A 230,686-nucleotide genomic window follows, 5' to 3' on the forward strand; every position below is an offset into this window, starting at 1 on the left:
CATGTCGCGCGTGGCCCGGGTGAACCGGTCCAGCCAATCGGGTGTGTGGCGTTCGGCCTTGATCATCATGAACACGGTCAGCCCCAGCCCCAGCTTGTCCGGGTCCAGCAGCGCGACGCGGGCGCGGATCACGCCAGCTTCTTCCAGCGCCTTGACCCGCCGCCAGACCGCATTGCGCGACAGGCCGACCCGGTCCCCCAGATCTTCAAGCGACAATCCCGCATCACGTTGCAGGATGTTGAGGATGCGGCGATCGAGGTGGTCAAGTTTCTCCATATCTGGAACTATGGCGGGAAAATTGCCACATGGCCAGCCCGAAGCGCCGATAATCCGGTCTTCATTTCTGCCACATATCCTTTACAATAGGGCAAACAGCAGAAACGGGCAGGTATCGTGCAAGTGTCAGTCATGTCGCGCAAGGGGGGGCACTAAGATGTGCCGTTGGGCCGCCTATATCGGAACGCCGATCTTTCTGGAGGACATCGTCAGCCGCCCCGGCCATTCGTTGATCCATCAGAGCCATTGCGCCACCGAATGCAAGACCGCGATCAACGCCGATGGCTTCGGCATCGCCTGGTATGGCGACAAGCGGGAACCGGGCCTGTATCGCGATGTCATGCCTGCCTGGAGCGACCCGAACCTGCGCAGCCTTGTCTCCACCGTGCGGTCGGGGCTGTTCCTGGCCCATGTCCGCGCCTCGACCGGAACGGCCACCAGCCGCAACAACTGCCATCCCTTTACCCATGGCCGCTGGTCCTTCATGCATAACGGTCAGGTGGGCGGCTATGAACAGTTCCGCCGCGATGCCGACATGATGATCCCGGATGCGCTTTACCCGGTTCGCAAGGGCGCGACCGACAGCGAGGCGCTGTTTCTGGTGGCCTTGGCCGAAGGGTTGGAGGACGACCCGCATGGCGCCATGGAACGGGCGGCGGCGCGGTTCATCCGGCTGGCGCGGGACAAGGGCGCGCTACCGCATCTGCGCCTGACGGTGGCCATGTCGGACGGCACGCGGCTATATGCGATGCGCTATGCCACCGATGATCTGGCCCCCACGCTTTATCACCGCTGGTCAGATACGCGCGGCGGCCGGGCCATCGTGTCCGAACCGCTGGAAAGCAATGAAGACGGGTGGGAAGCCGTGCCGCCCTCAAGCTTCTGTATTTTCGACGGGGCCGAGGTGACGGTGCTGCCCTTCCTGCCCTGTCGGCTGGCGGCGGCGGCCTGATTGGCCCCCAGAGATTGACAAAGGGGCGGGAAATTTCCCGCCCCTTTGTCTTTGTCTTTGTCTTGCACCACTGACGCGGCTTATTCGTTGCGCGACTGGCGCTTGCGTTCATGCGGGTCAAGCTCGCGCTTGCGCAGGCGCACGATCTTGGGCGTGACTTCCACCAGTTCGTCATCATCGATATAGGCAATCGCCTCTTCCAGCGACATGCGCACCGGCGGCGTCAGGCGGACGGCTTCGTCAGTTCCGCTGGCGCGCACGTTGGTCAGCTTCTTACCCTTCAGCGGGTTCACTTCCAGATCGTTGTCACGCGAATGTTCGCCGATGATCATGCCGACATAGACAGCTTCCTGCGCGCCGATGAACATCTTGCCGCGATCTTCCAGGTTCCACAGCGCGTAAGAGACCGAGATGCCGTTCTCCATGCTGATCAGAACGCCCTGACGGCGGCCCTGGATCGGGCCCTTATGCGCCACCCAGCCATGGAAGATGCGGTTCAGCACGCCGGTGCCCCGGGTATCGGTCAGGAACTGACCGTGATAGCCGATCAGACCGCGCGACGGCACATGGGCCACAATACGGGTCTTGCCGACACCTGCCGGTTTCATCTCGACCAGATCGCCCTTGCGTTCGCCGGTCAGCTTGTCGATCACCGCGCCGGAATATTCGTCATCGACATCGACGATGACCTCTTCCACCGGTTCCATGCGCACGCCGTTTTCTTCCTTGAAGATCACGCGCGGGCGCGAGATCGACAGTTCGAACCCTTCGCGGCGCATGTTTTCGATAAGCACGCCCATCTGCAATTCGCCACGGCCCGAAACGATGAACGCCTCGCCACCCGGGGTGTCTTCAACCTTGATCGCGACGTTCACCTCGGATTCGCGCAGCAGGCGTTCGCGGATCACCCGGCTTTGCACCTTGTTGCCGTCTTTCCCGGCCAGCGGGCTGTCATTGATGCCAAAGGTGACCGAGATGGTCGGCGGGTCAATGGGCTGTGCGGGCAGTGCGGTTTCAACCGACAGATCGCAGAGCGTGTCGGCCACGGTGGCCTTGGTCATGCCCGCGATGGTCACGATGTCACCCGCCACGGCCTCGTCGATCGGCTGCTGCGACAGGCCACGGAAAGCCAGGATCTTGGTCACGCGGAACTGTTCGATCCGCTCACCCGTGCGGGTCAGCGCCTTCAGCGACGCGCCGACCTTCAGCGTGCCCGCCTCGACACGGCCGGTCAGGATGCGGCCGATGAACGGGTCGGCCGACAGCGTGGTGGCCAGCATCTGGAAGGGCTCATCCGCCTTGGCCAGCTGCTTGGGCGCGGGCACATGGCGCACGACCAGTTCGAACAGGGCCGACAGATCCTTGCGCGGGCCATCCAGCCCTTCATCCGCCCAGCCAGCACGGCCCGAGGCGTAAAGATGCGGGAAATCCAGCTGTTCATCGGTTGCGCCAAGATTGGCAAACAGATCGAAAACTTCGTTCAGCGCGCGGTCGGGTTCGGCATCGGGCTTGTCGACCTTGTTCAGCACCACGATCGGGCGCAGGCCAAGGGCCAAGGCCTTGGAGGTCACGAATTTGGTCTGCGGCATCGGGCCTTCGGCGGCATCCACCAGCAGCACCACACCATCGACCATGTTCAGGATGCGCTCCACCTCGCCGCCGAAATCGGCGTGTCCGGGCGTATCGACGATATTGATGCGGGTGCCGTTCCATTCCACCGATGTGGCCTTGGCAAGGATGGTAATCCCACGCTCGCGTTCGATGTCATTGCTGTCCATCGCGCGTTCGGTGGTGGCCTGATTGTCGCGATAGGTGCCGGACTGTTTCAGCAGTTCGTCCACCAGCGTGGTCTTGCCATGGTCAACGTGCGCGATGATCGCGATGTTGCGAAGCTCCATCGGAGGGGTCTCTTTCACAAATATGGTTTGGCGCGGCCTTACAGGAGGGCGCGGGGAAAGGCCAGTGAAACCTGTATGTCAGGTCGCGATATAGCGGTCGCGGCGGTGGTTGATGGCGATCACAAGGTTCACCACCAGCGCGCCAAGGAAGGACAGTGCAACCGTCGGCAGATCGCGCAGGGCAAGGGCGGCGGCAAAAAGCAGGGCATCGAACCCCAGTTGCACCCATCCCGCGCGCCAGCCTAGCCGGTCCTGCAGCATCAGCGCGACAATGCCGATGCCCCCCAGCGAGGCGCCATGGCGAAACAGCGCCAGCAGGGCAGCACCCGACAGAAAGCCGAACAGCACCGCGCCGAAAACCGGGTTCAGTGTGGCAAAGCTGACCCAGCCGGGCATGACCATGGTCAGCCCCGACAGGGCGGCGACCGCCACAAAGGTCTTGACCGTGAAGGCCCATCCCATGCGCCACCAGCCCAGCAGATAGAAGGGGATGTTGATGGCAAAGAACACCGGCCCGAACCCCCAGCCCGTGGCATAGGAAATCAGCACCGCCAGCCCCGCCGTCTGCCCGGTGACAAGGCCAAGATGGGTCAGCACCAGAATGCCGAAGGCGGCCATGGTCGCGCCAAAGGCCAGGCCTTGCGCATCTTCGATCAGGGAATGGGTCTTGGGGTCGGTCATGGCGCGGGCTTACCCTGCGTGGCGCAAAAGGGCCAGAGGCTCAGGCTGCGACATAGCGGTCGCGGCGGTGGTTGACCGCCAGAAACAGCGCAAACACGGCCGCCCCGATGAAACTGTAGGCCAGAATGTCCCAGGGCAGGATGAAGGCGGCCAGCGCAAAGATCACCAGGTCTGACAGAAGCTGCGCATGACCGGCGGCAAAGCCGGTCCGGTCCTGCAATTCCAGCCAAAGCACCGAAATGCCCCCGAAACTTCCGCCATGGCGCACCACGGCCAGACCCGCAATGCCGAACAGCATGCCGAACAGGCAGGCCGCGACCACCGGGTCCATCCGCCCCAGTTCCACCCAGCCGGGCAGCAGGGCCACCATGCCGGACAGGGCCGCCGTGGTGATCAGGGTTTTCGCAGCGAAGCGCCAGCCCATGCGCCGCCAGCCAAGGCCCAGAAAGGGCAGTGTGACGCCAAAATAGACCAGCGGAAAGGGCAGCCCGGTCAGATGGGCGATCAGCACGGCGATACCCGTGGTCTGCCCGGTGACAAAGCCCATATGCGTCAGGATATGCATGCCAAGCGCCGCCATGCTGACGCCAAAGGCGATGCCCTGCGCATCTTCCAATGCGGAATGTCGGTGGGTGTCGGTCATGCGGGCCTCCTGTCGGCATGGGTCATATATTCTGACCTAAATTCCGTCAATCCGGCGGGCTCTTCCGCGCAGGCATGGCAGACATGCAAAAAGGGCAGCCCTACGGGGCCGCCCTTCTGTAGAACATCCGTCGCCGGGATCAGCCAGCGAGTGCCTTGTTCAGATACTCGTCCACCTTTTCCAGATAGCCCATGGTGGTCAGCCACTTCTGATCAGGGCCAACCAGCAGCGCCAGGTCCTTGGTCATCCAGCCGTCTTCCACGGTCTGCACGCAAACCTTTTCCAGCGTGGTGGCGAAACGGGCCAGCGCCTCGTTGCCATCCAGCTTGGCGCGGTGCTTCAACCCGCCGGTCCAAGCGAAGATCGACGCGATGGAGTTGGTCGAGGTTTCCTTGCCCTGCTGGTGCTGGCGATAGTGACGGGTCACGGTGCCGTGGGCGGCCTCGGCCTCCACGATCTTGCCATCGGGCGTCATCAGCACCGAGGTCATCAGACCAAGCGAGCCGAAGCCCTGCGCCACGGTGTCCGACTGCACGTCGCCATCGTAGTTCTTGCAGGCCCAGACATAGCCGCCCGACCATTTCAGCGCCGAGGCCACCATGTCGTCGATCAGGCGATGTTCGTAATGGATGCCTGCCGCCTTGAACTTGTCGGCAAATTCTTCCTCATAGACCTTCTGGAACAGATCCTTGAAGCGGCCGTCATAGGCCTTCAGAATGGTGTTCTTGGTCGAGAGATAGACCGGCCAGCCCTTCATCAGGCCATAGTTCATCGACGAACGCGCGAAGTCGATGATCGACTGGTCGAGGTTGTACATGCCCATGGCCACGCCAGCGGCGGGCGCATCGAACACGTCTTTCTCGATCACGGTGCCGTCTTCGCCCACGAATTTCATCGTCAGCTTGCCCTTGCCGGGGAAGCGGAAGTCGGTGGCGCGGTATTGGTCACCAAAGGCATGGCGACCGACAACGATCGGCTGGGTCCAGCCTGGCACCAGACGCGGCACGTTCTTGCAGATGATCGGCTCGCGGAAGATCACGCCGCCCAGGATGTTGCGGATGGTGCCGTTCGGCGATTTCCACATTTGCTTGAGGTTGAATTCCTCGACGCGCTGTTCATCAGGGGTGATGGTGGCGCATTTCACCGCAACGCCGACCTCTTTGGTCTTCATGGCGCTGTCGATGGTGATCTGGTCATTGGTGCGGTCACGCTCTTCGATGCCCAGATCGTAATAGAGCAGGTCCACGTCCAGATAGGGCAGGATCAGCTTCTTCTTGATGAAATCCCAGATGATCCGGGTCATTTCATCGCCGTCCATCTCCACGATGGGGTTCGCCACCTTGATCTTGGTCATGCGCCTGGCCTTTTCAGGTTGAGGATTCGGATGCCCGCTGCATAGCGGAAAAACAGCGGCTTGGGAAGTGCGGTATGCCGATGTATACCGAATTCGACGCAGTCGTCAGCGAGAAGCCGCAAACCAGCCTTTGGCCTGCGCAGCGACCCAATCCCAAACCTCGGGCGCACCACGCGCCACCTTTTGCCCGACGCGGCTTTGCAACTGGTCCCAGGTGACCCCATAGGTGACCCAGGTGCCGCCCCCCGACATCAGGTTGGCCAGCACCGGCTGCACCCGATCCAGCGATTTGGCAAAGACGGCATCCGGGGTTTCGGCAGCTTCGAATTCTTCCCATATCGCACGAAGTTCGGCTCGCAACGCCACGGGAAGCAATCCAAAAATGCGATCCGCGGCGCGGGATTCGGCGGCCTGTGTCTCGGTCGATCCATGGGCCATGCCATTGGCGGAATGGATCGGCACATCGCCCACGTCGATTTCCACCAGATCATGCAGGATCAACATGCGGATCACGCGGGCGATATCGACACCCGGCGCGGCATGTTCGGCAAGGGCAAGCGCATAAAGCGCCAGATGCCAACTGTGTTCGCCCGAATTTTCGTGCCGCGATCCATCGACCAGCGTGGTCGCGCGATAGACCGATTTCAACTTGTCCGCTTCGGCGAGAAAGGCCAGCCGGGCCAGAAGATCGGGCGAAGTGCCGGGCGGCGCGGGGTGCCCATCAACCCAGGCCGCCACCAAGGCATGAACTTCGGGCCATTCCTGGGCAAAACGGGCGCAGCGCCCCCGGGCGATGTTGTCGCGCACCACCTGTTTGTGATCGTCCAGCGGGGCTTCGGCCTGCAGCACCTGAAACAACGGCTGCGCATGGTCCAGCCGCTTGGCAAAGCGGGCGTCAGATGTCTGCCCTGCCTCGAATTCGCGCCACAGCGCCAGCAGTTTCGTGCCCTGATCCGCAGGCAACAGACCGAACAGCCGATCCGCCGCCGCCTGTTCTGCCAGCGCCACGGCGGCAAAATCGTGGTCTTCGTTGATCGGATGGTCGCCCACCTCGATTTCGACCAGATCATGCAGCAACATCATGGCGATCACCCGGTCGGCATCAGCCCCGGGTTCCAGATCAGCCATGACCAGCGCATAAAGCGCCAGATGCCAGCTATGTTCCGCCGAGTTTTCGGGCCGCGCCAAGGACATCAGCACATTGGCGCGATCCACCGATTTCAGGCGGTCGGCAGTGTTCAGAAAGGCAAATTGCGCGGCCAAACGGTCAGATTGGGTCATGTTTCAACCGATACGCGAGCCTTGGCCGCGCCGCAACCCTTAGCCACCGGTCTTGCGATGGCTTTCAAGGCGGCGGTTCAGGAATTCGCGCCCCCGCCGTTCGGCCAGACGCACCCGCATCGCCGTCAGAAAGCCTTCTTCCATCGACGGCGATACGGTTGAAAGCATCTTGGCGACCTCCAGATAGAAACGGTCATTGCCCATTTCATCCTGCGCGGCCAAGACATCTTCGGCCAGTTTGTCGGCAAGCGCCTCGGTCACGCTCATCTCAGCGGGTTCCTTCGCCCAGACGGCGCTTCACATAGCCCGAAACCGTTTCGATCATCGGCTTCATATGGGCGTCTTCATTGCTGAAGAAGTGGTCGGCACCTTCCACCTGTTCATGGGTGATGGTGATGCCCTTCTGTTCATGCAGCTTGTTGACAAGCCCCACCGTATCCTTCGGCGGGGCAACCCGGTCAGCGGTCCCGTTGATGATGAGCCCGGAAGACGGGCAGGGCGCAAGGAAGCTGAAATCATACATATTTGCCGGCGGAGAGACGCTGACAAAACCGGTGATCTCGGGCCGCCGCATCAACAGCTGCATCCCGATCCATGCGCCAAAGCTGAAGCCGGCAACCCAGCAATGCTTGGCGTTCTGGTTCATCGATTGCAGGTAATCCAGCGCGCTGGCCGCATCCGACAATTCGCCAATGCCCTGATCATATTCGCCCTGGCTGCGCCCCACGCCGCGGAAGTTGAAACGCAGCACGGTGAAGCCCAGATTGTGAAAGGCATAGTGCAGGTTGTAGACGACCTTGTTGTTCATCGTGCCGCCGAACTGCGGATGCGGATGCAGGATGATGGCGATGGGGGCGTCACGTTCCTTCTGCGGGTGATAACGGCCTTCCAGACGGCCTTCGGGGCCGGCAAAGATCACTTCGGGCATTTCGTCGCCTTTTTGTCCTGTCCCGCCCATGGTGATTGCGCAATCCGGGCGGTTGAATTAAGTCCATCTGGCCTGGCCAGTGGGGGTTGACGTGAGTTAAGCGCCCCGGGGCCTTGCGTCAATGGATTTGGGGGGCGGGGCGATGAAACTCTCGACGAAGGGGCGCTATGCCATGGTGGCGCTGGCCGATCTGGCGCTGGCAAAGCCGGACGAGCTGGTATCGCTGGCCGAAATTTCCAAACGTCAGGACATCTCGCTGCCCTATCTGGAACAGCTTTTCGTCAAGCTGCGCCGGGCACAGTTGGTCGAGGCGGTGCGCGGCCCGGGTGGCGGCTATCGTCTGGCCAGATCGCCCGCAGAAATCCGCGTGTCCGAAGTGATGGAGGCGGTCGAGGAAACCGTGAACGCCATGCATACCGGCGCGGGGGCCACGGGGGCCGTGTCGGGGTCGCGGGCGCAATCGCTGACCAACCGGTTGTGGGAGGGGCTTTCGGCCCATGTCTATGTCTTTCTGCACCAGACCCGGCTGTCGGATGTGATCCGCAACGAAATGCGGCCCTGTCCCGCAGTTCCCGCGCTGTTTCGCGTGGTGGATGAAGACTGATCCCTAAACCTGCCCGGAACCACCAGAAAGCCAGCCCGATGCGCGAGCGCCTTTATCTTTTCGACACCACGCTGCGCGATGGCCAGCAAACGCAGGGCGTGCAGTTTTCCATGCCCGAAAAGCTGCAGATCGCCCAGGCGCTGGATGATCTGGGGGTGGACTATATCGAAGGTGGCTGGCCCGGTGCCAACCCCACCGACAGCGATTTCTTCGCCGCCCGCCCGCAGACCCGCGCGACCTTTACGGCGTTTGGCATGACCAAACGCGCCGGACGCAGCGCCGAAAATGATGATGTTCTGGCCGCCGTTCTGGATGCCGGCACGCCTGCCGTCTGTCTGGTGGGCAAGAGCCATGATTTCCATGTGACCACCGCGCTTGGCATCACGCTGGACGAAAATGTCGAGAACATCCGCGCCTCCATCGCCCATGTCATTGCCAAGGGACGCGAGGCGATGCTGGATGCCGAACATTTCTTTGATGGCTACAAGGCCAATCCCGATTATGCGCTGCGCTGCCTGATGGCGGCCCGCGATGCGGGGGCGCGCTGGATCGTGCTGTGCGATACCAATGGCGGCACCCTGCCCGAAGAGGTGGGCGCGATCACGGCGGCGGTGATTGCGGCAGGCATCCCGGGCGACCGGCTGGGCATCCATTGCCACGATGATACCGGCAATGCGGTTGCCAACAGCCTGGCGGCGGTGCGGGCGGGCGCGCGGCAGGTGCAGGGCACGCTGAACGGGCTGGGCGAACGCTGCGGCAATGCCAATCTGACGACGCTGATTCCGACGCTGCTGCTGAAGGAACCCTTTGCCAGCCGATTTGAAACCGGCATCACCCCGGCGGCGCTGGCCGGATTGCTGAAAACCTCGCGGATGCTGGATGATATCCTGAACCGCGTGCCCTTGCGGTCGGCCCCCTATATCGGGGCTTCGGCCTTTTCCCACAAGGCAGGGCTGCATGCCAGCGCGATCCTGAAAGACCCCACCACCTATGAACATGTCGATCCGGGTCTGGTGGGTAATGCCCGGGTGATCCCGATGTCCAATCAGGCCGGGCAATCCAACCTGCGCGCCCGTCTTGCGGCAGCAGGGGTCGAGGTGGCGCCGGGCGATCCGCGTCTGTCGGCCATTCTGGACCAGATCAAGACGCGCGAGGATGAGGGCTATGCCTATGACGGTGCGCAGGCCAGTTTCGAATTGCTGGCCCGCCGCGCGCTTGGGCTGTGCCCCGAATTCTTCGAGGTGAAGCGCTATCGCGTGACCGTGGAGCGGCGCAAGAACAAGTATAACGACATGGTCAGCCTGTCCGAGGCGGTGGTCGTGGTGAAGATCGGCGGCGAAAAGGTCATGTCGGTTTCGGACAGCATGGATCTTGACGGGTCGGACCGTGGCCCGGTCAATGCGCTGGCCAAGGCGCTTGGCAAGGATCTTGGCCCCTATCAGGCCTGTATCGACGACATGAAACTGGTCGATTTCAAGGTCCGCATCACCCAGGGCGGGACCGAGGCCGTGACGCGTGTGATCATCGACAGCGAAGACGGGCAGGGGCGGCGCTGGTCCACCGTGGGGGTCAGCCCCAACATCGTGGATGCCAGTTTCGAGGCGCTGCTGGAGGCGATCCAGTGGAAGCTGATCCGCGATCATGTGGCACCTGCCGCATGACGGGGGAGAACACAACGGCGGCCTGTGCGGCGCTGGTCGAACGGGCCGATCCTGAACGCTTTGCGGCGGCGATGGCGGCTGATCCCGGCGACCGTGCGACGCTCTTCACTCTGTACGCGTTCAACGCGGAACTGGCCCGCGCGCCCTGGGCGAGCAAGGAAGCGATGATCGCCGAAATGCGGCTGCAATGGTGGCATGATGTGATCGAGGCCGAGGCATCTGGCCCCGCCGCCCCGCATGAGGTGGCAAGCCCCCTGGGCGTGCTGATCCGCAGCCGCGCGCTGCCGCTTGCGCCCTTTGTGGCCATGGTCGCAGCGCGGCGATGGGACATCTACCGCGATCCCCATGCGGATGAGGCCGCACTTTGGGCCTATCTGGAGGATACGGGCGGGGCGCTGATGCTGCTGGCACATCGGGCGCTTGGGGGCAATGCCGCCGCAGATGGCGCGGCGCGGTCACTGGGGGCCGCTGCGGCGCTGGCCAATTACCTGCGGGCGGTTCCGCGGTTGGAGGAGCTGGGCCGCATCCCGCTGGTGGATGGCCGGACCGAGGCGGTTGCCGCCTTGGCCCGCGCAGGGCTTGACCGGCTGGCCGCAGCGCGCGGGGCGGGGGTGGCCCGAGGTGCGGCCCTTGGCGCGGTGCTGACGCGGCCTGTGCTGGACATGGCTGTGGCCGAGCCGGGCCGGGTTGCTGCGGGCGCGCTGATCCTGCCCGAATTCACCCGACGCAGGCGCCTGCTGTGGCAGTCATTGACGGGTCGCTTCTGATCCGGGGCAAGGGTCAGCCCTTTCGGGCCAGCCATTCCCGCCGCAGGATCGAAAAATGCGGGCAATCGACCCAGAGCCCATCGGGCCTGCGCCAACATTCGCGAAACATACCCTCGGCGACAAAACCCAGCCGGGCAAAGACTGCCATCGCGCGGTGATTGTCGGCTGCGGTGTCCAGCCCGACACGGTTGGTGCCCGGATCGGCGAAAAGATGATCCACCAGGGCCGACAGAAATTCCCGTCCAGCGCCGTTCCCGGGCCGATCCATCGCGATGACCGAAATGCCGTCATTGCCCGGATCCCACAGATTGATCGTGGCAAATCCCAAGGGCCGATCCGGGGCCGTCCAGAGAAAGGCATGGCCAAGGACGATATGTTCGACCACCTCGCCCGGATCGGGGGGCGGCAGGAACATGGCATTCTCGGCCCGGGTCCAGACCTCGGTGATGAAAGCCGCGTCCTGATCTCGTGCCAGCCTCAACATGGTCATCCCCTGTCCCATGCGGCACCGCCGCGATTTCCGGTGGCCATGGCCCGTTCAAACAGTGCCATGTAGCGCGGCGCCACCTTGTCCATCCGATAGGCGCTGCCTGACCCGGCAGCCCCCGCGCCAAGCCGCGCGCGTTCGGCCGGATCGGCCAACAGGCGGCGGATCTCGCGCAGCCAAAGATCATCGTCATCGGGCAAGAGCAGCCCGTTTTCGCCATGGCGGATCAGTTCGGGCAGAAAGCATTGGTCTGACCCGATCACCGCCCGCCCGCGCGCCATGATCTCCATCAGCCCCCAATTGGCGACCCCGTGGCGCAGCGGATAGAGAAACAGGTCGATCCCGTGCAGCAGTTGCGCATATTCGGCATAGGGCAGGCGGCCCGGAAATTCCACCGCGCGGGCGGCGGGGTAGCGGTCCAGCAGATGATCGCGAAAGCTGGTGCCCGCGCCATGGCGGCGCTGCACGAGTTGCTGCTCATAGCCATAGGTGGTTGCAGCCGGATCACCGATGGCGATGAAACGGGCCGGATCACCGTCGCGGATCATCCGGTCGGCCAGACGGATGAAGATTTCAAACCCTTTGGCACTGCTTAGATCACGGGCGGCAAAGCCGATCACCGGCCGGTCATCGCTGCGGGGGGCAGGTGCGGGCGTGGGTTCGATCTGGAACCCTTCGAACTGAACGGCGATGCGCGGCTGCAGTTCCGGTGGAAACAGGCTGCGCGCATAGGCCGAAGGCACGATGGTCAGCGCCGATCGCAGCACCTGATGCAGGCTGAGCATTTCCATGTTGCGGTCCGTCAGCCGCTGGCTTTCATCGGGCGGATAGTCTGCCTGCCAGCCATGGGCGCGATAACTGGGAAACTCCAGATAGCTGACAATGGGCGTATCAACCTCGTCATACAGGAACATCGGCGGGGCCCAAAGCCCGTGGCAGACAATCAGATCGGGGCGCCTGGTGGCGCTGAAGGCGCGCACAGCCTTGAGCAGGCCGCGCGACAGCCGGGCCGAGCGTTCGGTCTTGGCCGCATAGTAATAGTGGGTCTTGGTGTAATCGCCATCGGGCGTAAAGGGCAGCAGGTTGGCATGCTGTGCCCCATAGCGGGCCACGTTGCCGGGCGTCGTCAGGAAATGCGCCTCGGCCAGCCCGGTCTGGTTCAGATGGGCGCAGAGCCCGGTGAACTGGCCGGGAAACACAGCACTGGCAAACAGGATCACTGGGGGCATCAGAACACCGGACGCAAATCTGGTCAGCAGAGGGTCATTTCGGCAGTTTGTCGTGCAGGAAGGACAGGGCGATCTGCAACCCGTCCGGCGCGATACCGTGACCGGTGCCCTCCATCACATGGCCATAAACCTCGAACCCGGCGGCGGCGAGCGCCTCGCCCGCCTTGCCCATGTCGTCAAAGGGCACCATCTGATCGGCATCGCCATGGGCAAGCAGGACCGGCGGCTTGACCTTGGCCTCGGCCGCCAGAAGTTCCGGCTTCAACAGCCGCCCCGAAAACCCCACCACCCCGGCAATCGCCTGATCGCGGCGGGGGGCGATATGCAGGCTCATCATCGTCCCTTGCGAAAACCCGACCAATGCCAGTGCCTCGGGGGGCAGGCCTTCCTCGGCCAGTCTGGCATCCAGAAAGGCGTTCAGCAGGGTAACCGACGTGGCCATGCCCGCCTCGGCGGCCTGGTGGCTGCTGCCATCCAGCCAAGGGATCGGAAACCACTGATAGCCGAATGGGTTGTTGGCGCAGGGCTGCGGGGCATTGGGGCTGTAGAACACCGTATCGGGCAGATGCGGGGCCAGGGGATCGGCCAGACCAAGCAGATCATCCCCATCCGCCCCATAGCCATGCACGAACACCACCATCGAGCGCACCTTGCCCGACTTCGGCGCCTTGCGCCGCGATTCCAGTTGCTGTGTCATCTGACGCCCTCGCGCTGTTTCAACACACGGTAGTAGGCCCAGAGCAGCCGCGCCGCAACCGCCCGCCATGGCGACCATGCGGCGGCGATGGCGCGCATCTGGCGTTCGTTGGGCCGTGCCTCCAGCGACAACAACCCGCGCGCACCTTCTTGCAGTGCCAGATCGGCATGGGCAAAGACATCAGCCCGGCCCAGGCTGAACATCGCATAGATCTCCGCCGTCCAGGCACCGATACCGGGCAGGGCGATCAGCCGGGCGATCACCTGTTCATCGGGCAAGCTGCGCAGCGCATCGAAATCGAGTTCCGCCTCCGACAGCGCGCGGGCATAGCGCAGTTTCGGGCGCGACAGGCCGCAATTGCGCAGATCCTCGTCACTGCCGGCGCGGATGGCAGCAGGGGTCACCAGACCTGCGGTCTGCAGCCGCCCCCAGATTGCCGCGGCCGAGGCGGTGGAAACCTGTTGGCTGACAATCGCGGACAAGAGTTCGGCAAAGCCTTCCGGCTTGCGTCGCAACGGCAATTCACCTGTCAATTCATAGGCCTGCGCAAATCTCTTGTCATGGCGTGACAGCCATTCCATCCCCTCGGCAATATCGGCCTGATCCGTGATGATGCGCCCGACCATGGTGTTCCCCCGCTTTTGGCGGCAGGGTGCGGCGGATTTCGGCCTTGCACAAGGGCGCGACAGCCGATTACCTCGCGCCATGAGCCAGATCCAGACCGATGACCGCCTCGCGCGCCGCAACATGTGGGTCCTGATCGCCGCGCAGGCGGTGTTGGGCGCGCAGATGCCGGTGATCTTCACCATTGCCGGGCTTGCCGGGTCATCGCTGGCCAGCAATCCCTGCTGGGCCACGCTGCCCATCACGCTGACGGTGATCGGGTCCATGCTCTGGGCCCAGCCCCTGAGCGCGATCATGCAGCGATGGGGGCGGCGCACCGGATTCGTGATCGGCGCGCTGGCCGGGGCGGTGGGGGCGATGCTGGCGGCCTGGGGGTTGCAGATCGGGTCGTTCTGGCTGTTTTCGGCGGCCAGCCTGTTTACCGGTGGCTATATGTCGGCGCAGGGCTTCTATCGCTTTGCAGCCGCCGACATGGCGTCCGACGCATTCCGGCCCAAGGCGATTTCCGGGGTCATGGCGGGGGGGTTGGCCTCGGCCGTCTTCGGGCCGCAACTGGTGAACCTGACAGCGCAGGCGCTGGTGGTGCCCTTCCTTGGCAGCTATCTGGCGGTGATCGGGCTGAACCTGTTTGGCCTGTTCCTGTTTGCCGGGCTGCAGATCCCGAAACCCGTGCCACGCAGCGCCGGCGCCCCCGTGGGCCGCACAAGGGGCGCGCTGATCCGCGATCCGGCGATTGCGGTGGCGGTGATCTGTGCGACCGTGTCTTACGCCCTGATGAATCTGGTGATGACCTCATCCCCCCTGGCGGTGGTTGGCTGCGGTTTTGAAACCTCGGATGCGGCCAATATCGTATCGGCCCATGTGCTGGCCATGTATGCCCCGAGTTTCGTGACCGGCCATATCATCGCCCGTCTGGGCGTGGAAAAGGTGATCGCCCTTGGCCTGACCATTCTGGCCGCAGCTGGTGCGGTGGCCATGAGCGGGGTGGAGCTTGAGAAATTCTACATTGCCCTGATCCTTTTGGGCATTGGCTGGAATTTCGGCTTTATCGGTGCCACCACCATGCTGGCGGCCCATCACGCCCCCAGCGAACGTGGCACCATGCAGGGGTTGAATGACTTCATCGTCTTTGGCGGCGTGTCGGTCGCCTCCTTCGCCTCGGGCGGGTTGATGAATTGTGCGGGCGGGTCGGTGCAGGCCGGCTGGTCGGCCGTGAACATGGCGATGCTGCCCTTCCTGATCCTCGCCGGTGGATCGCTCATCTGGTTTGCATTGCGCCCAAAGGAAACGCGCTGATCTGTCATGCGGGCGTCACTTTTGGCTGCGACAAGAACCGCGACAGCATGGGGCTTGTCAGGGTGCAAACGCCATATATAGTTTCTCCTGTCAGGGCGGGTTCGCCCGCCTTTGCAGGCCGGTGGCGGTTTGCGGGACAAAGGCGGAGTTGTTAGCGGCATGGACGGCGATTTCAGAACTTCCTTCGTGCGGGAACCGGCGAGTCTTCGGCAGTATCCGGCGCTGGTCTTGAATGCGGATTTTCGCCCGCTGTCCTATTATCCGCTCAGCCTCTGGCCCTGGCAGGAAGCGATCAAGGCGGTCTGTCTGGACCGGGTTCAGATCCTTGCCGAATATGACGCGACGGTTCGAAGCCAGAGGGCAGAGTTTCGCATACCTTCGGTCGTTGTGCTGAAAGAATTCGTCAAACCCCAGAAGCGCGTGGCATTCACGCGCTTCAATCTTTTTCTGAGGGATGAATTCTGCTGCCAGTATTGCGGATCGAAGGGGGATCTGACCTTTGACCATGTGCTGCCCCGGTCGCGCGGTGGCATCACAAGCTGGGAAAATGTTGTGGCGGCCTGCAGCCCCTGCAATCTGAAGAAAGGGAGCAAGACCCTGAAGCAGATGGGCATGCGGCTGGCCAAGATCCCGCGTGCGCCTACGGCTGAAGAGATGCAGGCCCATGGCCGCCGCTTTCCGCCAAACCACCTGCATGACAGTTGGCTGGATTATCTGTACTGGGACGCCGAGCTGGAAGCCTGACGCTATCGTCATGTTTTTGTCGTAAATCTGTTACATTTCGCGACACCTCTGCCTATAGTGCCCTTCCACAATGGCGGAGCGGGCGATGTTGGTCAGTCTGGCAGCGGCAACCTTCAACATGTCAGTCGCGCTTGGATGCGGTGCCCTGATCGGGATGGAGCGCCAGATCCGGCAGCGCAAGGCGGGCCTGCGTACCAATGCGCTGGTTGCCCTGGGGGCCGCCGCCTTTGTGGTGTTTTCCATGACACATGATACAGACACCAGCCCAAGCCGGGTGGCGGCGCAGGTCGTGTCGGGGATCGGCTTTCTCGGGGCCGGGATCATTTTTCGCGACGGGCTGAATGTGCATGGCCTGACTACGGCTGCGACCATGTGGTGCGCTGCGGCGGTCGGGGTGCTGGCGGGGGGTGGCTATTGGGCCCATGCACTGGTGACGACGGCGCTGGTTGTCTTTGTGAACCTCGGGCTTCGGCCATTTGTTCAATGGCTCAAGCGCAAGACCGGTGCCAAGGGCGCGGCCTTGCGGCATTACAGCGTGGCGATCGCCTGCGGACCAGAGCGGGAAAGCGATGTGCGGACGCTGATGATGCGGACACTTGGCATGGGGGGCTGGCAGGTGGCCGAACTGGCGCTGGAACGGATCGACGGGGGCGACTCGGTCCGGTTGGTGGCCGATGTCTCGGCGGTCACCAAGACCGAACATGATCTTGAACAACTGGTGTCGCGCCTTGCCGTTGAGCCGGGGCTGAAATCGGTACGCTGGCAGGTCATGGACGAGGCGTAGCGGCATATCCCCCGGTGGCGCGATGCGGGCAGTTCCGCAATTCGGAAAGCGATGCTAGACTTTTGCAGGATGAGGGGCTAATACGCTCTTGCGTTAGCGCTAACACATTTGGCGCAGCAACCGCCCCCCGCGGGGCAGACGAGCCGAGCGAGGAGAGCCATGGTTTCGCGCGTCATTCCGGTTGAGATCTTCGATCTCGTGATATTCGGTGCCACGGGCGATCTGGCCCGGCGCAAGATCCTTCCGGGGCTTTATCGCCGCTATCTGTCAGGCCAGATCCCATCGGGCAGCCGCATCATCGGGGCTGCACGCAGCGCGATGGATGGCGCGGGTTTCCGCGCACAGGTGGCCGAAGCGATCGAGGAATTCGTGGCTGCCGACAAGCGCCAACCCGGGCCGATTGCGGAATTTTTGGCGATGCTGGATTACGTCGCCATTGATGCCTCGGGCGAGGCAGGTTGGTCAGAACTCAAGGGGCTTGTGCGCCCCGGCCTGATCCGCGCCTTCTATTTCTCGGTTGCGCCCAGCCTGTTTGGCGAAATTGCCGAACGGCTGCATCTGCACGGGATTGCCGATGCACAAAGCCGCATCGTGGTGGAAAAGCCCTTTGGCCGCGATCTGGCCACGGCACGCGCCCTGAACGCGACGCTGGCCAGCCATTTCAGCGAAAGCCAGATTTACCGGATCGACCACTATCTGGGCAAGGAAACCGTGCAGAACCTGATGGCGGTGCGCTTCGCCAATATCCTGTTCGAGCCGCTGTGGAACAGCCAGTTCATCGACCATGTCCAGATCACGGTGGCCGAAACCGTCGGGGTCGAAGGGCGCGGGGCCTATTATGACAAATCGGGTGCGATGCGCGACATGGTGCAAAACCACCTGATGCAACTGTTGTGCCTGATTGCGATGGAACCGCCCTACCACTTTGATCCCGATGCCGTGCGGGATGAAAAGCTCAAGGTCATCCGCGCGCTGCAACCGGTGGAACTGACCGATGTGGTACGCGGCCAATATGTCGGGTCCAAGGGCGAGGGCGGCTATCTGGAAGACAGCGAAAACCCTGACAGCCGCACCGAAAGCTATGTGGCGCTCAAGGTGCATCTGGCCAACTGGCGCTGGAAGGGCACGCCCTTCTATCTGCGCACGGGTAAACGCCTGCGCGCCCGCACCAGCGAAATTGCCATCACCTTCAAGGAGCCGCCGCATTCGATCTTTGACGATGCGCCGGGCTGGCGGGAAAACGTGCTGGTGATCCGTCTGCAGCCGAACGAGGGGATGAACCTGAAGGTGATGATCAAGGAACCGGGGCCGGGCGGCATGCGTCTGACCCAGGTGCCGCTGGACATGAGCTTTGCCACGGTTCTGGGTGCAGAAGGGGCCGATATGCCCGATGCCTATGAGCGGCTGATCATGGATGTGATCCGGGGCAACCAGACGCTGTTCATGCGCGGCGACGAGGTGGAGGCCGCCTGGGCCTGGGTTGATCCGCTGATCAAGGGCTGGGAGGCACGCGGCGACCGCCCGGCCCGCTATGAGGCTGGATCATCCGGCCCGGAAGATGCCCTGATGCTGATGCATCGCGATGGCCGCCGCTGGCGTGAGATTTCAGAATGAACCTGATCGAATATCCCGACCGCGAACTTCTGATGTTGTCGCTGGCTGACGCCATCGCATCAGAATTGTCTGAAACGGTAAGGCGCGAAGGCCACGCCTCGTTCTGCGTGCCAGGTGGCACCACACCGGGGCCGATCTTCGACACTTTGTCAGGCGTCGATCTGGATTGGGCCAAGGTGTCGGTCTTTCTGAACGACGAACGCTGGGTGGGGGAAGACAGCCCCCGGTCAAATACGCGGCTTCTGCGGGAAAGACTGTTGCGTGGCAAGGCTTTGCACGCCAAACTTATACCGCTTTTCAAGCCCGCGCCGCAGCCCGAGGATGTGCTGCACGAGCTGGCCGAAGGGATTGCGCCGCATCTGCCGATCACGGTGCTTCTGCTGGGCATGGGGGCCGACATGCATACGGCAAGCCTGTTCCCGGGGGCCGACCGTCTGGCCGAAGCCATGGCGCCGGATGCCCCGATCCTGATGGCGCTACGGGCCGAGGCTGCGGGCGAGCCGCGCATCACACTGACGGCACCGCATCTGGCGGGGGCCATGCGCATTCATATCCTGATCACCGGGGCAGAAAAGCGCGCGGCGTTGGACCGTGCCGCCACGCTGCGCCCCCTTGACGCCCCCGTCGCGGCCCTGCTCAAAGACGCAACCGTCCATTGGGCGGCCTGATCCTTCGGAGGTATTGATGCCAACCCGTTTTGACGACCTGCTGGCCCATCGCACAGCGCATGAAGCGACCACGATCTGCGATCTGTTTGCCGCCGATCCTGATCGCGCCGCGCGCTTTTCGGCCCGACATGAGGCGTTGCTCTTTGATTTCTCAAAAACCCAGATCGATGCACAGGCCTTTGATCTGCTTGTAAAACTGGCCGATGGGGCAGGCGTTGCGACCTATCGGGAACGGATGTTTTCCGGTGCCCGGATCAATGAAACCGAAGGCCGCGCTGTGCTGCATGTCGCGCTGCGCAACCCGGATATGCCGCTGGTTCTGGATGGCGTCGATGTGATGCCTGCGCTGCGTGCAACCCATGCGCGGGCCAGCGCCTTTGCCCGTGATGTGCGCGAGGGCCGGTTTCAGGGGCAGGGTGGCCGCATCACCGATGTGGTGAATATCGGGATTGGCGGGTCAGATCTTGGGCCGGCGATGGCTGCCTTGGCACTGGCCCCCTTTGCCGACGGGCCGCGCTGCCATTTCGTGTCGAATGTCGATGGGGCGCATATTGCCGATACGCTGAAGGGGCTGAACCCGGAGACCACGCTGGTCATCGTGGCTTCCAAGACCTTTACCACGATCGAGACGATGACCAACGCCGATACCGCGCGGCGCTGGATGGCCCAAAAGGTGGCCAACCCCGCCGCGCAATTTGCCGCCGTGTCAACTGCGGCTGACAAGACCGCCGCATATGGCATTGATCCCGAACGCGTTTTCGGGTTCGAGGATTGGGTCGGCGGGCGCTATTCGATGTGGGGGCCCATCGGACTTGCGCTGATGCTGGCGATTGGCCCCGAGGATTTCGATGCCTTCCTGCAGGGCGGCGCCGATATGGATGCCCATTTCCGGCAGACCCCGCTGGCGGAAAACCTGCCGGTTCTGATGGCCCTGGTCGGGATCTGGCACAATCAGGTCTGCGGCCATGCCACGCGGGCAGTTTTGCCCTATGATCAGCGGCTTGCACGGCTTCCTGCCTATCTTCAGCAGTTGGAGATGGAAAGCAATGGCAAGCGTGTCAGCATGGATGGCAGCGATCTGCCCTTCCATTGCGGCCCGGTGGTCTGGGGGGAACCCGGCACCAACGGTCAGCATGCGTTTTACCAGCTGATCCATCAGGGCACCCGGATCATCCCTTGCGAATTCATCGTGGCGCGGCAAGGGCATGAACCTGATCTGGCCCACCATCATCTGCTGCTGGTTTCAAACTGCCTTGCCCAATCCGAGGCGTTGATGCGGGGCCGCAGTCTGGAAGAGGCCCGCGCCATCATGGCGAAAAAGGGTCTGACCGGGGCCGAACTGGAACGTCAGGCCCGCCACCGGGTGTTTCCGGGCAATCGGCCGTCCACCACGCTGGCCATTCCGCAACTGACGCCCTTCACGCTGGGCCAGATCATCGCGCTTTATGAACACCGCGTGTTTGTCGAAGGCGTGATCCTCGGGATCAATTCCTACGATCAATGGGGGGTGGAGCTGGGCAAGGAACTGGCGCTGGCCTTGCAGCCCATTCTGGAAGGCAAAGCTGATGCCAGTGGCAAGGATGGATCGACCCGCCAGCTTGTCGCCTATCTGCGCGGTTGATCTTTGTGGTGAACCGGGGGCTGCAAGGCACCCCCGGCACCATTTTCGTGGACACCGGGCCGCGTTACTTCAGCGCGGCAGTCACGATGACTTCGACCAGATAGTCGGGGGTGGCCAGCTTGGCCTCGCCCGTGGCGCGGGCAGGGGTGTGGCCCTGCGGCACCCAGGCATCCCAGACGCTGTTCATTTCGGCGAAGTTCGCCATGTCGGCCAGCCAGATCTGGGCCGAAAGGATGCGGGTCTTGTCGGTTCCGGCTTCGGCCAGGATGCGATCCACCTCGGCAAGGCAGGTCCGGGTCTGATCGGCCACGCTGTCGCCCGGATTGCCGACCTGGCCTGCCAGCCAGATGATGCCGTTGTAGCAGACGCCCTCGCTCATGCGGGCACCGGTGCCAATGCGCTTGATATCGCTGTTCATGCGAACCTCCTGATGGTGATCGCCCCCTGCTAGCCTGCACGGCTGCAGAAGGAAAGGGGGCGGGTGGGCGAATCGCGGCAGGTCACGATTGGTAAACTTCCCGTCAACTCTGAATGTCAGCGGCAAACTGTGCGAAGGCGGAACCTTGCCGGGTCATCAGGCCGGGTTGGCGGGTTTCGGCCAAGCCAGATCGGCGCCGCGCCGCGCGCCTTGCCAGCCCGGCGTGGCCTGTGTCATCCCGCTCACAGACCTGAAACAGAATGTCATGGCCTTGTGATGCGTCACCCTCTGCTTGCTGCACTGTTGTCTTTCGGCCTGATGCTTCCTGCCGGAGCATCCTTTGCCGAACGCCCGGAGACTTCGGAAACTGCTGGCAAGGCCCGGGTGTCGAGCAAGGGGGCGCAGCGCAAATCGCTTTCGGCGGCTATGGCTGCCGCAGCCGTGGCGCGGGCCGAGATGAAGGCGGGGATTGAACTGGCAATGACCCAGTTGCCCAAGCGCGGCCGGGTCTGGTGCGTGCCTTTCGCGCGCAATGCCACCGGCGTTTCCCTGCGCGGCAATGCAACCACCTGGTGGCACAAGGCCAAAGGGGTCTACGACCGTGGCAACAAACCGCAAATCGGCGCGGTGATGAATTTCCGGGGCAGCCGCAAGATGCCGATGGGCCATGTGGCCGTCGTGTCGAATATCCTTGATGCGCGCACCATCCAGATCGACCATGCGAACTGGGTGCGCAACAAGGTCACGCTGGATCAGACGGTGATCGATGTTTCGGCCAAGAATGATTGGTCCGAGGTCCGGGTGGTGAATGCCGATGGATCACTGGGCCGCACCAACCCTGTCTGGGGCTTCATCTACAACTGATCCTCGACAGGGGCGCATGCGATCACAAGGCCGCGCAGCCATTATGCGACGGCCTGTTTTCTTTTCGATCTTAATGACTTGCCAAGCTACCTTGTGGTGGCGCTGATCCGGATATATGCGGAGGATTGGCTGGGGCGCTAGGATTCGAACCTAGGTATGGCGGTACCAAAAACCGCTGCCTTACCACTTGGCGACGCCCCAACCGTGGGCGGGTGTTTAGCCAAGCAATGCGGCGGGCGCAAGGGTGAATTTGCGCAAATTCTGAAAGCAGGGGCAGAGATGCAGGTGGATGTGATCGTATTGGGCGCAGGTGCCGCCGGCATGTTCGCCGCGATCGAGGCTGGGCGTCGGGGCCGTCGGGTGCTGGTTGTCGATCATGCGCAGGCCGCAGGCGAAAAGATCCGCATTTCGGGCGGCGGTCGCTGCAACTTTACCAACCTGGGCATCACAGCCGACCGGTTCTTATCGAAGAACCCGCGTTTCGCCGTCTCTGCGTTGAAGCGCTTTACCCAATGGGATTTCATCGCCCGGGTCGATGCGGCGGGGATCCCTTGGCATGAAAAGACGCTGGGCCAATTGTTCTGTGACGGATCGGCCAAGCAGATTGTCCAGATGCTGCTGCGCGATATGGACAAGGCAGGGGTGACCCTGTGGCTGGGCTGTGCCTTGGGGGCCGTGACGCGCGATGGAACTGGGTTTCGGGTGGACAGTGCACGAGGGCCGATCTGGGCGGAAAAGGTGATTGTCGCCACGGGTGGCAAATCGATTCCCAAAATGGGCGCAACGGGTTACGGCTACAAGCTCGCAGAGTCCTTTGGCCTGCCGCTGGTAGAGACGCGCCCGGCCTTGGTGCCGCTGACACTCGCCGAGCAGGAACTGGAACCATTGAAGCCGCTTGCCGGAACTTCGGTGGCAGGGCGCGCGGTCTGCGGGCGCATCGGCTTTGAGGAGGCGATCCTGTTCACCCATCGCGGCTTGTCTGGGCCGGCGATCCTGCAGATCAGTTCCTATTGGCGCGAGGGCACGGGGCTGACGCTCGATCTTGCCGCCGGGCAGGACCTGGCAGCCGGATTGCGTAACGCCAGACAGGCAGGAGGACGGATTGCCTTGCGCACGGCGCTTGCGCGCTTCATGCCGGAAAAACTGGCGCGCCATGTGGAAATCGTCTCGGGGTTCACGGGCAATCTGGCTGATCAGGCAAATGCCGCACTCGACCGTCTGGCAGCACTGGCGCATGGCTTTCCCATCATGCCGGTGGGCAGCGAAGGTTATCGCACCGCCGAAGTGACGCTGGGCGGCGTTGACACGGATGCGTTGGATGCCCGCACGATGGAGGCCAAATCCGTGCCGGGGCTGTATTTCATTGGCGAAGTGGTCGATGTGACGGGCTGGTTGGGCGGCTACAATTTTCAATGGGCCTGGTCATCCGGGTGGGCGGTGGGGCAGCACGCCTGAATCCTATAATCAATATTATGTAATTATAATGTGCGCCAAAGTCTGAAATCTGCGATGCGTCTTGCAATCTGCCCTGCATATCGGGCAAACAAGCGCGACCATGACAGCATGAGGCACCGCATGACCTTTTCGCGCGACATCAAGATCGCCCCGTCGATCCTTTCCGCCGATTTCGCCAACTTCGGTGCCGAATGTGAAGCCATCGAAACCCAGGGTGCGGACTGGGTCCATGTAGATGTGATGGACGGCCACTTTGTTCCGAATATCACTTTCGGGCCAAGCACTTGTGCGGCGATCCGCAAGCACATCAAGGGCGTTATGGATGTGCATCTGATGATTGCACCTGTCGATCCCTATATTGACGCCTTTGCCCAGTCTGGTGCCGATGTCATCACCGCCCATCTGGAGGCCGGCCCGCATATCCACCGTACGCTGCAGGCTATCCGGGCGCATGGGATCAAGGCTGGTCTGGCCCTGAACCCCGGCACGCCGATTGCGGCTGTGGAGCATCTGCTCGACATGGTCGATCTTGTCTGTGTCATGACGGTGAACCCGGGCTTTGGCGGCCAGAAGTTCATCACGTCGCAAGTGGCCAAGGTGCAAGCCCTGCGCGCGATGATCGGTGATCGCCCGATCCATATTGAAATCGACGGCGGTGTCACTGTGGAAACCGCGCCTTTGGTGGCTGCGGCTGGTGCCGATGTTCTGGTCGCAGGTTCGGCGGTCTTCAAAGGCGGCTCGGTCGGAAATCCAGCCCCATATGGCGCAAATATCCGTGCGATCCGTGCAGCCGCGATGGCCGCGCTTGGGTGATGCAATACATCACGTTCTTGGCGTAACGCACTGATAAATCAGCCGTAAATTCCGAAATCATCGCTGGTTTCGATGCATTTATATTCAATACTTGCAATGTATCTTCCTGCAGGCTAGCACTGTGCAACCAGCCAGCCGGAGGGATCATGCGCCGCTATCTGCCCATTCTGGAATGGGGCCGCCATTATGACCGCCTGAGCTTGCTGAGCGATCTGCTGGCGGCGGTGATCGTGACGATCATGCTGATCCCGCAATCTCTGGCCTATGCGCTGCTGGCCGGGCTGCCGCCCGAGATCGGGCTATACGCCTCGATCGCGCCGCTGCTGGCCTATGCGCTGTTTGGCACGTCGCGGGTTCTGGCCGTCGGGCCCGTGGCCGTGGTCAGCCTGATGACCGCCGCAGCCGTCGCGCCGCTGGCCGCCCAAGGCAGTGCCGAATACCTTGGGGCGGCCATCGTTCTGGCGGCGCTGTCAGGGCTGATCCTGCTGGCCATGGGCCTGCTGCGGCTGGGCTGGATTGCCAATTTCATCAGCCATCCGGTGATGGCTGGTTTCATCACCGCCTCGGCCCTTCTGATCGCTGCGGGCCAGGTGCCCACCTTGCTGGGCCTGCAGGCCCGGGGCGAGACATTACCCAGCCTGTTCATGGCCTTGCTGCCGAAACTGGAGAGCGCGCGGCTGGATGTGCTGGCATTGGGGTTGGCTGTGACCGGTTTCCTGTTCTGGGCGCGCAAGGGTGTGCAGCCCTTGCTGCGCAGTTTCGGCATGCGGCCTGAATTGGCCGCGGCTGCCGGGCGCGCCGCCCCGCTGTTGGCGGTTGCTGCAAGCATCTTGCTGGTGCGGCTGACCGATCTGGCCCCCCCGCTTGTGGGCGAGATCCCGCGTGGTCTGCCATTGCCGGCCCTGCCCTCGCTGGACCCTGCGCTCTGGCAGGCTTTGCTTGTCCCCGCTGCGCTGATTGCTCTGGTTGGCTATGTCGAAAGCGTATCGGTGGCGCAGACCCTGGCGGCGCGTCGCCGTCAGCGCATTGCCCCCGATCAGGAACTGGTGGCGCTTGGCGCGGCCAATCTGTCATCCGCTTTCACAGGGGGCTTTCCGGTGACTGGTGGTTTTGCCCGGTCCGTGGTCAATGCCGATGCCGGTGCAACCACCCCGGCTGCGGGGGCGTTCACCGCGCTTGGCATGGTGATGGCGAGCTTCTGGCTGACCCCGCTGCTGGCCGACCTGCCCAAGGCGACGCTGGCCGCCACCATCATCGTGGCGGTGCTGGCGCTGGTCGATCTGCGCGCCCTGCCCCGCATGTTGGCCTATAGCCGCGCCGATGGCGGGGCCATGGCTGCAACCATTGCAGCCACGCTGCTGTTGGGCGTCGAAACCGGGATTACCGCCGGTGTTGTGCTGTCGATCTTTCTGCATCTGTGGCGCAGTTCGCGCCCGCACATGGCCGTGATCGGACAAGTGCCGGGCACCGAACATTTCCGCAATGTCGAACGCCACCATGTGGTGACCGCGCCTGACGTGCTGTCGATCCGCGTAGATGAAAGCCTTTATTTCCCCAATGTGCGCTTTCTGGAGGATCGGTTGCTGATTGCCCTGGCCGAAAAACCGGGGCTGGCCCATGTGGTGCTGGATTGTGCGGCGGTGAATGTGATCGATGCCTCGGCGGTGGAAACGCTGGAACAGCTGATGTCGCGGCTGGATGAAGCCGGGGTGGCACTGCACCTGTCCGAAGTGAAGGGGCCCGTGATGGATCGCCTGCAGCGGTCCAGCTTTTTGCAGCACCTGACCGGGCGCATCTTCCTGACCCAATTCGATGCGATGATGGCGCTTGCCCCGGATCTGACTGCGGGCTGCCGCGCGGCCGACCGTTGCGAAACCGCCCGCCGCAGGGGATGACGCGCGATCATTCTGGCTTTATCGGCAAGGCCCTTGGCAAAGCACTGCTGCCGGTTCAATCTGCTGCCATGCCCTTTTCATAATCAGGTGTTTTTGCTGTGACTGTGGTTCTGGATCTGATCAACCAACTGGCAACCGCCATGGACGGGGACGAGGTCTGGCGATTGGCAACGGCGCATTTTCGCACGCGCGGCTTTGCCATGGCGAATTACGGTTACACCCGGTTCCGCGATGCCACGGCGATCGGCAACCCAAGGGATGCGATCTATCTTACCACCTGCCCGCCTGACTATGCGCAAAGCTATTTCGGCGACGGGCACTATGCTCGAACGCCTGCCTATCGGTGGGCACTGGAGCATAGCGGTCTGACGACATGGCGTTGGGTGGAGGAAGATTTTCGTGCCGGACGGCTAAGCCGCGACGAGGCCGCGGCGGTCGAGACCAACCTGGCGCTTGGTATCCGGGCGGGCCTGACTATCAGCTTCCCCGACCCTACACCGCGCCACAAGGGAGCGCTTGGCCTTATCGCCGATCCGGGGCTGGATCACGATTCGGTCGATGCGATCCTGTCACATAGCAGGGCCGAAATCGAAGCGGTGGCCCATGTCATGCATTTGCGCATCTGCCAGCTGCCCTTGCCTGCCTTGCGTCGCCGCCTGTCGCAACGCCAACGCGAAGCACTGGAATGGGTGGCACAGGGCAAGACCATGCAGGACATTGCCACCCTGATGAAGGTATCGCCCGCTATGGTGGAAAAGCACCTCAGGCTGGCGCGGCAGGCGCTGGAGGTTGAAACCACCAGTCAGGCAGTCGCCAAAGCCACTTTGCTGAACCTGATCTTTCCGGCAATGCCTTCTGCCGAGGGTTGAGCATCTCCACCTTTGGTTTATGGGTGCGGATTCTCGTGCGTTAATAAAGCGTTAATACGAAGGGTCAGGTAAGGTATTCCTTACTTACCTGACGTCATTCTCTGTGGCATTGTGAACTTGTTCCTTCAGTGGTGGCTTCGGCCTTGGAACACCAGCGACAGACCGGACTTATTGGCTTCGGTGTGTCGCCTTCGTCGCAAGACGGGGAAAGGTCCGGCAGCGGTGGGTATTTTGGCCATGCGCACCGGAAATATTCGCGCCCCCACCCTCATCCCCAAGGGGTGCAGGAACGGTGCAGTCCTGGGGACTGCACCGTTTTTCTTTTTGGGCCTCTGCATCCTGGGCCTTCCCAAGTTGGCATAGAAAAAGGCGGCCCCGTCAAGGGCCGCCCTTCCTGTCTCGATCTGCCGGAAATCAGCCCTGCAGGGCCTTGGCGACTTCTGCGGCGAAATCTTCTTTCTCTTTCTCGATGCCTTCGCCCACAGCCATACGCACAAAAGCCACCACTTCCACACCCGCATCCTTGGCAGCCTGAGCCACGGTGATGTCGGGGTTGATGACGAACTTCTGGTTCAGCAGGGTCGATTCTTCGAAGAACTTCTTCATCCGGCCCGGGATGATGTTGTTCTGGATGACCTGCTCGGGCTTCGGCTTGGCCGAGGCGGCGTTTTCTTCCAGCGCCTTGGCGGTCTGCACGGCCAACTCACGCTCGACCACGGTCGGGTCCATGTCGGCTTCCGACAGCGACACCGGCGAGGTTGCAGCGATGTGCATGGCGATCTGCTTGCCGATGCCGTTGTCAGCGCCCTTCAGCGCAACCAGCACGCCAATGCGGCCCAGACCGTCAGCCGCAGCGGTGTGGATGTAAGCGGCGACCGAGTCACCTTCCACAGCGGCCATGCGGCGCAGGGTCATGTTTTCGCCGATGGTGGCGATGGCGTCGGTCAGCGATTCCGAAACGGTCTTGTCGTTCAGGGCGGCACCTTTCAGTGCTTCCACGTCCGACACGCCCAGAGCGGCAGCGGTGATGCCACGCACGAGGTTCTGGAAGTCGGCGTTCTTGCCAACGAAGTCGGTTTCCGAGTTCACTTCGACAGCAACGCCCTTGCCACCCGATACGGCCACGCCCACCAGCCCCTCGGCGGCGACGCGGTCGGCCTTCTTGGCGGCTTTCGCCAGACCCTTGGTGCGCAGCCAGTCAACGGCGGCTTCCATGTCGCCATTCACTTCGGTCAGCGCCTTCTTGGCGTCCATCATGCCTGCGCCGGTGGCTTCGCGCAGTTCCTTCACCATCGCTGCGGTGATTGTCATGTCAATTCTCCTGGAACGTATGATCCCGGCAGGCTTTACGCCCGCCGGGTAACGCAAATGCGACGGGGCGCAGCGGCGCCCCGACCGGGCCCGATCAGGCCTCGGTCACTTCCTCTTCGGGAGCAACTTCCAGCGCGCCCAGATCGACGCCTGCCGCACCCAGCTGGGCCGACATGCCGTCCAGAGCCGCACGGGCCACGAGGTCGCAATACAGTGCGATGGCGCGGGCCGCGTCGTCATTGCCCGGGATCACATAGTCCACGCCCTTGGGCGAGCAGTTGGTGTCAACCACGGCCACAACCGGGATACCCAGCTTCTGTGCCTCGAGGATGGCGAGGTCTTCCTTGCCCACATCGATGATGAACAGCAGATCCGGCACGCCGCCCATTTCACGGATCCCGCCCAGCGAGGCCTGCAGTTTGGCCTGCTCGCGTTCCATGTTCAGGCGCTCTTTCTTGGTGAGGCCTTCAGCGCCGGTCGCCATCAGCTCGTCGATTTGCTTCAGACGCTGGATCGACTGCGACACGGTTTTCCAGTTGGTGAGCGTGCCGCCCAGCCAGCGGTGGTTCATGTAGAACTGGGCCGACTTTTCGGCGGCTTCGGCGATGGCCTTCTGAGCCTGACGCTTGGTGCCGACGAACAGGATGCGGCCACCCTTGGCGACGGTGTCGCGCACGACTTTCAGCGCCTGGTCCAGCATCGGAACGGTCTGGGTCAGGTCGAGGATGTGAATCCCGTTCCGGTCGCCATAGATGTATTCCGCCATGCGCGGATTCCAGCGTGCGGTCTGGTGGCCGTAGTGAACGCCAGCTTCAAGCAGCTGACGCATCGAAAATTCGGGGAGCGCCATGTCCATATCCTTTTCCGGTTTGCGCCTCGGCGAAGCCTTGAGGGTTTGCACCCAACCGGCGGACTGTCCGGGATGTCTCCCCTTCCAGCCCAAGCCTCGCCTGTGAAGTGGCGTGCCTTTACCGCGCCCCCTGCCCGATTGCAAGGCATGAAAAGTGGTGCAGGCCTGCTTGACCTTGATACGGTGCTGGCTTATCTGCTTCTCCGACGCGGGTGTAGCTCAATGGTAGAGCCGCAGCTTCCCAAGCTGATGACGAGGGTTCGATTCCCTTCACCCGCTCCAACCTCCCAATTCTTCTGCGCTAATCCGGCTTCAGGTCATGCGACGGCCCGTTGCAGGCGACTGTCAGATTTGTGTTGCAAGAAGTGCCTGCGATGGTGTGACGGGCCTTCAGGCCCGCGTTTCCAGAGCATCCCGCAGCAATGTCAGCACCGCATCGCGCGGCACGTCGGCGGTAACGAAAGCGTCGCCGATCCCGCGCGCCAGGATGAAGCGCAGCGCCCCATCCACCACTTTCTTGTCCTGCGCCATCAGATCCAGCAAGGTTTCGGCCCCCGGCAGATCGCCCGGGATGTCATGCAGATCAACCTTCATGCCCATGTCACGCAGATGCGTCCGTACCCGGCTGGGGGCCTCTTGCGCGCAAAGACCAAGCCGCTGCGACAGTTCAAACGCCAATGCGCAGCCGATGGCCACGCCTTCGCCATGCAGCAACCTCGCGCCGTCATATTCGGTCGCGCTCTCCAAGGCATGACAGAAGGTATGCCCCAGGTTGAGCAGCGCCCGTTCGCCTTCTTCGGTTTCGTCGCGTTCGACGATCCCGGCCTTCATCTGAACCGAACGTGCCACGGCATATTGCCGGGCCGCCTTGTCCCCCGCGGTCAGGGCCGGGCCGTTGCGTTCCAGCCAGTCGAAAAACGCCGAATCCCCCAGCAGGCCGTATTTCACCACCTCGCCATAACCAGACAGGAAATCGCGCGGCGGCAGGCTGTCCAGTACGCCGATATCGGCCAGAACCAGGCTGGGCTGGTGGAAGGCTCCGACAAGGTTCTTGCCCTGCGCCGTATTGATCCCGGTCTTGCCGCCAACCGAACTGTCCACCTGCGCCAGGAGCGACGTCGGGATCTGCACAAAGCGGACGCCCCGGCGCAGCACCGCCGCCGCAAATCCCACCAGATCGCCGATCACCCCGCCGCCAAGCGCGACCACCACATCGCGGCGTTCGACCTTCTGGTCAAGCAGCCATTCCACCGTCCGCGAAAACTGCGCCCAGCCCTTCGTGGCCTCGCCCGCGGGCAGCACCAAGGCCTCAGACGTAATGCCTTCTGCGGCCAATGCTGCCTGCAACGCAGGCCAATGCAGCGCCGCCACATGCGCATCGGTGACCACCGCCACGCGCTTGCGCCGCAGAAGGGGCGCGATTTCTGCCCCGGCACGCGCAAGCAGGCCCTGCCCGATCCGCACCTCATAGGTCCGCGCGCCCAATGCGACCGGCACTACATCCATCGCCACCATGATCTTATCCTTCCAACACGTCGCCATGCGCGCGCAGCGCCTCGCTCACCCGCAAGGCCATCTGTTCGATCGACAGTTCGGGGGCGGCATCTACCGTCAGGTCGGCCAGCGCATAGCTGGGCACCCGCGCCTCATACAACTGTCTCAGGGTTTCGCGCGGGTTGGCGGTGCGCAACAACGGGCGCGTGGTCTTGTGGCGCACACGCTGCCACAGAAGATCAAGATCGGCGCGCAGCCAGACTGATACCCCGGCCTCGTGTACAATCTCGCGGTTCTTCTCGCTCAGGAACGCGCCTCCGCCGGTGGACAGCACGCAAGGCTCGCCCCGGACCAGCCGCGTCAGCACTTCGCTTTCACGGGCGCGGAAAAAGGGCTCACCGTCCCTTTCGAAGATTTCGGCGATGCTGCGCTGCGCGGCTTTCACGATTTCTTCGTCGGAATCGCAGAATGGCACCCCCAGAAGCCGCGCCAGCGCGGTGCCGACCGCCGTTTTTCCGGCGCCCATCATCCCCACCATCACGACCGTCTTCTTCAGCCGCACCGTTCCCCACCCTTTTGCTTCCGGTTGCAGCCTTTCCGCCGACTGCAAACTTTTGTCCCTGAATGGCGTGAACTCGCGCGAAATGCCATATATAATCGTCGCCAATCAGCTGCCTTGTCCGTGTCATCGGACGGGGGCAGCGGCAAGAAACGGGCAGCGGCAAAGGATATCGGGCACCATGGGACGGATCATCAAACTGCTTTTTCTGCTGCTCTTGCTGGGATTTGCAGGGCTGACCGGCTACGCCTTCCTGGCCGATCTGGGCCCCGATCAAGATCTGGTCACCAAACCGGCGGTGCTGGATGCCAATTGATCCGGCGCCATGGCTGATCCGAAAACCAGCCCTTTCTCTGGTCGCCCTTCTGGCCCTGAGCGGGCCAGTTGCGGCCGAAGGGCCGCTGTCGGCCATTGACTGGCTGTCGGAATCGGTCAACCCGCGGGGCGCCACGCAGTCGGCGGCCTCTGCCGCGCCACATCCGCGCGCCGGTGTGAACGAGCCTCCGCCGGTGAAAAGTGCCACACCGGGCAAGGTGAGTGTCAGTGTGATCGGGGCTGCCACGGTCGATGGGTTGGGTCTCTTGTCCGCCGCGCGCACCGGCCTGCCGCATCAGCTTTGGGCGCTGACCCCATCAGAAGAACTCGCCCGCCAGATTACCGCCGAGCGGGTCGATACCCTGCCCGCGTTGCGCAGCTTGTTGATTACCCTGCTGTTGGCCGAGACAGCGCCCCCTGTGGACAGTGACACCCGTGGCATCCTGTTCCTGTCCCGTGTGGACAAGCTGCTGGCGATCGGCGCGCTGGATCAGGCGGCGGCATTGACCGGACTTGCTGGTCCGACAACGCCGGAAATCTTTCGCCGGCATTTCGACATCGCGCTGTTGCAGGGTGAAGAAGATGCCGCCTGCGCCACGATGCAATCGGCCCCGCATCTGGCCCCGACCCTGCCCGCCCGGATCTATTGCATGGCGCGCGCCGGTGATTGGCAAACGGCTGCGCTGACTTTCGACACGTCCTTGGCGCTTGGCACGGTCGCGCCCGAGACCGAGGCGCTGCTGGAGCGGTTCCTTGATCCCGAACTGGCCGATGGCGCCGAACCCTTGCCGCAGCCGGAAACCCCGACCCCACTGGTCTGGCGGATGTATGAAGCCATTGGTGAACCCCTGCCAACCCTCGGCTTGCCGCTGGCCTTTTCACATGCCGAATTGCGGCCACAGGCCGGATGGAAGGCCCAGCTTGAGGCGGCAGAACGTCTGGCCAAGGCCGGTGCGATCAGCGCCGCCACATTGCTTGCCATCTATACCGAACGTGAACCTGCGGCGTCCGGGGGCGTCTGGGATCGGGTGCAGGCCTTTCAGGACTTCGACGCGGCGCTGCAATCGGGCAAGCTGGACGCGATCAGCGAAACGCTGCCGGTGGCCTGGAACGCGATGGCTGATGCCGAACTGGAAATCCCCTTTGCCCAGCTTTACGCCGAACGCCTGATGCGCCTGCCCCTGCAGGGCACGGTGATGCCTCTGGTGCTGCGCATTGGTCTGCTCTCACCGCAATATGAACGGGCCGCGGCCGCGCGTCAGGCGGTGCAGCCGTCTCCCGCCGGGGAAGAGGCCTTCCTGATCGGGCTTGCCCTGGGCCAGATCGAAGGTCTGCCCGCGCCCGACAGCATGGCCCGTGCCCTGGCACCGGCCTTCCTGCGCGCCGAAGTGTCCGAAGACGCGCAGCGCCTGATCGACGATCGCCGCATCGGCGAGGCATTGCTGTTGGCCATTGATCTTGTCGGGCGCGGCGTCACAGGGGAACCGCGCCGCGTGGCAGAGGGCCTGTCGCTTCTGCGCCTGCTGGGGCTCGAAGATGTGGCGCGGCGCACGGCGCTGGAATTGCTGCTGCTGGAACGGCGGGGCTGACCGATGGCCGACATGCAGCGCTGGATTTCGGCCTTTCTGGAGGCGCAATCTGCCGAGCGCGCGGCTGCGCGCAATACCCAACTGGCCTATGGCCGCGATCTGCTGGATTTCGCGGGCTGGCTGGCGCGGCAGGGCGCGGATTTTGCCGGGGCCAGCCGTGCCCAGGTCGAGGATTACCTGATCGCCTGTGAGGCCGAAGGTCTGTCCAAGGCTACTCGTGCCCGGCGTCTGTCGGCCATCCGGCAATTGTACCGTTTCGCGCATGAAGAAGGCTGGCGCGCGGATAATCCCGCGCTGCGCCTGCGCGGCCCGGGGCTGGACAAGCGCCTGCCGCAGGTTCTGACCCATGACGAGGTGGATCGCCTGCTGGAAGCCGCGCGTGACAAGGGCCGCTCGCTGGACGATCAGGCCCGCAACTGTGCGCTTGTTGAGCTGCTCTATGCCACGGGGATGCGGGTGTCAGAGCTGGTGGAACTGCCGGTGGCCGCAGTGCGTGGCGATCCGCGCATGATCCTGGTGCGTGGCAAGGGCGGCAAGGAACGCATGGTGCCGCTTTCCCCCCCTGCGCGCGAGGCCGTGGCCGATTGGCTGGCTCGCCGCGACCGGGCCGAAGAGATCGACCGCAAGGCAGGCCGTGCAGGCTCGAAATACCTGTTCCCCTCGCGCGGCAGCGCCGGGCATCTGACGCGCAACCATTTCTATGTGCTGATCAAGCAGATTGCCGTGTTGGCCGGGGTCAGCCCGGCCAAGGTCACGCCGCACACCCTGCGCCATGCCTTCGCCACCCATCTGCTGGCAGGCGGGGCCGATTTGCGGGTGATTCAGACGCTTCTGGGCCATGCCGATGTTGCCACGACCGAAATCTATACCCATGTGCTGGACGACCATCTGAAATCGCTGGTACTTGACCACCATCCCCTAGCTGACAGGACCGAAGACCCATGACCGAAGACACCGCAGTGTTGCTGAGCCCCGGCGACTGGATCATGGGTGCGGCCATTCTGGGCCTCCTGCTGCTTTCGGCCTTCTTTTCCGGGTCGGAAACCGCGTTGACCGCGGCGTCGCGCGGCAAGCTGAAGGCGCAGGCCGACAAGGGGTCGCGCGGGGCCGCGACCGCCATGGCGGTGACCGAAGACAGTGAACGCATGATCGGTGCGCTGCTGCTGGGCAACAATATCGTCAATATCCTGTCGGCCTCGCTCGCCACGGCGTTGCTGACGAAACTCTTTGGCAGCAATGGCGTCGCCATCGCCACATTTGTGATGACGGCCCTTGTGCTGGTTTTTGGCGAGGTGCTGCCCAAGACGCTGTCGATCACCTATCCCGAGGCGGTGGCAACCCGTGTCGCACCGGTGATCCGGGCGCTGATGATGGTCTTTTCGCCGGTTGTTGCCGTAGTGCGCCTGCTGGTGCGCGGGCTCTTGCGCCTGCTGGGGGTAAAGCCCAACGCCGATGGCCACATGCTGGCCATGCGCGAGGAAATCGTCGGCGCCATTGCGCTTGGCCATAGCGAGGGCGCGGTGGAAAAGGAAGACCGCGACCGCCTGCTGGGCGCCCTGCATCTGGGCGACCGCACGGTGGAAGAGGTGATGAAGCACCGCCGCCATATCGAGATGATCGATGCCGATCAACCGGCCAGCGCGATCCTGTCGCAGGTTCTGGCCTCGCCCCATACCCGCCTGCCCTTGTGGCGCAATGAACCCGAGAACATCGTCGGCGTGATCCATGCCAAGGATCTGCTGCGCGAAGTGGAACGGGTGCTGAGCGGCAGCGAAACCCAGCCGGGCGATCTGTCCCAGCTCGATGTGCTGAAAGTGGCGATGAAGCCCTATTTCGTGCCCGAAACCACCACGCTGGACGAGCAGATGCGCGAGTTCCTGAAGCGGCGCACCCATTTCGCGCTGGTGGTCGATGAATATGGCGCGATCCAGGGCCTGATCACGCTGGAAGACATTATCGAGGAAATCGTCGGCGATATCACCGACGAATTCGACGTGGTACAAAAGGAACAGGCCCTGAAACGCGATCCCGCCGGGGATTATCTGGTCGATGGCGCCATGACGATCCGCGACCTGAACCGCGCGATGGATTGGTCATTGCCTGATGACGAGGCCAACACGGTGGCCGGCCTCGTGATCCATGAAGCGCAGATGATCCCCAATGTGGGACAGGCGTTCAGCTTCCACGGCTTCCGCTTTGAAGTGGCCGCGCGGCGGGAAAACCGGTTGACCAAGCTGAAGATGCGCCCGCTGTAAGGTCAGACAATCTCGATCGCGCTGGCCAGTCCTGACAGGCTTGTCAGGCCCTCCAGCGTGATCGTGCCCATCTTGCCGAAATCGAAAACCACGCCCTCGGACGTGACTTCGGCAAAGGTATTGATCACCTTGTTCGCGCTGTATGTGCCGCGCCAAAGCGCATCATCCAGCAAGAGCTTGTCCCCGGCCTTCACGTTGAAATCGCCGATCGTGTCATCGCCAAAGCTGCGATTGAACACAAACTTGTCGGCCCCGGCATTGCCTGCCAGGCGATCATTCCCGGCACCGCCATAAAGCGTGTCATTGCCCGCGCCACCTTCCAGCCGGTCGCGACCACCATCGCCATAAAGCCGGTCATTGCCGCCCTCGCCCAGCACGGCATCATTGCCCAGATCGCCGCGCAGCGTGTCATTCCCGGCACCGCCCCAAAGCCGGTCATTTCCGGCTTCCCCCAGAATGGAATCGTTGCCCGTGCCGCCATAGGCGCTGTCATCCCCTGCGCCGCCGCCCAGCAGATCCTTGCCGCCTTCGCCCAGCAGGATATCGTTGCCATCCTTGCCCCAAAGCGCGTTGGCCGCATCGTTGCCGGTCAATTGGTTATTCGCGGCGCTGCCGATCAGATCAACCGCCGCAATGCCCAGAACCTTTGCATCGGGAATGCCGGAGACAAGTTCGATATCGCCGGTCGCCAGCAAGACCTTGCCGTTCACCACATCAAGTTTCACATTGCCATCGGCCAGATCAACGATGACCCGTGCCTCTTCCCCAATCGCAACCGTCACCTTCTTGCCTGCTGCCGATGACAGCGCATAGCCGCCCGGCGCTTCGGTCCGGTCGCTGGAGCCGCCGACGATGCGAAACAGCAAGTCGGCGCGGCCTTCACCGATGTCATAGAATTCGTCCCTGTCGCGGTCGGTATAGGCCACACCGGTGACATAGGCGGTGGACCGGTGCAGGCCGAAATTCTCGGTCAGGTATTTCCACTGGCTGTTGGTTTCCAGCGCAACCCCGATTTCCCGGTAATTCCCCGCGATCATGTTGGCGCGGTGCGGTGCGCTCTTGAACAGGTTGGCATGCAGCATGTCCATCAAGGCCTGGGGGGAAACCGAATTGGTCACCCCGGCGATGTTTTCGCCCCAGCCTGCATTTGACATGCTGAACCCTGCGGCCTTCAGCCGGTCCTCCAGCGTAACGTTGCCTTCTTGGACATGGCTGAAATGGTTCGTTGACGCCATGTAAAGTGAATGGCCGGTTGCCGACATATCTAGCTCGGCGACAAAGGCCAGCGGTTCCTTGGGGTCGGTCGTGATGGCATCCCAGCCCGATCCAGGCAAACCGACATTCAGCCCGTATTTCTGACGCGCAGCCTCGGCCGCAGGGTCAAGCCGCGCCCGGTTGATAAGCTCGATCAGATACTGCTCTGCCTCGGTCAGTGCCATGGATCATGTCTCCACAAGATGAACCTTCCGGCGCTGGCGCCGGAACACGGCACCACCCTTGCCGCAAGACGACGACATTTTTGCGGCCAAAGGGGGCTGCAATCAAGGCCTCCGCCTGTAAAGTGGCGGATCAGCGCCTGCTGCCGAACAGCGAACCCAGAACGCCGCGCACGATGGCCTGGCCTGCCTTGTTCCCCAACTGCCGGGCAAAGCTCTTGGCGAAGGCATCGCTGACACTGTCGCTTTGCCTGCGCGGGGCGTGCTTGGCGGGTTCGGTCTTGCGGCTCGCGCTGCCATCAAAGCGGCGGCCCCGGTTGAACTCGCGCATCTCACCCGGATCGATGCGCAGGTCATCCGCATGTCCTGGCACGGGTGGCGGTTGTTGCCCTTCGGCGGCACGGGCCGATGCCTCGGCACGGGCGCGCAGCCGTTCATAGGCCGAGTCGCGATCCATCGGCGTGTCGTATTTTCCGCGCAGCGGCGACGCGGCGATCAGTTGCGCCCGAAGCGCCGGGTCAATCGGGCCAAGCTGCGAGGACGGCGGCCGGATCAGCGTGCGTTCGGCGATGCCCGGCACGCCCTTGGCCTCCAGAAACGAGGTGACCGCCTCGCCCGTGCCTACATCGCGAATCGCATCGGCAATGCCAAAGCGCGGGTTGGGGCGGTAGGTTTCCGAGGCCCGGCGCAGATCCTGCTGATCGCGGGCGGTGAAGGCCCGCAATGCGTGCTGCACCCGATTACCCAACTGACCCAGGATCGTGTCGGGCACATCGGTGGGGTCCTGGGTGATGAAATAGATCCCAACCCCCTTGGACCGGATCAGCCGGGCCACCTGTTCCACCTTGGCCACAAGCGCCTTGGGGGCATCGTTGAACAGAAGATGCGCCTCGTCAAAGAAGAAGACCAGTTTCGGTTTGTCGGGATCGCCGACCTCGGGCAGTTCCTCGAACAGCTCCGACAGAAGCCAGAGCAGGAAGGTCGCATAGAGCCGCGGGCTTTGCATCAGCCGGTCAGCCGCCAGCAGGTTCACCCGGCCCCGACCATCGGGATCGACCTGCATCAGATCGGCCAGTTGCAGCGCCGGTTCCCCGAACAGCCCCGCCCCACCTTCGTTTTCCAGAACCAGCAACCGGCGCTGGATCGCCCCGATCGAACTTTCGGAAACCAAACCATAACGGGTTGAAATTGCACTGGCATTTTCGGCGATGAACACCAGCATCGCCTGCAGGTCCTTCAGATCCAGCAGCGGCAGCGCCTCTTCATCGGCCAGCCGGAACGCGATGTTCAACACCCCTTCCTGCGGTTCGGTCAGGTCCAGCAACCGGGCCAGCAACAAGGGGCCCATTTCGGAGACCGTGGCCCGGATCGGATGGCCCTGCTGGCCGTACAGATCCCAATAGGTGACCGGGCAGGCCGCATATTGCAGGTCCAACCCGATGGTCGCCGCGCGTCTGCTGAAGGCCTCATGCAGTTTGTGGCTGGGCGATCCGGCCATCCCGATGCCCGCCAGATCGCCCTTGATATCCGACAGGAAGACCGGCACGCCCGCGGCGGAAAAGCCTTCGGCCAGCACCTGCAGCGTGACGGTCTTGCCGGTGCCCGTCGCCCCCGCGATCAGACCATGGCGGTTACCGTATTTCAGCAGAAGGCGCTGCGCAGCCCCATACCCTTCTCCGCCGCCACCCACGAAAATTGCCGCTTCTTCGCCGCTCACACTGTCACCTCTGGCCCTGTTTCCTGTCGAAAATACAATGTTAACGCATTTCTGCCAGTCTTGATCTTGTCCGGTGGCGCTGTCGCGTCCCGGTCTGTGACTTCCTCCCTGTGGACTGGCCGCGCCCGAAATGGCGCGGCTTTTTTACATGATTTTCATTTGGCCCTGACCGGAATTTGCTGTTGACCTGTGCCGACACAGGCCGTAGCGTCTTCAACAATGAAGTCGGCCAGTCCGACAGGGAGCATAAAGCAATCAGAAAAGGGTCGGGTCAAACCGGCCCTTTTCGTTTTTCCCCGCGGGGGCCGCCCGGGCTGGCGGGGTTTTGCCCATATCCGGTGCAAGCCTTTGTGACAGGGCGATTTCCGGCCTGACTTCATCCCCCGCCCGTGGTATCGGGCGGCGGTAACATTGAAGGACGACCCCATGTCGAAATTTGACCTGACCAAGGCTTTCGCCATCACGCTTGCCATTGGCTGCGCTTCAGCCGCCTTTGCACAAGAGACCACCGCCCCGGCCGAGGGCGCAGCCCCGACCGAAGCTGCGCCGGCAGCCCCGACCGAAGCTGCCCCTGCCGCTACCGAGGCAGCACCCGAAGCCGCGCCCGCAGCCGATGGCCCGGGCACGGTCTATGTGAAAGCGACCAATGGTGATTGGGAAGAACGCTGCATGCGCGGCGGTGAAGGCCAGCCTGACCTGTGTCAGATGTATCAGGAACTGAAGGATCAGACCGGCAACAATGTCGCCCTGATCAGCATGTTCCCGCTGCCAGCCGGCGAACAGGCCGTGGCAGGCGCCGTGGTTTCTGTTCCGCTGCTGACGCTGCTGCCGGCGGGTTTGTCGATGCAGATCGATTCGTCCAAGGCCAAGAGCTACCCCTACACCTTCTGCGATCAGGCCAGCTGCGTGGCGCGGATCGGGTTTCTTCCCGAAGAAGTGGCCGCGATGAAGAAGGGCAACAAGATCACCATGCAACTGGTTCCGGCGCAGGCCCCCGATCAGGTGGTGAAGGTGGAGGTTTCGTTGAAGGGCTTTACGGCGGCCTATGATGCGATGCCGCCCGCCACCAAGCCCTGAGGGCCAAGGATTTGGGACAAGGGGCCGCGCCACAAGGTGCGGCCCTTTTCGTTTCAAGGCGCCTTGCGCAGGGCCAGAACCGCGTTCAGCCCGCCAAAGGCAAAGGCATTCGACAAAACGGCATTCACCTTGGCTTCGCGCGCCACATTCGGCACCACATCCAGTGCACATTCGGGATCGGGCTCTTCATAACCCACGGTCGGTGCAATCACACCGTCACGGAGTGCCATGATACAGGCCAGAAGTTCCACCGCGCCGGTCCCGCCGATCAGATGACCATGCATGGATTTGGTGGAAGAAATCATCAACCGGTCGGCCTGCGCCCCGAAAACATCCGCCACGGCAGCACATTCGGTCTTGTCATTGGCAGCCGTGCCCGTGCCATGGGCGTTGATATAGCCGACATCCTCGGCATTCATCCCGGCATCGCGCAGCGCCCCCGCCATGGCGCGCGAGGCCCCCTGCTTGGACGGCATCACGATGTCAGAGGCATCCGATGTCATGGCAAAACCCACAACCTCGGCCAGGATCTCGGCCCCGCGCCGTGCCGCCTGTTCGTAATCCTCGAACACGAAGACGGCGGCACCTTCGCCTTGCACCATGCCGTTTCGGGTCAGGCTGAAGGGGCGGCAGGCGTCTTTCGACATCACGCGCAGCCCTTCCCAGGCCTTGATCCCGCCAAAGCACAGCATCGCCTCGGACCCGCCGGTGATCATCGCCCGGCACTGCCCCATGCGCACCATCTGGAACGCCTGCCCCATGGCATGATTGCTGGAGGCGCAGGCGGTGGATACGGTAAAGACCGGCCCCTTGATGTTGAACTCCATCGACAGATGGCTGGCGGCCGCGCTGTTCATCAGCTTGGGCACCACAAAGGGATGGACGCGGTTCTTTCCCTCTTCATAGACCGTGCGGTAATTTTCGTCCCAGGTATTCACCCCGCCCGCCGCTGTGCCCAGCACGATCCCGGTGTCATAGCCCAGATGGCCATCGAAATTCAGCCCCGATTGCGCCACGGCCTGACGCGCGGCCAGCAGGGTGAACTGGGTGAATTTATCATAAAGTACAATCTGTTGCCGGTTGAACTTCTCATCCGGTTCCCAGTTGTGTACCTGCCCCCCGATCTGGATTGCCAGCCGGTCCCTGTCACGGATATCCAGCGGTGTGATCCCGCAGCGGCCTTCGCGAAAGGCGGCCAGCGTTCCGGGCACATCATGGGCCAGCGCGTTGATCGTGCCAGCCCCGGTAATGACGACGCGCCTCATGCTGCCTTCCGCGCCACCAGCCCCTCGACCGCCGCGACAATGGCCGCGACCGAGCTCATGTCGAATTCGGATTTGCCGGGCTCATTGGCATTGAAGGGCACGGAAATATCAAAGGCCTCTTCAATGGCGAAGATGGTCTCCACAAGGCCCAGACTGTCCAGACCCAGATCCTGCACCGAATCCGTCAGCCGGATATCGGCCACATCCATCACAGCCTGTTCGGCCAGAATGGCGATCACACGATCCTGCACGTTTTGCATTGTCCCACCTCCTGTCAGCCGGAATGGCCAAGATATGGGGGCCGTATCAAGGTTTTGAAACAGATTTCTGAAGCTCGGCCAGTTGGGCAGCCATTCGGGGCAGCCGACGCAGGGCCTTGTTGATCTCCATCTGCGTTTCCATCTTCACCGCCGGATAGCCCAGAAGCACCCGTCCCGCCGGTGCATTGGTGAAAATCTTGGTCGCGCCCCCCGCGATCACATCATCGCCCACAAAGATATTGTCATTCACCCCGCATTGCCCCGCCAGCACAACGCGGTCGCCGATCCGGCTTGAACCCGCAATCCCGACTTGCCCGCACAGCAGGCAATCGCGGCCCACCTGCACATTGTGGCCGATATGAACCAGGTTATCCAGCTTGCTGCCCGAACCGATGCTGGTGTCGCGGATCGTGCCGCGGTCGATGCAGGCATTGGCGCCGATTTCCACATCATCGCCGATGGTCACTGCGCCCAGACTGTGAATCCGTGTCCAGCTTTGTTGGCGGATTTCTTCACGATGTCCAAGGGTTGCGCGGATTTCTTCAACCCCGCTCCGTTCCGGCGTGACGAACGAGAACCCATCAGCCCCGATCACCGCGCCGGGCTGGCAGATGAAACGGTCGCCAATGGTGACACGGGCCCCGATCCTTGCGCCCTGCAGGATCAGAGCATCCGCGCCAAGGCTGGCGCCTTCGGCAATGCTGACCTGTGCGGCGATGCGCGCGCGCGGGCCTATGGTCACGCCTGCCCCGATCACCACAAAGGGACCGATGGCCGCATCTTCGGCGATCCGGGCTGTGGGGTCGATCACCGTCATCGGGTGAATACCCGCAGCAATGTCCGGCCCCGGGTCCATCATCGTGGTGAGCCCGGCCATCGCCACCCGCGACCGGGGGGCAAAGATGGCGGCCTCCAGCCCCAGATCCTGCCAATCCGCCCCTTGCCAAAGCAACGCGGCACGGGCCTTCCCCCTGGCCAGACCGCCCGCATATTTGGGGTCCATCGCCAAAGCCAGATCATCGGGGCCAGCCGCCTGCGGTTCTGCGGCGCGGGTTACCCGCAGGTCCAGATTGCCGGCAGCTTCCGCCCCAAGGGCAGTGGCAATGTCGCGGATCGTATGGCTCATGGCGTCCTCAAGCAGGCAAAAGGCCCTGCCCCTGATCTAGCCCTGTTGATCGCCCTGCGCCACCCCGGCCGCGCGCAGCGCCTGATAGATCGCGGCGTCGCGGCCATAGATATCGCGGCGATAGTTCATCTGGCCCTTCGCGCCCGGATAGGCGGTGAAGTAGACGATATGCACCGGCACATGATCGTTCAGCTTCACACCCTGTTCCGACCCTGTGTTCAGGATGCGCTGGAATTCATCCACCGGCGCGGCGCTTTGCTTTTCCAGCAGCGCATAGGCAAATTCGAAAGGTTGGCCCAGCCGGATACAGCCGTGGCTATAGGCGCGCACCTCATGTTCGAACAGCGATTTCGACGGAGTGTCATGCAGATAGATGTTCCACTGATTGGGGAACAGGAACTTCACCAGCCCAAGCGCATTGCCGTCCGATGGGGGCTGGCGCATCGCATAGGGGAAGTTCGCGGCGGTATATTTGCCGAAATTCACATTGCCCCGGCTGACCACGCGCCCGTTGCGATCCACGATCTGCAGATGACCTGCCGCATTTGGGTTCTTCTTCAGCAGCGGCAGATATTCCTTGGTGGTGATGGACCGCGGCACCGACCATGACGGGTTGATGACCATCAACTCCATCTCGTCGGAAAATTCGGGCGTGCGCTGATCGGGAACATTCTTGCCGATCACTGCGCGGGTGACGAATGTTTCCTTGCCATCATCCATGATGCGGGCAGTGAAATCGGGCAGGTTGACCCAGACATGACGGCGCCCGCGATCCATATTGATCCAGCGTTCACGCTCCAGCGCGACAAGGATGGATTTCAGACGCTCCTCGGGCGGCGTGTTGATCTCGGCCAGCGTATCGGCATCGGCGATTCCGTCGGGTTCCAGACCATGGGCCAGCTGGAAGGCCTGCACGGCGCGTTGCAGGCTGGCGTCATATTCGCGGGTGGCCGAACGGGCCAGATAGCCCATGGCCACAAGACGATCCCGCAAGGCCACAACCCCATCGCCCGAAGCGCCGGGCTTCAGCGCGGACGATCCGGCCGGTTCGCCCCAGGTGCCACTGGCAATCACCGATTCCAGACCGATGCGCGCCTTGATAAGCTGGGCATAGCTGGGCGATTGCGGGGCAAGCCCGGCCAGAAAGCCCGCCAGATCCTCGGCCTCCAGCGCCGCCAGAACCTCGTCATCCGCGCGGCGATGCACATCGCGCACCAAGCCCGGATCAACCTTCTTCGGATTCAGCACGCCCGAATGCAGATCCTGCGCATAATCCAGAAAGGCACGGGTCATCCGTACTTCCAGTCGGCCCCGGTCGCCTTCGGTCTGGGCTGCCAGAAAGGCCTGCGACAGCGCCGCCGCATCATAGCGTTGCACTGGCAACCCGTGATCGCCCGCGCGCGTCAACGCCGCCAGAAACACATTGCGCCGCTCGGCTGCCCCTGCGGTTGTCCAGACGGGGGAATAATTGCGTCGTGCGTAGAAGGCGGCAATCGCCTCATCCTCGGCAGCCGCGATGGCAAGTGACTGGGTGAAGGGCGAAACCTGCGCCGAAACCGGTGCTGCGGGCAACGCCACTGAAAGCGTCAGGGCAAGAACAAGCGGCAAAGCCTTGCGATGTGAAAGGAAAACGGAAATGCCCATGCCCAACCCCGGCCCGTTGAAAAACACCCTTTCCCAGCCTTAGCGGAGAGTCGTTCGCCCTGTCCATTCACAACAGAGCGGGAAATCAGGCAAAACTGCACAGGCAAGGGCAAAATTGTCACATTTCGGCAACGTGGCCAAAGTTTGCCGCACCTGCAGACTTTCTGCGAACCGTTTAGCAGATTTTTGCCTATTGGCGCTTTGATGGGGTTATGCGGCCAATCTTGCGCTTCTGTTGCGAATCCACCTGTGCCATAAAGACGGTGCACTTGGGGATAAGTGGCAGAAACCCGCAGAGACATGCGGTAGAACACCGAGGGACAGGCGAAATGACCAATTCTGCAAGCACCGGTTTCACGCGGCGTGGCCTGTTGGGTCTGTTCGCGGCGACGGCGGTGGTGGCAGCGCCCACCTATTCGAACGCTTTCGGTCTGCTGCGCGGCGCGGGCGATATTCGCCGCATCCGGATGTATTCGGGCCGCACCGGCGAAAGCATCGATACGATCTACTGGATCGAAGGCAAGTACATCAAGGAAGTCGTGAAGGAAATCAATTACTTCATGCGCGACTGGCGGACTGACGACACCATGTCGATGGATCTGCGCACCATCGATATCATGGCCGCCTCGCACCGTATTCTGGATGTCAGCGAACCCTATATGCTGCTGTCGGGCTATCGCAGCCCCAAGACCAATGCGATGCTGCGGTCGCGTTCGCGCGGTGTGGCGAAGAAATCGTTGCATATGGTGGGTCAGGCGGCAGACCTGCGTCTGAAATCGCGGTCTGTGGGCCAGATGGCCCGCGCGGCAGAGGCTTGCGCTTCGGGCGGGGTCGGGCGCTATTCAGGGTCGAATTTCGTTCACATGGATTGCGGTCCGGTTCGCCATTGGGGCGGCTGAAAGCTCGGGTCAGGCCGGTCCAGAATTGGTTGCAAAAAGAACAGGGCGCCCTTCTCAGGCGCCCTTTGTCATTGCGGTTTCACGCCTCGTCCTCCGGGGCTTCCTCCTCGTCCGACCGGCCCCTGAAACCCATCGCCACCACGAATTTTTCGGAACTGTCCGACCGGCTTGACGGCGGTTTGACATTGGCCACCTTGCGGAAATTGCGCTTCAGCATGGCGTTCATCTCGTTTTCCGCCCCGCCCGCCAGCACCTTGGCAACGAATGTGCCGTCTTCCTCCAGCACATCGAAGGCAAAGGCCAGTGCAGCCTCGACCAGTGCGATGATGCGCAAGTGATCGGTGCCCTTGTGGCCCGATGCGGCTGCAGCCATGTCGCTCATCACCACATCGGCGCGGCCACCAAGCCAGGTTTTCACCTTCTCATCGGCTTCGTCCGACAGGAAATCGAGCTGATGGATCACCGCACCGGCGATGGGTTCCACCTCTTGCAGATCCACGCCCAGCACCGTGCCCACCGGCTTTTTCGGGTTCTGGCCAAGCGCATTCACCCGCGCCACGGCCACCTGGCACCACCCGCCCGGCGCGCAGCCCAGATCGACCACCCGGCCGCCGGGTTTCAGAAACCCGTAGCGATCATCCAGTTCCATGATCTTGAAGGCCGCGCGGCCCCGATAGCCTTCGCGCTTGGCCCGTTGGACATAGGGGTCGTTCAACTGCCGTTCGAGCCAGAGGGTCGAAGACAGTTTCCGCCCCTTGGCGGTCTTGACCTTCACGCGCAATTCGCGCTGGCCGCGGCCTGAAGTGTTCTTGGGCGGTGTCGTCATCTGTAAGGTCCATCTTCCAGAACGCCATCGGCGCTCATCTGGGCATAAAGCAGCCCCTCGCGCAGGCCACGGTCGGCGACCGACAGTCGGTCGGTCGGCCAGATCCGCATCAGGGCCTGCAGGATTGCGGCACCGGACATGATCAGCGTGTGCCGGTCGCGCCCGATGCGCGGATCAGTCCGGCGGCCATCAGGGCCGAGCGAAAGGTAATCCCGGATCACCGTATCAATCTGGGTCGAAGTCATGCGCAAGCCATCAACCTTGGTTCGGTCATAGCGGCGCAGGCCAAGAAAGCTGGCCGCCACGGTGGTCACGGTGCCCGAGGTGCCGATGATCTGGAACCCCTCGCGCGGCTGTTCCGCATGATACGGCGAAAACCCGGCCAGATTTTCCTCGAAATACCAGCTCATCAGGGCAAACCGCGCGGCGTCATCTTCGACATCGGCAAACTGATCCTTCAGTGTCGCCACCCCCAGCGGGACCGAAATCCAGTCTACCACCCGTGCGAGCGGCTGCCCCGGGGCGGTAAAGCCCTTGCGCATCCCCATGATCGCGCGGGGCCGGTCTTCCGGGGCGACGGCAGACAGGTCGATCCAGACCAGTTCGGTCGAACCACCGCCAATGTCGATCACCAGCAACTGTTCGGTGCGTTTCGACACCAGCGGCGCGCAAGAGATCACTGCCAGCCGCGCCTCTTCCTCGGCCGGGATCACCTCCAGCGACAGGCCGGTTTCGCGGCGCACCTGACGGATAAAATCACGCGCATTTCTGGCGCGGCGGCAGGCTTCGGTCGCCACCAGCCGCATCCGCGACACACCATGCTTTTCGATCTTCTTCTGACAGATGCGCAAGGCCTGCACCGTGCGCCCCATCGAGGCACGCGATAACCGGCCTGAGGCTTCAAGCCCCACGCCAAGCTGGACAGTCTTGGAAAAGCTGTCCACAACCGTGAACTGGCTGCCGCGCGGCGCGGCAATCAGCATACGGCAACTGTTCGTGCCCAGGTCGAGCGCCGCATAGAGCGGCGGGCCCGACAGGGCGTCAGGAGGAGACGACGGTTCGACCGCAGGCGCACCGGCCGGCGCGACATCTGACGGGATCGCGTCCTCTCCTCGGGGACGCACGGGCGACATATTCCGCCCTCCATTTCAAGTTGGGATCAGCTTACGCCTGCCGCCCCCCTCGTGCAAGCCCGCAGCAGGCAAGCCCGGCGAAGGGTCGGCCTGCATTTCCGTGAAGATGAACAAAAGTCATGTTCCAGATGCAGCAAATTCACCGGATGACGGGGCGCAACCCTCTCGTCCGGGCGCGCGGGATCGCCTAGAAGGAAGCGGCGGAAGCTCTGTCGCTCGTTGCGCGGCGAATGTCGAAAACCGACACTGCCCGCCGCAAGCCGACGCTTAGAACGGTAAAACAGGAACAAGGGGAATCAGCCCGATGCCAGAGGTGACCATCGTCTATTGGCGCGACATCCCGGCCCAGGTGATCGTGGGCAAGGGACGGCGCGGGTCGAAGGTGCAACTGCCCGAACGCTTTGAACAGGCGATCGACCGCTGCGCCATGAAGATCGGCGCCAAGGATGCCGATGCCTATCTGGCCGAATGGCGCAAGGCTGCCCCCTATGAGGTGGAGGGCGAGCCGGACGAGGTTGCAAAGACCGAAGCCGCCCGTCTGGACGCCGAATATGACACCGCGCGCCTCAAGGCGCTGATCGAAGCCGAGGGCCGCGCCGCGCCGTGACGCGCGCCGCCCGCACCAAGCAGGAGCCCGCCCGATGGCGCTGTTCAACTTCCGCCGCGATGCCGCCCCGACTGCCGGGGTCAACCCCGAGGTCGAAACCTTCCTGCAGGGTTTCTCGATGGAGGTGATGCCGCGCACCGCCGAGAAGGTCGAGGATTTCCGCGCGATCCTGCCAAAGGGCACGCGCGTCTACATCGCCCATATCGAGGGCACGCCGATTGCCGACATGGTGGCCACGGCCAAGCGCATCGCGGGCGAAGGCTTTGATGTCATGCCGCATTTTCCGGCGCGCATCATCCCGGATCGTGCCACGCTGACCGATTGGATCGCGCGCTACAAGGGCGAGGCGGGCGTGAAGCAGGCCCTGCTGCTGGGCGGCGGCGTGAACACCCCGGCAGGTGACTATGACAGTTCGATGCAGCTGATCGAAACCGGCCTGTTTGACGGGTTCGAACGTCTGCATGTGGCGGGCCACCCCGAAGGCAACAAGGACATCGACAAGGACGGCGGCGATGCCATCGTGATGCAGGCGTTGAAGTGGAAACAGGATTTCGCCAATCGCACGGATGCGAAAATGGCGATCGCTACGCAATTCTGCTTTGAGGCGGGTCCGGTCATCGACTGGGTGAACAAGATCAACGCGGCGGGCGTTTCGATTCCGGTGCATATCGGTGTGGCAGGCCCGGCCAAGCTGCAGACCATGATCAAATTCGCCATTGCCTGCGGCGTCGGCCCGTCGCTGCGCGTGCTGCAAAAGCGCGCCATGGATGTGACCAAGCTGCTGCTGCCCTATGAACCCACCGAATTCCTTGCCGATCTTGCTGCCCACAAGGCCAAGACCCCCAGTTTCGGTATAGAATCCGTGCATTTCTTCCCGCTGGGTGGCATCAAGACCAATGCCCAATGGGCGACCGACCATGGCGGCGCTTCTGGCGTGCCCGCCGCACAAGCATAAGGACCAAGACCCGTGACCCGGACCGTTATCGAATCCAAGACCAAAACCGTCGTCATCGGCTTTGACGAGCCCTTCTGCGTGATCGGCGAGCGCATCAACCCGACGGGCCGCAAGAAACTGGCGGCTGAACTGGAGATGGGCAATTACGACACCGTCATCAAGGACGCGCTGGAACAGGTGGCCTGTGGCGCGACCGTTCTTGACGTGAACTCGGGCGCTGTCTTCACCAACAAGATGGCTGAAGATCCGCGCTATGCCGACAACAACTTTGTCGAGCCGCCGCTGATGAAGGCGCTGATCGAGATCATCCAGCAAACCGTGGACGTGCCGCTGTGCATCGACAGCTCGGTCCCGGGCGCACTGGAAGCCGGTCTGATGGCCTGCGAAGGCCGCCCGCTGCTGAATTCGGTGACGGGTGAGGAAGAGCGTCTGGAACTGGTGCTGCCGTTGGTCAAGAAATACAACGTGCCGGTCGTGGCGATCTCCAACGACGATACCGGCATTTCGCCCGATCCCGATGTTCGTTTCGAGGTTGCCCGCAAGATCGTGCAGCGCGCCGCCGATTTCGGCATCCCGGCCCATGACATCGTGGTGGACCCGTTGGTGATGCCGGTGGGCGCGATGGCCTCGGCTGGTCAGCAGGTGTTTGCGCTGGTGCGGCGTCTGCGCGAAGAGCTGGGCGTGAACACGACCTGTGGCGCCTCCAACATCTCGTTCGGCCTGCCGCATCGCCATGGTATCAACGCGGCCTTCCTGCCCATGGCCATCGGCGCGGGCATGACCTCGGCCATCATGAACCCGGTCCGTCAGGTGGAGATGGAGGCGATCCGCGCCGCCAACTTCCTGATGAACCACGATGCCAATGGCGGGGAATGGATCCGCTTTGCCAAGGTTCTGGAAGCCGTCGAAGGTGGCATGACCTTTGCCGAAGCCTCGGCCGCTGCCAGCCAGGCGGCTGGTGGTCGGCGCGGCGGTCGGCGCGGCCGCGGCTAAACCTCTGGTCTGCAAAGAATCTTCGCGGCCCGCCCTTGTGGCGGGCCGTTTCATTTTGCCTCAAGTCTGAACTATTGGTCACTATTCCGCCCGAAGACAGCCCCCCCCCTGCCGCCTGACCGTCCGAATGTGCAATCGTGGGCGCAGGGTCATTTCCGCTCTGCGCAGGGCTTTGGACATGGTTTCGCCATGTCGGTTGTGGTGCATGTAAGGGGGCAGAAATGAAAGCCATCGAGAAAACCGCGCTGTCCGGGGCGCAAGGTCTGGTCACTTCCGATCTGGCCTGGTTGCGGGACCTGCTGACCGCGCCGGTCAAGATTTTCCAGCGCGCGCCAAGCTACAATGATTCGGCACAGGAGAGTTCTGCTGCAGGGTCAGACCATATGGCCGTGCGGGGTGAAGCGGGGGCGGATCTTCTTTTGGGCCGTTCGGGCAATGACAGCCTGCGGGGCATTGGGGGTGACGATACCTTGACGGGTGGCAATGGCCATGACCGCCTGGTTGGCGGCGTGGGCAAGGATGCCCTCATGGGCGGTGCGGGAAACGATACCTTGCTGGGCGGCGGCGGCGATGACCGGTTGTCCGGCAATGGTGGTCAGGACCTGCTTTCAGGTGGTTATGGCAATGACACATTGTCCAGCGGCAGCGGGCGCAGCCAGATGTCGGGCGGTGCGGGCAATGATCGCCTGCATGCCGATCTGCGGCAATCGGGCCATGACATGACCGGTGGTAGCGGGGTCGATACCTTCATCCTGCATTCCGGTTCGGGCAGCAGCGCCAGCGTGATCACGGATTATTCGGCCGAAGATGTCGTGATCCTGGAAGGCCAGCGCCTTGTTCTGGAAAATCCGGCCACGGGCATGACCATCACGACGGAAACCGATGGCACACTCGTCACCTTTGGTGCGGGCGATACGGTTCTTCTGGCTGATTTCTGGCTGTGATTACACCGGCCCCCGGCCCTGCCGCATCCCGACGCTGATCTGCCGCGAACAGACATTGCCTGCCCGCGGCACCGCCCTAGAAAGAGGGAGCGACAGGAAAGGCTTTGGCGATGCGGGCAGGTTTCCCGGCCCAATTGAATGCACGACGGTTGCAGCAGACCCTGCGCCCCTGCCCGTTTGGGCCAGGGGCAGTTTGCCATTGCGGCGCTTCTGTGCAACCACCGCATCCGGCCCGCCCGGCCAATATCCTGCAAGACCCCTGCCCGGCACAGTCCGGGCCCCTGATGAGGCAGTCATGACCCATACCCCGGAAGATGCGCTGGTGATCTTTACCCCCTCGGGCAAGCGGGGGAGATTCGCGCTTGGCACGCCGGTCCTGCAGGCCGCGCGTGCGCTTGGTGTCGATCTGGATTCGGTCTGCGGCGGGCGCGGCATCTGCTCCAAATGCCAGATCACCCCGGGCTATGGCGAATTTCCGAAATTCGGCATCCATGTCGATGGCGAGGCCCTGACCGAATGGAACGCGGTCGAAGAACGCTATAAATCCAAGCGCGGCATGATCGACGGGCGCCGTCTGGGCTGTCAGGCCAAGGTGATGGGCGATGTGGTCATCGACGTGCCGCCGGAAAGCCAGGTTCATAAACAGGTGATCCGCAAATCCGCCACGCAGCGCGACATCGTGATGGATCCCGCAACCCGGCTTTACTATGTCGAGGTGCAGGAACCCGACATGCACGAACCGACCGGCGATTTCGAACGGCTGAAGCGGGCGCTGGCCGATCAATGGCAGGTGGCCGAGGTGACGGCCGATCTGGGCATCCTGCGACGGTTGCAGCCGGTGTTGCGCAAGGGCGAATGGAAGATCACGGTGGCGCTGCACAAGGGCAACCATGATGGCGCGGCCCGCATCCTTGATCTGTGGCCCGGCTATCATGAAGGCGGGTTGTATGGCCTCGCCATCGACCTTGGCTCCACCACTGTCGCGGCCCATCTGTGTGATTTGCGTGATGGTACGGTGCTGGCCTCATCGGGGCTGATGAACCCGCAGATCCGCTTTGGCGAAGATCTGATGAGCCGTGTCAGCTATGCGATGATGAACCCCGGCGGCGATGTGGAAATGACCCGCGCCGTGCGCGAGGCGATCAATGCGCTTGCCGCCAGCATTGCCGCCGAGGCGCATCTGAAGCCCGACCAGATCGTCGAGGTGGTCTTTGTCTGCAATCCGGTCATGCATCACCTGCTGCTGGGCATTGATCCGGTGGAACTGGGCCAGGCCCCGTTTGCGCTGGCCACATCGGGCAGCCTGTCGCTGGCGGCGTCTGAGCTGGAGCTGACCAACCTGCACCGCGCGGCACAGGTCTATGTGCTGCCCTGCATCGCCGGCCATGTCGGCGCCGATGCCGCTGCCGTGGCCCTGTCGGAAGAGCCGAACCTGTCAGATGACATGGTGCTGATCGTCGATGTCGGCACCAATGCGGAAATCCTGCTGGGCAAAAAGACCCGCGTGCTGGCCTGTTCCAGCCCGACCGGCCCGGCCTTTGAAGGGGCACAGATCAGTTCGGGCCAGCGCGCCGCGCCGGGGGCCATCGAACGGGTCAGCATCGACCCTGTGACCAAAGAGCCGCGCTTCCGGGTGATCGGGTCGGATCTGTGGTCGGATGATCCCGGCTTTGCCGAAGCGATCAAGGGATCGGGCATCACCGGCATCTGCGGATCGGGCATCATCGAAGCGGTTGCCGAAATGCGGATGGCGGGCATCGTTGATGGGTCCGGCCTGATCGGGTCTGCCGATCAGGTGGGCAGCCCGCGCTGCCGTGCCGAAGGCCGCACCAACAGCTATCTGCTGCATGATGGCAGCGCCGATGGCGGGCCGGTGATCCTGGTCACCCAGGGCGATATCCGCGCCATTCAGCTGGCCAAATCGGCGCTTTATGCCGGGGCGCGGCTGCTGATGGATGAAATGGGCGTGGAAACCGTCGATCGTGTGACGCTGGCCGGGGCGTTCGGAGCCCATATCAGCCCGAAACACGCCATGGTTCTGGGCATGATCCCCGATGCACCGCTGGACAAGGTGACAAGCGCAGGCAATGCTGCCGGAACCGGGGCGCGGATCGCGCTGTGCAACCGCGCCGCGCGCGACCGGATCGAGGCGGTGGTGCATGAGATCCACAAGATCGAAACCGCCATCGAGCCGCGCTTTCAGGAACATTTCGTCAATGCCAATGCCATCCCGCATGCGGTCGATGCCTTCCCCAATCTTGCCGGTGTAGCCAGCCTGCCCGAGGTCAGCTACAATACCGCCGGAGCTGGCAGCGAGGGACGCCGCCGCCGCAGGGGGTGACAATGCCAGCCAGCCGCCAGGTGCGACGCGATGGATGATCCCATTGCCGCCTTGTTGCAACGCTGTGCCGTGCAAGACCGCGCGGCCTTCCGCGAACTTTATGCAGCGACCTCTGCGAAACTCATGGGCGTTCTCTTGCGTATGTTGCGAGAACGGCATGAGGCGGAGGAAGCCTTGCAGGAGGTCTATACACGCATCTGGCTGCGCGCCGACCGGTTTGATCCCGGCAAGGGCCGTGGCATGACATGGGTCATCGCGGTAGCGCGCAATCTGGCCATCGACCGCCTGCGCATGCGCCCGATGGAAACCGATACGGATGTGGTGGAAATGGTGGCCGATACGACCCCGCGCGCCGAAAACCGGCTGATCGCATTGGGCGAGGCGCGGGCAATTGCCGAATGTTTCGGCCTGCTGGAGCCGGAGCGCGCTTCTGCCCTGCGGGGGGCCTATCTGGACGGCGCAAGCTATGCCGATCTGGCCAGCCGCCACGCGGTGCCGCTGAACACGATGCGCACTTGGCTGCGCCGGGGTCTGATGGCCCTGCGCGCCTGTATGGAGGGGCGCAGGGCATGACCGATGACGATCTTGAACGGGCGGGCGAATTTGTTCTGGGCACCCTGCCCCATGCCGAACGGCTGGCCTTTCAGGCCCGGCTGGATCGGGAGCCGGATTTGCAGACCATGGTCGCGGATTGGCAGGAAAGGCTGTCGGCGCTGAACGAGGCGTATGCGCCCGTCCCTGCCCCTGACCTGCTGCCGCAGATCGAGGCCCGTCTGTTCCCCACCGCGCGCGCCACAAGCCGCCGCCCCCTGTGGCACTGGTTGGCAGGGGTGGCCACGGCGGCGGCCCTTTTTGTCGGGGCTGTTGTCCTGTTTCCGGTGCTGCGCGGCCCCGAGGCCCAGCCCATCGCGGTTCTGGGGGCCCCGGATGCGCCGCTGCGCTTTGCGGCGCGCCATGATGGCGACAACCTGATCCTTGAACGGATCGCGGGCCCGGCCCCGGCACCCGGCCAGGCGCATGAGCTTTGGGTCATCGCCCCCGGTGCCGCGCCCGTCTCACTTGGGGCTGTCGAGACCACGTTGACCGTCGCCTATCCGGCACCGCCCGCGGGCTGGACGCTGGCCGTGACCCTGGAACCCGCGGCGGGCGTGCCACATCCTGCGCCAACAGGCCCGGTCGTTGCCGCAGCCGAGATCACATCGTGATCACGGCTGCGTGAAGCTGAAACTCGGTCGGAAATCCTTTCGTAACTTCTGGCGTCCGGCGGGAAAGGCCCGCCGTCGCAAAGGGAGACGACCAAGATGAAAGCTTTCGCACTGGCCGCCGCACTGTCGCTGACCGCCACCGCCGCTTTGGCGGGCAACCCCGAAGTGGGGGGCGCACCGATGTACGAAACCAAGAACATCGTCGAAAATGCCGTGAATTCCAAGGATCACACCACGCTGGTGGCCGCCGTTCAGGCCGCCGGTCTGGTCGAAACGCTGCAGGGCGCCGGCCCCTTCACCGTCTTTGCGCCGACCAATGATGCCTTCACCAAGCTGCCTGCGGGCACGGTAGAGACCCTGCTCAAGCCGGAAAACAAGGATCAGCTGGTCAAGATCCTGACCTGCCATGTGGTCGGGGCCAATGCCATGTCAGAGGCGATTGCCAAGATGATCGCCGATGACAAGGGCATGCACCCGGTCAAGACCGTGGGCGGCTGCGAATTCACCGCGATGATGGACGGTGACAAGATCCAGATCAAGGACGGCCAGAACAATGTGGCCACCGTGACCATCGCCGATGTGAAACAGTCGAACGGCGTGATCCACGTCATCGACACGGTTCTGCTGCCGGCCATGTAAGGAAAGGGGGGCACGGCAGCAACGCGCCCCCTCCTGTGGTCTGCCGTGATCTGCCCGGCCCGTCTGCACCCATGGTGCAGGCGGGTTTCGCGCTTTTGCTTGCACCAAGGCGTGGCTTGGGCGACAAGGCGGCGCATGACGCCTGACATTCTCTGCATAGGTTCCGTTCTGTGGGACATCATTGGCCGATCGCCCACGGCGATGCGGCTGGGTTCTGACGTGCCGGGGCGCATCACGCGCCTGCCGGGCGGGGTGGCGATGAATATCGCCATGACCCTGCGCCGCTTTGGCCTGACCCCCGGTCTGCTGACCACCATCGGGCGCGATCTCGAAGGCGACGAACTGGTGGGCGCCTGCGCCCGGATGGGCATGGTGACCGATCATATCTATCGGTCCGAAGACCTGCCGACCGACCGCTACATGGCGGTTGAAGGGGCGAATGGCCTGATCGCCGCCATCGCCGATGCCCATTCGCTGGAGGCGTCGGGTGACAAGATACTGCGCCCGCTGGCCGATGGCAGGCTCGGCGGTTCCGCGGCCCCTTGGGCCGGGCTGATCGCGCTGGATGGCAACCTGACCGAACAGCTTCTGGCGCAGATCGCCAGTTCACCGCTGTTTGTGCAGGCCGATCTGCGGGTGGCCCCGGCCAGCCCCGGCAAGGCGGAACGGCTGCGCCCGCTACTGTCGCACCCAGGCGCCACCTTCTATGTGAACCGCGAAGAGGCCAATATCCTTTGCACCGCCGATCACCCGACTGCCGAAGCCGCGGCCCAGGGCTTGTTGGACCGGGGCGCAGAGCGGGTGCTGGTGACCGACGGCGGCAGGCCCTGTGCCGAAGGCCGGCGCGGTGCAGGCGTCATCACCGACAGCCCGCCCCCGGTTCTGGTCACCCGGATCACCGGCGCGGGGGACACCTTCATGGCTGCGCATATCGTTGCCGAACGGCGGGGCGAGCCGCGCGCCACCGCGCTTGCCTCGGCCCTGCGCGCCGCAGCCACCTATGTTTCAGGAGAAATCGGATCGTGACCCTTCCCCTTGCCTTTGCCCCCGAAGTGCGCGCCGCACTGGATGCCGGTCGCCCCGTGGTGGCGCTGGAATCCACCATCATCACCCATGGCATGCCCTTTCCGCAGAACGTGCAGGCCGCGCGCGAGGTTGAGGCGATGATCCGCGCTGCCGGTGCCGTTCCGGCCACCATCGCAGTGATGGGTGGGCAGATCCATATCGGGTTGACCGACGCAGCCCTTGATGCGCTTGGCCAGACGCCGGATGCCATGAAGCTCAGCCGGGCCGACCTGCCGGCATGCGTGGCACTCGGGCGCGTGGGCGCAACGACTGTTGCCGCCACGATGATCTGCGCCGCCATGGCGGGCATCCATGTCTTTGCCACCGGCGGCATCGGCGGGGTGCATCGCGGGGCGGAAACCAGCTTTGACATTTCCGCCGATCTGGTGGAACTGGGCCTGTCGCCCGTGACCGTGGTCGCCGCCGGGGCGAAGGCCATCCTTGATCTGCCCAAGACGCTCGAGGTTCTGGAAACCCAGGGCGTGCCGGTCATCGCCTTTGGTCAGGACGATTTTCCGGCCTTCTGGTCGCGGTCATCGGGGATGAAGGCCCCGCTGCGGATGGATGAACCGGCGCAGATCGCCGCCGCCCATCTGATGCGGCAACACCTTGGCATGAAGGGCGGCCAGTTGGTTGCCAATCCGATCCCGCAGGACGCCGAAATCCCGCTGGCGGAAATCATGCCGGTTGTGGAGCAGGCGCTGGCCGAGGCCGAAGCGCAGGGCATCGCCGCCAAGGCCGTGACGCCCTTCCTGCTGGATCGCATCTTTGCGCTGACCGAGGGGCGATCCTTGCAATCCAACATTGCCCTTGTTCTGAACAATGCCCGCCTGGCGGCAGCAATCGCCATCGAAATCACCCGGCAGCGCGCATAAGGCTGCAAAGGCCGATTGCGGCGGGGCGGTGGGCTGCCTAGATTGCCTCTGCCCCGCAGGAGACGCCATGGACCCGCATCCCGACCACCCGCCGCGCAAGCCAAGCCTTCTGGGCGGGTTGCGCGCGTCCTTCCTGACCGGTCTGGTCGTGGTGCTGCCCATCGGGCTGACCATCTATCTGATCTACACGGTCGTGGGTTGGATCGACAGCTGGATCCTGCCGTTGATCCCCTATGGCTGGCGACCGGATCAACTGGTGACCCATTACATCGGGGCGGATGCCAATTTTCCCACCCGGGGGCTGGGCGTCATCGTCTTTCTGGTCTTCACCGTCATCATCGGCTGGATCGCCAAGGGGCTGATCGGCCGTTCCGTCATCTCTCAGGCGGAATCGCTGGTGGACCGGATGCCGGTCGTGCGGTCGGTCTATGGCGGTTTCAAGCAGATCACCGAAACCTTTTTTGCCAAGTCGGAAAAAAGCTTCGACAAGACCTGCCTTGTGGAATTTCCGCGCCCGGGCTGCTGGGCCGTGGGTTTTGTCGCCACGACGGCCAAGGGCGAAATTGCCGAACGCCTGCCCACCGACCGCAAGATGATCGCGGTCTTCGTGGCGCTGACGCCGCTGACATCCGGCATCCTGCTATATGTGCCCGAAGAGGATGTGATCCTGCTGGACATGAAGGCCGATGACGCTGTGAAGCTGATCGTTTCGGCCGGGCTGGTGGCGCCCAATGGCAAGGACATGCGCAACCTGATGGACGAATCCGCAAAACCTGTGTGAGCTTTGCCGGACAAGGCATTGATCGGAATATATTATCCGAAAAGGCCGCGCAGATCGACCGAGCTGTCCACCCCGATCCTGTCGCCATGTTGCGCGAGGAACCCGTCACAGGCCACCCGACCCGCCGCGCGCAGCCGATCCAGCAAAGCGGGTTTCGGCCCCAGTTTGCTGCCTGCGGTCAGCGCGTTCATCAGCGCATCATCGGCAATCAGGTGGATGTTCAGCGCTTTCATCGCGCCCTTGGGCATACGGCCCTCTGCGATCAACCGTTTGACAAAGTTCACCGCCCGCAATTCGCCCAGCAGCGCTGCGTTGAAGCTGATCTCGTTGATCCGGTCCTGAATTTCGACTGGGGTCTGCGGGATGGCCTCGCGCCGCAGCGGGTTGATCGACACGATGACAATATCGTCCGGCAGATGCGGCTGATACAGCGGGAACAGCGCCGGATTGCCGGTGAACCCGCCATCCCAGAAGGCCTCGCGTTGGCCGGTTGCCGGATCGTCAAGTTCCACCGCCTGAAAGATCGTCGGCAGGCAGGCCGAGGCCAACAGCGCCTCGGGCCCAATTTCGGCCCCCGAAAACACCCGGATCTTGCCGCTGCGCACATTGGTTGCGCTGATGAACAGATCAGGCCCCTGCGCCGCGCATACCTTGCTGAAATCGAAATCCTTCACCACATCGGCCAGCGGGTTCTGCCAGAACGGCCCCCACGCATAGGGCGTATAGAGCTGTGCCGCCAGCGCCGTGGGCGACACGGGCGCAAGATCAGTGGCCATTTCCTGCGCGGCTGCGGCCAAGGGGAACAGCGTGCGCATCCAGCGCAGAACCCGCAGATCGCCCAGATCCCCCACCGCCTGCCACAGCGCCGCCAGCCGCGCCTTGGCACCTTCCGCCCCACCTTCCAGAAGGCCGGCCTTCAGCGCCGCCGCGTTGAGCGCACCGGCCGATGTGCCGGTGATCCCGGCAATCTCGATCCCCGGTTCCTCCAGCAGACGGTCCAGCACCCCCCAGGTGAAGGCGCCATGCGCGCCCCCGCCCTGAAGGGCCAGATTGATCCGCCTCACAGCGCCGTCCAACCGCCATCGACGCTGATGGCGGTGCCGGTGATCTGATCGGCATGGGGGCTGCACAGAAACACCACGGTACCGCCCATCTGTTCGGTGGTGGCGAATTGCCGCGACGGCTGGCGCTGCAACATCACCTCGCGGATCACCGTCTCGCGGTCCATGTTGTGGACCTTCATCTGATCGGGGATCTGCGCCTCGACCAGCGGGGTCAACACATATCCCGGGCAAACGGCATTGCAGGTGATGCCCTGCCCTGCGGTTTCCAGTGCGGTGGTCTTGGACAGGCCGACAACCCCGTGCTTGGCCGCGACATAGGCCGATTTGAACGGGCTTGCAGTCAGGCCATGGGCCGATGCGACATTCACGATCCGGCCCCAGCCCTTGGCGCGCATCCCCGGCAAGGCGGCAGCCGTGGTGTGGAACGCCGAATTCAGGTTGATGGCGATGATCCGGTTCCAGGCATCGACCGGAAATTCGTCAATCGGGGCGACATGCTGGATGCCCGCATTGTTCACCAGAATGTCGCAGCCGCCCGCCTGTTCGATCAAGGCCCGGCAGGCCGCGCCATCCGACATGTCGGCCGCGATATAGCGCACCGCCACCCCGTGTCGCGCCGCAAGATCCGCGGCCAGCGCATGATCTTCGGGCCGGTCGGTAAAGCTGTTGATGATCACCTCGGCGCCAGCCTTGGCCAGTTCCTCGGCGATGCCAAGACCGATGCCGGAATTCGATCCGGTCACCACCGCACGTTTGCCTTGCAGGATCATGTCGCACCTCTGCTGTCTGGTTGCGGCCTCACCATAAGGGGAAGTGGCGCTGCGTCCAGTGTTTTGCGCTGCGCTGCGGCGGAAAGCTGCCCGGTTCTTGTGCTGGGGCCCGGTGTCTGAAACCAAAAAAAACGCCGGCGCGAAGCCGGCGTCCAGTCTTTGAGGCAGGTTTCATACAGGCAAGAAACCTATCGAGCAGTGAGTTCCTTATACCCCGCCCTGCGCGGCGATCCAAGTTAAAAGTTTGAAAATCCTGTACAGTCCCACTAGTGTCCGCCCCAAGAAAAACAGGCATTCCGGAGATTGTTTCGATGGCCGAGCGGGATTTTTTCAAAAGAATGCAGCGAATCCTTGCCGCTGCGGCAGTGGTTTTCTGCCCTGCGGCAGCCTGGGGCGACTCAGCCCGGCATGGCATCGCTATGTATGGCGAACCGGCTTTGCCACCGGATTTTGTGTCCCTGCCCTATGCCAACCCGGATGCGCCCAAGGGCGGCCGGATCGTGCTGGGCGAAAATGGCGGCTTTGACAGCCTTAATCCCTTCATCGAAAAGGGCAAGGCCCCGCCGCAGGTGTCGCTTTACACGGTCGAGACGCTGATGGGCCGCAGTCTCGATGAACCCTTCTCGCTTTACGGCTTGCTGGCCGAATCGATCAGCACCGATTCTGACCGCAGCCATGTCGAATTCACCCTGCGTGAAGGGGCCAGATTCGCCGATGGCAGCCCGGTCACCCCCGAAGATGTGATCTGGTCGTTCGAAACCCTGGGCACGAAAGGCGCGCCGCGCTATCGCGGATCCTGGGCCAAGGTGGCGAAATCCGAAATCACCGGCCCGCGCAGCGTGAAATTCACCTTCAACACCGCTGACCGGGAACTGCCGCTGATCCTTGGCCTGCGCCCGGTGCTGAAAAAGGCGCAGTGGGAGGGCAAGGATTTCACGGCCTCCACGCTTGAAGCGCCGATCGGCTCTGGCCCCTATGTGGTGGACAAGTTTGAACCGGGCCGGTTTGTCAGTTTCCGCAAGAACCCCGATTGGTGGGGCAAGGATCTGCCCTTCAACCGGGGCCTGCACAATCTGGATGAAATCCGGATGGAATATTTCGGCATCGACACGGCGGCCTTTGAATCCTTCAAGGCGGGCCTGTTGTCGAGCTATCGTGAAACCAATCCCGCCAAATGGGCGACGAACTTCGATTTCCCGGCTGTGCAGGCCGGTGATGTGGTCAAGGCCGAAATCCCGCATGGCCGTCCTTCGGGGATCGAGGGGCTGGCCTTCAACACCCGCAAACCGCTGTTTGCCGATTGGCGGGTGCGCGAGGCGTTGATCCATGCCTTCAACTTCGAACTGGTGAACCAGACGCTGAATGGTGGTGTATTGCCGCGCATCACCTCGTATTTCTCCAACTCCACCCTTGGCATGGTTCCGGGTCAACCGGCCGAAGGACGGGTGCGCGAATTGCTGGATCCGTTCAATGCCGAACTGCTGCCCGGCGCGCTGGAGGGCTATATCCTGCCCGCTTCCGACGGGTCGGAAGCCAACCGCAAGAACCTGCGCGTGGCCACCAGATTGCTGGAAGAGGCGGGCTGGACCGTGCAGGACGGCGTGCTGAAAAATGCCGCGGGCGAACCCTTCAGCTTTGAAATCCTGCTGACACAGGGCCAGGATGACATGATCGGCGCCGCCAGCATCTATGTCGAGGCGCTGAAGCGGCTGGGCATTTCGGCGCGTATCTCCACCGTGGACTCGGCGCAATATGTGGAACGCACCAACAGCTACAACTTTGACATGACGCATTACATCCGCTCGCTTTCGCTCAGCCCCGGGAACGAACAGATGAATTACTGGGGCGCAAGAGGGGTGACCGAACCGGGCAGCCGCAACTGGCCCGGAATCAACTCACCCGCCGCCGAGGCGATGATTGCGGTGATGCTTTCGACCCAAGACCCGGCCGAGTTTACCGCAGCCGTACAGGCGCTGGACCGGGTGCTGATCACGGGGCGTTATGTCATTCCGATGTGGTATTCCCCCGTTGCAAGGCTGGCCCATCGCAGCAACTTGCGCTATCCCGAAAAGCTGCCGGTCTATGGGGATTGGCCGGGCTTTCAACCCGAGGTCTGGTGGGAAGAGCCGTGACACTGTTAACTGGCGTGCAAGCCAGAGGTGGTAACGGAAAATTGGCAGAAGGCAGAGGCAAGGACATGAGGAAATTGCTGCTGATTGCGGCGCTGGCCGCAGTTTCGGGATGTGCCACGGTCGATGGGATCGGGCGCGATATATCCGGCGGGGCCAATCGCGTGGCGGGCTGGATCGGCTGACCGGGCCGAACCCCGGCCAGACCACTGGCCGGCAAGTGGGCTGTTCGGGGGCTTAGGGGGTTGGGCGGGTGTCAGGATCCGTTGACGAATTGACCGAATTCGCCCTGCACCATCTGGTGGCGCGCAGTGATGGGCTGCGCCGCCTGCCCCGTGACCTTGTCGCCTTTCGTCCCGACTGCGCCCCTCTGGAACTGGTTCTGGCGCTGTCATTGGCGGCCAGCAGTCTGGAAAGCTCGTTTTCCGGCGAGGCGGATCAGGCCGCAGCCGCCGAGGCCTGGCGGCTTGCCGCCTTGCTGGCGGTCGATCTGCACATGATGCAACACCTGAACCTGCGCCATGTCTGCGCGGCGGATTATCTGGCCTATTGGCGCGGCCATGATCCCTATTTTCTGGGTTAGACCAGCGAGGTGACCCAGAGGATGGTGGCATCCTCTTCGCTCAGGCTGATCACATTATGGCCCATTGACGCATCGTAATAGGCGCTGTCGCCCCGGCGCAGATCGACCGGTTCGTAGAATTCGGTAAACAGCCGGACGATCCCTGTCAGGACATACAGGAATTCCTCGCCGTCATGGCGGACCCAGCCATCGAACTCTTCCAGATCGCGGGCGCGGATTGTGGCGCGATAGGGCAGCATCTGTTTGGCGCGCAGATGGCCGCCCAGCAATTCATGTTCATAGGTGACGGTGGCATGGCTTTGCCCCTGCCCCGATTTGGTCACCGCCAGCCGCCCGTTCACCTGCGTCCGCGACGGCGGCGTGAACAGCTGCGGCACCGAAATGGCCAGCCCTTCGGCCAGTTTCTTCAGCGCCTCATAGGTCGGCGACATCTGGCCGTTTTCGATTTTCGACAGGGTCGAACGCGCAAGCCCGGCCTTTACGGCCGCCTGTTCCAGCGTCCAGCCCTTGGCCTTGCGCAATTCGCGCACGCGTGTGCCAAGGTTCAGCGGCTCGACTGGGCTGTCGGCTCCGGTTTCGCGCGCAATGCGGATCAGCGAGGGAGGTTCACCTTTGCTCATGCTTCTGTGCATTACGGCAGGCCAGCGCGTCTTGCAACGGCAGGTTGGCGGCGCTAGCAACGCCATATGTCAGTTGCAAATGCCCCTTTCCCTGCCACGGCCCCGTTCAATCTGGCGCGGCATGTTCTGGCGCGGGGCGAAAGCCTGCCCGACAAGCCCGCCATGCAGATCCTGCGCCCTACAGGCGCGGAACGCTGGAGCTATGGCCGCCTGATCGCCGCGGTGCGTGGTGTGGGCCATGGGTTGCTGGCGCGCGGGCTGCTGCCCGGGGATCGGGTGCTTTTGCGTCTGGGCAACGGGCCGGAATTTCCGCTGGCCTTTCTGGGGGCCATCGCCGCGGGTCTGGTGCCGGTGCCCACATCGGCGCAGGCAACCCGGGCCGAGATCACGCCCATGGCCGCCCGCATCGGCCCACGCCTTGTGGTGGCAGGCGACGGGATTGCCCTGCCGGAAGGCGAAACCCCGGTGCTGCCCGCGCCCGATTTGCTGCGCATGGCCGAACTGCCGCCCTGCGATTGGCACATGGGCGATGCAGAACGCCCGGGCTATATCATCTTCACCTCGGGCACGACTGGCCAGCCGCAGGCCGTGGTGCATGCCCATCGGGCCATTCTGGGCCGCGCGTTCATGCATGAGGGCTGGGAAGGGCTGGGCGAAAGTGACCGGCTGTTGCATGCCGGGGCCTTCAACTGGACCTATACGCTTGGCACCGGGCTGATGGACCCCTGGACGCTGGGCGCAACGGCGCTGATCCCCGGCCCCGGGGTGACGCCCGCGCAATTACCGCTGTTGCTCAAGCGTTTTGACGCGACCATCCTGGCCGCAGCGCCGGGGGTGTTCCGCCAGATGCTGCGCGCACCTCTGCCCGCCTTGCCGCGCCTGCGCCATGGATTATCCGCTGGCGAAAGCCTGCCCGCTGCCCTGCGAAGTGCCTGGCAAGACGCCACCGGCACCGATCTGCACGAAGCAATCGGGCTTTCGGAATGTTCCACATTTGTGTCGGGCAGCCCGTCGCGGCCCGCCCCCATCGGCAGCACCGGCTATCCACAGCCCGGGCGGCAGGTGGCGGTTCTGGGGGCGGATGGCCCCGCCGATCTGGGGGGCCTGGCCATCCATCGCAGCGATCCGGGGTTGATGCTGGGCTATCTGGACGATCCCGCCGCCACCGATGCCCGCTTCCGCGGCGACTGGTTCCTGACCGGCGATCAGGTCGAACGCCTGGCCGATGGTGCCTTGCGCTTTCTGGGCCGCACGGATGATCAAATGAACCCGGGTGGCTTTCGCGTCTCGCCGCTGGAGGTGGAGGCCGCGCTGGAGGGCCTGCCCGGCGCCCGCGAATGGGCAGTGGCCGAGGTGGAGGTAAAGCCCGGCAGTCGGGTGATCTGCTGCTTTTACCTTGCCGAGGCCCCGCTGGACCCTGCCGCATTGGCAGCCCATGCCGAAACCCGTCTGGCCCGCTATCGCCAGCCCCGCCTGTGGCAGCACATCGCCACCCTGCCCCGCAATGCCAATGGCAAGCTTGACCGTCGCGCGCTGGCCGCGCTCTGGAGCCCTGAATGATCCGTCTCGACATTTTCGCCGATCCCGCCTGCCCCTGGTGTTATCTGGGCAAGGCCAATCTGGATCGGGCGCTGGAATCGCGCGCCGACCATCCCTTCCTGCTGGAATGGCATCCGTTCCAATTGAACCCCGGCATGCCGCGTGACGGGGTGCCACGGGCGGACCACCTGCTGCGCATTTTCGGCACGCAAAGCCGCACGGTCGAAGCACATCTGCGGCTGGCCGAACTGGGCCGCGCTGCCGGGCTGGATTTCGATTTCGAAAAGATGACCCGCGAACCCAACACTTTCGATGCGCTGCGGCTCATCCATTGGGCGGGGCTTGAGGGGCGGCAATCGGCCATGGTGGCGGCGCTGTTCCGCGCGCATTGGCGCGAAGGCCGCGATATCGGCAACCCCGAGGTTCTGGCCGATCTTGCCCAACAGGCGGGGCTGGATCGCGCGGCGATGGTGCGTCTGCTGGCCAGCGATGCGGATGCAGGCCCCCTGCGCGACCGCATCCACCATGCCCGCCAGCGCGGCGTGACTTCGGTGCCGACCTTCATTCTGGCCGATCATTATGTGATTTCAGGGGCGCAAAGCCCGGAGTTCTGGATGCAGGTGATGGATGATCTTGCGCAGCAGGGGCAGGTTCAATGACCCGGAAAGCCCTGGGCCAAGGCGAATTCATCGCCATGACGGCCATGCTCTTTGCCGTCATCGCCTTTTCCATTGATGCGATGTTGCCCGCCCTGCCGGAAATCGCAACTGAACTGACGCCTGCCACCCCCAACCGGGCGCAGCTGATCGTGACATCCTTTGTGCTGGGCATGGGCTTGGGCACTTTCGTGGCGGGGCCCTTGTCGGATGCGCTTGGGCGCAAGACCGTCATTCTGGGCGGGATAGGGCTTTACACGATCGCAGCGCTGATCGCAGCGGTGGCGCCCACGCTGGAAACCGTTCTGGCGGCGCGGGTCTTGCAAGGGATCGGGGCTGCGGGACCGCGTGTCGTATCGCTGGCCATGGTGCGTGACCTGTACAAGGGGCGCGAAATGGCGCGCGTTGTCAGCTTTGCCATGATGATCTTCACCCTTGTGCCCGCCATTGCGCCGCTGATGGGCAGCGTTGTCATTTCGGCCTTTGGCTGGCGCGCGATCTTCGGGGCCTTCATCGTCTTTGCGGCCCTTGCCGGGCTGTGGCTGGGCCTGCGCCAGCCGGAAACCCTGCCGCGCGAAAGCCGTCGCCGCTTGCAGCCCGCAGTGCTATGGGCCGCCCTGTGCGAGGTTCTGGCCCATCCGGTGGTGCGCAGCGCGATCATGGTGCAGACCCTGTGCTTTGCCTGCCTCTTTGGCACCCTGTCCGCCACCCAACCGATCTTTGATGAAACCTTTGGACGGGCCGACAGCTTCCCGCTGTGGTTTGCCCTGATCGCGGTTCTGTCGGGCAGTGCCAGTCTGATCAATGCCGCGCTGGTGGTGCGGCTGGGGATGCGGCTTCTGGTGACCGCAACGCTTTTGGCCCAGATCGGCCTGTCGCTGGGCTTTGCCTTGATCCTGCCGCTGACCGACCTGGCCAGCCCGCTCAGCTTTGGGCTTTACATCGGCTGGACGGTCGGCGTCTTCATGATGGCGGGGCTTACCCTCGGCAATCTGAACGCACTGGCGCTGGAGCCGATGGGGCATATCGCGGGCATGGCCGCATCGGTCTGCGGGGCGATTGCCACAGTGGCGGCGGTGGCCCTGGCCATCCCGCTTGGCCTGGCGTTTGACGGCACGCCGGTGCCGCTGGCCTATGGTATCAGCGCGCTCAGCCTGATCGGGGCGCTGCTGATGCGCTGGATGCCCGGGCGGCAGAACTGACCCGGAAATCATCAATTCAGGGGTGAATTCGGTTGAATATGCCCCTATCGCCACGCTCTTTCCACATTTGTGCCCAGCTTCGCCGTTAACCCCCATTTCCACAGGGGCAAGACATCGACCATTTTGGACACAGAGGACAGAACATGACCACAACCACCCTTACCGGCTTTCAGGTCACCTTCTCCGGCAGCACTGCGACGGCCGTCACCAGCTCGACCATGACCTGGGTTGCCGATGAACGCTACAACTTCCGCTACGATTTCGATGCAGCTGGCACCGGTTTCCGTTCGATCGCAATCGAAGATGGCCGTGGCGTGATCGATTATGAAACCCGTCTCGGCGCCAACCGGATTGACCTGAACAGCGTCGCTTCGGTGGCCGAATATCAGTGGGGCACCACCAAAGAATCGCTGATCCTGCGTATTGCCACCAGCAACCCGAACGTGTTCCACTTCTTCGTTCTGGATGGCGATCCGCTGCCGAGCTTCACCTCGGCAAGCGTTTACAACAGCTTCATCGCCTCGCTGACTGCGGTTACCTCGGTTCCGGAAGACATGGAACGTGGCCACCGTCCGGGCCAGCTGATTTCGCTGCACCGTGTCGAAGCGGTGACCGGCACCTCGGAAAACGATGCGATCACCGGTGTGAACGGCACCGATGACTGGTCGATCAAGGGCGTTCTGGCGGGCGAAGGCAATGACACTGTCAACGGTCTGACCGGCAATGATCGCCTGAGCGGTGAAGAAGGCAATGACTCGATCAATGGTCTGGCTGGCAATGACCGCATCGAAGGCGGCGCCGATGCCGATACGCTGAATGGTGGCGACGGCAATGACACGATTGATGGTGGCACCCATGCCGACGTGATCACCGGCGGCAACGGCGAGGACCGGCTTAATGGCGGTTCGGGCAATGACAACCTGTCGGGCGATGCTGGCAATGACACGATCACCGGCGGCCTTGGCAATGACAACATCAACGGCGGTGCTGATAATGATGTTCTGTCGGGTGTGAACGGAAATGACACCATTAATGGTGGAACGGGCAATGACAACATCAAGGGCGGTGTTGGTATTGACAGCCTGCTGGGCGGCGATGGCAATGACACCCTTCATGGCGGTTCGAGCGCGGATACCATCAATGGCGGTAACGGCAATGACATCCTGACCGGTGGATCGGGTGCCGATACCTTCGTCTTTGCAGCTGGCTTTGGCAACGATCTGGTCCGCGACTTCCGCAACGATGCTGATACGCTGTCCTTCTCGTCGGCCCTGGCTGCAGACGTGACTGCCGCAATGGACGCAGCCGTTCAGGATGGCCGCGACGTGATCTTCACCTTCGCAGGTGGCGAAGTTCTGGAACTGCGCAATACCCAGAAGGCTGATCTGCTGGACGATATCACCATCGTCTGATCACCCAACGATCTCGACAAGGGGGCCCGGCACATTGCCGGGCCCTTCTGCATTCAGCCCTTGGGGCGCAACACCTTTTCGGCCAGATCGCGGGCAATGGCAAAGGCCCCCTTGATCCGCTCGGCCTCGGTCGCCCAATCCGCCACCAGCACGATGCGATTGCCCGCCACCCGCGCCCCCTTCTGCGCCTGCAGGAATTCGACCAGCCCCGCCGGATTGGCGAATTTGTCATTGTGGAACTGGATGGTCGCGCCCTTTGGCCCTGCATCCAGCCGCGAAATTCCGGCCTTCTTGCACATGGCCTTGATCCGCACGACCAGCATCAGCGTGTTCACTTCGCGCGGCAGGGGGCCAAATCGGTCGATCAACTCAGCGGCAAAGCCTTCCAGCTCTACCTTGGTCGAAAGCTGGCTGAGCCTGCGATACAGCCCCAGCCGGATATCCAGATCGGGCACATAGTCCTCGGGGATCAGAACCGGCACGCCCAGGGTGATCTGGGGCGCCCAGTGATCGTCCATCGGGGCCAGGCCATTGATTTCGCCCGATTTGATCTTGGCAATCGTCTCTTCCAGCATCTGCTGGTAAAGTTCGTATCCCACTTCCTTGATATGACCCGACTGTTCTTCCCCCAACAGGTTGCCCGCCCCGCGCAGATCCAGATCGTGGCTGGCCAGATTGAAGCCCGCCCCCAGACTGTCCAGCCCGGCCAGAAGCTTCAGCCGCTTCATCGCCTGCGGCGTCAATGGTGCGCGCGGTTTGGTCGTCAGATAGCAATAGGCCCGCGTCTTGGATCGGCCCACCCGTCCCCGGATCTGATACAACTGGCTCAGCCCGAACATATCGGCGCGGTGGATGATCATCGTATTGGCCGTCGGGATATCCAGCCCCGATTCCACGATCGTCGTGGCCAGCAAGACATCATATTTGCCGTCGTAGAAATCGTTCATCCGCTCGTCCAGATCGCCCGCCGCCAATTGGCCATGGGCAATGACAAAGCTGACCTCCGGCACATGGTTGCGCAGGAAATCCTCGATCTCCGGCAGATCGGCCACGCGCGGCACCACAAAGAAGCTTTGCCCGCCACGATAGCGTTCGCGCAGCAGCGCCTCGCGCAGCGTGACAGTATCGAATTCGGAAACATAGGTGCGGATCGCCAGACGATCCACCGGCGGTGTGGCGATGATCGACAGGTCGCGCACGCCGGTCAGGCTAAGCTGCAAGGTCCGCGGAATGGGCGTCGCCGTCAGCGTCAGAACATGCACCTCGGCCCGCATCTCTTTCAGCCGTTCCTTATGCGCCACGCCGAAATGCTGTTCTTCGTCAATGATAAGCAAGCCAAGGTTCTTGAACTTGATCCCCTTGGCCAGCAGCGCATGGGTGCCCACGCAGATATCGACGCGGCCTTCTTCCAGCCCCTTGCGGGTGTCTGCGGCATTCTTTGCTGAAACAAAGCGCGACAAGGGCCTGACTTCGATAGGAAATCCGCGAAAACGCTCGGCAAAGCTGCGATAGTGCTGGCGGGCCAGCAGTGTGGTCGGGCAGATCACGGCCACCTGCATTCCGGCCATGGCGGCGACAAAGGCCGCGCGCATCGCCACCTCGGTCTTGCCAAAACCCACATCGCCCACAACCAGCCGGTCCATCGGCGATCCGGCCTCCAGATCGGCAACCACATCGGAAATCGCGTTCAGCTGATCATCGGTTTCCACATAGGGAAAGCGGGCGGCAAAGGCCTCCCATGCGGAATGCGGGGCCTCCAGGATGGGCGCATGGCGCAGGTGGCGTTCGGCGGCGATCCGCATCAGCCGGTCGGCAATTTCGCGGATACGTTCCTTCAGCTTGGCCTTCTTGGCCTGCCAGGCCCCGCCGCCCAGCCGATCGAGCAGCCCATCCTCATGGCCATAGCGGCTGAGCAATTCGATGTTTTCGACCGGCAGATACAGCTTGGCCTCATCGGCATAGACCAGATGCACATATTCATGCGGCGGCCCGGGCCGGTTGCGCGGGGGTTCGGGCACGCGCAGGGTTTCCAGCCCGATGAAGCGGCCGACCCCATGTTCGACATGCACCACCAGATCGCCGGGTGTCAGAGTGCCCAGATCCTGCAGGAAATTTTCGGCCTTGCGCTTGCGGCGCGGCTTGGCCACCAGGCGATCGCCCAGCACATCCTGTTCCGACACAACGGCCAGCCCCGGCGCGACAAACCCTTCTTCCAGCGCCCAGACGGCAAGGAACAACCCGCCCTTGCCTGTGCCCATGTCCCTGGCGTCGGCAATCTCTTGCAGGTCGGTCAGGCCCTGATCGGTCAGCAACCCGCGCAGCCTTTCGCGTGCGCCATCGGACCAGCTGGCAATGACCACATGACGATCTTGCCGCAAGATGCGAAGATGTTCGGCCAAAGCCCCGAAAAGGCTGATGGATTCCTGTTGGCGTTCGGGGGCGAAATTTCGACCGGCCCGCCCGCCTGCATCCAGACAACCCGGCCCCGGTGCCTGCGGCAACGGCGAAAGCTGGATCACCCGATGCCCGGCCATGGCCGCATCAAGGGCGTTCTCATCCAGGTAAAGCGCTTGCGGAGGACAGGGTTTGTAAACCGTGTCGATCCGTCCCTTTTGTCCCAACCTTTCGCGCCGGGCATCGTACTGGTCCACGATACCTTCCCAGCGGGACAGATGCACCGGGCGCACCTGATCGTCCAGCATCACCGCCGCATCGGGCAGGTAATCGAACAGCGTTTCCATGCGGTCATGGAACCAGGGCAGCCAATGTTCCATGCCCTGATGCTTGCGCCCGGCGCTGACGGCCTCATACAGCGGGTCGTCCGTCGTGGCGCCGAATTCGATGCGATAGGTCTGCCGGAAACGGGTGATCGCCGCCTCGTCCATCACGATTTCCGACATGGGCGCGAAATCGACCGCTGTCAGCTTTTCGGTGGTGCGCTGCGTTTCGGGATCGAACCGGCGGATGCCATCCAGTTGATCACCAAAGAAATCCAGCCGCACCGGCCCGCCGTCACCGGGCGGGAAGATATCGACAATGCCACCGCGCACGGCGAAATCGCCGGGTTCCGCGACGGTGGCCACCGGGGTAAAGCCCATCCGCGCCAGATAGGATTTCAGGCTGGATTCGTTCACCCTTTCGCCCAGCCTGGCGCTGAAGCTGGCCCCGGCGATCACGTCACGCGCCGGAATTCGCTGGCTGACGGCATTCAGGGTGGTTAGCAGCACAAAGGGCTGCGGCACCCCATGGGCGAGCGCCGCCAGCGTGGCCATGCGCCGCGCTGAAATCTCGGGATTGGGCGAAATGCGATCATAGGGCAGGCAATCCCATGCCGGAAAATCCAGCACCAACGCCCCCGGCGCCATGAAGGCCAGCGCGGCCCGCATCGCCTCAAGCCGCTTGTCGTCGCGGGCAACATGGATCACGGGTTTGCCGCGATCCAGTTCCTTCGCCACCAGCGCCGCGTCAAAGCCCTCGGGCGCGCCGCCCAGCATGATCTTCATCTGTTCCGCCATAAGCCCGATCTGTTCTGTGGCCGCGTGCCGTCAAGTCAGCCAAGCGCACCGATCTGCAGGTTCTGATACATCCCCCACATGGATGTGAACAGGATGGCCAGAACGCCCACCGCCTGCGTCTTTACCCGCAAAAACAAAAGGCGGCGCTGCAGCGCCTGCCCCTGATATTCGCCATCGGCAATGCGATGGGCATCCCCCAGCGTCAGAAGCCCGACAATTGCCATCGGAAAGACCAGACAGAACACGGCCTGCGCAAATTCGATGTTGTAGAAAAAGCCCAGGATCAGCAGCACCGAAAGCACAAAGGCCACAAAGCCCACGATCCACATCCCCGACACATGGGTGATGTAGAGCAACCGGTTCACCTTGATCCGGGCCAACGCCTCCAGATCCTCTTGCGCCTGTTCATGGCCGCGCCGCGCGCGTTGCAGCAGATCATAGGGCACGCCCAGCACGAAATGGCTGGTCATCGACCATTGCACCGCAAGAATGATCCAGAACCAGAGGTTGGAAAACGACCGCATGTCGATGAGTTCGAAGACGATCCTGTACCAATCCACGCGCATTTCCCCGTTGTCGCCCCGAAGGGCCGTGCGTTCTGCTGCGGCATTCCTAACCTTGCGGGGCGCGGTTTTCCATGGCAGGCAGAAAAAAAGTTGCCGATCCCTTCGCCCGCCCGCCAGATAAAGAGACAGGTTTCCGATGCGCCCGACCCAAGCCGCCTATCCCGCCACCCGGTTCCGCCGTCTGCGCAGCCAGGATGCGCTGCGGCGGCTGGCCCAAGAAAACGTGCTGACGGTGGATGATCTGATCTGGCCGATCTTCATCCGCGATGGGGCGGGTATCGAAGAACCGATCCATTCCATGCCCGGGGTCAACCGGCTGTCGATCGATCTGGCGGTGCGCGCGGCAGAGCAGGCAGCATCGCTCGGGATCCCCGCGATCTGTCTCTTTCCCTATACCGACCCTTCGGTCAAGACGGCGGGCTGCGAAGAGGCCTGGAACCCCGAAAACCTGACCAACCGCTGCATCCGCGCCATCAAGGCCGCCGTGCCGGGCATTGCGGTCATGACCGATATCGCGCTCGATCCCTATAACGCGCATGGCCATGACGGGTTGGTGCGCGACGGGATCATCCTGAATGACGAAACGGTCGAGGCGCTGGTACGCATGGCGCTGGTTCAGGCCGAATGTGGGGCTGATATTCTGGGCCCATCCGACATGATGGATGGCCGGATCGGCGCGATGCGCGCCGCGCTGGAAGCTGCCGGCCACAGGGATGTGGCGATCCTGTCCTATTCGGCCAAATACGCCAGCGCCTTTTACGGCCCGTTCCGCGATGCTGTCGGGGCCAGCGGTGCGCTGAAGGGCGACAAGAAGACCTATCAGATGAACCCGGGCAACAGCGACGAGGCGCTGCGTCTGATCGAACGCGATCTGCGCGAAGGGGCCGATATGGTGATGGTCAAGCCCGGCATGCCCTATCTGGACATCTGTCGCCGGGTGAAGGACGCCTTTGGTGTGCCGACCTATGCCTATCAGGTGTCCGGTGAATATGCGATGATCATGGGGGCGGCGGAACACGGCTGGATTGATGGCGAAAAGGCCATGCTGGAAAGCCTGCTCGGCTTCAAGCGCGCGGGGTGCGACGGGGTCCTGACCTATTTTGCCCCGCGTGTGGCGCGGCTGTTGCGCGGCTGATTGCCGAAAGGCTGGCCGCATGGATGACAAGCGGCGCAATCCATGCCATATCTGGTGGAAAGGGGCTTGAGACCCCGCAACCAGAGGCGTGAGGCAGAGATGATTTCCAGACGGAACCTGATCGGGTCGGCGGGTGCGGCAATGGCGCTCGCGGCCTGCGGCAATGGTGTCGGCGGCAAAGGCGCGGCGACGATTGACGCCCGGGTCGATGAAACCCGCAACTATCTGTTCAACCGCTATCCGGGCACCCGCGATCTGGCGGGCAAGGCGCTTGGCGTGCTGTATATGCCGCTGGTGACCGAGGCGGGCTTTGGCCTGGGCGGTGCATTCGGGCGCGGGGCGCTGCGCATCAATGATGTGACCGTGGATTACTATTCGGCCGCCAAGGCATCGATCGGGTTCCAGATCGGGGCCCAGCAATATGCCCATGCGCTGTTCTTCATGACCGAAGCGGCGCTGGCCGATTTCCGGCGTTCGCAGGGTTGGGCGGCTGGGGCCGATCTGAAATATGCCACCCCTGAACAGGGGGGCAGCATCGGCAAGGAAACCACTGAAATCGCGCCGGTTGTCGCGCTGGTCTTTGGCCAGTCGGGGCTGATTGCCGGGGCCACGCTGTCGGGCACCAAATATACCCGCATCATTCCCTGACCGGACCGGCAGGCCAGACATGGCTGCGGCGCACCTGCCGCAGCCAAGATCACATCAGCGTGTCAGGCGGCGGATCAGGCTGGATGTGTCGTTGCGCTGGCCGCCCATCTGCTGAACCTCCTTGTAGAACTGATCCACAAGGGCGGTGACGGGCAGGATCGCCCCGATCTGATCGGCGGTTTCCAGGCAGATTTTCAGATCCTTGCGCATCCAGTCCACCGCAAAGCCGAAATCGAATTCACCGGCCAGCATGGTCTTGTGGCGGTTCTGCATCTGCCAGCTTCCGGCGGCGCCCTGGCTGATGACTTCGACCACCGCCGCGCCATCCAGCCCCGCCTTCTGGCCAAAGGCCAGCGCCTCGGCCAGGCCCTGCACCAGACCGGCGATACAGATCTGGTTCATCATCTTGGCCAGTTGGCCCGCGCCACTATCGCCCAGACGGCGGCAGATGCGGGCATAGGCGGCGATCACCGGCTCGGCCCGTTCATAGGCCGCCGCATCACCGCCACACATCACCGAAAGCACGCCGTTCTGCGCCCCGGCCTGCCCACCCGAAACCGGCGCATCGACAAAGTTCTTGCCCTGTTCGGCAGCCACCGCGGCCAGTTCGCGCGTCACCTGCGCCGAAACCGTGGTGTGATCGACGAAAACCGTACCGGGTTTCATCCCGGCAAAGGCCCCATCCGGGCCAAGGCAGACGCTGCGCAGGTCATCGTCATTGCCAACGCAGGCCATCACGAATTCGGCACCTTCGGCCGCAGCGCGGGGCGTGGCCCCCCATTTGCCGCCATGTTCGACGACCCAGGTCTTTGCCTTGGCCTCGGTCCGGTTATAGACCGTCACCTGATGCCCCTTGGCCACCAGATGCCCTGCCATCGGATAGCCCATGACCCCCAAGCCAAGAAATGCCACTGTCGCCATGGTGTTCCCCTTCCAATTGCCCCCGGACGCGGGATCGACTAGGAACGCAATCCGGTAGCAAGGTCAAGGATGGGCCCGATGTTCACAGTTTTCCGCTGGCTTCTGCGCATCTTTACCGGGGTTGTGGCGCTGGCCGGATTGGCCATGCTGGGCAGCTATTACTTCCTGTCGCGTTCCCTGCCAGATTACGAGGAAGATTTCGCCCTGCCCGGCCTGACAGCGCCGGTCGAGGTGGTGCGCAACAATGACAACGTGCCGCATATCTTCGGCCAGTCCGACCGCGACGTGTTCTTCGCCCTGGGCTTTGTGCATGCGCAGGATCGTCTGTGGCAGATGACCATGCTGCGCCGTACGGCACAGGGGCGGCTGTCAGAGATCTTTGGCACGCGCACCGAAAAGATCGACGAATTGCTGCGCCGCTATGATCTTTACACGTTGGCAAGCCAATCGGTCGCGGTGCAGGACGCCTCTACGCAAGAGGCGTTGACGGCCTATGCCGAAGGGGTGAATGCCTGGATCGCACAGGTGAACGAGGGCGCGCGCGGACGCGGGGCACCGGAATTCTTTCTGTTCTCGCCCGAGATTGCCGCCTGGCAACCGGCGGATAGCCTGGCGATCCTGAAGCTGATGGCGCTGCAACTGTCCGGCAAGATCGGGGATGAGGTGCTGCGCGCCCGCATGTCGATGCTGCTGCCCGGGGCGCGGCTGGCGGATATCCTGCCCGATGATCCGGGCCAGCCTGTCGCCACCCTGCCCGATTATGCCAGCATTGCCCCCGGCGCGCGCCCGGCCCTGAAATCTGCGGGTCTGGCCACGCGCGACCCTCTGTCGCCCTTCCTGCCGCGCGGCTTTACCGGGGCCTCGAACGCCTGGGCGGCAGCACCTGGCCGGTCGGCTGCCGGTGGGTCGTTGCTGGCCAGTGATCCGCATCTGGGCTTCACCGCACCGACCCTGTGGTATCTGGCGCGGCTGGAGCTGACCACGGGCGGCGTGATCGGCGGCACGCTGCCGGGTGTTCCGGCGGTGATGGTCGGGCGGTCAGATGCGCTTGGCTGGGGGTTGACGACGGCCTATCTCGACGATCAGGACCTGATGCTGGAAGAGGTCAACCCCGACAATCCCGAAGAATACCGCACCCCCGATGGCTGGAAACGCTTCGAAACCCGCAAGTCGATCCTGCAGGTGAAGGATGCCTCGCCCAAGACGCTGGTGCTGCGCTGGACCGACAATGGCCCCGTTCTGCCCGGTTCGCATTATGATCTGGACAGCGTGGTGCCACCCGGCCATGTGGCCGCCCTGTCCTGGACGGCACTGAACGGGCAAGACACATCGATGACCGCGGCGATCCGGCTGATGAAGGCCCAGACCACGGCCGAAGCGATGGCAGCCGGCGAGTTGATGATCGCACCTGCGCAGAACCTGATGCTGGCCGATCGCAATGGCATTGCCTTGCAGGTGATCGGGCGGATGCCCCTGCGCGATGCCCGGCACGAAACGCAGGGCCGCATGCCCGCGCCAGGTTGGAAGCCGGAAAACCGCTGGCAGGGCTTTCTGCCCTATGCCGACAATCCGCGCTTTACCAACCCCGCCTCGGGCATTCTGGGCAATACCAACAACAAGACCGTCGATCTGCCTTTCCCCCGCCATTTCAGCCATGACTGGGGCGATACACAGCGCATCCAGCGCTGGCTGACGCTGATGAAAACCCGCGAAGTGCATACCCGCGAAAGCTTTATCGAAGCGCAGCTGGATACGGTCAGCCCGACCGCCCGCACGCTCTTGCCGCTGATCGGGGCCGATCTGTGGTTCACCGGCGAGGCCGCGCCCGATGGCACGCCCGACCGGCTGCGGCAAGAAGCACTGGAACTGCTGGCGAAATGGAACGGCGAGATGAACGAACATCTGCCCGAACCCTTGATCTATCAGGCCTGGATGCGCGCCCTGCAAGACCGGCTGATCCGTGACGAAATCGGTCCGATGGCCGATGGATTCACCGCGATCGAGCCGCTGTTTCTGGAACGTGTCTATCGCAATGTCGATGGCGCGGGCCTCTGGTGCGATGTGATCCAGTCGGCCCCGGTGGAAACCTGCACCGATCTGGCCCGCATCGCATTGGACGAGGCGCTGCTGGATCTGTCGGAACGCTTTGGCCGTCAGGTGGAAAGCTGGCGATGGGGCGATGTGCATCAGGCGGCGCAGGATCACCCGGTGCTGGGCGAAGTGGCCTTTGTGAAATGGTTCGTCAATATCCGTCAAAGCACCAGTGGCGATGACCACACCCTGATGCGCGGTCGCACCAAGGGAAGCGGACCGAATCCGTGGCTGAATGTGCATGGGGCGGGCTATCGCGGCGTCTATGATTTTGCCGATCCTGACAGTTCGGTGTTCATCACTTCGACCGGGCAATCGGGCCATCCGCTCAGCCGTCATTACGACAATCTGGGCGAACGCTGGCGGCGCGGCGAATATATCCCGATGACGCTGGACCCGGCGCTGGCCCGGGCTGCGGCGGTGGGCATCATGACCCTGACGCCGCCCGAGGCCAGCGAGTGATCCGCACCGACCGCTTGATCCTGCGGCGGGCACGGCCCGCCGATCTGCAAGACCTGCACCGCGTCTTCACCTGCGCGCCAGCCATGCGTTACTGGTCGGAACCACCGCATCAGACGCTGGCGCGCACGGCAACCTATCTGGACTGGTTGATCGCAGCCCTGCCCCCCGAAGCGGATGATTTTGTCGTGGAACATGCAGGCCGGGTGATCGGCAAGGCCGGCATGTGGCGACGCTCGGAAATCGGCATGATCCTGCATGCCGATCATTGGCGGCAGGGGCTGATGCGCGAGGCCTTTGCGGCGTTGATCCCCTATCTCTTTGCCACGCATGATCTGGATCACCTGACCGCCGAGGCCGATCCGCGCAACCTGCCTTGCCTGTCACTGCTGGCGGGCTTCGGCTTTCGCGAAACCCATCGGGCGGAGCGCACGCTGCTGTGGGGCGATGAATGGTGCGACAGCGTCTATCTGCGGCTGGAGCGGGCACCGGGTTAAAGCGCGCGCCAGCCCGCCTCTTGCCGCGCGGTCCACAGCACATCAATGCGCCAGCCGGTTTCGGTCTGGGTTTCAGCCTGTACCACGCCTTCGCCATGCAGCCAGGCCCGGCGCCGGCCATCGCTGAAGGGCAGATCAAGCTGCCTTGCGCTGCGCGCCTCGTCAAAGGCCATGCTGATCGCGGCAAGAAGCCCGTCCAGCCCTTCGCCTGTCAGAGCCGAAACGGCAAAGACACCCTCGCGCGCCGCAGCCTGTGCCTGCAGCCCTTCGCGCAACCCCGGTTCGACCAGATCCAGCTTGTTCCAGATTTCGAAGATCGGCGTTGCGCCCGGCACCCCAAGGCTGTGCAGGATGTCGGTCACATCCGCCGCCTGTTCCGCACTTTCGGGATGGGCGATGTCGCGCACATGCAGGATCAGATCGGCCTCCAGCACCTCTTCCAGCGTCGCGCGGAAAGCGGCCACCAGTTGCGTCGGCAGATCAGAGATAAATCCCACCGTATCGGACAGGATCACCTTGCGCCCCGAGGGCAAGGTGACGCCGCGCATCGTGGGATCCAGCGTGGCAAACAGCATGTCCTTGGCCAGCACATCGGCCCCGGTCGCCCGATTGAACAGGGTCGATTTGCCCGCATTGGTATAGCCCACCAGGGCCACAATCGGAAACGGCACCTTGCGCCGGGCGCTGCGGTGCAATTCGCGGGTGCGGACCACCTTTTCCAGTTGGCGCTTCAGCCGGATCACCTGTTCGTCGATGGCGCGACGGTCGTTTTCCTTCTGCGTCTCGCCCGGCCCGCCGACAAACCCGAACCCGCCGCGCTGGCGTTCCAGGTGGGTCCAGGCCCGCACCAGACGGGTGCGCTGATAGGACAATGCCGCCAGTTCGACCTGCAGCACACCTTCGCGGGTTCGCGCGCGATCGGCAAAGATTTCCAGGATCAGGCTGGTCCGGTCCAGCAGCTTGACCCCCCATTCCTTTTCCAGATTGCGCTGCTGCACAGGGCTGACCGGCCCGTCCACCAGAACCAGACCGATCTCTTCCTGCCGGAACCGGGATTTCAGCTCCTCAAGCTTGCCCGAACCGAACAGCGTGCCGGGGTGCAGCCTGGGCAGGCGCACCACTTCGGCGCCGATCAGATCAAGGCTGGGCAGGGCGCCCGCCAAAGACACCGCCTCGGCCAGACCATGTTCCGGCAGACGGCGGCTGCGTTCATTGCGAATGTCGGGATGCAGGATCCAGGCGCGGGTTGGCTTTGCAGCGGTTCCGTGCAGACCAGCCCCGTCTGCCAAAGGCAGCGGGGAACTGTCATCCTGCGGGTCAGGGCGATCAGAAATCAGTCTTCACCCTCATAGAGGTTGATCGGAGCGCCCGGCATGATGGTTGAAATCGCATGCTTGTAGACCAGCTGCGACTGGCCATCGCGGCGCAAGAGCACGCAGAAATTATCAAACCAGGTGATGACACCCTGCAACTTGACACCGTTGATCAGGAAAATTGTCACCGGAACCTTGGCTTTCCGCACATGGTTGAGAAAAGCGTCCTGCAAATTTTGTTTGTCGGCAGCCATTTTTTTTGCCTTTTTTATCGCGCGGTCCTAGGAATGCCGCCTCTGGCCGTTCAAGAGGGCAGCAGAATCAGTATGTCTGGCAAAAGGCCGAGATTCCAGCCCAAAAACAGACCTTTATCGCAACAGTTGCGTCATGGTGCCCGCCAGGCTGCGGGATTGGCCAATGCCAGCACCGCCAGAACCTCTACCCGGCCCAGAACCATCGCCCCGCCCAGCACCATCTTGGCCAGATCACCCAGTTCGGCAAAGCGCACAGGCAGGTCGCCGGCATGGGTGGCGATGGGCCCGGTATTGCTCAGCGCGGCGATGGCCAGCACCAGCGCGCGGTCAAACCCCTGCCCCAGCAGCGTCAGTGCCGCCACCACGCCGCCGATCGACATGGCAAACAGCATGAAGAACACCCAGGCCAACTGCGCCCCTTGTCCGCGCAGATAGCGCTGCTGCGCCCCGCCGCCGCCCACCGAATGTGGATGGACCAGCCGTTCCAGTTCCCGTTCGCCCAGCCGGTAGAGCGCATAAACGCGCAGCAGCTTCACCCCGCCCGCCGTGGTGGCAACCCCGCCACCTATCACGGCCAGCCCCATCAGGATCAGGCCCGGATTGCCAAGGCCCGACCAGTGCCGGGCCATATCCCATTCCGTCGCGACAAAGCCGGTGGTGGTCAGAAAGGACAGCGCCGTGAAGGCCGTGCCCCACAGCGCATGCAGCAGATGGCCAAGGCTTGGTGTGCCCGCCTGATCGATGGCGCCGACCCAATGACGCAGGAACAGCACGGCCGTCACTGCCGCAACGAGGCCAAGGGCCATGCGCACCTCGGGGTCTTGCAGCGGCGGACGGCTGCGATCGGCGAACATGTCGCCCGGAAAGGCGCGGCGCGTCACGGCCAATGCCAGAAACCCCGCGATCAGAACCTCGCTTCCAACGCTTGCCGGTTCTGCGCCAACCGGCAGGATACCGCTGGTCGAGATTGTCGCCATGGCCAGCGCCAGCGCGCGGAACCCGTCCTCGCCCGCCATCACAAGCAACATCCACAATGCCATGGTGAAGCCCAGATAGGCCGGGCCCAGCAGCAGCGCCAGACGCATTTCGCGCTCGCCTGGATCGGCCAGCCGGGCAATCTGCCGGGTCTGGTCACTGGCAGAGCGGCGCGGCACCATGATCTCCATCCCGCCCAGATGCAGCGGCATCAGCACCGCCACCCCCATCACCAGAATGAAGAACCCGCCCAGCCAGCCCACCAGCATCCGCCACAGATGCAGGCTGGGCGGCAGGCGCCCCGGCGCATCATACAGCGTGGCCCCGGTGGTGGTGAAGGACGACAGCATTTCGAACCAGGCATTCAGAAAGCGGGTATCCTGCAATACCTGATGAAACGGCACTGCCAGCAGCAGCGGCAGCACGGCATAGGTCGAGACCAGCGAGACCAGATGATTGCGCCCTTTGCGCGGCCGGTTCACCACAGCCAACCCCACCATTGCGGTGAAGATCATCAACATCACCGCGCCATACAGAAACGGGCGTCCGACATCATGGTCGCGCAGCGCATAGGCGTGCAGGCCGGGCACAAGCATGGCCAAAGCCGCTGCCGCCATCAGCAGCACGAGCAGGGGCAGATCGCTGAACCGGTTCAGCGCCATCGGTCAGAAGAAATCGATGGAGACTTGCAGCAGACGTTCCACCTCGGGCACGTCTGGTGTCATGGCAAAGATGGCGATCACATCGCCCTCATCAATCCGCAGGTCGCCTGTGGGCTTCATCACCTTGCCCGCCTTCATCACTGCGCCGACCAATACGCCTTCGGGAAATTCGATATCGCGGATCTGACGTCCGGCCAGCGGTGATGTGCCCAGAACCTGCGCCTCGATCACCTCGGCCTCGGCATCGCCGATGGAATAGATCTGACGCACCCGCCCATGCCGGATATGGCGCAGGATCGAGGAAACGGTGGTGGCGCGCGGGTTGATATGGGCGTCGATGCCCAATTCGCCCAGCAGCGGCAGCAGGGTCGGATCGTTGACCAAGGCAATCGCCATGGCGCAGCCCGCCGATTTGGCCCGCACTGCAACCAGCATGTTGGTCTTGTCGTCATCCGTCACGGCCAGCACGGCATCGGCCCGGTCAATCGCCGCTTCGGTCAGCAGGTCGATATCCATGCCATCGCCATGCAGAACGATGGTGCGTTCCAGATGATCGGCGGCATATTCGGCGCGGGAGCGGTCCATCTCGATGATCTTGGCACGGATGCGGTCGCTGCGCGCCTCCAGCGCACGGGCCACACCAAGACCCACGTTGCCCCCGCCCACGATGATCAGGCGTTCCTGTTTTTTGGTAGATTTTCCAAAGACTTCCAGCGTGCGGTGAATGTCCTCGCGATGGGTGAAGACATAGGCCTGATCGCCTTCGAACAACTGATCGCCCGGATCGGGGGCAAACAGCCGGCCCTTGCGGCGCACGCCCACCACAATGGCGCGCAAGGTGGGAAACAGATCATTGAGCTGCCGCAGCGGCGTGTTCAGCACCGGGCATTCGTCGGTCAGATCGATGCCGAGCAATTGCGCCTGCCCTTCAAAGAAGCTTTCGGCGTCAAAGGCCGCGGGGGCTGCCAGACGCTGCAGCGCGGCTTCGGCCACTTCGCGTTCGGGGCTGATCACCACGTCGATCGGCAGATGATCGCGGCGATACAGATCGGCATAGATCGCATCAGTATAGCTTTGCGCCCGCAGGCGGGCGATCTTGCGCGGCACGGCAAAGACCGAATGGGCCACCTGACAGGTGACCATGTTCACTTCATCAGAATGGGTGGCGGCGATGATCATGTCGGCATCGCGGGCCCCTGCCTTTTCCAGCACATCCGGATAGCTGGCAAAGCCCGTCACACCCTGCACATCCAGCGTTTCACTGGCGCGGCGTACAAGATCGGGGTTGTTGTCCACCACCGTGACATCGTTGCGTTCGCCCGACAGGTGCCGGGCGATCTGCCAGCCGACCTGCCCCGCGCCACAGATGATCACCTTCATAGCCTACCCCTGTCTGTGCCCGGTCAGGGATGGCATGGGGCGTCAGGCGGGTCAAGCTTCTGTCCATACCGCAGCTTCACGATCAAATCGCATGTTCCGCACAATACAGAAGCTCCTGGTCGGGCATGGATGACATGACCGCGCCCGACGGCAACCCTTGGGCGCACCACATCTCCGGCCCGTGCGGGATATTTGCAGAAGATTTGGCAATTAAACCCGGCGTTAATGCCGGGTGGTGATGCTGGGGCTTTAACTTTCCGGGAACACACACGGCAAAGGTGCTGTGTGTGTGGTTTTCACACCTGACAGGAGACATCGGTGAATCTCGAAGACGCAGTCAAGAACCATGCTGAGTGGCGGTTGAAATTCCGCCGCGCCATTTCGCAGAAAGAGCGGATGGATGCCGCAACGATCGGCAAGGACAATTGTTGCGCTGTTGGCCAATGGCTCCATGGCGAAGGTGGCACCCGGTGGGGCCGCACGCCGGAATTCATGAAGGCGATGGACAAGCACAAGGCGTTTCACGTTCAGGCCGGGCGCGTTGCGGGTCTGGTCAACGCGGGCAAATATGCAGAGGCCGAGGCTGCACTTGGCAACGGCACGCCCTATGCCAACGCGTCGAACGAAGTCGGGGTGGCGTTCATTGCGCTGAAGAAGGCCGCTGCCCTCTGACGGCAGACTGTCACTTTGTCGGCGCGCCAGAGGGGCGTGACCTGAACTTCTGTCAGGTCACGCCCCGCGATCCGACCCGACCGGTTCGTCGCGCAGGCCTGGCATGGAAGGCGCGGCATCGGCGCGGGGCCTGTTCCCTGAAACAGGCCCCAGACAAGCCCCGCGTCAATCTTCGCTTTCTTCTTCCTCGCCGCGCGCCTTGGACCCCGTCACCACCCCCAGCGATTTCAGCTTTCGGTGCAGGGCGCTGCGTTCCATGCCGACAAAGGCCGCAGTCCGGCTGATATTGCCGCCAAACCGGTTGATCTGGGTCAGCAGATATTCCTTTTCGAACAGTTCGCGCGCCTCGCGCAGCGGCAGGGTGGCCAATTGACCGCCGATCACCAACCGCCCATCCTCTTGCGCGGCGGCTTCCTGTCCCGGCAATTCGCGTGCCTCGATCGGGCCATGGCTTTCGCCCAGGATCAGCACCCGTTCGATGACATTGCGCAATTGGCGTACATTTCCCGGCCAGCGACTGGTCTGCAGCATCGCTTCGGCATCCGGGGTCAGGTCGCGCAGCGGCAGGCCCTGGCTGCGATGGAACATGTCGATGAAATGCCGGGTCAGCTCGGGGATATCCTCGCGCCGGTCTTCCAGACTGGGCACCGCAATCGGCACAACATTCAGCCGGTCATACAGTTCCTGCCGGAAGCGGCCCGCCGCGATTTCCGACCGCAGGTTCCGGGTGGTGGAGCTGATGACCCGCAGATCGACGCGCACCTTGTCTTGCCCGCCCACGCGCGTGAATTGCTGTTCCACCAGCACGCGGAGGATCTTGGATTGGGTGCCCAGCGGCATATCGGCCACTTCATCGAAGTAAACCACCCCGCCATGCGCCTGTTCGAGCAAACCGGGTTCAACCCCGCGTTCAGGGGTTTCACGCCCGAACAGCACCTCTTCCATGCGGTCGGGTTCGATGGCTGCAGAGGAGACCGACACGAAAGCCGCCCCCGCGCGGTTGGAATGGGCATGGATAAACCGCGCCGCCATTTCCTTGCCCGAACCGGCCGGCCCGGTCAGCATCACCCGCCCGTTCGATTTGGTCACCTTGTCAAGCTGGGCCTTCAAGCCCCGGAAGGCGGCCGAGCTGCCCAGCATTTCCGACGCGGTCACATCGCGACGGCGCAGTTCGGAATTTTCGCGCCGCAGCCGCGAGGTTTCCATCGCCCGCGACACGACAACCATCAACTGATCGATATTGAAGGGTTTTTCGATAAAGTCATAGGCGCCCTGCTTGATGGCCGCCACCGCGATTTCGATATTGCCATGGCCGGAAATGATGACAACCGGCACATCCGGATTGTCGCGTTTCACGGTTTTCAGAATGTCGATCCCGTCCATCCGGCTGTCCTTCAGCCAGATATCCAGGATCATCAGTGCCGGAGGTTCGGCATTGATGGCACTGATACAGTCATCGGCATTGGCGGCAAGCCGGACCTGAAAGCCTTCGTCTTTCAGGATATCCCCGATCAATTCGCGGATGTCACGTTCGTCATCGACGATCAGAATGCTGGTCATGCGTCTCCCTGGCCTCCTGTGGCCGCAGCTCTGCGCCCCTTGATGCGGGGCGCGCGCGGCAGTCGGATCTCTGCCAGCGCGCCCGCATGGGCATTGCCTTCAAATTGCGGCGCATCGGTCAGGATGAGCGATCCGCCATGTTCTTCAATGATCTTCTTGACGATGGGCAGACCCAGGCCCGTGCCCTTTTCCCGCGTGGTGACATAGGGTTCAAACAGGCGGGATCGGTCGGTTGGCAGGCCGATGCCATTGTCGGCGATGGTGATGGTGACATCTTCGGCCCCGGGCTGGCAGGTGATGCGGATTTCGGGCGCATATCCATCTGGCGCACCTTTTTCGTGAAGCCCTTCAATGGCTTCTCCGGCGTTCTTGATAAGATTTGTCAGGGCCTGGCCGATCATCGTTGCGTCGAGATCCATCAGCAGCGGCGCTTGCGGCAGATCGGCTACCAGCCGGATGCCGGGCAGCCCGGAGTCCTGCAAGGTTACCGCATCCCGCAGCAGGCCGGTCAGATCGGTTTCGCGCCGGTCGGGTTCGGGCATCCGGGCGAATTTGGAGAATTCGTCAACGATCCGGCGCAGGTCATTGGTCTGGCGCACGATCACATCGGCCAGCGCATCCAGTTCGTCGGGGGCCGCGACCTCACGACGAAACTTGCGCTTGATCCGCTCTGCCGAAAGCTGGATCGGGGTCAGCGGGTTCTTGATTTCATGGGCGATGCGGCGGGCCACGTCGCCCCAGGCGGCCATACGCTGCGCGCTGACCAGATCGGTCACGTCGTCAAAGGCCACCACATAGCCCTCCAGTCGGCCGGAATCGCTGCGCCGCACGCTCATCCGCACCAGCAGGCTTTCCATCCGGCCCTGACGAACCAGCCGCACCTCTTCCTGCACGGCCACCCCGCCGCCCTCGCGCAGGCGATCGAACAGCGCGCCGAATTCCGGCACCGCAACCGACAGCGCGACATCGGCTTTGCCTTCGTGATAATCCAGCAGACGTTCTGCCGCCCGGTTCACGAAATCCACATCGCCATCGGCATCCAGACCAATAACCCCGGCCGTCACCGATGACAGCACGCTGTCGAACAAGCGCCGCCGCCGTTCGGTCTGGCGGTGGCTGTCGAGCAATTCTTCGCGCTGCCCCTTCAACTGCCGGGTCATGCGGTTGAACATGCGGCCCAGCGTGGCGATTTCATCATCGCCCTCTTCCTCCAGCACCTGCACATTCAGATCGCCCTCGCCCACGCGCTGCGCCGCCGAAGCCAGCCGCCCGACCGGACGGCTCAGCCGTTCGGCAAACCACAGCGCAAGCCAGATCGCCGCCAGAATGAGGATCAGCGCAAAGCCCAGATACAGCAGGCCGAATTCGAACAGGATGCGCCCGCGCGCCTGTTCCACCTGCTGATAGAAGCGCACGCTTTCGCGGGTACTGTCCAGCAGGCCGAGGAGATCGCCATCCACCTCGCGCGAGATATAAAGGAACCGGTCGGCAAAGGCCTCCAGCCGGATCAGGGCACGAAATTCGTCATTGTCCCAATCCTGAATGATGACCGTTTCGCCCGATTGTGCGCGGATCATGTCCTCGGCCGAAGGCCGTTCGAAGTTGAACAGGTAGGATCGCGATCCCCGGGTGCGCAATTCGCCGGCCCCATCGATCAGATAGGCCTCGCGCAGTCCGCGCTGCACCCGTTCCTGTGCTTCGGTCAAAAGCGGGCGCAGCTGATCATCGGCCAGAAAGAAGGTGGATTGCTTGGTGACGTTCAGGAACCCCGCAAGGTTCTGCGCATCCTGGATCAGATCTTCGCGATGTTCGCGTTCATAGGCCTCGGCCGCGGCCAATGACGCCCCGACCACGCGCTGCACCCGTTCGGAAAACCACCCTTCAAGACCCACATTCACCGTGACCATGGCAAAGATGGCCACCAGCACCGTGGGCGTCAGCGCCAGCAGCGCGAAAACCCCGGTCAGCCGCATGTGCAGCCGCGATCCCGCCGATTGCCGCCGCCGATCGGCCACAAGCTGCATGACCCGCGCCAGAACCAACGCCGCCACCAGCAGGACATAAACGATGTCGGCCAGCAGGATCAGCCGCAACAGGTTGGAATTGCCGCCGGTATCCAGCGGGCCAAGGGCCGCCAGCGTCACCACCACCAGCACAGGCGCCAGCAGCACAAGGCCAAGCGTCATCAGCGTCTGAAACCGGCGCTGCCGTCGCAGCCGCACCAGTTTCATCATCCAGCCATTGCCTGCCACAGCCACCCGCACCGGACACCTTCCCCACCGAAGCGGCGGGCAAGCGTGCCCCCGCAGCCACAGGGCTGTCGTGAATCGGCCACTGGCCAAAACGCAACGCCCTATGTTGCGCTTTTACATCAGCTTGCGACGGCGTGTCACCTGAATATCCAGCTCTGTGATCTTTTTACGCAAGGTATTGCGGTTGATCCCCAAAAGATCGGCACATTTGGCCTGATTGCCGCCGGTGGCATCCAGTGCAATTTCGATCAACGGGGCCTCAACTTCGCGCAGGATACGCGTATAGACCCCCGGCGGTGGCAGGCTGCCCCCATGCAGATCGAAATACCGCTTCAGATGCCGCGCGACCGAGGCCGAAAGCCGGTCAGCATCGCCCATGCCCTTCATCGGTTCGGGCAGTGGCAGGCTGCCCAGGGCGGCCTCAACTTCGGCTCGCGTGATCTCGGGTTCCGATGCCGTGACCATCAGCCGCTTGAGCGTGTTTTCCAGCTGCCGCACATTGCCCGGCCAGCTGTAGCCGCGCACCAGTTCGCGCGCATCCGGGGCAAGCCGCCGCACCTGACCGAAATCGCGCTCGCCCCGGGCCAGGAAGTGATCGGCCAGCAGCGGAATGTCATCCACCCGTTCCCGCAACGAGGGCACATGCAGCGTGACCCCGCCAAGCCGGTAGAACAGGTCCTGCCGGAACCCGCCATTTTCCATCCGCGCCGCAAGATTGCCCTGCGACGTGGCCATGATGCGGGGCGCATTGTCGCCCAGCATGTCCAGCATGCGCACGATGCGGGCCTGTGCCTCGTCATCCAGATCGGCCACTTCGTCAAAAACCAGCGATCCGCCACGCGCCCGTGACAGCAGGGTTGAAGGCCCGTCCATCCCGACCAGATCATTGGCCTGTGCCACCACGAAAGGCATGGTGCGGCGGTCGGAAAAATCATGGATGGCGCGGGCAATCAGCGATTTGCCAGTGCCGCTTTCGCCGGTGATCAGCACCGGAAGATCGGTGTTCATCACACGTGCCACCAGCCGATACAGCGCCTGCATGGCAGCCGTGCGCCCGACCAGCGGCAGATCATCCCCGGCCTCGCGCGGGGCTTGGGGCGCGGGTTTGGGCACCCGGCGCTTCACATCCAGCGCCCGGGCCGACCGTTTCATCAGATCAGGCAGATCAAAGGGCTTGGGCAGATAGTCAAAGGCCTCGGCCTCGGCGGCCTGAATGGCGGTCATGATGGTATTCTGGGCCGAAATCACGATCACCGGCAGATCGGGGCGAATCTTGCCGATGCGCGGCAGGGCCTCCAGCCCGTTGCCATCGGGCATGACCACGTCAGAAATGACCAGATCGCCCTTGCCCTCCTCCACCCACCGCATCAGCGTGATGAGCGACGAGGTGGCATGCACCTTGCAACCCGCCCGGGTCAGCGCCTGGGTCAGCACCGTGCGGATCGTGCGGTCGTCATCGGCAACCAGTACCGTGCCATCCATCAGCCAGTTTCCTTCTTCTGCGCCTCACGCGGGGCGACAGGCAGGGAAACACGGAACACCGTGCGGCCCGGGCCTGAATCCACCGCGATCCAGCCTTCATGTTCGGTAATGATCTTTGAGACGAGCGCGAGCCCCAGCCCCGTGCCGTTTTCCTTGCCGGATACGAAAGGTTCAAAGATGTCATCGGCGATGCCGGGCGGCAGGCCGGGGCCATCATCCATGATTTCCACCTGCAAGGGCAAAGCCCGCCCGGTGCCATCGCGCCGCCGCAGGCGCAGCGACAGGTCATACCGGGTGCGCAGTGTGATGGTGCCGCCCTTGTCACCCGCCGCCTCGGCCGCGTTCTTGATGAGGTTGAGAAACACCTGCATCAGTTGGTCGGGATCGGCAAAGGTGGGCGGCAGCGAGGGATCATATTCCTCGACAAAGCGCATCCGCGCGGCAAAGCCGATCATCGCCGATTTCCGGGCCCGGTCCAGCGCATCATGAATGTTCACCGCGCGCCGCTCTGGCGGGCGCAGGTTGCCGAATTGCTCCACCTGCTCCAGCAGCTTCACGATGCGCCGGGTTTCCTCGACGATCAGATCGGTCAGTTCCTGATCCTCGGGGCTCAGCCCCATCGACAGAAGCTGCGCCGCACCTGAAATGCCGGCCAGCGGGTTCTTGATTTCATGCGCCAGCATCTCGGCCATGCCGATCGCCGATTTCGCCGCCGTCTTGGCCGCGCCAGCCCGGCCCAGCCGATCGGCGATTTCGCGGGGCGATATCAGCAGCATCAGCACATCCGGGTTATCGGCCATCGGCGCGATCTGCACCGTGCATTGCACCGGGGGCTTTTCGCCGCTCGTGACATCCACATCATTGATGAACAATGCCGACTGGTTGGCACGGGCACGGGCAAAGGCCTCGTCCATTTCCGCGTCGATATGGATACGGTCGAAAACCGGCTGGCCCTTCAGGCTGCGGGCCGATGCGTTCAGGAACAGTTCCGCCGCCGGATTGGTTTCGATGATGCGTCCGGCCTCTTCGATCAGCAGGGCCGGAATGGGCAATGACGCCCAGACGACCCCCGGCACCGGATAGGGTTGGCGGAACCCCTTCATGCGGCGGCCCTTTCCTGCTGGGCAAAGGCGGCGCGCAGCAGCCGGATCACCTGCGCAGGGTCATCGCCCGTGATGATCGGCGCGCGCGCACCTTCAAGCCCCGCGGCCTCCAGATACCACAGCAGATGTTTGCGGGCGATCTTCAGGCCCAGCTCCAGCCCGTAGAACCCCAGCATGGCCTGATAATGGCCCACCACCAGATCGGCCAGGGCATCATTCTGCGGCACAACCGGGGCCGGGCGACCGTAAAGCGCCGCTGCCACCTGCGCCAGCAGCCAGGGCCGCCCCTGCGCGCCCCGCCCGATCATCACGCCATCCGCGCCTGATGCAGCCAAAGCCTGCGCCGCGCTGTCGGGGCTGGTAATGTCGCCATTGGCGATGACCGGCACGCCGACCGCTGCCTTCACCCGCGCAATGGCCGCCCAATCGGCCTGCCCCTTGTAGAACTGGCAGCGCGTCCGGCCATGGATCGTGACCATCCGCACCCCGGCCGCCTCGGCCCGGCGGGCAAGTTCGGGGGCATTGAGCAGCCCATCATCCCAGCCCAGCCGGGTCTTGAGCGTGACCGGAACATCCACCGCCCCCACCACCGCATCAATCAGGCGCAGCGCATGGTCCAGATCCTTCATCAGCGCCGAACCGGAATAGCCGTTGGTCACCTTCTTGGCCGGGCACCCCATGTTGATGTCGATGATCCGCGCGCCCTGACCGGCCACATATTTCGCGGCCTCTGCCATCCAGTAGGGCTCGCGCCCGGCCAGTTGCACCGAAGTCGCCGCCTGATCGAAGCCAAGCTCGGCCCGCGCCCGCGCCAGAGGACGGGCCTGCACCACTTCCTGGCTGGCGACCATCTCGCTGACCACCAAACCGGCCCCGAAAGAGGCCACCAGTTGCCGGAACGGCAGATCGGTGATTCCGGCCAGCGGGGCCAGAAGGACGGGCGGTTCAAGCGTGATGTCGGCCAGTTTTGCGGGCACGGCAGGACTTCCTTGTCTGTCAATTATGCAGCTAGCCTTTGCACAGGGTTGCGACAAAGGTGCAATGCTGCATTTCTGGGCGGAAACTTGTATTTGCCTAAAATATAGGCTCTTTGCCCCGACTATGCCACCTGCATTGTCACCGGCGGTCGCATCCCCTAACACATGGGCGGGAAGGAGATCGCGATGACCACAGCCGCCATCATCGTTGCAGCCGGGCGCGGCACCCGCGCCGGGGGCGAGATTCCCAAGCAATGGCAGAGCCTTGCCGGGCAGCCGGTCATTGCCCATACGCTGGCGGCCTTTGCGGGCCTGATGCGGGTGCTGGTGATCCACCCGGATGATCGCGCCCGCGCCTCCGGCCTACCCGCCGATCTGCTGGTCGAAGGCGGCGCAACACGGGCGGCATCGGTGCGCAATGCGCTGGAGGCACTGGCCGGGCGCGGTGTGACCCGGGTGTTGATCCATGATGGCGCGCGGCCCCTGGTTGCGCCTGCGCTGATTGCCCGTCTGCAGGCGGCGCTGGACCACGGACCAGCCGCTGCCCCGGCGCTTGCGGTGACCGATGCGCTGTGGCGCGGCGATGCGTCGGGCGTGACCGGCACGCAGGACCGCAGCGGCCTGTTTCGCGCCCAGACCCCGCAGGCATTTGATTTCGCAACCATCCTTGCCGCACACCGGGCATATGGCGGCGATGCTGCCGATGACGTCGAGGTGGCCCGCGCTGCCGGCCTGCCCGTTGCCATCGTGCCCGGCGATGAAGACAATCTGAAACTGACCTTCCCCGGCGATTTTGCCCGGGCCGAAGCGATCCTGAAAGGGCGCAGCATGGAAATCCGTCTTGGCAATGGCTATGACGTTCACGCCTTCACTCCGGGCGATCATTGCTGGTTGTGTGGTGTCAAGGTGCCGCATGACAAGGCGCTGCTGGGCCATTCCGATGCCGATGTGGGGATGCATGCCCTGACCGATGCGATCTATGGTGCGCTGGCGCAGGGCGATATCGGGCGACATTTTCCGCCCTCCGACCCACAGTGGAAAGGCGCGGCGAGCCATATCTTCCTGCGCCATGCCATCGATCTGGCGCATCAGATGGGCTATCGCCTGCTCAATTGCGATGTGACGCTGGTCTGTGAGCGGCCCAAGATCGGCCCCCATGCCGAGGCGATGCGGCAGGCGCTGGCGGCGATCATGGGTGTCGATCTGCACCGGGTCAGCGTCAAGGCCACCACATCGGAACGACTGGGCTTTACCGGGCGCGAGGAAGGCATTGCCGCCATCGCCACCGCAACCTTGGGGATGACATGACCAGCCTGATCTGCACCTTCTTTGGCGTGGGCCACCTGCGCCCCGCCCCCGGCACCTGGGGGTCGCTGGCCGCTGTCGTGCTGGCCGTCGCGGCCTATGAGGCGGGTCTGGCCCTGCTGGTGCCGCTGGGTGCACTGCTGGCTGCGCTTCTGGGCTTCTGGGCGGTGCCGCGCTATCTGGAAGGGCGCGGCGACACTGACCCATCCGAAGTGGTGATCGACGAGGTGGCCGGGCAATGGCTGGCGCTGTCTTTCACCTTTGTCCCGCTCTGGCAGCACCGGGTCGAGGCGCTGACATTCGGCGCATGGCCGGGCTGGCTGGTGCCCTTCCTGCTGTTTCGCCTGTTCGACATCTGGAAGCCCTGGCTGGTGGGCCGGGCCGACCGGCGGCATGATGCAAAGGGTGTCATGCTGGATGATCTCTGGGCCGGGCTGTTTGCCGGGATCGGATCGGTCATTCTGGCGGCAGTCTATCACATCTGGCTGAAACCGATGTTGGGGTGATGTTATGATCTGCCAGCAAATCCTTGACCTTGCGCGGCGATCCTCATGCAGGATCGCAACCGCGGAAAGCTGCACCGCGGGCATGATTTCCGCAGCCCTGACCGATCTTCCGGGGTCGTCCGATGTGTTCGACCGCGGCTTTGTCACCTATTCCAATGCCGCCAAGCAAGAGATGCTGGGGGTGCAGGCCAGCACGCTTGCCGCCCATGGCGCGGTATCGGAACAGGTGGCGGCAGAGATGGCCCTGGGGGCGCTTGGCCACAGCGCGGCGAAAATCGCGGTGGCGGTGACCGGAATCGCAGGCCCCGGCGGATCGGAGTTCAAGCCCGAGGGCCGGGTCTGTTTCGGTCTGGCTGTAACCGGGCGCCCGGTGCTGCTGGAAACCGTCGAATTCGGCCCCCTTGGGCGGGATCGCGTGCGCGCGGCCACGCGCGACCATGCGCTTGCGCTGATCCTGTCAGCCCTCGCCGATCCGCCCGTCATTTGACAGCAGGATCGCAGCGGGCCGTGTCAGCGGGATCGCCCCCAGCACGGCAAGGATGATGACGGTCATCGGCACCGCCAGCACGGCCCCCGGCAGCCCCCAAAGCGCATACCAGCTGGCAAGGCTGACCAGCACCATCATCGGGCTGAGATTGATCCGCCGCCCCATTACATGCGGCTCGATCAGCGATCCGATGATGAATTGCAAGGCGGACAGGATGGCCCCGGTGATGACCGTATGCTGAATGTCGCCAGTCTGCGCCAGCGCCATCAGCGTGGGTGCCACCACCCCGGCCGCCGATCCGATATAGGGTGTGTAGTTCAGAACCCCGATATAGATGGCCCAGAACCCCGCAAGCTCCACCCCCATGGCGGCCAGCCCGAAATAGGACAGCACGCCAAGGACGATGTTGATCACCGTCTTGACCGCCAGAAAACCGCCGATCCGGCTGTTGATGTCGGATGTGATGGCAATGATCCGTTCGGCCTGTTCGCCATTCGGGAACGCCATGTGCAGCTTGCGCACAAAGCCGCCATATTCGATCATCAGAAAGCTGGTATAGAGCAGGATCAGCACCAGCAGACCGCCCAGACTGCCCAGCGTGGCCAGAAACTGCCGGGCGATCCCCTGCAGATCGAAATTCGCGCCCAGGATCTGTGCCAATCCGCCGGGGATCAGCTGATCGATCTGGAACCTTGCATCAAGTTCGGCCACCAACCCAATGATGTTCTGGGAATATTGCGGAATGCGCTGCACCAGAACCTCGCCATTCGACCGCAGAGTATTGATCGTCAGGATGATCGCCACCACGAACAGACCCAGCACCACGGCATGATGCACGACGCGCGGCAACAGGTTCAGACCGGGCACCCGGCTCATCCAGTCCACCACCGCCCACAGCACGAAGGTGACCACCATCGCAAAGGCAATGGGGATCAGGATGGCCTGCGCGATATACAGCGCCAGAACCGAAAGCGCGATCAGTCCGGCAGCGGAAAAGGCGGCCACAATGGCCAGGGGCCGGGTTTCTATACGACGCGACATGACGACCTTTCAGCGCAAGGGGGAAGCGGCAGGCCCGTAAAGCTCGGCCGCGCGGCGTTCAAAGGCACGGACCACGCGCAACATCGCCTCGTTGAACACCACGCCGATGATGCCCTGAAGGATCGCATTGCGAAACTCGAAATCCACAAAGAATTCAATCTCGCTGCCGCCCGGCGCATCGCGAAACTGCCAGAAGCTTTTCATATGCCGGAACGGACCATCCAGATATTCGGTATCGATCTTGCGCGCGACGGGCCAAAGCGTGACCCGGCTGCCGAACCTTTCGCGAAACACCTTGAAGCTGATGACCAGATCGGCCTCCATCACCTCGCCCTCCGGAGCAATGGGCTTGCGGGACCGGATGCGCGCGGCGGCCGTCCAGGGCAGGAATTTGGGGTAATTGCCCACATCGGCCACCAGATCGTACATCTGCTGCGCCGTATAGGGCACGACGCGCGTTTCATGATGGGTGGGCATGTGGCTTCCTTGGTGACTTTCCTTTCCGGTTTTGTGTAAATGCTTGCGCAAAATCAAGGGGCCGCCATGCCGCAGAGACCATATGTGATCGATCAGATGATTTCGGCCAAGGCCATCGCCGCACGGGTGGAGGCCTTGGCTGCCGAGATCACGGCAACTTATGCGGGAACCGACAAATTGGTCGTGGTGGGCCTGCTGCGCGGGTCCTTTGTCTTTATCGCTGATCTGGTGCGCGAAATCGACCTGCCGGTCGAGGTCGATTTCATGGAAGCGTCAAGCTATGGCGATGCCATGCACAGCAGCCGAGAGGTGCGCATCCTGAAGGATCTGCGCGGCGAAATCGCGGGGCGCGATGTTCTGGTGGTCGAAGACATCGTCGATACCGGCTTTACCCTGCATCATGTGAAGAACCTGCTGCTCAGCCGTGACCCCCGGCGGCTGGAGGTCTGCGCGCTGCTGGACAAACCTTCGCGCCGCGAAGTGCCGATCAAGGCCACATGGACGGGGTTCGAAATTCCCGATGAATTCGTGGTGGGCTATGGGATCGATTTTGCGCAGCGCAATCGTAACCTGCCCTATATCGGCAAGGTGCGTTTCACCGAATGATCCTGCCCGATCTTCTGGGCCCTGGGCTGCGGGTCGTGTTCTGCGGCACGGCGGCGGGCCGGGTATCGGCGCTGCGCGGGCATTACTATGCGGGGCCGGGCAATCAGTTCTGGCCTCTGCTGGCCGAGTTTGGCCTGACCCCGCGCCGCCTGCGCCCCGAAGAAGATCACCTTGTGCAGCGGTTTGGCATTGGCCTGACCGATCTGGCCAAAACAGCCAGCGGCGCGGATGCCGAAATACCGCAGGCTGCCTGGGATGCGCCCGGCCTGATCGCCAAGGTGAACCTTCATGCGCCGGAATTTCTGGCCTTCACCAGCCTGACGGCGGCGCGGCTGGCACTTGGGGCCAGGACAGTATCGGCAGGCCCGCTGCCAGACGATCCGCGCCTGCCGGGCATCCGGCTTTGGGCGCTGCCCTCACCTTCGGGGCGCGCGCGCGGGCATTTCCGGAAAGACCCCTGGCGGGCCTTGGCCGAGTGCCAGCGCTCGGACCAAGGTCCGCCCCCCGATCAAGCCGGGTGACGTCGGGCCGGATCGGGGTTAGGCTTGGGCCCAAAGCGATGGGGGTTCTGATGCTGCGGTTCCGCACTCTGGCTGTTCTGGGTCTGCTGGCTGCTGGCATCGGCTGGTATCTGACCGCGCCACAGCCGCTGCCCGCTGCTGCGACGGCGGGGCTGACGGGGGATGCGGCAAAGGGTGAACAGGTGTTCTGGGCTGCGGGATGTGCGTCATGTCACATGGCCCCCGGCGCCACCGGCGCGGCGCAACTGGTTCTTGCCGGGGGGCAGGCCTTTCCTTCGCCCTTCGGCACCTTTCTGGCACCCAACATCTCACCGTCGGATCAGGGAATTGGCGGCTGGACCCTGGCCGAATTCGCCAATGCGGTGACGCGCGGCGTTTCGCCTGACGGGGCGCATTACTACCCGGTTTTTCCCTATGCGTCATACAGCCGGATGGAATTGCAGGATCTGGCTGATCTGAAGGCCTTCATGGATGGATTGCCCGCGGACGCCACACCCAGCCAACCGCATCAGGTGGGCTTTCCCTTCAACATCCGCCGCAGTCTTGGCGGTTGGAAACTGCTGTTTCTGAACGAGGATTGGGTGGTGGGTGGCGATCTGACCCCGGCAGAAGCCCGTGGCCGCTATATCGCCGAGGCGCTGGCCCATTGTGGCGAATGCCACACGCCGCGCAACCTTCTGGGCGGGATGGATCGGTCGCGCTGGTTGACGGGTGGGCCAAACCCTGCTGGCGAAGGCACGATCCCGAACATCACGCCCGGCAAGCTGAGCTGGTCAGAGGCGGAAATCGTCGAATACCTGACGACCGGTTTTACCCCGGAGTATGACAGTGTCGGGGGCCATATGGCGCATGTGGTGGAAAACATGGCCCGCTTGCCAGAAAGTGACCGGCAGGCCGTGGCAGCCTATCTGAAGGCTATCAGGTGACCGGGGGCCAGTTCCGGCCCCATGAAGCTCAGGCCCGGCCCAGCTTTTCCATGCGCGCCGCGCGCAACCGGGCGAAATCCTCGCCCGCGTGATAGGAGGACCGGGTCAAGGGCGTTGCAGAAACCATCAGGAAGCCCTTGCCCCAGGCGGCCTTTTCATAGGCGGCGAATTCCTCGGGCGTGATGAAGGCCGCAACCCGATGATGCTTCGGCGTGGGTTGCAGATACTGCCCGATGGTCAGGAAATCGACATCGGCCGAACGCATGTCATCCATCACCTGCCGCACACCCTGCGCATCTTCGCCCAGGCCCACCATGATACCGGATTTGGTGAAAATGGTGGGGTCCAGTTCCTTGACCCGTTGCAGCAACCGCAGACTGTGGAAATAGCGCGCACCGGGGCGCACCGTGGGGTAAAGGCCCGGCACGGTTTCCAGATTGTGGTTGAAGACGTCAGGTTTGGCCGCAACCACAGTTTCCAGCGCCGAAGACGGACATTTCAGGAAATCGGGCGTCAGAATTTCAATCGTGGTGTCGGGCGACCGGTGGCGGATTGCACGGATGGTCTGGGCAAAATGCTCGGCCCCGCCATCGGCCAGATCGTCGCGGTCCACGCTGGTGATGACCACATGTTTCAGGCCCAGAGTCTGCACGGCATGGGCAACCCGCCCGGGTTCGAACGCATCCAGCACGTCGGGCTTGCCGGTGGCCACATTGCAGAAGGTGCAGCCACGCGTGCAGATTTCGCCCATGATCATCATGGTGGCGTGGCCCGCGCTCCAGCATTCACCGACATTGGGGCAGCCCGCTTCCTCGCAGACGGTGACAAGGCGGTTTGCCTTGAGGATATCGCGTGTATCCTTGTAGCCCTGCGATGTCGGCGCCTTGACGCGGATCCAGCTGGGTTTCTTGGGTTGATCCTGATCCGGTCGATGCGCCTTTTCCGGGTGGCGTTGATCCGGGATTTTGAGATCGCGCATCGGATTTTTCCCCGTGACGGAAGCTATGGCTTTCACATAGGCTGTTTATACCGCAGAGGCAACCTTGCAGAGCAACCAGCAGCGGACCCTGCGGAAAAGGGTAACAATTACAGGAGTGAACATGCCCAAGAAACTGATTGCAGAGGCATTGGGAACAGCGATTCTCGTGCTGTTTGGCTGCGGCTCGGCCGTTCTGGCCGGTGCCGATATCGGCCTGACAGGCATTTCGCTGGCCTTTGGCCTTGCCATCGTGGCGGCGGCCTATGGGCTTGGGGCGATCTCGGGTGCGCATCTGAACCCGGCGGTGTCGCTGGGCATGGTGACCGCCGGGCGGATGACGGTGGGCGAATTCGTATCCTACGCCGTTGCGCAGGTGATCGGCGCGATTTTGGGGGCCGGAATTCTTTATCTGATCGCCAGCGGCAAGCCCGGCTTCACGATGGGCGCATGGGCGCTTGGCTCCAACGGCTTTGGCCCGGGATATCTGGGCGAATATGCGCTTGGCGCGGCGCTGGTCTTTGAATTTGTCGCGACCTTCCTGTTCGTGACGGTCATCCTTGGGGCGACCGGTCCGAAGGCTGCAGCCGGTTTTGCCGGTCTGGCCATTGGTCTGACGCTGGCAGCGATCCATCTTGTGGGCATCAATGTGACTGGCGTTTCGGTCAACCCCGCGCGGTCGATCGGGCCTGCCCTTTTTGCAGGTGGTGAAGCGCTGTCGCAATTGTGGGTGTTTATCGTGGCCCCGCTGGCTGGTGGCGCTCTGGCCGGGATGATCTACGGCATGGGCCTGACCCGCGCTGACGCCTGATCGACCTGACAAACGATACAGAAATGAAGGGGGCTGCCAATCTGGCAGCCCCTTTTTTCAGTTTGGTGAAGAACCTTGGCTTAGCCAATCAGCGGACCAGACCGGCCATAAGTTTCGTCATAGTGCCGCCGCAGCCGCTGCAATGCGATGCGCAACACGATCTTGCCCGAACGCGCGGCCCAGCCCATCCGGCGTTCGGCCACTTCCAGCCCCTCCAGATAGCAGCACACCCGTAGAACGACATCGCCCAGGCCTGGCCCCAGATCGCGCAGCGCGGCCGCCACCCTGTCGCGCGCCGCTGTCGGCCCTTCGGCCAGACCGCTGTCATTGCTAAACCCGCCCCGATCGGCCCCGGTCAGGAACCGATCCCAGTTCTGCGCCACGCGCGGCCCCATCTGCGCCAGTTCGAAATCCTCGCGCAGCCGTTCTCCGGCATGGACCAGTTCGGGTTCCAGAAAGACCTTGCCATCCTTGTCGCGCCGCCGGGCCAGCACGGCCAATGGGCTTTCCGCCACATTATACGCGGCCCTTCTTCATCGGTCTCCATGCGATCGCCCCAGACGCGGTGCTGATCGGCAAAGGGCGTGGCGGCTTCGGCCATGCCGTGATGGGCCATGCGTCGGCGGTCTTCCTCTTCGACAAGCCGCTTCGGGGCCGCCCTGCCTGGCGCGGTGATTTCATAGGTCGAGAGCCGGCCCTGCGCCTTGCGCACGGCGATCCAGTCTTTCAGCGCGAAGGCCTGGGCCACGGCGCGTTCCAGCACAGCCGTCTGCACCATGCGGCCATCCGCCGCCTCGCGCAGGACGGCGGCCTTTTCCATCTCCGGCGCAATGGCCATGACGGCGCCGGGTTCAGCCATCCGCCGCAGGACGCGGCGGCCTTCGCGGGCAATGCCCGCATCGTCAAGGGTGATCGGGGTGGTGCGGATTTGTGCGGTCATGGCAGTGCCGTCCTTCCGGGTGGGATCATGCGGGTGGGCGGAACCTGCCCCCTGCGCCCGTGCCAATGCCGCAAGGGCCTCGTCCACCAGCGGATCATCCCGGCGTGCCTCGTATCGGCGCACCTGCCGCATGACAGTCGAGGCCGCAAGCCCCTCGCGCCGCGCAAGTTCGCGCAGCGACAATCCCTCTTCGGTATGATCGAGGTAGAGTCGCACGGCATCAGGAAGCCATGCGGGCAAGGTGAAATCGGCGCTCAGGTTAGGTTCCATTTTTCTTATCCTGCAGCCATCCCCCGGGGTCATGTCCGGTTTTGGACAATTCCAACCGTGGGAGCCTTTGGTTGCCCCTTGGTTAACGAAATCGGCAACTTTGGGGCTGAACCCGATAATTGTTTCTATTTCCTAAACAAAGACGACCAGTCCGCGCGGTGAAACAGGGGGACACGCAACAGCGGGTTGTGCTGTGCGATTGTTGCGGAATTGAAAACGGGAGACCTGCCATGACCGATTTCCGCACCCTTCTGGCCGACCTGAAGCGCCCGCGCCTTCTGCTGCGCGCCGCCCGTCTTGGCCTGATGGATTACTGTCGCGAACGCGACTTGAAACGTCTGCTGAAAAGCGATCCGCCAGCTGGCCCGGAAAAGACCCTGCGTCGCCTGATGCAAGAGGAAGAACAGCTGGAGGCCACCCGCCGCAAGGGCGATGCCAGCTATTCGATCAGCCGCCATGTGGATATCCTGATCGCCTTGCTAGCCGAGCTTCATCTGTTGCCACGCCCGCAACAACGGGCCTGATCTGGCGCCCGATGCAAAAAGGGGCCGCGCTGCGACGCGGCCCCTTTTCTGTTTCTAAACCGCAGCCAATCAGATGAAGGCGTCGGGTTCAGCGGCCTTCTTCTGGGCCACATAGGCATCCAGCGCCTCGCGGATGCCCGCATCCAGCGCGGGGGCCTGATAATCGGCCAGTTGCTTCTTGACCCGCTCGGCCGCCAGCACCTGCGTGTCGCGCGCGCCTTCTTCGTCCCAGGTTTCAAACGGCTTGTAATCCAGCAGGTCGGAACGCCAGAACGCGCTCTTGAAATTTGCCTGCGTATGGGCGCAGCCCAGATAGTGGCCGCCGGGGCCCACCTCGCGGATCGCATCCATGCCCTGGCCGTTCTCATCCATCATGACGCCTTGCGCCAGATGGTGCAGCGTGCCCAGCTGATCGGCATCCATCACGAATTTCTCGTAGGAGGATACCAGACCGCCCTCCAGCCAGCCGCAGGCATGCAGCATGAAGTTCACGCCCGCCAGCAGCGCCATGTTCAGGCTGTTCGCCGTCTCATAGGCCGCCTGAGCATCCGGCAGTTTCGATCCGCAGAACGACCCGCCCGAACGGTAAGGCAGACCCAGACGCCGCGCCAACTGGCCCGCGCCATAGGTGATATGCGCCGCTTCCGGCGTGCCAAAGGTCGGCGCGCCCGAGTTCATGTCGATCGAGGTCACGAAAGCGCCAAAGATCACCGGCGCGCCGGGGCGGATCAGCTGGCTATAGGCCACGCCCGCCAGAACCTCGGCCAGCACCTGCGTCAGCGTGCCCGCCACCGTCACCGGTGCCATGGCCCCACCCACGATGAAGGGCGAGATAATCGCGGCCTGGCCTGCCTTGGCATAGACCTCAAGCGCGCCCATCATCACCGAATCAAAGGTCAGCGGCGAGTTGATGTTGATGAGCGAGGTCATCACCACGTTCTGATCGACAAAGTCATTGCCAAACAGGATCTTCGCCATCTCGACCGAATCCTGCGCCCGCACCGGCTCGGTGACCGACCCCATGAAGGGCTTGTCGCTCAGCGTCATATGGGCGTGCAGCATGTCGAGGTGACGCTTGTTCACCGCCACATCGGTCGGCTCGCAGACCGTGCCGCCCGAATGGTGCAGCCATTTGGACATGTAGCCTAGTTTCACGAAATTGCGGAAATCCTCGATGGTGGCATAGCGGCGGCCACCTTCTAGATCGCGCACGAAGGGCGGGCCGTAAACCGGCGCCAGCACAAGGTTTTTCCCGCCGATTTCGACATTGCGCTCGGGGTTGCGGGCATGCTGGGTGAAGGTGCGGGGCGCGGTGGCGCAAAGCTTGCGGGCCAGCCCGCGCGGAATATGCACCCGCTCGCCGCGCACATCGGCACCGGCGGCACGCCACAGGTCCAGCGCAGCCGGATTATCAAGGAAGTTGACGCCAACTTCCTCCAGCACCGTTTCGGCATTCCATTCGATGATCTGAAGCGCTTCTTCGTTCAGGATCTCGAAGTTCGGGATGTTGCGGCTGATGTATTTCGCCGTCTCGAAGCTGATGCCGGTGCGCTCAGCGCGCCGTGCCGCCCCGCCGCCACGTGCCCGACGCCCGCCTGCTGTGCCGTCATTCATGCCGAAATCCTCCGTCCTGCGCCCGCACGGGCGCCGCAAGTTTTCTCTTATATGCCGCCCCTGACTGCGCCACCGGCTGTTGTTTGCGCCGTTTCTGTCCTGAAAACGACATTCTCGGATTTCCCGCCGCGCAAACCTGCCGCGCATGGGTGGGGGCCGCAAAGGCCGTGCCGCCCTGCCCCGACAGAGCCCGCTTTCCACTTGCGATTCCACCGGTCCAAAGCTATGGCGCAGCCATGACACATCCGCATCAACGCCTGCTCATCATCGACTTCGGCTCTCAGGTCACGCAGCTGATTGCGCGTCGCCTGCGCGAGCTGAATGTCTATTGCGAAATCCACCCGTTCAACCGCGTGGACGAGGCCTTTCTCAAGGCCTTCGCCCCGCAGGCGGTGATCTTCTCGGGCGGGCCCGCCTCGGTCTATGCGGAAGGCGCGCCGATGCCGCCCGCCGGGGTCTTTGATCTGGGCGTGCCGATCCTGGGCATCTGCTATGGCCAGCAGGTGATGATGCATTGCCTGGGCGGCAAGGTCGAAGGTGGCCATGGCACCGCCGAATTTGGCCGCGCCTTCGTCACCCCCACCGCCGCGCAACTCTCCATCCTGGACGGCTGGTTCGCGGAAGGCGACGAGCAGGTCTGGATGAGCCACGGCGATCACGTGTCGAAACTCGCCCCGGGCTTCGAGGTCTATGGCACCTCGCCCAACGCGCCTTTCGCCATCACCGCCGATGTGGCCCGCAATTTCTATGCCGTACAATTCCACCCCGAGGTGCACCACACCCCCAAGGGCGCCAAACTCTACGAGAATTTCGTGCGCCTCGCGGGCTTCACCGGCGATTGGACCATGGCGGGCTACCGCGAACAGGCCATCGCCGCGATCCGCGAACAGGTGGGCGACAAGCAGGTGATCTGTGCGCTGTCGGGCGGGGTGGACAGCTCCGTCACCGCCATCCTGATCCACGAGGCCATCGGGTCGCAACTCACCTGCGTCTTCGTCGATCATGGCCTCTTGCGGAAAAACGAGGCCGAACAGGTCGTCGCCATGTTCCGCGAGAATTACAACCTCAACCTCATCCATGCCGATGAAAGCGCGCTGTTCCTCGGCGCGCTGGAAGGCGTCTCGGACCCGGAGGTGAAGCGCAAGACCATCGGGCGCCTCTTCATCGACGTGTTCCAGAAATATGCCAACCAGATCGAGGGCGCCGAATTCCTCGCCCAAGGCACGCTCTATCCCGATGTGATCGAAAGCGTCAGCTTCTCGGGCGGGCCTTCGGTCACCATCAAATCGCACCACAATGTCGGCGGCCTGCCGGAAAAGATGGGGCTGAAACTGGTCGAACCGCTGCGCGAGCTGTTCAAGGACGAGGTCCGCGCCTTGGGGCGCGAACTGGGCCTGCCCGCCAGCTTCATCGGCCGCCATCCCTTCCCCGGCCCCGGTCTCGCCATCCGCTGCCCCGGCGAGATCACCGCCGAAAAACTGGCGATCCTGCGCGAGGCCGACGCGGTCTATATCGACCAGATCCGCAAGCACGGGCTTTATGACCAGATCTGGCAAGCCTTCGCCGCCATCCTGCCGATGAAAACCGTGGGCGTGATGGGCGACGGGCGCACCTATGATTACGCAGTGGCGCTGCGCGCGGTCACCTCGGTCGATGGCATGACGGCGGATGTCTTCCCCTTCAGCCATGATTTCATGGGCGAAACCATGACCCGCATCATCAACGAGGTGAAGGGCGTGAACCGCGTGTTCTACGACCTGACCTCCAAACCGCCAGGGACGATTGAACTCGAATGATCCGCCTGCGTGGCCAGTTGATCTGCATGACCGATCAGGACCGCGAAACGGTTCTTTCCCATGTGCAGGATCACATCACCCTGACCCGCGCCGAACCCGGCTGCCTGTCCTTCGAGATCACCGAAACCGATGATCCGATGACCTTCGAGGTGATGGAAAGCTTCCGCGACCGCGCGAGCTTTGATGCCCATCAGGCCCGCACCCGCGACAGTGTCTGGTTCGCCGCCACCCGCCACATCCTGCGGGATTTCCGGCTGGAGGAGGTGGGCGACTGACGCCCACCCCGCTTTTGTGCCTTACTGCGGCGCGATCTGATGCCCGACCGAGCGATGCTCCCAGATCGCCACCAGCAGCAGCACCGCGGTCGAGGCGATATTCAGCCCCAGCAGATTGGTATAGGGCAAGGCCAGCAGCAGGGCCGCGCAAGCCCCCAGCCCCACCATATGCGACAGCGGGAAATTGGTGGCCGAAATCCGCTTGAACCAGCCATTGCCCGCCAGAAACAGCAGCACCCCGCCCAGGACAGAGGCCGCCTCGGCCAGCGTGGCCGCATCGCCCGGATGCGCGATTGACCGTTCCGCCCCCACCGCTGTCAGCACGATGCCCGCGACAATCGGAATATGGGCATAGGTGAAGGCCAGCCGCGCCAGACGCCCCGGATCGTCGGAATGTTCGATCTGATGTGTGCCACGGCGATGACCGATGTGGAAATAGACCCACCACATGCCGATAGCCCCTGTCAGACTTGACAGGAAGGCCATCAGCCCCGGCGCCGTCCAGTCCATTTCGGCAAAGGTCGCGCCCGAGACCAGCAGCGTTTCGCCCAGACAGATGATCACGAACAGCCCGCAACGCTCGGCGATATGGCCGCCCTTCACCGTCCAGTTCTGCGTGCCATCGCGCCCCAGCCTTGGCACCAGAAACCCAAAGACCGGCCCCAGATATTCGATCAGCAGCGCCACGCCCCATAGCGGCAACCGTCCGTGATGCGGATCGGCCAGGCCGCCCGCGATCCAGAACAGCGCCGAGACGAGAAACCAGATCAGGATGCGCAGATAGGTGAGGCGCAGCTGTGCATCCCCCTTGGCCGCCACATAGACAAAGGCAGTGCGCCCGACCTGCATCGCCACCACGGCCAGCGCAAAGATCAGGCCGCGATCGGCAAAGGCCTGCGGAATCGACATCGACAGGAACAACCCCGCCGCCATCAGCGCGAAGAGCAGGCCGCGCACATAGGTCCGGTCCGGGTCCAGCCGGTTCAGCACCCAGGTCGTGTAGATCCAGATCCACCAGATCGCCAGAAAGATCACCAGCGTCTCGACCGCGCCCAACAGGCTGTAATGGTGCAGCAAAAGATGACTGACCTGCGTGATCGCAAAGACGAACACCAGATCATAGAACAGTTCGGCAAAGCCGACACGGCTGTCCGTTTCGCGCAAGAGCGGGCGGGCCATGATACCTCCGACATTTCACAGGGGCTGCAGGCTACTGGCACTGGACATTCCGGGCAAGCGCCGTCACGACTGACGTGAGGAGAGCCCAGATGCAGACCTACCGCCCCCTTGCCGCCGCTGGATGGATGACCGGCTCCATCCTGTCCTTTTCGGCGATGGCGGTGGCGGGTCGTGCCGTGGCCGGGGCGCATGACACATTCGAGGTGATGTTGTGGCGGTCGGTCATCGGTTTTGGGCTGGTCGTTGCGATTGCCGGTCTGGCCGGTCGTCTGGGCGAAGTCCAAAGCCGCAACCTGCCGCAGCATCTGTTGCGCAATGTCGTGCATTTCAGCGGTCAGAACCTGTGGTTCTGGGCCTTGTCGGCGATCCCTCTGGCACAGGTCTTTGCGCTGGAATTCACCTCGCCGCTCTGGGTGATCCTGCTGTCGCCGCTGTTTCTGGGCGAAAGGCTGACCCGGCTGCGCCTTGCCGCGGCCGCGCTTGGCTTTGCCGGGGCGATGGTGGTGGCCCGGCCCGATTTCGGCCGGATCGAACCCGGGGTGCTGGCCGCCGCTGCCTCGGCCCTGTGTTTTGCCGGGTCTGTCATTCTGACCAAGGCGCTGACGCGGGGCGAAACCATCGTGTCCATCCTGTTCTGGCTGACCCTGATGCAGACCGGTCTGGGTCTGGCCAGTGCAGGATGGGACGGCGCCATCGCCCTGCCCAGCCCGGCCACCCTGCCCTGGCTTGCCGTGATCGGTGCGGCAGGCGTCATCGCGCATTTCTGCCTGACCACGGCGCTCAGCCTGGCACCGGCCTCGGTCGTGGTGCCAATCGATTTCGCCCGCCTGCCCCTGATCGCGGTGATCGGCATGTTGCTGTATGGCGAAGCGCTTGATCTGTGGGTTCTGGCGGGGGGAACGCTGATCTTTCTGGCCAATTGGATCAATATTCGTGGCGCTCAAGTCGCACAGCGTAACGTCACGGAAAATTGACGTATCGTCATTTGTTGACCGCTTGGCCCGCCCGGCCTTAGCCTTTTGGTAACCGGCGGGAGGTTAAGCCGGATCAACGATGCGAAGGGGATGGAGACATGAAACAATTCACCGCTCTCTGCGGTATTCTCGCCGGGCTTGCCGGTGCAGCCCATGCCGGCGGGGTGGACCGGTCGGGCCAGCCCATCGGGATCATCTTTGAAAAGGGCAATTATGCCGAGCTGAGCTATGGCCAGATCAACCCGAGTGTTTCGGGGAATGATGTGGCTGCGTTCGGTGGCCGTCCGTCGGGCCAGGTGGCAGACAGCCACAGCCTGCCCGGCATCGCCCTGAAATACGACTTCAACGAAAGCCTGTCCGGCGCGATCATCTACGACAATGCCTATGGTGCCGATATCGCCTATCCGACGGCACTGGCGGGTGGTTCTGTGGCTCTGGGTGGCACTTCTGCCAAACTTGACAGCGAAGGTGTGACTGCGATCCTGCGCTACAAGTTTTCGGAAAGCTTCTCGGCCCATGCCGGTATCCGCGCCTCAAAAGCAAGCGGTGAGGTGACGCTCAGCGGTCTCGCCTATGGTCCGGTCAATGGCTACAACGTGTCCTTCGATGAAGACTGGGGCACCGGCTATCTGGTCGGTGTAGCTTATGAAAAGCCGGAAATCGCGCTGCGTGTGGCACTGACCTACTTCTCAAAGGTCAAGCACGAACTTGACACCACGGAAACCTTTGCAACCGCTGTAGGGCCGATCCCCGGTGGGGTGCCGCTGGCGTCGGTCACCAATGTCAACACGCCGCAGGCCGTGAACCTTGATGTGCAAAGCGGTGTCGCCAAGGATACGCTGGTCTTCGGCTCGATCCGTTGGGTCGACTGGTCCAGCTTCCTGATTGATCCGGCCCGCTTCACCGCAGTGACAGGTGGCGGTCTGGTCAGCCTCGAAGACAGCGTGACCTATACGCTGGGTGTCGGGCGCAAGTTCAACGACAACTGGTCGGGCTCGGTCTTCGCGACCTATGAACCCAGCGGCGATCCGCTGGTATCGCCGCTGGCACCCACCAATGGCTATCGTGGTATCGGCATTGCTGCTGTCTATACCCGCGACAACATGAAGATCACCATGGGCGCGCGTTACCTCGATCTGGGGAACGCCCAGCCCGAAACCGGAACGCCTGATACAGCCCGCGCGGATTTCCGCGACAACCACGCAACCGCCGTGGGCATCAAGGTCGGTTTCACCTTCTGATCTTGCCATAGGGCGAATACAGGCCCCGCTTCGGCGGGGCCTTTGCATTTCCGGGGACAAGGCGTTAGGACATGGGCGGCGAAAGACGGGGGATGGCGATGATCTACGCTTCGGCAGCAGAGTGGCGGGCAGCCAGCGACAAGCGGGTCTTGCTGTTCGGCATGTCAGGCCTGGGCAAGACCTATCTCGCCTCGATGCTGCGCGATACCGGCGGCTGGTTTCACTATTCGGTCGATTACCGGATCGGCACCCGCTACATGGGCGAATACATCGCTGACAACTTCAAGCGCGAGGCGATGAAGAACCCTTTCCTGCGCGAACTCTTGATGACCGACAGCGTCTATATCGCGTCGAACATCACCTTCGACAATCTCGCGCCGCTCTCCACCTATCTGGGCAAGCCCGGCAACCCCGCGCTTGGCGGGCTGGATTTCGCCGCCTATATGGAACGGCAGGGCCAGCACCGGCAGGCCGAAATTGCCGCCATGCTGGACACCACGCGCTTCATCGCAAGGGCGCGCGAGATCTATGGCTATGACAATTTCATCTGCGACACCTCCGGCTCCATCTGCGAGGTGGTCGAGCCGGAAAATCCCGCCGATCCGGTGCTGACCGAACTGTCGGCCCATCACCTGATGGTCTGGATCAAGGGGTCCGAGGCCCATACCGCCGAACTGGTCCGCCGTTTTGACCGCGCGCCCAAGCCCATGTATTACCAGCCCGATTTTCTGGAGCGAATGTGGGGCGAATACCGCGCCGAAACAGGGCTTGCGGCAGATGAGGTCAACCCGGATACCTTTGTCCGCTGGACCTATGCCAAGGCCCTTGCCCATCGCCAGCCCCGCTATGCCGCCATGGCGGAATGGGGCGTGACGGTCACCGCCGAAGAGGTTGCGCAGGTGCGCGATGCCGCAGGCTTTACCGACCTGATCGCCACTGCCATTGACCGCAAGCGCGGCTGACCCCACATCCTCCGCCGAACGGAGTCGAAAATGCCCATTACCCTGCCCGAAACCCTGCCCGCCTTTGACGTGCTGAACCGCGAAGGCGTCATGGTGATGTCGCCCGAACGCGCCGCGCGTCAGGACATCCGCCCGCTGCGCATCGGCCTGCTGAACCTGATGCCCAAGAAGATCCAGACCGAAAACCAGTTCGCGCGCCTGATCGGGGCCACGCCGCTGCAGATCAACCTGTCGCTGATCCGCATGACCGAACACCTGACCCGGAACACCGCCGCCGAACATATGGAAACCTTCTACCGCCCCTTTGCCGAGGTCGCGGAGAGCGGTGAGAAGTTCGATGGCCTCATCATCACCGGCGCCCCTATCGAACACCTGCCCTTCGAAGAGGTAACCTATTGGGATGAACTGACCCGGGTCTTCGCCTGGACGCAAAGCCATGTCCATTCCACCTTCGGCGTGTGCTGGGGCGGCATGGCGATGATCAACCATTTCCACGGCGTGCAAAAACACATGCTGGACGCCAAGGCCTTTGGCTGCTTCCGCCACCGCAACCTGTGTCCCACCTCGCCCTATCTGCGTGGGTTCTCGGATGATTTCGTGATCCCGGTTTCGCGCTGGACTGAAATGAAACAGACCGAGATTGACAGCAAACCCGGGCTGCGCACCCTGTTGGGCAGCGATGAGGTCGGCCCCTGTCTGGTCGAAGATGCAGGGCACCGCGCGCTCTATATCTTCAACCATTTCGAATATGACAGCGATACGTTGAAGCAGGAATATGATCGCGACGTGGCCAATGGCACGCCGATCAATGTGCCGATGAACTATTACCCGAAGGACGATCCCTCGCAAAAGCCGATGAACCGGTGGCGCAGCCATGCCCATCTGCTCTATGGCAACTGGATCAACGAGATTTACCAATCCACCCCCTTCGACATGGCGGAAATCGGTGCTTGAACAGGCGCTGATGTTCGGGGTTCCGGCCGGGCTTGCGGCGCTGACAGCCGCCCGCGCCCGCCTGCGCGAGGCGCGTCGCGAGGCGCGCTTCCCGCCGATCGGGCAACGGATCACGGTCGAAGGGCGGCAGATCCATCTGTGGCAGGCGGGGGATGGCCCCGATCTGGTGCTGATCCATGGATCAAGCGCAAACTTGCGCGAATTCATGGATTTGGCGGGCGAACTTGCCAAAAATTTCCGCGTCACCCTGGTGGATCGCCCGGGGCTGGGATGGTCTGACGGGGGGCGGGATGATCTGGGCGAACAGGCCCGGCTAATGGCTCTGGCTGTGCAGGCTGCGGGGGTCAACAGGCCCTTGGTTCTGGGCCATTCCTATGGCGGGGCGGTGGCGCTGGCCTGGGGCTTGCACGCCCCCGTCGCTGGGCTGGCGCTGGTGTCCGGTGTGGCAATGCCCTGGGAAGGCGGGCTTGATCCCTGGTATCGGGTAAACCGTCCGGCCTTGGTGCGGGCGCTGATCCTGCCGCTGGTGGTCGCCTTTGTCCCGCGCAGCCGGGTGGAAAGCGCCATTGCCTCGGTCTTTGCCCCGCAGCCCTGCCCGCCCGGCTATGCCACGGCGTCAGGGATTCCGCTGGTGCTGCGGCGGCGGGCGATGGATGCCAATATTCGGCAGGTGAACAGCCTGTTGGGCCATGTGCGCGCCATGGTTCCGCTGTATTCCAGACTGACGATGCCGGTGGAAATCCTGCATGGCGACAGCGACAGCGTGGTGCCACATCACATCCATGCCCTGCCGCTGGCCCAAAGCCTGCCGGATGCCGCGCTGACCCTGTTGCCCGGCGTCGGCCATATGCCGCACCAGACCCATCCCGCTGACGTGCTGGCTGCGGTAAAGCGCCTTGCGGCCCGGGCGGGCCTTCCCCTAGATTGTCGCGAAGCCACGGTATAGGAGCCCCGCCATGGACCTGCCTTTCGACGGTGCCATCAGCCGTTACTTCCGCGAAGACGCGCCAAAAGCGGTCCGTCGTGCCATCGAAACGGCGCAAAAGGATGACATTCTGTCCAAGGGCTATGCCTATCGCAGCGAAATGGGCAAGAAAGACTATGCCGACACCATGGATCGGCTTCAGATTGAACTTGTGCGCCTGCAATCTGATGTCAAACAGACCGGCAAACGGCTGATTGTGGTGTTTGAAGGCCGCGATGCCGCTGGCAAGGGTGGCACAATCAAGGCCTTGACCGAAAACCTCAATCCGCGCGGCTGTCAGGTTGTGGCCTTGTCGAAACCGTCGGATCGCGAAGCAACACAATGGTATTTCCAGCGCTATGTCGATTGGTTTCCCGCTGCCGGGGAAATGGTGATCTTTGATCGCAGCTGGTACAATCGCGGCATTGTTGAACCGGTTTTCGGCTTTTGTACCCCGAACCAGAAAGAAGCCTTCTTTCGCCAATTGCCGGAATTTGAAGACATGATCGTGCAGGAAGGCATCACCTTCCTGAAGTTCTGGCTGGATGTGAGCCGCCCGGAACAACTGCGCCGCATGCTGCAGCGGGAAAGCGACCCGCTGAAACAGTGGAAACTGTCGCCCATCGACGTTGAAGGGCTGACGAAATGGGATGCCTATAGCGATGCGATTGCCGAAACGCTGGAGCGCAGCCATCGCGGCCCCGCGCCCTGGACGGTGATCCGGTCGGATGACAAGAAACGCGCCCGGATTGCAGCCATACAATCCATCCTTAATGCGGTGGAATACAAGGGCAAGGACCGCAAGGCGATCGGCACGCCCGACCCCGCAATCTGCGGCGGGCCGGAACTGTGGTCTGACGGCGCGAATGACTAAACGCGGGTACCATCACGGCAACCTGCGGCAGGCATTGGTAGAGGCGGCGCTGGTCCTGATTGCGGATCAGGGGCCGCATGGCTTTACCCTGTCCGAAGCCGCGAAAACCGCCGATGTCACTCCAGCGGCTGTTTATCGCCATTTCGCAGGCCGGGATGAGCTGCTGGCCGAAGTGGCGCGGCAGGGCTATGACATTTTCGCCGCCCTGATGGATTACGCCTATAACGAGGGCAAACCTTCGGCCCTGGCGGCGTTCGAGGCGACGGGACGTGCCTATCTGGCCTTTGCGCGCAAATATCCCGGCCATTACATCGCCATGTTTGAAAGCGGCATCCGTCCGCAGGCCTGGCCCGATCTGGCCCCGGTTGCGGCCAAAGCGCGCAATGTGCTCGAACGCGCCGCCGACGGGTTGTCGCAGCACCTGCCTGCCGACCGCCGCCCCCCGGGCAGCATGGTTTCGGCCCATGTCTGGGCCATGAGCCATGGCGTGGTGGAGCTTTACATGCGTGGTGGGGCGCAAAGCCCCTTCCCGCCCGAAGACCTGCTGGAAACCGGCATCGGTATCTACCTGCGCGGTTTGGGTCTTTTGCCGCCCGATCAGTAGAATCCGGGGCCTTGATCGCCCAGCCTGATCCCCTTGCGGTGCAGGCGGCCCAATATCTCAGTCAGGCTTTCGGCGCGATCCTCGACGCAATTGTGCCTCAGATACCAAGTGACAAAGCGATCATGCGGCCAGTCCCGCGCCAGCGCGGCGGCAATCGCCTCGGCCATCCGGTTGGGATCGGTCAGCGTCACAAGGTTCTGCGCGAAATCGACCTGCCCGGCCACAACGGCGGGCTTGCCATGCAGGAAGCCTTCGAAAGCTACGGCCGAGGTGACCGAAATCGCGCAGAGACAGGCCGCAAGAATATCGTGGATCGAGGCATCCATGACATGAACCCCCGCCCCCGGATCGTGCAGTGCCTCAAGCGCCGAAAGTTCCTCCAGCGTGTTCTTCGGATGTGGCTTGATCACGACAGGCCGCCCATCCCGAGCCGCAATCACGGCATGGATCAGTGGCAAGACCCCCATGTGATGGGTCTGATGCGGCGGCACCTTGAACCCTTGGGCAAAGACCGCAAGGCAATCTTCCGGCACCGGTTGGCTGCCGCGCTGTTCCTGCGGAAACTTGCTGAAATTGCGCCCGGCAAAGCGGGTGCGCAGCCGGTCGCAGAAACGCTGCGCGAAATCGGGCTTGATGGTGCGGGGGTCGAAATGGCGCAGCCGGATGGAAGAATTGTTGCGCGTCGCCACCTCGTCAAAGAACCACCAGCCGCGCAGATAGCCTGGGACGGCGTGAAAGACCCTTGGCCCATAGGCCGGATGATCTTCCATCAGGATATGCAGATGCCGCCCGCTGTCAGCCGCAGCCAGCATGGGCGAGGCGGGGGTGAAAGTGACCGCCTCCACCCCCCAGCCGGCCTGCGCGGCATGGCCTGCCAAAGCCGACAAGAGCTGAAAGCCCCCTTGCAGCAGACGGTCTGCATGGGGGCCCTTGGTGTGGAATATCAGGCTTGGCGGCAGCGCATCCGCTGCCTGCAACCATTCGGGCGGCTGCAGGCAGCGTGGCAAGGTCATCGGAACAGCACCGCCGCACTCGGGCTCCAGCCCAGACGGGCCTTGTTCCCGCGATCCAGCACCGGGCGACCCGGCACATTGCGCATCGACAGACGCATCGGCACTTCGGCCCCGTCCAGCTTCACGTCGTAATAGGTCATGTCACCGTAATAGACGACCTCTTCGACGCTGCCCATCACCTCGCGTTCCGACGCAGTCTGGCCATCGAACAGGATGGTCAGCGTTTCAGGGCGCAGGCCAATGGTGGCACCGTCGGCGGAATGGCCGGTCATCACCTGATCGGGCGCAAGGCTCATGCGGCCAAAGCCCTGTGCCTCCACCTCGACTGTGGCGCCCGCATCCGAGAGAACCTTTGCGGGCAGGAAGTTCATCGTGCCGATGAAATCCGCCACCTTCTTGCTGGCCGGACGGCGATACAGCGTTTCAGGATCGGCAAGCTGGGCGATCTGGCCTTCGAACATCACGGCGATGCGGTCGCTCATCACCAGGGCTTCTTCCTGGTCATGGGTCACCAGAATGAAGGTGATGCCGACCTGACGCTGCAGCTTGATCAATTCCACCTGCATCTGTTCGCGCATCTTCTTGTCCAGCGCCGACAGCGGTTCGTCCAGCAGCAGCACCTTGGGCTTGAGGATCAGCGCGCGGGCCAGTGCCACCCGCTGCCGCTGCCCGCCCGAAAGCGCATGGGCCGCGCGCGCGCCATAGCCCTTCAGTCCGACCATCTCCAGCGCCTCGTCCACGGCCTTGGCCTTTTCGGCGGCAGACATCGGATCGCGACGCAGGCCGAAACCCACATTCTGCGCGACCGTCAGATGCGGAAAGATCGCGTAGGACTGGAACACCATGTTGGTGGGTCGCACATTGGCCGGCACGCCCGACATTGACTTGCCATCGATCATCACCGCGCCCGAGGAAATATCCTCGAACCCCGCGATGGTGCGCAACAGCGTGGTCTTGCCGCAGCCCGATGGCCCCAGCAGCGAAAAGAATTCGCCCGCCCGGATCGTGGCATTGATGCCCCGCAGCGCGTGGTAATCGCCATAGTATTTATGGACGTCACGGAACTCGATCATGTTGGGTTTTTCGGCAGCGGATGTCACAGGAAGCCTCCGGTATCCTTGCCGCCGGTCTTCGCGATGCCGCGGCGGCGGAAATATTCAGCGATGGTCATCAGGATGATCGACAGGCACACGAGAATGAACCCGAGCGCCATGACAGCGGGCACCTTGGCCGGGAAACGGAACTGGCCAAAGATATAGACCGACAGCACGGTCTGGTTGCCGCCAAGGAAGTACGAGATGATGAATTCGTCCAGACTGATGGTAAAGCAGATCAGCAGCGACGAAATGATCCCCGGCATGACCAGCGGCAGGATGATGAGCCGGAAGGTCGAGGCCGGCGTTTCACCCAGATCATAGGCGGCCTCTTCCAGCGACCGGTCAAGCGACTGGAAGGCCGATGTCAGGATCGCCATGGCAAAAGGCGTGCACAGCAGCACATGGCCCAGAATGATAGTGAACAGCGACAGCGGAATGCCAATGGCCACCAGAACAACCAACAGCGCCATGGCAAAGATCATTTCAGGCAGCACCATGGGCAGCATGATAAGACCAAGGATACCGCCCTTGCCCGGAAACGTATAGCGGGTGCTGGCCCGGGCGGCAAAGATGCCCAGAACCGTGGCCAGCGTCGATGACACCACCGCGATAAGCAGTGAATTGCGGAAGGCGGTCACCAGTGTCGGGTCGTCCCACATCTCCACGAACCAGTTGATCGTGAAGCCCTGCAGCGGAAATGCGATGATCTTGCTGTCATTGAAGGCAAAGATCGGCAGCAGGATGATCGGCGCATAAAGGAAGATCAGATAGGCGATCGCATAGGCCTTGAGGCTTGGGCTTTTCATCGGGATTGCCCCTTCAGGAACCGCTTGTTCAGCATCAGGAAGATCAGCGACACGATGGCCACGATCAGCATGGCCGTCATGGCAAGGGCCGATCCCATCGCCTTGTCGTTCTGTTTCAGCATCTTGCCTTCGATCATGTTGGCAATCATCGGGATCTTGCCACCACCGATCAGGTCGGGCGTCACATAATCGCCGATGGTCGGAATGAACACGATCAGCACCGCCGCGATCACCCCGGGCATCGACAGTGGCAGGGTCACGCGCAGGAATGTCATGAACTTTGATTCACCCAGATCCTGCCCTGCCTCAAGGAAGCTGCGGTCGATCTTTTCCAGACTGACGAAGATCGGCAGAATGGCAAAGGGCGCATAGGCATGGGCCAACGTCATGATCATCGACCCGATGGAATAGTTGATGACGGTCAGTGGCTCATCGATCAGCCCAAGGCCCATCAGCCCGGAATTGATGACGCCGTTATAGCCCAGGATCACCTTCCACAGGAACACCCGGATCAGATAGCTGGTCCAGAACGGAATGGTGATCAGGAACAGCCAGAGCGATTTCTTGTCCTGCGCCACATGGAAGCTGACGAAATAGGCCACAGGATAGGCGAGCAGCACGGTGATCAGAGTTACGGCCGCCGCAACCCACAGCGAACGCAGCATGATCGCCTGATAGATGCGACCGGTCCAGACCTCGATGTAATTGCCGAATGTCAATCCCGCAGACAGGCCCGCCTTGGCATCCACCATCAGCGAATAGACGACCACCGTGACCAACGGGGCCGCCAGAAGCAGGATCGCATAGATGGCAGGGGGCGAAATCAGCGTCAGGCCGCTGGCAGCCTCGGAATTCCAGAATCGGCCTTTGGAAGACCCGTTATCCATCATCACCCCTGTTTCTGGCCTGGGACTGCAGATCCCGGCATTTGACGTATTTTTGCAGAATTTTTGGCACATGGCCGGGCACATGAAAAGGGGCCAAATGCCCAAGTGCCCGGTCAGGTCTGGGGAAAATCAGGAACAATTGCCTGCAACCCTTTGCCAAAAATCGAAAAATAATTTGATCATTTTTTGGGCTGCCTGCGATGCCCTTGCGTGATTTGCCTCTGGGCCGCACGGCTTTGCCTGAAAAATCCCCAGCCGGGAAACCGGCGTCCCCGGCAATCTGCCAGTTCCAGATCACGCCGCCATGTCAGAGCGCCATGTCAGAGCGCCGTGCTACACCGCCATGTCGGACGGGGGCCGCGCCAGCAGTCGGGCCAGCGTGTCCAGTGCGGGCAGATAGCGTGCCTGGGGAATGGCCCCCGCCACCGCCACGCGCAGCGCATGGGGGGCGCGGCCATGGATCAGCGCATATTCATCGGCCTGTCGCACCAGCACCCCTTCCGCCTCGGCCATCCGCGCCAGGGTCGAACCGCGCCAACCGGTCGGCAACGGCACCCAGATGAAGGGCAGCCCCGGTTGCCAGCGGATGTCAAAAGCCCCAAGCGCGTTGACCATCTGCTGCAGACGGACCGAAAATTCTGCCACCACGGCCCGGCGCAACTGATCGGCCACACCGCTTTCCAACAGGTCAAGACATAGGTCCGAGACCGGGCGCGACAGCGCGAAAAAGCTGTGCTGCGCAGTCAGCCGCCCCGCCTCGCCCATTCCCGTGGGGCAGACCACATAGCCAAGCCGCAGCGCGGGCGACAATGACTTGGACAGGCTGCCCACATACCAGGTGCGATCCGGTGCCAGGGCGCGGATCGAGGGCAACTGGCTTTCCGCAATGGAATAGCAATCATCTTCAATGATTTGCAGGTCATACTTGCGAGCAATGGCGGCGATGGCCTCGCGGCGTTCCAGCGGCATGCGGGCGGCGGTCGGGTTCTGGGCCTCGGGTGTGATCACAAGGATCTGGGCGCCATGCCGTCGGCAGGCCGCCTCCAGCGCAGCGGGGCACAGGCCATGTGCATCGATCTCTACCCCCACCACCTCGGCCCGCGCCAGCCGCCCGGCATGGCGGATACCCGGATAGGCCAGGTCTTCGGTCAGGATCACCGGCCGGTCGCCCCGCAGACAGCACAGAAATACCAGCAACAGCGCATTCTGCCCGCCATGAGACAAGGCGATGTCGGCTTCGGTGATCGGGCCCAGCACCCGGTCGCTCAACCAGTCGCAAAGTGCATCGCGCAACGGGGCCTCGCCGCGCTGCGATGGATAATCCTGCCAATCCGTCCCAAGATCGCCGCCAATGCGCGACAAGGCCGCCGTCATCGCCGCCGCCTGCCCCACATCCGGCAATTGCGGCGATCGCAGATCGACCAGCCAGGGTTCATTGCCCAGATCGCGTTCCTGAAACAGCGCCTGCGTCGGGCCAAGCCTGGGGGCGCGGGCGGCAACAAAGGTGCCGCGCCCCACCGTGGCCGCAAGAAGCCCTTCCTGTGTGGCCATCTGATAGGCGCGGCTGACAGTGCCTGGCGTGACCTGCAGGCTCCAGGCCAGATCGCGCACGGTAGGCAATTGTGCCCCGGGGGCCAGTTCACCGGCGCGGATTGACTCGCGAAGGGCGCGGGTCAGGGCCAGATATTTCGGCCCAGGATGCTGACTCAGATCGGGCCGCCAATTTGTATCCATGACAATTCAACCTCTGGCCTGTGCCTCCGCGGCATTGTATCAATGATATACGAAACTCCATTTATTGTATCAACACAAAAGGTGCTATCATGACCCGGTCGCCGCTGACCGCCGCCCCGACGCTGATCTTTACCGGCCCGCAGACCCTGCCGCCGCTGTCGCGCCTTGCGCTGACTGTCGCGCAAACCCTGCTGACCTGGGATCTGCGCCGTCAGGGCCGCCGCGGCCTGCGCGGGCTGGATGCGCATCTTCTGCGCGACATCGGGCTGACAGCAGATGCCGCATGGGCCGAAGGGGAAAAACCCTTCTGGCAGGCCTGATCGCCCCCCCCCCTTTTCAAGGTGTACCCCTGACTGGGCCGGTTCTTCCGGCCCTTTTTTCATGCCCGCACGAACCCGGGCAGACAAAACAAAAAAGCCCTGCAAGATGCAGGGCTTTTCCGATGATCTGGCGAAGGGCGGATCAGCGCTTCGAGAACTGGAACGACCGACGGGCCTTCGGCTTGCCGTACTTTTTCCGTTCCACCACGCGGCTGTCGCGGGTCAGGAAACCGGCGGCCTTCAGCGCGGCGCGCAGGCTGGGTTCATAGAGCTGCAGCGCCTTGGAAATGCCGTGCTTCACCGCACCAGCCTGGCCCGACAGACCACCACCGGCCACGGTGGCATAAACGTCGAACTGGCCTTCGACATTGGCGATGGTGAAGGGCTGCTTCAGGATCATCTGCAGCACGGGACGGGCGAAATAGACCGCCATTTCCTTGCCATTGACCACAACCTTGCCGGTACCGGGTTTCACCCAGACGCGGGCAACCGCATCCTTGCGCTTGCCGGTGGCATAGGAGCGGCCCAGCGAATCCCGCTTGGGTTCGCGCGGCGCAGCAGCCGGAGCGGCGGCAGCCGGGGCAGCAGCGCCCGAGACGGCCGATTTCAGATCGTCGAGGGATTTGATGTCAGCCATGATCAGGCGCTCCGGGTGTTCTTGGGATTCAGGGCCTTCACGTCCAGCACGGTCGGCGCTTGCGCTTCATGCGGATGCTCGGCGCCGGCATAGACGCGCAGGTTGGTCATCTGCTTGGCACCCAGGCTGTTGCGGGTGATCATGCGTTCCACGGCCTTGACCACCACACGCTCGGGGTGGTTGCCTTCCAGCACCTGACGCGCGGTGCGGAACTTGATGCCGCCCGGGTGGCCGGTGTGCCAGTAGTAGCGCTTGTCGTTGCGCTTGTTGCCGGTCATCTGCACCTTGTCGGCGTTGATGACGATGACATTGTCACCCATGTCCATATGGGGGGTGAAGGTCGGCTTGTTCTTGCCACGCAGGATATTGGCGACGATGGTCGCGAGGCGGCCCAGAACGACGCCTTCCGCGTCGATCAGGATCCACTTCTTCTCGATATCCGCAGGCGTTGCGGTGAAGGTTTTCATATCAGACCCATGGAGTTTGGGGGGCACGCTGCCCCTGAATCTCGGATGGGGGCTTTTCCTTCATTTCCAACGCCGGGTCAAGCGATGGGACACATGAATATACACACAAAAACAATGGCTTGAAAAATAGGTATTAATATACCCCAACTTTCAACCCGCGTTTCGCCGCAAAACCGCGCCATAAAACCCGTCGGCCCCGTCCAGCGGGGTGAATTGGCGGTCGCGCTCCAGATTCCAGCCCGGATGGTCGGCCAGAAAGCTGTCGATATGCGCACGATTTTCGCAGCGCAGCAGCGAACAGGTGGCATAACCCAGCCATCCGCCCGGTCGCACCAGTGCCGCCGCCCTGTGCAGGATGGTCTGTTGAACTGTCAGCAGGGACTGCAGCTTTTCGGGGGTCAGCAGCCATTTGCCTTCAGGCGCGCGCCGCCAACTGCCGGAGCCTGAGCAGGGCACATCGGTCAGAACCAGATCGAAAGGCCCTTCGGGCCGGGCGGTGATGCTGATCTTGACCCCGGCGCGTTTGGCCCGGTCGGGCAGGTCGCGCATCCGGCCGGGGTTGGTATCATGGGCAAAGGCCCGCAGACGCGCCCGCGCGGCCATGGCCAGCACCTTGCCACCGCCGCCCGCACAATAGTCCAGCACCCGCATCCCGTCTGCCAATGGCAGGGCATCCACCACCGCCTGTGATGCGGCATCCTGCAATTCCACCCGCCCGTCCTGATAGGGGGCGGATAGGGCAATCTTGCGCGCCCCTTCCGTCACCTGCAGCGCCGTCGGCGACAATGGGTGCGGTTCGGCCGTGATCCCCTCATCCGCAAGTGCGGCCTGCGCTGCAACCAGCCCCCCGCGCACCAGGTTCACCCGCAGAAAGACCGGTGCACGCTGCCGCAGCGCCGCTGTGATGGCGCTGAAATCATCGCCCAGATCGGCCTGCATCTGTGGGCCGATCCAGTCAGGAATATCTGCAGCTTCAAAGCCTTGTGGTATGATGCTCACATCATCCGGGCCGATGGGCGCAGGCGCATGCCCTTCGCCGGTGAACAGCGGCCCGGGGTCGATCCCGGCGGCGCGCAGCCCGCCCAGGATCAGCCCCCGCCCGGTTTCCCCCCCGCCAAGCGCAGCATGGCTGCGACGGCAGCGCAGCGCATCGAAGACCAGATCACGAATGGCATTGCGATCACCCGAACCCGCAAAGCGCGAGGCGCGCGCCCAATTGACCAGTGCCTGTTCCGCCGGGGTTCCGGCCAGAATCCGGTCCAGGATCGTGATGGCAGCCGACAGCCGCGCGGCGGGGGTCATGGCATCAGCCCTTCTTTTCCTGCAGCATGTTGCCGCCATCCACGACCAGTGTCGCGCCATTCACATAAGACGCCCCGGCGGAGGCCAGAAAGGCCACGCAGGCCGCCACTTCGTCAGGGGTGCCCGCGCGGCCCATGGGCGATTTGCGCGCAGCGGCAAATTCGCCGCGCTGTGTGGCCTCGGTCGCGATCCAGCCCGGCGCCACGGCATTGACGGTGACCCCGGCCTTTGCCACCTCCAGCGCGAGCGTCTGGGTCAGCCCGATCATCGCGGCCTTGGCCGCCGCATAGGCCGATGCCCCGGGCACCGAAACATATGGTCCAGTCACCGAGGCCATCATCACCACCCGGCCAAAACCGCGATCGAGCATGGCGGGCAGAAAGGCGCGGGTAACCAGCACGGCGGTGGTCAGCGACAGTTCGAATTCACGTCGCCAGGCCTCGGGGTCAGACTTGGCGAAGGCGCGGATCTTCTGCGGTGTCCCCTGCATGCCCATCCCGGCATTGTTGACCAGAACATCCACCGGCCCCAGATCGGCCAGCCGTGCCACCATGGCCGGATCGGTCAGATCGCCCTGAAAGGCGGTGACGCGCAACCCCTCGGCCAACAGTTCGGCCGCCCTTGCGTGAATCCGCCCCGAAGCGCCCGCAATGATCAGATCATGCCCCGCCGCCCCAAGGGCGCGCGCGCAGGCCAGACCAATGCCACCTGCCGCCCCTGCCCCTGTGACCAGCGCCCGCATCAGCCGATCCGGTAATTCGGGCTTTCGCGGGTGATCTGCACATCATGGACATGGGATTCCTTCAGCCCTGCCCCGGTGATGCGCACGAAACTGCAGTTCGACCGCATTTCGGCCACGGTGCGGTTTCCGGTATAGCCCATGGCGGCACGCAGCCCGCCCACCATCTGATGGATGACCGTCGCGACAGACCCCTTGTAGGGCACCTGGCCTTCGATCCCCTCGGGCACCAGCTTGTCGCTGGCGGCATCCTTCTGGAAATAGCGGTCGGCCGATCCGCGCGCCATGGCACCAAGGCTGCCCATGCCGCGATAGGATTTGTAGCTGCGGCCATTCCACAGGATCACCTCGCCGGGGGATTCGTCGGTGCCCGCAATGGCCGATCCGACCATGGCGCAGGACGCACCACCGGCAATCGCTTTGGCAAAATCGCCCGAGAACTTGATCCCGCCATCGGCGATCACCGGAATGTCGCCTGCCGCGCGCGAGGCATCCATGATCGCCGTCAGCTGCGGCACGCCCACACCGGCCACGATCCGCGTCGTGCAGATCGACCCCGGACCAATGCCCACCTTCACCGCATCCGCACCGGCACCGATCAGCGCACGGGTCGCCTCGGCCGTGGCCACGTTGCCTGCAACCACCTGCACGGTGTTCGACAGTTTCTTGATCCGTTCCACAGCCTTGGCGACGCCCTCGCTATGGCCATGCGCAGTGTCGATCACCACAAGGTCCACACCCGCCTCGATCAGCGCCTGACTGCGTTCAAACCCGGCATCGCCCACGGTCGAGGCCGCGGCGACGCGCAGCCGCCCCATCTCGTCCTTGCAGGCATGGGGGTTCAAGACCGACTTCTCGGTATCCTTCAGCGTCAGCAGGCCAGTCAGCTTGCCCGACCCATCGGTCACCAGCAGCTTTTCAATGCGCCGTGCCTTCATCATCGAAATGGCCAGATCGCGATCCACCGGTTCGCGCAGGATCGCCAGATTCTCCGAGGTCATCATGACCGAAACCGGCGTCTTGTCATCGGTCGCAAAGCGCATGTCGCGGTTGGTCACGATGCCCACCACACGGCCTTCGCCATCCACCACCGGAAAACCGGTGACGTTGTAGCGCTCTTGCAATTCCTTGGCATCGGCCATGGTCTGATCGGCGCGCAGGGTGATCGGCGCATAGACGACACCGCTTTCAAACCGCTTGACCCGCCGCACTTCGCGCGCCTGCGCCTCGAGGTCGAGATTGCGGTGAATGACCCCGATCCCGCCCGATTGCGCCATGGCGATGGCCATGCGCCCTTCGGTCACCGTATCCATCGCGCTGGACAAAAGCGGGATGTTCATGCGGATCGCCTTCGTCACGAAGGTCGAGGTATCTGCATCCGAAGGCAGCACATTGCTGGCCGCCGGAACCAGCAGAACATCGTCAAAGGTGAGTGCCTCGCGAATCTCCATGGGAGCCTCCTGAACGGGTCATGGGATGGGATCGTTTGGCGGTTCCCCTTTTCACGGGGCGCGCGCAAGTGCAAGCGAAAATCCCTGTGGCCTCTGTCGCAAGGGGCGCTGTCTGCCCCCCTTCGGCCCGTGCCGGGCTGCCCCCCGAGGATATTTGCGGCCAAGACAAAGGACAGGCCGCCCTGCTGTCGCAGACAGGCTTGCACGGGGTGGGCGCGAGTGGTCGATGGGGCAAGAAACGGATTTCGGGGGCAGCATGCGCGTCGCGATTGTGGAAAACACCAAGGTAACCCATCACGGTCAGGTCGGCGTGGCGCTGCATGAGGCAGGGGCGCGGATCGGGCTGTACAAGCCGTGGTCCGACGGGCGCTTGCCGGATATGGCCGCGTATGACGCGATGGTGGTGTTTGGCGGCGAACAGCATGCCCGGGCGGACGACAGCCACCCCTATCTGCCAGAGCTGGCGCGGCAGATGCAGGCTGCCGGTCAGGCCGGGCAGGCGGTGCTGGGCATCTGTCTGGGCGCGCAGCTTCTGGCGCGGGGCCTGGGGGCGGAAAACCTGATCGGGCTTACACCGGAATTCGGCTGGGTTGATGTGGCGCTGACCAAGGCGGGCGCGGCGGATCCGGTTCTGGGCGCCCTGCCCGCCCGCTTTCCGGTGTTTCAATGGCATTCCGACACTTTCACCTTGCCTGAAGGTGCGGCCCATCTGGCGCGCTCGGACAAGGCGGCGCAGCAGGCGTTTCGCGCCGGGCCAAAGGTCTGGGGCACGCAGTTCCATTTCGAGGCCAATCGCGCCGTGGTGGCCGATTGGCTGCGCAGCTTCCCCGAAGCGGTGGAGCGGATGGCGCCCGGCTGGGCAGACCGCCATGCCGCCGAGGCCGCAGGGCGCGGGGCCGAGGCCGACCGGATCGGCCTGACGCTGGCGCGGGCCTTTGTGGCGCAGATCTAGGCTTCGGCGGCGTTGCTGCGCAGGGCCAGATCGCCCGAGGCCCAGGCCTTCAGAACCCGGTACAGGATCGGCGGGATCAGGCCAAGGGCGGCGATCAGGAACAGCGTTGCCGTGACATCCATGCGCAGCGCAAACAGGGCCGAGACAAAGGCCGCAAGCGGAAAGGTAAAGGCCCCCCAAAGCGCCGAATAGCCCGAGGCGGTAAGCCAGCGGCCCGCCGATACCAGCACGATGAGCAGCACCGCGCCAAGCGCCAGCGCGGGCAATGCAATCAGCCACGCCTGGATGCCGGTGGCGACCGTGGAGAACAGGGCCGCCGGGGCCAGATGGATGGCCAGCATGGGGCGCAGCGGTGCAGGCGGCGGGCGACGCCACAATTGCACCAGCGAAACCGCCCAGATGGCCACCGCAACCGGCATGGTCAGCCAAAGCAATGCCGCCGCCAGCCAGATCATGCCCAAAGGCACCGCTGTCAGCCCGCACAGAATGAAGCCGACAAAATTGAGATGCCAGACCGGTGTCACCTCGCGCGCCTCGGGCGGCGATTTCAGGAACAGCCAGATCACCAGCCCTGCCAGCGCCGCATGCAGCCCCAGACCGGCAAACAGCACCCCGCGGGCCAGTGTCGGGGCATAGGGGACGACAGCCGCAGCCACCAGCAGCAGCCCCAGAGATGCCGCCGCAACCCCTGCCCGTCCGGGCAAGGTGCGCAGGTCTTCGATCAGCGTGCCACCGCGCCGCGCCAGTTTCACCAGATAGCCGAATGCGGCAAAGGCCCAAAGCGCCACGGCAGCCCCCAGGACGACCTCGGCCAGACCTTCGGGCAGGCCGAGCGCCGCCTCGGCCCGCCGCAAGGCCAGCCCGAGCCCGAGCGTTCCCAGCAGAACCGGAAAGACCGCTGGCGGCATGCGGGCAAAAAGCCTGGGGCGATGGGGCGGAAACTGCGGCGGGGGATAGGCCTTTGGGCGGCGCTGTGCGGGATCAGACATCGGGGGCTCCGGTAACCGTTACGCCCAAGGCCTAGCCCATCGCGCCCGGGCGGGAAAGGGTGCGCGCAACGGGGCCGGGCAAAAGGCCGCAGCCCTGTGCGATCAGATCAGAAAGGGGAACCAATCCTCGCGCAGCACCTGCCCCGGCTGCATGTCATGGCCCGGATAGGGCGGCGATGTGCGGCCGGGCCGTTCCACATAGCGGGCATCATCACCCAGCAGCCGCAGGCTGAAGGCCCGGCGCCGCGAACCCGCCAGATTGCCCCGCGCGCCGTGCAGGGTGCGATAGTTGAAGGCGACCGCATCACCCGGTTCCATCTGCCATTCCCGTACCAGCATGCCTTCGGCATCCGGATCCGGCACGGGCATGTAGCGGTCGCTGTCGGGATAGAAATTCGTCTCGGCCAGCCAGCGCGTCGGCAAGACCTCCTTCTCCCAGCGATGCGAGCCTGCCACGCAGCGCAGGCTGGCCTCGCGCACCGGATCGAGCGGCGACCAGAAACTGACCGTCTGCTGCCCTTCGACGAAGTAATATGGCCCATCCTGATGCCAGGGGGTTGGTTTGCTGGTGCCGGGTTCCTTGACCAGAACATGATCGTGGAACATCTGCACGCGCGACGATTGCATCAATTGGGCCGCGACACGGGCCACATCGCTTTCGCGGATGACGCGCGCAAATTCGGGGATGCGCTGCCAGTTGCAGTAATCATCGAAGAAGCGCCCGCCTTCGCCGGGTTTGAGGTTTTCGGCGGCATAGGGGCCGGGCTCGGCCATGTTGCGTTCCACCCCGGCGCGCAGTTCATCCACCCAGTCAGACCACAGGCCGCGGATCAGCACGACACCTTCGGTCTGGTAGGTTTCGATCATGTCTGGGGTGATTTCGGCAACCGGCATCGGAAATTCCTTTCGTTTCGCTTGCAAATGCCTGATCGGACCCTAACATAAATTCAAATAATATCTTCTCATGCGCGTGATACAAAAATGTTATCTGTCACTTTGCGCCAGTTGGAATATGCCGTGGCGGTGGCACAGGCCGGGGGTATGACCGCTGCGGCAGAGGCGCTGAATGTCAGCCAGCCTGCACTGTCGGTGGCCCTGCGGGAGTTGGAAACCCAGCTTGGCAAATCGCTGTTCCTGCGGCGGGCTGGTGGTCCGATGACACCCACGGCCTTTGGTCGCGACTTTCTGGATGCGGCAGAGCAGCAGCTGGCCGCAATGGCCCGGCTGATGGCGGGCGATGCAGCCCCGGCGACACCGGTGCGTCTGGCGGTGTTCGAGGATCTGGCCCCGGTGATGCTGGGGGCGCTCTTGACCGCCCTGCCCGATGACCTGCCCGTCGCGCCACAGATCGCGGGGTTCGAGGCAATCACCGATGGCCTGCGCCGGGGCCAGATCGACCTTGCGCTGACCTATGATCTAGGCCTGCCGACGGCAGTCACCAAGGAAGAAATCGCCCGGGTCAAACCGCATGCTGTCATGAACCCGCAGCACCGCCTGGCCCTGCGGGCCGGGGTTTCGCTGGCGGAACTGGCGGATGTGCCGCTGATCCTGGCCGATCAGGGGCTGTCTGTCGGCCATATCCGGGCCCTGTTTGCCAAGCGTGGCCTGACCCCACGCATCGCCCATCGTGCCGCCACGCTGGAAATCCTGCGCTCTTTCGCGGCGCATGGGCTGGGGGTTGGCCTCAGCTATACCCGCCCATTGACCGAGGCGAGCTATGATGGCACCCCCCTGACCACGCGCCCCCTGATCGATGGCGGCCCGGGCGAGCCGGTGGTTCTGGCGGTTTCCGAAGAGAATGCGCTGTCTGCGGCTGGCACGCGGCTGGCGCAGCTTCTGGCCGATCGCCGCGCCTTTCTGCCAGAAACCTGATCAGGGCAGGATCAGGCTGGTCGGACCCAGGTTTTCCAGCATGGCCCCCGTGCCCAGCTTGAACCGCGCCAGCCCCGGATTGTCGGAATCCACCGCCCCAAGATCTAGCCGTTCAATCCCCCCCGCTTGCAGCCGCAGGATAGCCTGCCACAGCAGCGCGCGATGGGCCTCGGCCTTGCGGCCTTCCTCGCTGGTCCAGCCGCAATGATAGGTCGCGGCGCGGCCATGGATCAGGAACAGCATGCCCGCCTGCATCTGCCCCCTCGGGGACCAGTGGAGCATCAGCGTTGCCCCCGGCCAAGCCTGCGCAAAGGCCATTGGCAACCCACGATAGCCGCGCGCCGTGCTTTGCGCGCCCTCATGCGTCAGCAATTCTGAAAGATGACGCTCGCGGCCTTTGGCGGGGGTGATCCGGCTGGCCAGAAGCCGATTGCGCCATTTGCCATGCAGACCGCGGCGCAAGCTGTCGGCAGCCGGCCGCAAATCCAGAATGGCGTGATGGCGCGCGGTGACAAGGGGGATGACCCCTGGCCCGGTCAACGGGCAGGATGCGATGGTCGCCCCCAGATGGCGGGCCATCCGGCGCAGGGGCGCGCGGCTGGCGGGGCCGGGAAAATGTGGCTGATGGATCAGCCTGACCCGGCGGCGTTCCAGCATCTGGGCAACCATCAGCGCCCGGCCATCCCGGATCACCGCGCCGCGCCGCACCTGCGCCCCCAGACGGCCAAGCGCGACCCCATAGGCCCAGGCCTGTTGCAGCGCCGGGCCAGCCTGCGCCTGCCAGTCATCCGGATCGGTGATCTCGTGCCATTCCATGCCCGGATTAAGCAATTGGAAAGGTAAACAGCCGATAAACGGAGCATGGATTTGCCACCACCGCCCCGTTTCACGCTCTGGGTGCCGACGCTGATCGCGCTGGCGCTTTCGGCCCTGTTCCTGTCAGCCCTTGCCGCCTTCGCGATAGAGCAGCGAACGCCCCTGATGGAACAGATGGATCTTGGCCGGATCGGCGGCAAGCCGCACGGATTTATGCCGCAGGTCACGATGAATGCCGGGCAGTTTGGCCACGACCTGCGCCGCTTCGCCCTGACGGCGGAAGTAAAGCAGGGTCACCTCGCCCAGGGCCTCGGTGATCTCCACTTCGCCGGTGAACAGCGCGGGGCCATCGGTGGCCAGCATATCCTCGGGCCGCACGCCCAGATTGACCTTCAGGCCCCGGTCGGCTTCGGTCGTGGGGATGGCTGCCACCGCCTCGCCGCCGCCCTCCAGCCGCACCTTGGTATAGGCACCGGTTTCGACCACTTCACCCGCCAGCAGGTTCATGGCCGGGCTGCCGATGAACTGGGCCACAAATTCGTTTTCGGGCCGTTCATACAGTTCCAGCGGGCTGCCCACCTGCGCAATCCCGCCCCCGGCCAGCACCACGATGCGGCTGGCCAGCGTCATCGCCTCCACCTGATCATGGGTCACATAGATCATGGTGGAATTGGGCATGGATTCCTTCAGCTGCGCCACTTCGATCCGGGTCGCCACACGCAGCGCGGCATCAAGGTTCGAGAGCGGTTCATCGAACAGATAGACCTTCGGGTCACGCACGATGGCCCGGCCGATGGCAACCCGCTGGCGTTGCCCGCCTGACAGCGCCTTGGGCAGGCGATCCAGATAGGGCGTCAGTTGCAAGATGCGCGCCGCCTTTTCGACCGCTGACTTGATCTCATCCGCCGATTTCTTCGCGATCTTCAGCGCGAATTCCATGTTCTGCCGCACAGTCATATGCGGGTAAAGCGCATAGGACTGAAACACCATGGCAATGCCGCGTTGTGCCGGGGGAACATCGTTCATCCGCACGCCATCAATGGTGAATTCGCCGCCGGTGATCCGTTCCAGACCCGCGATCATCCGCAGAAGGGTGGATTTGCCACAGCCCGACGGCCCGACAAATACGATCAATTCGCCGGTCTTGATGTCGAGATTGATGTTCTTGAGGACCTTCACATCCCCATAGGCCTTTTCGACATTGGTCAGTTTCAGATTGGCCATTGCTTTCCCCTCATACCTTCTGCGCGAGGCAGAGCTGCCACGGGCCCAGAACCACAGTCTTGCCTTCCGGGGCAATGCCGCCCAGATCGGCACCAATTGCCTGCCAATCGCCTTCGGGCAGGGCGAGCGTCGCATCCCCTGCACCAAGGTTGATGGCGCAGAACAGCGTTTCCGCCCCGTCCTGACGCAGAAAGCTGACCGCCTCGCCGACGGCCTGCAGATGCACCTGCGCCCCATCGCGCAGGGACGCATGGGTGCGGCGGAAGGCCAGCACCCGGCGGTAGTGATCAAGCATGCTCCCTTCGCCGCCCTGCGCACCAGCGGCCAGCGGCAGGTGGCTGGGGCTGACCGGCAGCCAGGCCTTTTCGGCCTGCGTGAACCCGCCCATGCGATTGTCGCTTTGCCAGACCATCGGGGTGCGGGCCCCGTCGCGCCCCTTGAATTCCGGCCAGAATTCGATGCCATAGGGGTCTTGCAGATCCTCAAAGGCAATCTCGGCCTCGGGCAGACCCAGTTCTTCGCCCTGATACAGGCAGATCGACCCGCGCAAACAGGCCAACAACACCGTGTAAGCCTTTGCTGCATCGGCAGAAAGGTTCCAACGGGTGATGTGGCGCACTGTGTCGTGGTTCGAATAGCTCCAGCAGGGCCAGGCATCCGGGGCGGCGGCAGCCATGCGGGCGAAGGTCTGCACCACCGCATCTGCCGTCAGCCGCTTGGGCTGCAGCATTTCGAACGGATAGCACATCTGCACCTTATCCCCGCCCGAAGTGTATTCGGCCATGATTTCAAGGCCGCGCTGCGCATCGCCCACCTCGCCCACGGCGGCAGCGCCGAAAGGCTTCATCACCGCGCGCAATTTCCGCAGGAATTCAAGGTTTTCGGGCTGGTTCTTGTCAAACAGATGGAGCTGATGGTTATAGGGGTTCACCCCCGGCGCGATACTGTCGTTGCGCAGCTCTTTCGGCAGGGCCGGATTGTCGCGCAGGTATTTGTCATGGAAATAGAAGTTGATGGTGTCCAGCCGGAACCCATCCACCCCGCGCGCCAGCCAGAACCGCGCCACATCCAGCACGGCCTCCTGCACGGCGGGATTGTGGAAGTTCAGATCGGGCTGCGAAATCAGGAAGTTGTGCAGATAATACTGTTCGCGCCGCGCATCCCATTGCCAGCTTGATCCGCCGAAGATCGACAGCCAGTTGGTGGGCGGCGTGCCATCGGGTTTGGGGTCGGCCCAGACATACCAGTCGGCCTTGGGGTTGCTGCGGTTCTGGCGGCTTTCGCGGAACCAGGGGTGCTGATCCGACGTATGCGACAGCACCAGGTCAATCATCACCCGCAGGCCCAGATCATGCGCCCGCGCAATCAGCGCATCGAAATCCGCCAGCGTGCCGAACATCGGATCGACATCGCAGTAATCGCTGACATCATAACCGAAATCCTTCATCGGGCTGGTGAAGAAGGGGCTCAGCCAGATCGCATCGGCGCCCAGGTCCGCGATGTGATCCAGCCGGGGGATGATACCGGCCAGATCGCCGATCCCATCGCCATTGCTGTCCTGAAAGCTGCGCGGATAGATCTGATAGATCACCGCCCCGCGCCACCAGTTTTCGTCTGTTTTCAAGGTCATGTCCGTCTCACTTCACCGAGCCGGCCAGCAGGCCGCGCACGAGGTATTTCTGCATTGCGAAGAACACCACCAGCGGCACCGCGATCGACAGGAAGGCGGACGAGGCCAGCACCTCCCATTCGCCGCCGCGCGATCCCATGAGCGAACGCAGCGCCCCGGTCATCACCAGCTGATCGGCGCTGTTGCCCAGGAACACCGTCGCAACCAGCAGGTCGTTCCAGGTCCAAAGGAACTGGAAGATCGCGAAACTGGCCAGCGCCGGAAAACTGAGCGGCAGGATGATCTTCAGGAAAATCTGGAAATCGGTCGCCCCGTCCACCCGCGCGCTTTCGATGATCTCGCGCGGCAGGCCCACCATGTAGTTGCGCAGCAGATAGATCGCCAGGGGAAGGCCAAAGCCGGAATGGGCCAGCCAGATGCCGACATATTCCTTGCCGATGCCAAGGCTGTTATGCAGCTTGAGCAGCGGGATCAGCGACAGTTGCAGCGGCACCACCAGCAGGCCCACGATGCCCGCAATCAGCAACGCCCGCCCCGGAAACTCCATCCAGGCCAGCGCATAGGCGGCAAAGGCGGCAATCAGGATCGGGATGATCGTGGCCGGAATGGTCACCGTCATGGTGTTCAGAAAGGCCCGCCCCATGCCTTCGGCAAACATCACCCGCGCATAGTTTTCCAGCGTGAAGCGTGGCGGGGTGACCGAGGTCACGAACAGGCGCGGCGAGCGGCCGTCAAAGGCCACGGGCGATGTCAGCCGGTAATCGCCATTGGCGGCAACGGTTGCGGTCACGCCATCTTTCAGCGGGGCCTCGGCCCCCGGCGCAAAGGCCGACGGGTCCTTGGAGGTGATGCCGAAGGCCTTCACCTCGCCGCCGCGACCATCGAACACATTGCCGTCAATCACCCAAAGCGCGCCGTCCTGCCGTTGGGTATCGGCGCCACCCGCGCGATAGACCAGGTTCTGTTCGGCCGGGAACAGGGCCCGCCACCAGCCAGAGGTGGTGATCTGGTCGCGGTCCCGGAAGGACGAAACCAGAAGCCCGATGGTGGGCAGCACCCACAGCAGCACAAGTGCCGCCGTGGCCAGATGCACCGCCCAGACGAGAGAGGATTTGGTGCCTGCGATATTGTCCATCTCAGCGCATCTCCTTGCGGGCGTTACGGATATTCCAGATCATGATTGGGGTGACCATGATCATGATGACCAGCGCCACCGCCGAGGCCCGGCCCGTGTCATTGCCGCGGAACATCCAGTCGAACATGAGATTGGCCAGCACCTGCGTGCCCCATTGGCCATTGGTCATCGCCAGCACGATATCGAACACTTTCAGCACCGTGATGGTGATGGTGGTCCAGACCACGGCGATGGTGCCCCAGATCTGCGGCACCTTGATCCTGGCAAAAATCTGCAGGGCCGAGGCGCCATCGAGGATCGCGGCTTCGATGGTTTCTTCGGGGATACCACGCAGGGCCGCCGACAGGATCACCATGGCAAAGCCGGTCTGGATCCAGACCAGCACGATCATCAGCAAGTAGGAATTCGCCGGTTCGATGGTCAGCCAGGTTTGCGCCTGCCCGCCCATCGCCACCCAGATCGCGTTCAGAACGCCCACTTCGGTCTGCCCGTCACCGCGATAATCATAGATGAATTTCCAGATGACCGCTGCGCCGATGAAGGAAATCGCCATCGGCATGAAGATCATGGCCTTGGCAAAATTGCCCCAGCGAATGCGATCGGTCAGCGCCGCCGCGATCAGCCCGAAGAAGGTGGACGCCGCCGGAACAACCAGAAGCCACAGAATGTTGTTGTGCATGGATTCGCGGAACTTCGGATCGTTCAGCAACCAGGCATAGTTGTCTGTGCCGACAAAACGGTCGCCCGTCGCATCATGGAACGAAAGCCAGACCGACACGAACAGCGGATAGACCAGATAGACCGTCAGCAGCGCCAGGGCAGGCAGCAGGAACAGCCAGGGCCGCCACAGCGCCGCGCGGGCAATGTTGCGCCCGGCATCGGGGCCACGGGCAGGCCAGATGGTATCCAGCGCAAGATTTGACAGAAAGAAATAGGCAACGCAGCCAAAGACGCCCAACACGATGGTGGCGCCGGCCATGAACAGCTGTTCCATGGGCCTCTCCTAGGGGGAATGGGGCACCTGCCCGCGACTGGGGACACAGGCAGGTGCCGGAGCGGGAAACGCTTACTTCAGCGTGTCCCAGGTCTTCTGGATATCGGCCGCCACAGTGGCCGCATCCTTGCCGCCGGAGTAATCGACCATGCCGGTCCAGAACACACCCGCGCCAACGGCACCGGGCATCAGGTCCGACCCGTCAAAGCGGAAGGTCGTGGCATTGGTCAGGATCTCGCCCATCTTGCGCAGCGTGGCATCGCCATAGGCTTCGGGATTCACGCCCTTGTGCGGGGTCAGGAAACCCGATTGTGCCATCCAGATTTCATGCGCGATCGGGGTGGTCAGGAAATCGATGAAGGCCTGCGCCACCGGGCTGTCTTGGGTGACCACAAAGATGGTGCCCGCACCCAGAACCGGTTGGCCCAGATCCTTGCCTTCATAGGCGGGGAAATAGAAGAAATCGGCATCCTCGCCCACGACCGTGCCCTCGGGGAAGAAGGACGGGATGAAGCTGGCCTGACGGTGCATGTAGCAGCCGGGCGGCGAGGCGAACAGGCCCTTGGGGCTGTCGCGGAAATCGGTAGAGGTCACGCCACCTGCGCCACCAGCCACCCAGGCATCGTTACGGGCAAAAGCCCCGAATTCCTCGATCGCGGCAACCACCTTGGGATCGTCGAATTTCAGCTCGTTCGCCACCCAGGCGTCGTAATCTGCAGGCGTGTTGACCCGCAGCATCATGTCTTCGACCCAGTCGGTCGCGGGCCAGCCGGTCGCCGGGCCCGACCCCAGACCGATGCACCAGGGTGTGCCGCCATCGGCCACGATCTGATCCGACAGCGCTTTCAGCTCTTCCATGGTCTTGGGAACTTCATAGCCCGCATCTTCGAAATTTTCGGGTGAATACCAGACCAGCGATTTCACATCGACCTTGTAGAACAAGCCATAGAGCGCCTTGGTCCCATCGGGGCCAGCATAGGTGGACAGATCAACCCAGCTTTGCCCCGCGGCATAATTGTTCTTCAGGAATTCGGTCACTTCCGGCTTCAGCGGGGCCAACTTGCCACGCTTGGCCAGATCGGCAGCCAGACCGGGCTGCGGCACGACGGCGATATTGGGCGGCGATCCTGCCTCCACATCGATCATCACGCGCTGTTCAAACCCGTCACCGCCCGAATATTCCACATCGGCACCCGTGGCGGCCTCGAAATAGGCGATCACGGATTCGAACAATTCCTTGTCCACGCCGCCCCAGGGGCCATCGATCTTCAGGCTCTGGCCCTTCAGATCATGGGCGCCCTTGAACGCCTCATAGGACGCCCAGTTGAACCGGGCATCCTCGCCCGGCGCGAATTTCAAGTCCTGCGCAAAGGCCTGACCGGCAAAAAGCGCCAGCACAGCCGTGCCGACACAAAGATTCCGTTTCATGTCCATCCTCCCGATCCTCCTCCCGCCGCTTCGCCAGTTTAGGGAAAACAGCGCCCAAGCGGGAATCACATTCAAACCGCTTTGGGTGCCACAGATAAGCCCGATCGGCGCAATGCGTCAACCTTCGAGTGCAAAGGCTGGCCGCCAAACTTTTCCAAAACTTCCAATGCACCTGCAGCAATGGCGACCTTGCCGCGGGCAAGGGCAGATTGTGCTTGGCCTGCCCCCCTGCCACGGCTAATCTGCCGCCGATTTGAAACGCTTTGGCCCACAGGGCCAGCCATGGACGCCTCTGCCAGAATGAACCTCAAGGAGCTTGCGCGCAAACTCGATCTGTCGCCCACGACCGTCAGCCGTGCGCTGAACGGCTATCCCGAGGTGAACGCCGCCACCCGCGAACGGGTGGCCGAGGCCGCGCGGCGCTACAATTACCAGCCCAATACCCGCGCCATCCGGCTGGCCACCGGGCGGGCCATGGCCATCGGCCATGTGATCCCGCTGGCCACGCGACATGAAATCGTGAACCCGGTCTTTGCCGATTTCATCGCCGGGGCGGGCGAGATCTATTCGCGCAATGGCTATGACATGCTGTTGTCGGTGGTGCCCGATGACACCGAAGAACGCGCCTACCGTGAGCTGAAATCGCGCGGCACGGTGGATGGCGTGATCGTGCACGGCCCCCGGCTGAACGATGAACGCATCCCCCTTCTGGTGGAACTGGGCATTCCCTTCGTGGTGCATGGCCGCGCGACGGGGACAGAATCGCCCTATGCTTGGGTTGATGTGAACAACCGCCGCGCCTTTCAGCGGGCAACCGAATTCCTGTTCGATCTGGGCCATCGTCGCATTGGCCTGATCAACGGTCTGGAATTCATGGATTTCGCAATCCGCAGGCGGCGCGGCTATGAAGATGCGCTGGCCGCCCGTGGCATTGCCCCCGACCCCGAAATGATGGTGAGTGAAGAAATGACCGAAGGTGCTGGTTACCGGGCCGCCCGGCGGATGCTGGCCCTGCCCCATCCGCCCACGGCGCTGATTGCCTCATCCATGATCATGGGGCTTGGCGCGCGGCGCGCGGTCGAGGATCTGGGGATGAAGATGGGCCGCGACGTTTCGATCATCATCCATGATGACGAACTCAGCTACATGCGCAATGGCGAGGATGTGCCGATCTTCACCGCCACCCGGTCATCGGTGCGCGAGGCCGGGCGTCTGGCGGCGGATATGCTTCTGGGCATGGTGCAGGGCAAGCTGACCAGCCCGGCCGAACATCTGATGGAGGCGGAGCTTATCATCGGCGGCTCTACCGGGCCGTACCGGTCATGATCCCGCCCCGCGCCACCTTTCCCGAAGGTTTCGTCTTCGGGGCCGCCACCGCCGCCTACCAGATCGAGGGCAGCCGCTTTGGCGGGGCTGGCCCGTCGCATTGGGACACCTTCGCCGCAACTCCGGGCAATGTGGTACGCGCCGAGGACGGGGCCACCGCCTGCGACCATTACCACCGCTGGGCCGAAGACCTTGATCTGATCCGCGATGCCGGATTTGACGCCTACCGCTTTTCCACAAGCTGGGCCCGGGTCATGCCGGATGGCGTGAAGATCAACCCGCAAGGGATTGATTTCTATGACAGGCTGGTGGATGGCATGGTGGCGCGCGGATTGCGCCCCTTCCTGACGCTGTACCATTGGGATTTGCCTGCAGCCCTGGCCGATCTGGGCGGATGGCGCAACCGCGACACCTGCGCCCGCTTTGCCGATTACGCCGAAGCTGTCATGGCGCGGCTGGGTGACCGGGTTAAAACCACCGCCACGATCAATGAACCCTGGTGCGTCGCCTGGCTGTCGCATTTCATCGGGGCCCATGCGCCGGGCCTGCGCGACATCCGTGCCGCCGCCCGGGCCATGCATCATATTCTTGTGGCGCATGGCATGGCGGTGGAGCGGCTGCGCGGCCTCGGGCATCGCAATCTGGGCATCGTTCTGAACTTTGACCATGCCACCCCGGCCAGTGACAGCGCCGCAGACCGCCAGGCCGCCGCAGTGCAGGATGCCATCTTCAACCGCTGGTTCATCGAAGCCATCGCACATCGCCGCTATCCGGCCGAGGCTCTGGCGGGGCTGGAACCGCATCTTCCTGCCAATTGGCAAGATGACATGGCGTTGATCGGTCAAAAGCTCGATTGGCTGGGGGTGAACTACTACACCCGCCACATCCATGCCGCCGCCCCCGGAACGCCCTGGCCTGCGACGCGCGAAGTGACGGGGCCCCTGCCCAAGACGCAGATGGGTTGGGAAATCTATCCCGAGGGGCTGGAAGGCTTTCTCACCCGGCTGGCGCGCGATCATACCGGCGACCTGCCACTTTATGTCACCGAAAATGGCATGGCGCTGGCCGGTGGCACCGATGATCCCGACCGCATCGAATTTATCGCCGCCCATTTCGCGGCCTGCCAGCGGGCCATGGCCGCGGGTGCGCCCCTGCGCGGCTTCTTCTATTGGTCGCTTCTGGACAATTACGAATGGGCCGAAGGCTATGACAAGCGGTTCGGTCTGGTGCATGTGGATTTCGACACCTTGGCAAGGCGCCCCAAAGCGTCTTATCAGGCGATCAAACGCGCGCTGGCGCGGAACTGAAACTGGTAGCTCTGGCCCGGCACCGAACGTATCTGGAGGACCATGATGACCACCGCTTCGCTTTCGCTTGTGGCCGATATCGGCGGCACCAATACCCGTGTGGCGCTGGCCGATGGCGGGGTGATCCGCGAAGCCTCGGTCCGGCGCTATCGCAATGACGGGTTCAATGGCATCGACGAGGTTCTGGCCCGCTACATGACCGATGAATCGGTGGGGCCGGTGGCCGGGGCCTGTGTGGCGGCGGCGGGTCCGCTGCGCCATGGTCATATCGTGATGACAAATCTGTTCGATGCCGATGGCCAGCCCTGGGTGATTGACGAAGGCCGCGTGTCGCGTGCGACCGGGGCGGCACGCGTGGCGATCCTGAACGATCTGCAGGCGCAGGGTCAGGCACTTGGCCATATCGCCCCCGATCACCTGCATCGGGTGATTGACGGGCCGGTCGAAGATGGCGCGTCGATGCTGGTGGTAGGGCTGGGCACCGGGGTCAATGCGGCCCCTGTCCATAATACCCCCTGGGGCCGGGTGGTGCCGCCTTCGGAATGTGGCCATGTGAACCTGCCCGCCCAGACCGAGGAAGACCTGCGCCTGTTGCGCTTTCTTGAGGCGCTGCTGGCAGGTCGGGGCGAAGTGGCCCATGCCGGTGTGGAAGAGGCCCTGTCAGGCCGAGGTCTTGCCAATCTGCACGCCTTTGCCGCAAGCGAAGCCGGGCGCGACAGCAGCGCCGCATCGGCCGAGGTCCTGGCCGCCTTGGCCCAGGGGGAACCGGTCGCAACCCATGCGGCCCGGCTGTACACCCGCATTCTGGCACAAACGCTCGCTGATCTGGCGCTGATCCATCTGCCTTATGGCGGCATTTACCTGATTGGCGGCATGTCGCAGGCCATGGCACCGCATTTCGGCAATTTCGGCCTGACCGAAACCTTCCGCCGCCCGCGCCGGGTGGCCCTGATGCAGAACGAGTTTTCGGTCACCGTGGTGGCCGATGACTATGCTGCGCTGACAGGTTGCGCGGTTTACCTCGCCAATGGTGGCAAGGGCTGAAAAGTCAACAAGGCCCGGCACTTGCCGGGCCTTGTTCAAGTCTTGCAACAGGCTCAACCCGCCGCCATCACGGCGCGTTTGGTCAGCACCTTGCACAGATGCGCGCGATAATCGCCGCTGCCATGCAGATCGCTGATCATCCCATCCCCCGACAAGGACAGGCCTTCAATCGCGGACGGCGCGAAATTTGCGCTCAGCGCTGTTTCGGCCTCGGTCCAGCGGAATACCCCGTCATTCGACGCGCCGGTGATCGCCACCCGCACGCCTGAACCGAACCTGGCGACGAACACCCCGGTCAGTGCAAAGCGCGAGGCAGGCTGGTTGAACTTCACATAGGCCGCCTGCTGCGGGATCGGGAAGCGGACTTCGGTGATGATCTCGCCGTCTTCCAGTGCAGTGGCGAACATGCCCTGAAAGTAATCATCCGCCGCGATGCTGCGCCGGTTGGTGACGATGGTCGCCCCCGAGGCCAGCGCCGCCGAAGGATAGCAGGCCGATGGATCGTTATTGGCAAGGCTGCCACCGATGGTGCCGCGCGAGCGCACCGCCGGATCGCCGATGCCGCCGGCCAGGGCCGCCAGCGCCGGGTAATGTGCCGCCGCATCAGCCGCCACCACCGCATGCGGGGTGGCCGCACCGATTAGCAGCCCGCCCTCCCCATGGCAGACGCCCTTCATCTCGGCGATACCGGTCAGGCTGACCAGAAGATCCGGCGTGTTCAGCCGCTGCTTCATCGTCGGGATCAGGGTCTGCCCGCCCGACAGCGCCACCGCGCCCTCTTGCCCCAAAGCCGCCACGGCATCGGCGATGCTGGAGGGTTTGACGAATTCGAAATTCTGCATTCTCTCCTCCTCCTTCAGTTCAGCGCCGACCAGACGCGCGACGGCGTCAGGGGCATGTCGATATGGGTGATGTCGGTGCGGCCCGCGCGCTGGATGGCGTCGATCACCGCATTCACCACCGCCGGGGGCGATCCGATCGCGCCCGCCTCGCCGCAGCCCTTCACGCCCAGCGGGTTGTGGGTGCAGGGGGTGCAGCAGCTGTGATCGACCTTGAACATCGGCAGATCATCGGCGCGCGGCATCGCGTAATCCATGAACGAGCCCGACAGAAGCTGGCCGTTTTCGTCATAGACGCAGTTTTCCATCAGCGCCTGCCCGATACCCTGCGCCAGACCGCCCTGCACCTGACCTTCGACGATCATCGGATTGACGATATTGCCGAAATCATCCGCCGCGCTGAAGGCAAGGATATCCACCTTGCCGGTTTCGGGATCAACTTCGACTTCGCACCCATAGGCACCCGACGGATAGGTGAAGTTCGACGGGTCATAGAAGGCGGTTTCTTCCAGCCCCGGCTCCATGTTTTCCAGCGGGTAGTTGTGCGGCACATATGCGGCCAGCGTCACGCCAACCCAATCGACCGATTTGTCGGTGCCCGCCACGGTGAACTTGCCATCCTTCAGCTCGATATCGCTGTCGGATGCCTCCAGCAGATGGGCCGCGATCTTCTTGGCCTTGTTGATGATCTTGTTGGTCGCCTTGACGATGGCCGAACCGCCCACCGCAAGCGAGCGCGACCCATAGGTGCCCATGCCCATCGGCGTGTTCGAGGTGTCGCCATGGACGATCTCGATCTGGCCCGCGTCCAGCCCGATCATTTCCGCCACGACCTGGGCAAAGCTGGTTTCGTGCCCCTGCCCATGGCTATGGCTGCCGGTATAGACCGAAATCGACCCGGTCGCATTCACCCGCACTGTGGCGCTTTCATAAAGCCCGGCCCGCGCCCCCAACTGGCCCACAAGGTTCGACGGCGCAATGCCACAGGCCTCGATGTAATGGGCAATGCCAAAGCCGCGCCATTTGCCCCGCGCCGCACTTTCCGCCGCCCGGGCGGCAAAGCCCGCGTGATCGGAAATCTCCAGCAGCTTGTCCATCGTAGCGGTGTAATTGCCGGTGTCATAGACCACGGCCACCGGCGTCTGATAGGGGAACTGGTCGGGCTGGATGAAGTTCTGCCGACGCAGCGCCACCGGATCGACGCCCAATTCGCGCGCCGCCTTGTCGATCACGCGTTCAAGTTGATAGGTCGCCTCGGGGCGGCCCGCGCCACGATAGGCATCGACCGGCACGGTATTGGTGAACACCGCCTTCACATTCACATAAATCAGCGGCGTGCGGTAATTCCCGGCCATCAGCGTGCCGTGCAGCCAGGTGGGGATCGACGGCGCGAAGGTCGAAAGATAGGCCCCCATATTCGCATAGGTTTCGGTGCGGACGGCAGTGAAGTTGTTCGCCGCATCCAGCGCCAGTTCGATGCGGGTCACATGGTCGCGGCCCTGTGCGTCCGAGATGAAGGCCTCGGACCGGCTGGAGGTCCACTTGACCGGACGGCCCAGCGTCTTGGCCGCAAAGGTCACGAAGGCCTCTTCGGCATAGTGATAGATCTTCGACCCGAAGCCACCGCCCACATCCGGCGCCACGACGCGCAGCTTGTGTTCGGGGATCCCCAGCACAAAGGCCCCCATCAGAAGGCGGATCACATGCGGGTTCTGGCTGGTGGTATAAAGCGTGTGCTGGCCGGAATGGGATTCGTAATCCCCCACCGCAACGCGCGGTTCCATCGGATTGGCCACCAGCCGGTTGTTCACCAGTTCCAGCGTGGTGACATGCGCGGCGTCCTTGAAGGCCTCTTCGACGGCTGCCTTGTTTTCTTCGACAAAACCCCAGTCATAGCAAAGGTTTGACGTCAGTTCTTCATGCACTTTCGGCGCATCGGCGGCCAGTGCGGCCTTCATGTCCAGCACCGGCGGCAGTTGGGTGATGTCGATCTCCACCGCCTCGGCTGCGTCGCGGGCCTGTTCCAGCGTATCGGCCACGACGACGGCAATCGGGTCACCGACATGGCGCACCTTGCCATCGGCCAGAACCGGATGCTTGGGTTCCTGCATCGGTTTGCCGAAACGGTCGGTCACCTGCCAGCCGCAGGGAATGCCGCCCACGCCCGCAAAATCGGCCGCGGTAAACACCTTGGCCACGCCCGGCATCGCCTCGGCGGCGGCAGTGTTGATGCTGTTGATCTTGCCATGGGCCACGTCCGAGCGGATGAACCAGGCATAGGCCTGCCCGCGGATGTTGATATCGTCCGTGTAGCGGCCCTTGCCCGTCAGGAACCGCACATCTTCGCGCCGCTTGGTGCTGGCGCCGATGCCACCGTCTTTCGGCATGTCGTCCTCCCTTGATGCGGCGTTCTCAGGAAACAGCCGCAAAACCCTGTTCTGGTTCGATTATTCGGCAGCGATCTGCGATACGTCCTGCCCGGACGCCGCCAGCACGGCCTTGACGATATTGTGGTATCCGGTGCAGCGGCAGATATTGCCTTCCAGATGGTGGCGCACCTCGGCCTCGGACGGCTTGGGGTTCACGGCCAGCAGCGACGCCGCCGCCATCACCATGCCGGGGGTACAGAACCCGCATTGCAGACCGTGATGATCCTGAAAGGCCTGCTGGATGCGCGACAGGCTGCCATCGGCATTGGCCATGCCCTCGATGGTGCGCACCTCGGCCCCTGCGACATCCATCGCAAAGACCGTGCAGCCCTTCACCTGCTTGCCATCCACATGCACCGTGCAGGCCCCGCATTGCGAGGTATCGCAGCCGACATGGGTGCCGGTCAGGCCCAGACCGTCACGCAGGAAGGTGGACAGCAGCGTGCGCCCCTCCACCTCGCCCGACACGGTCTTGCCGTTGACCGTCATAGTCACTTTTGCCATTCGTTCCTCCCTGGCATCATGCTTGGTCGGGCTGGCTGTCAGGTGAACAGCCGCTTGATCCAGCCCTTCTTTTCTGCCGGGGCTTCGCCGTTTTCCCCGGTCGTCTCGGTCACTGCCTGATCGGCTTCGGGTGTCGCGGGCCCTTCGACCGCAGCCTGAAACCGTTCGAAAAATTCGTCTGCCATCTTCTTGGCAAAACCGTCGATGATGCGGCTGCCCAGTTGCGCCAGCTTGCCGCCGACATTGGCCTCGACCTCATAGGTCAGGCGGGTGCCTTCGGGGATCGGGTCGAACCTGACCTTGGCGCCGCCCTTGGCAAATCCCGCCGGGCCGCCCTTGCCTTCGCCCGAAATGGTCAGGCTTTCGCCTTCCACAATGTCAGAGATTGATACAAGGCCGGTAAAGGTGGCCTTCACCGGCCCCACCTTCTGCACAACTACAGCCTCGAACCCGTCGGCCACGCTGCCGGTGACGCTTTGGCATCCCGGGACGGCGGCCTTGAGCATGTCGGGGTCAAGTATGGCGGCCCAGACCGTTGCAGGTGGTGCCTTGATGTCGCGACTGTCGGTCAGGTGCATCTGGGTCTCCCTTTTGCCGACAGGCTGCAACAAATTTGCGCGCCGGGCTATGAAACGAAAGTCTTATGTTTCCGGTGGTGGTGCTGTGGCCGACACGATCCATGCCTCCAGCGCGGCAGGGTCGATCGGTTTGAGAAATTGTGGAATGGCAAGGGTATCGCAGGCCAGTGCCAGCGCCGGATCACGGTCGGCGGTGATGAGCGCAGCGGGAATTGTGCCCACATAATCGCTGCGGATCTGGCGGATGAAGTCAAGCCCGGCCATGCCATCGCCCAATTGCTGATCCACCAGAAACACATCCGGCAGGATGCCGATTTCCTCGATCAGTTCCAGCGCCTCTTCGGCCGAACCCGCATCCAGCACCGTCAGGCCCCATTTTTCCAGCAAAAGGCCCATGGCGCGGCGCAGATCGGGATCGTTTTCCACCAGAAAGGCGATCAACGTGCCCTGTACCGCCGGTTGGGGGGGCTGGGCTGCCGGGGGGCTGGGCAGGCTGGCCGAAGGATCGGCCTGCGCCAGTTGCACCATGAAACAGCTGCCGCGCCCGGGATCGGATTGCAGGCCAAGTGGATGGCCCAAGGCAGCACAGGCGCGTTCGACAATGGCCAGCCCCAGACCCATCCCCTCGGACGCCGAGGCCGGGGCATTCAGGCGATGAAATTCGCGGAAAATGGCATCCTGATCTTCTTCGGCGATGCCCGGGCCAGTGTCGCGCACCTCCAGCCGGATGCCGCCGCCTTGCCGCCGCGCCCCGACCAGCACCCGGCCCGTGCGGGTATAGCGCACGGCATTGCCGATCAGGTTCTGCAGAATGCGGCGCAGATAGGCAGGATCAGAGATCACCACCGCCGAACAGGGCAGCACCGTCAGACGCAAGCCCTTGGCGGCGGCCAGCGCCGCGAATTCCTCGCGCAGCGGGCCCAGCACGCGGTTCAACTGCACAGGCCCGGGATTGACCGCCAACCGCCCGCTTTCCAGCCGCGAAATATCCAGGAGCGCGCCCAGAATACCCTCGACCTGCCCCAAGGCGTTCTGCGCCTTGGTCAGCGCCTCTTGCGCGAAGGGGTCCAGCCCCTCGGCGGTGATGGACCCGATGAACAGCTTGGCCGCCGACAGGGGTTGCAGCAGATCATGGCTGGCCGCCGCCACAAACCGCGCCCGGCTGGCATTGGCCCGTTCGGCATCGGCCAGCGCATCAGCCAGTTCCAGCGTGCGCTCCATCACCCGCGCCTCAAGCGTTTCGTTCACCGCCGCCAGCGCCGCCTGGGCCGCACGTTCTGCGGTGATATCGGTGAAGCTTACCACAAAGCCGCCATCGGGCATTTCCTGCGCATCGGCCTGCAGGATCAGCGGCCCCCGCGTCACTTCGAAAGAGATCGGCGCCCGGCCCCGCGCGCCGGTCCACTCTGCCAGGCGCTGCGCCGTCATGCCTTCACCAAAGCCGATTTCGCTTTCCATCCGTTCCATCAGCGCCGCAAAGCTGACCCCCATGCGGAACCGTGTCACCGGAATGGCCAGCAGATCGCCCAGCCGCTGATTCCAGCCCACCAGTCGCGCCTCGGCGTCAAAGATGCAGACGCCCTGGCTGATATGGTCCAGCGTGGCGCGGATGATGCGGGCCTGATCGTCCAGCATCCGGCCGCGCGCCTCGCGCTCCAGCCGGATCAGATCGGTCACATCGGTTTGCAGGATGACAGTGCCGCCCGTCGCCGTGCGATGTTCCGACACCTGCAGCCAGCGATCCCAGATCAGCTGCACATTGAAGATGACGTGGCGATCCTGATGCCGCTTGCGCCGCCGCACGGCCCAGCTTTCCGGCGTTTCGCCAGGGGGCAGCGCGAGATAGCTCGACCGGCTGACCCGGTCGATATAGGTATCAAAGCTCAGGCCCGGTTTCAGATGGTCGCGCAGATCGATCATCTGCTGGCAAAAGCGCGAATTGCACATGACCAGCACATCATCGGGGCCGAAGAGGGCAAAGCCTTCCTGCACCGTTTCGATCGCATCGGCCAGGTTCTGCCGGGCGGCTTCGGTTTCGCGGTTGGCGGTGGCCAGCTGCGCATTGGACTGATGCAGCAGATCCAGTGCGCGTTCCAGATCGCGGGTTCGGGCCCGGACCTGATCTTCCAGCATCGCGGCGCGCTGGAACTGGGCATAGGCCTCGCCGGAATTGTCGGTTTCCTGTTCGGCCCGGCGCATCAGCACTTCGGCGATGGCCAGAAGCTTGTCGCGCTGGCGTTCCAGCGGATCGGCAGCATTGAGCAGGCTGGAGGCGCGCGGCGTCTGGGTCATCAGGTCAGGGATCGGGCGGATAGATGGCCACGCCGGTCATCGTCTGGTTCACATGCATGGCATTGAGCTGTTCGCCATAGGTGGAAAAGCCGATCACCCGGTTCTGGCGCAACAGATGCGACATGGCCCCGTAGCGCTGTTTTTCCAGCGCCTCCATCCGGCGCAGGATGCAATCGCAGGCCAGGATCACCGCCGGGCTGCCGGGTTGGGACAATTGGCGCAATTCGCGGTCCAGATGGGCCACCATATCCTCGGGTTCGGCCAGGGTCAGAACCAGACCTTCATCAATCGCCGCAAAGAATACAAGATCGCCATTGGGCGCGACCTGCTGGATGGCGCGCACATGATGCTGGCCGCCGATGCGCACCACCACCGGATGGGCGGCAAAGGTGAAAGTGTCCAACTGCCCCGGATCCTTGCCAAGAAGGCGGGCATATTCCTGCGCCGCCGGTTCGGCATTGATCTTGCGCACGATGCGCTGTGCGGGATCGGCCTCGGTCACCACCATGCGGGTTTCGGTCGGGCGCAGATGGTCAAGATTGAACACCCGCACCGGGCAGAGCGACCGCACCATCACCAGCACCGCCGCATCGCGCCACAGCCGCCCGCCCTGCATCACGAAGGTCTGGCGAAACCGCGTGCCATCCGCTGCCGACCCGCCGAACAGCGGCACCGGGCCAAGACCCGATGCCAGTGTGGCCGTCAGTTCGTCTTCGCGCGTGGACAGGCCATCAACCATGAGAAAGGCAAATTCGCTGTCCCAATCGGGCCGCCGCTGCGCCAGTGCCGCCCGCGCGCGGATCAATTGGCCGATCAGCCCCTCGCGATCCATCACTGACAGGTTCGGCACAAAGATGGTTTCGGCATCGAACAACGCGGCAGGCAGGCCAAGCGCGACCACGCCGCCTTCGCTATAGCCTTCGGTCGAAATCTCGCCCGCTGTCGTGCAGCCGATCACCGGGCCATTCACCCGGAAATCGGTCACCAACGCAGCCAAATCGGTTTCAGGTGCGGCAAACAGCATGACGCAGGCAAAAGGCCCCGGCCCCAGCTTCTGCGCCAGACGCGCCCCCAGAAAGGGCGTAGACGCCGCGGCCTCGGCCGTGACGATCACCTGATCCATGCTCATCCGGTGCGCCTCCCTTCGCCCCGTCGAAGCCCATGTCGGCGGCCCTGCCTGTGCGGCAGCAGCGCGCGGCCCTGATCAGCCTTGATCTGGCAGGATGGTGCTGAAATTCACCTCATTGGCGATCAGCACCGCCTGCGTCCGGCTTTGTACCCCCAGCTTGCGCATGATGGCAGAGACATGGGCCTTGACCGTAGGTTCCGCGATTGAAAGATCATAAGCAATCTGTTTGTTAAGCCGTCCTTCGCAAATCAGCTGCAGGATCTTGGCCTGTTGGCGTGTCAGCAGCGCCAGCCGGGCCAGCGCATTTTCCCGCGCATTGGCCGGACCGGATTCGCCTGCGGGCGGCACATAGCCTTCGGGCAGCCAGATCCCGCCCGACCGGATCGCCTCGAAGGCCGCGCGGAACACCTCGCGACGCGAATGTTTGGGCACAAACCCCGCAGCACCGGCCTGCAAGGCCCCCGCGATGATGCGATTGTCGGTCAGGCTGGAGACGACCACCACCGGCACGGCCCCCGCCGCGGCCTTGACCCGCAGCAGCCCGTCCAAACCCGTGACATCCGGCAGGTTGAGATCCAGCACTATGACGTCGGGCAAGGGCGACAGATCCAGCCGCGCCAGCGCGGTTTCCAGCCGGTCCAGCGTTTCAACCTGATCCAGCCCCGCAACCGTGCGCAGGGTGATCGACAGCGCATCGCAGAACAGCGGATGATCGTCGATGATAAGCGCGGTCTTCAGGTTGCGGTCGGGCATGGTGGCACTCCTTTGCCGCAGTTTACCCCATGCCCGCGCCGCCACAATCAGCAGAAAGTCTATAGCGTCCCGCTGCTTCGCCCGTCAGGTGATCACATTCGGCTCTGTGCGGCCGGTAAATTCGCCAATCCGCGCCAGCTGATGCGCCGCGCGGATCACCGGGGCCAGTGCCTCTTGCGGATCATGGTCCAGCCCGTCCGGGCCGGGGGTGAAGCGTTCCAGATAGACCCGCAGCGTCGCGCCTTCGGTGCCAGTGCCCGACAGGCGCATGACGATGCGCGAGCCATCGGTGAAGAGGATGCGCACGCCCTGCTTGGCCGAAACGGACCCATCGACCGGATCGGTATAGGCGAAATCATCGGCGCCTTGCACGGTCATGCCCTCGACCTCATGGCCTGCAAGATCGGGCAGGCTGGCGCGCAGGGCGGCCATCATGGCATCGGCCTTGTCGGTGGCGATGGCCTCGAAATCATGGCGGCTATAGTAGTTGCGACCAAAGCGCGCGAAATGCTCGGCCATGATGGCGGCCACCGATTGCTGGCGCACGGCAAGGATGTTGAGCCAGAGCAGCACGGCCCAAAGCCCGTCCTTCTCGCGCACATGGTCCGATCCGGTGCCGAAGGATTCCTCGCCACAGAGCGTGGCGCGGCCCGCATCCAGCAGATTGCCGAAGAATTTCCAGCCCGTCGGGGTTTCGAACTTGCCGATGCCAAGCGCATCGGCCACCCGATCTGCCGCCGCCGAGGTGGGCATGGAGCGCGCCACACCGGCCAGACCGCGGGCATAGCCCGGCGCCAGATGCGCATTTGCCGCCAGAACGGCAAGGCTGTCCGAGGGCGAGACATAGACGCCGCGCCCCACCACCATGTTGCGGTCGCCATCGCCATCCGAGGCCGCGCCGAAATCAGGGGCGTTCGGCCCCATCATCTCATCCATCAGCTCATGCGCCCAGGTCGGGTTCGGGTCGGGGTGCATGCCGCCGAAATCGGGCAAGGGCGTGCCATGGGTCACGGTGCCCTTGGCGGCGCCCAGACGATTTTCCAGAATTTCGGTGGCATAGGGGCCGGTCACGGCGCACATGGCATCAAAGCGCATGGTGAAACCGCCCGCAAACATCGCCCGGATCGCCGGGAAATCGAACAGGGTTTCCATCAGCGCCGCGTAATCGGTGACGCTATCGACCACCTCCACGGCCATGCCATCCAGCGTGGTGGCGCCCACCCGGCCCAGATCAATATCGGGCGCATCCGAAATGCGGTATTCGGTGATCTCGGTGGTGCGTTGATACATCGCCTCGGTCACGGCCTCGGGCGCCGGGCCGCCATTGGGCATGTTGAACTTGACGCCGAAATCTTCCTCGGGGCCACCGGGGTTATGGCTGGCCGACATGATGATGCCGCCATCGGTTTTGTTGAGGCGGATCAAGTGGCTGGCTGCCGGAGTTGAGAGAACCGCGTGCTGCCCCACAATCACCTTGGCCGCACCATTGGCCGCCGCCATCTTCAGGATGATCTGCGCCGCGCTGTCGTTGAAATAGCGCCCGTCGCCGCCCAGCACGAAGGTCTTGCCCGCCGCTCCGCCGATGGCATCAAAAATCGCCTGCACGAAGTTTTGCAGGTAATGCGGCCCCATGAACACGGGCGTCTTCTTGCGCAGGCCCGAAGTTCCGGGCTTCTGCCCTGCAATCGGTTGGGTGGCGATGGTCAAGGCGGTCATGTGGCCCTCAAATCTGGATCGGGGTGAAAACAAGCACGGAATGGGCGGGAAGCTCAAGCCCCGACCGGGCCGGGCTTTCGGGCGTATCCGGTCGGGTCGTATCAAGGATCAGCCGCCAGCCCGGAGCCGTATCCGGCAGGGTAAGCTGCGTCGCATAACCTGCGTTGAACACAGCGAAAATGGCCGACCCCGCATCATCGCCCTCGGCGGCCAGACGCAATTCGACACCGATGCAGCGGAAGGCCGGGTCATGCCAATCCTCGGGGCGCGGCACGGCCCCATCGGCGCGACGCCAGATCACATCGGGCAGGCCATCCGCCTCGCGCGGCCGCCCATGCAGAAAGCGGCGCTGGCGCAGCACCGGGTGGGCGCGGCGCAGCGCGGTCAGCCGGGCCACAAAGGCGGCCAACCCGGGTTCGCCCGTCCAATCCACCCAGCCGGTCGGATTGTCCTGCGCATAGGCATTGTTGTTGCCTTGCTGGCTGTTGCCGATTTCATCCCCGGCCAGCAGCATCGGCACGCCCTGGCTCAGCATCAGGGTGGCCAGCAGGTTGCGCTTGCGCAGGCCCCGCTCGGCGATGATGGCCGCATCGTCACTTGGCCCTTCCACCCCCATATTGTCGGAATGGTTGTCATCATGGCCATCGCGATTGTCTTCGCCATTGGCGAAATTGCGCTTCAGGGTGAAGCTGACAAGATCCTGCAGCGTGAACCCGTCATGCGCCGTGATGAAGTTCACCGACGCCGTCGCCGCGCGCCCCGAATGATCAAACCGTTCGGCACTGCCCAGCAAGCGCTTGGCCAGATCGGGTGCCTGCCCGGCATCGCCGCGCCAGAACCGCCGCACCCCATCGCGGAACCTGTCATTCCATTCGGAAAACGGATGCGGATAGGCCCCCAGCTGATAGCCACCCGGGCCGATATCCCAGGGTTCGGCAATCAGCTTCACCCGCGCCAGCACCGGGTCTTGCCGGATTGCATCGAAAAAACCGCCATGGGGATCGAACCCATGGGCCTCGCGCCCCAGAACGCTGGCCAGATCAAAGCGGAAGCCATCGACATGCATGACCTCTACCCAATAGCGCAAGCTGTCCATCACCATGCGCAGCACCATCGGATGCGTCAGGTTCAGCGTATTGCCGGTGCCGGTGTCATTGACATAGTACCGCCCGCCATCCCGCAACCGGTAATAGCTGCGATTGTCGATCCCGCGAAACGACAGGGTCGGGCCCAGTTCATCGCCTTCGCCGGAATGGTTATAGACGACATCCAGGATCACCTCGATCCCGGCCGCATGCAGCCGCCGCACCATGGTCTGAAATTCCCAGATCTGGCCCTGCGCCATATAGCGGGGTTCGGGGGCGAAAAAGCCTATGGTCTGATAGCCCCAGTAATTCGTCAGCCCCTTGGCCACCAGAAACCGGTCATCCAGAAAGGCCTGAACGGGCAGCAGTTCCACCGAGGTGATACCCAGCTTCACCAGCTGGTCGATCACCGCATCAGAGGCCAGCCCCTGATAACTGCCGCGCAAGCCAGGCTCCACCCCCGGATGCAGCGCCGTCAGGCCCTTCACATGCGCCTCATAGATCACCGTATCGGCCATGGGCACCCGGGGCGGCTGATCGCTGCCCCAATGAAAGCTTGGGTCTACCACCACCGATTTCGGCACGGCAAAGGCGCTGTCGCGGGTGTCAAAAGACAGATCGGCGCGCGGGCTGCCCACCTTGTAGCCCATCACCGCATCCGACCATCTCAGCCGCCCCGACAGCTGCCGGGCATAGGGGTCGATCAGCAATTTGTTGGGGTTGAAACGATGCCCGCCTTCGGGCGCATAGGGGCCATGGACGCGATACCCATAAAGCGTGCCCGGCGTCAGCCCGCCGACATGGATATGCCAGACATCGCCATCGCGTTCGCGCAGCGGGATGCGTGCGGTTTCCTTGCGGCCATCGGGCGAAAACAGGCACAGTTCCACCCGTTCGGCATGGGCGGAAAACAGCGCGAAATTGACCCCTTCACCATCGAAACTCGCGCCCATCGGCCAGGCGCGGCCCGGGCTTGTGGCATGGCCCGGCAGACGGGCAAGCAGGCCGGATGTCCCGATCATGCGCGCAGGATGCTTTCATACAGTGCCGCATAAGCCGCAGCCGAGGTTTCCCACCCTACGGGCTGCGCCATGGCGCGCTTCTGCAGCTGTGCCCAGACCTTGGGATCGGCATGAAGCGCGATCAGACGGCGCAGCGCCTCGGCAAAGGCCGGGGCATCGGTCGGCTGAAAGGTGATCCCGGTCGCCACACCCTGCGCCAGAGCCGCCGGATTGGCGGTGATCACCGTATCGGCCAGACCGCCCACGGATGCCACCACCGGCAGGGTGCCATAGCGCAGCCCATACATCTGGGTCAGCCCGCAAGGTTCGAACCGTGACGGCACCAGCACCGCATCGCCGCCCGCGAACATCCGGTGGCTCAACCCCTCGTCATAGCCGATCTTCACCGCCACCCGTCCCGGGAACCGCGCGACCAGCGCCTGTACGGCAGCTTCCAGCGCCGGATCGCCCGAACCCAGCAGCGCCAGCCCCCCTCCCGCCGAAATGAAATCGGGCAGAACCTGCGGCAGCAGATCCATCCCCTTCTGATCGGTCAAGCGGCTGACCACGATGGCCAGCGGCCCCGGCACCTCCAGCCCGAATTCGGCACATAGCGCCGCCCGCGCCACCGCCTTGCCCTTCATCCGACGCGCGGAATAGGGCACCGCTTCAGCCTCCGGGTTCCAGACCGAGGTGTCGACGCCATTGAGGATGCCGACCACATCCGCCCCCCGCGCGGCGATTACCCCCTGCAGGCCCAGCCCGAATTCGGCCCGCGTCAGTTCGGCGGCATAGCTGGGCGAAACGGTCGTCACCTTGTCGGCCGTCACCAGCCCGGCCTTCAGACTGGACAAGCCGCCATAATATTCCAGCGCCGCCGGATGAAAGGCCCAAGCCGGCAGCCGCAAAGCGCCCAGCATCTCCGCCTCGGCCCAACCCTGAAAGGCCACGTTGTGAATGGTCATCACCGTGGCCACATCCCGCGCCCCGGCATAATCCAGATAGGCCGGTGCAAATCCGGCCTGCCAGTCATGCGCATGCAGCACCTGTGGCTGCCAGCCATCCTCCAGCCCCTCGCGGGCGATGCGGGCCGCAACCCAGGACAGCGCGGCAAAGCGTTGGGCATTGTCCGGCCAGTCACCCGCAGGCGTGTTGTAGGGCCCCCCCTCGCGGTCATAAAGATGCGGGGCATCGAGCAAGAGCATCGCCACCCCCTCCACCATGCCCGCACGCACCTCGCCGCCACCGCCAAACAGATCGGGGTCGCGAAACACCACCGGCCAATCGGCAGCCTGCGCCCGCAAGGCCCGATAGGCCGGGATCAGCACCCGCATCTCCCAGCCCTGCCCGGCCAGCGCCGCAGGCAGCGCGCCCACCACATCCGCAAGGCCGCCGGTCTTGACCAACGGCACCGCCTCGGAAGCAACCGACAAAACCCGTTTCATGCCCCAGCCCTTCCTGCCTTCGCCTTCATCTTGGCCCAATATCCTCGGGGAGTGCGGGGGGCCGACCGCCCCCCCGCCCGTGTCACCACCCCAGGGTTACAGCTTTGCGCGCGCCCAACCGTCGATCATGTCCTGGGTGATCAGCACGATCCCGCCCTCGCTGCGGCGGAACCACTTGGCATCTTCCTCCGGGTCCTGCCCGACGACAAGCCCTTCGGGGATCACCACGCCACGGTCGATGACGCAGTTCTTCAACTCTGCCTTGCGGTTCACGATCACCTGCGGTAGTGCGACGACATATTCAAGGCTGGAGAAACTGTGCGTCCGGCAGCCGGTGAACAGCAGGCTGTTGCGCACCTCGGACCCCGATACGATGCAATCGCCCGACACCAGCGATGACACCGCACTGCCCCGCCGGCCATCCTCGTCATGGATGAACTTGGCGGGCGGCACGATTTCCGAATAGGTCCAGATCGGCCAGCTGTTGTCATAGATATCCAGCTTGGGCACGAAATCCGTCAGGTCGATATTGGCCTGCCAGAAGGCATCGATCGTGCCGACATCGCGCCAATAGGGTTCATCCTCCAGCCCGGCGGTCACGCAGCTTTCGGCAAAGCGATGCGCCATGGCCTTGCCGTGTTTCACGATCTGCGGGATGATGTCATTGCCGAAATCATGGCTTGAATTCGGGTCTTCGGCATCGCGGATCAGCAGATCGCGCAGGAAAGCCCAGGTGAAGACATAAATCCCCATCGACGCGAGGCTATGCGCCGGATCGCCCGGAATGGTCGGCGGGTCTTTGGGCTTTTCCAGAAAATCGGTGATCTGCCCATGGGCATCGACATGCATCACCCCGAAGGCCGTGGCCTCGGCCTTGGGGACCGTCAGACAGCCGATGGTCACATCCGCGCCGGTCTGTTCATGCTGCATCAGCATGATTTCGTAATCCATCTTGTAGATGTGATCGCCGGCCAGAATGATGATGTATTTCACGCCATAGCTATCGACGATGTCGATGTTCTGCGTCACCGCGTCGGCGGTGCCCAGATACCATTTGGTTTCGTCCACCCGCTGGCTGGCGGGCAGAATGTCGAGATATTCGTTGCGCTCGGCCCGGAAGAAGTTCCAGCCGCGCTGCATGTGGCGGATCAGGCTATGGGCCTTGTATTGCGTGGCAATCGCCATCTTGCGGATGCCGGAATTCAACGCATTGGACAGCGCGAAATCGATGATGCGGGTCTTGCCGCCGAAATAGACCGCCGGTTTGGCCCGCCGGTCGGTCAGCTCTTTCAGGCGCGACCCGCGCCCCCCCGCCAGCACAAAGGCCATGGCCTGCGATGACAGGCGCTGATTGGGTCTTGCTTTCATGACTTCCCCTCCCCGGACCAATGGCCCGCCGTTTCAAATCTGTGACTGTTTCAGAAACACCGCCGCCAGAGGCGGCAGCACCACCAGCGCCGACCAGGGCTGGCCCTGATGCGGGATGGCCTCGGCCTGAACCCCGCCCAGATTGCCCCGGTTCCCCCCGGCATAGATCGCCGCATCGGTATTCAGCGCCTCGGCCCAATGGCCGGGGGCCGGCAGCCCGATGCGCAGTTGCCGTTCGACCGGCGTCATGTTCACCGCCACCGCGACCTGCGCATCCTCGGGGCCACCCTTGCGCAGCCAGGCATAGGTGGACCCTTCGGCATCGTTGGCCTCAAGCCATTGAAACCCTTCGGGGCGGCAATCATTCACATGCAGCGCGGGCGTGCCGCGATAAAGCGTGTTCAGATCGCGCACCAGCCGCTGCATTCCGGCATGTTGCGGATGATCCAGCAGATGCCAATCCAGGCTTTGGCGATAGGCCCATTCGCGCCCCTGCGCGAATTCGCAGCCCATGAACAGCAGCTTCTTGCCCGGATGCCCCCACATGAAGCCGTAATAGGCGCGCAGATTGGCGAATTTCTCGTCGCCCTGCCCCGGCATCTTCTCCAGCATGCTGCCCTTGCCATGCACCACTTCGTCATGGCTGATCGGCAGGATGTAGTTTTCCGACCAGGCATAATGCAGGCCGAAAGTCATCTGATGATGGTGGTATTTGCGATAGACCGGATCGCGCTGCATGTAGGACAGCGTGTCGTTCATCCAGCCCATGTTCCATTTGAAGCCGAACCCCAGCCCGCCCCAGTTCACCGGGCGGCTGACGCCCGGAAAGGCGGTGCTTTCCTCGGCCACGGTCATCACCCCGGGGCTTTGGCCATAGGCCACCACATTCATCCGCTGCAACATGGCGATGGCTTCGTAATTCTCGCGCCCGCCATCCTTGTTGGGCAGCCATTCGCCATCCTTGCGCGAATAATCGCGATAGAGCATGGAAGCGACCGCATCGACCCGCAGCCCGTCGATATGGTATTCCTCCAGCCAATACAGAGCGTTGGACACCAGAAAGTTCTGCACCTCTGTCCGGCCGTAATTGTAGATCAGGGTGTTCCAATCCTGATGGAACCCTTCGCGCGGGTCTTCATGTTCATAGAGCGCAGTGCCGTCGAACCGGCCCAGCCCATGCGGATCGGTCGGAAAATGGCCCGGCACCCAATCCAGCAGCACACCCAGGCCCTGCCGATGCGCGGCATCGACAAAGGCACGAAATTCCTCGGGCGTGCCATGGCGCACCGTGGGCGCAAACAGCCCGACCGGCTGATAGCCCCATGATCCGTCAAAGGGAAATTCCGATACAGGCAGCAATTCGATATGGGTAAAGCCCATCTCGGCGGCATAGCTCACCAACTGGTCGGCCAGTTCGGTATAGGACAGCATCCGGTCACCCGGCGCGCGTTTCCAGCTGCCCAGATGCACCTCATAGACCGAAATCGGCGCATCGACCGTCTGCCGGGCGGCGCGGCCGTCCATCCAGCCCGCATCCGACCATGCGCCCCGGATGCCGCGCACGACCGAGGCATTCTTGGGCGCATGTTCGCTGCCAAACCCGACCGGATCGGCCTTGAGCGGCAAAAGCTGGCCACCGGGGCCGCGGATTTCATATTTGTAGGCGGTGCCTTCGGGCAGGCCGGGCACAAAGATTTCCCACACGCCCGTCGCACCGCGTTTGCGCATCGGGTGGCGGCGGCCATCCCAGATGTTGAAATCCCCCACCACCGAAACCCGGTCGGCATTGGGGGCCCAGACGGCAAAATGCACGCCTTCGACGCCCTCATGGGTCATCAGATGCGCGCCCAGTACCTGCCAGATGCGGGCATGGGTGCCTTCGGCCAGCAGGTATTCGTCCATCTCGCCCAGAACGGGGCCAAAGCGGAACGGATCATCCCAATCCCATTCCGTATCGCCTGCCCGCGCCCGCAGCCGGTAGGGACCATCGCCGGGCAGAACGCCGGCAAACAGGCCCTGCCCGCAAGGGTCAAGCGGCACTGGATCGGGGGTCAGCGCCCAGACCTGTTCGGCTCCCGGCTGAAACACCCGCACCACCACGCGCCCGCCCGCCCGATGTGGCCCCAGAACGGCAAAGGGATCGCCATGCGCCCCCGCCACCAGTGCAGCCGCCGCGCCGGGATGAAACCAGTCTGCCGTCATCCTCCGCCCCTCCCAAGCCGGTGATCACAGCGCCGAAGCGACGGACCAGATGTCTTTCATGTAGCCCCGGATCGTACGATCCGACGAGAAAAAGCCCGACCGGGCGGTGTTCAGCGCGGCCATCTTCAGCCAGCCCGCACGATCGGCATAGGCCGCATCGACCCGGGCCTGTGCCGAGCGATAGCTGTCGAAATCCGACGCCACGAGGAAATAGTCGTGATGCCAGACCCGGTGGACAAGCTGGTGATAGCGGCCCGGTTCATCGGGGCTGAACCGGCCTTCGGCGATCATTTGCAACACATCCTGCAGCGACTGGCTGGCAAGGATCGCATCGCGAGCATGATCTGGATTGGCACGGCGGGGCCCGACCTGATCGGCGGTCAGGCCGAACAGGAAGAAATTCTCGGCCCCGACTTCCTGCAGGATTTCGACATTCGCCCCATCCAGCGTGCCGATGGTCGGTGCGCCATTCATCATGAACTTCATGTTGCCGGTGCCCGAGGCCTCTTTGCCGGCAGTGCTGATCTGTTCCGACAGGTCGGAGGCCGGGATCAGCCGTTCGGCAAGGCTGACATTGTAGTTGGCCGGATAGACGACCTTCAGGCGGTCACCCACCTCAGGATCAGCATTAACAACGGCAGCCACATCGTTGATAAGGTGAATGATTTCCTTGGCCACCACATAGCCGGGCGCGGCCTTTCCGCCAAAGATCTTCACCCGTGGCACCCAATCGGCCCCCGGATTGGCCTTGATGTCGTGATAGCGCGCGATGGTTTCCAGGATGTTCAGAAGCTGCCGCTTGTATTCGTGGATCCGCTTTACCTGCACATCGAACAGCGCATCGGGCGACACCTGCACGCCACATTCCTGCGCGATCCAGTCCGACAGTGCCTGTTTGTTGGCCCGCTTGGCCGCATCGAACCCGTCAAGGAAGCCCGCATCGCCGACGTGGGATTCCAGACCTTTCAGCCGATCCAGATCATCCTCCCATCCGGAGCCGACCGTTTCGGTGATCAGCGCCGAAAGCGGGCGGTTGCACATCTTCAGCCAGCGGCGCGGGGTCACGCCATTGGTCTGGTTGATGATCCGCCCCGGATGCAGCGCGTTCAGTTCCGGGAACAGGTTCTGCTGCACCAGATCGGAATGCAGCGCCGAAACCCCGTTCACCTTATGCGCCATGACAAAGGCCATTTCGCCCATCCGCACTTCGTGGTGCTTCACGATGCCCACATAATGCGGCGGGTGATAGGTGCGGCGGTGCCAGCTGTCGATGCGTTCCACGATCTGCATGTGGCGCGGCAGCACGCTGCCAAAGGTATAGGTGGCCCAGCGTTCCAGCGCCTCGGGCAACAGCGTGTGGTTGGTATAGCCCAGACAGGCCCGCGCCGTTTCCAGTGCCGCGTCAAACTCCATCCCGTGATCATCGACCAGCAGGCGGATCAGTTCCGGCCCGGCAATTGCGGGGTGGGTGTCATTCATCTGGATCGCCACATGCTGCGCCAGATCGGCCACCTTGTAGCCCCCCGCCAGATGGCGGCGCAGAATGTCCTGCAGCGCCGCCGAAGTCAGGAAGAATTCCTGCTTCAGGCGCAATTCCTTGCCCTGATAGGTGGTATCATCGGGGTAAAGCACCCGGCTCAGCGTGCGGGCCAGCGTTTCCGGTTCTGCCGCCGCCGCATAGTCACCGCGGTTGAACCGCGCCAGATCGAACAGCGTGGTCGGCTTGGCCGCCCAGAGCCGCAGCGTATTGGCCCATTTCCCGGCCCAGCCGATCACCGGCGTGTCATGCGCCTCGGCCAGAACGGTTTCACCCGGCAACCAGACCTCGCGCCCGTCACGGGTGACCACCTCGCCCTTGAAACCGATGGTATAGGCAGCCTCGGGGCGTTCAAATTCCCAGGGGTGGCGTTGGGTCAGCCAGTCTTCGGGCGTTTCCACCTGCCGCCCCGCCTCGAACCGCTGACGAAACAACCCATGTTCATAGCGGATCCCATAGCCATAGGCCGGGCAGCCCAGGGTGGCCATGCTTTCCATGAAACAGGCCGCCAGACGCCCCAGGCCCCCATTGCCAAGGGCGGCATCGGGTTCATCCTCGACCAGCGCGCGGAAATCCTGCCCGAGATCGGCCATCACCTGTTCGGCCATGTCGCGCAGACCAAGGTTAATCGTGGCATCTTCCAGAAGACGCCCGATCAGAAATTCCATCGACAGGTAATAGACCCGCTTGTGCCCGGTGTCCCATGTCTTGCGGGTAGAGGCAAACCACGGTTCGACAATCCGGTCGCGGATCGCAAAAGACAGCGCCATGCGCCAGTCATAGCGGCTGGCATGGGGCGCATCCTTGCCAAGCGTGAAGGTCAGGTGGCGCAGAATGTCAGCCTTGAGGTGCGGCGCAGTCAGATCGTTCACAGTCGCAGTTCCAATCCATGGTATTTTTCCGGCAGGATGCCTGCCTTCTTCCGGGCGGGACAGGCAAAAACCGCAGTGGCAACGATTTTGTAACCCTATCCCGGCCTGTGCCCGAAAAAGGGGCCGGATGCCTCTTGTTAGCGCAATCAAGCCCGAAAAGCACCACAAAATAACAAAACATTAACAATGGCATGGCGTATTCAAACCGCTTTGATGGAACCTGTGCGATTCGAGGCCCTCGGAATGGGGGATGGTGCTGCGCCAACCCTTCATCCTCCGTCGGCACATGATCTAAGTCATGGCAGGCCCATGCCAGACCGGGCAAGCACGGTCCGACAAGGATCGATGGGGCCACAGATGCGACTGACCACCCGCACAAATCTTGCGATGCGAACCCTGATGTTCTGCGCGGTCAACCCGGGGCGGGTGGTGCGCAAGGCCGAAATTGCCAGCGCCTGCAATGCGTCGGAAAACCACCTGGCGCAGGTCATACACCTGCTGGCGCAGAAGGGGTTCCTGCACACCGTACGCGGCCGTGCGGGCGGGTTGATGCTGGGGCGTGGTGTTGATGACATCCGGGTGGGCGATGTGTTCCGCACCTTTGAAAGCGCCCTGCCCTTTACCGAATGTTTCGCGGGCGGCGGCAATTCCTGTCCGCTGGTCAAATGCTGCCGGTTGAAATGCGCGCTGGCCGAGGCGGTCGAGGCGTTTTATGCCACGCTGGACCGGTTGTCGCTGCGCGACATGGTCGATGGCAATTGCGAACTTGAAGGGCTGCTCAAGGTCGCCTGATCTGAATGTGAAAGGGGGGCATCGCCCCCCCGGTCAGCCGCCCCAAGTGCGGCGCAGCACCGACATCCAGTTATCCCAGCACAGGCGCCGCAGAAGCGGCTCGTCATAACCATGGCCACGCAGGGCCGCGATCAGCCGGGGCAGACCGGCAGCGTCGCCAATCCCGTCAGGAATCGCTGCGCCGTCGAAATCCGACCCGAAGCCGACGTGATCTTCGCCCAGATGGGTAATCAGGTGATCCAGATGCCGCAAGACCGGTTCCCAGCCGCAATCGGTGGCGCGTTTGCCATCGCTGCGCAGGAAGACCGTGGCGAAGTTCAACCCCACCATCCCGCCGCTGTCGCGGATCATGGCCAGTTGCCGGTCTGTAAGGTTGCGGGTCGAAGGCGTGATCGCATGGGCATTGGAATGGGTGGCAATCAGCGGCGCATCGCTGAGCGCGGCAATATCGTTGAACCCTGCTTCGTTCAGATGGCTCAGGTCCAGCGCGATGCGCAACTGGTTGCATTCCCGCACCAGACGCTTGCCCGCATCGGTCAGGCCAGGGCCGGTATCGGGGTTGCCCGGAAAGCGGAACGGCACGCCATGGCCAAAGATCGTGGGGCGCGACCAGACCGGGCCCAAGGATCGCAGGCCCATGGCATGAAAGCTGTGCAGCGCATCCAGACTGTCGTCGATCGCCTCGGCCCCTTCCATATGCATGACCCCGGCAATCGCGCCCTCGGCCCGGGCGGCCTCGATCCCGGCCACGCTGCGACATAGCCGGAACGCCCCGGCCGAGGCGCGCTCCATCCACAGCAGATGCCCGGCCATGGCCAGCGCAACCGGCTGCGCCACGCCCAGCGGGATCATGGCGGGCAGTTCGATTTCATAGGGCGGATGATCCATCATCGCGTCGTAATCCGGCGCGCCGGGCAAAGCCGGGCTGGGGATATAGATGGCGAAAATGCCGCCCGCAAAGCCACCTGCCTTCATGCGCGGCAGATCCAGATGGCCACGCCCCTCGCCGGTCAGCCAGATTGCCTCGCGCCGTCGTGGTGCCATCTGCAGGCGCAGAAGAATGTCGTTATGGCCGTCGAATACCGGCAGCATCTGGTCCGTCCCCCTGAGTTTTGTGCCAGCCTGCCACGGGGTGGCGGGGAAGGCCAGAGCCTAAGCGCAGCCCGGCCCGCCCAGCCCGGTCAGGATCGGGCAATCGGGGCGTTCATCGCCTGCGCAGGCGTCAACCAGCCCGGAAAGTGTGCGGCGCATGGCTTCCAGCTCGGCGATCTTGGCGCTGATCCGCTCCAGATGGGTGCCCGCCAACGCCTTCACATCCGCGCTGGCGCGGCCCTTGTCTTCATACAGGGCCAGCAGGGTGCGGCAGTCCTCGATGGAAAAACCCAGACTGCGCGCCCGCCCGATGAAGGACAGCTTGTGCAGATCGCTGTCCCTAAAGCTGCGATAGCCATTGGCCTGCCGCAGCGGGCGGATCAGGCCGATTTCCTCGTAATAGCGGATGGTCTTGGCAGGCAGGCCGGCGCGGCGGGCGACATCCTTGATGTTCATGGGGCCTCCACTGCCCGCAGACGCCGCAAACGCAGCGCATTTGTCAGCACAAAGACCGATGAGAGCGCCATCGCCCCCGCGGCCAGCATGGGCGACAGTTGCGGCCCGCCTAAGGGCACCAGCGCCCCCGCCGCCACCGGGATCAGCGCGGCATTGTAGCCAAAGGCCCAGATCAGGTTCTGCCGGATATTGCGCATCACCGCCCGGCTGACATGAATGGCGGTTGCAACCCCGATGGGCGCACCGCCGATCAGCACCACCTCGGCCGCCTCGATGGCGATATCGGTGCCGGTGCCAAGCGCGATGCCCACATCCGCCGCCGCCAGTGCCGGGGCATCATTGATCCCGTCGCCCACAAAGGCCACGCCCGGGCCACGGGCCCGCACGGCCTCGACCTTGCCACCCGGCAAGACCTCGGCCTCGACATCGTTCAGGCCAAGTTCCGACCCGATGGCCAGCGCCACGCGCTGCGCATCGCCGGTGATCATCGAGACCTGCAGCCCCATGGCACCAAGCGCGCGGATCGCCGGGGCTGCGCCGGGCTTGACCGCATCGGCCACCGCCAGCACGCCCAGAACCTTGCCGTCTACCGCCAGATAGACCGGCGTCTTGCCCTGCACGGCAAAGCCCTCGCCCTCGCGCTGCCAATGCCCCACGCCCTGCGGGAACATGCGCGCCGCGCCCAGGGTGACACGTTGACCTTCCACCATGGCCTCGGCGCCATGGCCGGGGGTTGCGCGGAATTCGGTCGCAGACGGCACATCCAGATGCGCAGCCCCTGCAACCACCGCGCGGGCCAGGGGGTGTTCCGATTGCGCCTCGACCGCAGCCGCCAGACGCAGCAGATGCGGCGATGCGGGTTTCAGATCGGTCAGCACCGGGCGGCCTTCGGTCAGGGTGCCGGTCTTGTCAAAGGCCACGCGGCTGACGGTGGAGAGTGTCTGCAAGGCCTCGCCGCGCCGGAACAGCACGCCCAGTTCCGCTGCCCGCCCGGTGCCCACCATGATGGAAACCGGCGTGGCCAGTCCCATGGCGCAGGGACAGGCGATGATCAGCACCGACACCCCGGCCACCAGCGCCTGTGTCAGCCCCGGCCCGAAGATCAGCCACAGCGCGACCGTCAGCACCGCCAGCGCCATCACCGCAGGCACGAACCACAGCGTGATGCGATCCACCAACGCCTGCACCGGCAGCTTCGCGCCTTGCGCCTGTTCGACCATCGCGATGATCCGCGCCAGGACCGTATCCTGCCCGACCTGCGTGACGCGCAGCACAAGGCTGCCTGTGCCGTTCACCGTGCCCCCGGTGACCGGATCGCCGGGGGCCTTGGCCACCGGCAGCGCCTCGCCCGTCAGCATCGCCTCGTCCACCGCCGATTGCCCGGCCTCCACCACCCCATCCAGCGGTATGCGACCGCCGGGCAGCACCATGATCCGGTCGCCCGGTCGGATCTGGGCAATCGGGGTTTCAACCCAGCCCTCCGGGCCTTCCAGCCGCGCGGTGGCAGGTTGCAACCCGATCAGCCCGGCAATGGCCGCCCCTGCCCGGCCACGGGCCTTTGCCTCCATCACCCGCCCCAGCAGGATCAGGACCACGATCACCGCCGCCGCCTCGAAATAGACCGCGCGGGCGGTGGCAGGCAGAAGATGCGGCGCAAAGGTGGCCACGCTGGAATAGGCAAAGGCCGCCCCGGTGCCCACTGCCACAAGGCTGTTCATGTCGGGCGCCCCCCGCAGCAGGGCAGGAATACCCTTGACGATGAACCGCCGCCCCGGAAAGGCCAGAACCAGCGCCACCAGCACGAATTGCGCGACCCACAGCCGATCCTGCGACACAAGGCCCATCAGCCAGTGATGAAAGCCGGGCAGCATGTGCCCGCCCATTTCGACCAGAAAGACCGGCAGCGTCAGCGCAGCCGCCAACCAGGTGTCGCGGCGCAGCTGGCGCAGTTCGGTGTCGCGGGCGGTGGGGTCGGCGCTGTCTTGCGCCGTCGCGGCAAAGCCTGCGCGGGTGACGGCGGCTGCCAACCGATCGGCGTTGGCCGCGCCGTCCCAAACCGTCACCATTGCCCGCCGCGCCGCCAGATTGGCCGAGACCGCCACCACACCGGGCTGGGCGCGCAGCACCCGCTCGACCCGGCCGGTGCAGGCGGCGCAGGTCATGCCTTCAACAGCCAGGGTGATCTGGGTCTGCCGCGCCGGATAGCCTGCCCGCTCCAGCGCCGCCGCCAGACCGGCGGTCTGGGCCGGGGAGGCAAACCGCACTTCGGCGCTTTCATCGGCCAGATTGACCCGCGCCTCGGCCACGCCCGGCTGGGCCTTCAGCACCCGTTCGGCACGCGCCACACATGAGGCACAGGTCATTCCATCCAGCCGGAACCGGGCAGTGGCAAGCAAGGCATCATCCATCGCGTCCTCCATTGCGGCCCATATGGGGTTTCCTGTGACTGGAAGGTCAAGCCCCCATCGCCCCTCTTGACCTTCCCCCGGCGGGAAGCCCCATATCGTGCCATAGCCTTTCAGCGGAGCGTGTCATGACCACCACCCTTTCCATTCCCGACATGAGCTGCGGCCATTGCCGCGCCTCGATCGAAACTGCGCTGAAGCCATTGCCCGGCGTCGCGGCGATCCGGTTCTTGCCGGAAACCCGTCAGGCGGTGATCGAGGGCGATGCCCCGCTCGCCAGCTTGATCAAGGCCCTGGACGAGATCGGATTTCCGGCCAGCCCGGCCTGAAATGTTGCAGCCCTGCCGCAGGATTTTCAAACTGTCGCAAAATTGTGCAATTTCCTGCCGGGCGCTGTGATCCTCTCTTGATGCCCGCCTTGTTCCGACATAACTGGCGACAAAAGCGCCATGGTGCCGCCCGCAGACCGCCGCAATGCGGGATCAGGGTTAACCGGGTGACAGATCAGCCAGTGCAACGGAGCAGTATCATGGCAAAGCAGGACGCGCAGCAACAGGGCGGTGCCCAGGGGCAGCAACAGCAGCAACAGGGCCAGGCAGGCGGGCCAACCCAGCAGCCGCAGCAGGGCGGGCAACCGATCTTCCGCGATTGGGCCGCGATCTGATCTACCGCCGGCTTGGCCCGCACCCGGGGCCATGAAACACGACTTGCAAGACCAGGGGCCAGCCGTCAGGTTGGCCCCGTTGCATTCAGCCCACCGGTATTCCGATGCCTTCACCCGTTTCCAGCATTCCCAATCTTGGCCCGGCCTCGGAAGCGGCCTTTGCCAAGGCAGGGATCCACTCGGCCGAAGAAATCCGCGCCATGGGGCCGGATGCCGCCTATCTGGCCCTACTGCGCGCAGGCACGCCACCGCATTTCATCGGCTATTATGTGCTGGTGATGGGGTTGCAGGGCCGCCCGTGGAATGATTGCAAGGGCGATGAGAAAAAGGCGCTGCGCCAACGGTTTGATGCGATCAAGGCCGAAGGGCTGCAAGCTGCGGCCCCGTCTGGCCTGCCCCGCGATCTGGAGGCGGCGCTGAACGCGCTCGGGGTGCGGGCCAAATGAAAGGGCCGCCCCGAAGGGCGGCCCCCGATCAGACAGGTGGCTGAAATCAGCCGACCAGTTCCAGACCCGAGAAGAAGAACGCGATCTCGCGCGCGGCCGAAGCCTCGCTGTCGGAACCGTGAACCGAGTTTTCGCCCTTGGACAGCGCGAATTCCTTGCGGATGGTGCCTTCGGCAGCGGCGGCCGGATCGGTCGCGCCCATCACTTCACGGTTCTTGGCAATGGCGCCTTCGCCTTCCAGAACCTGCAGAACCACCGGTTCCGAGATCATGAAAGCCACCAGTTCGCCATAGAAGGGGCGTTCCTTGTGCTCGGCATAGAATTCGCCAGCCTGGGCTGCGGTCAGCTGCACGCGCTTGGAGGCGACAACGCGCAGGCCGGCCTCTTCGAACTTGGCAACGATCTTGCCAGTCAGGTTGCGCTTGGTGGCGTCGGGCTTGATGATCGACAGGGTGCGTTCGATGGCCATGGGGCTCTCCGTGGGTTGGGCGCGGATTGCGCCGGAATGGGATGGCTGGGCTGCTAGCACGGGCAGATGACAAAGAAAAGGCACCGCCCGCCCTACGAACGTCGCGCAAAGTCAGTCCTCAAAGTCAGAGGGATCGAATGCGCGCCGCTCGATCTCGCGGATCTTTTCATAGGGCGTGCCCTTCACAGCGCGGCGCACGGCCACCTCTGCGGCATCATAGTCTTCGACATCAAAGCCGAAATTCACCTCTCCTGCACCGATCTCGGCACCGACCCATTCGCCCAAGCTTTCCGCTTCCAAGGCGGCCTCAATCAATTCCATCGCTGCATTCCGAAAATCCAGCGCGCCTGGCGGAAAATCTTGCGACGGGTCGACCCCCGGAATGTCCTTGTAGTCATAGAATATCTCGATGCTTTTCATCATGGCTACACCTCGCTCTGGCGCCTTACACACTGCGGTAAACTTGGTCAGAGACTGTGTCAACGCGGGGACCGATTGATGAAAATACTTGGGCCATGGCGGTCCTCGGCAGTCCATCCATCGCCCACATTGACATCCGGCGAGTGACACGGCATCCCCCGCCCCATGCTGCGCATCTCAGACATCACCTATTCCGTCGAAGGCCGTCCCCTGTTCGAAGGGGCTTCGGCCACCATTCCCACTGGCCACAAGGTCGGCCTTGTCGGGCGCAATGGCGCGGGCAAGACCACGCTGTTCCGCCTGATCCGGGGCGAACTGGCGCTGGAGGGGGGCGAGATTTCCATTCCCGCCCGCGCCCGCATCGGCGGTGTGGCGCAGGAAGTGCCATCGTCCGCCACATCGCTGATCGACACGGTGCTGCAGGCCGATACCGAACGCAGCGCGCTGCTGGCCGAGGCGGATACCGCGACCGACGCACATCGGATTGCCGAAATCCAGACCCGGCTGGCCGATATCGACGCCTGGAGCGCCGAGGGCCGCGCCAGCGCGATCCTGCGGGGCCTGGGATTTGATGCCGAGGCGCAGCTGCGCCCCTGTTCCGATTTCTCGGGCGGGTGGCGGATGCGGGTGGCGCTGGCAGGCGTGCTGTTTGCCCAGCCCGATTACCTGCTGCTGGACGAACCGACCAACTATCTGGATCTGGAAGGCGCGCTCTGGCTGGAGGCCTATCTGCAGAAATACCCCCATACGGTGCTGATCATCAGCCACGACCGGGGCCTGTTGAACCGCGCCGTGCAGGGCATCCTGCATCTGGACAATCGCAAACTGACCTATTGGCAGGGCGGATATGACCAGTTTGCCCGCCAGATGGCCGAACGCCGCGCCGTTCAGGCCGCCGAGGCCAAGAAGGTGGAAGCGCGGCGCGCACATCTGCAAAGCTTTGTGGACCGGTTCAAGGCCAAGGCATCCAAGGCCGTACAGGCGCAAAGCCGGGTCAAGATGCTGGAAAAGCTGACGCCGATCACCGCGCCCGAAGAAGCGCGCAAGATGGTGTTCACCTTCCCCGCCCCCGAAGAGCTGTCGCCCCCCATCGTGAACATGGAAGCCGCCTCGGTCGGCTATGGCGCGAAACCGGTGCTGCGCAACCTGTCGCTGCGCATTGATCAGGATGACCGCATCGCGCTGCTGGGCCGCAACGGTGAAGGAAAATCCACGCTTTCCAAATTGTTGGCTGGCAAACTTCAGACAATGGGCGGCACGCTGCATCGCCATTCCAAACTGCGGATCGGCTTTTTCGCCCAGCATCAGGTGGAAGAGCTGCACGTCGATGAAACGCCGCTGCAGCATGTGCAGCGGCTGCGCCCCGACGAACATCAGGCAAAGCTGCGCGCAAGGCTGGCTGGCTTTGGCCTGATGGCAGAACAGGCCGAAACGGTGGTGGCGCGGCTGTCAGGCGGACAGAAGGCGCGGCTGTCGCTGCTGCTGGCCACGATCGACGCGCCGCATCTTCTGATCCTGGACGAACCGACCAACCACCTGGACATCGAAAGCCGCGAAGCTCTGGTCGAGGCGCTGACCGAATATTCCGGCGCGGTGATCCTGGTCAGCCATGACATGCACCTTCTGGGGTTGGTGGCCGACCGGCTCTGGCTGGTGAAGGGCGGCGCGGTCACCCCTCATGACCGCGATCTGGAAACCTATCGCGGTGAATTGCTGGCCGGCGACGAACCGGCCAAACCCGCCAAACCGGCAGAGAAGCCGAAAAAAGCGAGCCGCGATGAGGTTCTGGCCCTGCGTGCCGAAGTGCGCAAATGCGAGGACCGGCTGGCCAAGCTGAATGACATGCGCGACAAGCTGGCCGCCAAACTGGCTGACCCGGAACTGTATGAAGACAGTCGCAAGGGCGATCTGGCGGTCTGGAACAAGAAATATGCCGAAGTGATGGACGCGCTCGACCGGGCCGAGGCGATGTGGCTGGACGCGCAAGAGGCGCTGGAGAATTCTGGCGCCTGAAGGCAAGGGGGATGGCGCGCAAATATGCTGCGCGCCAATGCACAGAACGCAGACTTGATTGCAGTACGGTGCGAAGGCACATGGATGGCAGACGCATATGAAAGGGCTCTGCCATGACCAACGCGACCATCGAAAGCCTGAAGAAACGCCGCACCCAATATGCCCTGGGCCGCACCAGCAGCCTGTCGGCAGACCAGATCGAGGCGCTGGTGAAAGAGGCGATCCGCCTTGCGCCTTCGTCCTTCAATTCGCAATCCTCGCGCGCCGTCATCCTGTTCGGGGCGGCCTCGGATCAGTTCTGGGCGCTTACGACCGAGGCGCTGCGCGCCGTGGTCCCGGCCGAGAATTTCGCGCCGACCGAAGCCAAGCTGAAATCCTTTGCCGCAGGTCTGGGCACGGTGCTGTTCTACGAAGATCAGTCGGTCGTGGCCGATCTGCAGGCGAAATTCGCGCTTTATGCCGACAATTTCCCGGTCTGGTCGGAACAATCGGCCGGGATGGCGCAGCTTGCGGTCTGGACTGCGCTGGCGGATGCCGGTCTGGGGGCCAGCCTGCAGCATTACAACCCGCTGGCCGATGCCGCTGCCGCAAAGGCCTTTGGCGTGCCGGAAAGCTGGAAACTGCGGGCGCAGATGCCCTTCGGGTCCAATGAAGCGCCTTTCGGCGACAAGGCCTTCATGGATGACGCGGCCCGCTTCAAGACCTTCCACGCCGCAACCGCCTGATCTGGCCCCCATCTGCAGGATTGCCTTCGCGGGCGATCCGCGCCACCATGCCCCGGCAGACAACAGGCCGGGGCATGGTAACCACTTCCTTTCTCATCACCGCGACCGCCACCCTGTTCGTGGTGATCGATCCGCCCGGCCTTGTGCCGCTGTTCATTGCCCTGACGCGGGGCATGAGCGTGGAACGTCGCCGCCGTCTGGCCACCCGCGCCTGCATCATTGCCATCGGCATCTTGGCCGCCTTTGCGGTGGCGGGTGAGGCGCTTCTGGGCTTTATCGGCATTTCGATGCCCGCCTTCCGCATTGCCGGTGGCATTCTGCTGTTCCTGACGGCGCTGGACATGCTGTTTGAACGTCGCACCCAGCGGCGCGAGGGCCAGCACGCCGAACCCGATCATGATCCATCGGTCTTTCCGCTGGCCACCCCCTTGATCGCCGGGTCGGGGGCGATTGCCACCATGATCCTGCTGGTTGGTCAGGCGGGGGGCGGTGCACTTGGCATGGCTGCGGCCATTGGCGTGATGCTGCTGGTCATGGCCACGACCTATGCCTTCCTGCTGGCAGCCCCGCCGCTGGAACGGATGCTGGGCCGCACCGGCACCATCGTGATCACGCGGTTGCTGGGCATGTTGCTGGCCGCGCTTTCGGTGCAATTCGTGATCGACGGCATCCGGGGCACCGGTCTGATCTGATTGCGCGCGCAAGGCCCACCGCTTGACCTGCCTGCCCCCCAACCCCACCATCTGTATTGTCGATTGGAGAGTGCCATGGAAACCGACATGACCGCCCGCGTGATCTATCTGAGCCTGATCCTGGCATCGCTGGGCGGATGGTTCATTGCAGAGTTTCGTGGCCGGATGGGGCAAGGGACGCGGATGTTGCTGGCATGGGGCGCAATCTTCGTGGCGGTCATGGCCGGCTATGGCATCTTTACCGATCTGCGCAGCTCGCAGGTTACCCAACAGCGCGCCGAAGGCGACAGCATCACCGTTCAACGCCAGCCTGACGGGCATTTCTATCTGGTGCTGGAGGTGGACGGCCAACCGATTGAATTCATGGTCGATACCGGGGCCAGCAATATTGTTCTGGGGTCCGATGTTGCAGAGGATCTGGGCATCGACACCGCCGGTCTGGCCTATCTGGGCGAAGCCAGCACCGCCAATGGCGTGGTGCGCACGGCAAGGGTCCGGCTGGAGACGGTCCGGCTTGGTCCCTTTACCGACACCCGCGTCGCCGCCTATGTCACCGATGGCCAGATGGACGGCGCATTGCTGGGCATGGATTACCTGCGGCATTTCCGCATGGAGATTGACGGCAACCAGATGGTGCTGCAGCGCTAGCCCCGATCAGCGCAGCTTACTCCGGTTTGCGTTCTGTCTTCATCTGCCAGCGCCCGGTTTCTTCTGACCAGTATTGCGCATGCAGACCTTCGGCGGTGATGGATTTCCACAGCCCCCGCGCCGCGTTCACCGCGCCTTCATCCTGCCCGTCGAACAGGACCCAAAGCCGTTCAAGCCCTGCTGCCTCACCCGGCAGGGGCTGCGCGCCGTCGATCAGCATCACCGCCTGCGCCCGGTTCGTACCTTCCCCCAGGCCCAGCAGCACAGGTTGGTCTGCATCTTGCGGACCACCTTCGCGGCCATGCGGCAGAAACCCCTCCTCCGGGCCCAGCCAGAGTTTTTCATCCAGCCAGTCCAGCCGGGCGGCATCCGTGCCACGGATCATCACCCGCCACCCTGCCCCAAGCGCGCGCCCGGCCAGGGTGGCCACCGTATCGGCCACCGAGGACCGGGTGATGTGATAGAACAGGACAAGCGCCATCAGCGCTCGAACCGGTCCCGGATCAACCGGTCCAGCGCCATGACGCCCCAGCCGGTCGCGCCTTTGGGGGCCAGCGTGCTGTCGGATGACAAAAGCGCGGTTCCGGCAATGTCCAGATGGATCCAGGGCGTTTCGGGCTTCACGAAGCGGCGCAGGAAATGCGCCGCCGTGATCGATCCGCCATCGCGGCCACAGCTGTTGCGCATGTCGGCCACGCGCGATTTCAGCTTGGCGTCATAGCCATCGCCCATCGGCATGCGCCAGGCCCCTTCACCCTCGGCGGCGGCGGCTTTCAGGAACTGATCGCAGAACCCGTCATGGTTGGAAAACACACCGGTATTTTCATGGCCAAGCGCCACGATGATCGCGCCGGTCAGGGTGGCCAGATCAATCATGCCTGCCGGGGCAAAGCGGTCTTGCGCGTACCAGAGCACATCGGCCAGCACCAGACGGCCTTCGGCATCGGTGTTGATGACCTCGATCGTGTCGCCCTTCATGCTGCGCACCACGTCGCCCGGGCGCTGCGCGCGGCCATCGGGCATGTTTTCCACCAGCCCGACCAGACCCACGACATTGGCCTTCGCCTTGCGCAGGGCCAGCGTACGCATCACGCCCGCCACCACACCTGCGCCGCCCATGTCCATCGTCATTTCCTCCATGCCCGCGGCGGGCTTGATGGAAATGCCGCCGGTGTCAAAGACAACCCCCTTGCCCACCAGCGCCAGCGGTGCCGCATCTTCGGCCCCGCCCTTCCACTGCATGACCACCACCTTGGACGGGCTTTCAGACCCCTGCCCTACACCCAGAAGCGCGCGCATGCCCAGTTCCTTCAACTGCGGCTCTTCGAGGATTTCCACCTCCAGCCCCAGTTCCTGCATGGCGGCCAGACGGGCAGCGAAATCGTCCGTGGTCAGAACGTTCGCCGGTTCGTTCACCAGATCGCGGGTAAAGAACACCCCTTCCGCCAGCGCGGCCAGCGGCGCGGCCTCGGCCGCCACGGCTTCGGGGCCCGGCACCATCAGGGTGACGGGGCCGGGCACCTTCGGATCGGCGGATTTATGGGCCGAAAAATCATAGGCCCGCAGCGCAAGACCAAAGGACAGATCGGCCGCGCGCCCCGCCGTTTCGGCCAGCACCAGCGTGCCCTTGCCTGACAGGCTGCGCCCGATGGCGGCCCCGGCCTTGCGTGCATCTGCCAGATCGGGTTTGCGATCCAGCCGCACCACCTGCACCGCCTCGGCGGTCAATCCTGCGGGCCATGCCAGATCGGCAGCTTCGCCCGGTTTCAGCGCCTGAAAGGCATCCGACGCCAGATAGCGCGCCAGCGCGCCCTTCATCAGCTTGTCCAGCCGCCGCCCGGCCTGTGCCAGTTTCCCCGATCCATCGACCACCAGCGCAATGCGCCCCGGTGCCGTGGCCAGCACATCAGCATCGACAGGTTGGAACTGGATCGGAACGGGATGCGACATCGGATAGCCTTCTCTCTCTGCCGCCCGGCGCGCGGGCTTTTGCCGCCACGCTAGCCAACCGCCACGGGATTTGCCAGATAGCAGTTTTCCCCGCCCCGGATTTGATCTAGCCTGCGCGGCAATGTGAAGGGGCGATGAGGGGCCGGGTGTCGAGATTCGACAGATATCTGCTGTCGCATTTGCTGGCGCTGTTCGGGTTCTTCTCGCTGGTGCTGGTGGCGATCTATTGGGTAAACCGGGCGGTGGGTCTGTTCGACCAACTGATCGGCGATGGCCATTCGGCGCTGGTGTTTCTGGAATTCTCGGCGCTGACGCTGCCCAATGTGATCCGGCTGGTGCTGCCGATTTCCGCCTTTGCGGCAACGGTTTACGGCGTGAACCGCCTGATGGCGGATTCCGAGCTTGTGGTGATGCAGGCCACCGGGTTTTCGGCCTTTCGGCTGGCGCGTCCGGTGCTGTATTTCGGGCTGATCGTGGCGCTGATGATGCTGATCCTGATGCATGTTCTGGTGCCGACCAGCCGCAGCATGCTGGCCGCCCGTTCGGCGGAAATCGCCGAGAATGTCACCTCGCGTTATCTGTCGGATGGCGAATTCATGCATCCCACCGATGGCGTCACGCTTTACATTCGCGACATTACCGAAACCGGCGAATTGCATGATGTCTTCATCGCAGATGACCGCGATCCGAAGAACCGCGCGACCTATACCGCCAGCCGTGCCCTTCTGGCGCGCGGCGACAGCGGGCCAAAGCTTATCATGTTTGACGGCATGGTGCAGGGACTGACGGGCGGGTCGCGTCTTGCGGTAACCCGCTTTGTCGATTTCACCTATGATCTGGGCCGTCTGATCGAGGCCGGCAAACTGCCGGGCCGCACCATGGATGAATTGCCCACCTGGGCGCTGCTGGCGGCAGACCCGGCCTTGGTGGACGAGACCGGACAAAGCCGCGCGGCCTTTCTGTCGGAAGGGCATCAACGCTTTGCCATGCCCTTTCTGGGCACGGCAGCGGCGCTGATCGGCTTTTCGGCGCTGCTTCTGGGCGCGTTTTCACGCTTTGGTCTGTGGCGGCAGATCGGGCTTTCGGTGCTGCTGCTGATCCTTTTGCAACTGGTGAATACCTCGGCCACCGGGCTGAGCCTGCGTGATGACAGCGCCTGGCCGCTGGTCTATGTGGCGCCGGTGCTGGGCATCGCGCTGTCCGGGCTGCTGCTCTGGCTGTCGCAACGGCCCCGGCGGATCCCTGGCGCAAGGGGGGTGGCATGACGCTCAGCCTTTATATTGCGCGGCGGTTCGGCTGGATGGTGCTGCGGGTCTTCCTTGTGTTCTTCGGGATTCTCATGCTGATCGACATGCTCGATCAGCTGCGCCGTTTTTCCGGCAAGGGGGTCGGGCTGGCACAGGCTGCGCAATTGGCGGCGCTGAACGTGCCTGAAAGCCTGTATCGCATCCTGCCGCTCATCATGATCCTTGCGGCGATTGCGCTGTTTCTGGGACTTTCGCGGTCCTCCGAACTGGTGGTGGTGCGGGCGGCAGGGCGGTCGGGGTTGCGGTTTCTGCTGACACCGATTGTGGTGTCGCTGCTGATCGGCGGATTTTCGGTGATGGTTCTGAACCCGCTGGTCGCCGCAACCAGCAAGGAATATGACGCCCTGTATGCGCAATTGGCGCAAGGGGCGGAACGGGTGTTGTCGGTGTCGGATCAGGGGCTCTGGTTGCGTCAGGGAGGCGATGGATCACAGACCGTGATCCATGCTGCCCGGGCCAATGCCGACGGGACCGAACTGTTCGGCGCAACTTTCCTGTCGTTTGATGACGAAGGCCTGCCCCGCGAACGCGTAGAGGCCGAGACCGCCCGGCTGGTGCCCGGGGCATGGGCCCTGACCGAAGCCAAACGCTGGCGGCTTGACGGCGCCAATCCAGAGGCCGGGGCGGAGCTGATCGGCGCAGGCCAGATCTCCTCGGACCTTACGCCCGCCGCAATCCGCGACAGTTTCGGCAGCCCGTCATCCATTCCGGTCTGGGATTTGCCAGCCTATATCCGCGGTCTGGAACGGGCCGGGTTCACTGCGCGCAACCATCAGGTCTGGCTGCAGATGCAATTGGCCTTGCCGGTGCTGATGATGGCCATGGTTCTGGTGGCGGCGGGGTTCACCATGCGCCATGCCCGCTTTGGCAAGACCGGCCTGCTGGTTCTGCTGGCCATTCTGGGCGGCTTTGCCATTTTCTTCCTGCGCAATTTCGCGCAGGTGCTGGGCGAAAACGGCCAGATTCCCGTTCTTCTGGCGGCCTGGGCCCCACCGGTTGCGGCTGTGCTGTTCGCCATGGGCCTGCTGCTGCATCTGGAGGATGGCTGATGCAACTGCGCAAGATCATTGCCGCCCTTCTGCTCTCGGCCCTGCCCTTCGCCACCCCGGCCCGGGCGCAGGATCTGGCATCGCTTGTGGCCGATCGTATAGCGGTTTCAGGCGAAAATGTTCTGGTGGCAGAAGGCGGCGTGATCGTGCGATATCGCGGGCAGACCTTGCGGGCAAACCGCGTCAGCTATGACCGCGCGACCGAACGGTTGGACATCATCGGACCCATTACAGTGACCGATGCGCGCGGCAATATCCTGATGGCCGATGCGGCGGATCTGTCGGCGGACCTCCAGCAAGGGGTTCTGAATTCCGCCCGCATGGTCATGCAGGAAAAGATGCAGATTGCGGCGCGGCAGATCCTGCGCGCGGGTGGACGCTATACGCAGTTGACCGATGCCGTCGCCTCGTCCTGTCAGGTGTGCGCGGCCAATCCGCGCCCGCTGTGGGAAATCCGCGCAGCACGCGTCGTGCATGACGAACTGGAACAGCAGCTCTATTTCGACCGCGCGCAGTTGCGCTTTGCGGGTGTGCCGGTGTTCTTCCTGCCACGTTTGCGGATGCCTGATCCGACACTGGCCCGCGCAACCGGCTTTCTGATGCCGCAATTCCGCACGACGAGTGGTTTGGGATCAGGGATCAAGCAGCCCTATTTCATCACGCTGGGCCCCAGCCGCGACCTGACGCTGACACCCTATCTGTCCACGAAATCCGGCCGGACCCTGGAGGCCCGCTACCGCGAAGCCTTTCCGACGGGCGAGATTGAAGTGACAGGCAGCCTGTCGCGGGATGATATCCGACTGGGCGAGAATCGCGGCTATCTCGCTGCCGAGGGCCGGTTTGATCTGCCCAAGGATTTTACCCTGCGCTTTTCCGGCATGGCGGTCAGCGATCCCGCTTATCTGCTCGATTACGGGATATCCGACGAAGACCGCATCGAAAGCCGCGTCGAAATCAGCCGCACACAGCGCAATGAGTATATCTCGGGGCGGCTGATCCAGGTGCGGTCAATCCGCGACACGGGCGATGCGATCGAAAGCAACTCCACCCTTGCGACGCTGATCGGCGATCTTACATGGCATCGCCGGTTTTCGGGCGGCCCGCTGGGGGGCGAGGCAGGGCTGCGGCTGCAGGCGCATGGGCATTACCGGTCATCCAGTCTGGACACGGATACGGCTGTTGATGAAGACCTGATTGCGGATGGCCGCGACGTGGCCCGCCTGTCGCTGCGCGGCGACTGGCGGCGCAACTGGATTTTCGGCCCCGGCCTGATCGGGGCCGCCCTGGGCGAAGTGTCGGGCGATTTCTATCAGGTCAGGCAGGATGCCACGCTGCCCTCCACCATCAGCCGCCTGCATGGTGCCGCAGCGGTGGAGTTACGCTGGCCATGGGTCGGATCGACCGCCGATGGCGCGGGCCATGTGATCGAACCCGTGGTGCAACTGGTGCTGGCCTCGCGCGACAAGACGCAGACCCCGGCAGAGGACAGCGTGCTGGTGGAATTTGACGAAGGCAACCTGTTCTCGCTCGGCCGGTTTTCCGGTGCCGACGCGCGCGAACAGGGGAACCGGATGAATGTCGGGCTCAGCTATACCCGTTTCGCCCCCGAAGGCTGGAGCCTGTCGGTCGCGGCGGGACGGATATACCGGCAGGCCGACGAGGGGCAGTTCACCGCAGCCTCGGGGCTGGAGGGGATCAATTCAGACTGGCTGACAGCCGCGCAGCTGACCTTTCCGGGCGGGCTTGCCCTGACCAACCGGCTGCTGTTCGGATCGGATTTCGGACTGACCAAGGCGGAATTGCGCATGGATCTTGCGCAGGACCGGTACGGCCTGTCATCCTCCTATATCTGGCTGCAGGCCGATACCGCCGAAAACCGGCCGGACGACACGCAAGAGCTTTATTTCGATGGCCGCTACATGCTGTCGGATACCTGGACCGGCAAGATGCAGGGCCGCTATGATTTTGAAAGCGGGCGTGCCACGCGGGCCGGGCTGGGGCTGGAGTTCCGCAATGAATGTCTGCGCGTCGATCTTTCTCTCTCGCGCCGCTTCACTTCCTCGACTAGTGTAAAGCCGACCACCGATTTCGGGCTTTCGGTCGATCTTCTGGGATTTGGCGGCAGCGCCAAGCCCGGCCCCGCGCAGAAATGCCGGGGATAGGACTGACCGCCACGCCCAGCCATGGATGAGACGACCCGATGACCCGTTTTCAGACCCTGCTTGCCGCAAGTTTTCTGGCCTGTGCCGCCGTGGGGGGCACACCGATGGCCGCGCAGGAAAACCTGTTTGCCGCCCGCATCATCATCAATGACCGCGCGATAACGGAATATGAATACCAGCAGCGCCGGCTGTTCATGCAGCTTCTCGGTGCGCCGGGGGATCTGGACAAACTGGCACTGGACGGTCTGATCGAAGACCGCCTGCGCCAGCAAGAGGCCGAGTTCCTGGACGTGAAGCTGGAGGAAAAAGGTCTGCGCGACGGGATGGAGGAATTCGCCCAACGCGCCAATATGTCAGCCGATGAGTTCATAAAGGTTCTGGCGCAAGCGGGCGTTGCTGCCGAAACCTTCCGCGATTTTGTCGCGGCGGGTGTGGTCTGGCGCGAAATCGTGCGCGCGCGCTTTGGCCAGTCGGCAAGTGTCAGCGAGGCGGAGATTGATCGGGTGATCGAAGGCGAAACCCGGCGCATGGCGCTGAATGTGGCCGTGTCAGAGCTGATCATCCCGGCCCCCGAAGGCCAGGAACAGGCCGTGGTGGCGCTGGCCCGCCGTATTCAGGCCGAGGTGAAAACCGAAGCCGGGTTCGCGGCGGCGGTGGCGCAACATTCCGCAGCGGCATCGCGCGAACGGGGCGGGCGGCTGGATACCATGCCGATCAACCGCTTGCCGCCGGTGATTGCCGGGGTGATCCAGGGGCTGCAACCCGGTCAGGTCTCGGCGCCGGTGGTGATCCCCGGCGCGGTGGCGCTGTTCCAGTTGCGCGGCCAGAGCGAGGTGAAGCCCGAAGACGCGTTGCCCGTTCAGGTGGAATATGCCCGGCTGCGCCTGCCTGCCACCCCGGAAAGTGCCGCCGAGATGAACCGCATCCTGACCCGGTCTGACAATTGCAAGGATCTTTATGGCACGGCGCCGGGATTGACCGAGGATCAGCTGAAGATCGAAACCAGCCCGATGTCGGCGCTGCCTGCTGATCTGGGGCTTGAACTGGCCCGGCTGGACCCCGGCGAAAGCGTGCTGCGCAATCTGGGGGCGGTGCAAGAGGCGGTCATGCTCTGCACCCGCAGCCCGCTGTCGGAAAATCCGGTGGATCGTGGCGCGATCCGCAGCCGGTTGCTGAATGCCAAGCTGGAAAAGAAAAGCGAGATGTATCTGGCGACCCTACGCGCCAATGCGATCATCCGGCAACCGTGACATGGCGCCTGCACCGGTCGCATTGAGCTGCGGCGAACCCGCAGGCATTGGCCCTGAAATTGCCGTGAAGGCGCGGGCCCTGCTGGGGGACAGCCTGCCCTTCTTCTGGATCGGTGATCCGCGCCACCTGCCGCCGGGCAGCCGCTGGCACGAGATCGACGATCCGGCCCGCGCGCGGGATGTGCCCGCCGATAGCCTGCCGGTTCTGCCCCTGCCCTTTGCCGCCCCGGCAAGCCCCGGACAGCTTGACCCCGCCAATGCGGTGGGTGTGATTGCGGCGATCGAACGCGGAGTGGCTCTGGTGCAGGCGGGAGCGGCTTCGGCCCTGTGCACGGCGCCGCTGCACAAGAAGGCGCTGAAGGATGGCGCGGGTTTTGCCTTTCCCGGCCATACCGAATTTCTGGCCCATCTGGCGGGCGGGGCGGATGTGGTGATGATGCTGGCCTCGCCGCTGTTGCGGGTGGTGCCTGCGACCATCCATATTCCGCTGGCCGATGTGCCGCGGATACTGACCCCGGACCTTCTGGAACGGGTGATCCGCCTGACACATGCCGGGCTGATCCGCGATTGCGGGATTGCGCAGCCGCGCATTGCGGTTGCGGGCCTGAACCCCCATGCGGGCGAAGGTGGGGCCATGGGGGCCGAGGATGATGCGATCATCGCCCCCGTCGTGGCACGTCTGGCAGCCGAAGGGATGGCGATCCGGGGGCCCCTGCCCGCCGATACGATGTTTCATGCCCGGGCGCGTGCGGGTTATGATGTGGCAGTCTGCATGTATCACGATCAGGCGCTGATCCCGATCAAGACACTGGATTTAGATGGCGGGGTGAATGTCACGCTGGGCCTGCCCTTCATCCGCACATCGCCCGATCATGGCACCGCGCTGGATATTGCGGGCAAGGGCATGGCGGAACCGTCAAGCCTTGTGGCAGCGCTGCGCATGGCGCATGAAATGGCGGCGGCTCGCCAGGCTTAGGCCCCGGACCCCGGGATATTTGGACCAAGATAAAGGCAGGAGCCAGCCCCATGGCGACAATTGATGGTTTGCCGCCCCTGCGCGAAGTGATCCGGGCGCATGATCTGGTGGCGAAAAAGCAGCTGGGGCAGAACTTCCTGCTCGATCTGAACCTGACGGCCAAGATTGCACGGCAGGCGGGCGATCTGTCGGGCTGTGACGTGCTGGAAGTGGGACCGGGCCCCGGTGGCCTGACGCGCGGATTGCTGGCCGAAGGCGCGCGGCGGGTGCTGGCGGTGGAGAAAGACCCGCGCTGCCTGCCTGCACTGGCCGAGATCCAGGCGGCCTATCCCGGCAAGCTGGACGTGATCAATGGCGACGCGCTGGAGGTTGATGTTCTGGCGCATCTGACGCCCCCGATCCGGGTGGTGGCGAACCTGCCCTATAATGTCGGGACCGAATTGCTGATCCGCTGGCTGACGCCGGCAAGCTGGCCGCCGTTCTGGGACAGTCTGACCCTGATGTTCCAGAAGGAAGTGGCCGAGCGCATCGTGGCCAAGCCGCGCAGCGATCATTACGGGCGACTGGCGCTGCTGGCGCAATGGCGCTGCGAGGCGCGGATCGTGATGCATCTGCCGCCCGAAGCCTTTACGCCCGCGCCCAAGGTTCATTCGGCGGTGGTGCATCTGACCCGGCTGCCCGGTCCGCGCTTTCCGGCGGATGAACGGGTGTTGAGCCGGATCACCGCCATGGCCTTCAACCAGCGGCGCAAGATGCTGCGATCATCGCTCAAGGCCCTGGGCCCCGATATCGAGGACAGGCTGCGCGCAGCGGGGCTGGAACCGACGGCGCGGGCCGAGGAAATCCCTCTGGAAGGGTTCTGCGCCCTGGCGCGGGAGATTTCGGGCTGATCCGGTCTGGTGGAGCCCGCGAAGGCCTGCCGATTTGTGAACGCTTGTTCCAATGAAGAAAAAGGCCCGCATCCAATGCGGGCCTTTTGTCTATTCTGCGGCTTCTGGCGCTTCGGGCTGGCTGCTTTCGGCAGGTTCGGCCTTGGGCTTTTCCGCCTTCGGCTTGCGCGGAGCCGCAGGTTTCCTCACCTTTGGCTTGGCTTCGGCAGCCGGAGCTTCAACGACAGGGGTGTCAACGACCAGGGCCTCGGTCAGCGCAACAGGAGCAGCCGGTTCAATCGCGACCGGAGCGATCACCGGTGCTGCGACCTCTGCGGCCGGAAGTTGGGCCGCATCCTCTGCCCCTGCTGGGGCGGCGGGGGCCGCATCGGGCCGCGGGCCGCGCGGGCCACGACGGTCATCGCCACCGGCGATGCGGTTGCCGCCCTGACGGTTCTGGCCATCGCGATCACGGTTGCCGTCACGATCCCGCCGGTCGTTCTGGCGATCATTCTGCCGGTCATTCTGGCGGGGTTCACGGCGGTCATTCTGCCGGTCCCCCTGTCTTTCACCCTGCCGGTCATGCTGCCGATCATTCTGGCGGCGACCTTCGGTTTCGGCGCGCTGCGGCTTCATCTCGGGCGTATCGACCAGGATCGACTCTTCGTCACCGGTGAACCCGGCCCCGATCACATCGGGCTGATCGCCACCGCCGATATCGCGATCTTCGCGCGGATCGGGCCGGAAATCGCCACGTTCGTTGCGATAATCGCCCCGGTCGCGGCCTTGCTGACCATTCTGATTGTTCTGATACTGCTGCTGACGGGCCTCTTGTTCGGCGGCCAGTTCCCGCTGCGCCTCGCCCAGCATGCGGGTATAATGCTCGGCGTGCTGCAGAAAGTTCTCGGCGGCAACCCTGTCATTGGACAATTGGGCATCGCGCGCGAGGAAGAGATATTTCTCGATGATCTGCTGCGGCGTGCCGCGCACCTTGCCTTCGGGGCCGGAGCTGTCGAAGACACGGTTGACAATGTTGCCCATTGTGCGCGGGCGGTTCGACTTCGAACGCGAGCGGGATTTGGAGGATCTCATCTTGTCCTTTGATCCAGTTTGACTGGCGGTGACTTCGGGCCTGAATTACCGGGGCCAATAGCCCGGCGGGCGCGTCAACCTGCTTCTTGTGCTTTTCGGCATGGTCGCAGCGGGGTGCAAACCACCTGCCTGCTGCTCCCGAGTAACCACGGGCGGGCCAGTCTGACAAGCGGATTCTGGGGGGCGGGCCGCAAATTGCGGCAAAATGCTGCCAATGCGCAGCGGATGGCACGGGTCAGACCGGGGCCCGGGCTGAAACCACGCGGTCCCGCCCATCGAAATCGGGCAGGACCACCACGTCGCAGAAGCCAGCCGCGACAAAGAAACTGGCGACGGCAGCACCCTGAATGGGACCGATTTCCACCATCAGGCGCCCACCGGGCGCCAGATGGGCCAGGGCGCCAGCGGCTATGGCGCGATAGGCCGACAGGCCATCGGCCCCGTCGGTCAGGGCCATATGGGGTTCATGGTCGCGCACGTCGGGGGCCAAGCCCGCCATTTCATCCAGCGCGATATAGGGCGGGTTCGACACGATCAGATCAAAGCGCCCGGTGATTGCCGCCCACCAATCCGACTGAATGACCTGCGCCCGATGGGCCAGACCGAGTGCCTCGGCATTGGCCGCAGCGACGACAAGGGCATCGGGCGAAAGATCGGCCCCCAGACCGGTGGCTGCGGGGCGTTCTGCCAGCAGGGTGAGCAATATGGCCCCCGATCCGGTGCCCAGATCAAGCAGACGGGTGAAGGGCTGATCCAGCGCAGCCGCGATCAGCGTTTCGGTTTCGGGGCGTGGGTCCAGCACATCAGGCGTGACGATGAAATCGCGGCCCCAGAATTGCCGCTGCCCGGTGATCTGGCTGACGGGCTGGCGATTGGCCCGGGCGGATAGGCAGGCTTCAAGGGCCGCCGCCACCGCATCGGGCAAAGGATCGTGCAGCGCCAGCATGACCTTGTCGGCAGATATGCCCATCGCATGGGCCAGCAGAAGCCGCACGTCGCGTGCAGGATCGGCGATCCCTGCCGCCTGCAACTGCGCAACCCCGGCACGGAAGGCCGCAGCGCCGGTCACACTCATGCCTCCATCTCGGCCAGTTTGGCAGCTTGATCATGGGCCACCAGCGCCTCGATCAGCGCGCCAAGATCGCCTTGCATGATTTGCGGCAGGGCATAAAGCGTCAGGTTGATGCGGTGGTCCGTCATCCGCCCTTGCGGGAAGTTGTAGGTGCGGATGCGTTCGCTGCGATCCCCCGACCCGACCTGCGCCTTGCGGTCGGCTGCGCGCGATTGCGCGGCACGGTCGCGTTCCAGGTCGTAGAGCCGGGCGCGCAGCACCTGCATGGCAATCGCGCGGTTCTGATGCTGCGATTTTTCTGACGAGGTGACGATGATCCCGGTCGGGATATGGGTGATGCGAACCGCCGAATCGGTGGTGTTCACATGCTGACCACCTGCACCGCTGGCACGCATCGTATCGATGCGGATATCACTGGCCGGAATGTCGATATCGACCTCTTCGGCCTCGGGCAGTACGGCGACAGTGGCGGCCGATGTATGGATGCGCCCGCCTGCCTCGGTTTCCGGCACACGTTGCACGCGATGGGTGCCCGCCTCGTATTTCAACTGGGCAAAGACCCCTGCCCCCTGAACATGGGCCGTGAATTCCTTCAGCCCGCCCAGATCGGATTGCTGGCTTTCCAGCACTTCGAAGCGCCAGCCCCGGCTTTCGGCAAACCGCTGGTACATCCGCGCCAGATCGGCCGCGAACAGGGCTGCCTCTTCACCGCCCGTGCCGGGGCGAATCTCCAGGATCGCGGGCCGGGCATCTGCAGCGTCGCGCGGCAACAGCGCCAAGCGCAAGGCCTGCTCCATCTCAGGGAGGCGCGCCTTGAGCCGGGGCAGTTCCTCTTCGGCCAGCGCCTTCATCTCGGGGTCTGACAACCAGCCCTCGGCTTCCGTCAGGTCGGCCAGCGCCGTGCGATAGGCCGCAATCTGGGCGACCACGGGCTTCAACTCGGCATATTCGCGGCTGAGCCCGGCAATCTCGGCCGGGCTGGCGCCTTCGCCGAGTTTGGCTTCGAGAAACTCGAAGCGGCGGGTGATCTGGTCAAGCTTGTCAAAGGGAACCATGGCAGCGGATGTGCCGCCGCCATGGCCTGCGGTCAAGAGGCAAAGCCGATCAGAACGTCACTTCTGCCACAACGGCGCGGTGATCCGATGGCCAGGGCATGACCTTGATGTCGCTGCGCGGGCCATCTTCGCCCACTATGGCCGCATCTTTCACCTGCAACCCGGTTCCCTTGGCAAAGACGAAATCGATGCGGTCGGGGTGATCGTCGGTTGCGGTTTCGTCATAGCGCGGGGTCCAGGTGAAGGCAGGCTTGGCCACCGGGTCGGGATGGACGCCGCGATAGGTATCGACAAAGCCCTGATCCTCCAGCCGCTTGACCGTCGGCCAATCCACCTTGACCGGATGCAGACCCGCTGTCACGGCGGCCTCGGTCCAGTCATGCCCGGAGGGTTCGTTGAAATCGCCGGTCACGAAAATGGCCGCTGCATCCTGCGCCGCCGCCATATCCGCCGCCAGCAGCTCCATGGCCGGGCCACGGGTGCGGCTGGCATAGTCCTGCGCTTCGGCTTCGGTCTTGATGAAGGGTGCCGGGCCATATTCGATGCCCAGAAGCTGATAGGGTTGATAGGGTTCATCATCGTGGTGGATGTTGAACAGCCAGACCTTGCGGCCTTCTACATCAATCTCGACCCCCAGATCATTGGCCGAGACCGCGCCGATCGGATGCCGGGAAATCACCGCATTGGCCCAGAGCGCCCCGTTCTGAGCGACCTGATCATGCACATGCCAGCCCAATGCGGCAGCGATGGCGGGTGCCGCCGAAGGGCCGGCAGGCGGGCAACTGTCGGCCTCGCAAGGGTCGGTTTCGGCCCGGGTCTCCTGCAGGCCGACGATATCAGCCCCCGCAGCCCGGATCGCGGCGACGGTTTCCTCGATCCCCTTGCTTTCGTTCACACCGCCGCCCCAGATATTGAAGCTCATCACCCGCAGCGTGGTGTCCGCCAAGGCAGGGCTGGCCAGAGTCAAAAGCGCAAGTGTCCATCCATAGCGGTGCATCGCGGGCTCCATGATTGCGGCTGGGACCTGAGTGCCACGGGGACAAGACAGCAGGATGACAGGCTGTCAGCGCAAGGCCTGCAGCCAGCGTTCGGCGCGGGCGCGGTTCACCCCAAGATCGGAATAGCCAAAGCGCGACCGCGACCACAGCCGGAAGGTCGAGCCGCCCGGCGCAGGCAGGGTTTCGACCGTGACAAGATCAGGAAACCCCCAAAGTGCCGAGCGTTGCACGAAGGTCATCCGCCCTTCAGCGGGGCTGCCCGCCAACAGGCGGGTGCGCGGTTCGCCCAATGCGATGCTGGCGATGCGTTCGGCCAGAAGTTCGGGCGTCATCGCAAATACCGGGGCGGCAATATCGCCGCCCTCGGGTCGGATACGGATGTCATTCGGCTTGCCACTGCGCCGGACATTTTCAAGGCTGACATGCCAGACCCCAGGGTCCAGCGGGGCCAACCTCACAAAAGCGGAAAAGGTCAACGCGGCCAGAAATGGCAGACCGAAGGTGACAAGCGCGATCCATTTCATCTGCGGGTTTTGGCCCAGTGATAAAGGCAGATCAGTTCATAGGCGACATGCGCCCCGGCAATCGCCGTTGCCCCGGTGGTATCATAGGGCGGGGACACCTCGACCACATCGCCGCCGACAATGTTGATCCCGGCCAGATCGCGCAGGATGGCCGCCGCCTGCCAGCTGTGCAGGCCCCCCCAGACCGGCGTGCCGGTGCCCGGCGCATAGGCCGGATCAAGCGCGTCGATATCGAAGGTCAGATAGACAGGGTTGTCGCCGACAATCGCCTTCACCTTTTCGACAATCGCGGCCACGCCGATTTCATGGCAGGTGCGCGCCTCCAGCACATTCATGCCCAGGTAATCCTCGCAGAAGGTGCGAATCCCGATCTGGACCGAACGCGTCGGATCGACGACACCCGTCTTAACCGCCTTGTACATCATGGTGCCGTGGTCGATCCGGGTCAGATCATCATCCTGCCACAGGTCGGAATGGGCATCGAAATGGATCACGCTCATCGGGCCGAACTTTTCGGCATAGGCCTTCAGGATCGGCCATGTGATGAAGTGATCGCCCCCCAGCGTTACCGTCCCTGCCCCGGCAGCAAGGATGGTGCGGATGTGATCGGTCAGGCGGTCGGGGAAATCGGCGGTCTTGGCGTAATCGAAGGCCAGATCGCCATAATCGATCACGCTGATCTCATCCAGCGGATCGGTGCCCCAGCCTTGCGGCGGATCATAGGGTTGCAGGGTGCTGGCCTCGCGGATGGCGCGCGGCCCAAAACGGGTGCCGGTGCGATGGGTGACCGCCTGATCGAAGGGCACACCTGTCACAGCCAGATCGACCCCGGTCAGATCCTTGGTATAGCTGCGCCGCAAGAAGCTGGTGGCCCCGCCAAAGGCGTTTTCAAAGGCATAGCCGCGCAGGCCTTTGCGGGTGAAAGCGGTATCAACCTCGTTCTTGGCATCTTCCATAGCCATCGGAACGCTCCTGTTCATGAAGCGGTCGTCATTCTGTGCCTCGGAGACGCGCCGGATCCGGTTGCCATGACAGGGCCAGAGCCTTGCGCGCTTGTCAAGCCGGGCAGACCATACGCGGCTTGAAGATTTTACTTGTTATACGCGCGTATAATATGCTTTCCTGCCCCGAACATCCTCCGGGAGGCAGCCGATGCGCGACCCACGCCACGACATCCTGTTCACACCTGTTCAAGTGGGTCCACTGACGGTGAAGAACCGGTTCTGGCAGGTGCCGCATTGTTCTGGCATGGGCTATCGCTATCCCAATGCCGAGGCGCGGATGCGCGGGATCAAGGCCGAAGGCGGCTGGGGCGTCATTTCGACCCAAGAGGCCGAAATCCATCCGACCTCCGACATCTCGCCCGCCAACGAGGCGCGGCTCTGGTCGGTCGAAGATGTGCCTGCCCTGCGTGCCATGACTGATGCCGTGCATGAGCACGGCGCGCTGGCGGCGATTCAACTGGTGCATAACGGGCTGCACAGCGCAAACCGCTATAGCCGGATGATCCCGCTTGGCCCCTCGCCCGCGGTCTATGACGGCAATGATCCGGTTCAGGCGCGGGCCATGGACAAATCCGATATTGCCGACATGCGCCGCTGGTATCGCGAGGCAGCGCTCCGGGCGCGCGATGCGGGCTTTGACATTGTCTATGTCTATGCCGGACATGACATGAGCGTGCTGCAACATTTCCTCAGCCGCCGTCACAATCACCGCAGTGACGAATATGGCGGCACTTTCGAAAACCGGTTGCGGCTGTTCCGCGAAGTGATCGGCGATGTGCGCGATGCCATCGGGGATCGCTGCGCGCTGGCGGTGCGGCTGGCGGTCGATGAACTTCTGGGCCCTGAAGGCATCACCTGCGAGGGCGAAGGCCATGACATCATCGCGGCCCTGGCCGAAGTGCCCGATATCTGGGATGTGAACCTGTCGGGCTGGCCCAATGACAGCCAGACCTCGCGCTTTGCGCCCGAAGGGTTTCAGGAACCCTATATCGGCTTTGTGAAATCCGTCACCACCAAGCCGGTGGTGGGCGTCGGGCGCTATACCAGCCCCGACAGCATGGTGCGGGTGATCCGTCAGGGGATCATGGATTTCATCGGTGCCGCCCGGCCCTCGATCGCCGATCCCTTCCTGCCGGTGAAGATTGCCGAAGGCCGGTTGCAGGACATCCGGGAATGCATTGGCTGTAACATCTGCACCAGCGGCGACAATACGTCTGTGCCGATGCGCTGCACCCAGAACCCCACCGTGGGCGAAGAATGGCGGCGCGGCTGGCACCCGGAACGCATTGCCCCGCTTGAAAGCCCGACGCAGGTTCTGGTGGTGGGCGGGGGCCCGGCAGGGCTGGAGGCTGCGCGCGCATTGGCCGCCCGTGGGGCCGAAGTGACGCTGGCCGAAGCAGGCGGCGAATGGGGGGGCAGGGTCAGCCGCGAATCGCGGCTGCCCGGCCTGGCCACCTGGGGCCGGGTGCGCGATTGGCGGCTGCTGCAGTTGCAGGATCGCCCGAATGTGCAGATGTATCTGCACAGCCCGATGGGCGCGGACGAGGTGCTGGCAATGGGTCTGCCGCATGTGGTGCTGGCGACCGGGGCGCGGTGGCGGGCCGATGGTGTCGGGCGCTGGCACCGCCTGCCCCCGGGCGATCTGGGCAAGGTTCTGACCCCCGATGATCTGATGTCAGGCGCCAGCCTGCCCGAAGGCCCGGTCGTCATCTTTGATGACGATTGCTATTACATGGGCGGTCTGATGGCCGAAATCGCGATCAAGGCCGGGGCCGAGGTGACGTTGGTCACGCCCGACAGCATGGTCGGCTCTTTTACCCAGAACACGCTGGAACAGGGGCGCATCCAGACCCGGCTGCTGGAAATGGGGGTGCGGATCGTGACGGCGCACCGGCTGGAAGGGCGCAAGGGCAATGTGCTGGAGGTTGCCTGCACCTATACAGGGCGGATCATGCGGCTGGATTGCGCAACGCTGATCAGCGTCACTGCGCGCCTGCCGGAACAGGATCTGTGGCAGGCGCTGAAGGCACGTCGGGCCGATTGGGTCGATGCCGGATTGCGGTCTGTCACCCGCATTGGCGACTGTCTGGCCCCCGGCACCATTGCTGCGGCGAATTACGCAGGCCATCTCTATGCACAGGATTTCGGCAGCGTCAGCGCCACGATCCCCTTCCGCCGCGAAGACGTGGCGCAATTGTTCACGATGTAGCTGCGCCCCTTTGCGGGCGGCAGGCCGGGCCTGCCCCATTCGGGGGCAGACCCGAAACCTGGCCGTTACAGCGGCAAGGCGCGTTCGACCAGACGGGCGAAGAAGCTGGCCCCAACCGGCGCGGCCTCGTCATTGAAATCAAAGGCCGGATGATGCAGCCCCGCCCCTGGCCCTGTGCCCATGAACAGATAGGCACCGGGGCGGGCCTCCAGCATATAGCTGAAATCCTCGGACCCCATTTCGCGCCCGGCATTTTCATCCACCAGCGCAGGCCCCACCACATCACGCGCGACGGACGCCGCAAAGCGGGCCTGATCGGCATGGTTGATCGTGGGCGGATAGCCCCAGTCATAATCAATTCGCGCCGACACGTTGAAGGCGGCGGCATTGCCTTCGATGATTTCGTGAATGCGCCGTTTCAGCAGGTTGCGCACCTCCGGGTTGAAGCAGCGGATGGTGGCGGCAAACATCGCCTCTTCCGGCACGATGTTGCTGGCGGTTCCGGCATGGATCATGGTGACCGACAGCACCGCCTCGTCCATGGCATAGATGTTGCGCGACAGGATGGTCTGCAAGCCCTGCACCATGGCCACCACGGCCGGGATCGGATCGATACATTCATGCGGGGTCGCGGCATGGCCGCCCCGCCCGGTCACATGCACCACCGCCGTATCGACCGAGGCCATGAGCGCGCCGGTCGTGGTCTGGAACTTGCCGAAGGGTACGCCGGGGGCGTTGTGGATGCCATAGACCTCGGTCACGCCGAAGCGGTCCATCACCCCTTCCTGCACCATGACATTGCCGCCGCCGCCATCTTCTTCGGCGGGTTGGAAGATCAGGGCAACGCGCCCCTTGAAGCGCCGGGTTTCCGCCAGATATTTGGCCGCGCCCAGCAGCATGGTCACATGGCCATCGTGGCCACAGGCATGCATCTTGCCGGGGATTTTCGACGCATGTTCTGCTCCGGTCGCCTCATCGATCGGCAGCGCATCCATATCGGCGCGCAGGCCGATGGTCGGCCCCTCGCCCTGCCCGTTCAGGATCGCCACGATCCCGGTGGTGGCGATGCCTTCGTGGATTTCGTCCACCCCGATTTCGCGCAGCCGTTCCACAATGAACCGGGCGGTTTCGTGGCACTGGAATTCCAGTTCCGGGTATTGGTGCAGGTGGCGACGCCAGCCCTTCATCTCTTCGGCAAAGTCGGCAATGCGGTTCAGCACCGGCATGAGGTGGACTCCTCTGGGCATTCAGGTCTAAGCCCAGACAGAACCCCAAATCGGAAGCCGCTGCAATGCCAGAACGCCCCTTGCCCCGCCCCGAAAGCGACGCCCTGATCCATGACCCCGCAGCAGGAATGGACCGTCTGGTCGAAATCATGGCGCGGCTGCGCGCGCCCGATGGTTGCCCCTGGGACCGCGAACAGACCTTCGCAACCATTGCCCCCTATACGCTGGAAGAGGCGCATGAAGTGGCCGACGCGATCGAGCGCCAATCCTGGGACGAGCTGAAATCCGAACTTGGCGATCTGCTGTTTCAATCGGTCTTTCATGCGCAGATGGCGCAGGAAGCCGGGTTGTTCGGCTTTCAGGATGTGGTCCGGGCAATTTCGGACAAGATGGTCAGCCGCCATCCCCATGTCTTTGGCGACGAAAGCAATGCCAAGAGCGCCGAACAACAGACCCGCGACTGGGAGGCTGTCAAGGCGGCCGAACGCGCAGCGCGGGAGGAAACCCGCACGCTGGATGGGGTTGCAATGGCCCTGCCCGCGCTGACCCGGGCGGTCAAGCTGCAAAAACGTGCGGCACGCGTGGGGTTTGATTGGCCCTCTACCACCGAGGTGGTGGACAAGATCATCGAAGAGGCCCGCGAACTCGTGGAGGCACGCGATAGCCTGTCCGAGGCAGAAGTGGCCGAGGAATTCGGCGATCTGCTGTTTGTGATGGCCAATCTGGCCCGCCACCTGCAGGTGGACCCCGAAGCCTCCCTGCGCGCCGCCAATGCCAAGTTCACCCGGCGGTTCATGCGGATCGAGGATTGGCTGGCCGAAACCGGGCGTCGCCCCGCAGACAGCGATCTGACCGAGATGGATGCCCTGTGGAACCGCGCCAAGGCCGAGGAGCGCGGCTGATCGCGACAAATTATCCGATCAATTTCGTCAGCCATTGACCTGAGTGAAAAACTAAGGTTTATGGCCGCAGATTAACCGACGAAAGAGGTCAGAAATGAACCGCGCCCTTCTCGCCGCCCTTCTGGCAAGCGCCGCCCTACCTGCGATTGCCGAAGAAGTGAACATCTATTCGCACCGCCAGCCCGAGCTGATCCAGCCGCTGCTGGATGCCTTTACCGCCGAAACCGGCATCACCACCAATGTGGCCTTTGTTGACAAGGGCATGGCCGAGCGTCTGGTGGCCGAGGGTGACCGTTCGCCCGCCGATCTGGTGCTGACCGTCGATATCGCCCGCCTGACCCAACTGGTCGAGGCCGGGGTCACCCAGCCGGTGCAATCCGACGTGCTGGAAGCCAATATCCCTGCCGAACTGCGCGATGCGGGTGACCAATGGTTCGGCCTGACCTCGCGTGCGCGCATCATCTATGCCCACAAGGAGCGGGTGAAGGATGGCGAGGTGACCACCTATGAAGATCTGGCTGACCCGAAATGGAAGGGCCGCATCTGTTCGCGCTCGGGCACCAATGATTACAATGTGGCGCTGCTGTCCGCGGTGATCGCTCATCATGGCGCAGAGGCCGCCAAGACCTGGGCCGAAGGTGTGAAGGCCAATCTGGCGCGCAAGCCCGATGGGGGCGACCGCGATCAGGTCAAGGCGATCTGGGCGGGCGAATGCGATATCGCCATCGGCAACACCTATTACATGGGGGCCATGCTGAAGGACGCCGAACAGAAGGCCTGGGCCGATTCTGTGCGGATCACCTTCCCGGTCTTTGAAGGGAAGGGCACCCATCTGAACGTGTCGGGCGTGGCGATGACCAAAGCCGCGCCGAACAAGGATGCCGCGCTGAAACTGATGGAATGGCTGTCGGGCGATGCGGCGCAGAAGATCTATGCCGAAACCAACAACGAATATCCGGTCAAGCCGGGCGTGGCGCAATCGGAACTGGTGGCAAGTTGGGGCAGCTTTACCCCTGACAGCCTGGCCCTGACCGATGTGGCCGGCCATCGGGCCGAGGCGCTGAAAATCATGGAAGAGATCAACTTCGACGGCTGATATTCCAAGCCTGTCATGTTAGAGTGGAAGGGCCGCATTTGCGGCCCTTTTGCGCTTTTTCGCATTTTTGTTTGCGCGCATACATTTTACCGGATGGACAAATCTCTGTTAACCTATTTTCCTGCCGCCCAAGAACAAAGGAGCGCGCCATGTCCCATGCCCCCCGCAAGATCATCATCGATACCGATCCGGGACAGGATGACGCCGTGGCGATCCTGCTGGCGCTGGCCAGCCCCGAAGATGTGACGGTGCTGGGCATCACCGCTGTGGCCGGGAACGTGCCGCTGCCCCTGACCGAACGCAATGCCCGCATCATCTGTGAACTTGCGGGCAAACCGCAGACCCCGGTCTATGCCGGTTGCGATGCCCCGCTGAAGCGCAAGCTGGTGACAGCCGAACATGTGCATGGCAAGACCGGGCTGGACGGCCCGGTTCTGGCCGAGCCGACGATGGCGCTGCAGCCGACCCATGCGGTCGATTTCATCATTGATACCTTGCGCCGCGAACCGGCCCATAGCGTGACAATCTGCCCGCTGGGGCCGCTGACCAATATCGCCACCGCCTTCCTGCGCGCGCCCGACATCATCGCGCGGGTGCAGCAGATCGTGCTGATGGGCGGGGCCTATTTCGAGGTGGGCAACATCACCCCCGCTGCAGAATTCAACATTTACGTCGACCCAGAAGCCGCTGATATCGTGTTCAAATCCGGTGTGCCGCTTGTGGTGATGCCGCTGGATGTCACCCATAAGGCACTGACCAATCGCGCCCGGATCGAAGCCTTCCGCAACGTGGGCACCGAACCTTGCCGGATGGTGGCGGAATGGACGGATTTCTTCGAACGCTTTGACATGCAGAAATATGGCAGCGAAGGCGCCCCCCTGCATGATCCTTGCGTCATCGCCTATCTGATCCGCCCCGATCTGTTCACCGGACGCCACATCAATGTGGAAATCGAAACGCAATCGGAGCTGACTCTGGGCATGACGGTGGCCGATTGGTGGGGGGTGACAGACCGACCCGCCAATGCGCTGTTCATCGGCGATCTGGACGCCGAAGGGTTCTATACCCTGCTGACCGAACGTATCGCGCGGCTGTAACCTGCGCAGGGATCACGACAAGGGCAGCACCACGCTGAAGGTGCTGCCCTCGCCCTTCACGCTGTCGATGACAAGCCTTCCGCGATGACGGTTGACGATGTGTTTCACGATCGCCAGCCCCAATCCGGTGCCCCCCTTTTCGCGCGACCTGTGCGTATCCACGCGGTAAAACCTCTCGGTCAGGCGCGGCAGGTGGACAGGGTCGATCCCTTCGCCGCGATCCCGCACCTCGACCCGCAAAGCGGGTCCGCGCACCCCGGGTTCTGACATGCTGCGGCTGACCGTGACTGTCACCAGCTTGCCCGGCGCCCCGTATTTCACGGCATTTTCGATCAGATTGTGAAACACCTGTGTCAGCTGATCGCCATCCGCCCGCACCATCAGCGCGCCTTCCGCCCCCTTCAGCTCCAGCTGCACCCCTTGCGCATCGGCCATGGGGCGCAGCGTGGCCTGAACGCTGGTCAGCAAGCCGCGCAGATCGATCATGCTTTGCGGTCGTTGGCGTTCTCCTGCCTCTACCCGGCTAAGCGACAGCAGATCGCGCACCAGCCGCGTCATGCGCTCGGCTTCACGCGCCATGATGCCAAGAAACCGTTCCCGCGCCTTGGCATCGTCGCGGGCAGGCCCCTGAAGGGTTTCGATGAATCCCAGCAGCGCGGTCAGCGGGGTGCGCAATTCATGGCTGACATTGGCCACGAAATCACGGCGCAGCTGGCCCACCGCTTCCTGTTCGGTCATATCGAAAAAGCAGCAGATCACCCCGCCATGCGGCAGACGATTCACCGTAACCTCGAACACGGTATCCTGCCCATCCACGATCAGCCCGCAGCGCAGCCGGGTGAGATCGGCGCCCGCAGCACAGGCCTCGATCGCCTCGACCAGCGCGGGCTGCCGGAATGTCAGCGCAAAATGCCGCCCAAGCCCCAGGCTGCCCAATAGCGGAGCCGCCGCCGGATTGGCTGCAACGATCCGCAGATCGCCCCCGATCTGAACCATCGGCAGCGGCACTGCCTCCAGCATGGCCTCGCGTTCTGCCTGATCCATGATGCTCCGGTCCTCACCTTGGCCCTGCCCGGGCTCCGGCACCTTTCTGCACCGCGGCAAGGCACTTCGCAACAGGCTTGCCAACCAGGATGGCAATCAGGCATCTGCCCGGGCGATCCAGTCGTGATCAGGGTCATTCTGGAAGCGCCACTTGCGCAGCGGCCCGGCCATGACGTTCAGATAATACATCTCGTATCCATAGGGCGCCCCGCAGGGGTGATGACCCTTGGGCACCAGAACTACATCATGGTTTTTCACTGCCATGGTTTCGTCCAGTGCCCCATCCTCGGTATAGACCCGCTGGATGCCAAACCCCTGCGCAGGGTTCAGCCGGTGGTAGTAGGTCTCTTCCAGATAGGTCATCCGGGGAAAATCATCTTCGTCATGGCGGTGGCTGGGATAGCTCGACCAATGGCCAGCCGGTGTGAACACCTCGGTCACCAGCAGGCTGTCGGCCACCTCACGCGCCTCCATCGCGATGTTGTTCACATAGCGGGTATTGGTGCCCTTGCCGCGCGGGGTCAGGTCGATCCCGTCCGGGCCCAGCCGCTGTGCCTTGTGCCCACCTTTCCCCGGCGCCGAACAGATCGCCAGCGTGCAGGGAGTGGTGGCTTCCGCCGCCCAGTCGCTGTGATCGGGTACATAGAGGCAATGCGGCGGGGTCTTTTCGAACACATCCATCCGCGCGCCCATGACGCCCCAATCCTGACCGGCGGCCGTGATGCGCGCCTTGCCCTCGACCAGCACCAGAATGACCTCGCGCCCGCCAGTCGCCTCGGCCACCCGATCGCCGGGTTCCAGCCGATACAGGCCAAAGCCGACATAGCCCCAGCCTGCGCTTTCGGGCGTCACATCATGCACCTTGCCGCGCGTGCCTGCAGGTTTCACCAAAAGCCCGGCCATCGTCATCCCCTTTATCTTGGTTCAAATATCCTCGGGGGGGCCGGGGGGCAGACAGCCCCCCGGCCTTCGCCGCAGGGATCAGATCAGGCCCGCCGCTTTCGACAGACGTTTCAAGGTGGCCAGACCCAAGGTCTGATAGAGCAGCGGATTGCGCTCGTCGGGGTTCTGTTCCGCCTCGATCACGATCCAGCCATCATATTTGTGATCGGCCAATATCTGCAGCAGCGGCGCGAAATCGACGCCGCCGTCCTGATCGCCGGGCACTGTGAAAGCGCCGGCCACCACGCCTTGCAGAAAACTCAGCCGCTCGGCACGCACCTTGGCCGTGATCGCCGGACGGATGTTCTTGGCGTGGAAGTGGCGCACGCGCGCGGCGTGTTTGCGCAGGACCGCCACCGGATCGCCGCCGCCAAAGGCGCAATGCCCGGCGTCAAACAGCAGGTGGGTATGCGGACCGGTCGCCGCCATCAGCGCGTCGATTTCCTCGGGGCTTTCCACAATGGTGCCCATGTGGTGGTGGTAGACTAGCGTGACACCCTGCCCCGTCAGATAGGCGGCAAAGGCCTCAAGCTTGGCGCCAAAGGCCGCCATTTCATCGGCGGACAGCACCGGACGATCATTCACCGGCTTTGCCGCATCGCCATGGATCGCGTTGGAGGTTTCGCACACGATCATCACCTTGCAGCCATTGTGCTTGAGCTTGGCAAGGTGATGCTGGCAGGCGGCGATCTCATCTTCCACAGACCGCAGCAGAAGCTCGGTCGAATACCAGCCCGAGATGAACTTGAGGCCATATTCCGCCAGAAGTGCCCGCAACGCCTCGGGTTCATCCGGCCAGCGATGGCCGTTCTCGATGCCGTCAAAGCCGATCTGACGGCCCGCCTCATCAAGGATACGCGCGGTGGGGATATTGGCGCCGATGGTTTGATCGTCGTCATTGGCCCAGGCGATGGGGTTGGTTCCGAATTGGATCATGGTCTTGACCTCAGTTACCCAGCCATTGGCGGGCGATGTTCTGTTCGTATTTCTCACGCGCGGCGTTCACTTGCGGACGCTCGGACACTTCCGGTACGGCCACGTCCCACCAGGAGCCACCAGCGCCCGTCCCCGGGGCCGGATCGGTTTCAATAAGGATGACGGTCGGCAGGCTTGCGCCTTTGGCTTCGGCCATTGCAGCCTCCAACTCGGCCACCGACCCAACCTTGCGGGTGATCGCCCCCATGGAGCCCGCATGGGCCACAAAGTCGATATGCGCCGGGTTCACGTGATAGCTGTCATCCAGCAGATTGTTGAATGGCGCCCCGCCGCAGCCTTGTTGCAGGCGGTTGATGCAGCCATAACCGCGGTTATCAGTCAGCACCACGGTGAAGGGGATGCCCATCATCACCGCTGTCGCCAGCTCGCTATTGGCCATCATGTAGCTGCCATCACCGACCATGCAGACCACATGCTTTTCCGGCGCGGCCATCTTGATGCCCATGGCACCCGCGACCTCATAGCCCATGCAGCTGAAGCCATATTCCATGTGGTACCCGCCCGCCGCCGCGCGCCACAGCACATGCAGCGCGCCGGGCATGGTGCCCGCAGCCGACATGACGATGCTGTCCTTGCCCGTGGCCCGCGTCACCGCGCCGATGATCTGCGCATCGGTGGGCAGGGCATTGCCTTCCGGCGCGGCAAACAGGGCATCCGTGGTGACAAACCATTCCTTGCGCGCCGCGAAATCCGGGTCGGCAAAGCGGGTATTGCCCAAAGCGGCGGTCAGTTTGGCCAGCGCCACCTTGGCATCGGCAATCAGCGGCTGCGCACCACGTTTTTGCCCATCATAGCCGTGGATGTTGATCGACAGGATCTTGCGGCACGGCGCCGAGAACACGGTCCAGCTTCCCGTTGTGAAATCCTGAAACCGGGTGCCGACGCCGATCACCAGATCGGCCTCTGCGGCCAGCTTGTTACCACAGGCCGTGCCCGTCACACCGGGCGCGCCGAAATGCAGATCATTCTCCCAATCAATCGCGCCCTTGCCCGCCTGTGTTTCGACAAAGGGAATGTTATGCTTATTGGCAAAGGCCAGCAGATCAGCCTCGGCCTGCGCATAGATCACGCCGCCCCCCGCCACGATCAGCGGCTTTTTCGCAGCCTTGATCGCGGCCACGGCTGCTTCCAGCTCGCGCTGGTCGGGCTCCGGGCGGCGGATGTACCAGACCTTCGGTTCAAAGAAGTCGGTCGGATAATCATAGGCCTCTGCCTGCGTATCCTGACAGAAGGCCAGCGTCACCGGGCCGCAATTCGCGGGGTCCGTCATCACACGCAGCGCACGCGGCAGCGCGGTCAGGATATGCTCGGGCCGCGAAATCCGGTCGAAATAGCGCGACACCGGGCGGAAACAATCATTGGCCGAAACCGTACCATCATCGAAATCTTCGATCTGCTGCAACACCGGGTCGGGCGCGCGATTGGCAAACACGTCGCCGGGGATGAACAGCACCGGCAGACGGTTCACATGCGCCAGCGCCGCCGCCGTCACCATATTGGTGGCCCCCGGCCCAATGCTGGAGGTGACCGCCATCGCCCGCCGCCGCTTATGGGTCTTGGCATAGGCAATCGCGGCATGGGCCATGGTTTGTTCGTTATGGCCGCGCCATGTGGGGAAGGTTTCCTTGGCGTGATACAGCGCCTCTCCGATCCCCGCCACGTTGCCATGGCCAAAGATCGCCCAGATCCCTTCGATGAAACGCTCGCCCTCTTCGGTCATCTGGACCGAAAGCCATTTGACCATGGCCTGCGCGGCGGTGAGGCGGATCGTGCTCATGCTGCCAGTTCCTTTTTCGCGCGGGCGGCATCCCAGACCCGGCACAGATTTTCGTATTTCTCCACCATATCGGCCACGGCCTCCGCGTCGGAAATGGCACCCGCAAGCCATTGGCGCGCGGCCTCGGCAAAGATGGTGCGGCCCACGGCAAAACCCTTCACCAGATCATGCTGCGCCGCCAGTGCGAAACTGGCCGCAAGCTGCTCCGCCGGAGCATCCAGCCCCAAAACCACAATGCCGCGCGTATGCGGATCATTGCGGGTGATCGCGTCACAGGCCTTGGCCCAGGCTGCCTCCGAGGTGAAGGGTTCCAACTTCCACCAATCGGGGTAAATGCCGATGTCGTAGAAGCGCTGAATGATCGTGGCCGAGGTCTCATCATCCACCGGACCCACCTTCGACGGGATGATCTCCAGCAGCATTTCCAAACGATTGCGGCGGCAGGCCTGGAACAGCCGCTGCACCACGGCCTCTTGCTCGGCCTTCATCTCTGCCGTGTCATCGGGGTGATAGAAGCACAGCACCTTGCAGACGTTTTCCAGTGCCCATTCCTGCAGGCCGCCAAAATCGGCCCCCAGTTCGGGCTCCAAGGTCAGCGGGCGCGAACCCGGCCATTCCACCGGACGCCCGATCCAAAGGCCCGTCCCCGAAGCCGCATGCAGCGCGCGCCGACCCAAGCGGTTGTCACACAGGATGCCATAGCCCTCTCGGCCATTCTGCACCTGCAGCGCAGCCTCCAGACACAGCTCCTTGAAGGCGCCGATTTTCTTGGGAGTCGCGCCCTCCATCGCCTCCAGCTGCATGCGATGGTCAAAGGCGAAGACCCGCATGGTGGACCAATCCTTGTGGCGATTAGTCGCCCAATGCACCTGTTCCAGCGCCGCATCCTTGCGCAGCGCAGGTTCGATGACACCCCGGTTCAGGAAGAATTGCAACTCGGTCCAGCTTGGATAAGCAGGCGTACAGCCATGGCGGCTGACGGCGAAGGCCCCGCAGGCATTGGCGTATTTCAGCGCCACCGGCCAGCTTTCGCCATCGAGCCAGCCCTTGAGCAGTCCCGACATGAAACCATCCCCCGCGCCCAGCACATTGAACACCTCGATCGGGAAGCCGGGACCGGTTTCGCCTTCGTCCAGACTGTCAGGGATGGCGCCGGCGAAGGCCACAGCCCCCGCAGCACCCCGTTTGCACACCAGCGTTGCGCCAGACACCGCCCGGACGGCGCGCAGGGCCGCCACCGTGTCGGTGGTACCGCCCGCTATGTGGAACTCTTCTTCAGTGCCGACGATCAGATCGAACAGATGCAGGGTCGATTGCAGCTTGGCCGTGACGGCCGCGCTCTCGATGAACCGGCTCTCGCCAGCCCCATGGCCCGCCAGCCCCCAAAGATTGGGGCGGTAATCAATGTCCAGCGCTGTTTGCGCCCCGGTTTCGCGGGCAAGCCGAAGTGCCTTGAGCACGGCGGCCTCGGTGCGCGGGTTCGACAGATGCGTGCCCGTCGCCACCACGGCGCGGCTGTCCGCAATCAGCGCGGGGTCAATGTCATCTTCGCACAGCGCCATGTCGGCACAGTTTTCACGATAGAAGATCAGCGGAAACTGCTCTTCGTCCCGAATGCCCAGCAGAACCAGCGCCGTCAGGCGTTCGGGATCGGTCTTGACGCCCCGCACATCGACACCTTCACGCGCCAGCTCTTCGCGGATGAAGCGGCCCATATGTTCATCGCCCACCCGGGTGATCAGCGCCGATTTCAGGCCAAGCCGTGCCGTTCCCGCCGCCATGTTGCAGGGGCTGCCACCGATATATTTCTGAAACGACCCCATGTCCTCCAGCCGTCCGCCGATCTGTGCGCCGTAAAGATCGACCGACGCGCGGCCGATGGTGATGACGTCAAGCGGCTTCATGCTGTCCTCCCCTGGGTCGGGACGACTCAACGCTCCCGCCCCATACATCAGTTTTGGAATTTTTATTCCATTACTGCGCGCAGGGAAAGCAGTTTCTTGGCGTGGTGGTCCGTTCAGGCCTCGCCGCGCGCCGATCCGACAGCCACGGCAAGCGCAAGCGCCATGGCGATGGTCGCCGAAAGCGAGCGGAAGGCGCCGAAATCCACCTCGGGCACGGTCACCACGGCCAATGCGTGACGGGCCAGCGGGCTGGTCAGCCGGTCGGTCAAGGCAACAACCGGCAGGCCCCTTTCCCGGGCATCGGCGGCAAGGGTCAGGGTTTCTTCGGAATAGGGGGCAAAGGTGATGGCCAGAAGCGCATCCCCCGGCCGCAGGGCAAAGCGGTGATCCAACTTGCCGACACCATCATGCAGCATCGCTGGAACAGCCATTTTTTCAAAGACATAGGCCAGATAGCTGGCCACCGGAAACGCCCGCCGCAGCCCCACAACATGCACGGTTTCCGCCCCCGCCAGAACCGAAACGGCCTGTATCAGCGCCGCTTCGTCCACCGCCTTGGCGAGCGATTCCAGGCTCAACCGCCCGGCCTCGACAAATTCGGCCAACAGCGCGGCAGGGCTGCCCGCGCCCTGATCCTTCAGGTTCTTCAACCGCGTCGAATAGTCGGGCCAGCCGGGCGAATAGGCGTCGCGAAACAGTTTTTGCATACCCGAGAAGCCCGAAAAGCCCATGATCTGACAAAAGCGCATCACAGCCGAGGGCGGCACATCCGCCCCCGCCGCCAGTTCCGCCACGGTGGAAACGGCAATGCGGTCGGTATTGGCCGCAACATATTCCGCACATTGGCGCAACCGCTTGGGCAAATCTTCGGTCAACACTGCCAGACGTTCACGAAATTCCTCGACCGAGGCTGGAGCAGTGGGGGCGGCAGCGGCGCTATCCATGATCGGTCCTTGACAGCAGGGGGCAGTTTCAGGCTAGCACGCATGGAACAAATATTCCAAGCGCATTGACGAGGAGAGGTGCAAGGATGCAACTGGGTGTTGGCCTAATCGGGACCGGCTTCATGGGCAAGTCACATGCGCTGGCCTGGCGCAACGTGATTGCCGTTCTGGGGGGCGACCTTGGTGCCGTCGCGCAGCCCGACCTGCGGCTGCTTTGTGAAACCCCGGCTGACAAGGCCAGCCAGATGGCGGCGCAGTTCGGCTTTGCCTGCGCCACATCCGATTGGCAGGAGCTGGTGGCCGATCCGCAGATCGATGTCGTGTCGATCACCACCCCGAACGGGCTGCATCATCCGATGGCCATGGCGGCGATTGCCGCGGGCAAGCATGTCTGGTGCGAAAAACCCATGGCACTGACCCTTGCCCAGGCCGAAGAAATGGCAGCGGCGGCTCGCGACCGGGGCGTGGTGACCATGGTAGGCTACAACTACCTGTCAAACCCGGCCTTCACCCATGCGCAGCGGCTGGTATCCGGGGGCGCGATTGGCCGGCCCGTGCAGTTTCGCGGCTGGGTGGACGAGGATTATCAGGCTGACCCCGATCTGCCCTGGACCTGGCGGGCCAGACTGCAAGAGGCGGGCCTGGGCGCGCTTGGCGATATCGGAACCCATCTGATCAGCCTGACCCAGGGCATCATGGGGCCGATTGCCAGCCTGATTGCCGATATGCAGACCATCCATGAAACCCGCCCCCTGCCCGATGGGTCCGGGCGCGGCACGGTGGAAAACGAAGATGCCGCCAATGTGCTGTTGCGCTTTGCCAATGGGGCGCAAGGCACGCTGGTGATCTCGCGCTCGGCCTGGGGGCGCAAATCGCGGCTGGGGTTCGAAATCCATGGTGATCGCGGCATGATCATCTTCGATCAGGAACGGATGAACGAATTGCAGATATATCAGAATGACGGGCCCAGGGCGGAACAGGGGTTCAAGACCATCCTGACCGGTCCGGCCCATCCGCCCTATGGCGCGTTCTGCCCGGCGCCGGGGCATCAACTGGGCTTCAACGATCTGAAGGTCATCGAATGTGGGCGACTGCTGCAGGGTATTGCCGGCATTGCCGCTGCCGAGCCTGGCTTCGATGCCGCGCTGCAGATCGAAAGGGTCATTCATGCCATCGCAGACTCGGCGCGGGCGGGCGGACAGAGGATCGCGCTTTGACGACGACACAGCACGCCTGAAATGCGAAGGGCGCGAGGGTTTCCCCCCGCGCCCCCAAAAATCGGTCCAATCTGGACGGGCTTACATCGCGATACGGCGCTGACCGTCGCGCATCGCGGTCAGTTCCTCGGCCACGAGGAAGGCCAGTTCCAGCGATTGCGAGGCGTTCAGACGCGGATCGCAGGCGGTATGATAGCGGTCGGCCAGATTTTCATCCGACACGGCGCGCAGACCACCGGTGCATTCGGTCACATCCTGCCCGGTCATTTCGAAATGCACGCCACCCGGGATGGTGCCCTCGGCCTTGTGGATGGCAAAGAACTCACGCACTTCGCGCAGCACGCTATCGAAGGGCCGGGTCTTGTAGCCGGACGATGATTTGATCGTGTTGCCATGCATCGGGTCGCAGGACCAGACGACATTCGCGCCCTCTTCTCGCACGGCCTTGATGAGCCGGGGCAGGTTTTCGCCCACCTTGCCCGCACCGAACCGCGCGATCAGCGTCAGCCGCCCGGCTTCGTTTTCCGGGTTCAGCTTGGCCATGAGCACCTTCAGATCCTCGGCGGTGGTCGAGGGGCCGCATTTCAGGCCGATCGGGTTCAGCACACCGCGGCAGAATTCGACATGGGCGCCATCGGGCTGGCGGGTCCGATCCCCGATCCAGATCATGTGGCCCGATCCGGCCACATTCTGCCCGGTGATGCTGTCCACGCGGCACAGCGCCTCTTCATATTCCAGAAGCAGGGCTTCGTGGCTGGTGTAGAAATCCACCCGCGACAATTCGTTGGCGGTATCCGAATTCACCCCGGCGGCATTCATGAAATCAAGCGCATCGGAAATGCGGTTCGACAATTCCCGATAGCGTTCGGCCTTGTCATGTTCGGCAAAGCCCAATGTCCAGCTGTGAACGCGGTGGATATCGGCAAAGCCGCCAGTCGAAAAGGCGCGCAGCAGGTTCAGGCTGGCCGCCGCCTGGGTATAGGCCTGCAGCATCCGCGCCGGATCGGGGATGCGCGCTTCGGTCGTGGCTTCAAACCCGTTGATGATGTCCCCGCGATAGGACGGGTATTCGACGCCGCCGATCACCTCGGTCGGGGCGGAACGCGGCTTGGCGAACTGGCCCGCCATACGACCGACCTTCACCACCGGCACCTTTGCGCCATAGGTCAGAACGACCGCCATTTGCAGCATGACGCGGAAGGTGTCGCGGATGTTGTCGGCGCTGAATTCGGCAAAGGATTCGGCGCAGTCGCCGCCCTGCAACAGAAACGCCTTGCCTTCCGCCGCCAGAGCAAGCTGCTTCTTCAGCCGCCGCGCTTCGCCGGCAAAGACCAGGGGCGGATACTTGGCAAGCTGGGTTTCCACAGCAGTCAGCGCAGCCTGATCCGGATAATCCGGCATCTGGACCCGCGGTTTCGCGCGCCAATCCGATTTCTGCCAGCCCTTGGTCATCGGTCGTCTCCGTCCGTTAGCGGTATCTGCCCGCCTATAGGGAATTGCGCCGGAAATGCCAAGCTGGAAGGCGACTTTGCCCCCTTGTGGGGCGCGAAATTTCCTGAATAGATGCGCCGAAACCGACGCAAACAGGTCGCCCCATGTCCAGCCCTCCGCGGAAAGCCACCCAGGTTGTCAAGGAAGTCGCCCCCAAGCGCTTCATCTTCCTTTTGTTGGACCGATTTACCATGTTGTCCTTCGCCAGCGCGATCGAGCCGCTGCGCATTGCCAACCGGGTGGGGGGAGCCACGCTCTACACCTGGAAACTGGCGGGCGAAAATGGCGAGACGGCGGTCTGTTCCAACGGGGCGGCCTTCAAGCTTGACATGGGGCTGGATGAAATCGACCGCGATGACACGCTGCTGGTCTGTGGCGGCATTGATGTGGCGCGCGCCTCGACCCGCGCCGTGACGGCATGGCTGCGGCGCGAGGCACGGCGCGGGGCTACGCTGGGCGGGCTTTGCACCGGGGCCTATACGCTGGCCAAGGCGGGCTTGCTGGATGGGCGCAAGGCCACGATCCATTGGGAGAACCAGGACGGATTCCTTGAAGAATTCGAAGAGGTGAAGCTGACCAAATCGGTGTTCGTGATGGATGGCAACCGGCTGACAACGGCCGGGGGCACGGCCTCGCTCGATCTGATGCTGAAGATCATCGCCGCCGATCATGGCGAGGATCTGGCCAATACCGTGGCCGATCAGCTGATCTATAACGCCATTCGCACCGATCAGGATACGCAGCGTCTGTCGATCCCGACCCGGATCGGCGTGCGCCACCCCAAGCTGAGCCAGGTCATCCAGATGATGGAAGGTAACATCGAAGACCCGATGTCGCCCGCCGATCTGGCCGAAGAAGTGGGCATGAGCACCCGTCAGTTGGAGCGCCTGTTCCGCCGTTATCTGAACCGCAGCCCCAAACGCTATTACATGGAGTTGCGGCTGCAAAAGGCGCGCAACCTGCTGATGCAGACCGACATGAGCGTCATCAATGTGGCGCTGGCCTGTGGCTTTGCTTCGCCCAGCCATTTCTCAAAATGCTATCGCAGCCATTACAATACCACGCCCTACCGCGAACGCGGCACGCAGGGGGCGATGCCGGGGATCGGGGTGCGGCTGTCGATCTAGGGGGCAAGGCGATACAGCACGCCGTCGATCACCGACAGGAACCAGATCGCACCATCCGGCCCTTCGATCACATCGCGCACCCGGCCTGTGCTGTCGCCCAGGATCTGTTCCTCGGCCAGGCCGGTTTCGGCAGGGCGGTCGGGGTCAAGCCGTGAGAGGAAGCCGCTGTTCAGGCTGCCTGTGAAGATGTCGCCCTGCCATTGCGGGATCAGCCGCCCGGAATAGACCATCAGCCCGGACGGCGCGATGGACGGATCCCAGTAATGCAACGGCTGTTCCATGCCCTCTTTCGCGCTGCCTTCCCCGATCTGCAGGAAATTGTAGTTGCGGCCATAGGTTATGACGGGCCAGCCGTAATTGCGGCCGGGCTGGGGGGCGTTCAGCTCGTCGCCACCCCGGGCGCCGTGTTCGACCGTCAGCAACTGCCCTTGCAGGTCCAGCGCGGCGCCCTGAATGTTGCGATGCCCGACCGAAAGGATGCCCGGGCGCCATCCGGGCAGATTGATAGCAAGGGAGCCGTCGCGCCGCAGATGCACCACCTTGCCCGCCGCACTTTGCCCGTCCTGCGCGGCCATGCCCCCCGGCCCCGTGCCCCGGTCGCCGGTGGTCAGAAATACCGTGCCATCTGTGGCCTCGACCAAACGGCTGCCGAAATGCCGCCCGCCGGGATGACCCTCGCCGGTCCAGAGCGTCTCGAACCCATCCAGCTGCCGCCCATCCTTTGACAGACGCCCGCGCCCTGCGGCGGTTGCCATGCCGCCCGGTACCCGCGCCGCATAGCTGAGCCAGATTTCGCGGCTGGTGACGAAATCGCGGGGCACCATCACATCCAGCAACCCGCCCTGCCCTTGCTCCGCCACCTCGGGCAGACCGCCAATGTCCTGTCGCTGACCGTCGCGCCACAGCGACAAACGCCCCGCACGTTCGGTGATCAGAATGGCGCCATCAGGCAGCGCAGCCACAGCCCAGGGTTCTTCCAGCCCTTGCACTAGCGGGGTGATTGTCATCGGCCCCGCCGATGTGTCGATCACCTCGGCCATGCCCGGACCCGCCGTAAGCACCAGCCCCAGAATGGCCGCGAACCTTCGTCTCATCGCATTCCCCTTGCTCGTAAACCAGAGATAGGTGCCGCGATCTGGAAGCCAAGCCCCGCGAATCGCCCGTACCGAAAACAGCCGGCTGCCGCATTGCGCTAGGCCACGAACCCGTCCGGCAAGTGATGAAAAATTGTGCACTCAAGTGGCGCAATAAAATTACTTTATGCTTGAAATAAAGTGCCATGCACATTACGCATGTGAGCGCGGAAACCAAAGCAAATGCGGAATAGGTCCGAAAAGGGCGCTTCCTTTTTCGACAACCTGCCTCTAGCCTTGCGCAAGGACAAAGATCCGACATGGGAGATAACGAATGAAAAAACTGCTGCTTGCCACCGCGGCCACCGCGCTTTTCGCAGGCGCCGCCTCGGCGGAAGAAGTCAAGGTCGGCATCCTGCTGGGCTTCACCGGCCCGCTGGAATCGACGGTTCCGGCCATGGCTGCCGGTGCTGAACTGGCGATGAAGGAAGTGTCCGAGTCGGGCAAGTTCATGGGCGGCTCGACCGTCACCCCGGTACGCGGCGATTCGACCTGCGTTGACGCGGCAGCCGCACAATCGGCCGCCGAACGTCTGGTGACCTCGGACAAGGTGACGGCCATTGTCGGCGGCGATTGCTCGGGCGTGACCGGGGCTGTGCTGCAGAACGTCGCCCGCCCGAACGGCATCGGCATGGTGTCGCCCTCGGCCACCTCGCCTGCGCTGTCCACCGCCGAAGATGACGGCCTGTTCTTCCGCACCGCCCCGTCGGATGCGCGTCAGGGCGAAGTGATGGCTGACATCATTTCCGAACGCGGCATCACCTCGGTCGCCGTGACCTATACCAACAACGACTATGGCAAGGGCGTTGCCGAAAGCTTCCAGAAGGCGTTCGAAGCCAAGGGCGGCAAGGTGACCCTGTCTTCGGCCCATGAAGACGGCAAGGCCGACTATTCGGCCGAAGTTGCGGCACTGTCCTCGGCGGGCGGCGAACTTCTGGTCGTGGCGGGCTATGTGGATCAAGGCGGCAAGGGCATGATTCAGGCCTCGCTCGACTCGGGCGCCTTCTCGACCTTCTTCCTGCCCGACGGGATGTATGGCCAAAGCCTGATCGACGCCATCGGCGCCGGTCTGAACGGTTCGTTCGGCGACGTGCCGGGCACCGACAGCGAAGGCGCTGCCAAGTATCAGGAAATGGCCAAGGCCGCCGGATTTGATGGCACGGGCGCCTTCTCGGGCGAAAGCTATGACGCTGCAGCCCTGATCCTGCTGTCGATGGCCGCAGCCAATTCGACCGGCAAGGAATGGACCGGCAAGGTGATGGATATCGCCAATGCGCCGGGCGAGCCGATCCTGCCGGGTGAACTGGGCAAGGCACTGGACCTGATCGCCGCTGGCACCGATATCGACTATATCGGCGCGACGGCTGTGGAACTGGTGGGTGCAGGCGAATCCGCTGGCAACTACCGTGAATACACCGTCAAGGACGGCGCTTTCGTGACAGACAAGTTCCGTTGATCTGACCCGCGAAGGGGATCACACAGCACGGCCCGGGAAAACCCCGGGCCGTTGCCTTAACACGGCACCGGGTGCCTATCGGGGATCAACCCCGAAGGATGAGACGTGCCGACATGGGGGATGACGGATGATCGTTGTCGAAAATCTGCACAAGCATTTTGGCGGCTTCCATGCCGTCGATGGTGCCTCGCTGGAAATCAGGACGGGGTCCATCACAGGGCTGATCGGCCCGAACGGCGCGGGCAAGACCACGCTGTTCAATGTGATCGCCGGGCGCTACACGCCCACTTCTGGCCGCGTTTTGATGGATGGTGAAGACATTACCGGCCTGCCGCCGCATGAACTGTTTCACAAGGGCCTGTTGCGCACCTTTCAGATTGCGCATGAATTCGGCTCGATGACCGTGCGCGAAAACCTGATGATGGTGCCTGCGCGCCAGTCGGGCGAAGTGCTGTGGAACAGCTGGTTCCGCCGCGGGGCCGTCGCCGCCGAAGAGGCCGCGATCCGCAAGAAGGCCGATGAAGTGCTGGACTTCCTGACGATCAGCCATCTGGCCGATCAGAAGGCCAGCCAGATTTCCGGCGGCCAGAAAAAGCTGCTGGAACTGGGCCGCACCATGATGGTGGATGCCAAGATCGTATTCCTTGACGAAGTTGGGGCAGGCGTGAACCGCACGCTTCTGAACACCATCGGCGATGCGATTGTGCGGCTGAACAAGGAACGCGGCTACACGTTCTGTGTCATCGAACATGACATGGATTTCATCGCCCGCCTCTGCGACCCGGTCATCTGCATGGCCGAGGGCAAGGTGCTGGCGCAAGGCACGGTGGATCAGGTGAAGAACGACGAACGGGTGATCGAGGCCTATCTGGGCACCGGCCTGAAGAACAAGGTCAAGGAGGAACAGGCCCATGGCTGATCCGTTCCTGATCGGTGACAAGATGACAGGCGGCTACGGGGCTGCCGATATCCTGCATGGCTGCACCATCGCCGTGGAAAAGGGCGAAATCGCAGTGATCGTCGGCCCCAATGGCGCGGGCAAATCCACCGCCATGAAGGCCGTGTTCGGCATGCTGAAGCTGCGTGGCGGTCAGGTCCGGCTGGAGGGTGAAGACATCACCACCCTGTCGCCGCAGGCCCGCGTGCAAAAGGGCATGGGCTTTGTGCCGCAGACCCACAACATCTTTACCTCGATGACGGTCGAGGAAAATCTGGAAATGGGTGCCTTCATCCGCACGGATGATTTCGCCGATACCATGGCGCAGGTCTATGACCTGTTCCCGATCCTGAAGCAGAAGCGCCATCAGGCGGCGGGCGAATTGTCGGGCGGCCAGCGTCAGCAGGTGGCCGTGGGGCGCGCCTTGATGACGCGGCCCAAGGTGCTGATGCTTGATGAACCCACGGCCGGCGTTTCCCCCATCGTGATGGATGAACTGTTCGACCGCATCATCGAAATCGCCCGATCGGGCATCTCCATCCTGATGGTGGAACAGAACGCCCGTCAGGCGCTGGAGATCGCCGACAAGGGCTATGTGCTTGTGCAAGGCGCTAACCGCTTCACCGACACCGGCAAGGCCCTGATGGCCGACCCCGAGGTCCGCCGTTCCTTCCTGGGGGGCTAAGGTCATGGATATTCTCAACGCCCTTGTGGCCTTTCTCAACTTCGTCTTTGTCCCGGGCCTGGCCTATGGCAGCCAGCTTGCGCTTGGCGCGCTTGGCGTGACGCTGATCTACGGCATCCTGCGGTTTTCAAACTTCGCCCATGGTGACACCATGGCCTTTGGCACCATGGTCACCATTCTGGTGACCTGGTGGTTCCAGTCGATGGGCGTCGGCATCAGCCCGCTGCCCACCGCGCTGCTGGCCCTGCCCTTCGGGATTGCGGCAACTGCTGCACTGGTGCTGTTCACCGACCGGACGGTATACAAGTTCTATCGTACCAAGAAGGCGAACCCGACCATTCTGGTGATCGTTTCGATGGGCGTCATGTTCGTGATGAACGGTATCGTGCGCCTGATCATCGGGGTCGAGGATCAGAATTTTGCCGATGGCGGCCGCTTTCTGATTTCGGCCGGGGATTTCAAGGCCGCAACCGGGCTTGCCGAAGGTCTGGCGATCAAGGGCACCGTGGCTGTGACCGTGGTGACGGCGGTGCTGGTCGTGGCCTTCATGTTCTGGTTCCTGCAAAAGACCCGCACCGGAAAATCCATGCGCGCCTTTTCCGACAACGAAGATCTGGCGCTGCTGTCAGGCATCAACCCGGATCGGGTGGTGCAGGTGACCTGGATCCTCGCCGCGGCGCTGGCCACGATTGCCGGGGTGCTGTACGGGCTGGATAAATCCTTCAAACCCTTCACCTACTTCCAGCTTTTGCTGCCCATCTTCGCGGCCGCCATCGTGGGCGGGCTTGGATCGCCCATCGGGGCGATTGCAGGTGGCTTTGTCATCGCCTTTTCCGAGGTGATGGTGACCTATGCCTGGAAAAAGGTGCTGACCTATCTGCTGCCCGAAAGCCTGGCGCCCGAGAGTCTGGTTCAGCTGATGTCCACCGATTACAAATTCGCGGTCAGCTTCACCATTCTGATCATCGTTCTGCTGTTCATGCCCACCGGGCTCTTCAAGGGGAAATCGGTCTGATGTCGAAGAACCTGACCCTTTTCGCGGCTGTCGCGGCGCTGTTCCTGATTTCGGGCCTGTTCCTGACATCGTGGAACCAAACGCTTCTGATCCTGAACTTCGCGCTGGTGTCATCAATCATGGCGCTTGGTGTGAACATGCAATGGGGCTATGCGGGCCTGTTCAACACCGGTGTGATGGGCTTTGCCGCCCTTGGCGGGCTGGCTGTGGTGCTGGTCTCTGCTGACCCGGTCCCCGAGGGCTGGCAGGCTGGTGGCGCGGGCATCATCGGCGGGTTGCTGCTGGGCGCAGTGACGCTGTTTGCGGCGATGCAGGCCTACAAGCGGATGGCAAAGGGCAATACCCGCACGCTCGCCGTTCTGGCCATCCTGATCGGCGGCTTCTTCCTGTTCCGGGCAGTGTTTGATCCGGCGGTGACGGCAGTTGAAGCCTTCGATCCAACGACCCATGGCAATCTGGGTGGTCTGGGCCTGCCAGTGCTGCTGGCCTGGCCTGTGGGGGGCCTGCTGGCTGCCGGGGCTGCCTGGGCGATTGGCAAGACGGCGCTTGGCCTGCGGTCGGATTATCTGGCCATTGCGACCCTGGGCATTGCCGAGATCATCGTCGCGGTGATGAAGAACGAAGACTGGCTGGCCCGTGGCGTGAAGATGATGAACCTGCAGGAGCGGCCTTGGCCGGTCCCGCTGGAGGTTGAACTGCAAGCCGATCCCGGATTTCTGGCCTTTGCTGGCACTTGGGGCGCCGATCCGATGACAGCTTCGTCCATCATCGTGAAACTGGCCTATACCGGCATGATCCTGCTGGTGCTGGGTCTGGTGATCTGGGCCTCGGAACTTGCGCTGAAAAGCCCATGGGGCCGGATGATGCGCGCAATCCGCGACAATGAAGATGCAGCCCGCGCCATGGGCAAGGATGTCACCCGTCGACATCTGCAGATCTTCATTCTGGGCTCGGCCGTCATCGGGATTGCGGGGGCGATGCTCACCTCGATGGATGGCATCCTGAACCCCGGCACCTATCAGCCGCTGCGCTTTACCTTCCTGATCTGGGTGATGGTGATCGTGGGTGGTTCGGGCAACAACTGGGGGGCATTCCTGGGCGGTCTGCTGGTGGGGTGGCTCTGGCTGATGGTGGAAACGCTGGGTCCGCAGGTGATGATGGCGGTGACGTCCGGCATGGCCGAGGGCGCGCTGAAAACCCATCTGATCGACAGCGCCCAACACATGCGCCTGCTGACGATGGGGGTGATCCTGCTGCTGGTCCTGCGTTTCAGCCCGCGCGGCCTGATCCCCGAAAAATAAGACGACAGATCACAGAAACAAAGGGCCGGGATGTTCCCGGTCCTTTTTTAATTTGCCACGCGTGATGCGCATTTATTGCTCTGACCTGCCGACGAATGACGGCGGCAAGACCGCACAAGCTGCCAATGGAGCGGTATTTGCGACATATTATTGTCGCAAAATCGTATGACCCTCGCACGCCGCCCCGCCATTCTGGGACAAATCCGCTAGGAGTATTCCATGAAAACCCATACCCGCGTTCTGGTCATCGGCGGTGGCGTCGTCGGCTGTTCGGTTCTGTATCACCTGACCAAGCTGGGCTGGTCGGACGTCATGCTGGTTGAACGGTCGGAACTGACCTCGGGCTCCACCTGGCACGCGGCCGGGGGCTTCCACACGCTGAACGGCGACACCAACATGGCGGCGCTGCAGGGCTATACGATCCGGCTTTACAAGGAGCTTGAGGCGATCACCGGCATGTCCTGTGGTCTGCATCATGTGGGCGGCATCACGCTGGCCGATAATCCGGCGCGGTTCGAACAGCTGAAGGCCGAACGCGCGAAGCATCGCTACATGGGGCTGGATACCGAAATCCTCGGGCCGGAAGAAATTGCCAAATTCACCGATGGCATGGTGAATCTGGAAGGGATCATCGGCGCCCTTTACGACCCGCTGGATGGCCACCTTGACCCTTCGGGCACCACCCATGCCTATGCCAAGGCCGCGCGCATGGGCGGGGCGGAAATCGTGCTGCACAACCGGGTGCTGGAAACCAATCCCCGCCCCGATGGCAGTTGGGAAGTGGTGACCGAAAAGGGCACCATCATTGCCGAACACGTGGTGAATGCGGGCGGGCTTTGGGCGCGCGAAATCGGAGCGATGGCGGGTGTCTATCTGCCGCTGCTACCAATGGCGCACCAGTATCTGGTGACCGACGATATTCCAGAAATCATGGATATCTTGAAATCGGGCCGCGAATTCCCGCATGTGATGGACCCGGGCGGCGAAAGCTATCTGCGGCAAGAAGGGCGCGGGCTGTGCATCGGGTTTTACGAAAAGCCCTGCGAACCTTGGTCGGTCGATGGCACGCCGTGGAACTTTGGCCATGAACTGCTGAATGAACAGTGGGACAAGATCGAAGACAGCGTGTCATTCGCCTATCGCCGCTTCCCGGTGCTGGAGCGCACGGGCGTCAAGCGCGTGATCCATGGCCCCTTCACCTTTGCCCCCGACGGCAACCCGCTGATCGGGCCAGTGCCGGGCCTGCGCAACTATTGGTCGGCCTGCGCGGTCATGGCGGGCTTCAGCCAGGGGGGCGGCATGGGTCTGGCCCTGGCGCAATGGATGATCGAAGGTGAGGTGGAACGCGACCCGCGCGGCTTTGACGTGGCGCGCTTTGGCACCTGGACGACACCGGGTTATACGGTGCCGAAAGTCATCGAAAACTATCAGATGCGCTTCAACGTATCCTATCCGAACGAGGAGCGCCCGGCAGCCCGGCCCTTCCGCACCACGCCGATGTATGACATTTTCGATGGGATGAATGCGGTCTGGGGCCAGCAATACGGGCTGGAAGTGGTGAACTACCATGCCCTGCCCGGCGAGCCGCGCCATGAAGAACCGACCTTCAAACGCTCCAACGCCTGGGAAGCGACGCGTCAGGAAGTGCTGGCGGTGCGCGAAGGGGTCGGCATCAACGAGGTGCAGAACTTCGGCAAATATCTGGTGAAAGGCCCCAAGGCCCGCGCCTGGCTGGACCGGATCATGGCCGGTGCGATCCCGAAGCCCGGCCGGTTGTCGCTGACACCGATGCTGGCGGAAAGCGGCAAGATCATTGGCGATTTCACCGTGTCTTGCCTGTCGGAAACCGAGTTCCAACTGACCGCCAGCTATGGCGCCCAGGGCTGGCACAGCCGCTGGTTCGACCAGCATCTGGAAGAAGGTGTGACGATCGAGAACGTCTCGGATGCACGGTCAGGCTTTCAGATCGCGGGGCCAAAGGCGCGTGAACTGCTGTCGCGTGTCACCCGCAGCGATGTTTCCGAACAATCGTTCAAGTTCATGGATGTCAAACCCATGACCATCGGCATGGCAAAATGCCTTGTGCAGCGCGTCAGCTATACTGCCGATCTGGGCTATGAAATCTTCACCGATCACATGAGCGTGCGGCATCTGTGGCACACGCTGTCGGCAGCGGGGGCAGACCTTGGGCTGCGGCCCTTCGGCATGCGGGCCATGATGTCGCTGCGGCTGGACAAATGGTTCGGCAGCTGGGGCCGTGAATTCAGCCCAGATTACACGCCTTGCGAAACCGGGCTTGACCGTTTCATCCGTTGGAACAAAGAGGCGGACTGGATCGGCAAGGCGGCAGCCATGTCGGAAAAGGCGGCGGGGCCCAAGCGCAAACTGGTCAGCTTTGTCGTTGATGCCAGCGATGCCGATGTCGTCGCCTGGGAGCCGATCTGGCTGGATGGCGCAGTGGTCGGGTTCTGCACCTCGGGCGGGTTCAGCCACTGGACCGGCAAATCGGTCGCGATGGGCTTCCTGCCCGCAGATCGGGTGCAGGATGGTCTGGAATGCGAAATCGAGATCCTGGGCGAACGCCGCCCGGCGCGTGTGCATCTGGCCCCGCTTTGGGATGCAGATGGTGCAAGGATGCGGGGCTGATGTCATGCTGACCCTGCTGATCCTTGCGGCAGGGGCATCAACGCGGATGCGCGGCAGCGACAAGCTGCTGGAACAGGTCGCGGGCCAGCCTTTGCTGGCCCGCATCGCCCGAGCGGCTCTGGCCACAGGTTTGCCCGTGCGGGTGACCCTGCCGCCAGACCGCCCCGCCCGCAAGGCGGCGCTTCAGGGGCTGGACGTCACGATGATCGATGTGCCCGATGCTGCCAGCGGGATGGCGGCCTCACTCCGGGCGGGCGCGAAGGGCGTGACGGGGGCCGTGATGATCCTGCCTGCCGACATGCCCGGAATTGATGCGAAGATCATCACTCAAATGATTGAATCGCATGAAAAATCCCCACAGTTTATACTGCGGGGCGCGTCCGGCGACAGGGCGGGCCATCCGGTGATCTTGCCTGCCGATCTGGTGCCGAACCTGGCTTGCCTGCAAGGCGACGAGGGGGCCCGCAGTCTGCTGAAGGCGCATCACAGCCGGGTGCGCCTGGTTCCACTGCCCGGAACCGCCGCGCTGATCGATCTGGATACGCCCGAAGACTGGGCCGCATGGCGTGCCTCAGGCGGCGAGTAGCACCCGCGCCTCATGCGCGCGCAGCGACCGCCGTGCCGCAACAAACCCCTTGTTCCGGGTCAGGGCGGGAAACAGGTCCAGCAATTCGCGGCGTTGCGGGGCATCCATCCCGCGCAGAACCTGATCGCCGGGTTGAAAGCTCTCGGTCCAGCAGCCATCTGCGCGAATGATTTCATGCTGTTCACACATGATATGCAGATAGGCGACGCCCTTTTCTGGCAAGTCACGGGTGATACCGGGGCGCCCCACCAGATGCAGCGCTGCAACCAGAACCTCAGCCTCGCCGAACAAAAGCTCGGCACGCAAGCCAGACAATTGCATGCGGTGCTGCGGGCTGACCCACATATCGCGTTCCGGCAAGCCATCTCCCAGGGCACCGCGCGCAATGCGGACCGGGCAAAGATGCGGAGCGCGGATCAGCTCGACCCGGCTGACATGCACCTTGCCAACCCAGACCAGACGCTGCGCCCCATGATCCTGCGTCACCACCCTGTCGCCGACACGCAAGCGTTCTACTGCGACCGGACCGTTAGGCGTGGTGATCTGCGTCCCCGGGGTAAAGCAGGGCAGCACCTTTTCGATATTCGAGAAGGTAAAGCTGCCGATCACCTGGCCCAGACCATTCAGGATCTCGACGGTGCCGCTTTCGTCATTGCCGCCGCCATAAATCACATTGGTGTTGGCGCGGCCAAGGCTGCGCAGGTCCAGCACATCGTAATCGACCCCGGTTTCCGAACCGTCGATCACGTCGCCATTGCCATCAGCGCCCACGATGAACGTATCGCGCCCGGCACCACCCGTCATCGTATCGGCACCAGTGCCACCGGTCAGCGTATCATCATCGTCGCCGCCGTCCAGCTGATCTGCGCCATCGCCCCCGAACAGCTGATCGTTGCCAGCATCGCCCGACAGGACATCGGCATCCGCCTCGCCCGACAGGCTGTCATCGCCCCCCTCGCCCGAGATCTGGTCCGCACCCACGCCGCCCAACACCGTATCATTGCCAAGGCCTGCCCAGACCGTGTCGGCACCGGCCCCCGCATCAATCAGGTTGGCACCGGTCTCGACCGAGCCAGCCAGATCGTCGATCAGATCATTGCCATCACCGCCATAGACGGTGTCATTCCCGGGACCAAAGTAGATGGTATCGTCGCCCAGACCACCAAACAGCTGATCATCGCCCAGATTGCCCAGCAGGCTGTCATTGCCATCTTCGCCATGGAGCGTGTCATTTTCGGCACCGCCATCCAGCGTATCCGACCCGGCCCCGCCGAACAGGGAATCGCGCCCGGTATTGCCGAGCAGGCTGTCATTGCCGTTTTCGCCATAGATCGTGTCATTGCCTGTGCCGCCATCAATGACATCATTGCCGCTATGGACGCCGGTGCCGATCTGATTGGTGTTGTTGGCAAGGCTGGTCCAGGTCGTGCTGCCAGGCAACAACACATCCGCGTTCAGAACCTGGGCACCGAGGTTTTCCCAGACCCTGATTTCGATCGTATAGGTCTGCCCCGCTGCCAGAGTGACCGACGCCTGCCTTGTCGTCGCGCCCTGATGGAAATCGTTGGTCAGATAGGTCAGCCCGGTCTGCCCGGTGCTTTGGCCTGACCATGTCAGCGGCGTTCCATTTGACGACAGAATCCGCATCGCCGACCCATCATCCGATGTGGTGCGGAATGTATAGGTACCGGCCGTGGTCGCAGTAAAGGTCGAGGTATAGATGACCCCGAAATCATTCGGGTCGCCGCTGGTGCCACGGGCAGAATTGACATGGGTCAGAACATCGAACGTGCTGGCCAGACCGGAACCGGCAAGCGTACCGCTTTCAATGGTAAACGCCTGCCCGGCAGCAGAGGTGAAATCGCGGTTGTAAACGCGATAGCCCCAGATCCCCGCCTGTTCAGCATCGCCGCGCAGGATGTCATTGCCGTCGCCGCCATTCAGCGTGTCATTCCCGGCACCGCCCCAGATGCTGTCGGCCCCACCCGCGGCGGTGACGCTGTCATTGCCTCCAAAGCCGGAAACGGAATCGGCCTGGGCTGTTCCGTTCAGCGTGTCGTTCCCCGTCCAACCCGTAACATTCGCCATACCTGACCATCCACTGCCATAGATGCATGGCAGTGGATATGCCCCGAAATTGCGGCGAACTTGCGGGGAAAGTTTGATTCAATTTGTCAGGACAGTGACCCCTGCCGGGGTCACGCTGTCAGCAGAACCCGAACCTCATGCGCTTTCAGACTGCGCCGCGCCGCCGGGAAGCGATCGCTTGCACTGGATTGCAGTTCGGGGAACAACGCCAGCAGTTCATTGCGCTGTGCATCATCCATGCCCGCCAGTGAAAGGTCACCGGGCTGGAAGCTCTCGCTCCAGGCGCCATCGGCGCGGATCACCTCATGCTGGTCGAACAGCAGGTGGATATAGGTCACACCTTCCGGTCGGACCTGTTCGATCCCGGCTTGGCCCTGAAGATGCGTGGCTGCGACCAGCACCTCATATTCGCCGAACAGCATTTCTGCGCGGTGACCAGTCAACAGCATACGGTGTTGCGGGCTGACCATCATGTCGCGTTCCGGCAGGCCATGCCCCAAGGCACCCCGGGCAATACGGACTGGTGCGAAATTGGGCGCACGGGCCAGATCGGCCCCGCTCAGCTCGCGCTTGCCGATCCAGCGGATCGGGCAGAAGCCGTTGTCGCGGGTCAGCACAAGATCGCCCACCACAAGGTCTTCGACCTTCTGTTCGCCACGCGCCGTCAGGATCAGGCTGCCAGGTGTGAAACAGGGGATGACATTCTCGATATTCGAGAATTCCATCGTCCCAATCACGTTGCCATCAGCATCCAGAAACTCGACCGTACCGTTTTCGCTGTTGGTCGGGTCATAGGTGATGTTGGTCAGCGCCTTGCCCCAATTGCGCAGATCAAGGGTGTCAAGGTCGTCGCCGCCTTCATCCCCGTCGATCACATCGCCAATTCCGGCATCGTCGAACAGATCGCGATCATCGCCGCCGGAAAGCTGGTCGGCACCATCACCACCCCGCAGCGTATCGTTACCGGTGCCGCCGAGGATGGTATCAGCCCCCGCCCCGCCCGACAGGCTGTCATTGCCGCTGTCGCCGGTTATGGCATCATCACCCGCGCCACCATCAACGGTATCATCGCCGACCGAGGCGGTAATCTGGTCATTGCCATCCCCGCCGGACAGGGTGTCATTGCCGCTGCCCGCCAGAATGGTGTCGTTGCCGGTGCCGCCGCTGATCGAATCCGCGCCCGATCCGCCATCCAGCGTGTCGTCACCATCGCCCCCGTCCAGGGTGTCGTTGCCGGTGGCCCCGCGCAGCGAATCCTCGCCATCATCGCCCAGCAGGCTGTCATCGCCCTCCGACCCCGACAGGGTGTCATTGCCGGTGCCGCCATACAGCGTGTCATTGCCGAAACCGCCTGTCAGCGTATCGTCGCCTGCGCCACCATAAACCAGATCGTCACCGACAAAGGTCGCATCATCAGCCCAGACGGTATCATTTCCGTCACCGCCATAGATGGTATCGCGCCCCGCGCCCCCGAGGATCGAGTCATTGCCAAAGCCGCCATCCAGAAGATCATTGCCGATCCCTGCATTCAGCGTGTCATTGTCATCGCCGCCGTAAAGCGTGTCATCGCCATGGCCGCCGACCAGGCTGTCATCGCCCTGTTCGCCGGACAGAAGATCATTGTCGATCCCGCCATCCAGCAGATCATTGCCGATGCCGCCCTCCAGAGTATCGGCATCATCCTGACCATAGATCGTGTCATTGCCCGCGCCACCGGTCAGGCTGTCACGGTTGTTGTCGGGGTTGGGATCGATATCGTCCGTCAGATCATATTGGCTGGCCAGCGCATAATCCGGGTTCGACGGGTCAAGCCCGCCGAAAATCAGATCCGCGCCATCATCGCCATGGATCGTATCGGCACCTTCGTTGCCCTGAAGGGTATCGTCGCCTTCGCCCCCTTCGACACTGTCATCGTCAAAGCCGGCATCGATCTGGTCATTGCCAGAGCCACCAAAGACAGTGTCATCGTCATCGCCGGTCAGAACAATATCGTTGCCAGCCCCCGCAATCACGCGGTCACGGTCATTGTCCGGATCGGTATCTGCGGGATAGCTCAGCGCCGGATTGGTCGGGTGCACAAGACCACTGTCCGGTACGCCCAGCCCGGGATCGGTGCGCGTATTAATGACATCATCGCCATCGCCGCCATCGACCGTATCGCTTCCGGCGTCGCCAAAGATCGTGTCATTGCCGGTGCCGCCCGACAGACTGTCATCGCCATCGCCGCCGAGGATCGAATCCGCATCCGCACCGCCCGAAGCCGTGTCATTGCCGGTGCCGCCTTCGATGGTATCGGCGCCGGCACCACCTTCGATCTGGTCATTGCCCGCGCCGCCATACAGGACATCGGCCGCGGTATCGAGATCGGCCGCATCGCCACCGATCAGCGTATCGTCGCCCGCATCGCCATGCAGCGTATCGGCGCCGACTTCGCCCCAAAGCAGATCATTCCCATCACCGCCCTGCACAAGGTCGTTGTCAGTTCCGGCCAGCACGCTGTCATTGCCGCTGCCACCGGTGATCTGATCGCTGCCCGCGCCGCCATAGACGGCGTCATCACCGGTGCCGCCATCCAGTGTGTCATTGCCATCATCGCCAGAAAGTTCGTCATTGTCCGCGCCGCCGGTCAGGCTGTCATTGCCTTCACCGCCATACAGCACGTCCTGGCCTTCATCGCCGTGCAGCGTGTCATTTCCGGCATAGCCCGGGCCATCGCCATAGAGCGTGTCATTGCCAATGCCGCCATAGAGCAGATCACTGTCAATGCCGCCATTGATCAGGTCGTCGCCCTCATCACCATAGAGCGTATCAAAGCCAAGGCTGCCCTGAACGGTATCATTGCCCGTGCCGCCATACAGAAGGTCATTGTCATAGCGCCCGAACAGATCGTCATTGCCTGCGCCGCCATAGATCGTGTCATTGCCGTCGGTGGCCCAGACATAATCGTCGCCATCGCCGCCATAGATCAGGTCATTGCCGTTGTCGCCGACAATGCTGTCATTCCCGGCCCCGGCATCCAGCGTGTCATCGCCGTCTCCGCCGGTCAGGCTGTCATTGCCATCGCCGCCGATCAGGCTGTCATCGCCGGTGCCGCCATACAGATCATCGGCCCCGGTTCCACCATCCACCGTGTCATTGCCATCACCGCCATAGGCACGGTCATCGCCGCCATAGGCTTCGATCAGATCGTCATTGGTGCCTGCCGCATTGTCATTGGCATCGACGCGGTCGCCTTCCGGGTCACCCAGATAGGCACCGTCGATCACATCATTGCCCGCGGTGCCCTCCACCACATAGTCCAGCGCGGGCGGAATGCCGATGGCCATCAGCGCAGCCGGGCTGGAAACTGCCGCGGGCGCGACACCGACCAAGGTCAGCGTTTCGCCATTCGGGAAGGTCAGGATGGCATTGCCGTTGCCATCATCGCCGACGGTGACATCCGCCACGTTGACCGGATTGCCGTCGGCATCGTTCAGCGCCGTGACATCCAGAAGGTCACGGCCGGTGAATGTTCCATCCCCATTGTCGATCGGGGCTGCAAAACCTGCAACGCTGTCCGCGCCCGACCCATCGGCCAGCACAATCGTATCTTCGCCCGCCCCCAGAACGATGGTCTCGATTTCGGTGAACCCGGTGGTCGAGCTGCCATCGCCAACTGTGCCGTTTTCGGGGTTTGCAGCCGTCAGATCGATGGTCAGATCCGTGGTCACACCGGAAAGATCAAGGGTATCGCCCGTGGTTTCGCCGGTCTCGCCGCCGGTGATCGTGTCATTGCCAAAGCCGTTCGACAGGACAAAGCGATCATCGCCGCTTTCGCCGGTCAGGCTGTCGTCCCCGGAACCGCCGGACAATGTGTCATTGCCAGCACCGCCCAGCAGCGTGTCATTCCCGGCCCCACCCGACAATTGGTCATTGCCTGCTGCGCCTGACAGGCTGTCATTGCCCGACCCGCCGATGACAGTATCATTCCCCGCCCCGGCACCGATGATAACACCATCGGTGGTGACCGATGCGTCAGCGATATCATCAAAGTCTGTCAGGCCAAGCCGTTCGATTTCGGCAAAAGTGCCCTCTGCGACCGTTCCCAGATAATCAAAGTCGCCCGCACCATTGCCGGTGTAGGTCACCTCCACCCCGGCAGTGCCCGAGAAGGTGGAAAACTGGACGTGATCGTTGCCGCTGCCACCAAACAGGGTTTCGCCCTGGTAGTCGTCAACGACCTGCAGCGTATCGTTGCCTGCGCCACCATAAACCGTATCGTTGCCCTGCCCACCAAAGAGCCGATCATCGCCATCGCCACCATAAAGCTGGTCGTCGTTGGCATGACCATAGAGCATGTCATTTCCGGCATCGCCCTGAACACTGTCATTGCCCGAACCTGCAATGATCGTGTCATCGCCTTCGCCTGCAAGAATCGTGTCATCGCCGGATTCGGTGGTCCAGCTGCCGAAACTGTCATTGCCAGTGCCCAGATCGACCAGATCATTGCCCAACCCGGCCGAGACCGTGTCATTGCCGCCATTGGCAAAGATCGTGTCATTATTGCCATCAGTGCCGTCGATCTGGTCACCCTGGGCGTCGGTATAGCCGGGGTTCATCACCTCGCCGGTGTTCAGGCCATCGACCGGGCCGCTATACTGGATATTCTCGATTTCCGAGAAGGTCAGCGTGCCGCCGCCCACAAAGGTAACGGTGCCCGCCTCGTTGTTTCCACCACCATAGGTGATGGATTGCACATCGGCCGGGTTCAGCACCAGGATGTCATTGTCGGTGCCGCCCTCGCCACCCACCACAACATCGCCGACACCGCCATAGATGGAATCGGCATCATCGCCGCCATAGAGGCTGTCGGCCCCCAACCCACCAATCAGGCGATCATTCCCCGCATCGCCCGCAAGCTGGTCGTTTCCTTCATCCCCTTCAAGGCTGTCATTGCCAGCACCACCCGAAATCTGATCGGCATCGGCACCCCCATAGAGCGTGTCATTGCCGGTGCCACCCAGCAGCGTATCCGCCCCTTCAGCGCCATAGCCGAGGTCGTCATTCTCCCCGCCATCCAGACTGTCGGTGCCAAGACCGCCATACAATGCGTCATTACCAGCGCCCCCGGCCAGACTGTCATTGCCCGCATCGCCAATCAGCGTATCAGCCCCGGCATCGCCTGACAGCGTATCATCGCCGCCATCGCCATCGACCATGTCGTCGCCATCGCCGCCCTGCACGACATCATTTCCGTCCCAGCCGAACAGGCTGTCATTTCCAGCATCGCCCGACAGCAGATCATCGCCGTCCATACCCTGCAGCGTATCCGCATCATCGCCGCCATACAGACTGTCGGACCCGGTGCCGCCATCCAGACTGTCATTGCCGGTGCCGCCGAACAGCCGGTCATTGTCGGCACCGCCGAACAGGCTGTCAGCACCGCCGCCGCCCAGAATCGTGTCGTCGCCCGCATCGCCCTGCAGAAGATCGGCCGAACCGTCATCTGATCCGACAGGCGGCGTATCGGTGCGGTTGGCCGGTGTGGTCAGACCTGCGACATCGAAACCAGCGATGTAATCATTGCCATCGCCGCCATAAACCGTATCGGCCCCGTCATGCCCTTCCAGCGCATCATTGCCGGTGCCCCCAAAGACCGTATCATTGCCCAGATCCCCGCTGAGCACGTCATTGCCCGCATCGCCATAGATGAGGTCATCGCCAATATCGCCCGCGCTATGGGTGTCATCGCCATCGCCAAAGAACAGGGTATCGTTACCGGCATTGCCATGACCCGCATCAGCACCGTCACCGCCATAGATGATGTCATTCGCGTCGCCGCCATAAATGGTATCGTTGCCCGCCCCGGCATAAACGAGATCGGCGTTTCCGGTCGTGCCTTCGACCCCCAGGCCGTCATTGGCATCAATGCGGTCGCCATCAGGATCGCCAACATAGTTGACGTCGATTAGATCGTTGCCGCCTGTGCCCTGCACAATGCCATCCGGCGTGGGTGCACTGGTGGTGTTCAGCGTGACATAGCCGACATCGGTATTGCCCTGGCCATCATTCACCGTGTAGCTGAAATTCTCTTCGCCCAGGGTTCCATTGGTGAAAACCGTGATGGTCCCATCGGCGTTCAGACGCACCTGATGGCCAGAGGGCAGGGTCACCGTCTGCCCTGCCGTGATGGCCTGGCCGTTCACATGGGTAATGTTCAACTCACCATTTCGGGAATCGTCATTCGCCATAATGTCGAAGGTGCGGCTGGAGTTGGTCAGCGCGTTGATCTGATCGTCATAGGCCAGGGTATAGGTCTGGATACTGTCGCCCATGATGAGCAGGTTGGAATCGTAGATCGCATCGCCGCCATCGGCCAGACCGATCTTGATGGTGTTTTCCACGCCCGCATTGACCGGTGCCTTCAACGACAGCACATAGGTCAAACCGTCCATTTCCGTATTGAACTGGTCGCCGGTATTGTCGCGATAAAGGTTTTCGTTGCGGCCGCCATTCACCTCGTCGATGGACACGTTGCCCGCCACGGTGATGGAAACCGGAACAAATGTACCATTCACCCAGACGCCGAAGGCATCGTTGACGCCACCGTTGACGAATTCGGGGTATTCTTCCGACGTGAACACGAACTGCATCGTGAGCATGTCGCCATCGGGGATGAAGGTCGCATTCAGGATCGCGTTGTCGAATGTCGAGACGCCCGCAACCGTGTTCAACTGCGAATCGCCGTCGGTACTGCCTGCAACATCAATTCCGGTGCCGGCACCCGTGTTTGTGTCGGTCGAGCCGGAACTGTTGGTGAAGTCGCGCACGTTGCCGGTGGACAGGATCACCCCGCCATCCGTCGGCGACACGCCTGCAATCGTGGACAAGGCCCCGGAATAGACCCCGGATTGGGTGCCAAGAGCGCCCTGAAAACTCGCGCCGGTTACCGTGACACCGCTGCCGAAGATGGCATTTGCCATGTCCAGCGCGCTGGCACCGGTATTGATGGTCAGTTCATTTGCAATCGGCATGGCGCTACTCGCTTACAGGGCCCGAGGGGAGGAAAACATGGGAAGATTAAGGCCAGCTTGAAGCCTTCCGGGCATCGCCGGAATTTCACCTCGTCTGACAGGACCGCACCCCATATCAACCCTCATAGGCATGAAACCACGATCCCCGCCCGGGCACGCGGCCGACGGGCAGGGAATTTCTTCCAAACGGGTTAAGATATGAAGGTGGCCGAAACATGGGCCGATTGGGGCAGTATCAGGGGAATGCCTGACGAATTCATGGCAGGAATGCGGCCACGAAGGCTGCATCGCAACAAAAACCCACAATATCAGGGATTGTATCGGTTTCCGAACCTGTGTTCAGATTACCGTAGGGACGACGGATCGCCATATTGGTTAATAGAAAAGCCCCCACAAGGGGGGCTTTTCAGGTGAACGCCGGGTGTTTGGGGGCCCGGCGTTGCTGCCATTCTGTCACTTCACCAGTAGCTTCGCCTCGTGCTTCTTCAGCGTGCGCCGCGCCGCACCATAGGAGTCGCGCCCTTCTTCGGTCTTCAATTCGGGGAACAGCTCGAAGATTTCGTTGCGCTGCGCATTGCCCATGCCCTTGAGCGTATAGTCACCGGGCTGGAAGCTTTCGGTCCAGGCCCCGTTCGACAACACGACCTCATGCCGGTCAAACATCATGTGCAGATAGGTCGTGCCCATGCTGTCCACCTCATGCACCCCACGCCCGGCCACCAGATGCTTGGCCGCAACCAGCACCTCATGTTCGTCGAAATAAAGCGCGGTACGATCATTGGCGACCAGAACCCGGTGGTTCGGGCTGACCATCATGTCGCGTTCGGGCAAGCCGTTGCCAAGGCTACCCTGACGGATCAGGATCGGCTTCAGGTGCGGGTTCAGCGACAGGTCAGACCAGCTCAGCGCGCGCGATCCCATCCAGCGGATCTGCTGGATCCCGTTGTCACGGGTGATGACCCGGTCGCCGACCTTGAGCTCTTCCACCGGCACTTCACCACGCGGCGTCGCGATCAGCGTGCCGGGGGTAAAGCAGGGGATGACATTCTCGATATTCGTGAAGGTCATCGTGCCGCGCACAGACCCGTCGGTATCAAGGAAGTTCACCACACCGTTTTCGGCATTGGTCGGATCATAGTCGATGCGGATCGGGCCAGAGCCGCGCAGATCCAGCGTGTCGAAATCGTCGCCGCCTTCATTGCCGTCGATCAGATCGCCGATGGCATCATTCTGCGAGTCGACAATGAAGGTGTCGCGATCATCGCCACCGAACATGGTATCGGTGCCCTGCCCGCCAATGATCGTGTCATTGCCGGTGCCACCGGTGATCACGTCCTCGTCGATACCGCCATTCAGCAGGTCATTGCCGGAACCGCCATCAATGGTGTCATCATCATCAAGGCCAAAGATGGTGTCATTGCCCAGACCACCCAGGATCAGGTCATTGCCATTGTTCGGGCGCAGATCGGTCGCATCGGGGATGTTCACGCTATCCGGCAGGTCAGGCTGCAGCCCGCCATAGGCCAGATCGTCCCCATTCCCCAGATCGATGACATCGGCCCCTTCGCCGCCGATGACCGTATCGTCATCGCGCCCGCCATAGATGGTGTCATTGTCGATGCCGCCATTCAGCAGGTCATCTTCATCGCCACCATAGATCAGGTCGGCATCATCGCCGGTGCGTACCGTATCATTGCCGTCACCACCATAGATGGTGTCGCGGTCATCAAACGGGTCGCTGTCAGCCGGATAGAGTCCGGGGTAGTCGATATCCGGCAGCGGGAAAGCCCCGGTGCCACCTTCGGTGGCAATCAGGTCATCGCCCTGACCACCGCGGACAAGATCATTGCCGGTAAAGCCGAGGATCGTGTCATTGCCATGCCAGCCGATGATCGTGTCGTCACCTTCACCACCATCCGCAACATCGTCACCATCGCCCGCAAGGATCGAATCGTCGCCAAGCCCGGCCAGAATGGTGTCATTGCCATCACCGGCGCGGACACGGTCATCATTCGGGGCATCGCCCGGCAGGATCGCATCATCGCGATCGATGAAATCGCCATCCGGGTCGCCGGTATAGGCCAGATCGATCAGGTCGCCCCCTGCGGTGCCATCGACATACCCGTCCCGGCCCGGGGCGGGCGTCACGCGCACCGTGACCGTGCCGATATCGGTGCCGCCACGGCCATCACTGATTTCATAGGTGATCGTCGTCGGGCCGGTAAAGCCGGTATCCGGGGTAAAGACCAGTTCGCCATCCGGGGTGACCGTCACCGTGCCATTGGGCGAGCTGGGCGTACCGATCAGGCTGATCGGATCGCCATCCACGTCATCATCGTTCTGCAGCACCGGGATGGTGACCGCCGTATTGATGGGCGTGGTCGCGAAATCCGGGTTCGCCACCGGATCGCTGTTCCCATCGGAAGGCACCACGGTCACGGCAACGGTGGTCGTGTCCTGATTGCCGTCGGGATCGGTGATCGTATAGGTGATCGTGTCGATCCCGAAGAAACCATCATCCGGATCATAGGCCAGCGTGCCATCGGCATTGATGGTGACAGTGCCGTTGGGCGCGCTTGCGCTGATCACGGTCAGCGGGTCGCCATTCGGGTCGCTATCATTGGCCAGAACCGGAATGGTCACCGCAACGCCCTGCGGCGTCGAGGCAGCATCGGGATTGGCATCCGGCACATCGGAAATCACATTCTCGATGTTCACAAAGCGCATGGTGCCGGTGGCCGCACCGCCCGCATCCAGGAAAGTGACCGTGCCGTTTTCGATATTGTCCGCATCATAGACGATGGAGATCGGGCCAACCCCGCTCAGGTCGAGCGTATCGAAATCATCACCGTTTTCCGAACCGTCGACAGATTCGCCGATATCCCCGCCCAGGAACAGATCGCGGTCGCCGCCGCCTACCAGCGTGTCAGCCCCGGCCCCGCCAATCAACGTGTCGTTGCCGAGGGCGCCCTGCAGGTCGTCCTCGTCAATGCCGCCATCCAGCAGATCATTGCCTTGGCCACCCAGCAGCGTGTCGTCGTCGTCCCCGCCATAGATCGAGTCGTCGCCCTGGCCACCGACCAGACTGTCGCGGTTGTTGTCCGTATCCGGGTCCGTCGCATCGGCCAGATGGGTCGGATCGGTCGCATCATCGGGGGTGCCGCCATGCAGCACGTCATTTCCGTTGTCACCGGTCAGGGTATCCGACCCTTCGCCGCCAAGGATGGTGTCATCACCGGCAGCACCGATCACGCTGTCGGCATCATCTCCGGCCTCAACCAGATCGGCCCCGCCACCTGCCTGAATCGTGTCAGCATCATCGCCGGTGCGGATCGTGTCGTCGCCATCGCCCGCATCGACGACATCACGGTCATCGTCGGGGTCGCCATCGGCCGGATAGAGCCCCGGGAAAGCCCGGTCGGGCGAGCTTGCGCCGTTGCCAGTCTCGATCAGGTCATTGGATTGACCGCCGATCACACTGTCATTGCCATCGCCACCATACAGCGTGTTTTCATCAGCCCCACCGGCCAGCGTGTCATCGCCCGCGCCGCCGAACAGCGTGTCATCACCGGTATCGCCGGTCATGAAATCATTGCCGACGCCGCCGTCCAGACTGTCATCGCCACCCGCGCCGGTGACCTGATCGTCGCCGTCGCCCGCCAGCACGGTGTCATTGCCCGAGCCGGCCAGAATGATGTCGTCATTGCCGATCTCGCCTGGCAGGATTGCATCATTCGCATCGACGCGATCATCGTCAAACGGATCAATATAGGCCGTATCGATCAGATCATCCCCCGCCGTACCACGCACGACGCCATCTTGCGTGCGCGGGCCCGGGTCAGAGCCGACAAACACCGTTACAGTTCCGGTATCAGTCGCACCTTCCGGATCGGTCACCACATATGTGATGGTGGTTTCGCCCGTGAAACCGGGGTTCGACGTGAATGTGATGGTGCCATCGCCATTCACGACCACGGTCCCGTCGGGCGATGTGGGCGTGCCGCTGATCGACAGCGGATCACCATCGACATCGGTGTCGTTATCCAGCACCGGAATGGTGATCGGATTGCCCGTTAGCCCCACCGCCGTATCCGGGTTGGCCACGGGCGCGTCATTCACCGGGTTCACGGTCACGCTCACGGTGGAGGTGGACGTGTTCCCATCGGGATCGCGCACCGTATAGGTGATGGTATCAGGGCCGTTGTAATCTTGGTTCGGCAGGTAATCCAGCGATCCGTCTGGCCGAATGGTCACCGTGCCATTGGTCGCGGTCGCATCGGTCACCGTCAGCGGCTGACCGGTCGGATCGGTGTCATTGTCCAGAACCGGAATGTTCACCAACGTATCTTCGTCGGTGGTCGCCGTGTCCGGGTTCGCGGTGGGATCGCCACCCTTGTTGTCAACGGTATCAGACAGCGAGAAATATTCGATGCCACCGCCGAAGAACTGGTTCACATTGTTCAGCAGATTCGGGTCGGACAGCGATTGCCCCGCACCGACCAGCCAAGGCTGGTTCTGCCCGGCCGCCGATTGATCCATGGTCAGGCCCGCCGGGACATCGTCTTCAAAACTGGCACCTGTGGTCAGGTTGGACAGCTGGATTTCACCGCCTGTCGCCTCGTCCCAGGAATAGGTCAGGTTGATATTGTCGCCCGGCACGATGAACCCCGGCTCTGTGGTCCAGGTTTCCGTACCGGTTGCGCTTTCATGGCTGACCGTGATGCTGCCATCGACATTGATCTCCACGCGGAAACCGCCCGGATTGGTGCCGACACTGTCGCGCGACAGCACGGTCTGCACCTCGGTCAACGGCTGCTGTTCAGTCGTCACGAACTGGATTTCCAGCGTGCCGCGGTCCAGCTGGAACGTCGGGTCGGTGTAGATCTTGACCAGATCGTCCGTGCCATCAAGAACCGCCTGCGTGCCGTTGGAGGCCGCACCGTTCAGATAGATGCCGTTCTGCGCCCCGTTGGAGAGCGCTGAATCTGCGGCAATGGTTCCCGTGTCTTCAAAGTTGTAGAGCGCGAACACCGGCATCTTCGTTTCCTCACTCGAGGCCCGGTCACTCGGGCCCGATCCAAATTGACGGCCCAACGGGCCCATGACCTGCGCCAGCCCCCTTGCGGGCGCTGTGAATTACAGACCTGTCGTCAAATGGATCGGAGCGATCAGAAAAATCCGCCAGTCATGGGTGAAGAGGGCGCAAAACAGCGCACCAAACGTCTGAAATCCCGATTATGGCAGCACTTTCCGTCACAACTCCCGCGTCCTAAGACGCAACACCACTTACGACCGCCCCCACGGCCATATGTCTCACCCAGCAAGACATATCCTGAATACCTTTTGTTATCCTTTACGAAAAGTGAAAAATCTGTGGCGCGCAGTCAAGCTATGGCCAGAATTGCGGGCCCGATGGACCGCAGACTTTTGATATCTGTCGCCCTGGACGCGAAATTAACTCTGATTCAGCCACAAAGCCCGCCCAGTCTTGAAGTTTTCCGGCGATATTGTCCCATGAAGGCGAACAATCAAGTCGCCTGCCGCTGCGTTAACCAAAGCCATGGTTTTGCCGCGATCTGGCCATTCTGCGTTCCTTGTTGCGAACCAATCGGGCAGTTTGGGAGCGACTGTCGCCACGTTAAGACTTGGTTAACCTTTACAAAATCCGAATCGCCTGCCGCTCGGCGATGCCCCATAGCCCCCTGCACGGCATCGTGCGGTCTGGTCAATAGGTCAGAAGCAACCGATCCCGGACCTCTTCGCTCTCGCAGGTCTGGCCGCCCATCTGGAACCGCTTCAGCATGGAACGCCCGACATTCACCATCAATTCGCGGGCAAACAGCCCCTCTGGCAGGTCAATGTCACAGTAATGGTTGCCGCTTTTCTTGGTGCCGTCGATGCTCAGTACCACATGGACACCGCGGCGCTTGCAGGCGTCGATCGCCTCCATGAGCCCTGACAGGCTGAAGCTCTGCGCCCCGTAAAGAATGGTCTGCGAATGCGCATAGGGCGGATCGCAATAGACCAGATCGCCGGGCCGGGCCCGGGCCATGGCTTCGGCATAGTCCATCCGCTCGAAACGGCACCCGTGCATGCGGTTTTGCCAGGTGTCAACGCGGCGGGCAAAGGCAACCGGCGCGATCGGATCATGTGCGCCGACTGGCGTGGACATATGGCCGTCGGACTTGCGAAACCGCACGACGCCCCCATAACAGGAACGGGTCAGGAACAGGAAATCAGCGCCGTTCGGCGTGGCATTGTAGCGCGCCTTGATCGCCTCGTAGCCAGCCACCTTGTCAGATGCGGCGTGAAATTCGTGCCAGCGCGCAGCATACCATTGCTTCAGTTGCGCGGGATCATCAGCAAGGCACTGCCAGATTTCCACCAGCGGCGCAAAGATGTCCGACCCAAAGCCCTGCCGGGGCGCCAGCGTCGCCATCACCCCGCCCGCCCCCAGAAACGGCTCGTGATAGGCCCCGAACGCAGGCGGAAACTGCGCGATGATCTCATGCGCGAATTTCTGTTTGTTGCCGATCCATTTGATCAGCTGGGTCTTGAACGGTCTGGACCGCGCGGCCCCTGTGGTCGGCTGCATGGCCGCGCTCTGTGGCTCAGGCAAGGCCTGCTGCATCCCGGTCCCCTTTTGCCGCGGACAAAGCCCCGCAACCGGGGCCTGACCGACATGCCGCAGAACATGCTGCCTGGCAAGCAGGTGCCGAACCCGGCGCGTTGGTCTTCATCTGGGGCACCTCATGGTGCGGGTGGCCGGACTCGAACCGGCATGCCTTGCGGCGGGGGTGTTTGAGACCCCTGCGTCTACCATTCCGCCACACCCGCACTCTTGCTGATGCGGCAATGAACGGGCCGCACCGGTGAGAGGTCGTCTGCATTACCCCGTCTGCATCGCTGCCACAAACCCGGCAGCACGGCATTTCGGGCCTGCGCAGCGTGGTTTAGCCCGCTGCGCCCAAGGCGTCAATGGGGCCTTGCTATAGCCGACGCGCTAAAGATTGCGGGCGGCGAAAGTATCGCATTGCGCCATGTCGCCGGATTTGTAGCCACGCAGGAACCAGCGCGCGCGCTGCTCCGAAGTGCCATGGGTAAAGGTATGCGGCATCGGGCGCCGCCCGGCGTTGCGCTGCAAGGTATCGTCCCCGATCTGCCGCGCCGCGTTCACGGCCTCTTCCAGATCGCCGCGATCTAATGTGCCAAACCGCGCCTCGGCCTCGCGCGCCCAGATGCCCGACAGGCAGTCGGCCTGCAATTCGATGCGCACCGAAATCGCGTTGCTGTCTTCCTGCGATGACTGCTGGCGCACGCGGTTGGCCTTGCCCAGAATCCCGATCTCGTTCTGCACATGATGGGCCACTTCATGCGCCACGACATAAGCCGCCGCGAAATCGCCCTTGGCCCCCAGTTGCCGGGCCATGGTGGTGAAGAATGCCGTGTCGAGATAGACCTTGCGATCTGCCGGGCAATAGAACGGCCCGGTCGCCCCGCTGGCCCCGCCGCAGGGCGATTGGGTCGCGCCCTTGTACAGCACCAGAACCGGCGGGGTATAGCGGCGCCCGACCTGTTCAGGGAACACATGGCCCCAGACTTCCTCGGTATCGGCCAGCGTGACCGAAACGAATTCGCCGGCCTCACGATCGGCCTCGGTCAACTCGCCCCCTTGATCGGGGAGCGCACCGCCATCCAGCAACGGGGTCACATCAATCCCGAGGAAATAGCCGATCAGCAAAACGGCAATCACCCCCACCCCGCCAACCGCGCCGCCCCGGCCCACACCGGCGCTGCGACGATCCTCGATATTGCGGCTGCCGCGACGGCCCTTCCACTCCATGATCACCCCCAAAGCTCACTTTGCCGCGAGCCTAGCGCCTTTCCCGCCCTGCCGGAAGCCCCGGAGCCGCCCCCGGACCTTGACGCCGCTGCCCCCCCGTGCTGCAAGCACCCAAAGCCTGACCGGAGCCCGCATGATCCGCGCCCTTTACGACTGGACCCTTTCGCTGGCCAGCCACCGCCATGCCCTGGCGGCGCTGGCGGCGGTGGCCTTCATCGAAAGTTCGGTCTTTCCGATTCCGCCCGATATCCTGATGATCCCGATGATCGTGGCCGCCCCGCATCGCGCCTTTCTGATTGCCGCGGTCAGCACCCTTGCCTCGGTTCTGGGGGGACTTGCCGGATATCTGATCGGGCTTTTCCTATTCGACAGCATCGGCCAACCGGTGCTGGCCTTCTATGGCATGACCGACAAGTTCGAGGTCTTTGCGCAAACCTACAATTCCTGGGGGGCCTGGGCCGTGCTGATCGCGGGTGTCACGCCCTTCCCCTACAAGGTGGTCACCATCCTGTCGGGCGCGACGGACCTGTCACTGCCGGTCTTCATGCTGGCCTCGGTGTTGGCGCGCGGGCTGCGGTTCTTTCTGGTTGCCGCCCTGTTGTGGAAATTCGGCGCCCCCATCCGCGACTTCATCGAACGTCGCCTCGGGCTGATGTTCACCCTTGCCGTCGCGCTGCTGCTCGGCGGGTTTTATGCCGTGAAATTCCTGTGAGACCTGACATGACCCAAACCTCGCGCCTGCTTGTTGCCATCGCCAGTGCCGGGTCTGCCGCCCTGCTGCTGGGGGCTCTGGCCTTTCAATACATCGGCGGGTTGGCACCCTGCGAGCTGTGTCTCTGGCAGCGTTGGCCGCATCTGGCGGCTGTGCTGATCGGTCTGGCGGCGCTGGCGTCAGGTCAGCGCAATCTGGCGTGGCTGGGCGCTTTGGCCGCATTGGCCACAGCCGGGATCGGCGGGTTTCATGCCGGGGTCGAACTGGGCTGGTGGGAGGGATTGCAATCCTGCTCGGGCGGCAGCATCGCCGGGATCAGCACGTCAGACCTGCTGAACCCTTCCGCCGATGTCGGGGCCGTCGTGCGCTGCGATGCGATTGCCTGGCAGATGCTCGGCCTGTCCATGGCAGGCTGGAACATGGTGATTTCGGCCCTTCTGGCGCTGGTCTGGATCGGCGCTGCCCGGCGCTGAACGCCGCGCCCCCTCAGGTGCCAAACAGCCGACCGTGTTCCTGAATGGCAAAGCGGTCGGTCATCCCTGCCACATAATCTGCCACGATGCGGGCCAGTTGCGTATCGTCCTGCGCGGCATCGATATCGGCACGCCATTCCTGTGGCAGCAGATCCGGGTTGCGCAGGAACAGCGGGAACAGGTCATCCAGCATGGCCGTGACGCGTGCGCGCATTTCCACCACAGAAGGCGCGCGATACATGCGATGGAACAGGAAGCTGCGCACCGCCTTCAGTTCCTGATAGAGCGGTTTCGAAAAACGGATGACCGTCATGCCCATCTGACGGATGTCATCAACCGATTTGGGTTGCGCCGCCTCCAGCCGGTTCTGGGCCACATGGATCACGTCTTCGACCATACGGCCAAAGACCCGGCGCAAAGCCTCGTGCCGCCGCCGCATCCTGTCCAGCCCGGGATAAAGCCGGTCCACCTCATCAAAGGCCGGGGCGGTGACGGGCAGTTCCATCAGATCGGCCTCGGTGAACAGGCCAGACCGCAGACCATCATGCAGATCGTGATGGCTATAGGCCACGTCATCGGCAATTGCGGCCACCTGCGCTTCGGCGCTGGCATGGGTGTGCAGGTCCAGATCCCATTCCGCATTCACTTCGGCCAGCGCGTAAGGCAAGGGGCCGGCATGTTTTTCATCCGCATTGGGGCCGATCACCGGGCCGTTATGCTTGGCAATGCCTTCCAGGCTTTCCCAGGTCAGGTTCAGCCCGTCAAAACCCGCATAATGCCGCTCCAGCCGGGTGACGATCCGCAGCGCCTGGGCGTTATGATCAAACCCGCCATAGGGGGCCATCAGCCGCGCCAGCGCGTCTTCGCCGGTATGGCCAAAGGGCGTATGGCCCAGATCATGCGCCAGCGCGATACATTCGGCCAGATCGGTGTTCAGCCCCAGCACACCCGAAATGGTGCGCGCGACCTGCGCCACCTCGATCGAATGGGTCAGCCGGGTGCGATAATAGTCGCCCTCATGTTCGATGAAGACCTGCGTCTTGTGTTTCAGCCGACGAAAGGCCGAAGAATGGATGATCCGGTCGCGGTCACGTTGAAAGGGCGAGCGGAAGGTGGACATCACTTCGGGATGCAGCCGCCCGCGCGAGGCATCGGGCAGGCAGGCAAAGGGCGCAAGCATCTGGGTCACGGGTTCAGGTCGTTGTTCTTGTCTGCGGTCATCCTGACGCCTATATGATGAAACAAACGTGACTCCTATGGAAATCGCGCCATGAACCTGCAGTTGCCCGCCGATGCCAGCCTTCCCCGTGTGACCGACCGGGCCTTTGCCCGGCTGGCCGAGATTGCCGAGATGACCGGCGCGATCAAGGCGCTGCGCGTCGCGGTCGAAGGTGGCGGCTGTTCGGGCTTCCAGTATGACATTCGGCTGGAGGACGATCCGGCCTCGGATGATCTGGTGCTGGAGAAAAATGGCCAGCGGGTTCTGGTCGATCCGGTTTCGCTGCCGTTCCTGGAAAACGCCGTGATCGATTTCACCGAAGAACTGATCGGCGCGCGTTTTGTCATCAACAACCCCAATGCGGCGTCAAGCTGCGGCTGCGGCACGTCATTTTCTATGTGATGGGCTGGACCGGTCAGGTCGGTCGCGTCTGGGCGCGGTGTTGCTGGTTCACCAGCCAGATGCCTGACAGGATGATCAGCCCCGCCCCCAGCAGAAGTTCCGGGCCCGCCACTTCGCCGAACAGATGGTGACCCAGAATGACCATCCAGATGAACTGGATGTTGGCCAGTTGCAGCACGACATGCGCGGGCAGCATGCGCAGGATCGTGACGATGAGCCAACGGGTCGCGATGATGAAACCGGTATAGGCGGCCAGCATGGCCAGATGCAGCGGTTGCATCGGTTGCCAGACCAGCGGCAGCAACACCAGCCCAAGCGCGGCACAGGCCAGTTGGGCATAGAACACCTGCGCAAAGGAATGGGTGCCCCGCGCGCTGATCCGGCGCGACAGGACCAGCGAGGCGGATCCGGTCATGCTGGCCCCCAACCCCACCAGATAACCCGTCGTCGCGCCATGCGGCACACCGGGCAGAATGATGATCATTCCGGCAATGCCACAGCCAAGCGCAATCCAGGCGGCCTGCAGGATACGCTCTTTCAGCAGCACCCACGAAAGCAACGCCCCAAAGATCGGCATCAGGGCGATAAACGGAAAGACAGCCGCAAAATCAAGCATCTGCAAGGCATAAAAGAACCCCAGCGTGCTGATTGCCCCCAGACAGGACCGGATCAGCACAAGGCCTGGCACCGGGCTGCGCAACACCTTGTCGCCCTGCCCTGCACCGGTCAGCACCAGACCGAAGGCCACGGCCAGCAGCCCCGACAGCGCCATCAGCTGCGGGGCGGCATAGGTGGTGACCAGATCCTTGGCCAGTGCATCCGCACTGACGGAAATCAACGTATTGATCAGCGTGAGACCGGTGCCCAGAAGCGCCGCGCGCGGGATCAGGCCGGGCTGTGCCAAACCAGGGGTCATCCCGCCACCCGGTTTCGGGCTGCAGGCGCGGGGCCGGCTTCACGCGCAAAGACCGCAAAGAAGGTCTCGAACCCCGGCGATCCGGCGGCACCTGCATCTGCAACCCGCATCGCGGTTTCAGAGACCCGTCCCTGACAGGCGGCGCGCATCCGTGCCCAGTCCGCCCGCCGCCCCTCCCCCATGTTCTGCAAGGCCTGCGCCCATTCGCGCATGGGTGAAATCGGGGAACGGTTCAACGAAAAGCGCATCGGACCTGCCGGAAAGGTTTCGCAAAAAGCGGTATCTCCAATAGTGATCAACAACCACTGATTGACAAGAAAATTATGATAGGCATCGGCGGAATCCCGGCATTCCTCGGGCAGGATGCGGAATTCTGCCCGTTCGGCCAGCACCATCGCCAGCCAGAGCGGCGGCAACGGTTCGTTGCAATAGGCCAGCGCAATCAGGACTTCGGCCAGCAGATCGCCATTCTGTTCCAGATGCGCAAGACAGCCCAGATGCAGCAGCGACTCGCGCGCTTTGGCGGGCAGTTCCATCGGGCGTCGGCCATAGCCGGTCAGATAGAAGATCGCATGCAGCAGATCATAGGCCGCGCGCGGATTGGGCAGTGCAAAGGTGGCAGGCCGGGACATGAACTGCAGCAGCCGCGCCTCCAGGCCCGGCTGGTCCACCTCGACCCCGGCCAGCGCCA

Annotated in this window: 203 protein-coding genes, 3 tRNA genes and 2 pseudogenes (2 of these 208 only partly in view); 98 read left to right on the top strand and 110 right to left on the bottom strand. The window is 63.2% G+C overall.

Annotated elements, in window-relative coordinates; genetic code table 11:
- A protein-coding gene (locus tag V6590_RS01675; RefSeq protein WP_335418571.1) for an Lrp/AsnC family transcriptional regulator crosses the window boundary here: on the bottom strand, positions 1–276 show its 5' portion. Its footprint begins 183 nt before the window's first position; the window shows 276 of its 459 coding nt (coding positions 1–276); it begins with the start codon at positions 274–276; its stop codon lies off the left edge, out of view.
- A gap of 157 nt (positions 277–433) precedes the next feature.
- Between V6590_RS01675 and V6590_RS01680 the strand changes: the two genes are divergently transcribed.
- Positions 434–1,228 carry a class II glutamine amidotransferase gene (locus V6590_RS01680; protein WP_335418573.1) on the top strand — a complete coding sequence of 265 codons (795 nt, stop codon included), beginning with the start codon at positions 434–436 and terminating at the stop codon, positions 1,226–1,228.
- Positions 1,229–1,308: 80 nt separating this feature from the next.
- Here the strand turns inward: V6590_RS01680 and typA are convergent, their stop codons facing one another.
- The 7 genes from typA to V6590_RS01715 all read right to left on the bottom strand — a co-directional run bounded on the left by typA (position 1,309) and on the right by V6590_RS01715 (position 8,013).
- Positions 1,309–3,126: a translational GTPase TypA gene (gene typA, locus V6590_RS01685; RefSeq protein ID WP_335418576.1), complete on the bottom strand. Its 1,818-nt coding sequence runs from the start codon at positions 3,124–3,126 to the stop codon at positions 1,309–1,311.
- Between the two features lie 78 nt (positions 3,127–3,204).
- Positions 3,205–3,807 (bottom strand): YitT family protein, encoded by a 603-nt coding sequence (locus V6590_RS01690; protein WP_335418579.1) that lies wholly within the window; start codon positions 3,805–3,807, stop codon positions 3,205–3,207.
- Positions 3,808–3,847: 40 nt separating this feature from the next.
- Positions 3,848–4,450 carry a YitT family protein gene (locus V6590_RS01695; protein WP_335418581.1) on the bottom strand — a complete coding sequence of 201 codons (603 nt, stop codon included), beginning with the start codon at positions 4,448–4,450 and terminating at the stop codon, positions 3,848–3,850.
- Between the two features lie 139 nt (positions 4,451–4,589).
- On the bottom strand, positions 4,590–5,804 hold the full coding sequence (locus tag V6590_RS01700; RefSeq protein WP_335418586.1) for an NADP-dependent isocitrate dehydrogenase: 1,215 nt from the start codon (positions 5,802–5,804) through the stop codon (positions 4,590–4,592).
- Between the two features lie 105 nt (positions 5,805–5,909).
- The gene (locus V6590_RS01705) at positions 5,910–7,085 is read right to left on the bottom strand and encodes an HD domain-containing protein (protein ID WP_335418588.1); all 1,176 of its coding nucleotides are present in this window, start codon (positions 7,083–7,085) and stop codon (positions 5,910–5,912) included.
- Between the two features lie 39 nt (positions 7,086–7,124).
- The gene (locus V6590_RS01710; protein WP_335418591.1) at positions 7,125–7,352 is read right to left on the bottom strand and encodes a hypothetical protein; all 228 of its coding nucleotides are present in this window, start codon (positions 7,350–7,352) and stop codon (positions 7,125–7,127) included.
- A gap of 1 nt (position 7,353) precedes the next feature.
- A complete protein-coding gene (locus tag V6590_RS01715; protein WP_335418594.1) occupies positions 7,354–8,013 on the bottom strand; it encodes an alpha/beta hydrolase in 660 nt (219 codons plus the stop codon).
- 142 nt (positions 8,014–8,155) lie between these two features.
- Between V6590_RS01715 and iscR the strand changes: the two genes are divergently transcribed.
- From iscR to V6590_RS01730, 3 genes are read left to right on the top strand one after another with little or no spacing between them, the layout of a single operon-like run.
- Positions 8,156–8,617, top strand: coding sequence for a Fe-S cluster assembly transcriptional regulator IscR (gene iscR, locus V6590_RS01720; RefSeq protein WP_335418597.1), 462 nt, complete (start codon positions 8,156–8,158; stop codon positions 8,615–8,617).
- Positions 8,618–8,655: 38 nt separating this feature from the next.
- On the top strand, positions 8,656–10,278 hold the full coding sequence (cimA, locus tag V6590_RS01725; protein ID WP_335418602.1) for a citramalate synthase: 1,623 nt from the start codon (positions 8,656–8,658) through the stop codon (positions 10,276–10,278).
- Positions 10,275–11,045, top strand: coding sequence for a squalene/phytoene synthase family protein (locus V6590_RS01730; protein ID WP_335418605.1), 771 nt, complete (start codon positions 10,275–10,277; stop codon positions 11,043–11,045). Before cimA ends, V6590_RS01730 begins: the two co-directional genes overlap by 4 nt.
- 13 nt (positions 11,046–11,058) lie before the next feature.
- Here the strand turns inward: V6590_RS01730 and V6590_RS01735 are convergent, their stop codons facing one another.
- The 4 genes from V6590_RS01735 to V6590_RS01750 are packed head-to-tail and all read right to left on the bottom strand — an operon-like array spanning position 11,059 to position 14,084.
- Positions 11,059–11,535: a GNAT family N-acetyltransferase gene (locus tag V6590_RS01735; protein WP_335418608.1), complete on the bottom strand. Its 477-nt coding sequence runs from the start codon at positions 11,533–11,535 to the stop codon at positions 11,059–11,061.
- The gene (locus tag V6590_RS01740; protein ID WP_335418611.1) at positions 11,532–12,761 is read right to left on the bottom strand and encodes a glycosyltransferase; all 1,230 of its coding nucleotides are present in this window, start codon (positions 12,759–12,761) and stop codon (positions 11,532–11,534) included. The genes V6590_RS01735 and V6590_RS01740 overlap by 4 nt, the downstream gene beginning before the upstream one ends.
- A 34-nt stretch (positions 12,762–12,795) precedes the next feature.
- Entirely contained in the window at positions 12,796–13,458 is a 663-nt protein-coding gene (locus V6590_RS01745; RefSeq protein WP_335418613.1) for an alpha/beta hydrolase, read from the bottom strand.
- The gene (locus V6590_RS01750; RefSeq protein WP_335418616.1) at positions 13,455–14,084 is read right to left on the bottom strand and encodes a DNA-3-methyladenine glycosylase family protein; all 630 of its coding nucleotides are present in this window, start codon (positions 14,082–14,084) and stop codon (positions 13,455–13,457) included. Before V6590_RS01750 ends, V6590_RS01745 begins: the two co-directional genes overlap by 4 nt.
- A gap of 79 nt (positions 14,085–14,163) precedes the next feature.
- Here V6590_RS01750 and V6590_RS01755 point away from each other — a divergent pair, with 79 nt between their 5' ends.
- The 6 genes from V6590_RS01755 (at position 14,164) to pgi (ending at position 20,809) form a co-directional block, all read left to right on the top strand.
- A complete protein-coding gene (locus V6590_RS01755; RefSeq protein ID WP_335418620.1) occupies positions 14,164–15,378 on the top strand; it encodes an MFS transporter in 1,215 nt (404 codons plus the stop codon).
- 159 nt (positions 15,379–15,537) lie between these two features.
- Positions 15,538–16,122 carry an HNH endonuclease gene (locus V6590_RS01760; RefSeq protein ID WP_335418622.1) on the top strand — a complete coding sequence of 195 codons (585 nt, stop codon included), beginning with the start codon at positions 15,538–15,540 and terminating at the stop codon, positions 16,120–16,122.
- An 85-nt stretch (positions 16,123–16,207) separates the two neighbouring features.
- Positions 16,208–16,906, top strand: coding sequence for an MgtC/SapB family protein (locus V6590_RS01765; protein ID WP_335418625.1), 699 nt, complete (start codon positions 16,208–16,210; stop codon positions 16,904–16,906).
- Between the two features lie 159 nt (positions 16,907–17,065).
- Entirely contained in the window at positions 17,066–18,520 is a 1,455-nt protein-coding gene (zwf, locus tag V6590_RS01770; protein ID WP_335418628.1) for a glucose-6-phosphate dehydrogenase, read from the top strand.
- Positions 18,517–19,188: a 6-phosphogluconolactonase gene (gene pgl / locus V6590_RS01775; protein WP_335418632.1), complete on the top strand. Its 672-nt coding sequence runs from the start codon at positions 18,517–18,519 to the stop codon at positions 19,186–19,188. The genes zwf and pgl overlap by 4 nt, the downstream gene beginning before the upstream one ends.
- Positions 19,189–19,204: 16 nt before the next feature.
- Entirely contained in the window at positions 19,205–20,809 is a 1,605-nt protein-coding gene (gene pgi, locus V6590_RS01780; RefSeq protein ID WP_335418635.1) for a glucose-6-phosphate isomerase, read from the top strand.
- A 64-nt stretch (positions 20,810–20,873) separates the two neighbouring features.
- On the opposite strand, the gene V6590_RS01785 is transcribed toward pgi, so the two are convergent.
- Positions 20,874–21,227, bottom strand: a complete 354-nt coding sequence (locus tag V6590_RS01785) for a RidA family protein (RefSeq protein ID WP_335418638.1) — start codon at positions 21,225–21,227, stop codon at positions 20,874–20,876.
- A 276-nt stretch (positions 21,228–21,503) separates the two neighbouring features.
- Here V6590_RS01785 and V6590_RS01790 point away from each other — a divergent pair, with 276 nt between their 5' ends.
- Positions 21,504–22,091 (top strand): CHAP domain-containing protein, encoded by a 588-nt coding sequence (locus V6590_RS01790; protein WP_335418641.1) that lies wholly within the window; start codon positions 21,504–21,506, stop codon positions 22,089–22,091.
- A gap of 126 nt (positions 22,092–22,217) precedes the next feature.
- Here V6590_RS01790 and V6590_RS01795 read toward each other — a convergent pair.
- Positions 22,218–22,292: transfer RNA gene (locus V6590_RS01795), tRNA-Gln, on the bottom strand.
- A gap of 78 nt (positions 22,293–22,370) precedes the next feature.
- Here V6590_RS01795 and V6590_RS01800 point away from each other — a divergent pair.
- The 4 genes from V6590_RS01800 to V6590_RS01815 all read left to right on the top strand — a co-directional run bounded on the left by V6590_RS01800 (position 22,371) and on the right by V6590_RS01815 (position 27,123).
- Complete coding sequence (locus V6590_RS01800) at positions 22,371–23,546, top strand: BaiN/RdsA family NAD(P)/FAD-dependent oxidoreductase (RefSeq protein WP_335418645.1); 1,176 nt, start codon at positions 22,371–22,373, stop codon at positions 23,544–23,546.
- A 120-nt stretch (positions 23,547–23,666) separates the two neighbouring features.
- Positions 23,667–24,359 carry a ribulose-phosphate 3-epimerase gene (gene rpe / locus V6590_RS01805; protein ID WP_335418649.1) on the top strand — a complete coding sequence of 231 codons (693 nt, stop codon included), beginning with the start codon at positions 23,667–23,669 and terminating at the stop codon, positions 24,357–24,359.
- Positions 24,360–24,505: 146 nt separating this feature from the next.
- Positions 24,506–26,254 carry a SulP family inorganic anion transporter gene (locus tag V6590_RS01810; RefSeq protein WP_335418652.1) on the top strand — a complete coding sequence of 583 codons (1,749 nt, stop codon included), beginning with the start codon at positions 24,506–24,508 and terminating at the stop codon, positions 26,252–26,254.
- A gap of 98 nt (positions 26,255–26,352) precedes the next feature.
- Positions 26,353–27,123 (top strand): helix-turn-helix transcriptional regulator, encoded by a 771-nt coding sequence (locus tag V6590_RS01815; RefSeq protein ID WP_335418655.1) that lies wholly within the window; start codon positions 26,353–26,355, stop codon positions 27,121–27,123.
- Positions 27,124–27,537: 414 nt separating this feature from the next.
- On the opposite strand, the gene tsf is transcribed toward V6590_RS01815, so the two are convergent.
- Both tsf and rpsB read right to left on the bottom strand, forming a co-directional pair.
- Positions 27,538–28,434: a translation elongation factor Ts gene (gene tsf / locus V6590_RS01820; protein ID WP_335418658.1), complete on the bottom strand. Its 897-nt coding sequence runs from the start codon at positions 28,432–28,434 to the stop codon at positions 27,538–27,540.
- A 94-nt stretch (positions 28,435–28,528) separates the two neighbouring features.
- Positions 28,529–29,290, bottom strand: a complete 762-nt coding sequence (gene rpsB / locus V6590_RS01825; protein WP_335418660.1) for a 30S ribosomal protein S2 — start codon at positions 29,288–29,290, stop codon at positions 28,529–28,531.
- Positions 29,291–29,492: 202 nt separating this feature from the next.
- Here rpsB and V6590_RS01830 point away from each other — a divergent pair.
- Positions 29,493–29,566 (top strand) — tRNA-Gly (locus V6590_RS01830).
- Between the two features lie 108 nt (positions 29,567–29,674).
- Here the strand turns inward: V6590_RS01830 and aroB are convergent.
- Together aroB and V6590_RS01840 are read right to left on the bottom strand one after the other, a co-directional pair.
- A complete protein-coding gene (gene aroB, locus V6590_RS01835; RefSeq protein WP_434063221.1) occupies positions 29,675–30,790 on the bottom strand; it encodes a 3-dehydroquinate synthase in 1,116 nt (371 codons plus the stop codon).
- Positions 30,791–30,803: 13 nt separating this feature from the next.
- Positions 30,804–31,370 (bottom strand): shikimate kinase, encoded by a 567-nt coding sequence (locus tag V6590_RS01840; protein WP_335419363.1) that lies wholly within the window; start codon positions 31,368–31,370, stop codon positions 30,804–30,806.
- Between the two features lie 148 nt (positions 31,371–31,518).
- On the opposite strand from V6590_RS01840, the gene V6590_RS01845 reads away from it, so the two are divergent.
- From V6590_RS01845 to V6590_RS01860, 4 genes are read left to right on the top strand one after another with little or no spacing between them, the layout of a single operon-like run.
- A complete protein-coding gene (locus V6590_RS01845) occupies positions 31,519–31,653 on the top strand; it encodes a hypothetical protein (protein ID WP_335418662.1) in 135 nt (44 codons plus the stop codon).
- On the top strand, positions 31,643–33,241 hold the full coding sequence (locus V6590_RS01850) for a hypothetical protein (protein WP_335418664.1): 1,599 nt from the start codon (positions 31,643–31,645) through the stop codon (positions 33,239–33,241). The genes V6590_RS01845 and V6590_RS01850 overlap by 11 nt, the downstream gene beginning before the upstream one ends.
- Positions 33,242–33,244: 3 nt before the next feature.
- Entirely contained in the window at positions 33,245–34,186 is a 942-nt protein-coding gene (locus V6590_RS01855) for a site-specific tyrosine recombinase XerD (RefSeq protein WP_335418666.1), read from the top strand.
- Positions 34,183–35,496, top strand: coding sequence for an HlyC/CorC family transporter (locus V6590_RS01860; protein WP_335418668.1), 1,314 nt, complete (start codon positions 34,183–34,185; stop codon positions 35,494–35,496). Before V6590_RS01855 ends, V6590_RS01860 begins: the two co-directional genes overlap by 4 nt.
- Positions 35,497–35,498: 2 nt before the next feature.
- On the opposite strand, the gene V6590_RS01865 is transcribed toward V6590_RS01860, so the two are convergent.
- Together V6590_RS01865 and V6590_RS01870 are read right to left on the bottom strand one after the other, a co-directional pair.
- Positions 35,499–36,935 (bottom strand): CAP domain-containing protein, encoded by a 1,437-nt coding sequence (locus V6590_RS01865; protein WP_335418671.1) that lies wholly within the window; start codon positions 36,933–36,935, stop codon positions 35,499–35,501.
- A 130-nt stretch (positions 36,936–37,065) separates the two neighbouring features.
- Positions 37,066–38,649 carry a helicase HerA-like domain-containing protein gene (locus V6590_RS01870; RefSeq protein WP_335418674.1) on the bottom strand — a complete coding sequence of 528 codons (1,584 nt, stop codon included), beginning with the start codon at positions 38,647–38,649 and terminating at the stop codon, positions 37,066–37,068.
- 426 nt (positions 38,650–39,075) lie between these two features.
- Between V6590_RS01870 and V6590_RS01875 the strand changes: the two genes are divergently transcribed.
- On the top strand, positions 39,076–39,726 hold the full coding sequence (locus V6590_RS01875; protein WP_335418676.1) for an invasion associated locus B family protein: 651 nt from the start codon (positions 39,076–39,078) through the stop codon (positions 39,724–39,726).
- A 53-nt stretch (positions 39,727–39,779) separates the two neighbouring features.
- Here V6590_RS01875 and V6590_RS01880 read toward each other — a convergent pair whose 3' ends face one another.
- Genes V6590_RS01880 through V6590_RS01895 form a run of 4 tightly spaced genes read right to left on the bottom strand, consistent with a single transcriptional unit; the run spans position 39,780 to position 44,021 of the window.
- Positions 39,780–40,991 carry a beta-ketoacyl-[acyl-carrier-protein] synthase family protein gene (locus V6590_RS01880; protein WP_335418679.1) on the bottom strand — a complete coding sequence of 404 codons (1,212 nt, stop codon included), beginning with the start codon at positions 40,989–40,991 and terminating at the stop codon, positions 39,780–39,782.
- Positions 40,988–41,251, bottom strand: coding sequence for an acyl carrier protein (locus tag V6590_RS01885; RefSeq protein ID WP_335418681.1), 264 nt, complete (start codon positions 41,249–41,251; stop codon positions 40,988–40,990). The genes V6590_RS01880 and V6590_RS01885 overlap by 4 nt, the downstream gene beginning before the upstream one ends.
- Positions 41,252–41,297: 46 nt before the next feature.
- Positions 41,298–42,377, bottom strand: a complete 1,080-nt coding sequence (gene lpxD / locus V6590_RS01890; protein WP_335418684.1) for a UDP-3-O-(3-hydroxymyristoyl)glucosamine N-acyltransferase — start codon at positions 42,375–42,377, stop codon at positions 41,298–41,300.
- Between the two features lie 36 nt (positions 42,378–42,413).
- Positions 42,414–44,021 (bottom strand): L,D-transpeptidase family protein, encoded by a 1,608-nt coding sequence (locus tag V6590_RS01895; protein WP_335418687.1) that lies wholly within the window; start codon positions 44,019–44,021, stop codon positions 42,414–42,416.
- 329 nt (positions 44,022–44,350) lie between these two features.
- On the opposite strand from V6590_RS01895, the gene mepK reads away from it, so the two are divergent.
- On the top strand, positions 44,351–44,920 hold the full coding sequence (gene mepK, locus V6590_RS01900) for a peptidoglycan L,D-endopeptidase MepK (RefSeq protein WP_335418692.1): 570 nt from the start codon (positions 44,351–44,353) through the stop codon (positions 44,918–44,920).
- 79 nt (positions 44,921–44,999) lie between these two features.
- On the opposite strand, the gene V6590_RS01905 is transcribed toward mepK, so the two are convergent.
- The gene (locus tag V6590_RS01905) at positions 45,000–45,746 is read right to left on the bottom strand and encodes an RlmE family RNA methyltransferase (protein WP_335418694.1); all 747 of its coding nucleotides are present in this window, start codon (positions 45,744–45,746) and stop codon (positions 45,000–45,002) included.
- On the bottom strand, positions 45,743–46,879 hold the full coding sequence (locus tag V6590_RS01910) for a Ppx/GppA phosphatase family protein (RefSeq protein WP_335418696.1): 1,137 nt from the start codon (positions 46,877–46,879) through the stop codon (positions 45,743–45,745). The genes V6590_RS01905 and V6590_RS01910 overlap by 4 nt, the downstream gene beginning before the upstream one ends.
- Positions 46,880–47,183: 304 nt before the next feature.
- Between V6590_RS01910 and V6590_RS01915 the strand changes: the two genes are divergently transcribed.
- From V6590_RS01915 to V6590_RS01965, 11 genes are all read left to right on the top strand, one after another.
- The gene (locus V6590_RS01915) at positions 47,184–47,486 is read left to right on the top strand and encodes a virulence factor (protein ID WP_335418699.1); all 303 of its coding nucleotides are present in this window, start codon (positions 47,184–47,186) and stop codon (positions 47,484–47,486) included.
- A gap of 34 nt (positions 47,487–47,520) precedes the next feature.
- Complete coding sequence (locus tag V6590_RS01920) at positions 47,521–48,441, top strand: methylenetetrahydrofolate reductase (RefSeq protein ID WP_335418701.1); 921 nt, start codon at positions 47,521–47,523, stop codon at positions 48,439–48,441.
- Positions 48,442–48,453: 12 nt separating this feature from the next.
- Positions 48,454–49,434 (top strand): methyltetrahydrofolate cobalamin methyltransferase, encoded by a 981-nt coding sequence (locus tag V6590_RS01925; protein WP_335418704.1) that lies wholly within the window; start codon positions 48,454–48,456, stop codon positions 49,432–49,434.
- A 221-nt stretch (positions 49,435–49,655) separates the two neighbouring features.
- Positions 49,656–50,378 carry a calcium-binding protein gene (locus V6590_RS01930; RefSeq protein WP_335418707.1) on the top strand — a complete coding sequence of 241 codons (723 nt, stop codon included), beginning with the start codon at positions 49,656–49,658 and terminating at the stop codon, positions 50,376–50,378.
- A gap of 295 nt (positions 50,379–50,673) precedes the next feature.
- The gene (locus V6590_RS01935) at positions 50,674–52,719 is read left to right on the top strand and encodes an ASKHA domain-containing protein (protein ID WP_335418710.1); all 2,046 of its coding nucleotides are present in this window, start codon (positions 50,674–50,676) and stop codon (positions 52,717–52,719) included.
- Positions 52,720–52,749: 30 nt separating this feature from the next.
- The gene (locus V6590_RS01940) at positions 52,750–53,292 is read left to right on the top strand and encodes a sigma-70 family RNA polymerase sigma factor (protein ID WP_335418712.1); all 543 of its coding nucleotides are present in this window, start codon (positions 52,750–52,752) and stop codon (positions 53,290–53,292) included.
- Positions 53,289–53,924, top strand: a complete 636-nt coding sequence (locus V6590_RS01945) for an anti-sigma factor (protein ID WP_335418716.1) — start codon at positions 53,289–53,291, stop codon at positions 53,922–53,924. The genes V6590_RS01940 and V6590_RS01945 overlap by 4 nt, the downstream gene beginning before the upstream one ends.
- Before the next feature lie 96 nt (positions 53,925–54,020).
- Positions 54,021–54,563 carry a fasciclin domain-containing protein gene (locus tag V6590_RS01950; protein ID WP_335418719.1) on the top strand — a complete coding sequence of 181 codons (543 nt, stop codon included), beginning with the start codon at positions 54,021–54,023 and terminating at the stop codon, positions 54,561–54,563.
- A gap of 135 nt (positions 54,564–54,698) precedes the next feature.
- Complete coding sequence (locus tag V6590_RS01955; protein WP_335418721.1) at positions 54,699–55,589, top strand: PfkB family carbohydrate kinase; 891 nt, start codon at positions 54,699–54,701, stop codon at positions 55,587–55,589.
- Entirely contained in the window at positions 55,586–56,503 is a 918-nt protein-coding gene (locus V6590_RS01960; protein WP_335418724.1) for a pseudouridine-5'-phosphate glycosidase, read from the top strand. Before V6590_RS01955 ends, V6590_RS01960 begins: the two co-directional genes overlap by 4 nt.
- Before the next feature lie 67 nt (positions 56,504–56,570).
- Positions 56,571–57,284, top strand: a complete 714-nt coding sequence (locus tag V6590_RS01965; protein WP_335418727.1) for a DUF502 domain-containing protein — start codon at positions 56,571–56,573, stop codon at positions 57,282–57,284.
- 32 nt (positions 57,285–57,316) lie between these two features.
- On the opposite strand, the gene V6590_RS01970 is transcribed toward V6590_RS01965, so the two are convergent.
- Positions 57,317–58,348 (bottom strand): patatin-like phospholipase family protein, encoded by a 1,032-nt coding sequence (locus tag V6590_RS01970; RefSeq protein WP_335418729.1) that lies wholly within the window; start codon positions 58,346–58,348, stop codon positions 57,317–57,319.
- Positions 58,345–59,118: a 3-hydroxybutyrate dehydrogenase gene (locus V6590_RS01975; RefSeq protein WP_335418732.1), complete on the bottom strand. Its 774-nt coding sequence runs from the start codon at positions 59,116–59,118 to the stop codon at positions 58,345–58,347. The genes V6590_RS01970 and V6590_RS01975 overlap by 4 nt, the downstream gene beginning before the upstream one ends.
- A 419-nt stretch (positions 59,119–59,537) precedes the next feature.
- On the opposite strand from V6590_RS01975, the gene V6590_RS01980 reads away from it, so the two are divergent.
- The 3 genes from V6590_RS01980 (at position 59,538) to V6590_RS01990 (ending at position 61,830) form a co-directional block, all read left to right on the top strand.
- Positions 59,538–61,250, top strand: coding sequence for an extracellular solute-binding protein (locus tag V6590_RS01980; RefSeq protein WP_335419365.1), 1,713 nt, complete (start codon positions 59,538–59,540; stop codon positions 61,248–61,250).
- Between the two features lie 65 nt (positions 61,251–61,315).
- Positions 61,316–61,432: an entericidin EcnA/B family protein gene (locus V6590_RS01985; protein ID WP_335418737.1), complete on the top strand. Its 117-nt coding sequence runs from the start codon at positions 61,316–61,318 to the stop codon at positions 61,430–61,432.
- 68 nt (positions 61,433–61,500) lie between these two features.
- Entirely contained in the window at positions 61,501–61,830 is a 330-nt protein-coding gene (locus V6590_RS01990) for a hypothetical protein (protein ID WP_335418739.1), read from the top strand.
- Here the strand turns inward: V6590_RS01990 and V6590_RS01995 are convergent.
- Positions 61,827–62,450, bottom strand: coding sequence for a helix-turn-helix domain-containing protein (locus V6590_RS01995; RefSeq protein ID WP_335418742.1), 624 nt, complete (start codon positions 62,448–62,450; stop codon positions 61,827–61,829). The genes V6590_RS01990 and V6590_RS01995 overlap by 4 nt on opposite strands.
- Before the next feature lie 66 nt (positions 62,451–62,516).
- On the opposite strand from V6590_RS01995, the gene V6590_RS02000 reads away from it, so the two are divergent.
- From V6590_RS02000 to V6590_RS02015, 4 genes are all read left to right on the top strand, one after another.
- Entirely contained in the window at positions 62,517–64,010 is a 1,494-nt protein-coding gene (locus tag V6590_RS02000) for a class I adenylate-forming enzyme family protein (protein ID WP_335418744.1), read from the top strand.
- Positions 64,007–64,648, top strand: coding sequence for a DsbA family oxidoreductase (locus V6590_RS02005; RefSeq protein WP_335418747.1), 642 nt, complete (start codon positions 64,007–64,009; stop codon positions 64,646–64,648). Before V6590_RS02000 ends, V6590_RS02005 begins: the two co-directional genes overlap by 4 nt.
- On the top strand, positions 64,645–65,847 hold the full coding sequence (locus tag V6590_RS02010; RefSeq protein WP_335418749.1) for a multidrug effflux MFS transporter: 1,203 nt from the start codon (positions 64,645–64,647) through the stop codon (positions 65,845–65,847). The genes V6590_RS02005 and V6590_RS02010 overlap by 4 nt, the downstream gene beginning before the upstream one ends.
- 143 nt (positions 65,848–65,990) lie before the next feature.
- Entirely contained in the window at positions 65,991–67,259 is a 1,269-nt protein-coding gene (locus V6590_RS02015; RefSeq protein ID WP_335418751.1) for a calcium-binding protein, read from the top strand.
- A 53-nt stretch (positions 67,260–67,312) separates the two neighbouring features.
- Here the strand turns inward: V6590_RS02015 and mfd are convergent, their stop codons facing one another.
- Both mfd and V6590_RS02025 read right to left on the bottom strand, forming a co-directional pair.
- Positions 67,313–70,762, bottom strand: coding sequence for a transcription-repair coupling factor (gene mfd, locus V6590_RS02020; protein WP_434063212.1), 3,450 nt, complete (start codon positions 70,760–70,762; stop codon positions 67,313–67,315).
- 47 nt (positions 70,763–70,809) lie between these two features.
- On the bottom strand, positions 70,810–71,340 hold the full coding sequence (locus V6590_RS02025; RefSeq protein ID WP_335418757.1) for a component of SufBCD complex: 531 nt from the start codon (positions 71,338–71,340) through the stop codon (positions 70,810–70,812).
- 136 nt (positions 71,341–71,476) lie between these two features.
- Here V6590_RS02025 and hemB point away from each other — a divergent pair, with 136 nt between their 5' ends.
- Both hemB and V6590_RS02035 read left to right on the top strand, forming a co-directional pair.
- On the top strand, positions 71,477–72,475 hold the full coding sequence (hemB, locus tag V6590_RS02030) for a porphobilinogen synthase (RefSeq protein ID WP_335418759.1): 999 nt from the start codon (positions 71,477–71,479) through the stop codon (positions 72,473–72,475).
- 99 nt (positions 72,476–72,574) lie between these two features.
- Entirely contained in the window at positions 72,575–73,123 is a 549-nt protein-coding gene (locus V6590_RS02035; RefSeq protein WP_335418762.1) for a lipid-binding SYLF domain-containing protein, read from the top strand.
- A gap of 54 nt (positions 73,124–73,177) precedes the next feature.
- Here V6590_RS02035 and V6590_RS02040 read toward each other — a convergent pair whose 3' ends face one another.
- Entirely contained in the window at positions 73,178–74,044 is an 867-nt protein-coding gene (locus V6590_RS02040; protein ID WP_335418765.1) for an NAD(P)-dependent oxidoreductase, read from the bottom strand.
- A 78-nt stretch (positions 74,045–74,122) separates the two neighbouring features.
- Between V6590_RS02040 and V6590_RS02045 the strand changes: the two genes are divergently transcribed.
- Positions 74,123–76,597, top strand: a complete 2,475-nt coding sequence (locus tag V6590_RS02045; RefSeq protein WP_335418768.1) for a penicillin acylase family protein — start codon at positions 74,123–74,125, stop codon at positions 76,595–76,597.
- The gene (locus tag V6590_RS02050; RefSeq protein ID WP_335418771.1) at positions 76,594–77,091 is read left to right on the top strand and encodes a GNAT family N-acetyltransferase; all 498 of its coding nucleotides are present in this window, start codon (positions 76,594–76,596) and stop codon (positions 77,089–77,091) included. The genes V6590_RS02045 and V6590_RS02050 overlap by 4 nt, the downstream gene beginning before the upstream one ends.
- Here the strand turns inward: V6590_RS02050 and hflX are convergent.
- The 4 genes from hflX to trkA all read right to left on the bottom strand — a co-directional run bounded on the left by hflX (position 77,088) and on the right by trkA (position 81,675).
- Positions 77,088–78,380 (bottom strand): GTPase HflX, encoded by a 1,293-nt coding sequence (gene hflX, locus V6590_RS02055; protein ID WP_335418774.1) that lies wholly within the window; start codon positions 78,378–78,380, stop codon positions 77,088–77,090. The genes V6590_RS02050 and hflX overlap by 4 nt on opposite strands.
- 44 nt (positions 78,381–78,424) lie before the next feature.
- Entirely contained in the window at positions 78,425–78,658 is a 234-nt protein-coding gene (gene hfq, locus V6590_RS02060) for an RNA chaperone Hfq (RefSeq protein WP_054303569.1), read from the bottom strand.
- A 131-nt stretch (positions 78,659–78,789) separates the two neighbouring features.
- Positions 78,790–80,295, bottom strand: a complete 1,506-nt coding sequence (locus tag V6590_RS02065) for a TrkH family potassium uptake protein (RefSeq protein WP_335418795.1) — start codon at positions 80,293–80,295, stop codon at positions 78,790–78,792.
- 3 nt (positions 80,296–80,298) lie between these two features.
- Positions 80,299–81,675, bottom strand: a complete 1,377-nt coding sequence (trkA, locus tag V6590_RS02070; RefSeq protein ID WP_335418797.1) for a Trk system potassium transporter TrkA — start codon at positions 81,673–81,675, stop codon at positions 80,299–80,301.
- A 318-nt stretch (positions 81,676–81,993) separates the two neighbouring features.
- Between trkA and V6590_RS02075 the strand changes: the two genes are divergently transcribed.
- Positions 81,994–82,347 carry a CZB domain-containing protein gene (locus V6590_RS02075; RefSeq protein ID WP_335418800.1) on the top strand — a complete coding sequence of 118 codons (354 nt, stop codon included), beginning with the start codon at positions 81,994–81,996 and terminating at the stop codon, positions 82,345–82,347.
- 165 nt (positions 82,348–82,512) lie between these two features.
- Here the strand turns inward: V6590_RS02075 and ntrX are convergent, their stop codons facing one another.
- The 5 genes from ntrX to dusB all read right to left on the bottom strand — a co-directional run bounded on the left by ntrX (position 82,513) and on the right by dusB (position 89,721).
- Positions 82,513–83,907, bottom strand: coding sequence for a nitrogen assimilation response regulator NtrX (ntrX, locus tag V6590_RS02080; protein WP_335418802.1), 1,395 nt, complete (start codon positions 83,905–83,907; stop codon positions 82,513–82,515).
- Positions 83,904–86,171, bottom strand: a complete 2,268-nt coding sequence (locus V6590_RS02085) for a sensor histidine kinase NtrY-like (RefSeq protein WP_434063213.1) — start codon at positions 86,169–86,171, stop codon at positions 83,904–83,906. Before V6590_RS02085 ends, ntrX begins: the two co-directional genes overlap by 4 nt.
- 102 nt (positions 86,172–86,273) lie before the next feature.
- A complete protein-coding gene (locus tag V6590_RS02090) occupies positions 86,274–87,641 on the bottom strand; it encodes a response regulator (protein WP_335418805.1) in 1,368 nt (455 codons plus the stop codon).
- Complete coding sequence (locus V6590_RS02095) at positions 87,641–88,744, bottom strand: two-component system sensor histidine kinase NtrB (protein WP_335418808.1); 1,104 nt, start codon at positions 88,742–88,744, stop codon at positions 87,641–87,643. The genes V6590_RS02090 and V6590_RS02095 overlap by 1 nt, the downstream gene beginning before the upstream one ends.
- Positions 88,741–89,721, bottom strand: a complete 981-nt coding sequence (gene dusB, locus V6590_RS02100) for a tRNA dihydrouridine synthase DusB (protein ID WP_335418810.1) — start codon at positions 89,719–89,721, stop codon at positions 88,741–88,743. Before dusB ends, V6590_RS02095 begins: the two co-directional genes overlap by 4 nt.
- 186 nt (positions 89,722–89,907) lie before the next feature.
- On the opposite strand from dusB, the gene V6590_RS02105 reads away from it, so the two are divergent.
- Genes V6590_RS02105 through V6590_RS02115 form a run of 3 tightly spaced genes read left to right on the top strand, consistent with a single transcriptional unit; the run spans position 89,908 to position 92,019 of the window.
- Positions 89,908–91,029 carry a bifunctional 2-C-methyl-D-erythritol 4-phosphate cytidylyltransferase/2-C-methyl-D-erythritol 2,4-cyclodiphosphate synthase gene (locus tag V6590_RS02105; RefSeq protein WP_335418813.1) on the top strand — a complete coding sequence of 374 codons (1,122 nt, stop codon included), beginning with the start codon at positions 89,908–89,910 and terminating at the stop codon, positions 91,027–91,029.
- Positions 91,026–91,532 (top strand): phosphatidylglycerophosphatase A family protein, encoded by a 507-nt coding sequence (locus V6590_RS02110; protein WP_335418815.1) that lies wholly within the window; start codon positions 91,026–91,028, stop codon positions 91,530–91,532. The genes V6590_RS02105 and V6590_RS02110 overlap by 4 nt, the downstream gene beginning before the upstream one ends.
- 4 nt (positions 91,533–91,536) lie before the next feature.
- Positions 91,537–92,019 (top strand): CinA family protein, encoded by a 483-nt coding sequence (locus V6590_RS02115; protein ID WP_335418818.1) that lies wholly within the window; start codon positions 91,537–91,539, stop codon positions 92,017–92,019.
- Here V6590_RS02115 and V6590_RS02120 read toward each other — a convergent pair.
- Both V6590_RS02120 and V6590_RS02125 read right to left on the bottom strand, forming a co-directional pair.
- Complete coding sequence (locus V6590_RS02120) at positions 91,990–93,060, bottom strand: AI-2E family transporter (protein WP_335418821.1); 1,071 nt, start codon at positions 93,058–93,060, stop codon at positions 91,990–91,992. The genes V6590_RS02115 and V6590_RS02120 overlap by 30 nt on opposite strands.
- 9 nt (positions 93,061–93,069) lie before the next feature.
- On the bottom strand, positions 93,070–93,537 hold the full coding sequence (locus tag V6590_RS02125; protein WP_335418824.1) for a type II toxin-antitoxin system RatA family toxin: 468 nt from the start codon (positions 93,535–93,537) through the stop codon (positions 93,070–93,072).
- A 66-nt stretch (positions 93,538–93,603) separates the two neighbouring features.
- Here V6590_RS02125 and hpt point away from each other — a divergent pair, with 66 nt between their 5' ends.
- The 3 genes from hpt to V6590_RS02140 are packed head-to-tail and all read left to right on the top strand — an operon-like array spanning position 93,604 to position 95,590.
- A complete protein-coding gene (hpt, locus tag V6590_RS02130) occupies positions 93,604–94,143 on the top strand; it encodes a hypoxanthine phosphoribosyltransferase (protein ID WP_335418827.1) in 540 nt (179 codons plus the stop codon).
- The gene (locus V6590_RS02135) at positions 94,140–94,664 is read left to right on the top strand and encodes a mismatch-specific DNA-glycosylase (protein WP_335418829.1); all 525 of its coding nucleotides are present in this window, start codon (positions 94,140–94,142) and stop codon (positions 94,662–94,664) included. Before hpt ends, V6590_RS02135 begins: the two co-directional genes overlap by 4 nt.
- Positions 94,665–94,714: 50 nt before the next feature.
- On the top strand, positions 94,715–95,590 hold the full coding sequence (locus V6590_RS02140; RefSeq protein WP_335418832.1) for a c-type cytochrome: 876 nt from the start codon (positions 94,715–94,717) through the stop codon (positions 95,588–95,590).
- A gap of 28 nt (positions 95,591–95,618) precedes the next feature.
- On the opposite strand, the gene lipA is transcribed toward V6590_RS02140, so the two are convergent.
- A complete protein-coding gene (gene lipA / locus V6590_RS02145; protein WP_335418835.1) occupies positions 95,619–96,569 on the bottom strand; it encodes a lipoyl synthase in 951 nt (316 codons plus the stop codon).
- A gap of 121 nt (positions 96,570–96,690) precedes the next feature.
- Between lipA and V6590_RS02150 the strand changes: the two genes are divergently transcribed.
- The gene (locus V6590_RS02150) at positions 96,691–97,377 is read left to right on the top strand and encodes an aquaporin (RefSeq protein ID WP_335418837.1); all 687 of its coding nucleotides are present in this window, start codon (positions 96,691–96,693) and stop codon (positions 97,375–97,377) included.
- Positions 97,378–97,457: 80 nt separating this feature from the next.
- On the opposite strand, the pseudogene V6590_RS02155 reads toward V6590_RS02150, so the two are convergent.
- Positions 97,458–98,587: pseudogene (locus V6590_RS02155) on the bottom strand (DUF6456 domain-containing protein).
- Between the two features lie 230 nt (positions 98,588–98,817).
- Between V6590_RS02155 and V6590_RS02160 the strand changes: the two are divergent.
- The gene (locus V6590_RS02160; protein ID WP_335418840.1) at positions 98,818–99,111 is read left to right on the top strand and encodes a DUF6477 family protein; all 294 of its coding nucleotides are present in this window, start codon (positions 98,818–98,820) and stop codon (positions 99,109–99,111) included.
- A gap of 69 nt (positions 99,112–99,180) precedes the next feature.
- On the opposite strand, the gene V6590_RS02165 is transcribed toward V6590_RS02160, so the two are convergent.
- Positions 99,181–100,725: a trimethylamine methyltransferase family protein gene (locus V6590_RS02165; protein WP_335418844.1), complete on the bottom strand. Its 1,545-nt coding sequence runs from the start codon at positions 100,723–100,725 to the stop codon at positions 99,181–99,183.
- A 236-nt stretch (positions 100,726–100,961) separates the two neighbouring features.
- Between V6590_RS02165 and guaA the strand changes: the two genes are divergently transcribed.
- Both guaA and V6590_RS02175 read left to right on the top strand, forming a co-directional pair.
- Positions 100,962–102,521, top strand: coding sequence for a glutamine-hydrolyzing GMP synthase (gene guaA / locus V6590_RS02170; protein WP_335418847.1), 1,560 nt, complete (start codon positions 100,962–100,964; stop codon positions 102,519–102,521).
- Positions 102,518–102,796, top strand: a complete 279-nt coding sequence (locus tag V6590_RS02175; protein ID WP_335418849.1) for a putative quinol monooxygenase — start codon at positions 102,518–102,520, stop codon at positions 102,794–102,796. Before guaA ends, V6590_RS02175 begins: the two co-directional genes overlap by 4 nt.
- A gap of 21 nt (positions 102,797–102,817) precedes the next feature.
- Here the strand turns inward: V6590_RS02175 and V6590_RS02180 are convergent, their stop codons facing one another.
- Positions 102,818–103,975 (bottom strand): low temperature requirement protein A, encoded by a 1,158-nt coding sequence (locus tag V6590_RS02180; RefSeq protein ID WP_335418850.1) that lies wholly within the window; start codon positions 103,973–103,975, stop codon positions 102,818–102,820.
- 89 nt (positions 103,976–104,064) lie between these two features.
- Here V6590_RS02180 and V6590_RS02185 point away from each other — a divergent pair, with 89 nt between their 5' ends.
- From V6590_RS02185 to V6590_RS02215, 7 genes are all read left to right on the top strand, one after another.
- On the top strand, positions 104,065–104,949 hold the full coding sequence (locus V6590_RS02185; protein WP_335418854.1) for a DMT family transporter: 885 nt from the start codon (positions 104,065–104,067) through the stop codon (positions 104,947–104,949).
- A 98-nt stretch (positions 104,950–105,047) separates the two neighbouring features.
- Positions 105,048–106,190 (top strand): outer membrane protein transport protein, encoded by a 1,143-nt coding sequence (locus tag V6590_RS02190; RefSeq protein WP_335418857.1) that lies wholly within the window; start codon positions 105,048–105,050, stop codon positions 106,188–106,190.
- A gap of 98 nt (positions 106,191–106,288) precedes the next feature.
- On the top strand, positions 106,289–107,152 hold the full coding sequence (locus V6590_RS02195) for an ATPase (protein ID WP_335419370.1): 864 nt from the start codon (positions 106,289–106,291) through the stop codon (positions 107,150–107,152).
- 30 nt (positions 107,153–107,182) lie between these two features.
- Positions 107,183–108,106: a homoserine O-acetyltransferase MetA gene (gene metA / locus V6590_RS02200; RefSeq protein WP_335418860.1), complete on the top strand. Its 924-nt coding sequence runs from the start codon at positions 107,183–107,185 to the stop codon at positions 108,104–108,106.
- Entirely contained in the window at positions 108,099–109,052 is a 954-nt protein-coding gene (locus V6590_RS02205) for an alpha/beta fold hydrolase (protein WP_335418862.1), read from the top strand. The genes metA and V6590_RS02205 overlap by 8 nt, the downstream gene beginning before the upstream one ends.
- A gap of 10 nt (positions 109,053–109,062) precedes the next feature.
- The gene (gene ppk2 / locus V6590_RS02210; RefSeq protein WP_335418865.1) at positions 109,063–109,944 is read left to right on the top strand and encodes a polyphosphate kinase 2; all 882 of its coding nucleotides are present in this window, start codon (positions 109,063–109,065) and stop codon (positions 109,942–109,944) included.
- Positions 109,937–110,548 (top strand): TetR/AcrR family transcriptional regulator, encoded by a 612-nt coding sequence (locus V6590_RS02215; protein WP_335418868.1) that lies wholly within the window; start codon positions 109,937–109,939, stop codon positions 110,546–110,548. Before ppk2 ends, V6590_RS02215 begins: the two co-directional genes overlap by 8 nt.
- Here the strand turns inward: V6590_RS02215 and V6590_RS02220 are convergent.
- Genes V6590_RS02220 through V6590_RS02245 form a run of 6 tightly spaced genes read right to left on the bottom strand, consistent with a single transcriptional unit; the run spans position 110,542 to position 116,085 of the window.
- Positions 110,542–111,561 (bottom strand): hypothetical protein, encoded by a 1,020-nt coding sequence (locus V6590_RS02220; protein ID WP_335418870.1) that lies wholly within the window; start codon positions 111,559–111,561, stop codon positions 110,542–110,544. The two genes, V6590_RS02215 and V6590_RS02220, sit on opposite strands and share 7 nt — an antisense overlap.
- Positions 111,558–112,634 carry an ABC transporter ATP-binding protein gene (locus tag V6590_RS02225; protein ID WP_335418873.1) on the bottom strand — a complete coding sequence of 359 codons (1,077 nt, stop codon included), beginning with the start codon at positions 112,632–112,634 and terminating at the stop codon, positions 111,558–111,560. The genes V6590_RS02220 and V6590_RS02225 overlap by 4 nt, the downstream gene beginning before the upstream one ends.
- A gap of 23 nt (positions 112,635–112,657) precedes the next feature.
- Positions 112,658–113,464, bottom strand: coding sequence for an ABC transporter permease (locus V6590_RS02230; protein WP_335418877.1), 807 nt, complete (start codon positions 113,462–113,464; stop codon positions 112,658–112,660).
- Positions 113,461–114,351 (bottom strand): ABC transporter permease, encoded by an 891-nt coding sequence (locus V6590_RS02235; protein WP_335418880.1) that lies wholly within the window; start codon positions 114,349–114,351, stop codon positions 113,461–113,463. The genes V6590_RS02230 and V6590_RS02235 overlap by 4 nt, the downstream gene beginning before the upstream one ends.
- Complete coding sequence (locus V6590_RS02240; protein ID WP_335418883.1) at positions 114,344–114,649, bottom strand: hypothetical protein; 306 nt, start codon at positions 114,647–114,649, stop codon at positions 114,344–114,346. Before V6590_RS02240 ends, V6590_RS02235 begins: the two co-directional genes overlap by 8 nt.
- A gap of 35 nt (positions 114,650–114,684) precedes the next feature.
- Complete coding sequence (locus V6590_RS02245) at positions 114,685–116,085, bottom strand: aminotransferase-like domain-containing protein (protein ID WP_335418886.1); 1,401 nt, start codon at positions 116,083–116,085, stop codon at positions 114,685–114,687.
- An 89-nt stretch (positions 116,086–116,174) separates the two neighbouring features.
- Between V6590_RS02245 and V6590_RS02250 the strand changes: the two genes are divergently transcribed.
- Positions 116,175–116,405 (top strand): DUF1127 domain-containing protein, encoded by a 231-nt coding sequence (locus V6590_RS02250; protein WP_335418890.1) that lies wholly within the window; start codon positions 116,175–116,177, stop codon positions 116,403–116,405.
- A gap of 142 nt (positions 116,406–116,547) precedes the next feature.
- Here V6590_RS02250 and rpsI read toward each other — a convergent pair whose 3' ends face one another.
- From rpsI to guaB, 5 genes are all read right to left on the bottom strand, one after another.
- Positions 116,548–117,042, bottom strand: a complete 495-nt coding sequence (gene rpsI, locus V6590_RS02255) for a 30S ribosomal protein S9 (protein ID WP_335418892.1) — start codon at positions 117,040–117,042, stop codon at positions 116,548–116,550.
- Between the two features lie 2 nt (positions 117,043–117,044).
- Positions 117,045–117,509 carry a 50S ribosomal protein L13 gene (gene rplM, locus V6590_RS02260; protein ID WP_335418894.1) on the bottom strand — a complete coding sequence of 155 codons (465 nt, stop codon included), beginning with the start codon at positions 117,507–117,509 and terminating at the stop codon, positions 117,045–117,047.
- Between the two features lie 150 nt (positions 117,510–117,659).
- Positions 117,660–118,811 (bottom strand): RsmB/NOP family class I SAM-dependent RNA methyltransferase, encoded by a 1,152-nt coding sequence (locus tag V6590_RS02265; protein WP_335418897.1) that lies wholly within the window; start codon positions 118,809–118,811, stop codon positions 117,660–117,662.
- Positions 118,812–118,815: 4 nt separating this feature from the next.
- The gene (locus V6590_RS02270) at positions 118,816–119,553 is read right to left on the bottom strand and encodes an SDR family NAD(P)-dependent oxidoreductase (RefSeq protein ID WP_335418900.1); all 738 of its coding nucleotides are present in this window, start codon (positions 119,551–119,553) and stop codon (positions 118,816–118,818) included.
- Complete coding sequence (gene guaB, locus V6590_RS02275; RefSeq protein WP_335418902.1) at positions 119,553–121,001, bottom strand: IMP dehydrogenase; 1,449 nt, start codon at positions 120,999–121,001, stop codon at positions 119,553–119,555. The genes V6590_RS02270 and guaB overlap by 1 nt, the downstream gene beginning before the upstream one ends.
- A gap of 256 nt (positions 121,002–121,257) precedes the next feature.
- On the opposite strand from guaB, the gene V6590_RS02280 reads away from it, so the two are divergent.
- A complete protein-coding gene (locus V6590_RS02280; protein ID WP_335418906.1) occupies positions 121,258–121,953 on the top strand; it encodes a type 1 glutamine amidotransferase in 696 nt (231 codons plus the stop codon).
- Here the strand turns inward: V6590_RS02280 and V6590_RS02285 are convergent.
- Both V6590_RS02285 and V6590_RS02290 read right to left on the bottom strand, forming a co-directional pair.
- Positions 121,950–122,942 carry a TDT family transporter gene (locus tag V6590_RS02285; protein WP_335418909.1) on the bottom strand — a complete coding sequence of 331 codons (993 nt, stop codon included), beginning with the start codon at positions 122,940–122,942 and terminating at the stop codon, positions 121,950–121,952. The genes V6590_RS02280 and V6590_RS02285 overlap by 4 nt on opposite strands.
- A gap of 102 nt (positions 122,943–123,044) precedes the next feature.
- Entirely contained in the window at positions 123,045–123,836 is a 792-nt protein-coding gene (locus V6590_RS02290) for a phytanoyl-CoA dioxygenase family protein (RefSeq protein ID WP_335418913.1), read from the bottom strand.
- An 87-nt stretch (positions 123,837–123,923) separates the two neighbouring features.
- On the opposite strand from V6590_RS02290, the gene V6590_RS02295 reads away from it, so the two are divergent.
- Positions 123,924–124,814, top strand: a complete 891-nt coding sequence (locus tag V6590_RS02295; protein WP_335418916.1) for a LysR family transcriptional regulator — start codon at positions 123,924–123,926, stop codon at positions 124,812–124,814.
- Here V6590_RS02295 and V6590_RS02300 read toward each other — a convergent pair whose 3' ends face one another.
- The 6 genes from V6590_RS02300 to V6590_RS02325 all read right to left on the bottom strand — a co-directional run bounded on the left by V6590_RS02300 (position 124,815) and on the right by V6590_RS02325 (position 132,041).
- Complete coding sequence (locus tag V6590_RS02300; protein ID WP_335418919.1) at positions 124,815–125,630, bottom strand: GNAT family N-acetyltransferase; 816 nt, start codon at positions 125,628–125,630, stop codon at positions 124,815–124,817.
- Between the two features lie 123 nt (positions 125,631–125,753).
- Positions 125,754–126,854 carry an ABC transporter ATP-binding protein gene (locus V6590_RS02305; RefSeq protein ID WP_335418921.1) on the bottom strand — a complete coding sequence of 367 codons (1,101 nt, stop codon included), beginning with the start codon at positions 126,852–126,854 and terminating at the stop codon, positions 125,754–125,756.
- Between the two features lie 10 nt (positions 126,855–126,864).
- Positions 126,865–128,484: an alpha-glucosidase gene (locus V6590_RS02310; protein ID WP_335418924.1), complete on the bottom strand. Its 1,620-nt coding sequence runs from the start codon at positions 128,482–128,484 to the stop codon at positions 126,865–126,867.
- A gap of 7 nt (positions 128,485–128,491) precedes the next feature.
- Positions 128,492–129,619: a carbohydrate ABC transporter permease gene (locus tag V6590_RS02315; RefSeq protein WP_335418926.1), complete on the bottom strand. Its 1,128-nt coding sequence runs from the start codon at positions 129,617–129,619 to the stop codon at positions 128,492–128,494.
- Position 129,620: 1 nt separating this feature from the next.
- Positions 129,621–130,613: a carbohydrate ABC transporter permease gene (locus tag V6590_RS02320; RefSeq protein WP_335418929.1), complete on the bottom strand. Its 993-nt coding sequence runs from the start codon at positions 130,611–130,613 to the stop codon at positions 129,621–129,623.
- Positions 130,614–130,685: 72 nt separating this feature from the next.
- Complete coding sequence (locus tag V6590_RS02325; RefSeq protein ID WP_335418932.1) at positions 130,686–132,041, bottom strand: ABC transporter substrate-binding protein; 1,356 nt, start codon at positions 132,039–132,041, stop codon at positions 130,686–130,688.
- A gap of 300 nt (positions 132,042–132,341) precedes the next feature.
- Here V6590_RS02325 and V6590_RS02330 point away from each other — a divergent pair, with 300 nt between their 5' ends.
- The 3 genes from V6590_RS02330 to V6590_RS02340 are packed head-to-tail and all read left to right on the top strand — an operon-like array spanning position 132,342 to position 135,718.
- Entirely contained in the window at positions 132,342–133,367 is a 1,026-nt protein-coding gene (locus tag V6590_RS02330) for a LacI family DNA-binding transcriptional regulator (RefSeq protein ID WP_335418935.1), read from the top strand.
- Positions 133,364–134,674, top strand: a complete 1,311-nt coding sequence (locus tag V6590_RS02335; RefSeq protein WP_335418938.1) for a GH1 family beta-glucosidase — start codon at positions 133,364–133,366, stop codon at positions 134,672–134,674. The genes V6590_RS02330 and V6590_RS02335 overlap by 4 nt, the downstream gene beginning before the upstream one ends.
- A 45-nt stretch (positions 134,675–134,719) precedes the next feature.
- Complete coding sequence (locus V6590_RS02340) at positions 134,720–135,718, top strand: glucokinase (protein WP_335418940.1); 999 nt, start codon at positions 134,720–134,722, stop codon at positions 135,716–135,718.
- 53 nt (positions 135,719–135,771) lie between these two features.
- Here V6590_RS02340 and V6590_RS02345 read toward each other — a convergent pair whose 3' ends face one another.
- The 13 genes from V6590_RS02345 to V6590_RS02405 all read right to left on the bottom strand — a co-directional run bounded on the left by V6590_RS02345 (position 135,772) and on the right by V6590_RS02405 (position 155,468).
- On the bottom strand, positions 135,772–136,560 hold the full coding sequence (locus tag V6590_RS02345; RefSeq protein WP_335418943.1) for an FAD binding domain-containing protein: 789 nt from the start codon (positions 136,558–136,560) through the stop codon (positions 135,772–135,774).
- Positions 136,561–136,574: 14 nt separating this feature from the next.
- Positions 136,575–138,944 carry a xanthine dehydrogenase family protein molybdopterin-binding subunit gene (locus tag V6590_RS02350; protein ID WP_335418946.1) on the bottom strand — a complete coding sequence of 790 codons (2,370 nt, stop codon included), beginning with the start codon at positions 138,942–138,944 and terminating at the stop codon, positions 136,575–136,577.
- Positions 138,945–139,004: 60 nt separating this feature from the next.
- Positions 139,005–139,490, bottom strand: a complete 486-nt coding sequence (locus tag V6590_RS02355; RefSeq protein ID WP_335418949.1) for a (2Fe-2S)-binding protein — start codon at positions 139,488–139,490, stop codon at positions 139,005–139,007.
- A 38-nt stretch (positions 139,491–139,528) separates the two neighbouring features.
- Entirely contained in the window at positions 139,529–140,068 is a 540-nt protein-coding gene (locus tag V6590_RS02360; RefSeq protein ID WP_335418952.1) for an SRPBCC family protein, read from the bottom strand.
- A 63-nt stretch (positions 140,069–140,131) separates the two neighbouring features.
- Positions 140,132–142,360: a hybrid sensor histidine kinase/response regulator gene (locus tag V6590_RS02365; RefSeq protein WP_335418955.1), complete on the bottom strand. Its 2,229-nt coding sequence runs from the start codon at positions 142,358–142,360 to the stop codon at positions 140,132–140,134.
- A 4-nt stretch (positions 142,361–142,364) separates the two neighbouring features.
- On the bottom strand, positions 142,365–143,489 hold the full coding sequence (locus V6590_RS02370) for an FIST N-terminal domain-containing protein (RefSeq protein ID WP_434063214.1): 1,125 nt from the start codon (positions 143,487–143,489) through the stop codon (positions 142,365–142,367).
- Positions 143,490–143,564: 75 nt separating this feature from the next.
- Positions 143,565–144,242: a response regulator transcription factor gene (locus tag V6590_RS02375; RefSeq protein WP_335418959.1), complete on the bottom strand. Its 678-nt coding sequence runs from the start codon at positions 144,240–144,242 to the stop codon at positions 143,565–143,567.
- A gap of 84 nt (positions 144,243–144,326) precedes the next feature.
- Positions 144,327–145,958, bottom strand: a complete 1,632-nt coding sequence (locus tag V6590_RS02380; protein ID WP_335418962.1) for an alpha-D-glucose phosphate-specific phosphoglucomutase — start codon at positions 145,956–145,958, stop codon at positions 144,327–144,329.
- Between the two features lie 7 nt (positions 145,959–145,965).
- The gene (glgX, locus tag V6590_RS02385) at positions 145,966–148,065 is read right to left on the bottom strand and encodes a glycogen debranching protein GlgX (RefSeq protein ID WP_335418964.1); all 2,100 of its coding nucleotides are present in this window, start codon (positions 148,063–148,065) and stop codon (positions 145,966–145,968) included.
- On the bottom strand, positions 148,062–149,489 hold the full coding sequence (glgA, locus tag V6590_RS02390) for a glycogen synthase GlgA (RefSeq protein ID WP_335418967.1): 1,428 nt from the start codon (positions 149,487–149,489) through the stop codon (positions 148,062–148,064). Before glgA ends, glgX begins: the two co-directional genes overlap by 4 nt.
- 96 nt (positions 149,490–149,585) lie before the next feature.
- Positions 149,586–150,857, bottom strand: a complete 1,272-nt coding sequence (gene glgC, locus V6590_RS02395; protein WP_335418970.1) for a glucose-1-phosphate adenylyltransferase — start codon at positions 150,855–150,857, stop codon at positions 149,586–149,588.
- 33 nt (positions 150,858–150,890) lie between these two features.
- Positions 150,891–153,059, bottom strand: a complete 2,169-nt coding sequence (gene glgB / locus V6590_RS02400; RefSeq protein WP_335418972.1) for a 1,4-alpha-glucan branching protein GlgB — start codon at positions 153,057–153,059, stop codon at positions 150,891–150,893.
- 24 nt (positions 153,060–153,083) lie between these two features.
- Entirely contained in the window at positions 153,084–155,468 is a 2,385-nt protein-coding gene (locus V6590_RS02405; protein WP_335418975.1) for a glycogen/starch/alpha-glucan phosphorylase, read from the bottom strand.
- A 357-nt stretch (positions 155,469–155,825) separates the two neighbouring features.
- On the opposite strand from V6590_RS02405, the gene V6590_RS02410 reads away from it, so the two are divergent.
- A complete protein-coding gene (locus V6590_RS02410; protein ID WP_335418978.1) occupies positions 155,826–156,260 on the top strand; it encodes an RrF2 family transcriptional regulator in 435 nt (144 codons plus the stop codon).
- A gap of 33 nt (positions 156,261–156,293) precedes the next feature.
- On the opposite strand, the gene V6590_RS02415 is transcribed toward V6590_RS02410, so the two are convergent.
- From V6590_RS02415 to V6590_RS02425, 3 genes are read right to left on the bottom strand one after another with little or no spacing between them, the layout of a single operon-like run.
- Positions 156,294–157,352 carry a dipeptidase gene (locus V6590_RS02415; RefSeq protein ID WP_335418980.1) on the bottom strand — a complete coding sequence of 353 codons (1,059 nt, stop codon included), beginning with the start codon at positions 157,350–157,352 and terminating at the stop codon, positions 156,294–156,296.
- Positions 157,353–157,412: 60 nt separating this feature from the next.
- Positions 157,413–157,808 carry a Cu(I)-responsive transcriptional regulator gene (gene cueR / locus V6590_RS02420; RefSeq protein ID WP_335418982.1) on the bottom strand — a complete coding sequence of 132 codons (396 nt, stop codon included), beginning with the start codon at positions 157,806–157,808 and terminating at the stop codon, positions 157,413–157,415.
- Positions 157,805–160,216 (bottom strand): heavy metal translocating P-type ATPase, encoded by a 2,412-nt coding sequence (locus V6590_RS02425; protein ID WP_335418985.1) that lies wholly within the window; start codon positions 160,214–160,216, stop codon positions 157,805–157,807. The genes cueR and V6590_RS02425 overlap by 4 nt, the downstream gene beginning before the upstream one ends.
- Before the next feature lie 125 nt (positions 160,217–160,341).
- Here V6590_RS02425 and V6590_RS02430 point away from each other — a divergent pair, with 125 nt between their 5' ends.
- From V6590_RS02430 to V6590_RS02440, 3 genes are all read left to right on the top strand, one after another.
- On the top strand, positions 160,342–160,542 hold the full coding sequence (locus tag V6590_RS02430; protein ID WP_335418988.1) for a heavy-metal-associated domain-containing protein: 201 nt from the start codon (positions 160,342–160,344) through the stop codon (positions 160,540–160,542).
- Positions 160,543–160,742: 200 nt separating this feature from the next.
- The gene (locus V6590_RS02435; RefSeq protein ID WP_335418991.1) at positions 160,743–160,877 is read left to right on the top strand and encodes a hypothetical protein; all 135 of its coding nucleotides are present in this window, start codon (positions 160,743–160,745) and stop codon (positions 160,875–160,877) included.
- Positions 160,878–160,981: 104 nt separating this feature from the next.
- The gene (locus V6590_RS02440; RefSeq protein WP_335418994.1) at positions 160,982–161,323 is read left to right on the top strand and encodes a TfoX/Sxy family protein; all 342 of its coding nucleotides are present in this window, start codon (positions 160,982–160,984) and stop codon (positions 161,321–161,323) included.
- Between the two features lie 46 nt (positions 161,324–161,369).
- Here the strand turns inward: V6590_RS02440 and ndk are convergent, their stop codons facing one another.
- Positions 161,370–161,792 carry a nucleoside-diphosphate kinase gene (gene ndk, locus V6590_RS02445; protein WP_335418996.1) on the bottom strand — a complete coding sequence of 141 codons (423 nt, stop codon included), beginning with the start codon at positions 161,790–161,792 and terminating at the stop codon, positions 161,370–161,372.
- A 111-nt stretch (positions 161,793–161,903) separates the two neighbouring features.
- Complete coding sequence (locus tag V6590_RS02450; protein WP_335419001.1) at positions 161,904–162,215, bottom strand: hypothetical protein; 312 nt, start codon at positions 162,213–162,215, stop codon at positions 161,904–161,906.
- 162 nt (positions 162,216–162,377) lie between these two features.
- Between V6590_RS02450 and V6590_RS02455 the strand changes: the two genes are divergently transcribed.
- From V6590_RS02455 to V6590_RS02470, 4 genes are all read left to right on the top strand, one after another.
- The gene (locus V6590_RS02455) at positions 162,378–164,225 is read left to right on the top strand and encodes an ABC-F family ATP-binding cassette domain-containing protein (RefSeq protein WP_335419004.1); all 1,848 of its coding nucleotides are present in this window, start codon (positions 162,378–162,380) and stop codon (positions 164,223–164,225) included.
- A gap of 113 nt (positions 164,226–164,338) precedes the next feature.
- The gene (locus V6590_RS02460) at positions 164,339–164,950 is read left to right on the top strand and encodes a nitroreductase family protein (protein ID WP_335419008.1); all 612 of its coding nucleotides are present in this window, start codon (positions 164,339–164,341) and stop codon (positions 164,948–164,950) included.
- Positions 164,951–165,024: 74 nt separating this feature from the next.
- A complete protein-coding gene (locus tag V6590_RS02465) occupies positions 165,025–165,642 on the top strand; it encodes a MarC family protein (RefSeq protein ID WP_335419011.1) in 618 nt (205 codons plus the stop codon).
- Between the two features lie 75 nt (positions 165,643–165,717).
- Positions 165,718–166,290 (top strand): retropepsin-like aspartic protease family protein, encoded by a 573-nt coding sequence (locus V6590_RS02470; protein WP_335419013.1) that lies wholly within the window; start codon positions 165,718–165,720, stop codon positions 166,288–166,290.
- A gap of 16 nt (positions 166,291–166,306) precedes the next feature.
- Here the strand turns inward: V6590_RS02470 and V6590_RS02475 are convergent, their stop codons facing one another.
- Both V6590_RS02475 and V6590_RS02480 read right to left on the bottom strand, forming a co-directional pair.
- Positions 166,307–166,771: a DNA polymerase III subunit chi gene (locus V6590_RS02475; protein WP_335419016.1), complete on the bottom strand. Its 465-nt coding sequence runs from the start codon at positions 166,769–166,771 to the stop codon at positions 166,307–166,309.
- A complete protein-coding gene (locus V6590_RS02480) occupies positions 166,771–168,240 on the bottom strand; it encodes a leucyl aminopeptidase (protein ID WP_335419019.1) in 1,470 nt (489 codons plus the stop codon). The genes V6590_RS02475 and V6590_RS02480 overlap by 1 nt, the downstream gene beginning before the upstream one ends.
- 146 nt (positions 168,241–168,386) lie before the next feature.
- Between V6590_RS02480 and lptF the strand changes: the two genes are divergently transcribed.
- From lptF to rsmA, 6 genes are read left to right on the top strand one after another with little or no spacing between them, the layout of a single operon-like run.
- Complete coding sequence (gene lptF, locus V6590_RS02485) at positions 168,387–169,505, top strand: LPS export ABC transporter permease LptF (RefSeq protein ID WP_335419022.1); 1,119 nt, start codon at positions 168,387–168,389, stop codon at positions 169,503–169,505.
- Positions 169,502–170,596 (top strand): LPS export ABC transporter permease LptG, encoded by a 1,095-nt coding sequence (gene lptG, locus V6590_RS02490; protein ID WP_335419025.1) that lies wholly within the window; start codon positions 169,502–169,504, stop codon positions 170,594–170,596. Before lptF ends, lptG begins: the two co-directional genes overlap by 4 nt.
- Entirely contained in the window at positions 170,596–172,758 is a 2,163-nt protein-coding gene (locus V6590_RS02495; RefSeq protein ID WP_335419026.1) for an LPS-assembly protein LptD, read from the top strand. The genes lptG and V6590_RS02495 overlap by 1 nt, the downstream gene beginning before the upstream one ends.
- Before the next feature lie 38 nt (positions 172,759–172,796).
- A complete protein-coding gene (locus V6590_RS02500) occupies positions 172,797–174,008 on the top strand; it encodes a peptidylprolyl isomerase (RefSeq protein ID WP_335419029.1) in 1,212 nt (403 codons plus the stop codon).
- Between the two features lies 1 nt (position 174,009).
- Entirely contained in the window at positions 174,010–174,984 is a 975-nt protein-coding gene (gene pdxA / locus V6590_RS02505) for a 4-hydroxythreonine-4-phosphate dehydrogenase PdxA (protein ID WP_335419032.1), read from the top strand.
- Between the two features lie 50 nt (positions 174,985–175,034).
- Positions 175,035–175,874: a 16S rRNA (adenine(1518)-N(6)/adenine(1519)-N(6))-dimethyltransferase RsmA gene (gene rsmA, locus V6590_RS02510; protein WP_335419036.1), complete on the top strand. Its 840-nt coding sequence runs from the start codon at positions 175,035–175,037 to the stop codon at positions 175,872–175,874.
- 815 nt (positions 175,875–176,689) lie between these two features.
- Here the strand turns inward: rsmA and V6590_RS20935 are convergent.
- From V6590_RS20935 to speB, 6 genes and pseudogenes are all read right to left on the bottom strand, one after another.
- Positions 176,690–176,945: pseudogene (locus tag V6590_RS20935) on the bottom strand (DUF4167 domain-containing protein); the annotation flags it as partial.
- Positions 176,946–177,180: 235 nt separating this feature from the next.
- Positions 177,181–178,020, bottom strand: a complete 840-nt coding sequence (prmC, locus tag V6590_RS02520) for a peptide chain release factor N(5)-glutamine methyltransferase (protein ID WP_434063215.1) — start codon at positions 178,018–178,020, stop codon at positions 177,181–177,183.
- Positions 178,017–179,072: a peptide chain release factor 1 gene (gene prfA / locus V6590_RS02525; protein WP_335419038.1), complete on the bottom strand. Its 1,056-nt coding sequence runs from the start codon at positions 179,070–179,072 to the stop codon at positions 178,017–178,019. Before prfA ends, prmC begins: the two co-directional genes overlap by 4 nt.
- A gap of 49 nt (positions 179,073–179,121) precedes the next feature.
- Positions 179,122–180,069 carry an endonuclease/exonuclease/phosphatase family protein gene (locus V6590_RS02530; RefSeq protein ID WP_335419040.1) on the bottom strand — a complete coding sequence of 316 codons (948 nt, stop codon included), beginning with the start codon at positions 180,067–180,069 and terminating at the stop codon, positions 179,122–179,124.
- A 66-nt stretch (positions 180,070–180,135) separates the two neighbouring features.
- Complete coding sequence (locus V6590_RS02535; protein ID WP_335419043.1) at positions 180,136–180,594, bottom strand: DUF1499 domain-containing protein; 459 nt, start codon at positions 180,592–180,594, stop codon at positions 180,136–180,138.
- Positions 180,591–181,556 (bottom strand): agmatinase, encoded by a 966-nt coding sequence (speB, locus tag V6590_RS02540; protein ID WP_335419046.1) that lies wholly within the window; start codon positions 181,554–181,556, stop codon positions 180,591–180,593. The genes V6590_RS02535 and speB overlap by 4 nt, the downstream gene beginning before the upstream one ends.
- Before the next feature lie 190 nt (positions 181,557–181,746).
- On the opposite strand from speB, the gene V6590_RS02545 reads away from it, so the two are divergent.
- Complete coding sequence (locus V6590_RS02545; protein ID WP_335419049.1) at positions 181,747–183,807, top strand: oxidoreductase; 2,061 nt, start codon at positions 181,747–181,749, stop codon at positions 183,805–183,807.
- Positions 183,808–183,872: 65 nt separating this feature from the next.
- On the opposite strand, the gene V6590_RS02550 is transcribed toward V6590_RS02545, so the two are convergent.
- Complete coding sequence (locus V6590_RS02550; protein ID WP_335419052.1) at positions 183,873–185,033, bottom strand: M20 aminoacylase family protein; 1,161 nt, start codon at positions 185,031–185,033, stop codon at positions 183,873–183,875.
- Positions 185,034–185,098: 65 nt separating this feature from the next.
- Between V6590_RS02550 and mazG the strand changes: the two genes are divergently transcribed.
- From mazG to V6590_RS02565, 3 genes are all read left to right on the top strand, one after another.
- A complete protein-coding gene (gene mazG, locus V6590_RS02555) occupies positions 185,099–185,935 on the top strand; it encodes a nucleoside triphosphate pyrophosphohydrolase (RefSeq protein WP_335419055.1) in 837 nt (278 codons plus the stop codon).
- Positions 185,936–186,029: 94 nt separating this feature from the next.
- Complete coding sequence (locus V6590_RS02560; RefSeq protein ID WP_335419056.1) at positions 186,030–187,031, top strand: Fe(3+) ABC transporter substrate-binding protein; 1,002 nt, start codon at positions 186,030–186,032, stop codon at positions 187,029–187,031.
- A 149-nt stretch (positions 187,032–187,180) separates the two neighbouring features.
- Positions 187,181–188,128 carry a nucleoside hydrolase gene (locus V6590_RS02565; protein ID WP_335419059.1) on the top strand — a complete coding sequence of 316 codons (948 nt, stop codon included), beginning with the start codon at positions 187,181–187,183 and terminating at the stop codon, positions 188,126–188,128.
- A 12-nt stretch (positions 188,129–188,140) separates the two neighbouring features.
- On the opposite strand, the gene V6590_RS02570 is transcribed toward V6590_RS02565, so the two are convergent.
- The 6 genes from V6590_RS02570 to V6590_RS02595 form a co-directional block, all read right to left on the bottom strand.
- Entirely contained in the window at positions 188,141–189,172 is a 1,032-nt protein-coding gene (locus tag V6590_RS02570) for a sensor histidine kinase (protein WP_335419062.1), read from the bottom strand.
- A gap of 96 nt (positions 189,173–189,268) precedes the next feature.
- Positions 189,269–190,075 carry a 5-deoxy-glucuronate isomerase gene (iolB, locus tag V6590_RS02575; protein ID WP_335419065.1) on the bottom strand — a complete coding sequence of 269 codons (807 nt, stop codon included), beginning with the start codon at positions 190,073–190,075 and terminating at the stop codon, positions 189,269–189,271.
- 78 nt (positions 190,076–190,153) lie between these two features.
- The gene (gene iolE / locus V6590_RS02580) at positions 190,154–191,050 is read right to left on the bottom strand and encodes a myo-inosose-2 dehydratase (RefSeq protein ID WP_335419067.1); all 897 of its coding nucleotides are present in this window, start codon (positions 191,048–191,050) and stop codon (positions 190,154–190,156) included.
- A 10-nt stretch (positions 191,051–191,060) separates the two neighbouring features.
- Positions 191,061–192,887 (bottom strand): 3D-(3,5/4)-trihydroxycyclohexane-1,2-dione acylhydrolase (decyclizing), encoded by a 1,827-nt coding sequence (iolD, locus tag V6590_RS02585; protein ID WP_335419070.1) that lies wholly within the window; start codon positions 192,885–192,887, stop codon positions 191,061–191,063.
- Positions 192,884–194,791 carry a bifunctional 5-dehydro-2-deoxygluconokinase/5-dehydro-2-deoxyphosphogluconate aldolase gene (locus V6590_RS02590; RefSeq protein WP_335419074.1) on the bottom strand — a complete coding sequence of 636 codons (1,908 nt, stop codon included), beginning with the start codon at positions 194,789–194,791 and terminating at the stop codon, positions 192,884–192,886. Before V6590_RS02590 ends, iolD begins: the two co-directional genes overlap by 4 nt.
- Before the next feature lie 113 nt (positions 194,792–194,904).
- The gene (locus tag V6590_RS02595; protein ID WP_335419077.1) at positions 194,905–195,735 is read right to left on the bottom strand and encodes a MurR/RpiR family transcriptional regulator; all 831 of its coding nucleotides are present in this window, start codon (positions 195,733–195,735) and stop codon (positions 194,905–194,907) included.
- Positions 195,736–195,821: 86 nt separating this feature from the next.
- Between V6590_RS02595 and V6590_RS02600 the strand changes: the two genes are divergently transcribed.
- Complete coding sequence (locus V6590_RS02600) at positions 195,822–196,952, top strand: Gfo/Idh/MocA family protein (protein ID WP_335419080.1); 1,131 nt, start codon at positions 195,822–195,824, stop codon at positions 196,950–196,952.
- 81 nt (positions 196,953–197,033) lie between these two features.
- Here V6590_RS02600 and V6590_RS02605 read toward each other — a convergent pair whose 3' ends face one another.
- Positions 197,034–198,404, bottom strand: a complete 1,371-nt coding sequence (locus tag V6590_RS02605; RefSeq protein WP_335419083.1) for a class II 3-deoxy-7-phosphoheptulonate synthase — start codon at positions 198,402–198,404, stop codon at positions 197,034–197,036.
- Positions 198,405–198,547: 143 nt separating this feature from the next.
- Here V6590_RS02605 and V6590_RS02610 point away from each other — a divergent pair, with 143 nt between their 5' ends.
- Positions 198,548–199,570 (top strand): GlxA family transcriptional regulator, encoded by a 1,023-nt coding sequence (locus tag V6590_RS02610; protein ID WP_335419086.1) that lies wholly within the window; start codon positions 198,548–198,550, stop codon positions 199,568–199,570.
- Here V6590_RS02610 and V6590_RS02615 read toward each other — a convergent pair.
- Positions 199,567–200,664: a PQQ-dependent sugar dehydrogenase gene (locus V6590_RS02615; protein ID WP_335419089.1), complete on the bottom strand. Its 1,098-nt coding sequence runs from the start codon at positions 200,662–200,664 to the stop codon at positions 199,567–199,569. The two genes, V6590_RS02610 and V6590_RS02615, sit on opposite strands and share 4 nt — an antisense overlap.
- A 313-nt stretch (positions 200,665–200,977) precedes the next feature.
- Here V6590_RS02615 and V6590_RS02620 point away from each other — a divergent pair, with 313 nt between their 5' ends.
- The 7 genes from V6590_RS02620 (at position 200,978) to V6590_RS02650 (ending at position 209,329) form a co-directional block, all read left to right on the top strand.
- Positions 200,978–202,159, top strand: a complete 1,182-nt coding sequence (locus tag V6590_RS02620) for an ABC transporter substrate-binding protein (protein WP_335419091.1) — start codon at positions 200,978–200,980, stop codon at positions 202,157–202,159.
- Between the two features lie 127 nt (positions 202,160–202,286).
- Positions 202,287–203,078 (top strand): ABC transporter ATP-binding protein, encoded by a 792-nt coding sequence (locus V6590_RS02625; RefSeq protein ID WP_335419094.1) that lies wholly within the window; start codon positions 202,287–202,289, stop codon positions 203,076–203,078.
- Positions 203,071–203,781 (top strand): ABC transporter ATP-binding protein, encoded by a 711-nt coding sequence (locus V6590_RS02630; RefSeq protein WP_335419097.1) that lies wholly within the window; start codon positions 203,071–203,073, stop codon positions 203,779–203,781. The genes V6590_RS02625 and V6590_RS02630 overlap by 8 nt, the downstream gene beginning before the upstream one ends.
- A gap of 4 nt (positions 203,782–203,785) precedes the next feature.
- The gene (locus V6590_RS02635; RefSeq protein WP_335419100.1) at positions 203,786–204,796 is read left to right on the top strand and encodes a branched-chain amino acid ABC transporter permease; all 1,011 of its coding nucleotides are present in this window, start codon (positions 203,786–203,788) and stop codon (positions 204,794–204,796) included.
- Positions 204,796–206,097 carry a branched-chain amino acid ABC transporter permease gene (locus V6590_RS02640; protein ID WP_335419103.1) on the top strand — a complete coding sequence of 434 codons (1,302 nt, stop codon included), beginning with the start codon at positions 204,796–204,798 and terminating at the stop codon, positions 206,095–206,097. The genes V6590_RS02635 and V6590_RS02640 overlap by 1 nt, the downstream gene beginning before the upstream one ends.
- 219 nt (positions 206,098–206,316) lie before the next feature.
- Positions 206,317–208,743 (top strand): GcvT family protein, encoded by a 2,427-nt coding sequence (locus tag V6590_RS02645; RefSeq protein WP_335419105.1) that lies wholly within the window; start codon positions 206,317–206,319, stop codon positions 208,741–208,743.
- Positions 208,744–208,747: 4 nt separating this feature from the next.
- Positions 208,748–209,329, top strand: coding sequence for a nucleotidyltransferase family protein (locus V6590_RS02650; RefSeq protein WP_335419107.1), 582 nt, complete (start codon positions 208,748–208,750; stop codon positions 209,327–209,329).
- Here V6590_RS02650 and V6590_RS02655 read toward each other — a convergent pair.
- The 6 genes from V6590_RS02655 to ypfJ form a co-directional block, all read right to left on the bottom strand.
- Positions 209,315–211,417: a Hint domain-containing protein gene (locus tag V6590_RS02655; protein WP_335419109.1), complete on the bottom strand. Its 2,103-nt coding sequence runs from the start codon at positions 211,415–211,417 to the stop codon at positions 209,315–209,317. The genes V6590_RS02650 and V6590_RS02655 overlap by 15 nt on opposite strands.
- Before the next feature lie 110 nt (positions 211,418–211,527).
- Positions 211,528–218,430: a Hint domain-containing protein gene (locus V6590_RS02660; protein ID WP_335419112.1), complete on the bottom strand. Its 6,903-nt coding sequence runs from the start codon at positions 218,428–218,430 to the stop codon at positions 211,528–211,530.
- 453 nt (positions 218,431–218,883) lie between these two features.
- Complete coding sequence (locus tag V6590_RS02665) at positions 218,884–223,467, bottom strand: Ig-like domain-containing protein (protein WP_335419115.1); 4,584 nt, start codon at positions 223,465–223,467, stop codon at positions 218,884–218,886.
- 688 nt (positions 223,468–224,155) lie between these two features.
- On the bottom strand, positions 224,156–225,025 hold the full coding sequence (locus V6590_RS02670; protein WP_335419116.1) for a DNA adenine methylase: 870 nt from the start codon (positions 225,023–225,025) through the stop codon (positions 224,156–224,158).
- Between the two features lie 158 nt (positions 225,026–225,183).
- A tRNA-Leu gene (locus tag V6590_RS02675) sits at positions 225,184–225,267 on the bottom strand.
- A gap of 166 nt (positions 225,268–225,433) precedes the next feature.
- Positions 225,434–226,273, bottom strand: a complete 840-nt coding sequence (gene ypfJ, locus V6590_RS02680; RefSeq protein WP_335419120.1) for a KPN_02809 family neutral zinc metallopeptidase — start codon at positions 226,271–226,273, stop codon at positions 225,434–225,436.
- 133 nt (positions 226,274–226,406) lie between these two features.
- Between ypfJ and V6590_RS02685 the strand changes: the two genes are divergently transcribed.
- On the top strand, positions 226,407–226,985 hold the full coding sequence (locus V6590_RS02685) for a YqaA family protein (RefSeq protein ID WP_335419123.1): 579 nt from the start codon (positions 226,407–226,409) through the stop codon (positions 226,983–226,985).
- Positions 226,986–226,993: 8 nt separating this feature from the next.
- A complete protein-coding gene (locus V6590_RS02690) occupies positions 226,994–227,458 on the top strand; it encodes a disulfide bond formation protein B (RefSeq protein WP_335419124.1) in 465 nt (154 codons plus the stop codon).
- 13 nt (positions 227,459–227,471) lie between these two features.
- On the opposite strand, the gene V6590_RS02695 is transcribed toward V6590_RS02690, so the two are convergent.
- Positions 227,472–228,638: a deoxyguanosinetriphosphate triphosphohydrolase gene (locus V6590_RS02695; RefSeq protein WP_335419378.1), complete on the bottom strand. Its 1,167-nt coding sequence runs from the start codon at positions 228,636–228,638 to the stop codon at positions 227,472–227,474.
- 90 nt (positions 228,639–228,728) lie between these two features.
- On the opposite strand from V6590_RS02695, the gene V6590_RS02700 reads away from it, so the two are divergent.
- The gene (locus tag V6590_RS02700; RefSeq protein WP_335419127.1) at positions 228,729–229,079 is read left to right on the top strand and encodes a HesB/IscA family protein; all 351 of its coding nucleotides are present in this window, start codon (positions 228,729–228,731) and stop codon (positions 229,077–229,079) included.
- A gap of 13 nt (positions 229,080–229,092) precedes the next feature.
- On the opposite strand, the gene V6590_RS02705 is transcribed toward V6590_RS02700, so the two are convergent.
- A complete protein-coding gene (locus V6590_RS02705; protein ID WP_335419129.1) occupies positions 229,093–229,995 on the bottom strand; it encodes a DMT family transporter in 903 nt (300 codons plus the stop codon).
- A protein-coding gene (locus tag V6590_RS02710) for a DUF6902 family protein (protein WP_335419130.1) crosses the window boundary here: on the bottom strand, positions 229,992–230,686 show its 3' portion. The gene runs 388 nt beyond the window's last position; only the last 695 of its 1,083 coding nucleotides appear in the window; the start codon falls outside the window, past its right edge; the stop codon is at positions 229,992–229,994. The genes V6590_RS02705 and V6590_RS02710 overlap by 4 nt, the downstream gene beginning before the upstream one ends.

It is taken from the genome of Gemmobacter denitrificans (genome assembly GCF_036964905.1).
Classification (GTDB): Bacteria; Pseudomonadota; Alphaproteobacteria; order Rhodobacterales; family Rhodobacteraceae; genus Gemmobacter; species Gemmobacter denitrificans.

Excerpts from the sequence above, each read along its gene's own strand:
- V6590_RS01680 (WP_335418573.1), top strand. The coding sequence starts at position 434 with ATGTGCCGTTGGGCCGCCTATATCGGAACGCCGATCTTTCTGGAGGAC.
- typA (WP_335418576.1), bottom strand. The coding sequence starts at position 3,126 with ATGGAGCTTCGCAACATCGCGATCATCGCGCACGTTGACCATGGCAAG.
- V6590_RS01690 (WP_335418579.1), bottom strand. The coding sequence starts at position 3,807 with ATGACCGACCCCAAGACCCATTCCCTGATCGAAGATGCGCAAGGCCTG.
- V6590_RS01695 (WP_335418581.1), bottom strand. The coding sequence starts at position 4,450 with ATGACCGACACCCACCGACATTCCGCATTGGAAGATGCGCAGGGCATC.
- V6590_RS01700 (WP_335418586.1), bottom strand. The coding sequence starts at position 5,804 with ATGACCAAGATCAAGGTGGCGAACCCCATCGTGGAGATGGACGGCGAT.
- V6590_RS01705 (WP_335418588.1), bottom strand. The coding sequence starts at position 7,085 with ATGACCCAATCTGACCGTTTGGCCGCGCAATTTGCCTTTCTGAACACT.
- V6590_RS01710 (WP_335418591.1), bottom strand. The coding sequence starts at position 7,352 with ATGAGCGTGACCGAGGCGCTTGCCGACAAACTGGCCGAAGATGTCTTG.
- V6590_RS01715 (WP_335418594.1), bottom strand. The coding sequence starts at position 8,013 with ATGCCCGAAGTGATCTTTGCCGGCCCCGAAGGCCGTCTGGAAGGCCGT.
- iscR (WP_335418597.1), top strand. The coding sequence starts at position 8,156 with ATGAAACTCTCGACGAAGGGGCGCTATGCCATGGTGGCGCTGGCCGAT.
- cimA (WP_335418602.1), top strand. The coding sequence starts at position 8,656 with ATGCGCGAGCGCCTTTATCTTTTCGACACCACGCTGCGCGATGGCCAG.
- V6590_RS01730 (WP_335418605.1), top strand. The coding sequence starts at position 10,275 with ATGACGGGGGAGAACACAACGGCGGCCTGTGCGGCGCTGGTCGAACGG.
- V6590_RS01735 (WP_335418608.1), bottom strand. The coding sequence starts at position 11,535 with ATGACCATGTTGAGGCTGGCACGAGATCAGGACGCGGCTTTCATCACC.
- V6590_RS01740 (WP_335418611.1), bottom strand. The coding sequence starts at position 12,761 with ATGCCCCCAGTGATCCTGTTTGCCAGTGCTGTGTTTCCCGGCCAGTTC.
- V6590_RS01745 (WP_335418613.1), bottom strand. The coding sequence starts at position 13,458 with ATGACACAGCAACTGGAATCGCGGCGCAAGGCGCCGAAGTCGGGCAAG.
- V6590_RS01750 (WP_335418616.1), bottom strand. The coding sequence starts at position 14,084 with ATGGTCGGGCGCATCATCACGGATCAGGCCGATATTGCCGAGGGGATG.
- V6590_RS01755 (WP_335418620.1), top strand. The coding sequence starts at position 14,164 with ATGAGCCAGATCCAGACCGATGACCGCCTCGCGCGCCGCAACATGTGG.
- V6590_RS01760 (WP_335418622.1), top strand. The coding sequence starts at position 15,538 with ATGGACGGCGATTTCAGAACTTCCTTCGTGCGGGAACCGGCGAGTCTT.
- V6590_RS01765 (WP_335418625.1), top strand. The coding sequence starts at position 16,208 with ATGTTGGTCAGTCTGGCAGCGGCAACCTTCAACATGTCAGTCGCGCTT.
- zwf (WP_335418628.1), top strand. The coding sequence starts at position 17,066 with ATGGTTTCGCGCGTCATTCCGGTTGAGATCTTCGATCTCGTGATATTC.
- pgl (WP_335418632.1), top strand. The coding sequence starts at position 18,517 with ATGAACCTGATCGAATATCCCGACCGCGAACTTCTGATGTTGTCGCTG.
- pgi (WP_335418635.1), top strand. The coding sequence starts at position 19,205 with ATGCCAACCCGTTTTGACGACCTGCTGGCCCATCGCACAGCGCATGAA.
- V6590_RS01785 (WP_335418638.1), bottom strand. The coding sequence starts at position 21,227 with ATGAACAGCGATATCAAGCGCATTGGCACCGGTGCCCGCATGAGCGAG.
- V6590_RS01790 (WP_335418641.1), top strand. The coding sequence starts at position 21,504 with ATGCGTCACCCTCTGCTTGCTGCACTGTTGTCTTTCGGCCTGATGCTT.
- V6590_RS01800 (WP_335418645.1), top strand. The coding sequence starts at position 22,371 with ATGCAGGTGGATGTGATCGTATTGGGCGCAGGTGCCGCCGGCATGTTC.
- rpe (WP_335418649.1), top strand. The coding sequence starts at position 23,667 with ATGACCTTTTCGCGCGACATCAAGATCGCCCCGTCGATCCTTTCCGCC.
- V6590_RS01810 (WP_335418652.1), top strand. The coding sequence starts at position 24,506 with ATGCGCCGCTATCTGCCCATTCTGGAATGGGGCCGCCATTATGACCGC.
- tsf (WP_335418658.1), bottom strand. The coding sequence starts at position 28,434 with ATGACAATCACCGCAGCGATGGTGAAGGAACTGCGCGAAGCCACCGGC.
- rpsB (WP_335418660.1), bottom strand. The coding sequence starts at position 29,290 with ATGGACATGGCGCTCCCCGAATTTTCGATGCGTCAGCTGCTTGAAGCT.
- aroB (WP_434063221.1), bottom strand. The coding sequence starts at position 30,790 with ATGGATGTAGTGCCGGTCGCATTGGGCGCGCGGACCTATGAGGTGCGG.
- V6590_RS01845 (WP_335418662.1), top strand. The coding sequence starts at position 31,519 with ATGGGACGGATCATCAAACTGCTTTTTCTGCTGCTCTTGCTGGGATTT.
- V6590_RS01850 (WP_335418664.1), top strand. The coding sequence starts at position 31,643 with ATGCCAATTGATCCGGCGCCATGGCTGATCCGAAAACCAGCCCTTTCT.
- V6590_RS01855 (WP_335418666.1), top strand. The coding sequence starts at position 33,245 with ATGGCCGACATGCAGCGCTGGATTTCGGCCTTTCTGGAGGCGCAATCT.
- V6590_RS01860 (WP_335418668.1), top strand. The coding sequence starts at position 34,183 with ATGACCGAAGACACCGCAGTGTTGCTGAGCCCCGGCGACTGGATCATG.
- V6590_RS01865 (WP_335418671.1), bottom strand. The coding sequence starts at position 36,935 with ATGGCACTGACCGAGGCAGAGCAGTATCTGATCGAGCTTATCAACCGG.
- V6590_RS01875 (WP_335418676.1), top strand. The coding sequence starts at position 39,076 with ATGTCGAAATTTGACCTGACCAAGGCTTTCGCCATCACGCTTGCCATT.
- V6590_RS01880 (WP_335418679.1), bottom strand. The coding sequence starts at position 40,991 with ATGAGGCGCGTCGTCATTACCGGGGCTGGCACGATCAACGCGCTGGCC.
- V6590_RS01885 (WP_335418681.1), bottom strand. The coding sequence starts at position 41,251 with ATGCAAAACGTGCAGGATCGTGTGATCGCCATTCTGGCCGAACAGGCT.
- lpxD (WP_335418684.1), bottom strand. The coding sequence starts at position 42,377 with ATGAGCCATACGATCCGCGACATTGCCACTGCCCTTGGGGCGGAAGCT.
- V6590_RS01895 (WP_335418687.1), bottom strand. The coding sequence starts at position 44,021 with ATGGGCATTTCCGTTTTCCTTTCACATCGCAAGGCTTTGCCGCTTGTT.
- mepK (WP_335418692.1), top strand. The coding sequence starts at position 44,351 with ATGACCAATTCTGCAAGCACCGGTTTCACGCGGCGTGGCCTGTTGGGT.
- V6590_RS01905 (WP_335418694.1), bottom strand. The coding sequence starts at position 45,746 with ATGACGACACCGCCCAAGAACACTTCAGGCCGCGGCCAGCGCGAATTG.
- V6590_RS01910 (WP_335418696.1), bottom strand. The coding sequence starts at position 46,879 with ATGTCGCCCGTGCGTCCCCGAGGAGAGGACGCGATCCCGTCAGATGTC.
- V6590_RS01915 (WP_335418699.1), top strand. The coding sequence starts at position 47,184 with ATGCCAGAGGTGACCATCGTCTATTGGCGCGACATCCCGGCCCAGGTG.
- V6590_RS01920 (WP_335418701.1), top strand. The coding sequence starts at position 47,521 with ATGGCGCTGTTCAACTTCCGCCGCGATGCCGCCCCGACTGCCGGGGTC.
- V6590_RS01930 (WP_335418707.1), top strand. The coding sequence starts at position 49,656 with ATGAAAGCCATCGAGAAAACCGCGCTGTCCGGGGCGCAAGGTCTGGTC.
- V6590_RS01935 (WP_335418710.1), top strand. The coding sequence starts at position 50,674 with ATGACCCATACCCCGGAAGATGCGCTGGTGATCTTTACCCCCTCGGGC.
- V6590_RS01940 (WP_335418712.1), top strand. The coding sequence starts at position 52,750 with ATGGATGATCCCATTGCCGCCTTGTTGCAACGCTGTGCCGTGCAAGAC.
- V6590_RS01945 (WP_335418716.1), top strand. The coding sequence starts at position 53,289 with ATGACCGATGACGATCTTGAACGGGCGGGCGAATTTGTTCTGGGCACC.
- V6590_RS01950 (WP_335418719.1), top strand. The coding sequence starts at position 54,021 with ATGAAAGCTTTCGCACTGGCCGCCGCACTGTCGCTGACCGCCACCGCC.
- V6590_RS01955 (WP_335418721.1), top strand. The coding sequence starts at position 54,699 with ATGACGCCTGACATTCTCTGCATAGGTTCCGTTCTGTGGGACATCATT.
- V6590_RS01965 (WP_335418727.1), top strand. The coding sequence starts at position 56,571 with ATGGACCCGCATCCCGACCACCCGCCGCGCAAGCCAAGCCTTCTGGGC.
- V6590_RS01975 (WP_335418732.1), bottom strand. The coding sequence starts at position 59,118 with ATGATCCTGCAAGGCAAACGTGCGGTGGTGACCGGATCGAATTCCGGC.
- V6590_RS01980 (WP_335419365.1), top strand. The coding sequence starts at position 59,538 with ATGTATGGCGAACCGGCTTTGCCACCGGATTTTGTGTCCCTGCCCTAT.
- V6590_RS01985 (WP_335418737.1), top strand. The coding sequence starts at position 61,316 with ATGAGGAAATTGCTGCTGATTGCGGCGCTGGCCGCAGTTTCGGGATGT.
- V6590_RS01995 (WP_335418742.1), bottom strand. The coding sequence starts at position 62,450 with ATGAGCAAAGGTGAACCTCCCTCGCTGATCCGCATTGCGCGCGAAACC.
- V6590_RS02000 (WP_335418744.1), top strand. The coding sequence starts at position 62,517 with ATGTCAGTTGCAAATGCCCCTTTCCCTGCCACGGCCCCGTTCAATCTG.
- V6590_RS02005 (WP_335418747.1), top strand. The coding sequence starts at position 64,007 with ATGATCCGTCTCGACATTTTCGCCGATCCCGCCTGCCCCTGGTGTTAT.
- V6590_RS02010 (WP_335418749.1), top strand. The coding sequence starts at position 64,645 with ATGACCCGGAAAGCCCTGGGCCAAGGCGAATTCATCGCCATGACGGCC.
- V6590_RS02015 (WP_335418751.1), top strand. The coding sequence starts at position 65,991 with ATGACCACAACCACCCTTACCGGCTTTCAGGTCACCTTCTCCGGCAGC.
- mfd (WP_434063212.1), bottom strand. The coding sequence starts at position 70,762 with ATGAAGATCATGCTGGGCGGCGCGCCCGAGGGCTTTGACGCGGCGCTG.
- V6590_RS02025 (WP_335418757.1), bottom strand. The coding sequence starts at position 71,340 with ATGCGCGTGGATTGGTACAGGATCGTCTTCGAACTCATCGACATGCGG.
- hemB (WP_335418759.1), top strand. The coding sequence starts at position 71,477 with ATGCGCCCGACCCAAGCCGCCTATCCCGCCACCCGGTTCCGCCGTCTG.
- V6590_RS02035 (WP_335418762.1), top strand. The coding sequence starts at position 72,575 with ATGATTTCCAGACGGAACCTGATCGGGTCGGCGGGTGCGGCAATGGCG.
- V6590_RS02040 (WP_335418765.1), bottom strand. The coding sequence starts at position 74,044 with ATGGCGACAGTGGCATTTCTTGGCTTGGGGGTCATGGGCTATCCGATG.
- V6590_RS02045 (WP_335418768.1), top strand. The coding sequence starts at position 74,123 with ATGTTCACAGTTTTCCGCTGGCTTCTGCGCATCTTTACCGGGGTTGTG.
- hfq (WP_054303569.1), bottom strand. The coding sequence starts at position 78,658 with ATGGCTGCCGACAAACAAAATTTGCAGGACGCTTTTCTCAACCATGTG.
- V6590_RS02065 (WP_335418795.1), bottom strand. The coding sequence starts at position 80,295 with ATGGCGCTGAACCGGTTCAGCGATCTGCCCCTGCTCGTGCTGCTGATG.
- trkA (WP_335418797.1), bottom strand. The coding sequence starts at position 81,675 with ATGAAGGTGATCATCTGTGGCGCGGGGCAGGTCGGCTGGCAGATCGCC.
- ntrX (WP_335418802.1), bottom strand. The coding sequence starts at position 83,907 with ATGACCAGCATTCTGATCGTCGATGACGAACGTGACATCCGCGAATTG.
- V6590_RS02090 (WP_335418805.1), bottom strand. The coding sequence starts at position 87,641 with ATGGATGGCACGGTACTGGTTGCCGATGACGACCGCACGATCCGCACG.
- V6590_RS02095 (WP_335418808.1), bottom strand. The coding sequence starts at position 88,744 with ATGAAGGGGTTCCGCCAACCCTATCCGGTGCCGGGGGTCGTCTGGGCG.
- V6590_RS02105 (WP_335418813.1), top strand. The coding sequence starts at position 89,908 with ATGACCACAGCCGCCATCATCGTTGCAGCCGGGCGCGGCACCCGCGCC.
- V6590_RS02110 (WP_335418815.1), top strand. The coding sequence starts at position 91,026 with ATGACCAGCCTGATCTGCACCTTCTTTGGCGTGGGCCACCTGCGCCCC.
- V6590_RS02115 (WP_335418818.1), top strand. The coding sequence starts at position 91,537 with ATGATCTGCCAGCAAATCCTTGACCTTGCGCGGCGATCCTCATGCAGG.
- V6590_RS02120 (WP_335418821.1), bottom strand. The coding sequence starts at position 93,060 with ATGTCGCGTCGTATAGAAACCCGGCCCCTGGCCATTGTGGCCGCCTTT.
- V6590_RS02125 (WP_335418824.1), bottom strand. The coding sequence starts at position 93,537 with ATGCCCACCCATCATGAAACGCGCGTCGTGCCCTATACGGCGCAGCAG.
- hpt (WP_335418827.1), top strand. The coding sequence starts at position 93,604 with ATGCCGCAGAGACCATATGTGATCGATCAGATGATTTCGGCCAAGGCC.
- V6590_RS02135 (WP_335418829.1), top strand. The coding sequence starts at position 94,140 with ATGATCCTGCCCGATCTTCTGGGCCCTGGGCTGCGGGTCGTGTTCTGC.
- V6590_RS02140 (WP_335418832.1), top strand. The coding sequence starts at position 94,715 with ATGCTGCGGTTCCGCACTCTGGCTGTTCTGGGTCTGCTGGCTGCTGGC.
- lipA (WP_335418835.1), bottom strand. The coding sequence starts at position 96,569 with ATGCGCGATCTCAAAATCCCGGATCAACGCCACCCGGAAAAGGCGCAT.
- V6590_RS02150 (WP_335418837.1), top strand. The coding sequence starts at position 96,691 with ATGCCCAAGAAACTGATTGCAGAGGCATTGGGAACAGCGATTCTCGTG.
- V6590_RS02160 (WP_335418840.1), top strand. The coding sequence starts at position 98,818 with ATGACCGATTTCCGCACCCTTCTGGCCGACCTGAAGCGCCCGCGCCTT.
- V6590_RS02165 (WP_335418844.1), bottom strand. The coding sequence starts at position 100,725 with ATGAATGACGGCACAGCAGGCGGGCGTCGGGCACGTGGCGGCGGGGCG.
- guaA (WP_335418847.1), top strand. The coding sequence starts at position 100,962 with ATGACACATCCGCATCAACGCCTGCTCATCATCGACTTCGGCTCTCAG.
- V6590_RS02175 (WP_335418849.1), top strand. The coding sequence starts at position 102,518 with ATGATCCGCCTGCGTGGCCAGTTGATCTGCATGACCGATCAGGACCGC.
- V6590_RS02180 (WP_335418850.1), bottom strand. The coding sequence starts at position 103,975 with ATGGCCCGCCCGCTCTTGCGCGAAACGGACAGCCGTGTCGGCTTTGCC.
- V6590_RS02185 (WP_335418854.1), top strand. The coding sequence starts at position 104,065 with ATGCAGACCTACCGCCCCCTTGCCGCCGCTGGATGGATGACCGGCTCC.
- V6590_RS02190 (WP_335418857.1), top strand. The coding sequence starts at position 105,048 with ATGAAACAATTCACCGCTCTCTGCGGTATTCTCGCCGGGCTTGCCGGT.
- V6590_RS02195 (WP_335419370.1), top strand. The coding sequence starts at position 106,289 with ATGATCTACGCTTCGGCAGCAGAGTGGCGGGCAGCCAGCGACAAGCGG.
- metA (WP_335418860.1), top strand. The coding sequence starts at position 107,183 with ATGCCCATTACCCTGCCCGAAACCCTGCCCGCCTTTGACGTGCTGAAC.
- ppk2 (WP_335418865.1), top strand. The coding sequence starts at position 109,063 with ATGGACCTGCCTTTCGACGGTGCCATCAGCCGTTACTTCCGCGAAGAC.
- V6590_RS02215 (WP_335418868.1), top strand. The coding sequence starts at position 109,937 with ATGACTAAACGCGGGTACCATCACGGCAACCTGCGGCAGGCATTGGTA.
- V6590_RS02220 (WP_335418870.1), bottom strand. The coding sequence starts at position 111,561 with ATGACCTTGCCACGCTGCCTGCAGCCGCCCGAATGGTTGCAGGCAGCG.
- V6590_RS02225 (WP_335418873.1), bottom strand. The coding sequence starts at position 112,634 with ATGATCGAGTTCCGTGACGTCCATAAATACTATGGCGATTACCACGCG.
- V6590_RS02230 (WP_335418877.1), bottom strand. The coding sequence starts at position 113,464 with ATGAAAAGCCCAAGCCTCAAGGCCTATGCGATCGCCTATCTGATCTTC.
- V6590_RS02235 (WP_335418880.1), bottom strand. The coding sequence starts at position 114,351 with ATGGATAACGGGTCTTCCAAAGGCCGATTCTGGAATTCCGAGGCTGCC.
- V6590_RS02245 (WP_335418886.1), bottom strand. The coding sequence starts at position 116,085 with ATGGATACAAATTGGCGGCCCGATCTGAGTCAGCATCCTGGGCCGAAA.
- V6590_RS02250 (WP_335418890.1), top strand. The coding sequence starts at position 116,175 with ATGACCCGGTCGCCGCTGACCGCCGCCCCGACGCTGATCTTTACCGGC.
- rpsI (WP_335418892.1), bottom strand. The coding sequence starts at position 117,042 with ATGGCTGACATCAAATCCCTCGACGATCTGAAATCGGCCGTCTCGGGC.
- rplM (WP_335418894.1), bottom strand. The coding sequence starts at position 117,509 with ATGAAAACCTTCACCGCAACGCCTGCGGATATCGAGAAGAAGTGGATC.
- V6590_RS02265 (WP_335418897.1), bottom strand. The coding sequence starts at position 118,811 with ATGACCCCCGCCGCGCGGCTGTCGGCTGCCATCACGATCCTGGACCGG.
- V6590_RS02270 (WP_335418900.1), bottom strand. The coding sequence starts at position 119,553 with ATGCGGGCGCTGGTCACAGGGGCAGGGGCGGCAGGTGGCATTGGTCTG.
- guaB (WP_335418902.1), bottom strand. The coding sequence starts at position 121,001 with ATGGAGATTCGCGAGGCACTCACCTTTGACGATGTTCTGCTGGTTCCG.
- V6590_RS02280 (WP_335418906.1), top strand. The coding sequence starts at position 121,258 with ATGCGCGTCGCGATTGTGGAAAACACCAAGGTAACCCATCACGGTCAG.
- V6590_RS02285 (WP_335418909.1), bottom strand. The coding sequence starts at position 122,942 with ATGTCTGATCCCGCACAGCGCCGCCCAAAGGCCTATCCCCCGCCGCAG.
- V6590_RS02290 (WP_335418913.1), bottom strand. The coding sequence starts at position 123,836 with ATGCCGGTTGCCGAAATCACCCCAGACATGATCGAAACCTACCAGACC.
- V6590_RS02295 (WP_335418916.1), top strand. The coding sequence starts at position 123,924 with ATGTTATCTGTCACTTTGCGCCAGTTGGAATATGCCGTGGCGGTGGCA.
- V6590_RS02300 (WP_335418919.1), bottom strand. The coding sequence starts at position 125,630 with ATGGAATGGCACGAGATCACCGATCCGGATGACTGGCAGGCGCAGGCT.
- V6590_RS02305 (WP_335418921.1), bottom strand. The coding sequence starts at position 126,854 with ATGGCCAATCTGAAACTGACCAATGTCGAAAAGGCCTATGGGGATGTG.
- V6590_RS02310 (WP_335418924.1), bottom strand. The coding sequence starts at position 128,484 with ATGACCTTGAAAACAGACGAAAACTGGTGGCGCGGGGCGGTGATCTAT.
- V6590_RS02315 (WP_335418926.1), bottom strand. The coding sequence starts at position 129,619 with ATGGACAATATCGCAGGCACCAAATCCTCTCTCGTCTGGGCGGTGCAT.
- V6590_RS02320 (WP_335418929.1), bottom strand. The coding sequence starts at position 130,613 with ATGGAACAGCTGTTCATGGCCGGCGCCACCATCGTGTTGGGCGTCTTT.
- V6590_RS02325 (WP_335418932.1), bottom strand. The coding sequence starts at position 132,041 with ATGAAACGGAATCTTTGTGTCGGCACGGCTGTGCTGGCGCTTTTTGCC.
- V6590_RS02330 (WP_335418935.1), top strand. The coding sequence starts at position 132,342 with ATGAACCTCAAGGAGCTTGCGCGCAAACTCGATCTGTCGCCCACGACC.
- V6590_RS02335 (WP_335418938.1), top strand. The coding sequence starts at position 133,364 with ATGATCCCGCCCCGCGCCACCTTTCCCGAAGGTTTCGTCTTCGGGGCC.
- V6590_RS02340 (WP_335418940.1), top strand. The coding sequence starts at position 134,720 with ATGACCACCGCTTCGCTTTCGCTTGTGGCCGATATCGGCGGCACCAAT.
- V6590_RS02345 (WP_335418943.1), bottom strand. The coding sequence starts at position 136,560 with ATGCAGAATTTCGAATTCGTCAAACCCTCCAGCATCGCCGATGCCGTG.
- V6590_RS02350 (WP_335418946.1), bottom strand. The coding sequence starts at position 138,944 with ATGCCGAAAGACGGTGGCATCGGCGCCAGCACCAAGCGGCGCGAAGAT.
- V6590_RS02355 (WP_335418949.1), bottom strand. The coding sequence starts at position 139,490 with ATGGCAAAAGTGACTATGACGGTCAACGGCAAGACCGTGTCGGGCGAG.
- V6590_RS02360 (WP_335418952.1), bottom strand. The coding sequence starts at position 140,068 with ATGCACCTGACCGACAGTCGCGACATCAAGGCACCACCTGCAACGGTC.
- V6590_RS02365 (WP_335418955.1), bottom strand. The coding sequence starts at position 142,360 with ATGACCCAGACGCCGCGCGCCTCCAGCCTGCTCAATGCTGCCGATCCG.
- V6590_RS02370 (WP_434063214.1), bottom strand. The coding sequence starts at position 143,489 with ATGAGCATGGATCAGGTGATCGTCACGGCCGAGGCCGCGGCGTCTACG.
- V6590_RS02375 (WP_335418959.1), bottom strand. The coding sequence starts at position 144,242 with ATGCCCGACCGCAACCTGAAGACCGCGCTTATCATCGACGATCATCCG.
- V6590_RS02380 (WP_335418962.1), bottom strand. The coding sequence starts at position 145,958 with ATGACCGCCTTGACCATCGCCACCCAACCGATTGCAGGGCAGAAGCCC.
- glgX (WP_335418964.1), bottom strand. The coding sequence starts at position 148,065 with ATGATCGGGACATCCGGCCTGCTTGCCCGTCTGCCGGGCCATGCCACA.
- glgA (WP_335418967.1), bottom strand. The coding sequence starts at position 149,489 with ATGAAACGGGTTTTGTCGGTTGCTTCCGAGGCGGTGCCGTTGGTCAAG.
- glgC (WP_335418970.1), bottom strand. The coding sequence starts at position 150,857 with ATGAAAGCAAGACCCAATCAGCGCCTGTCATCGCAGGCCATGGCCTTT.
- glgB (WP_335418972.1), bottom strand. The coding sequence starts at position 153,059 with ATGACGGCAGACTGGTTTCATCCCGGCGCGGCGGCTGCACTGGTGGCG.
- V6590_RS02410 (WP_335418978.1), top strand. The coding sequence starts at position 155,826 with ATGCGACTGACCACCCGCACAAATCTTGCGATGCGAACCCTGATGTTC.
- V6590_RS02415 (WP_335418980.1), bottom strand. The coding sequence starts at position 157,352 with ATGCTGCCGGTATTCGACGGCCATAACGACATTCTTCTGCGCCTGCAG.
- cueR (WP_335418982.1), bottom strand. The coding sequence starts at position 157,808 with ATGAACATCAAGGATGTCGCCCGCCGCGCCGGCCTGCCTGCCAAGACC.
- V6590_RS02425 (WP_335418985.1), bottom strand. The coding sequence starts at position 160,216 with ATGGATGATGCCTTGCTTGCCACTGCCCGGTTCCGGCTGGATGGAATG.
- V6590_RS02430 (WP_335418988.1), top strand. The coding sequence starts at position 160,342 with ATGACCACCACCCTTTCCATTCCCGACATGAGCTGCGGCCATTGCCGC.
- V6590_RS02435 (WP_335418991.1), top strand. The coding sequence starts at position 160,743 with ATGGCAAAGCAGGACGCGCAGCAACAGGGCGGTGCCCAGGGGCAGCAA.
- V6590_RS02440 (WP_335418994.1), top strand. The coding sequence starts at position 160,982 with ATGCCTTCACCCGTTTCCAGCATTCCCAATCTTGGCCCGGCCTCGGAA.
- ndk (WP_335418996.1), bottom strand. The coding sequence starts at position 161,792 with ATGGCCATCGAACGCACCCTGTCGATCATCAAGCCCGACGCCACCAAG.
- V6590_RS02450 (WP_335419001.1), bottom strand. The coding sequence starts at position 162,215 with ATGATGAAAAGCATCGAGATATTCTATGACTACAAGGACATTCCGGGG.
- V6590_RS02455 (WP_335419004.1), top strand. The coding sequence starts at position 162,378 with ATGCTGCGCATCTCAGACATCACCTATTCCGTCGAAGGCCGTCCCCTG.
- V6590_RS02460 (WP_335419008.1), top strand. The coding sequence starts at position 164,339 with ATGACCAACGCGACCATCGAAAGCCTGAAGAAACGCCGCACCCAATAT.
- V6590_RS02465 (WP_335419011.1), top strand. The coding sequence starts at position 165,025 with ATGGTAACCACTTCCTTTCTCATCACCGCGACCGCCACCCTGTTCGTG.
- V6590_RS02470 (WP_335419013.1), top strand. The coding sequence starts at position 165,718 with ATGGAAACCGACATGACCGCCCGCGTGATCTATCTGAGCCTGATCCTG.
- V6590_RS02475 (WP_335419016.1), bottom strand. The coding sequence starts at position 166,771 with ATGGCGCTTGTCCTGTTCTATCACATCACCCGGTCCTCGGTGGCCGAT.
- V6590_RS02480 (WP_335419019.1), bottom strand. The coding sequence starts at position 168,240 with ATGTCGCATCCCGTTCCGATCCAGTTCCAACCTGTCGATGCTGATGTG.
- lptG (WP_335419025.1), top strand. The coding sequence starts at position 169,502 with ATGACGCTCAGCCTTTATATTGCGCGGCGGTTCGGCTGGATGGTGCTG.
- V6590_RS02495 (WP_335419026.1), top strand. The coding sequence starts at position 170,596 with ATGCAACTGCGCAAGATCATTGCCGCCCTTCTGCTCTCGGCCCTGCCC.
- V6590_RS02500 (WP_335419029.1), top strand. The coding sequence starts at position 172,797 with ATGACCCGTTTTCAGACCCTGCTTGCCGCAAGTTTTCTGGCCTGTGCC.
- pdxA (WP_335419032.1), top strand. The coding sequence starts at position 174,010 with ATGGCGCCTGCACCGGTCGCATTGAGCTGCGGCGAACCCGCAGGCATT.
- rsmA (WP_335419036.1), top strand. The coding sequence starts at position 175,035 with ATGGCGACAATTGATGGTTTGCCGCCCCTGCGCGAAGTGATCCGGGCG.
- prmC (WP_434063215.1), bottom strand. The coding sequence starts at position 178,020 with ATGAGTGTGACCGGCGCTGCGGCCTTCCGTGCCGGGGTTGCGCAGTTG.
- prfA (WP_335419038.1), bottom strand. The coding sequence starts at position 179,072 with ATGGTTCCCTTTGACAAGCTTGACCAGATCACCCGCCGCTTCGAGTTT.
- V6590_RS02530 (WP_335419040.1), bottom strand. The coding sequence starts at position 180,069 with ATGCACCGCTATGGATGGACACTTGCGCTTTTGACTCTGGCCAGCCCT.
- V6590_RS02535 (WP_335419043.1), bottom strand. The coding sequence starts at position 180,594 with ATGAAATGGATCGCGCTTGTCACCTTCGGTCTGCCATTTCTGGCCGCG.
- speB (WP_335419046.1), bottom strand. The coding sequence starts at position 181,556 with ATGGCTATGGAAGATGCCAAGAACGAGGTTGATACCGCTTTCACCCGC.
- V6590_RS02545 (WP_335419049.1), top strand. The coding sequence starts at position 181,747 with ATGCGCGACCCACGCCACGACATCCTGTTCACACCTGTTCAAGTGGGT.
- V6590_RS02550 (WP_335419052.1), bottom strand. The coding sequence starts at position 185,033 with ATGCCGGTGCTGAACCGCATTGCCGACTTTGCCGAAGAGATGAAGGGC.
- mazG (WP_335419055.1), top strand. The coding sequence starts at position 185,099 with ATGCCAGAACGCCCCTTGCCCCGCCCCGAAAGCGACGCCCTGATCCAT.
- V6590_RS02560 (WP_335419056.1), top strand. The coding sequence starts at position 186,030 with ATGAACCGCGCCCTTCTCGCCGCCCTTCTGGCAAGCGCCGCCCTACCT.
- V6590_RS02565 (WP_335419059.1), top strand. The coding sequence starts at position 187,181 with ATGTCCCATGCCCCCCGCAAGATCATCATCGATACCGATCCGGGACAG.
- V6590_RS02570 (WP_335419062.1), bottom strand. The coding sequence starts at position 189,172 with ATGGATCAGGCAGAACGCGAGGCCATGCTGGAGGCAGTGCCGCTGCCG.
- iolB (WP_335419065.1), bottom strand. The coding sequence starts at position 190,075 with ATGGCCGGGCTTTTGGTGAAACCTGCAGGCACGCGCGGCAAGGTGCAT.
- iolE (WP_335419067.1), bottom strand. The coding sequence starts at position 191,050 with ATGATCCAATTCGGAACCAACCCCATCGCCTGGGCCAATGACGACGAT.
- iolD (WP_335419070.1), bottom strand. The coding sequence starts at position 192,887 with ATGAGCACGATCCGCCTCACCGCCGCGCAGGCCATGGTCAAATGGCTT.
- V6590_RS02590 (WP_335419074.1), bottom strand. The coding sequence starts at position 194,791 with ATGAAGCCGCTTGACGTCATCACCATCGGCCGCGCGTCGGTCGATCTT.
- V6590_RS02595 (WP_335419077.1), bottom strand. The coding sequence starts at position 195,735 with ATGGATAGCGCCGCTGCCGCCCCCACTGCTCCAGCCTCGGTCGAGGAA.
- V6590_RS02600 (WP_335419080.1), top strand. The coding sequence starts at position 195,822 with ATGCAACTGGGTGTTGGCCTAATCGGGACCGGCTTCATGGGCAAGTCA.
- V6590_RS02605 (WP_335419083.1), bottom strand. The coding sequence starts at position 198,404 with ATGACCAAGGGCTGGCAGAAATCGGATTGGCGCGCGAAACCGCGGGTC.
- V6590_RS02610 (WP_335419086.1), top strand. The coding sequence starts at position 198,548 with ATGTCCAGCCCTCCGCGGAAAGCCACCCAGGTTGTCAAGGAAGTCGCC.
- V6590_RS02615 (WP_335419089.1), bottom strand. The coding sequence starts at position 200,664 with ATGAGACGAAGGTTCGCGGCCATTCTGGGGCTGGTGCTTACGGCGGGT.
- V6590_RS02620 (WP_335419091.1), top strand. The coding sequence starts at position 200,978 with ATGAAAAAACTGCTGCTTGCCACCGCGGCCACCGCGCTTTTCGCAGGC.
- V6590_RS02625 (WP_335419094.1), top strand. The coding sequence starts at position 202,287 with ATGATCGTTGTCGAAAATCTGCACAAGCATTTTGGCGGCTTCCATGCC.
- V6590_RS02630 (WP_335419097.1), top strand. The coding sequence starts at position 203,071 with ATGGCTGATCCGTTCCTGATCGGTGACAAGATGACAGGCGGCTACGGG.
- V6590_RS02635 (WP_335419100.1), top strand. The coding sequence starts at position 203,786 with ATGGATATTCTCAACGCCCTTGTGGCCTTTCTCAACTTCGTCTTTGTC.
- V6590_RS02640 (WP_335419103.1), top strand. The coding sequence starts at position 204,796 with ATGTCGAAGAACCTGACCCTTTTCGCGGCTGTCGCGGCGCTGTTCCTG.
- V6590_RS02645 (WP_335419105.1), top strand. The coding sequence starts at position 206,317 with ATGAAAACCCATACCCGCGTTCTGGTCATCGGCGGTGGCGTCGTCGGC.
- V6590_RS02650 (WP_335419107.1), top strand. The coding sequence starts at position 208,748 with ATGCTGACCCTGCTGATCCTTGCGGCAGGGGCATCAACGCGGATGCGC.
- V6590_RS02655 (WP_335419109.1), bottom strand. The coding sequence starts at position 211,417 with ATGGCGAATGTTACGGGTTGGACGGGGAACGACACGCTGAACGGAACA.
- V6590_RS02660 (WP_335419112.1), bottom strand. The coding sequence starts at position 218,430 with ATGCCGATTGCAAATGAACTGACCATCAATACCGGTGCCAGCGCGCTG.
- V6590_RS02665 (WP_335419115.1), bottom strand. The coding sequence starts at position 223,467 with ATGCCGGTGTTCGCGCTCTACAACTTTGAAGACACGGGAACCATTGCC.
- V6590_RS02670 (WP_335419116.1), bottom strand. The coding sequence starts at position 225,025 with ATGCAGCCGACCACAGGGGCCGCGCGGTCCAGACCGTTCAAGACCCAG.
- ypfJ (WP_335419120.1), bottom strand. The coding sequence starts at position 226,273 with ATGGAGTGGAAGGGCCGTCGCGGCAGCCGCAATATCGAGGATCGTCGC.
- V6590_RS02685 (WP_335419123.1), top strand. The coding sequence starts at position 226,407 with ATGATCCGCGCCCTTTACGACTGGACCCTTTCGCTGGCCAGCCACCGC.
- V6590_RS02690 (WP_335419124.1), top strand. The coding sequence starts at position 226,994 with ATGACCCAAACCTCGCGCCTGCTTGTTGCCATCGCCAGTGCCGGGTCT.
- V6590_RS02695 (WP_335419378.1), bottom strand. The coding sequence starts at position 228,638 with ATGCTTGCGCCCTTTGCCTGCCTGCCCGATGCCTCGCGCGGGCGGCTG.
- V6590_RS02700 (WP_335419127.1), top strand. The coding sequence starts at position 228,729 with ATGAACCTGCAGTTGCCCGCCGATGCCAGCCTTCCCCGTGTGACCGAC.
- V6590_RS02705 (WP_335419129.1), bottom strand. The coding sequence starts at position 229,995 with ATGACCCCTGGTTTGGCACAGCCCGGCCTGATCCCGCGCGCGGCGCTT.